The sequence below is a fragment of the Pseudoxanthomonas mexicana genome (genome assembly GCF_046736355.1).
In the GTDB taxonomy this organism is placed as follows: domain Bacteria; phylum Pseudomonadota; class Gammaproteobacteria; order Xanthomonadales; family Xanthomonadaceae; genus Pseudoxanthomonas_A; species Pseudoxanthomonas_A mexicana_B.
This window is the reverse complement of sequence record NZ_CP157201.1, coordinates 3,231,201-3,459,891: the sequence shown is the minus strand read 5'-3', so window position 1 is coordinate 3,459,891 and position 228,691 is coordinate 3,231,201. Positions and strand designations below refer to the sequence as shown.

At 70.1% G+C, this 228,691-nt stretch carries 195 protein-coding genes, 1 tRNA gene, 4 pseudogenes and 2 riboswitches (2 of these 202 only partly in view); of the genes and pseudogenes, 123 read left to right on the top strand and 77 right to left on the bottom strand.

The annotated features are described in order from the left end of the window. The 3 genes in view from AAG688_RS15935 to AAG688_RS15925 are tightly spaced (each overlapping or abutting the next) and all read left to right on the top strand, a layout consistent with a single transcriptional unit that may run on beyond the window. Positions 1-2,168, top strand: the 3' portion of a protein-coding gene (locus AAG688_RS15935; protein WP_411833166.1) for a site-specific DNA-methyltransferase. It extends 1,063 nt beyond the left edge of the window; 2,168 of the gene's 3,231 nt are visible here — the last part of the coding sequence; the start codon falls outside the window, past its left edge; it ends in the stop codon at positions 2,166-2,168. After that, on the top strand, positions 2,165-4,120 hold the full coding sequence (locus AAG688_RS15930) for an RNA-binding domain-containing protein (protein WP_411833165.1): 1,956 nt from the start codon (positions 2,165-2,167) through the stop codon (positions 4,118-4,120). Before AAG688_RS15935 ends, AAG688_RS15930 begins: the two co-directional genes overlap by 4 nt. Next, entirely contained in the window at positions 4,117-6,906 is a 2,790-nt protein-coding gene (locus AAG688_RS15925; RefSeq protein ID WP_411833164.1) for a BPTD_3080 family restriction endonuclease, read from the top strand. Before AAG688_RS15930 ends, AAG688_RS15925 begins: the two co-directional genes overlap by 4 nt. Before the next feature lie 158 nt (positions 6,907-7,064). Here the strand turns inward: AAG688_RS15925 and AAG688_RS15920 are convergent, their stop codons facing one another. Then, positions 7,065-7,214: a hypothetical protein gene (locus tag AAG688_RS15920; protein ID WP_411833163.1), complete on the bottom strand. Its 150-nt coding sequence runs from the start codon at positions 7,212-7,214 to the stop codon at positions 7,065-7,067. A gap of 326 nt (positions 7,215-7,540) precedes the next feature. Continuing rightward, positions 7,541-7,617 (bottom strand) — tRNA-Met (locus AAG688_RS15915). A gap of 258 nt (positions 7,618-7,875) precedes the next feature. Between AAG688_RS15915 and AAG688_RS15910 the strand changes: the two genes are divergently transcribed. The 3 genes from AAG688_RS15910 to bfr all read left to right on the top strand — a co-directional run bounded on the left by AAG688_RS15910 (position 7,876) and on the right by bfr (position 9,378). Beyond that, entirely contained in the window at positions 7,876-8,484 is a 609-nt protein-coding gene (locus tag AAG688_RS15910) for an RNA pyrophosphohydrolase (RefSeq protein WP_411833162.1), read from the top strand. A 65-nt stretch (positions 8,485-8,549) separates the two neighbouring features. After that, positions 8,550-8,759 (top strand): bacterioferritin-associated ferredoxin, encoded by a 210-nt coding sequence (locus AAG688_RS15905; RefSeq protein ID WP_411833161.1) that lies wholly within the window; start codon positions 8,550-8,552, stop codon positions 8,757-8,759. Between the two features lie 148 nt (positions 8,760-8,907). After that, positions 8,908-9,378, top strand: coding sequence for a bacterioferritin (gene bfr, locus AAG688_RS15900; RefSeq protein ID WP_411833160.1), 471 nt, complete (start codon positions 8,908-8,910; stop codon positions 9,376-9,378). Here the strand turns inward: bfr and AAG688_RS15895 are convergent. From AAG688_RS15895 to AAG688_RS15880, 4 genes are all read right to left on the bottom strand, one after another. Beyond that, positions 9,351-11,807, bottom strand: coding sequence for an ATP-binding protein (locus AAG688_RS15895; RefSeq protein ID WP_411833159.1), 2,457 nt, complete (start codon positions 11,805-11,807; stop codon positions 9,351-9,353). The genes bfr and AAG688_RS15895 overlap by 28 nt on opposite strands. Positions 11,808-11,971: 164 nt before the next feature. Further along, positions 11,972-13,921 carry an EAL domain-containing protein gene (locus AAG688_RS15890; RefSeq protein ID WP_411833158.1) on the bottom strand — a complete coding sequence of 650 codons (1,950 nt, stop codon included), beginning with the start codon at positions 13,919-13,921 and terminating at the stop codon, positions 11,972-11,974. A 57-nt stretch (positions 13,922-13,978) separates the two neighbouring features. Beyond that, positions 13,979-14,764 carry a response regulator gene (locus tag AAG688_RS15885; RefSeq protein ID WP_411833157.1) on the bottom strand — a complete coding sequence of 262 codons (786 nt, stop codon included), beginning with the start codon at positions 14,762-14,764 and terminating at the stop codon, positions 13,979-13,981. Positions 14,765-14,823: 59 nt separating this feature from the next. Beyond that, positions 14,824-15,450: a DUF4126 domain-containing protein gene (locus AAG688_RS15880; RefSeq protein ID WP_411833156.1), complete on the bottom strand. Its 627-nt coding sequence runs from the start codon at positions 15,448-15,450 to the stop codon at positions 14,824-14,826. 85 nt (positions 15,451-15,535) lie between these two features. On the opposite strand from AAG688_RS15880, the gene AAG688_RS15875 reads away from it, so the two are divergent. The 7 genes and pseudogenes from AAG688_RS15875 to AAG688_RS15845 all read left to right on the top strand — a co-directional run bounded on the left by AAG688_RS15875 (position 15,536) and on the right by AAG688_RS15845 (position 20,050). Continuing rightward, the gene (locus tag AAG688_RS15875) at positions 15,536-16,267 is read left to right on the top strand and encodes a DUF6776 family protein (RefSeq protein ID WP_411833155.1); all 732 of its coding nucleotides are present in this window, start codon (positions 15,536-15,538) and stop codon (positions 16,265-16,267) included. 1 nt (position 16,268) lies between these two features. After that, complete coding sequence (locus AAG688_RS15870) at positions 16,269-16,679, top strand: bactofilin family protein (RefSeq protein WP_411833154.1); 411 nt, start codon at positions 16,269-16,271, stop codon at positions 16,677-16,679. Positions 16,680-17,030: 351 nt separating this feature from the next. Next, positions 17,031-17,402 (top strand): annotated as a pseudogene (locus AAG688_RS15865) (DUF6776 family protein); the annotation flags it as partial. A 73-nt stretch (positions 17,403-17,475) separates the two neighbouring features. Next, positions 17,476-17,586: pseudogene (locus AAG688_RS15860) on the top strand (DUF6776 family protein); the annotation flags it as partial. 186 nt (positions 17,587-17,772) lie between these two features. Continuing rightward, positions 17,773-18,156: an iron-sulfur cluster insertion protein ErpA gene (erpA, locus tag AAG688_RS15855; RefSeq protein WP_411833153.1), complete on the top strand. Its 384-nt coding sequence runs from the start codon at positions 17,773-17,775 to the stop codon at positions 18,154-18,156. Between the two features lie 7 nt (positions 18,157-18,163). Further along, positions 18,164-19,084, top strand: a complete 921-nt coding sequence (gene nudC / locus AAG688_RS15850; RefSeq protein WP_411833152.1) for an NAD(+) diphosphatase — start codon at positions 18,164-18,166, stop codon at positions 19,082-19,084. Between the two features lie 69 nt (positions 19,085-19,153). Then, positions 19,154-20,050 (top strand): hypothetical protein, encoded by an 897-nt coding sequence (locus tag AAG688_RS15845; RefSeq protein ID WP_411833151.1) that lies wholly within the window; start codon positions 19,154-19,156, stop codon positions 20,048-20,050. Positions 20,051-20,411: 361 nt separating this feature from the next. Here the strand turns inward: AAG688_RS15845 and AAG688_RS15840 are convergent, their stop codons facing one another. The 4 genes from AAG688_RS15840 to AAG688_RS15825 form a co-directional block, all read right to left on the bottom strand. After that, positions 20,412-20,822, bottom strand: coding sequence for a DUF2752 domain-containing protein (locus AAG688_RS15840; protein WP_411833150.1), 411 nt, complete (start codon positions 20,820-20,822; stop codon positions 20,412-20,414). A 9-nt stretch (positions 20,823-20,831) separates the two neighbouring features. Then, a complete protein-coding gene (locus AAG688_RS15835; protein WP_411833149.1) occupies positions 20,832-21,155 on the bottom strand; it encodes a CD225/dispanin family protein in 324 nt (107 codons plus the stop codon). Positions 21,156-21,201: 46 nt separating this feature from the next. Next, entirely contained in the window at positions 21,202-21,498 is a 297-nt protein-coding gene (locus tag AAG688_RS15830) for a CD225/dispanin family protein (RefSeq protein ID WP_411833148.1), read from the bottom strand. A gap of 105 nt (positions 21,499-21,603) precedes the next feature. Then, complete coding sequence (locus tag AAG688_RS15825; RefSeq protein WP_411833147.1) at positions 21,604-23,508, bottom strand: MFS transporter; 1,905 nt, start codon at positions 23,506-23,508, stop codon at positions 21,604-21,606. A gap of 167 nt (positions 23,509-23,675) precedes the next feature. On the opposite strand from AAG688_RS15825, the gene ygiD reads away from it, so the two are divergent. After that, positions 23,676-24,536, top strand: a complete 861-nt coding sequence (gene ygiD / locus AAG688_RS15820) for a 4,5-DOPA dioxygenase extradiol (protein WP_411833146.1) — start codon at positions 23,676-23,678, stop codon at positions 24,534-24,536. A gap of 22 nt (positions 24,537-24,558) precedes the next feature. Here ygiD and purD read toward each other — a convergent pair whose 3' ends face one another. The 5 genes from purD to AAG688_RS15795 all read right to left on the bottom strand — a co-directional run bounded on the left by purD (position 24,559) and on the right by AAG688_RS15795 (position 29,703). Next, positions 24,559-25,842: a phosphoribosylamine--glycine ligase gene (gene purD, locus AAG688_RS15815; RefSeq protein WP_411833145.1), complete on the bottom strand. Its 1,284-nt coding sequence runs from the start codon at positions 25,840-25,842 to the stop codon at positions 24,559-24,561. A 59-nt stretch (positions 25,843-25,901) separates the two neighbouring features. Then, complete coding sequence (locus AAG688_RS15810; protein ID WP_411833144.1) at positions 25,902-26,771, bottom strand: DNA-methyltransferase; 870 nt, start codon at positions 26,769-26,771, stop codon at positions 25,902-25,904. Position 26,772: 1 nt separating this feature from the next. Beyond that, positions 26,773-28,356, bottom strand: coding sequence for a bifunctional phosphoribosylaminoimidazolecarboxamide formyltransferase/IMP cyclohydrolase (purH, locus tag AAG688_RS15805; protein ID WP_411833143.1), 1,584 nt, complete (start codon positions 28,354-28,356; stop codon positions 26,773-26,775). An 89-nt stretch (positions 28,357-28,445) separates the two neighbouring features. Then, positions 28,446-28,718: a DNA-binding transcriptional regulator Fis gene (gene fis, locus AAG688_RS15800; protein WP_411833142.1), complete on the bottom strand. Its 273-nt coding sequence runs from the start codon at positions 28,716-28,718 to the stop codon at positions 28,446-28,448. 148 nt (positions 28,719-28,866) lie between these two features. Next, entirely contained in the window at positions 28,867-29,703 is an 837-nt protein-coding gene (locus tag AAG688_RS15795) for a DUF3426 domain-containing protein (RefSeq protein ID WP_411833141.1), read from the bottom strand. Positions 29,704-30,143: 440 nt separating this feature from the next. Here AAG688_RS15795 and AAG688_RS15790 point away from each other — a divergent pair, with 440 nt between their 5' ends. Next, entirely contained in the window at positions 30,144-30,974 is an 831-nt protein-coding gene (locus AAG688_RS15790; protein WP_411833140.1) for a hypothetical protein, read from the top strand. Between the two features lie 233 nt (positions 30,975-31,207). Here AAG688_RS15790 and prmA read toward each other — a convergent pair whose 3' ends face one another. From prmA to AAG688_RS15755, 7 genes are all read right to left on the bottom strand, one after another. After that, entirely contained in the window at positions 31,208-32,128 is a 921-nt protein-coding gene (gene prmA / locus AAG688_RS15785; protein ID WP_411833139.1) for a 50S ribosomal protein L11 methyltransferase, read from the bottom strand. A gap of 124 nt (positions 32,129-32,252) precedes the next feature. Further along, positions 32,253-33,620, bottom strand: a complete 1,368-nt coding sequence (gene accC / locus AAG688_RS15780) for an acetyl-CoA carboxylase biotin carboxylase subunit (RefSeq protein WP_411833138.1) — start codon at positions 33,618-33,620, stop codon at positions 32,253-32,255. Positions 33,621-33,674: 54 nt separating this feature from the next. Continuing rightward, the gene (locus tag AAG688_RS15775) at positions 33,675-33,992 is read right to left on the bottom strand and encodes a four helix bundle protein (protein WP_411833137.1); all 318 of its coding nucleotides are present in this window, start codon (positions 33,990-33,992) and stop codon (positions 33,675-33,677) included. Between the two features lie 76 nt (positions 33,993-34,068). Then, positions 34,069-34,548, bottom strand: a complete 480-nt coding sequence (accB, locus tag AAG688_RS15770) for an acetyl-CoA carboxylase biotin carboxyl carrier protein (RefSeq protein ID WP_411833136.1) — start codon at positions 34,546-34,548, stop codon at positions 34,069-34,071. Positions 34,549-34,605: 57 nt separating this feature from the next. Beyond that, complete coding sequence (aroQ, locus tag AAG688_RS15765) at positions 34,606-35,046, bottom strand: type II 3-dehydroquinate dehydratase (protein ID WP_411833135.1); 441 nt, start codon at positions 35,044-35,046, stop codon at positions 34,606-34,608. Between the two features lie 267 nt (positions 35,047-35,313). Further along, the gene (locus AAG688_RS15760) at positions 35,314-35,607 is read right to left on the bottom strand and encodes a hypothetical protein (RefSeq protein WP_411833133.1); all 294 of its coding nucleotides are present in this window, start codon (positions 35,605-35,607) and stop codon (positions 35,314-35,316) included. Positions 35,608-36,142: 535 nt separating this feature from the next. Then, a complete protein-coding gene (locus AAG688_RS15755) occupies positions 36,143-36,415 on the bottom strand; it encodes a hypothetical protein (protein ID WP_411833132.1) in 273 nt (90 codons plus the stop codon). A gap of 148 nt (positions 36,416-36,563) precedes the next feature. On the opposite strand from AAG688_RS15755, the gene AAG688_RS15750 reads away from it, so the two are divergent. Next, positions 36,564-36,692, top strand: coding sequence for a hypothetical protein (locus AAG688_RS15750; protein WP_411833131.1), 129 nt, complete (start codon positions 36,564-36,566; stop codon positions 36,690-36,692). 305 nt (positions 36,693-36,997) lie between these two features. Here AAG688_RS15750 and AAG688_RS15745 read toward each other — a convergent pair whose 3' ends face one another. Beyond that, positions 36,998-37,717, bottom strand: coding sequence for a helix-turn-helix domain-containing protein (locus tag AAG688_RS15745; protein WP_411833130.1), 720 nt, complete (start codon positions 37,715-37,717; stop codon positions 36,998-37,000). A 271-nt stretch (positions 37,718-37,988) separates the two neighbouring features. Between AAG688_RS15745 and AAG688_RS15740 the strand changes: the two genes are divergently transcribed. From AAG688_RS15740 to AAG688_RS15705, 8 genes are all read left to right on the top strand, one after another. Further along, the gene (locus AAG688_RS15740; RefSeq protein ID WP_411833129.1) at positions 37,989-39,995 is read left to right on the top strand and encodes a serine hydrolase domain-containing protein; all 2,007 of its coding nucleotides are present in this window, start codon (positions 37,989-37,991) and stop codon (positions 39,993-39,995) included. Between the two features lie 78 nt (positions 39,996-40,073). Then, a complete protein-coding gene (locus AAG688_RS15735; RefSeq protein ID WP_411833128.1) occupies positions 40,074-41,081 on the top strand; it encodes a dipeptide epimerase in 1,008 nt (335 codons plus the stop codon). Then, positions 41,078-42,337, top strand: a complete 1,260-nt coding sequence (locus tag AAG688_RS15730; protein ID WP_411833127.1) for a peptide MFS transporter — start codon at positions 41,078-41,080, stop codon at positions 42,335-42,337. Before AAG688_RS15735 ends, AAG688_RS15730 begins: the two co-directional genes overlap by 4 nt. A gap of 21 nt (positions 42,338-42,358) precedes the next feature. Beyond that, positions 42,359-44,077 carry an N-acyl-D-amino-acid deacylase family protein gene (locus AAG688_RS15725; protein WP_411833126.1) on the top strand — a complete coding sequence of 573 codons (1,719 nt, stop codon included), beginning with the start codon at positions 42,359-42,361 and terminating at the stop codon, positions 44,075-44,077. A gap of 134 nt (positions 44,078-44,211) precedes the next feature. Continuing rightward, entirely contained in the window at positions 44,212-46,560 is a 2,349-nt protein-coding gene (locus AAG688_RS15720; RefSeq protein WP_411833125.1) for a TonB-dependent receptor, read from the top strand. Between the two features lie 61 nt (positions 46,561-46,621). Next, complete coding sequence (locus tag AAG688_RS15715; protein WP_411833124.1) at positions 46,622-47,662, top strand: DUF1611 domain-containing protein; 1,041 nt, start codon at positions 46,622-46,624, stop codon at positions 47,660-47,662. Then, positions 47,659-48,771 (top strand): hypothetical protein, encoded by a 1,113-nt coding sequence (locus AAG688_RS15710; protein ID WP_411833123.1) that lies wholly within the window; start codon positions 47,659-47,661, stop codon positions 48,769-48,771. Before AAG688_RS15715 ends, AAG688_RS15710 begins: the two co-directional genes overlap by 4 nt. 73 nt (positions 48,772-48,844) lie before the next feature. After that, entirely contained in the window at positions 48,845-50,386 is a 1,542-nt protein-coding gene (locus tag AAG688_RS15705) for a serine hydrolase (protein WP_411833122.1), read from the top strand. A gap of 191 nt (positions 50,387-50,577) precedes the next feature. Here the strand turns inward: AAG688_RS15705 and AAG688_RS15700 are convergent, their stop codons facing one another. From AAG688_RS15700 to cutA, 3 genes are read right to left on the bottom strand one after another with little or no spacing between them, the layout of a single operon-like run. Continuing rightward, the gene (locus AAG688_RS15700) at positions 50,578-51,180 is read right to left on the bottom strand and encodes a redoxin family protein (RefSeq protein ID WP_411833121.1); all 603 of its coding nucleotides are present in this window, start codon (positions 51,178-51,180) and stop codon (positions 50,578-50,580) included. Next, on the bottom strand, positions 51,177-53,450 hold the full coding sequence (locus AAG688_RS15695; RefSeq protein ID WP_411833120.1) for a protein-disulfide reductase DsbD family protein: 2,274 nt from the start codon (positions 53,448-53,450) through the stop codon (positions 51,177-51,179). Before AAG688_RS15695 ends, AAG688_RS15700 begins: the two co-directional genes overlap by 4 nt. Before the next feature lie 5 nt (positions 53,451-53,455). Continuing rightward, positions 53,456-53,776: a divalent-cation tolerance protein CutA gene (gene cutA, locus AAG688_RS15690; RefSeq protein ID WP_411833119.1), complete on the bottom strand. Its 321-nt coding sequence runs from the start codon at positions 53,774-53,776 to the stop codon at positions 53,456-53,458. Positions 53,777-54,328: 552 nt separating this feature from the next. On the opposite strand from cutA, the gene groES reads away from it, so the two are divergent. The 9 genes from groES to rarD all read left to right on the top strand — a co-directional run bounded on the left by groES (position 54,329) and on the right by rarD (position 66,257). After that, entirely contained in the window at positions 54,329-54,619 is a 291-nt protein-coding gene (gene groES, locus AAG688_RS15685) for a co-chaperone GroES (RefSeq protein ID WP_411833118.1), read from the top strand. Positions 54,620-54,757: 138 nt separating this feature from the next. Then, complete coding sequence (gene groL / locus AAG688_RS15680) at positions 54,758-56,398, top strand: chaperonin GroEL (protein WP_411833117.1); 1,641 nt, start codon at positions 54,758-54,760, stop codon at positions 56,396-56,398. Positions 56,399-56,726: 328 nt separating this feature from the next. Continuing rightward, a complete protein-coding gene (locus AAG688_RS15675; protein ID WP_411833116.1) occupies positions 56,727-57,791 on the top strand; it encodes a 3-deoxy-7-phosphoheptulonate synthase in 1,065 nt (354 codons plus the stop codon). A 475-nt stretch (positions 57,792-58,266) separates the two neighbouring features. After that, positions 58,267-59,277, top strand: coding sequence for a lipoyl synthase (gene lipA / locus AAG688_RS15670; RefSeq protein ID WP_411833115.1), 1,011 nt, complete (start codon positions 58,267-58,269; stop codon positions 59,275-59,277). 262 nt (positions 59,278-59,539) lie between these two features. Beyond that, entirely contained in the window at positions 59,540-61,729 is a 2,190-nt protein-coding gene (locus tag AAG688_RS15665) for a carboxy terminal-processing peptidase (RefSeq protein WP_411833114.1), read from the top strand. Positions 61,730-61,948: 219 nt separating this feature from the next. Next, positions 61,949-63,121, top strand: coding sequence for an AAA family ATPase (locus tag AAG688_RS15660; protein ID WP_411833113.1), 1,173 nt, complete (start codon positions 61,949-61,951; stop codon positions 63,119-63,121). 66 nt (positions 63,122-63,187) lie between these two features. Further along, positions 63,188-64,030 carry a bifunctional transcriptional activator/DNA repair enzyme AdaA gene (locus AAG688_RS15655; RefSeq protein WP_411833112.1) on the top strand — a complete coding sequence of 281 codons (843 nt, stop codon included), beginning with the start codon at positions 63,188-63,190 and terminating at the stop codon, positions 64,028-64,030. A gap of 395 nt (positions 64,031-64,425) precedes the next feature. Further along, positions 64,426-65,337 (top strand): drug/metabolite exporter YedA, encoded by a 912-nt coding sequence (yedA, locus tag AAG688_RS15650; protein ID WP_411833111.1) that lies wholly within the window; start codon positions 64,426-64,428, stop codon positions 65,335-65,337. 2 nt (positions 65,338-65,339) lie between these two features. Beyond that, entirely contained in the window at positions 65,340-66,257 is a 918-nt protein-coding gene (rarD, locus tag AAG688_RS15645; protein ID WP_411833110.1) for an EamA family transporter RarD, read from the top strand. Positions 66,258-66,307: 50 nt separating this feature from the next. Here the strand turns inward: rarD and AAG688_RS15640 are convergent, their stop codons facing one another. The 4 genes from AAG688_RS15640 to AAG688_RS15625 all read right to left on the bottom strand — a co-directional run bounded on the left by AAG688_RS15640 (position 66,308) and on the right by AAG688_RS15625 (position 71,368). Beyond that, positions 66,308-67,618 carry an ABC transporter permease gene (locus AAG688_RS15640; RefSeq protein WP_411833109.1) on the bottom strand — a complete coding sequence of 437 codons (1,311 nt, stop codon included), beginning with the start codon at positions 67,616-67,618 and terminating at the stop codon, positions 66,308-66,310. Between the two features lie 13 nt (positions 67,619-67,631). Beyond that, positions 67,632-68,792, bottom strand: coding sequence for an ABC transporter permease (locus AAG688_RS15635; RefSeq protein WP_411833108.1), 1,161 nt, complete (start codon positions 68,790-68,792; stop codon positions 67,632-67,634). 111 nt (positions 68,793-68,903) lie between these two features. Further along, positions 68,904-69,593: an ABC transporter ATP-binding protein gene (locus AAG688_RS15630; protein WP_411833107.1), complete on the bottom strand. Its 690-nt coding sequence runs from the start codon at positions 69,591-69,593 to the stop codon at positions 68,904-68,906. 530 nt (positions 69,594-70,123) lie between these two features. Next, on the bottom strand, positions 70,124-71,368 hold the full coding sequence (locus AAG688_RS15625; protein WP_411833106.1) for an efflux RND transporter periplasmic adaptor subunit: 1,245 nt from the start codon (positions 71,366-71,368) through the stop codon (positions 70,124-70,126). A gap of 265 nt (positions 71,369-71,633) precedes the next feature. Here AAG688_RS15625 and AAG688_RS15620 point away from each other — a divergent pair, with 265 nt between their 5' ends. The 4 genes from AAG688_RS15620 (at position 71,634) to AAG688_RS15605 (ending at position 75,188) form a co-directional block, all read left to right on the top strand. Beyond that, entirely contained in the window at positions 71,634-72,533 is a 900-nt protein-coding gene (locus AAG688_RS15620) for an ATP-binding cassette domain-containing protein (RefSeq protein WP_411833105.1), read from the top strand. Then, positions 72,530-73,300 carry an ABC transporter permease gene (locus AAG688_RS15615; RefSeq protein WP_411833104.1) on the top strand — a complete coding sequence of 257 codons (771 nt, stop codon included), beginning with the start codon at positions 72,530-72,532 and terminating at the stop codon, positions 73,298-73,300. The genes AAG688_RS15620 and AAG688_RS15615 overlap by 4 nt, the downstream gene beginning before the upstream one ends. A gap of 70 nt (positions 73,301-73,370) precedes the next feature. Further along, complete coding sequence (locus AAG688_RS15610; RefSeq protein WP_411833103.1) at positions 73,371-74,534, top strand: sensor histidine kinase; 1,164 nt, start codon at positions 73,371-73,373, stop codon at positions 74,532-74,534. Between the two features lie 51 nt (positions 74,535-74,585). Then, positions 74,586-75,188, top strand: coding sequence for a response regulator (locus AAG688_RS15605; RefSeq protein ID WP_411833102.1), 603 nt, complete (start codon positions 74,586-74,588; stop codon positions 75,186-75,188). Positions 75,189-75,228: 40 nt separating this feature from the next. On the opposite strand, the gene AAG688_RS15600 is transcribed toward AAG688_RS15605, so the two are convergent. The 7 genes from AAG688_RS15600 to AAG688_RS15570 all read right to left on the bottom strand — a co-directional run bounded on the left by AAG688_RS15600 (position 75,229) and on the right by AAG688_RS15570 (position 81,479). Continuing rightward, positions 75,229-76,605: a leucyl aminopeptidase family protein gene (locus tag AAG688_RS15600; RefSeq protein ID WP_411833101.1), complete on the bottom strand. Its 1,377-nt coding sequence runs from the start codon at positions 76,603-76,605 to the stop codon at positions 75,229-75,231. Between the two features lie 49 nt (positions 76,606-76,654). Beyond that, a complete protein-coding gene (locus AAG688_RS15595; protein ID WP_411833100.1) occupies positions 76,655-77,368 on the bottom strand; it encodes an HAD family hydrolase in 714 nt (237 codons plus the stop codon). A 93-nt stretch (positions 77,369-77,461) separates the two neighbouring features. Continuing rightward, on the bottom strand, positions 77,462-78,568 hold the full coding sequence (locus AAG688_RS15590) for an AI-2E family transporter (RefSeq protein ID WP_411833099.1): 1,107 nt from the start codon (positions 78,566-78,568) through the stop codon (positions 77,462-77,464). A 112-nt stretch (positions 78,569-78,680) separates the two neighbouring features. Beyond that, a complete protein-coding gene (locus AAG688_RS15585) occupies positions 78,681-79,109 on the bottom strand; it encodes a protein sip-5 (RefSeq protein WP_411833098.1) in 429 nt (142 codons plus the stop codon). Beyond that, entirely contained in the window at positions 79,106-79,552 is a 447-nt protein-coding gene (locus AAG688_RS15580; RefSeq protein WP_411835037.1) for a phage holin family protein, read from the bottom strand. Before AAG688_RS15580 ends, AAG688_RS15585 begins: the two co-directional genes overlap by 4 nt. Positions 79,553-79,583: 31 nt before the next feature. Continuing rightward, the gene (locus AAG688_RS15575) at positions 79,584-79,949 is read right to left on the bottom strand and encodes a hypothetical protein (protein WP_411833097.1); all 366 of its coding nucleotides are present in this window, start codon (positions 79,947-79,949) and stop codon (positions 79,584-79,586) included. A 90-nt stretch (positions 79,950-80,039) separates the two neighbouring features. Beyond that, entirely contained in the window at positions 80,040-81,479 is a 1,440-nt protein-coding gene (locus tag AAG688_RS15570; RefSeq protein ID WP_411835036.1) for a Do family serine endopeptidase, read from the bottom strand. 515 nt (positions 81,480-81,994) lie between these two features. Here AAG688_RS15570 and AAG688_RS15565 point away from each other — a divergent pair. The 4 genes from AAG688_RS15565 to AAG688_RS15550 all read left to right on the top strand — a co-directional run bounded on the left by AAG688_RS15565 (position 81,995) and on the right by AAG688_RS15550 (position 87,031). Next, a complete protein-coding gene (locus AAG688_RS15565) occupies positions 81,995-84,148 on the top strand; it encodes an adenosylcobalamin-dependent ribonucleoside-diphosphate reductase (protein ID WP_411835035.1) in 2,154 nt (717 codons plus the stop codon). 517 nt (positions 84,149-84,665) lie between these two features. Further along, complete coding sequence (locus AAG688_RS15560) at positions 84,666-85,268, top strand: hypothetical protein (RefSeq protein WP_411833096.1); 603 nt, start codon at positions 84,666-84,668, stop codon at positions 85,266-85,268. Positions 85,269-85,358: 90 nt separating this feature from the next. Next, a complete protein-coding gene (locus AAG688_RS15555) occupies positions 85,359-86,174 on the top strand; it encodes an NrdJb (protein ID WP_411833095.1) in 816 nt (271 codons plus the stop codon). A gap of 374 nt (positions 86,175-86,548) precedes the next feature. Continuing rightward, a complete protein-coding gene (locus tag AAG688_RS15550) occupies positions 86,549-87,031 on the top strand; it encodes a hypothetical protein (RefSeq protein ID WP_411833094.1) in 483 nt (160 codons plus the stop codon). A gap of 123 nt (positions 87,032-87,154) precedes the next feature. Here AAG688_RS15550 and AAG688_RS15545 read toward each other — a convergent pair whose 3' ends face one another. The 4 genes from AAG688_RS15545 to AAG688_RS15530 all read right to left on the bottom strand — a co-directional run bounded on the left by AAG688_RS15545 (position 87,155) and on the right by AAG688_RS15530 (position 91,131). Then, positions 87,155-87,274: a DUF2474 domain-containing protein gene (locus AAG688_RS15545; RefSeq protein WP_411833093.1), complete on the bottom strand. Its 120-nt coding sequence runs from the start codon at positions 87,272-87,274 to the stop codon at positions 87,155-87,157. 11 nt (positions 87,275-87,285) lie between these two features. Further along, positions 87,286-88,287, bottom strand: a complete 1,002-nt coding sequence (gene cydB / locus AAG688_RS15540; RefSeq protein WP_411833092.1) for a cytochrome d ubiquinol oxidase subunit II — start codon at positions 88,285-88,287, stop codon at positions 87,286-87,288. Then, entirely contained in the window at positions 88,284-89,738 is a 1,455-nt protein-coding gene (locus AAG688_RS15535; protein ID WP_411833091.1) for a cytochrome ubiquinol oxidase subunit I, read from the bottom strand. Before AAG688_RS15535 ends, cydB begins: the two co-directional genes overlap by 4 nt. Positions 89,739-89,823: 85 nt before the next feature. Then, positions 89,824-91,131 carry an APC family permease gene (locus tag AAG688_RS15530; protein ID WP_411833090.1) on the bottom strand — a complete coding sequence of 436 codons (1,308 nt, stop codon included), beginning with the start codon at positions 91,129-91,131 and terminating at the stop codon, positions 89,824-89,826. A 409-nt stretch (positions 91,132-91,540) separates the two neighbouring features. Here AAG688_RS15530 and AAG688_RS15525 point away from each other — a divergent pair, with 409 nt between their 5' ends. The 4 genes from AAG688_RS15525 to AAG688_RS15510 all read left to right on the top strand — a co-directional run bounded on the left by AAG688_RS15525 (position 91,541) and on the right by AAG688_RS15510 (position 94,256). Further along, on the top strand, positions 91,541-92,380 hold the full coding sequence (locus AAG688_RS15525; RefSeq protein ID WP_411833089.1) for an amidohydrolase family protein: 840 nt from the start codon (positions 91,541-91,543) through the stop codon (positions 92,378-92,380). 79 nt (positions 92,381-92,459) lie between these two features. After that, positions 92,460-92,948 carry a pyridoxamine 5'-phosphate oxidase family protein gene (locus AAG688_RS15520; protein ID WP_411833088.1) on the top strand — a complete coding sequence of 163 codons (489 nt, stop codon included), beginning with the start codon at positions 92,460-92,462 and terminating at the stop codon, positions 92,946-92,948. Between the two features lie 91 nt (positions 92,949-93,039). Next, the gene (locus tag AAG688_RS15515) at positions 93,040-93,711 is read left to right on the top strand and encodes a hypothetical protein (RefSeq protein ID WP_411833087.1); all 672 of its coding nucleotides are present in this window, start codon (positions 93,040-93,042) and stop codon (positions 93,709-93,711) included. Continuing rightward, positions 93,708-94,256: a cytochrome b gene (locus tag AAG688_RS15510; RefSeq protein WP_411833086.1), complete on the top strand. Its 549-nt coding sequence runs from the start codon at positions 93,708-93,710 to the stop codon at positions 94,254-94,256. The genes AAG688_RS15515 and AAG688_RS15510 overlap by 4 nt, the downstream gene beginning before the upstream one ends. Before the next feature lie 198 nt (positions 94,257-94,454). On the opposite strand, the gene AAG688_RS15505 is transcribed toward AAG688_RS15510, so the two are convergent. From AAG688_RS15505 to AAG688_RS15495, 3 genes are all read right to left on the bottom strand, one after another. After that, on the bottom strand, positions 94,455-94,796 hold the full coding sequence (locus AAG688_RS15505; RefSeq protein WP_411833085.1) for a hypothetical protein: 342 nt from the start codon (positions 94,794-94,796) through the stop codon (positions 94,455-94,457). Continuing rightward, positions 94,793-95,038, bottom strand: coding sequence for a hypothetical protein (locus AAG688_RS15500; protein ID WP_411833084.1), 246 nt, complete (start codon positions 95,036-95,038; stop codon positions 94,793-94,795). Before AAG688_RS15500 ends, AAG688_RS15505 begins: the two co-directional genes overlap by 4 nt. Before the next feature lie 212 nt (positions 95,039-95,250). Then, positions 95,251-96,474 (bottom strand): HD-GYP domain-containing protein, encoded by a 1,224-nt coding sequence (locus AAG688_RS15495; RefSeq protein WP_411833083.1) that lies wholly within the window; start codon positions 96,472-96,474, stop codon positions 95,251-95,253. A gap of 403 nt (positions 96,475-96,877) precedes the next feature. On the opposite strand from AAG688_RS15495, the gene AAG688_RS15490 reads away from it, so the two are divergent. The 4 genes from AAG688_RS15490 to AAG688_RS15475 all read left to right on the top strand — a co-directional run bounded on the left by AAG688_RS15490 (position 96,878) and on the right by AAG688_RS15475 (position 103,001). Beyond that, entirely contained in the window at positions 96,878-99,847 is a 2,970-nt protein-coding gene (locus AAG688_RS15490; protein WP_411833082.1) for a two-component regulator propeller domain-containing protein, read from the top strand. Positions 99,848-99,967: 120 nt separating this feature from the next. Further along, positions 99,968-101,188, top strand: coding sequence for an acyltransferase family protein (locus tag AAG688_RS15485; protein ID WP_411833081.1), 1,221 nt, complete (start codon positions 99,968-99,970; stop codon positions 101,186-101,188). A 41-nt stretch (positions 101,189-101,229) separates the two neighbouring features. Beyond that, positions 101,230-101,745, top strand: coding sequence for an RNA polymerase sigma factor (locus tag AAG688_RS15480; RefSeq protein ID WP_411833080.1), 516 nt, complete (start codon positions 101,230-101,232; stop codon positions 101,743-101,745). Further along, entirely contained in the window at positions 101,742-103,001 is a 1,260-nt protein-coding gene (locus AAG688_RS15475; protein ID WP_411833079.1) for a hypothetical protein, read from the top strand. The genes AAG688_RS15480 and AAG688_RS15475 overlap by 4 nt, the downstream gene beginning before the upstream one ends. Before the next feature lie 353 nt (positions 103,002-103,354). Here the strand turns inward: AAG688_RS15475 and leuB are convergent, their stop codons facing one another. The 8 genes and pseudogenes from leuB to ilvC all read right to left on the bottom strand — a co-directional run bounded on the left by leuB (position 103,355) and on the right by ilvC (position 112,689). Further along, complete coding sequence (gene leuB / locus AAG688_RS15470; RefSeq protein ID WP_411833078.1) at positions 103,355-104,443, bottom strand: 3-isopropylmalate dehydrogenase; 1,089 nt, start codon at positions 104,441-104,443, stop codon at positions 103,355-103,357. Next, a complete protein-coding gene (leuD, locus tag AAG688_RS15465) occupies positions 104,433-105,014 on the bottom strand; it encodes a 3-isopropylmalate dehydratase small subunit (protein ID WP_411833077.1) in 582 nt (193 codons plus the stop codon). Before leuD ends, leuB begins: the two co-directional genes overlap by 11 nt. Before the next feature lie 97 nt (positions 105,015-105,111). Next, positions 105,112-106,540 (bottom strand): annotated as a pseudogene (leuC, locus tag AAG688_RS15460) (3-isopropylmalate dehydratase large subunit). A 225-nt stretch (positions 106,541-106,765) separates the two neighbouring features. Beyond that, positions 106,766-108,319 carry a 2-isopropylmalate synthase gene (locus AAG688_RS15455; protein ID WP_411833076.1) on the bottom strand — a complete coding sequence of 518 codons (1,554 nt, stop codon included), beginning with the start codon at positions 108,317-108,319 and terminating at the stop codon, positions 106,766-106,768. Next, positions 108,316-109,446: a threonine dehydratase gene (locus AAG688_RS15450; protein ID WP_411833075.1), complete on the bottom strand. Its 1,131-nt coding sequence runs from the start codon at positions 109,444-109,446 to the stop codon at positions 108,316-108,318. The genes AAG688_RS15455 and AAG688_RS15450 overlap by 4 nt, the downstream gene beginning before the upstream one ends. A 261-nt stretch (positions 109,447-109,707) precedes the next feature. Beyond that, positions 109,708-109,968, bottom strand: coding sequence for an ACT domain-containing protein (locus AAG688_RS15445; protein ID WP_411833074.1), 261 nt, complete (start codon positions 109,966-109,968; stop codon positions 109,708-109,710). Then, complete coding sequence (ilvG, locus tag AAG688_RS15440; protein ID WP_411833073.1) at positions 109,952-111,670, bottom strand: acetolactate synthase 2 catalytic subunit; 1,719 nt, start codon at positions 111,668-111,670, stop codon at positions 109,952-109,954. The genes AAG688_RS15445 and ilvG overlap by 17 nt, the downstream gene beginning before the upstream one ends. Beyond that, positions 111,667-112,689: a ketol-acid reductoisomerase gene (ilvC, locus tag AAG688_RS15435; RefSeq protein ID WP_411833072.1), complete on the bottom strand. Its 1,023-nt coding sequence runs from the start codon at positions 112,687-112,689 to the stop codon at positions 111,667-111,669. Before ilvC ends, ilvG begins: the two co-directional genes overlap by 4 nt. A 398-nt stretch (positions 112,690-113,087) precedes the next feature. Between ilvC and ilvD the strand changes: the two genes are divergently transcribed. Both ilvD and AAG688_RS15425 read left to right on the top strand, forming a co-directional pair. Continuing rightward, on the top strand, positions 113,088-114,935 hold the full coding sequence (gene ilvD / locus AAG688_RS15430; RefSeq protein ID WP_411833071.1) for a dihydroxy-acid dehydratase: 1,848 nt from the start codon (positions 113,088-113,090) through the stop codon (positions 114,933-114,935). 106 nt (positions 114,936-115,041) lie between these two features. Further along, complete coding sequence (locus tag AAG688_RS15425; protein WP_411833070.1) at positions 115,042-116,883, top strand: methyl-accepting chemotaxis protein; 1,842 nt, start codon at positions 115,042-115,044, stop codon at positions 116,881-116,883. 55 nt (positions 116,884-116,938) lie between these two features. Here AAG688_RS15425 and AAG688_RS15420 read toward each other — a convergent pair whose 3' ends face one another. Continuing rightward, the gene (locus AAG688_RS15420; protein WP_411833069.1) at positions 116,939-118,885 is read right to left on the bottom strand and encodes a prolyl oligopeptidase family serine peptidase; all 1,947 of its coding nucleotides are present in this window, start codon (positions 118,883-118,885) and stop codon (positions 116,939-116,941) included. A 107-nt stretch (positions 118,886-118,992) separates the two neighbouring features. Then, positions 118,993-119,100, top strand: a riboswitch (TPP riboswitch). A 103-nt stretch (positions 119,101-119,203) separates the two neighbouring features. On the opposite strand from AAG688_RS15420, the gene thiC reads away from it, so the two are divergent. The 5 genes from thiC (at position 119,204) to AAG688_RS15395 (ending at position 128,469) form a co-directional block, all read left to right on the top strand. Next, positions 119,204-121,081 carry a phosphomethylpyrimidine synthase ThiC gene (thiC, locus tag AAG688_RS15415; protein ID WP_411833068.1) on the top strand — a complete coding sequence of 626 codons (1,878 nt, stop codon included), beginning with the start codon at positions 119,204-119,206 and terminating at the stop codon, positions 121,079-121,081. Between the two features lie 124 nt (positions 121,082-121,205). Continuing rightward, on the top strand, positions 121,206-121,799 hold the full coding sequence (locus AAG688_RS15410; protein ID WP_411833067.1) for a DUF4136 domain-containing protein: 594 nt from the start codon (positions 121,206-121,208) through the stop codon (positions 121,797-121,799). Between the two features lie 352 nt (positions 121,800-122,151). Then, positions 122,152-124,509, top strand: a complete 2,358-nt coding sequence (locus AAG688_RS15405; protein WP_411833066.1) for a winged helix-turn-helix domain-containing protein — start codon at positions 122,152-122,154, stop codon at positions 124,507-124,509. 134 nt (positions 124,510-124,643) lie between these two features. Next, positions 124,644-125,558 carry a helix-turn-helix domain-containing protein gene (locus AAG688_RS15400; RefSeq protein WP_411833065.1) on the top strand — a complete coding sequence of 305 codons (915 nt, stop codon included), beginning with the start codon at positions 124,644-124,646 and terminating at the stop codon, positions 125,556-125,558. 52 nt (positions 125,559-125,610) lie between these two features. Beyond that, entirely contained in the window at positions 125,611-128,469 is a 2,859-nt protein-coding gene (locus AAG688_RS15395) for a TonB-dependent receptor plug domain-containing protein (RefSeq protein ID WP_411833064.1), read from the top strand. A 340-nt stretch (positions 128,470-128,809) separates the two neighbouring features. Here the strand turns inward: AAG688_RS15395 and ppa are convergent, their stop codons facing one another. Continuing rightward, positions 128,810-129,343, bottom strand: coding sequence for an inorganic diphosphatase (gene ppa / locus AAG688_RS15390; RefSeq protein WP_411833063.1), 534 nt, complete (start codon positions 129,341-129,343; stop codon positions 128,810-128,812). A 151-nt stretch (positions 129,344-129,494) separates the two neighbouring features. Between ppa and AAG688_RS15385 the strand changes: the two genes are divergently transcribed. The 9 genes from AAG688_RS15385 (at position 129,495) to AAG688_RS15345 (ending at position 135,845) form a co-directional block, all read left to right on the top strand. Then, positions 129,495-129,995, top strand: a complete 501-nt coding sequence (locus AAG688_RS15385; protein WP_411833062.1) for a hypothetical protein — start codon at positions 129,495-129,497, stop codon at positions 129,993-129,995. A 54-nt stretch (positions 129,996-130,049) separates the two neighbouring features. Continuing rightward, positions 130,050-130,487, top strand: a complete 438-nt coding sequence (locus tag AAG688_RS15380) for a DUF4920 domain-containing protein (protein ID WP_411833061.1) — start codon at positions 130,050-130,052, stop codon at positions 130,485-130,487. Positions 130,488-130,571: 84 nt separating this feature from the next. Further along, the gene (locus tag AAG688_RS15375) at positions 130,572-130,973 is read left to right on the top strand and encodes a hypothetical protein (RefSeq protein ID WP_411833060.1); all 402 of its coding nucleotides are present in this window, start codon (positions 130,572-130,574) and stop codon (positions 130,971-130,973) included. A 196-nt stretch (positions 130,974-131,169) separates the two neighbouring features. Then, complete coding sequence (locus AAG688_RS15370; protein ID WP_411833059.1) at positions 131,170-131,550, top strand: EF-hand domain-containing protein; 381 nt, start codon at positions 131,170-131,172, stop codon at positions 131,548-131,550. A gap of 125 nt (positions 131,551-131,675) precedes the next feature. Beyond that, positions 131,676-132,401: an HAD family hydrolase gene (locus AAG688_RS15365; RefSeq protein ID WP_411833058.1), complete on the top strand. Its 726-nt coding sequence runs from the start codon at positions 131,676-131,678 to the stop codon at positions 132,399-132,401. 65 nt (positions 132,402-132,466) lie between these two features. After that, positions 132,467-132,946 carry a hypothetical protein gene (locus AAG688_RS15360; RefSeq protein ID WP_411833057.1) on the top strand — a complete coding sequence of 160 codons (480 nt, stop codon included), beginning with the start codon at positions 132,467-132,469 and terminating at the stop codon, positions 132,944-132,946. Positions 132,947-133,069: 123 nt separating this feature from the next. Further along, positions 133,070-134,005 carry a nucleoside hydrolase gene (locus AAG688_RS15355; protein ID WP_411833056.1) on the top strand — a complete coding sequence of 312 codons (936 nt, stop codon included), beginning with the start codon at positions 133,070-133,072 and terminating at the stop codon, positions 134,003-134,005. An 82-nt stretch (positions 134,006-134,087) separates the two neighbouring features. After that, the gene (locus tag AAG688_RS15350; RefSeq protein ID WP_162336762.1) at positions 134,088-134,330 is read left to right on the top strand and encodes a type B 50S ribosomal protein L31; all 243 of its coding nucleotides are present in this window, start codon (positions 134,088-134,090) and stop codon (positions 134,328-134,330) included. A gap of 225 nt (positions 134,331-134,555) precedes the next feature. Then, positions 134,556-135,845, top strand: coding sequence for a citrate synthase (locus tag AAG688_RS15345; RefSeq protein WP_411833055.1), 1,290 nt, complete (start codon positions 134,556-134,558; stop codon positions 135,843-135,845). Positions 135,846-136,461: 616 nt separating this feature from the next. Here the strand turns inward: AAG688_RS15345 and AAG688_RS15340 are convergent. Together AAG688_RS15340 and AAG688_RS15335 are read right to left on the bottom strand one after the other, a co-directional pair. Further along, entirely contained in the window at positions 136,462-137,109 is a 648-nt protein-coding gene (locus AAG688_RS15340; protein WP_411833054.1) for a hypothetical protein, read from the bottom strand. A gap of 193 nt (positions 137,110-137,302) precedes the next feature. Then, entirely contained in the window at positions 137,303-139,720 is a 2,418-nt protein-coding gene (locus tag AAG688_RS15335) for a penicillin-binding protein 1A (protein ID WP_411833053.1), read from the bottom strand. Between the two features lie 217 nt (positions 139,721-139,937). On the opposite strand from AAG688_RS15335, the gene AAG688_RS15330 reads away from it, so the two are divergent. The 13 genes from AAG688_RS15330 to tkt all read left to right on the top strand — a co-directional run bounded on the left by AAG688_RS15330 (position 139,938) and on the right by tkt (position 156,146). Next, entirely contained in the window at positions 139,938-140,996 is a 1,059-nt protein-coding gene (locus AAG688_RS15330) for a pilus assembly protein PilM (protein ID WP_411833052.1), read from the top strand. Next, entirely contained in the window at positions 140,996-141,745 is a 750-nt protein-coding gene (locus AAG688_RS15325; protein WP_411833051.1) for a PilN domain-containing protein, read from the top strand. Before AAG688_RS15330 ends, AAG688_RS15325 begins: the two co-directional genes overlap by 1 nt. Beyond that, a complete protein-coding gene (locus tag AAG688_RS15320) occupies positions 141,742-142,419 on the top strand; it encodes a type 4a pilus biogenesis protein PilO (protein WP_411833050.1) in 678 nt (225 codons plus the stop codon). The genes AAG688_RS15325 and AAG688_RS15320 overlap by 4 nt, the downstream gene beginning before the upstream one ends. Then, positions 142,416-142,961, top strand: a complete 546-nt coding sequence (locus AAG688_RS15315) for a pilus assembly protein PilP (RefSeq protein ID WP_411833049.1) — start codon at positions 142,416-142,418, stop codon at positions 142,959-142,961. Before AAG688_RS15320 ends, AAG688_RS15315 begins: the two co-directional genes overlap by 4 nt. A gap of 14 nt (positions 142,962-142,975) precedes the next feature. Then, positions 142,976-144,898 (top strand): type IV pilus secretin PilQ, encoded by a 1,923-nt coding sequence (locus AAG688_RS15310; RefSeq protein WP_411833048.1) that lies wholly within the window; start codon positions 142,976-142,978, stop codon positions 144,896-144,898. A 239-nt stretch (positions 144,899-145,137) separates the two neighbouring features. Then, positions 145,138-146,115 carry an AAA family ATPase gene (locus AAG688_RS15305; protein WP_411833047.1) on the top strand — a complete coding sequence of 326 codons (978 nt, stop codon included), beginning with the start codon at positions 145,138-145,140 and terminating at the stop codon, positions 146,113-146,115. A 411-nt stretch (positions 146,116-146,526) separates the two neighbouring features. Next, on the top strand, positions 146,527-147,471 hold the full coding sequence (locus AAG688_RS15300) for a DUF58 domain-containing protein (RefSeq protein WP_411833046.1): 945 nt from the start codon (positions 146,527-146,529) through the stop codon (positions 147,469-147,471). Next, positions 147,471-147,920, top strand: a complete 450-nt coding sequence (locus tag AAG688_RS15295) for a DUF4381 domain-containing protein (RefSeq protein WP_411833045.1) — start codon at positions 147,471-147,473, stop codon at positions 147,918-147,920. Before AAG688_RS15300 ends, AAG688_RS15295 begins: the two co-directional genes overlap by 1 nt. Positions 147,921-147,988: 68 nt before the next feature. Continuing rightward, positions 147,989-148,930: a vWA domain-containing protein gene (locus tag AAG688_RS15290; RefSeq protein WP_411835034.1), complete on the top strand. Its 942-nt coding sequence runs from the start codon at positions 147,989-147,991 to the stop codon at positions 148,928-148,930. Continuing rightward, positions 148,927-150,669, top strand: coding sequence for a tetratricopeptide repeat protein (locus AAG688_RS15285; protein WP_411833044.1), 1,743 nt, complete (start codon positions 148,927-148,929; stop codon positions 150,667-150,669). The genes AAG688_RS15290 and AAG688_RS15285 overlap by 4 nt, the downstream gene beginning before the upstream one ends. Beyond that, entirely contained in the window at positions 150,666-152,339 is a 1,674-nt protein-coding gene (locus AAG688_RS15280) for a BatD family protein (RefSeq protein WP_411833043.1), read from the top strand. Before AAG688_RS15285 ends, AAG688_RS15280 begins: the two co-directional genes overlap by 4 nt. 118 nt (positions 152,340-152,457) lie before the next feature. Next, positions 152,458-153,786: a dicarboxylate/amino acid:cation symporter gene (locus AAG688_RS15275; RefSeq protein WP_411833042.1), complete on the top strand. Its 1,329-nt coding sequence runs from the start codon at positions 152,458-152,460 to the stop codon at positions 153,784-153,786. 356 nt (positions 153,787-154,142) lie between these two features. Continuing rightward, positions 154,143-156,146, top strand: coding sequence for a transketolase (gene tkt / locus AAG688_RS15270; RefSeq protein ID WP_411833041.1), 2,004 nt, complete (start codon positions 154,143-154,145; stop codon positions 156,144-156,146). A 144-nt stretch (positions 156,147-156,290) separates the two neighbouring features. Here tkt and AAG688_RS15265 read toward each other — a convergent pair whose 3' ends face one another. The 3 genes from AAG688_RS15265 to AAG688_RS15255 all read right to left on the bottom strand — a co-directional run bounded on the left by AAG688_RS15265 (position 156,291) and on the right by AAG688_RS15255 (position 159,964). Then, complete coding sequence (locus AAG688_RS15265) at positions 156,291-156,947, bottom strand: M23 family metallopeptidase (RefSeq protein WP_411833040.1); 657 nt, start codon at positions 156,945-156,947, stop codon at positions 156,291-156,293. 4 nt (positions 156,948-156,951) lie between these two features. Then, positions 156,952-157,920, bottom strand: coding sequence for a L,D-transpeptidase family protein (locus AAG688_RS15260; protein ID WP_411833039.1), 969 nt, complete (start codon positions 157,918-157,920; stop codon positions 156,952-156,954). Between the two features lie 94 nt (positions 157,921-158,014). Continuing rightward, complete coding sequence (locus AAG688_RS15255; protein WP_411833038.1) at positions 158,015-159,964, bottom strand: acetyl-CoA hydrolase/transferase C-terminal domain-containing protein; 1,950 nt, start codon at positions 159,962-159,964, stop codon at positions 158,015-158,017. A 105-nt stretch (positions 159,965-160,069) separates the two neighbouring features. Between AAG688_RS15255 and AAG688_RS15250 the strand changes: the two genes are divergently transcribed. The 3 genes from AAG688_RS15250 to AAG688_RS15240 are packed head-to-tail and all read left to right on the top strand — an operon-like array spanning position 160,070 to position 162,682. Further along, the gene (locus AAG688_RS15250; protein ID WP_411833037.1) at positions 160,070-160,438 is read left to right on the top strand and encodes a BlaI/MecI/CopY family transcriptional regulator; all 369 of its coding nucleotides are present in this window, start codon (positions 160,070-160,072) and stop codon (positions 160,436-160,438) included. Then, positions 160,428-162,143: a TonB family protein gene (locus AAG688_RS15245; RefSeq protein WP_411833036.1), complete on the top strand. Its 1,716-nt coding sequence runs from the start codon at positions 160,428-160,430 to the stop codon at positions 162,141-162,143. Before AAG688_RS15250 ends, AAG688_RS15245 begins: the two co-directional genes overlap by 11 nt. Next, a complete protein-coding gene (locus AAG688_RS15240; protein ID WP_411833035.1) occupies positions 162,140-162,682 on the top strand; it encodes a hypothetical protein in 543 nt (180 codons plus the stop codon). The genes AAG688_RS15245 and AAG688_RS15240 overlap by 4 nt, the downstream gene beginning before the upstream one ends. 117 nt (positions 162,683-162,799) lie before the next feature. On the opposite strand, the gene modC is transcribed toward AAG688_RS15240, so the two are convergent. From modC to AAG688_RS15215, 5 genes are all read right to left on the bottom strand, one after another. Further along, positions 162,800-163,417: a molybdenum ABC transporter ATP-binding protein gene (gene modC / locus AAG688_RS15235; protein ID WP_411833034.1), complete on the bottom strand. Its 618-nt coding sequence runs from the start codon at positions 163,415-163,417 to the stop codon at positions 162,800-162,802. Positions 163,418-163,448: 31 nt separating this feature from the next. Continuing rightward, positions 163,449-164,141 (bottom strand): molybdate ABC transporter permease subunit, encoded by a 693-nt coding sequence (gene modB, locus AAG688_RS15230; RefSeq protein WP_411833033.1) that lies wholly within the window; start codon positions 164,139-164,141, stop codon positions 163,449-163,451. Between the two features lie 11 nt (positions 164,142-164,152). Further along, entirely contained in the window at positions 164,153-164,950 is a 798-nt protein-coding gene (gene modA, locus AAG688_RS15225) for a molybdate ABC transporter substrate-binding protein (RefSeq protein ID WP_411833032.1), read from the bottom strand. Between the two features lie 119 nt (positions 164,951-165,069). After that, the gene (locus AAG688_RS15220) at positions 165,070-165,867 is read right to left on the bottom strand and encodes a S1/P1 nuclease (RefSeq protein ID WP_411833031.1); all 798 of its coding nucleotides are present in this window, start codon (positions 165,865-165,867) and stop codon (positions 165,070-165,072) included. 91 nt (positions 165,868-165,958) lie between these two features. Then, entirely contained in the window at positions 165,959-166,576 is a 618-nt protein-coding gene (locus tag AAG688_RS15215) for an OmpW/AlkL family protein (protein ID WP_411833030.1), read from the bottom strand. A 177-nt stretch (positions 166,577-166,753) separates the two neighbouring features. Here AAG688_RS15215 and gap point away from each other — a divergent pair, with 177 nt between their 5' ends. The 8 genes from gap to AAG688_RS15175 all read left to right on the top strand — a co-directional run bounded on the left by gap (position 166,754) and on the right by AAG688_RS15175 (position 178,760). Then, positions 166,754-167,758 carry a type I glyceraldehyde-3-phosphate dehydrogenase gene (gene gap / locus AAG688_RS15210; RefSeq protein WP_411833029.1) on the top strand — a complete coding sequence of 335 codons (1,005 nt, stop codon included), beginning with the start codon at positions 166,754-166,756 and terminating at the stop codon, positions 167,756-167,758. A 991-nt stretch (positions 167,759-168,749) separates the two neighbouring features. Beyond that, positions 168,750-171,452 carry a DUF2339 domain-containing protein gene (locus AAG688_RS15205; protein WP_411835033.1) on the top strand — a complete coding sequence of 901 codons (2,703 nt, stop codon included), beginning with the start codon at positions 168,750-168,752 and terminating at the stop codon, positions 171,450-171,452. Further along, entirely contained in the window at positions 171,449-172,816 is a 1,368-nt protein-coding gene (locus AAG688_RS15200; protein ID WP_411833028.1) for a DUF3999 family protein, read from the top strand. Before AAG688_RS15205 ends, AAG688_RS15200 begins: the two co-directional genes overlap by 4 nt. A gap of 218 nt (positions 172,817-173,034) precedes the next feature. Beyond that, complete coding sequence (locus AAG688_RS15195; protein WP_411833027.1) at positions 173,035-173,469, top strand: helix-turn-helix domain-containing protein; 435 nt, start codon at positions 173,035-173,037, stop codon at positions 173,467-173,469. Between the two features lie 400 nt (positions 173,470-173,869). Next, positions 173,870-175,045, top strand: a complete 1,176-nt coding sequence (locus tag AAG688_RS15190; RefSeq protein WP_411833026.1) for a phosphoglycerate kinase — start codon at positions 173,870-173,872, stop codon at positions 175,043-175,045. Continuing rightward, positions 175,042-175,686: an HAD hydrolase-like protein gene (locus AAG688_RS15185; RefSeq protein WP_411833025.1), complete on the top strand. Its 645-nt coding sequence runs from the start codon at positions 175,042-175,044 to the stop codon at positions 175,684-175,686. Before AAG688_RS15190 ends, AAG688_RS15185 begins: the two co-directional genes overlap by 4 nt. Before the next feature lie 510 nt (positions 175,687-176,196). Continuing rightward, a complete protein-coding gene (gene pyk, locus AAG688_RS15180; RefSeq protein ID WP_411833024.1) occupies positions 176,197-177,663 on the top strand; it encodes a pyruvate kinase in 1,467 nt (488 codons plus the stop codon). Positions 177,664-177,755: 92 nt separating this feature from the next. After that, the gene (locus tag AAG688_RS15175; RefSeq protein WP_411833023.1) at positions 177,756-178,760 is read left to right on the top strand and encodes a class I fructose-bisphosphate aldolase; all 1,005 of its coding nucleotides are present in this window, start codon (positions 177,756-177,758) and stop codon (positions 178,758-178,760) included. Between the two features lie 213 nt (positions 178,761-178,973). On the opposite strand, the gene cysK is transcribed toward AAG688_RS15175, so the two are convergent. Next, positions 178,974-179,948 carry a cysteine synthase A gene (gene cysK / locus AAG688_RS15170; RefSeq protein WP_411833022.1) on the bottom strand — a complete coding sequence of 325 codons (975 nt, stop codon included), beginning with the start codon at positions 179,946-179,948 and terminating at the stop codon, positions 178,974-178,976. A 40-nt stretch (positions 179,949-179,988) separates the two neighbouring features. Continuing rightward, positions 179,989-181,452, bottom strand: a complete 1,464-nt coding sequence (cysG, locus tag AAG688_RS15165; protein ID WP_411833021.1) for a siroheme synthase CysG — start codon at positions 181,450-181,452, stop codon at positions 179,989-179,991. A gap of 165 nt (positions 181,453-181,617) precedes the next feature. Between cysG and AAG688_RS15160 the strand changes: the two genes are divergently transcribed. Next, on the top strand, positions 181,618-182,601 hold the full coding sequence (locus tag AAG688_RS15160; protein ID WP_411833020.1) for a LysR family transcriptional regulator: 984 nt from the start codon (positions 181,618-181,620) through the stop codon (positions 182,599-182,601). Between the two features lie 211 nt (positions 182,602-182,812). After that, a complete protein-coding gene (locus AAG688_RS15155; RefSeq protein ID WP_411833019.1) occupies positions 182,813-183,133 on the top strand; it encodes a hypothetical protein in 321 nt (106 codons plus the stop codon). 7 nt (positions 183,134-183,140) lie between these two features. Here the strand turns inward: AAG688_RS15155 and AAG688_RS15150 are convergent, their stop codons facing one another. The 6 genes from AAG688_RS15150 to AAG688_RS15125 all read right to left on the bottom strand — a co-directional run bounded on the left by AAG688_RS15150 (position 183,141) and on the right by AAG688_RS15125 (position 191,342). After that, positions 183,141-183,509 (bottom strand): hypothetical protein, encoded by a 369-nt coding sequence (locus AAG688_RS15150; protein WP_411833018.1) that lies wholly within the window; start codon positions 183,507-183,509, stop codon positions 183,141-183,143. Between the two features lie 51 nt (positions 183,510-183,560). Continuing rightward, positions 183,561-184,325 carry a LytR/AlgR family response regulator transcription factor gene (locus AAG688_RS15145; RefSeq protein WP_411833017.1) on the bottom strand — a complete coding sequence of 255 codons (765 nt, stop codon included), beginning with the start codon at positions 184,323-184,325 and terminating at the stop codon, positions 183,561-183,563. Next, on the bottom strand, positions 184,318-185,571 hold the full coding sequence (locus AAG688_RS15140; RefSeq protein WP_411835032.1) for a sensor histidine kinase: 1,254 nt from the start codon (positions 185,569-185,571) through the stop codon (positions 184,318-184,320). The genes AAG688_RS15145 and AAG688_RS15140 overlap by 8 nt, the downstream gene beginning before the upstream one ends. 811 nt (positions 185,572-186,382) lie before the next feature. Beyond that, a complete protein-coding gene (locus AAG688_RS15135; protein WP_411833016.1) occupies positions 186,383-189,202 on the bottom strand; it encodes a valine--tRNA ligase in 2,820 nt (939 codons plus the stop codon). Between the two features lie 106 nt (positions 189,203-189,308). Further along, positions 189,309-189,731, bottom strand: coding sequence for a DNA polymerase III subunit chi (locus AAG688_RS15130; RefSeq protein WP_411833015.1), 423 nt, complete (start codon positions 189,729-189,731; stop codon positions 189,309-189,311). A gap of 132 nt (positions 189,732-189,863) precedes the next feature. After that, a complete protein-coding gene (locus AAG688_RS15125; protein WP_411833014.1) occupies positions 189,864-191,342 on the bottom strand; it encodes a leucyl aminopeptidase in 1,479 nt (492 codons plus the stop codon). A 127-nt stretch (positions 191,343-191,469) separates the two neighbouring features. Here AAG688_RS15125 and lptF point away from each other — a divergent pair, with 127 nt between their 5' ends. Then, positions 191,470-192,564, top strand: coding sequence for an LPS export ABC transporter permease LptF (gene lptF / locus AAG688_RS15120; RefSeq protein ID WP_411833013.1), 1,095 nt, complete (start codon positions 191,470-191,472; stop codon positions 192,562-192,564). Beyond that, the gene (lptG, locus tag AAG688_RS15115; RefSeq protein WP_411833012.1) at positions 192,561-193,658 is read left to right on the top strand and encodes an LPS export ABC transporter permease LptG; all 1,098 of its coding nucleotides are present in this window, start codon (positions 192,561-192,563) and stop codon (positions 193,656-193,658) included. The genes lptF and lptG overlap by 4 nt, the downstream gene beginning before the upstream one ends. Before the next feature lie 4 nt (positions 193,659-193,662). On the opposite strand, the gene AAG688_RS15110 is transcribed toward lptG, so the two are convergent. Continuing rightward, a complete protein-coding gene (locus tag AAG688_RS15110) occupies positions 193,663-194,139 on the bottom strand; it encodes an RDD family protein (protein ID WP_411835031.1) in 477 nt (158 codons plus the stop codon). A gap of 239 nt (positions 194,140-194,378) precedes the next feature. Here AAG688_RS15110 and xerD point away from each other — a divergent pair, with 239 nt between their 5' ends. The 17 genes from xerD (at position 194,379) to AAG688_RS15025 (ending at position 213,567) form a co-directional block, all read left to right on the top strand. Beyond that, positions 194,379-195,353: a site-specific tyrosine recombinase XerD gene (gene xerD, locus AAG688_RS15105; protein ID WP_411833011.1), complete on the top strand. Its 975-nt coding sequence runs from the start codon at positions 194,379-194,381 to the stop codon at positions 195,351-195,353. A 91-nt stretch (positions 195,354-195,444) separates the two neighbouring features. Then, positions 195,445-196,269 carry a thioredoxin fold domain-containing protein gene (locus AAG688_RS15100; RefSeq protein ID WP_411833010.1) on the top strand — a complete coding sequence of 275 codons (825 nt, stop codon included), beginning with the start codon at positions 195,445-195,447 and terminating at the stop codon, positions 196,267-196,269. Positions 196,270-196,642: 373 nt separating this feature from the next. Beyond that, the gene (gene purL, locus AAG688_RS15095; protein WP_411833009.1) at positions 196,643-200,686 is read left to right on the top strand and encodes a phosphoribosylformylglycinamidine synthase; all 4,044 of its coding nucleotides are present in this window, start codon (positions 196,643-196,645) and stop codon (positions 200,684-200,686) included. An 82-nt stretch (positions 200,687-200,768) separates the two neighbouring features. Continuing rightward, positions 200,769-202,487, top strand: a complete 1,719-nt coding sequence (gene gspE, locus AAG688_RS15090) for a type II secretion system ATPase GspE (protein WP_411833008.1) — start codon at positions 200,769-200,771, stop codon at positions 202,485-202,487. Positions 202,488-202,542: 55 nt separating this feature from the next. Then, positions 202,543-202,998 (top strand): hypothetical protein, encoded by a 456-nt coding sequence (locus AAG688_RS15085; RefSeq protein ID WP_411833007.1) that lies wholly within the window; start codon positions 202,543-202,545, stop codon positions 202,996-202,998. 2 nt (positions 202,999-203,000) lie between these two features. Continuing rightward, positions 203,001-204,218, top strand: a complete 1,218-nt coding sequence (xpsF, locus tag AAG688_RS15080; protein ID WP_411833006.1) for a type II secretion system protein XpsF — start codon at positions 203,001-203,003, stop codon at positions 204,216-204,218. Positions 204,219-204,289: 71 nt separating this feature from the next. After that, complete coding sequence (gspG, locus tag AAG688_RS15075; protein ID WP_411833005.1) at positions 204,290-204,724, top strand: type II secretion system major pseudopilin GspG; 435 nt, start codon at positions 204,290-204,292, stop codon at positions 204,722-204,724. Positions 204,725-204,749: 25 nt separating this feature from the next. Beyond that, a complete protein-coding gene (xpsH, locus tag AAG688_RS15070; protein ID WP_411833004.1) occupies positions 204,750-205,241 on the top strand; it encodes a type II secretion system protein XpsH in 492 nt (163 codons plus the stop codon). After that, on the top strand, positions 205,238-205,657 hold the full coding sequence (gene xpsI, locus AAG688_RS15065; protein WP_411833003.1) for a type II secretion system protein XpsI: 420 nt from the start codon (positions 205,238-205,240) through the stop codon (positions 205,655-205,657). The genes xpsH and xpsI overlap by 4 nt, the downstream gene beginning before the upstream one ends. Next, positions 205,654-206,304, top strand: coding sequence for a prepilin-type N-terminal cleavage/methylation domain-containing protein (locus tag AAG688_RS15060; protein ID WP_411833002.1), 651 nt, complete (start codon positions 205,654-205,656; stop codon positions 206,302-206,304). Before xpsI ends, AAG688_RS15060 begins: the two co-directional genes overlap by 4 nt. Beyond that, positions 206,301-207,152: a general secretion pathway protein GspK gene (locus AAG688_RS15055; protein ID WP_411833001.1), complete on the top strand. Its 852-nt coding sequence runs from the start codon at positions 206,301-206,303 to the stop codon at positions 207,150-207,152. The genes AAG688_RS15060 and AAG688_RS15055 overlap by 4 nt, the downstream gene beginning before the upstream one ends. Continuing rightward, positions 207,149-208,288, top strand: a complete 1,140-nt coding sequence (locus tag AAG688_RS15050) for a PilN domain-containing protein (RefSeq protein ID WP_411833000.1) — start codon at positions 207,149-207,151, stop codon at positions 208,286-208,288. The genes AAG688_RS15055 and AAG688_RS15050 overlap by 4 nt, the downstream gene beginning before the upstream one ends. Continuing rightward, on the top strand, positions 208,269-208,910 hold the full coding sequence (gspM, locus tag AAG688_RS15045) for a type II secretion system protein GspM (RefSeq protein WP_411832999.1): 642 nt from the start codon (positions 208,269-208,271) through the stop codon (positions 208,908-208,910). The genes AAG688_RS15050 and gspM overlap by 20 nt, the downstream gene beginning before the upstream one ends. After that, positions 208,900-209,694, top strand: coding sequence for a hypothetical protein (locus AAG688_RS15040; RefSeq protein ID WP_411832998.1), 795 nt, complete (start codon positions 208,900-208,902; stop codon positions 209,692-209,694). The genes gspM and AAG688_RS15040 overlap by 11 nt, the downstream gene beginning before the upstream one ends. A 9-nt stretch (positions 209,695-209,703) precedes the next feature. Continuing rightward, positions 209,704-211,887, top strand: coding sequence for a type II secretion system secretin GspD (gene gspD / locus AAG688_RS15035; protein ID WP_411832997.1), 2,184 nt, complete (start codon positions 209,704-209,706; stop codon positions 211,885-211,887). Next, positions 211,884-212,729, top strand: a complete 846-nt coding sequence (locus AAG688_RS15030) for a glycosyltransferase family 2 protein (protein ID WP_411832996.1) — start codon at positions 211,884-211,886, stop codon at positions 212,727-212,729. The genes gspD and AAG688_RS15030 overlap by 4 nt, the downstream gene beginning before the upstream one ends. Next, positions 212,713-213,567 carry a glycosyltransferase family 2 protein gene (locus AAG688_RS15025; protein ID WP_411832995.1) on the top strand — a complete coding sequence of 285 codons (855 nt, stop codon included), beginning with the start codon at positions 212,713-212,715 and terminating at the stop codon, positions 213,565-213,567. The genes AAG688_RS15030 and AAG688_RS15025 overlap by 17 nt, the downstream gene beginning before the upstream one ends. 145 nt (positions 213,568-213,712) lie before the next feature. Here AAG688_RS15025 and ettA read toward each other — a convergent pair whose 3' ends face one another. Further along, positions 213,713-215,377, bottom strand: a complete 1,665-nt coding sequence (gene ettA, locus AAG688_RS15020) for an energy-dependent translational throttle protein EttA (RefSeq protein ID WP_411832994.1) — start codon at positions 215,375-215,377, stop codon at positions 213,713-213,715. Positions 215,378-215,593: 216 nt separating this feature from the next. On the opposite strand from ettA, the gene AAG688_RS15015 reads away from it, so the two are divergent. The 12 genes from AAG688_RS15015 to AAG688_RS14960 all read left to right on the top strand — a co-directional run bounded on the left by AAG688_RS15015 (position 215,594) and on the right by AAG688_RS14960 (position 225,322). Next, complete coding sequence (locus AAG688_RS15015) at positions 215,594-216,082, top strand: RcnB family protein (RefSeq protein ID WP_411832993.1); 489 nt, start codon at positions 215,594-215,596, stop codon at positions 216,080-216,082. Positions 216,083-216,250: 168 nt separating this feature from the next. Further along, on the top strand, positions 216,251-217,504 hold the full coding sequence (gene glyA, locus AAG688_RS15010) for a serine hydroxymethyltransferase (RefSeq protein WP_411832992.1): 1,254 nt from the start codon (positions 216,251-216,253) through the stop codon (positions 217,502-217,504). A gap of 133 nt (positions 217,505-217,637) precedes the next feature. Then, the gene (nrdR, locus tag AAG688_RS15005) at positions 217,638-218,174 is read left to right on the top strand and encodes a transcriptional regulator NrdR (RefSeq protein ID WP_411832991.1); all 537 of its coding nucleotides are present in this window, start codon (positions 217,638-217,640) and stop codon (positions 218,172-218,174) included. 160 nt (positions 218,175-218,334) lie between these two features. Continuing rightward, on the top strand, positions 218,335-219,402 hold the full coding sequence (gene ribD / locus AAG688_RS15000) for a bifunctional diaminohydroxyphosphoribosylaminopyrimidine deaminase/5-amino-6-(5-phosphoribosylamino)uracil reductase RibD (protein ID WP_411835030.1): 1,068 nt from the start codon (positions 218,335-218,337) through the stop codon (positions 219,400-219,402). Positions 219,403-219,406: 4 nt separating this feature from the next. Further along, a complete protein-coding gene (locus AAG688_RS14995; RefSeq protein ID WP_411832990.1) occupies positions 219,407-220,171 on the top strand; it encodes a class I SAM-dependent methyltransferase in 765 nt (254 codons plus the stop codon). A gap of 110 nt (positions 220,172-220,281) precedes the next feature. Next, positions 220,282-220,463, top strand: a riboswitch (FMN riboswitch). 198 nt (positions 220,464-220,661) lie between these two features. Further along, positions 220,662-221,264, top strand: coding sequence for a riboflavin synthase (locus tag AAG688_RS14990; RefSeq protein ID WP_411832989.1), 603 nt, complete (start codon positions 220,662-220,664; stop codon positions 221,262-221,264). A gap of 37 nt (positions 221,265-221,301) precedes the next feature. Then, complete coding sequence (gene ribB / locus AAG688_RS14985; RefSeq protein WP_411832988.1) at positions 221,302-222,390, top strand: 3,4-dihydroxy-2-butanone-4-phosphate synthase; 1,089 nt, start codon at positions 221,302-221,304, stop codon at positions 222,388-222,390. Positions 222,391-222,621: 231 nt separating this feature from the next. Beyond that, complete coding sequence (gene ribH, locus AAG688_RS14980) at positions 222,622-223,113, top strand: 6,7-dimethyl-8-ribityllumazine synthase (RefSeq protein ID WP_411832987.1); 492 nt, start codon at positions 222,622-222,624, stop codon at positions 223,111-223,113. Then, complete coding sequence (gene nusB, locus AAG688_RS14975; RefSeq protein ID WP_411832986.1) at positions 223,110-223,577, top strand: transcription antitermination factor NusB; 468 nt, start codon at positions 223,110-223,112, stop codon at positions 223,575-223,577. The genes ribH and nusB overlap by 4 nt, the downstream gene beginning before the upstream one ends. A 142-nt stretch (positions 223,578-223,719) precedes the next feature. Next, complete coding sequence (thiL, locus tag AAG688_RS14970) at positions 223,720-224,667, top strand: thiamine-phosphate kinase (RefSeq protein ID WP_411832985.1); 948 nt, start codon at positions 223,720-223,722, stop codon at positions 224,665-224,667. A gap of 152 nt (positions 224,668-224,819) precedes the next feature. Next, positions 224,820-225,014, top strand: coding sequence for a hypothetical protein (locus AAG688_RS14965; RefSeq protein ID WP_411832984.1), 195 nt, complete (start codon positions 224,820-224,822; stop codon positions 225,012-225,014). Continuing rightward, entirely contained in the window at positions 225,011-225,322 is a 312-nt protein-coding gene (locus tag AAG688_RS14960; RefSeq protein ID WP_411832983.1) for a type II toxin-antitoxin system RelE/ParE family toxin, read from the top strand. The genes AAG688_RS14965 and AAG688_RS14960 overlap by 4 nt, the downstream gene beginning before the upstream one ends. An 18-nt stretch (positions 225,323-225,340) precedes the next feature. Here the strand turns inward: AAG688_RS14960 and AAG688_RS14955 are convergent, their stop codons facing one another. From AAG688_RS14955 to AAG688_RS14945, 3 genes and pseudogenes are all read right to left on the bottom strand, one after another. Beyond that, positions 225,341-226,717 carry an FAD-binding oxidoreductase gene (locus AAG688_RS14955; protein ID WP_411832982.1) on the bottom strand — a complete coding sequence of 459 codons (1,377 nt, stop codon included), beginning with the start codon at positions 226,715-226,717 and terminating at the stop codon, positions 225,341-225,343. A 54-nt stretch (positions 226,718-226,771) separates the two neighbouring features. Next, on the bottom strand, positions 226,772-227,155 hold the full coding sequence (locus AAG688_RS14950; RefSeq protein WP_411832981.1) for a YraN family protein: 384 nt from the start codon (positions 227,153-227,155) through the stop codon (positions 226,772-226,774). Further along, positions 227,145-228,434: pseudogene (locus tag AAG688_RS14945) on the bottom strand (penicillin-binding protein activator); the annotation flags it as partial. The pseudogene AAG688_RS14945 and the gene AAG688_RS14950, both read right to left, overlap by 11 nt. A gap of 157 nt (positions 228,435-228,591) precedes the next feature. On the opposite strand from AAG688_RS14945, the gene rsmI reads away from it, so the two are divergent. Further along, positions 228,592-228,691: the beginning of a 16S rRNA (cytidine(1402)-2'-O)-methyltransferase gene (gene rsmI / locus AAG688_RS14940; RefSeq protein WP_411832980.1), read on the top strand. Its footprint extends 716 nt past the window's final position; 100 of the gene's 816 nt are visible here — the first part of the coding sequence; its start codon is at positions 228,592-228,594; its stop codon lies beyond the right edge, outside the window.

Below are 228,691 nucleotides of genomic sequence, written 5' to 3'. Positions count from 1 at the left end.
ACCTGCGAGATCGGCTGCTACTTGCGAAAGAGTTGCTGCACGAATCAGGAAGTATTTTTGTCCAGATCTCGGATGAGAATCTTCATCGTGTGAGAAACCTTCTTGATGATGTTTTCGGCGGCCAGAACTTCTCTTCCTTAATTGCCTACTCAACTACGGGTGGCTTCCCTTCGGCAACACTAAGCAGGAAGGGTGATTACGTGCTGTGGTACGCGAAAGACATTAGTAAAGTGAAGTATCGGCGCCAGTATCTCGAGAAAACGTTAGACGATGCCGTGCACGAGGACTACGATCAGGTTGAGCAGATTGACGGCAGCCGTCGAGCATTGGTTCGGGAGGAGAAGATGAATCCCTCGCTCCTGGCTGGCCAGGGGCGAGTCTTCACGGACGGTGATCCAACGTCGCAAGGTGAAGGTGCAGCTACCGTAAATTTCGACTATTTTGGAATTACCCTGCACCCTGGGAAGGGTAATCATTGGAAGGCGCCCGTACCTCACGGAATGCGACGATTGGCTAGGTCGCGCCGCTTCTACGTTACTCCGAAGTCGAAAATTCGCTATGTCAGGTACTTTGACGACTTTCCAGCTAAGCCTATAACCAACACTTGGTTTGACATTGCTGGCGCTGTTCAAGATCGAGCAGATCCGAAAGTCTATGTTGTTCAAACTAGCAACAAAATAGTTGAGCGCTGCTTGCTGCTGACGACAGACCCCGGCGACCTCGTGCTCGATCCCACCTGCGGCTCCGGCACCACTGCTTTTGTCGCTGAGAAGTGGGGACGCCGCTGGATCACTTGCGACACGTCGCGCGTTGCCATCACGCTTGCCAAGCAGCGGCTGATGACCGCCAGCTACGACTACTACGAACTGAAGTACCCGCACGAAGGCCTGCGCGGCGGCTTCATCTACAGGACGGTGCCGCACGTCACTCTTAAGTCGATCGCCAACAACCCGGACATCGATGACATCTATGAGCGAATGCACCCAGCGATCGATGCGGCGCTCGGAAGGCTCAACGCCGCGTTGAAGTCAGGCGGTGCACCCTTCAAGGCTGCCGAAGGTGCACGCAAAGGTACCACGCTGGACTTCGATAAAGGCGATGCGCTGCACGAGTGGGAGGTGCCCTTCGACTTCCCGGCCGACTGGAAGCCTGCTGTACGCGAATCCTTCGACGCCTTCCACGCCGCCCGTCAGACGATGCAGAAGAAGATGGACGAATCCATCGCCGCCCACGCCGACCAGGAAACCCTTTACGACCAGCCTGCTGTGTCGAAGGACAAGCTGCGCATCACCGGCCCCTTCACTGTCGAGGCGGTGCCGTTTCCCAGCGTGCTGTCGCTGGAAGAGAGCGAGCAGCCGCAGGAGGCTGACGCCAGCGTGGCGCGTTTGGGCGAGTCGCTGCGCCAGCACACCTGGCGCGACGAATTGCTGCGCACCGGCATCCGCGGCAAGGGCGGGCAGATGATCCACTTCGCCGATCTGGAGACGCTGCCCGACACGCGCCACCTCCACTGCATCGGCCACACCGAGGCCGGCGAGCGGGTGGTGGTCAGCTTCGGCCCCGAGCACGGAGCGCTGGAGCAGAAGCAGGTGGAGCTGGCCATGCGTGCGGCCGGCGACCTGTTCCCGCGTCCGAAGATGATCGTCTTCTGCGCCTTCACCTTCGACCCGGAGGCGGCCAAGGACATCGACGCCACCAAGGGCATCACTGCCCTCAAGGCGCAGATGAATACCGACCTGCTCACCGAAGACCTGAAGAAGAAGGCGCGCAGCAACCAGAGCTTCTGGCTGATGGGCCAGCCCGACGTGGAGTTGCGCCAGCGCAAGGACGGCCGCTACGAGGTGGAGGTCAACGGTTTCGACTACTTCAATACCACCACCGGCAAGCTGGAGTCTGGCGGCAAGAAGAACATCGCCGCCTGGAGTCTGGACACCGATTATGACGAGCGCAGCCTGTTCCCCCGCCAGGTCTTCTTCCCCATGGCCGGGGCCAAGGACGGCTGGAACAAGCTCCGCAGGACCATCCGCGCCGAGCTGGACGAGTCGCGGCTGGACAAGCTGCACGGTACGGTGAGCCTGCCGTTCGAGCCCGGTGACAACCGCAAGGTGGCGGTGAAGATCGTGGATGACAGAGGCATCGAGTCGCTGAAGGTGCTGGCAGTGCCATGAGCATCGGAACGCAGCAGTTGGACCTCTTCGATGACCTGTCGTACTACGAGGGGGCCGACGTCGAGTACAAGTCCGGTCGTGGGGGGCTCCCCTCCAGCCTTTGGGAAACGTACAGCGCGTTTGCCAACACCGCGGGAGGTACTTTGTGGCTGGGCATCTCCCAGGGCAGCGACGGGCAGTTGCGGTTTCAGGGATTGGAGAACCCGGAAAAGCTCAAGGGCGATATCCACAATCTGCTCAACAATCGGGAAAAGGTCAGCCGGAACCTGCTGACGGATGTGGACGTGGAGATCGTGCGTGTGCCTGATGATGGCAGGGCGCTGATCCGCATCCGCGTGCCGCAGGCCGGGCGTCGCGAGCGCCCAGTCTACGTGGGCAAGGATCCGTTCAACGGTACCTATCGCCGGGATTACGAAGGCGATTACAGGTGTACCGAGGATGAGGTCAGGCGCATGTTTGCCGACCAATCCGAAGAGCCTGTTGACAGTCGAATCCTTGAAGGGTTCGGGATGGAAGACATCCATCCGCAATCTTTGGCGCAGTTCCGGAACCGGTTTGCGTCTCTTGATCCCAGCAACCCATGGCTGGCGGAAGACGATCGAGGGTTGCTGGAGAAGCTTGGAGGGTGGCGGCGTGATCGCCGTTCCGGGAAGGAAGGCGTGACATTGGCAGGCCTGCTGATGTTCGGCCGTGAGGCTGCGATCCGTGACCCGGCAGCGGTGCCCGGCTTTCATCTGGACTATCGGGAGCACTTCTCCGACGACCCGGCCATTCGCTGGACGGACCGGCTCACGCCCGATGGACACTGGGAAGCGAACCTGTTCCAGTTCTACCAGCGGGTCATCGTCAAGCTCGGTGTCGGGCCGGGCATCAAGCAACCGTTTCAGCTGGATGCCGAAGGCTATCGACGAGCAACGACATCGGTTCATGAGGCCCTGCAGGAGGCTCTGGTCAATGCGTTGATCCATGCAGACCACTCCGGTCAGGGCGGGATTGTCATTGACCGCTACTTCGATCATCTTGAGTTTTCCAACCCCGGGACCTTGTTGCTGTCACGTGAGCAGTTGTCCACCGGCGGCATCAGCGAGTGTCGCAACAAGTCGTTGCAGCTCATGTTCCAGAAGCTGGGTGCCGGCGACAAGGCCGGCTCCGGATTGGACCGGATCCGTTCGAGCTGGTCGGCACAACACTGGCAATCGCCGCGCCTGCTGCAGACCTGGCGCCCGGATCGCGTGCAGCTCAGGCTGCCGATGATCAGCACCTTGCCTGAGGTGGCGATGGAAGCCCTGCGCGAACGTTTCGGTTCGACGCTTGATGGCTGCTCTGCCGATGAGATTCAGGCGCTGGTTGCGGCCGAGGTGGAGGGAGAGGTGAGCAATCAGCGATTGCAGGAGATGCTGTCGCTGCATCGGGTAGACATCACCCGGATGCTCAAGGATCTGGTGCAGAAGCGATTCCTGACAGCTGCGAACAAGGGGCGTTGGACGCGCTATTCCCTCGTCGAACCCGAGAGCGGGAAGGTCGGCGCCACTGGAGTGCCTCGGGATTCGGGCTCGATGACCCCAGATTCAGCCTCCAGCCCCCCGGATTCGGGGGCCAGCCCCCCGGATTCAGCCTCCAGCCCCCCGGATTCGGGGTCCAGCCCCCCGGATTCGGAGCATCTGGATCCAGCCCAGGATCCCAAGCTTCTGGGGATTGCAGGACCGGTCAGAAGGGGAGGGGCTGCGCCAAGGCAAGTGGTTCTCCGCACCATTCTGGCCCTCTGTGAGGGAAGGTTCTTGCGACTGCGAGATCTTTCGCAGTTGCTCAACCGGCGGCAGGAAACCCTACGCGACAGCTATGTCCGTGACATGGTGCGGGACGGCCTGCTGGAGCAGCGGTTTCCGGGCACCCCAAGCCATAAGGACCAGGCGTACAGGACGAAGGCTGAAACTCTGGGGGATGCGCGGTGAGTGGCCCCAAGTCCCTGATCATCAACTCGCCCTACCAGGAGCCGGGGCGCCACTGGCAGCAGGGCTCAGGTACCGCGTTGAACCTGGTTGAAGGCCGCCGCCCTGCGGCCTACGAGGTCTTCGACACCCGCAACAACACGAAGCGGGTGGAGGAGCTCAAGCTCGTCAACCGGATCCGCGAGCGAGTGCAAAAGTGGCGTGAGGCGGACTATCCGGGTGTGACCCAGGTGACCCGATCCCTGCTGGTGCATTGGCAGGATTCGACCGCCCGCATGCTGCCGTTCTACTTCTGCCAGATCGAAGCCATCGAGACGCTCATCTGGTGGGTCGAGGCCACGGCCGAGTTCAAGCAGGGCATCTTCCTTGAGGGTGATGGCGGCCCGTGGGAGCGCGTCTGCAACAAGATGGCCACCGGCAGCGGCAAGACCACGGTGATGGCGATGGTCATCACCTGGCAGGTGCTCAACGCCCTGGCCTATCCCAAGCGCAACAAGGACTTTTCCAGGGCGGTGTTCATCGTCGCCCCTGGACTGACCGTGCGTGAGCGCCTGCAGGTACTGCTGCCCGGCAATCCGACCAATGTCTACGACGAGTTCGGGCTGTGCCCTTCTGAAGCGCTGCGGCACAAGCTCAACCAGGCTGAGGTGCTGATCGAGAACTGGCACACGCTGATGCCGCTCAAGCAGCCCGACCGTTCCGTGGTCAGGAAGGGCGCGGAGAGCGACGAGGCGTTCACGCGTCGGGTGCTCGGCAAGTTGGCATCGTATCGGGACATCATCGTCATCAACGACGAGGCCCACCACGCCTACCGGAAACCGGCTGACGTCAAGATCAGCAAAAAGGATGCAGAAGAGCGGGGCATTGATCTGGAGGAGGCTACGCGCTGGATCGAGGGCCTCGATCGGCTGCATCGAACTCGCCGGATCATCCGCTGCTTCGATCTGTCGGCTACGCCGTTCGCGCCGACCGGCAAGACCAACACTGACGAGGGACTGTTTGGCTGGATCGTGTCCGACTTCGGATTGAACGATGCCATCGAAGGCGGGCTAGTCAAGACACCTCGCGTCGTGGTGCGCGACAGCGCGCTCCCCAATGCGAAGCTGCGCTCGAAGCTGTACCACCTCTACCGCGAATCGGAAGTCTCGGAAGATCTCAACCGCAAGGCGGCCAAGCCTGAGGATCCCCTTCCAAAACTGGTCCAGGATGCCTACACATTGCTGGGAGCCGATTGGCTGGAGGCCGCGAAGCAGTGGGAAGAGAGCGGGCACCCATCGCCGCCGGTGATGCTCACGGTCTGCAATCGAACCGAGACCGCCGCCCGCATCGAGCGCTACTTCACCAGCGGTGACGCCTTCTGGCCCGAGTTGCACGCCCCGGAGAAGACGCTGCGAGTCGACTCGAAGGTGCTGGAGAAGGCCGAGATCGGTGAGGCCGCGGCGGCTGACAAGGATTACGAGGCACGCCTGAAGGGGATCGTGGAGGCATCGGGCCTGCCGGAGGATCGCAGGGAGGCGCTCTTGGCGATGAAGAAGGAGGAGGTCCTCCGAGCCATCGTCGACAACGTGGGCAAGCGAGGTACCGCAGGACAGCGGCTGCAAAACGTCATCTCGGTCGCCATGCTGTCCGAGGGCTGGGACGCCAAGAACGTCACCCACATCATGGGCCTGCGCGCATTTACCAGCCAACTCCTGTGCGAGCAGGTGATCGGACGCGGCCTGCGCCGGGTCAGCTATGAGACCGATGAGAACGGGCTATTCCTGCCGGAGTACGTCAACGTCTTCGGCGTGCCACTGTCGATCTTCCAGGACGATGGCGAAGGCCCGACGCCTCCGCCTCCCAAGCCGAGCACGCAGATCGAGTCACTGTCGGAGCGCAACAGCCTGGAGATCCGCTGGCCCAACGTGCTGCGGGTGGATCCCGTGGTGAAGCCGGTGTTGGCCGTGCGCTGGCACGAGGTGCTGCCCTTGGAGCTCAAGCCCGAGGAGACGCCGATCTCCGCCGAGATCGCACCGGCCCTGGGCGGTGCGACGGACTGGAGCAAGATCCACGTCATCGACCTGGAGTTGCTTCCCGAGCAGTTCCGCCTGCAGCGACTGATCTTCCTGGCGGCGCGCAAGGCCTACGACCAGATGAAGGACAGCTTCAGTGGTGGTCGTGAGTACCTGGTCTACCAGCTGATCCGTCTGGTCGAGGAGTTCATCGACTCCGACCGGCTGGTGATTCCGAACCTGTTCCACCAGGAGCCGTTGCGGAAGCGGATCCTGCTGACGCTCAACGTCGATCGCATCGTCGAACACCTCCTGCGCTACGTGTATGAGCAGAACACCGAGAAGTTCGAGCTGATCTTCGACGAAGACATGCCGATCGGCTCAACCCGCTACATGCGCACTTGGTACACCACCAAGCCCAACGTGCCTACCGTGAGGTCACAGATCAGCCATGTGGTGGGCGACAGCAGCTGGGAGGGTTACGCCGCCAATGTTCTCGAGACGTCGAAGCACGTGGTGAGCTACGTCAAGAACGACCACCTCGGCTTCCAGGTCCACTACATGTGGAATGGTTCAAGGCGGCGCTTCCTTCCGGACTTCCTGATCCGGCTGGCTAACGGCAGGACCCTGGTGCTGGAGATCAAGGGCGTCGACGATGACCAGAGCCGCGCGAAACGTTCGGCGCTTGCTGTCTGGGTACAGGGAGTCAACCAGAGGGGAGGGTTCGGCGTCTGGGCGCATGCGGTGGCGTTCGCGCCCGGCCAAATTCCGGATCTGCTGGCGGAGGCTGTGAAGTAGCGTCTTCGCAAGACGGTGGCGCTTCGATCCGGAGAGAGAGAGCCCCTCTCTGACTGCTATGCGGCCGTTCTATTGCGAGGCATTGGCTGGGACCAGCTGTATTGCCTCAACCCCGTTCCGCGGCCGGGTCAGATTTCAAGGCGCAGCCTGGGTCGGTTCTAGGCGTGCGCGAACATCGCGAGTGCAGGATTCATCGAACAGATCAACGCCTGTAGTTTCCGAGAAACTGCGTGGATCGACAGGGCTGATGGCTTGGACCAATCCTTGATGATCGGCAGTCCGACGTTAATAGACGGCAGGCGCTGCATGGGCTTGTCCACGTAGAGCGTGTACACGCGCGGGGCGTCGAACGATTCTCAGCGTTGGCGACGTCATGCAAGGGACTTCGTGAGGCCATGGTTGTCCATAGGCCTGATTTGAGTGTTGGGGTCGTTTTCGCGAGATCGCCCGCGCTTGTGACACTTGGACCTGTCACAGAACCTGTCACAGGCCATTTCGGCGACTTTTGGGGAGGGCTTGCGGCGGCCCTTCAGAAGTGACCTCCAATCTGGATGTGACAGTCGAACTGTCACAAAAAAAGCCCGCGTCGGAAGCGGGCTTTCATCACCTAACGCATTGATTTTTTAGGAAAATCTGGTGGCTATGGGTGGAATCGAACCACCGACCTCGGGATTATGAGTCTCGCGCTCTAACCGTCTGAGCTACATAGCCAAGTTTTGAGATTCTACAGATGTGACTCTGACATTATGAGTGCCGTGCTCTAACCGGCTGAGCTACGTAGCCAGAATTCCAGATTGTCATGGCCGGGTAAGCGCAAGGGCGTGCCCGGGCGGCCATGCTGCGGCCGCGCAACCTGAACCGCGTATTCTTCCCATCCGGCTTGCACGTGTCAATCCCGGCCTGGCGGGTTGTCGGCCGTGCCGTCGCGTGGCACATTCGCAGCCAGTTGATTTTCATGGAGTCCGCATCGTGATCGATCCGGACGGCTACCGACCCAACGTAGGCATCGTGCTGATGAGCCCGGACGGCCGGGTGTTCTGGGCGCGCCGGGTGCGCCGGGATGGCTGGCAGTTCCCGCAGGGCGGGATGAACACCGACGAGACGCCGGTCGAGGCCATGTACCGCGAGCTGCGCGAGGAAACCGGGCTGCTGCCCGAGCACGTCGAGGTGCTGGGCACGACCCCCGGCTGGCTGCGCTACCGCCTGCCGCACCGGGCCATCCGCCGCAACGAGCGCCAAGTCTGCATCGGCCAGAAGCAGGTGTGGTTCCTGCTGCGGCTGGTCGGCGACGAGGGCCATGTGCGGCTCGACGCCAGCGAATCGCCCGAGTTCGACCACTGGCGCTGGGTGGATTTCTGGTACCCGCTCGAGCACGTGGTGCTGTTCAAGCGCGGGGTCTACGCGCGCGCGCTGGATCACCTGTCCCAGTACGCCCGCCGGGTGGCCGGGGCGCAGGCGGTGCCGCCGGTGGACCTGCGCCTGGGCGAGCCGGGCCGCTCCCGCCAGCGCCCGCGCAAGCGTGGCCCGTTCAGGTCGCGGCAGGGCGCCCCGGGGCAGGGCGAACCTTCCAAGAATTGACAATCATTCTCATTCGCGGTGGAATAGGCACGGGCCGCTCCGGCCTTCAGCCAGGTTCCACCGCCGTGTACGTCTGCATCTGCAACGGGATTACCGAACGCCAGATCCGCGAAGCCGCCGAGGGCGGTTGCCGCAGCATGGCCGAATTGACGATGCGCACCGGCTGCGGCTCCAGCTGCGGCAGCTGCATGGACACGGCCAGCGCGATGATCGATCGCGTGCACGGTGAGCGCGCCGCACTGCCGCCGCTGCTGGATCTGTCCCGCGCGGCCTGATCCCCGCCTGCCATCCCGGCCGGGCGCGCCGCCTCCTCCCCGGCGATGACGCCGTCCGGGCGATCCGGAAGATGTACACGATTCGCGTTCCGTCAGCGGCGGGGCGAAAAACGCTAGGCTCTGGCCCTCCCGTCAACCGGAGCCGGCCATGAAAGGCGACGCCAAGGTCATCGAATTCCTCAACAAGGCGCTCTACAACGAGCTGACCGCCATCAACCAGTATTTCCTGCACGCCAAGATGCTGCGGAACTGGGGACTGAAGGAACTGGCCGAACACGAGTACAAGGAATCCATCGGCGAGATGAAGCACGCGGACAAGCTGTCCGAGCGCATCTTGTTCCTCGATGGGCTGCCCAACTTCCAGGCGCTGGGCAAGCTGCGCATCGGCGAGAACCCGCGCGAACTGCTCGAGTGCGACCTGGCGCTGGAGCACGACGGCGTGCCGCTGCTGCGCGAGGCCATCGAGCACTGCGAGAAGGTCGGCGACTACGTCAGCCGCCAGCTGTTCGCCGACATCCTGGAAGAGGAAGAGGAGCACATCGACTGGCTGGAGACCCAGCTGTCGCTGATCGATCGCATCGGCGAGCCGAACTACCTGCTGACGAAGCTGGAAGACTGACCTTCGGCGAGCATCGTGCCCAGCGGCTGCCCGAGCTGCTGGGCGGCATAGCCCTGCAGCGCCATCCGCGCGCGCGCGTACTCGGCGATCACCAGCGCCACCGCCACCGCCGGCCGGTCCAGCTTCATCGCCCGCGCACCCAGTTCGACCCGCTTGGCCGCCGCCGACAGCGCCATCGCGCCGACGTTGGCGCTGGACGACTTCAGCGTGTGCGCGGCGTCGCGCATCGCTTCCAGATCGGGCAGGCTCGCGCTCTTCTCCAGCGTGGCGATGAGCTTGGGCGCGTCTTCCAGGAACAGGGCGATGATGCGGGTGGTCTCGCTGCCGGCGATCTCGCGCAGTTCCTCCAGCATGCTCTGGTCCAGCACCGGCGCGGCCGGCACCGTGGTCGAATGTTCGGCTGACATCGGCGTGGGCACCGGGTTCTCGTCGGTGGGTGGAGGTGCCGCGGCAGGCGCGCCGCGCAGCACGAGGCGGGTCTTGTCCGGCAGCCAGCGCTGCAGGCAGCTTTCCAGCTGCTCGCGCGCGACCGGCTTGGCGAGGTAGTCGTCCATGCCGGCGTCCAGGCAGCGCTGGCGATCCCCGGCCATCGCGTTGGCGGTCATCGCGATGATCGGCAGGCGCCGGGTCGCGCCGCTGGCGGCTTCGTGCTCGCGCCAGCGGCGGGTGGCGGCATAGCCGTCCAGCACCGGCATCTGGCAGTCCATGAACACCAGATCGAAGGGTTCGGCGCTCATCCGCTTCAGCGCCAGGTCGCCGTTGGGCTCGGTCTGGCAGGCATGGCCGAGCGCGGCCAGCAGCTTCTCGGCGACCAGCAGGTTGACCGGGTTGTCCTCGACCAGCAGCAGGCGGACGCCCTCGGCGGGGGGCGGTTCGGCCGCCGGCGCGAGGGGCGAGGGCGCGGGGCGGGCGGGCGAGAACAGCACGGCCGGCTGCGGCGGCGGCGGCAGGTGCTCAGGCGGTGGGAACAGTTCGATGGTCGCCGGCGCGGCGACGGTGTCATCGGCCGCCGGCGTGTCCAGCAGCGCCGCGCGCAGGTCGGCGTCGGGCGCCTGCCGCGGCAGCAGGGTGCTGCCGGCCTGCAGTTCGGCCGGCACCGCCTCGTCGTTGTAGAGCCAGATCAGGCGGATGGACTCGGGATCGCTGCGCCGCGCCAGCGCCCGGTGCAGGGCGCGCGCGGTGCTGCGGATGCCGGAGATGTCGGCCAGCACCGCCATGTAGTCGCTGCCGGGATGGGTGCTGCCGGCGCGCAGGCGGTCCAGCGCTTCCTGGGTGGTCTCCACCGTGGTGATGCGCATGCCCCAGTTGGACAGCAGCAGGGTGATGCGCTGGCGCAGGCGCGCATCGGGACTGATCAGTAGCACGCGGCCCTGGTCCGGACCGCCGCCGCCGCTCGGGCGCAGGTCGCCGACGACCTTCATCAGCGGCACCTCGAACCAGAACGTGGAGCCGTGATCGAGCTGCGAGACCACGTCGATGCGCCCGCCCATCAGGTCGACGATGCGCTTGCAGATGACCAGGCCCAGCCCGGTGCCGCCGTACAGTCGCGTGGTCGAGGCGTCGGCCTGGCTGAACGAGCGGAACAGCCGCGCGCGTGTGGCCTCGTCGATGCCGATGCCGGTGTCGCGCACCTCGAAGCGCAGCAGGTGCTGGGCGGCGGTTTCGCCGAGGCGGCGCACCGCCACGGTGATCGAGCCGCGCTCGGTGAACTTGATCGCGTTGCCGATCAGGTTGGTCAGCACCTGCCGCAGCCGCACCGGATCGCCGCGCACCGGCAGCCGCACCGCCGGATCCAGCTGCAGGCTCAGCCGCAGGCCCTTGTTCTCGGCCGGGCGGTGCATCAGCTGCAGCACGCCGTCCAGCAGCTCGCGCAGGTTGAAGCCGGTGATCTCCAGCTCGAGCTTGTTGGCCTCCAGCTTGGAGTAGTCGAGGATGTCGTCGACGATGCGCAGCAGCTGGTGCGAGGAGGCGCTGGCGGTCTTGAGCATCTCGCGGTGGTCCGGCGCCAGCGGCGCGCGCGCGAGCATCTCCAGCATCGGCACGATGCCGTTGAGCGGGGTGCGGATCTCGTGGCTCATCGTGGCCAGGAACTCGCCCTTGGCCATCGCCGCCGACTCGGCCGCCTGCTTGGCCTGCAGCAGCTGCTGTTCGAGCTGGTTGTGGCGTTGCAGTTCGCGGCGCAGGGTGTCGCGCTCGGATTCGGCCATCGTCGCGCGGGCGTGCAGGCCGGACAGGCGCTGCCACAGCGTGCGCAGCCGCAGTCCGGACAGGATCGCCAGCAGCGCGCCCAGCGCGCCCAGCGCGATCGCCACGGTCAGCCAGGGACCGGGATGGCCCAGCAGCGCAGGCAGCAGCGCGGCCACGGTCGCCAGCGCGGCGGCCAGCGCCAGCCAGGGCAGGATCGGTGCGCGCTCGTGCAAGACGGGCATGTCAGGCCGATCCGCCCGTGCCGTCGTCGGCGCGGCGGTCCACCCGGCCGGTCCCGTCGGTGCGGGACAGCCCGGGGTTCATCGCATCAATGGTCGGCATCACTCTCCCCCTGCTGCAAGCCGATACGCATCCTGCGCGACGCACCGGTCACGCGCGGCGCCGGTTACAGCACCGCGTTGTGGAAATCGAACCCCAGCTCGCTGCCCACGGCCTGGACCAGGTTGCCCTGGATGAAGTCCACGCCGCCCATCCACATCGCGGCGGCCGCCTGCGGATCCTCGATCTGCTGGCCGATGACCTGCAGGCCGAGCCGGTGCGCGTGGTCGATGACCGCGCGCAGCTCGTCGCGCAGGGCCGGGTCGGCATGCGCGCTGGCATAGCGGCTGGCCACGCGCAGGAAGCCCAGCGGCAACTGGGTCAGCAGCGCGTCGGCCTCGGCGCCGGGCTCGAACTGGCTCAGGCAGAACTGCACGCCGGCCGGCATCAGCTGGTGGCAGAAGTCGCGCAGGGTGACGGTGTGGATCAGCGCGTCGGCCAGGCGCAGGTCGATGACCAGCGAGGTGCCCTCGATGCCGCGCGCGGCCAGCGTCTCCAGCAGCCATTGCGCGTGGGTCTCGCGCGCCAGCGTGCGCGGCGACTGCGACACGAACAGGCGCAGCGACGGCCCCTGCGCCTGCCGCTCGGCCAGTACGTAGAGGGCGTGTTCCAGCACCCAGTGGTCGATCTGGGCGATGCCGCCGGCCAGTTCGGCCGCCGGGATCACCTGAGAGGCCGGTAGCAGCGAGCCGTCCGGCTGGCGCAGCCGCAGCAGCACCTGGTACTGCGCCTGGTCGCTGCCGGTGACCGCGACGATCGGCTGGTAGGCGAGCTCGAACTGGCCGTCCTCCAGCGCGATGCGCGGGGCGTCGTCCTGCGGCTGGGCCGGCTCGTAGGCGGCCAGGCTGCTGGGCTTCAGGCGCGCCTGCAGCACCGCGCGCTCGGTCGCCTCCAGCGCGCTGCCGGCGTCGGCGAAACCGAGCGACAGCGGCGTGTAGCCGATCGAGGCGCGCAGGTTGAGCGGGTCGTGGCCGCTGATCTCGAAGGCGCTGCGGGTCAGGCCGTCGCGCAGTCCCTGCGCGTGGGCCTCCAGCGCATTCTCGTCCAGGCCGCGCGCCAGCGCCAGGAAGCTGTTGTCGTTGAGCCGCGCCAGCGGGTACGGCGCGGCGATCTGCGCCAGCTGGCGGCCGGCCTGGTGCATCAGCTGCTCGAAGCTGGCGTAGCCGAAGCGCTCGCGCAGGCTCAGCGCGCTGGCGATCTCGATGAAGAACAGGCCGCCGACGGCCTGCTTCTGGATGGCGTCGTTCAGGTCCTGCAGCAGGAAGGCGCGCGTGGGCAGGCCGGTCTCGGTGTTGACCGCGTGCCCCTGCGCGGCCGCCGGCAGCACCCGCATGCGCGCGCGGCGGATGCGGTTGGAGACCGCGGCGATCAGGTGGCGCGGGCGGATCGGCTTGTTGAGGAAATCGTCGGCGCCGCTTTCCAGCACCTCGAACTGGCGCTCCGGATCCGGGTCGCCGGTCAGGAACACGATCGGCAGGTGCAGGTACTCGGGCTGCTGGCGGATCAGCATGGTCAGGGTCATGCCGTCCTTGCCGGGCATGTGCAGGTCCATCAGCACCAGGTCGGGCCTGAAGCGGGCGATGGCCTCGACCACGCCGTCGGACTGCATCTGCACCTCGGCCTGCATGCCGGCGCCGTGCAGCACGCTCTGGGCGAACAGCGCCTGGCCGCGGTCGTCCTCAACGATCAGGATGCGGTAGGGGCTCTGGTCGTCCTGCGGGCCGCCGTCGGCGCCCTCGCCGGTGCCGGTCGGGCCGGCGGGTGCGGCGGCGGGGCCGGGTGGAGCGCCAGCCGCGCCGGCGGTGCTGGCTGCAACGGAAGCGGTGATGGGGGCGGTGGACACGGGTTCGGGCGTGGGGGGCGGGGGGGACAAGGCTGCCTGCGCGGGCGTGGCTTCGACGTCAACGACGGCATCGCCGGTCCAGCGCCGCCAGTAGTGGGGCGGCGGCGTTTCATGGCGTCCACGCGGACGCGCGCGATCGTCCGGCTGGCGGGAGGTGGCATCAGTGGCGGGCATCTGTCTTCCCCCTGGCTTGGATCCATTATGTGACGAAGTGCAGGGAAATGAGCGGTTCTAGCCGCCTGGCGGGTTGGCCGGGTCCGTGCCGGAGCGTCCCTGCAGGCCCGGCGGAGGGGTGATTTCGACGAAGAAGCGGCCGCCGACGGCCTGTTGCTGGAACGCCTCGGTCAGGTCCTGCAGCAGGAAGACGCGGGCCGGCAGGCCGGTCCCGGCGCCGCCGGCCGCCGGCCCCTGCGCCGCCGCCGGCGGCACCCGCATGCGCGCGCGGCGGATGCGGTTGGAGACCGCGGCGATCAGGTGGCGCGGGCGGATCGGCTTGCTGAGGAAGTCGTCGGCGCCGCTTTCCAGCACCTCGAACTGGCGCTCCGGATCCGGGTCGCCGGTCAGGAACACGATCGGCAGGTGCAGGTACTCGGGCCGCTGGCGGATCAGCGTGGTCAGGGTCATGCCGTCCTTGCCGGGCATGTGCAGGTCCATCAGCACCAGGTCGGGCCTGAAGCGGGCGATGGCCTCGATCACCCCGTCGGACTGCATGTGCACCTCGGCCTGCATGCCGGCGCCGTGCAGCACGCTCTGGGCGAACAGTACCTGGCAGCGGTCGTCCTCGACGATCAGGATGCGGTAGGGGGTCTGGTCGCCCTGCAGGCCGTCGTCGAGTCCTGCGCTTGCGGCGGCCGGGACGGCGGGCGCGGCGGCAGGGTGGGCGGCGGCGCCGGCCGCGGTGGCAACGGTGGCGTTGCCGGTTCCGAGCCGCCGGTAACGGGGCGGCGGCGTCTTGAAGCGTGCGCGCGGACGCACGCGAGCACCCGGCTGGCGGGAGGTGGCATCTGTGGCGGGCATCGTTCTTTCCCCTTGGATGGGATCCATTATGCGGCCAAGGCCGGGGAAATGAACGGGTTTCATCCGCGCGGCCGGGCTGCCGGGCCCGTGGCCGGCGATGGGGAACCGCCGCGCCAGAGGCTGCGGAAGCCGCGCCAGAGCATGCGCCAGGTCCACCACACCAGCAGTGCCAGCAGCAGCGTGCCGCCGACGACCACGGCCAGCGCGATCCACGGATGGCTGAAGGCCAGCGCCAGTCCGCCCAGCACCACGGTGTCCTCGGCGGCCGAGGCGCCCCAGTTGCTGACCGGCTCGGGCGAGGTGTTGAGCAATGCGCGCGAGCCGCTCTTGAGGACATGGCTGGTCAGCGCGATGCCGGCGCTGGCCGCCAGCGCGCCGCCGCCGAGCTGGCCGTCGGGGGACAGCGTGGCGGCGGCCAGGAAGGCGCCGGCCGGCACCCGCGCCAGCGTCTGCAGCAAGTCCCACACCGAGTCCACGCCGGGGATCTTGTCGGCGAAGAACTCGGCCAGCGCCAGCGCGCCGGAAGTGCCCAACACCCACCAGGACTGGGTGACCTGCAGCGCCGGCGGCAGGTCCAGCCAGCCCAGCGCGCCGGCCAGGCCCAGCCCGAACACGGTCAGGTAGACGCGGATGCCGGCCATCCATGCCAACAGGATCCCAATTACGAAAAGATGCGCTTCGGACATGCCGGCGATTCCCTATAGACTCAGCGGTCCCCCTGCCTGTTGCCGAGTATAGGCGCGCCCGCGTCCGCGGGCCGTCATCCGCGAGATGCCCGTCCCCGTGCCGCCCCGCTACCGCATCGTTCCCGACCGGCCGTCGCGGCGGGGACTGTGGATCGCCTTCGCCGTGGCGGTGTGGGCGGCCAGCGTGGCCGGCGCGTGGCAACTGGCCACCTGGCGCGCGGCGCCGGGCATGGCCGCGCTGGAGCAGAGGCTCAGGCAGGCCCAGGCCGCGCTGGCCGGCGAGCGCGCCCGCGCCGAGGGACTGGGCCAGCGCGAGGCCACGCTGGCGGTGTCCGAGCGCATCAGCCGCTCGGCCAACGGCGAGCTGCAGGCGACCCTGGCCGAGCGCGACGAGGAAATCGCCGGCCTGCGCGCCGACGTCGCCTTCTACGAGCGGCTGGTCGGGGCGACCGGCCAGCGCAAGGGCCTGAGCGTGCACCAGGCCGAGTTCATCCCCGACGCCGGCGGCGCCTGGCAGTACCAGATCATGCTGACCCAGAGCCTCAACCGCGGCGCCATCAGCCAGGGACAGATGCGCTTCGCGGTCGAGGGCGTGCGCGCCGGCAAGCTGGCGACGATCGGCTGGGACGAGTTGCGGCAGAAGCCGCAGGCGGGCGGCCAGCCGTATTCGTTCCGCTACTTCCAGCAACTGGACGGCAGCGTCATGCTGCCGGCCGGCTTCACCCCGCAGCGCGTCAAGGTCCAGCTCGCGGGCGAGGACACGGCCGTGGAACAGGCCTTCGATTGGAAACTCGCCACCACCGGCGGAGGAAAATGAGATGTTCAAGAACAAGCCCGTGCGTCCCGACGCGCAGTCCATCGACACGCTGATTGGCGCCCAGGTCACCATCCGCGGCGACATCGTCTTCAGCGGCGGCCTGTACGTGGAAGGGCGCATCCTCGGCAAGGTGATCGCCGAGGACGGCGCCAAGGCCACGCTGACCCTGGCCGAGCAAGGCAGCATCGAGGGCGAGGTGCGCGCGCCGGTGGTGATCCTCAACGGCCGCCTGACCGGCGACGTGCATGCCACCGAGCGCATCGAGCTGGCCGCCAACGCGCGCGTGCAGGGCAACCTGCACTACCAGGTCGTGGAGATGAGCGCCGGCGCGCAGCTGACCGGCCGGCTGGTGCATGCCGACGCGGCCGCCGCCACCACCGCCGAGGTGCTGCGCGAACTGGCCGAGGCCTGAGGCGGGCCGCAGGCGGGAATATCCGCCCGGCGCTTGCGCGCCGCGTGGCGCAGGGGCCATCCCGCCATCGCCGGGAGGAGGGTGGCATGGCGGGTCCGGGGCGTTCACTCCCCCGGGCTCGGTGTAACGGGGGGCTTACCAGGGCCGCTTCCCGCATCCGGGCGCGGCGAGCCGAGCAAGCTCGGCTCTACAAGCCTTGTTGTTGTAGAGCCGGGCTTGCTCGGCTCCGGCCTGCCGGTGGCCCCCCACCTTGCCTGGCAGCGGCACAGACGCGCTTACTGGGCTGGTGGCCCTGGACGGCCCGCCGCGTCGTTCAGAGCCAACTGGGCCGGCGCGCGCTAGGATGCCGCGATGACCCCGTCCGCGCCTCCCGCACCCGCCGGCCAGCCTTGGCTGCTCGCCCTGGCGGTGGTGTTCGTGCTGGCGCTGGGCTTCGGCGGCTGGGGCCTGTGGCGGGTGCTGGCCGCGCCTGGCGACGCGCCCAGCGCGGCGCAGCTGGCCGAGCGGCAGGCGCGCATCGACAGCCTGGAACAACAGGTGGCCACGCTGTCGCGCTCGGACCAGATCAGCCGCGACGCCAACCAGGACCTGCAGAACGCGCTGGCCGAGCGCGACGAGGAAATCGCCGGCCTGCGCGCCGACGTCGCCTTCTACGAGCGCTTCGTCGGCGCCACCGCGCAGCGCCGCGGGCTGGCGGTGCACGAGCTGCGCCTGCAGCCGCAGACCGGACTGGCCTGGCATTTCACCGCCACCCTGACCCAGAACCTCAACCGCGGCGCGGTCAACGCCTGGCCGGCTGCAGGTCTCGGTCGAAGGCACCCGCAATGGCCGCCTGCAACGCCTAGGCTGGCCCGAGCTGCGCCAGCAGGACGATGCGCCGGGCCTGCCGTACTCGTTCAAGTATTTCCAGCAGGTCGAAGGCGATCTGCTGCTGCCGGAGGGCTTCCAGCCGCTGCGCGTGTCGGTGCGGCTGGTGCCGCAGGGCGGCGCGGCGGTCGAGCAGTCGTTCACCTGGGCATCCACGCTGGCGCGCGAGCCGGGCGGCGAAGCTACCGGCTTGAAGTAACCCCCCGCAGCCCCCATCCTTGCGCCCATGTCTACCGTCGTCCCGCTTCCCGGCGCTTCCGCGCCCGACTACCAGTCGCTGGATCGCCCGCTCGATTTCAGCGCCGCGGCCGCGGCCAAGGTGCGCGAGCTGATCCGGGAGGAAGGCAACCAGGACCTGGCGCTGCGCGTCTACATCCAGGGCGGCGGCTGCTCCGGCTTCCAGTACGGCTTCGAGTTCGACGAGAACCGCGCCGAGGACGATCTGGCGGTCGATACCGACGGCGTCACCCTGCTGGTGGATCCGCTCAGCCTGCAATACCTGATGGGCGCGCAGGTCGACTACAGCGAGAGCCTGCAGGGCGCGCAGTTCGTCATCCGCAATCCCAACGCCAGGACCACCTGCGGCTGCGGCAGCAGTTTCTCGATCTGATCGCGCTGTGGATGCCGGCGCGCGCGACGATGCCGATGCCCTGAGCGGCCATGCCTTCGCCGGCGATCCGCTCGACCGCGCCGATCACCTGCGCGACGACGCCGACGCGCTGGCGCGCCTGTGGCCGCGCGCGCGCATCCTGCTGATCGATGCCGAGGGCCGCGCCGGCGCCGACGCCGAAGGACGGCCGCAGGCGCCGAGCGGCGCCGAAGTGGGCGGCGGGCCGGGCACGGCGATCTTCCTCGGGCTGCGCGGCGACACCGCCTGGTTCGCGGTGCCGGCGCAGAACGTGGCGGCGCAGCCGCCGCGCTTCGTCGACCTGCGCAGCGCGGCGGCGGCCTGGCCCGACGCCGAGGCCGGCACCTTCGCGCTGGCGCGCGCGCTGTTGCACTGGCAGTCGCGCACCCGCTACTGCGGCGTGTGCGCCGGCGCGATCGAGTTCCGCCGCGCCGGCTACCTAGGCCATTGCACGCGCTGCGGCGCCGAGCAGTACCCGCGCGTGGATCCGGCGGTGATCATGGCGGTGAGCGACGGCTCGCGGCTGCTGCTGGGGCGGCAGCCGGGCTGGCCGCCGCGGCGCTATTCGGTGATCGCCGGCTTCGTCGAACCGGGCGAGACGCTGGAGCAGACCGTCGCGCGCGAGGTGCTGGAGGAGACCGGCGTGCGGGTGCGCCGCAGCCGCTACCTGGCCGCGCAGCCGTGGCCGTTCCCCGGTGCGCTGATGCTCGGCTTCGCCGCCGAGGCCGAACCGGACGAGCCGCGCGTGGACGGCATCGAGCTGGAGGACGCGCGCTGGTTCGACGCCGGGGAGATCGGCCGCGCGCTGCAGCGCACCCAGGACGACGACGGCCAGGGCATCCTGCTGTCGCCGCGCATCTCGATTGCCCGCTCGCTGATTGAATACTGGCACGCACGGCAGCGGCGCTGACGGCGCGCCGGGCATCCGTCACGCCCGGGCCGTCGAACGCGGCTAGAATCCCGGCAGGGAGGGCGACTCATGTTCGTGACGCTGGTGGCGGTGGTGGTGGCGCTGGTGCTGGGCCATGTCGCGCCGATGTTCGTGCGCGCGCTGCGGCGGTACGACTGGTACGCCGCGTGGCTGCAGGGCCTGTCCGCGCGGTTCGCCGACGGGGAAGGCTTCTGGCGCGGGCGCTACGGCATCGCGCTGGCGCTGGTGCCGCTGCTGCTGCCGGTGGCGCTGCTGCAATGGCTGCTCGACGCGCCGCTGCTGGGCTTGCTGGGGCTGCTGTTCGGCATCGCGGCGCTGGTCTACGCGTGGGGGCCGCGCGATCTCGACGTCGACGTCGAGGCGATCATCGACGCCCACGACCCGCAGGCCCGCCAGCAGGCGATCGCGGCGCTGTGGCCCGAGGGCGGCGTGCCGCGCGCCGATGGGCCAGCGCTGGTGGAGGCGGTATTCCACGGGGCGCTGCGGCGCTGGTTCGGCGTGCTGTTCTGGTTCCTGCTGCTGGGGCAGGCCGGCGCGCTGCTGTACCGGCTGGCGGTGCTGTCGTGCGAAGGCGGGTTCTCGCGCTGGCTGCCGCCGCGCACGCTGGAAGGCGCGCTGCGCCTGCGCGATGCGCTGGAATGGCCGGTGGCGCAGCTGATGACCGGCTCGATGGCGCTGGTGGGCAATTTCGACACCGTGTTCGCCGCCTGGCGCGCGGCCGGCGGCGCGACCTGGCGGTTGTCGATCGCCTTCCTCGGCCAGGCCGCGCGCGCCAGCGTGCGCTGCGAGCTGGAGGAAGAGGCCGAGGACTACGTCAGCGCCGGCCTGGTGCCGGTGATGCGCAGCCTGCCGGAACTGCGCGATGCGATGAGCCTGGTCTGGCGCATCCTGCTGCTGTGGCTGGCGGTGCTGGCGCTGTTCGTGATCGCCGGCTGGGTGAGCTGAGGCGCGGCGCGGGCCTGTCCCATGCAGCCGGGCAAGCTTGGCGCTACGCGCGAGCTTCCGTAGAGCGGAGCTTGCTCCGCTGCTTCGACCGCACATCGCGCGTTGCGCGGCCGGGTAGAGAAAGCAGCCGAGCAAGCTCGGCTCTACAACGGCAGGCCCGGTGATACCTCGCGACCATCCTGTAGAGCGGAGCTTGCTCCGCTGCTCCGGCTTGCCGCCGGGTTCGGCTTTTACGTTGGCGCAAGCAGGGTGAAGGGAAACCACGGCAGGTTGCGGGCCACCCGCGCCGCGGGATGAAGAATGCGCCTGTGGAATCGAGCGCGCCGCCGCGCGTCATCGTACTTGCCGCCGAGTTCGGCTTTTACGTTGGCGCAAGCAGGGTGAAGGGAAACCACGGCAGGTTGCGGGCCACCCAGTAGGCCGGCAACAGAAACAGCCACAGCTTCGGCTCGCCGATGACCCACATCAGCGGTTGCAGGCGACGCGGCTGCCAGCCCTGCGCCTGCGCGGCCAGCAGCGGCATCATCGGCAGCGCCAGCATCGCCAGCGGGTTCATCGCGAAGGCGCCGATGATGTCGCCATGCACCAGTGCGTGCAGCGCGCGGGTCAGCCCGCAGCCGATGCAGAACCAGCCGGTGAAGGCGCGGAACATGCACGGAGGGTAGAAACTGTCGGCGGCGTTGGGATCGAAATTCCACAACAGCCATACGCCGGCGGGGACCGCGATTGCGATCCCCGCCCACAATGCGACCTGCGAAAGCCGGAAGATCATTGCTGCGCGTTACTGGTACTGCTGCAGCATTTCCATATAGCCGGCGCTGCCGACCATCGTGAAGTACACGATGTTGATCACCAGGCCCAGGATCGCCAGTACCGTGGCCACCCAGCACCAGGTCTTGGCGTTGGCCGAGGCACGGCGCGCGCCTTCGACGTCGCCCTGGTTGAGCTTGCTGTTGACCTGCGAGGAGAACACGATTGCCACGATGCCGATCAGGCCCAGCGGGCAGCACAGGCAGGTCGCCAGCACGGTCGAGATGATGGACCACGCGAGATGGTTGGGGATCGGTCCGTGTACGGCGTTCGGCAGAGGAGGGGTGGCGCTCATCTTGTTCTCCATGAGGGTGGTGGTGCAGGAGCGGTGCATCGCTAGTTTAGCCGCCCAGCGCGCCGATCATCCCCAGCACCAAAATGAAAAGCAGGTACAGGGACAATGGGACGATGGCGATGGCGGCCGACAGGATCGCCCAGAAGCGCGCCTTGTCCGAAGCGTCCAGCGCACCGGCAATGTCGCCCATCGCGCGCCTGCCGTCCACCTGCGCGGCGTAGACGATCGAGACGATGCCCAGCGGCAGGCAGCAGAACAGCGTGGTCAGGATCGCCCAGACCAGGTGGCTGGGAACGTACGGGACCGGGGGCAGGGAGGGAGGCAGGGGCGGGACGGCGCTCATGTCGTTCCAGGCAGCAGGGCGGGCGGCGCGCGGTCGGGCGCACCGAGGGTCTCGTCTGGCGTTTCCCCGCCGCCAGCCTAACCGGGATGGCGGCCTTCATGAAGCTCACGCTTCGTCGCCGCGCAAGGCGCGCACCCGTGCCTCCAGCGTGGCGGCATCGACCGCGCTGCCGTCCAGCGGCGCGGCGGCGGCCACGCCGACGCGGGCGCGGAACCGTCGCGGCACCCGCATCCTTCCCAGCCGCCCGCCCGCCGCCGACACGCTGCGCCGGCTCCACATGCTGGCCCACATGCCGCGCAGCGCCATCGGCACCACCGGCACCGGGCGGCGCGCGAGGATCTTCTCCACGCCGGACTTGAACGGGGCGATGTCGCCGTCGCGGGTCAGCGCGCCTTCCGGGAAGATGCAGACCAGCTCGCCCTCGGCCAGCGCCGCATCGATGGCGTCGAAGGCGCGCTGCATCAGCGCCGCGTCCTCCTTCGGGCTGGCGATGGGGATGGCCTTGGCGGTGCGGAAGATCCAGCGCATCACCGGGATGTTGAAGATGCGGTAGTACATGACGAAGCGCACCGGCCGCGGAATCGTGGCCGCCAGGATCAGCGCGTCCATGTAGCTGACGTGGTTGCAGACGATCAGTGCCGCGCCCTCGTCGGGGACGTGCTTCTCGATGCCGTGCAGCTCCAGCCGGTACAGCGTGCGCACCAGCAGCCAGCTGAGGAAGCGCATCAGGAACTCGGGCACGATGGTGAAGATCCAGATCGCCACCAGCGCGTTGGCGATGGCCAGCGCCAGGAACACCTGCGGGATGCTCCAGCCCAGCAGCCGCTGCAGGGCGATGCCGATGCCGGCCGCGGCGACGATGAAAGCCGCGTTCTGGATGTTCATGCCGGCGATCACGCGCGACAGCTCGGCCTTGGGGGTGCGGCTCTGGATCAGCGCGAACAGCGGCACCACGAAGAAGCCGGTGAACAGGCCGATGCCGGTCAGGTCGAGCATGATGCGCGCGCTGCCGGCCAGGCCGACGAAGTCGCGCACCGACACGCCGGCCGCCAGCGCCGCGCCCGGGCGGGCGAAGTACAGGTCCAGCATGAACGCGCTGACGCCGAATGCGCCCAGCGGCACCAGCCCGATCTCCACCGTGCGGCCGGACAGCTTCTCGCACAGCAGCGAGCCGGCGCCGACGCCGATCGAGAACAGCGCCAGCGCGAAGATGTACAACTCCTGCGCGCCACCCAGGTTGACCTCGGCGTAGGTCGGCAGTTGCGCGGTCAGCACGGTGCCGACGAACCAGAACCACGACACGCCGAGGATGGCGTTGCGCACCGCGACCTGCTTGCGGGTGAGCTTCCAGATGGCCAGCGATTCGGGCAGCGGGTTCCAGTTGATGCGCAGGTCCGGCGCGCCGGCCTCCACCGGCGGGATCCGCCGCGCGACCAGGTTGCCGGCCACCGCCAGCAGCACGATCGCGGTGGCCGCCACCACCGGCCCCTGGTTGCCGGCCAGCGCGAAGATCAGGCCGCCGAAGATCATTCCGCACAGGATCGAGATCGAAGTGCCCATCTCGACCAGGCCGTTGCCGCCGGTCAGTTCCTCCGGCTTCAGCACCGAGGGCAGGATTGAATACTTGACCGGCCCGAACAGCGTCGATTGCAGGCCGGTGCAGAACAGCGCCACCAGCAGCACGATCATGTTCTGGGTCAGGAAGCCGATCGCGGCCAGCGACATGATCGCGATTTCCATCGCGGTGGTGATGCGGATGAGCCTGGACTTCTCCAGCTTCTCGGCGATCTGGCCGGCGGTGGCCGAGAACAGGAAGTACGGCAGGATGAACAGCGCCGGCGCCAGGTTGGTGTACAGGCTGCGCTCCTCGGGGCTGACGCCCATGAAGAACAGCAGCGCGATGATGGCCTGCCGGTAGACGTTGTCGTTGAACGCGCCCAGCGCCTGCACGGCGAAATAGGGGAGGAAGCGGCGCTGCCGCAGCAAGGCGAACTGGCTGTATTCGGACATGCGTCCTCCGGTAGGTCCGGCGAAGCCTAGCAAACCGGAAGGACGGCGCGTTGCGCTGGCGCAACGCCGCGGCCCCAGGCCCGTTGCTACAGTGCACCTGCCTGTCCCCGGGAGTCCCAGGGCGATGCTCGCCCGGAGGTTCCTGGCCGATGGCGAAGGAGTCACCGATGACCGAAATCCCGATGCCGGCCGCGTTCCTGGGCCACGGCAGTCCGATGAACGCGCTGGAGCGCAACCGCTACACCGACGCCTGGCGCGCGTTCGGCGCGTCGGTGCCGCGGCCGCGCGCGATCCTGATGGTCTCCGCGCACTGGTACGTCAACGCCACCGCGGTCACCGCGATGGCGCGGCCGCGGACGATCCACGATTTCTACGGCTTCCCGCAGGCGCTGTTCGACATCCGCTATCCTGCGCCGGGCCTGCCGGAACTGGCCGAGGAGGTCGCCGACGCGGTCAGGCCCGATGCGGTGGGCGCGGATCTGGATGGCTGGGGACTGGATCACGGCGCCTGGTCGGTGCTGCTGCATGCGTTTCCCGAAGCCGACATCCCGGTGGTGCAGCTATCGATCGACGCGCGCCTGCCGCCGCAATGGCATCTGGCGCTCGGCGCGAAGCTGGCCGTACTGCGCCGGCGCGGCGTGCTGGTGATGGCCAGCGGCAACGTGGTGCACAACCTGCGCGCGATCGACTGGCAGCGGCCGGACGAAGGCTTCGACTGGGCGCATCGTTTCGACGAGCGGGCGCGCGAGCTGATGTCGCAACGGCCGCACGACATCCCTGAACTGGTCGGGCACCCGGATTACCCACGCGCCGTGCCCACGCCGGATCACTTCCTGCCACTGCTTTACATCGCCGGACTGGCGGCGGCGGAAGGGCGCCCGGCCGAAGTGCTGGTGGATGGATACGCCTACGGCTCGCTGTCGATGACGGCCTATGCGCTGGACGCGGGTAAGCTGCTGATCGCATCCGGCCTGGGCGGCGCGGCAACGCTGGCGACTTCGCTGCCGCCGGACGCCGCCAACGTCTGAACGCCGCCGCGCGAGGGCGGCGTCAGCCTTCGCGCGCGATCGCGCGCCAGCCGATGTCGTGGCGGTGGAACTCGCCTTCCCAGCGGATGGATCGCATCGCCGCGTAGGCGTGCGCCTGCGCGTCGGCCACGCTGTCGCCGAGGGCGGCCACGCACAGCACGCGGCCGCCGCTGGTGACGACCCGGCCGTCGCGCAGTTGGGTTCCGGCATGGAAGACCTTGGCGTCGTCCGGCAGCGGCGCGTCGAGGCCTTCGATGGCGTCGCCGGTGCGCGGCGATTCGGGATAGTTCGCCGCGGCCATCACCACGCCCAGCGACGGGCGCGGATCCCACTGCGCCTGCACGCCTTCGAGCCGGCCTTCGATGGCGGCCTCGACCAGATCGACCAGATCCGATTGCAGGCGCAGCATCACCGGCTGGGTTTCCGGATCGCCGAAGCGCACGTTGAACTCGATCACCTTCGGTGCGCCGGACGCGTCGATCATCAGGCCGGCGTAGAGGAAGCCGGTGAACGGCATGCCGTCGGCGATCATGCCGGCCACGGTCGGTTCGACCACTTCGCGCATCACCCGCGCGTGCACTTCCGGCGTCACCACCGGCGCCGGCGAATACGCGCCCATGCCGCCAGTGTTGGGACCGGTGTCGCCGTCGCCGACGCGCTTGTGGTCCTGGCTGGTGGCCATCGGCAACGCGGTGCGGCCATCGACCATCGAGATGAAGCTGGCTTCCTCGCCTTCGAGGAACTCCTCGATCACCACCCGCGCGCCGGCCGCGCCGAAGGCGTTGCCTGAGAGCATGTCGCGCACCGCGGCCTCGGCCTCGGCCTGCGTCATCGCCACGATCACGCCCTTGCCGGCGGCCAGGCCGTCGGCCTTGACCACGATCGGCGCGCCTTTCTCGCGCAGGTACGCCAGCGCCGGCTCGACCTCGGTGAACACCGCGTAGAACGCGGTGGGGATGTCGTGGCGGGCGAGGAAATCCTTGGCGAAGGCCTTGCTGCCTTCCAACTGCGCGGCCGCAGCGGTCGGGCCGAAGATGCGCAGGCCGGCGGCGCGGAAGCGATCGACCACGCCGGCCACCAGCGGCGCCTCCGGGCCGACCACGGTCAGCGCGACGCCTTCGCGCGCGACCAGCGCCAGCAGGCCGTCGATGTCGGTGGCGGCGACGTCGACGTTGCGGCACTTGTGCTCGCGCGCGGTGCCGGCGTTGCCGGGCGCGACCAGCACTTCGTCCACGCGCGGGGATTGGGCGAGCTTCCAGGACAGCGCGTGCTCGCGGCCGCCGGAACCGATGACCAGAAGTTTCAAGGGGATGTCCTGGATGGAGGTTACGCGCGTAATTCTAGCGGCTGCGCAGCCGGATGCGGCTACGCCGCGCCGGCGGCTTCCTTCAGTCGCGCGGCGGCGATGCGGATGTATTCCGGATCCAGCTCGCTGCCGACGTACAGGCGGCCGCTGCGCAGCGCGGCCACGCCGGTGGTGCCGGAGCCGTTGAACGGATCGAAGATGCGCGCGCCCGGCGCGGTGGAGGCCTCGATGCAGCGCGTCAGCAGTTCCAGCGGCTTCTGGGTCGGGTGCCGGCCGTGGCCCTTCTCGTCGCGGCCCGGCGCGGTCAGCCGCCACACCGACTTCATCTGCTTGCCGTCGTTCTCGGCCTTCATCGCCGCGTAGTTGAACAGGTAGCGGCTCTTGTCGGATTTGGCCGCCCAGATCAGCGTCTCGGTGGAATGGGTGAAGGTGCGGCAGGCCAGGTTGGGCGGCGGGTTGGGCTTTTCCCAGGTGATGTCGTTGAGCAGCTTCATGCCCAGCTGCTGCATCGCGAAGCCGACCGAGTGGATGACGTGGTGGGTGCCGGACACCCACAGCGTGCCGTCGGGCCTGAGCGCGTCGCGGCAGCGGCGCAGCCACTCCTGGTTGAACTCGTGGTTGAGGTCGGGGCTGCGGCTCCTGTCCCACTCGCCCTTGTCGACCTTGACCATCTTGCCGGCGTGGCAGGTGATGCCGCCGTTGGAGAGGAAATACGGCGGGTCGGCGAAGATCATGTCGAAGTACCCCTGCGGGTGCTTGTCGATGATGCGGTCCAGCAGCTCGAAGCAGTTGGCGTGGTAGAGCGCCGCGCGCCCGGACGGTTCGGCCCAGGCCAGCGCGTTGGGCGAGGTCGCGGTGGCCGGGAACGGGCCCAGCCCCAGCGGATCGGCCGGGGCGCGGCGGACGGTTTTCTTCGCGCGCGCCTGCACGTCAGTGGCGGAAGTGGCGCACGCCGGTGAACACCATCGCGATGCCGTGCTCGTCGGCCGCCGCGATCACTTCGCCGTCGCGCATCGATCCGCCCGGCTGGATCACCGCCTTGATGCCGGCGGCGGCGGCGGCGTCGATGCCGTCGCGGAACGGGAAGAACGCATCGGAGGCCATCACCGAGCCCTCGACCTGCAACTGCACGTCGGCGGCCTTGATGCCGGCGATGCGCGCCGAGTACACCCGGCTCATCTGGCCCGCGCCGACGCCGATGGTGCGGTTGTCGCGCGCGTAGACGATGGCGTTGGACTTGACGTACTTGGCCACGCGCCAGGCGAACAGCAGGTCGCGCAGTTCGGCGTCGCCGGGCGCGCGCTGCGTGACCACCTTCAGCTCGCCGGCGCTCATGCCGCGGTTGTCGGAAGATTGCAGCAGCAGGCCCGAGCCGACGCGCTTGCTGTCGTAGTTGTTCAGGCCCTGGCCGTGCGGGATCTTCAGCACGCGCACGTTGGCCTTCTTGCGGGCGTAGTCGAGCGCGCCGTCCTCGTAGTCCGGCGCGATCAGCACCTCGACGAACTGGCGATCGAGGATGACCTTGGCGGTGGCCGCGTCCAGCGTGCGGTTGAAGGCGATGATGCCGCCGAAGGCGGAGGTCGGGTCGGTCGCGTAGGCCAGTTCGTAGGCGTCGCCGCAGGCCGCGCCCACCGCCACGCCGCAGGGGTTGGCGTGCTTGACGATCACGCAGGCCGGCGCGTCGAACTGGCGCGCGCATTCCCATGCCGCGTCGGCGTCGGCCAGGTTGTTGTAGCTCAGTTCCTTGCCCTGCAACTGCTGGAACGTGGCCAGCGTGCCCGGCACCGGGTACAGGTCGCGGTAGAACGCGCCGGACTGGTGCGGGTTCTCGCCGTAGCGCAGGTCCATCACCTTGACGAAGGTGGCGTTCATCTGCGCGGGATACTCGTTGCGCACCGGCACCGCGGCGGAGGCGTCGGCCACCGCCGACAGGTAGTTGCCGATCGCCGCGTCGTACTGGGCGACGCGGTTGAACGCGGCCACCGACAGCGAAAAGCGCGTGGCGGCCGACAGCGCGCCGTCGTGCGCGTCCAGCTCGGCGACGATGCCGTCGTATTGCGCCGGATCGGTAGCCACCGCGACGCGGGCGAAGTTCTTGGCCGCCGAGCGCAGCATCGCCGGGCCGCCGATGTCGATGTTCTCCACCGCCTCTTCCAGCGTGCAGCCGGCGCGCGCGGTGACCTCCTCGAACGGGTACAGGTTGAGCACCAGCAGGTCGATCGGCGCGATGCCGTGCCGCGCCATCACCGCGTCGTCGGTGCCGGCGCGGCCGAGCAGGCCGCCGTGCACCAGCGGGTGCAGCGTCTTGACCCGGCCGTCCATCATCTCGGGGAAGCCGGTGACCTCGGACACGTCCTTCACCGCCAGCCCGGCCTCGCGGATCGCCCTGGCGGTGCCGCCGGTGGAAAGCAGCTCGACGCCGCGCGCGGCCAGCGCGCGGGCCAGTTCGAGCAGGCCGGTCTTGTCGGAAACGGACAGCAATGCCCGGCGCACGGGCAGGAGATCGGTGGTCATCGGGGAGGCGGTGCGGAAGCGGAAGCGCGCATTATAGCCAGCCGCCGCGGGCCGGGTTCCGCCGGCGCGGCGCGCTGGCAGCAGGCGGCTCAGGCCAGCCCGTAGTCCTTCAGCTTCTTGCGCAGGGTGGCGCGATGGATGCCGAGCAGCGCGGCGGCGCGGCTCTGGTTGCCCTCGCAGTGGTTCAGCACTTCGACGAACAGCGGGATTTCCATCTCGCGCAGCACGATCTCGTAGACGTCGTCGGCCTCGCTTCCGTCCAGATCGCGCAGGTAGCGTCGCACCGACTGGGCGACGTGTTCGCGCAGCGGCGGCCGCGGCGCGGCGCGGCTGTTGTCAGGACGTGTGGAGGCGGCGTTCACTCGTATCCCTCTCAAGCGATGGACAGCGTCGGCGACGGCGGCGCTGTCCAGCGGGGGAACGAGTCTAGCGCCTCGCCCGCAGCGGTGCATCCGGTTTCTTTCCGTGAACCGGGTCGCAGCCCGGATGCGACTGCCGGCGCGGCGCCGGTTACAGGAAATCGAACGAGTACGCGACCACGCTGGCGCTGGGCTCGCGGATGCGCACCGACACCTGCGCGCTCTGGCCGGCGGCGATGCCGTGCGGGTCGGCGCCGTCGTCGAGGTACTCGGCCGGTTCCAGCGCGCGCGCGCCGAGCGTGCGGCCGTCGGCGTCGCGGAGCGTCAGCAGCAGCCGCGGCCACGGCTGCCGCCAGCGCGCGTCGTTGCGGAAGGTGGCGCGCGCCTGCAAGGTGCCCGGCACGCCCGGCAGCGGGCGCACGTCGCGATCCAGCATCGCGAACGCGGACGGCTCGCGCCAGGGCGGCAGTTCGCAGCGCAGCATGCCGCACAGCGAGACCAGCAGCGGGCGCCAGCGCGCGTCGCTGGCCAGCTGCGCGCGATCGGCCAGCAGGATCTGCAAGGCCAGCAGCAGCGCCAGTGCAAGGACGGCCAGGATCTGCCATCGCGAGGCCGGGGCCTGCGCGGGCCTGGAATGCGCGCGGCGGATGAAGCTGGGGCCGTGCGCGGCCCCAGCGGGGACGGTGGCCGGCGCGGGTTGGCCGCCGGCCGCCACCGAGGCCGCGGATTCGCCCGGCGCGGTCGCCGTTGCGGCTTGCACATCCCCCTGCAGGGCGGCGGAAGCGGAGGCGTCCGTCGCCGCCAGGGTCGCGGCGGCGTCTTCGCCTTCGGCTTGCGCAGCCGCCTGGCCGGCAATGGGTGGCGCGTCGTCGTCGTTGGCCGGCTCCGGTGCGACCCCATCGGTTTCCTCGCGGACCACCTCACCGGCATCGTCGCCGATGGCATCGCCGACCTTCGCCGCTTGCGAGGCCGGGGGAACATCCGGCATCGCGGGGTGTTCCTCGGGCGGCTGATCGAGCACGTGTCCGGCGGCCATGCTGTCGGCAGCCGGCACGGATGGTTCGGTGGCGCTTGCGGATGCCGCGGTGGCGGGGGAGGAACGCAGCAGGCTGGCGAAACTGTGTGCGCCCGTGCCCGTGCCCGTCGCCAGCGATGGTGAGGGCGCATCCGTACCGGTTCTGTCCGCTGGTGCCGGCGTGAGTCCCAGGTCACCGCCGCAGCGCGGGCACAGCGCGGGAGCGGCCGGCGCATCGGCAGCGGTGGCGATCAGCTCGTGGCAGTGCGGGCAGGCGATGAACATGGCCTTATTCAATCACGGCGCGGGCCGGCAGTGTGCACCGGCGTGCGGCACTCAGGCGCGGTGCACGCCATTGAGACGCAGAGGAATGTCATAAAGCGTGCATCTTGAAATTGTGAGGAGTTTTTCGTATGGGTAAAGGCATTGCCACTGGAAATGAAATCGAAATGGTTGGTAGACGCAAAAAAGTTCTTTTGTTTTCCATGTCTCTGGCAGTGCTTGCGCTTCTATTCTTTGTGGCGAGCAGGGAATGGGGCGGGTTGGATGAGGGCAGTGCGTCGGATGCCTCCTATGGCCCGGGTCATTTCGAAGTGGATGAGGCTGATGCATTGAGGCAGCAGGAAGCTGCTATTGAGAGGCTGGGTGCGCCTCTTCTCGCAAAGGGGAATCGTGGAAATTCAAGCTCACTGGAAGTGGGGTTCCGCTGGAATCCAGATAATCCCGGGATTGCAGAAAGCGAGCAAGATGCTGCTTGGTTGGAGAAGAATGGATATCCGGGCGCGGATGTCCAGATGTACCTGATGTCATTGCCTGTCGATTCCCTCAAGACGTTGTCTGAAAATGGGAATCATCCTGCGCAAGCCATTTATGCCCTCCGTTTAGCCCAGGCAGGCGCATCGCATGCCGACACTCAGGATATTCTGCTCAGGAGCGCTGCATCGGGATCTGTTTATGCCTTGAAGATGGCGGGTGATATCTATATGACGGTAGATGGATATCGTGATCCGGCAATGGCAAATGCTTTCTATGGCCTGCAAACAAGAAGCGGAGATCAAGCAGGGTTTGCGCAGAGACATCTGTTGGGAAGAGGACTGTCGGAAGAACAGAGGTTGCGCTCGGAAGTATTGGAAGAGCTAATGTGGAGGAATCTAAAAAAGACATGCATATCGACACCAAGGCCTGGCTTCATGGAACTATTGGAAAAAGGATTGCAACCAGCCAATGAGATGAACAATAAATGATGCGTAACCAGAGAAAGCCTGAAAAACCCTTTCTGTGGCTATTGCGGCAAGTGGTGGCGTTGTCGCATGTGTAGTGCATCAAGGACCCAGGCTGGATATATACCTGGGTGCTGTTTTGCCGGTTTCGATAGGCCAATTGATAGATCAGAGGCTTCAGGGTGAATGGGGTATTAGAATAATGGCCGGTACGCGTGTTGCCGCTTTGAAGGCGGTAACACGCGATTCGGTTTCAATTACGGGCGGCGCACGCCGTCGATGCGCATCCAGTCCTCGTCGCGCTCGCAGCGCAGCGATTCGAACCACGGCGCATAGCGTTCCAGCAATTCCTGTTCCTGCCCGTGCAGGATGCCGGACAGGGCGATGCGCCCCCCCGGCGCCACCCGCGCGGCCAGCGTGTCGGCCAGCGCATCCAGCGCCGAGGCGAGGATGTTGGCGACCACGATCGGGTAGGTCGCGGCCGGTTCCGCTTCGGGTGCATGCACCTCCAGCCGATCGCCGACCTGGTTGCGCTGCGCGTTGTCACCGCTGGCGATCAGTGCCTGCGGGTCGTTGTCCACGCCGGTCGCGCGCGATGCGCCCAGCTTCAGCGCGGCCAGCGCGAGGATGCCCGAGCCGCAGCCGAAGTCGAGCACGGCCTTGCCCTGCAGTTCACCGCGCACGGCCAGATCGTCCAGCCAGCGCAGGCACAGCGCGGTGGTCGGATGGGTGCCGGAGCCGAACGCCAGGCCGGGATCGAGGCGGATGACGGCGGCGTCCGCGTCCTGCGCCTCGGCCGGCACCGCGTGGTTCCACGGCACGATGAAGGTGCGCTGGCCGAAGCGCATCGGCTGGAACTGATCCAGCCAGGCGCGCTCCCAGTCCTGGTCCTCGACGCTGCGGAACGCCACCTGCGTCCAGTCCAGCCCCGGGTCGAAGGCCTCCAGTGCGGCCAGCAGCGCCAGCGCGTTGCTCTCGTGCGGGAACAACGCAGTCAGCACCAGCGACTTCCACAGCGGCGTCTGGCCCACCCCGGGCTCCAGAATCGCGCGCTCGTTGCCGGTGTCGGCATCGGCGTCGAGCATCGTCACCGCCAGCGCGCCGACGTCCTCCAGCGCGTTCTCGTAGCGCGGCTGTTCGGATTCGGTGCAGCGCAGGGAGAGTTCGAGGTAGGGCATGGGAGGTGAGGAGTGAGCGAAGAGGAGTGAGGAGTGAGTGAGCAGGGGGGGCAAGGGTGGGGAAAACAGTCGTTCGTCCTGCTTTTCCTCGCTTCTCACTCCTCTTCGCTCACTCCTGATTCCATCATGTCAACGCGATGGTCTTGCTCTTGCGCTCGGCCAGCCGCTTTTCCAGGTAGTGGATGTTCTGGCCGCCGGCCTGGAAGCCCTGGTCGCGCATGATCCGCTGCTGCAGCGGGATGTTGGTCTTGATGCCGTCGACGACCATCTCGCTCAGCGCCACCCGCATGCGCGCGATCGCGGTGCCGCGATCCGGGCCGTGCACGATCAGCTTGCCGATCATCGAGTCGTAGTTCGGCGGCACGCGGTAGCCTTCGTAGATGTGCGTGTCCACGCGCACGCCGGCGCCGCCGGGGGCGTGGAAGTGCTGGATCAGGCCCGGGTGCGGCATGAACGTCTCCGGATCCTCGGCGTTGATGCGGCACTCGATGGCGTGGCCGCGCAGCACGATGTCCGATTGCCTGATGGAAAGCTTCTGCCCGGCGGCGATGCGCAACTGCTCGGCGACCAGGTCGATGCCGGTGACCATCTCGGTGACCGGGTGCTCGACCTGGATGCGGGTGTTCATCTCGATGAAGTAGAAGCGCCCGTTCTCGAACAGGAACTCGAAGGTGCCGGCGCCGCGGTAGCCGATGCGGATGCAGGCCTCCACGCAGACCTTGCCGATCTCGGCGCGCAGTTCCTCGCTGATGCCCGGCGCCGGCGCTTCCTCGACCACCTTCTGGTGGCGGCGCTGCATCGAGCAGTCGCGCTCGCCCAGGTGGATGGCGTTGCCCTGGCCGTCGGCCAGCACCTGGATCTCGACGTGGCGCGGGTTCTCCAGGAACTTCTCCATGTAGACCATGTCGTTGCCGAACGCGGCCTTGGCTTCCTGCTTGGTGGTGGCGATGGCGTTGACCAGCGCGCCCTCGGTGTGGACCACGCGCATGCCGCGGCCGCCGCCGCCGCCGGCGGCCTTGACGATCACCGGATAGCCGATCTCGCGGGCGATCTTGACGTTGGCGGCTGCATCGTCGCCGAGCGGGCCGCCCGAGCCGGGCACGCACGGCACGCCGGCGGCCTTCATCGCGCGGATCGCCTCGACCTTGTCGCCCATCAGGCGGATGGTGTCGGCCTTGGGGCCGATGAAGACGAAGCCGGACTGCTCGACGCGCTCGGCGAAGTTGGCGTTCTCCGACAGGAAGCCGTAGCCGGGATGGATGGCCTGCGCGTCGGTGACCTCGGCCGCGGCGATGATCGCCGGGATGTTGAGGTAGCTCTCGGCCGACGGCGCCGGGCCGATGCACACCGACTCGTCGGCCATCGCCACGTGCTTGAGGTTGCGGTCGACGGTGGAATGCACGGCCACCGTGCGGATGCCCAGCGTATGGCAGGCGCGCAGGATGCGCAGCGCGATTTCGCCGCGGTTGGCGATGACGACTTTATCGAGCATGGGAAGGCCGGGAATAGGGAATGGGGAATCGGGAATGGGAAAAGGCTTGCATCTTCATTCTTTGTGGTTGTCCAGAACCTTCATCAAGGCGGTCAACTTGGCGAAGATCGTATCGATCAGCCCGTCGAGCTCCTCGCTCGCGTTCATGTAGCCGAGCCGGTGGGCAATCTGCAATTGCGTGCTCGCCTCGGAAAGCGATCCGCGTGCGATCGAAAGAAAGCGAAGGTATTCGGGAGTGGAGCGGCGCGCGGCGCCCTCGGCGATGTTGGATGGGATGCTGACGGCGGCGCGACGCAACTGCGCCGTCAATCCAAAACGCTCCGACTGGGGAAATGTTTCCGAAAGCTTGTAGATCATTTCCACCAGGCTCATGGAGGCACGCCATACGTCGAGCCGCTCATGCGGCCGCTTCGGCGATTCCCCATTCTCCATTCCCGATTCCCGGCTCTCAGCCGATCACGAACAACGGCTGATCGAACTCGATCGGCTGCCCGCTCTCGCACAGGATCGCGACCACGGTGCCGGAGACGTCGGCCTCGATCGGGTTGAACATCTTCATCGCCTCGATGATGGCCAGGGTCTCGCCGGCCTTGACCGCCTGGCCGACGCTGACGAACGCCGGCTTGTCCGGCGCCGGCGAGGTGTAGAAGGTGCCGACCATCGGCGCGCGCACGACGTGGCCCTCGGGCAGGGCGGCGCCGGCCTTGGCGCTGCCGCCGGTGGCGGCCTCGACCGGGGACTGCATCGGCATCGGCACGGCCGGGCGGGCCTCGACCTGCATCACCGCCGGCGCGGCCTGGGTCATCGGGTAGCCGCCCTTGGGCACGCGCGCCAGCCGCACCGATTCCTCGCCTTCCTTGATCTCGATTTCGGCGAGATTCGATTCTTCCAGCAGGTCGATGAGTTTCTTGATTTTGCGGAGATCCATGAGGGGCCTCTTGGTTGGGCGGCTTCCCCCGGCAGGGGAGAGACGAAGGGAAAGGGGTCAGGCCGGCAAGCGCGCCAGCGCGGCGTCGAGCGCGTAGCGGTAGCTGTCGGCGCCGAAGCCGCAGACCACGCCGACCGCCTTGTCGCTGAAATAGCTGTGCTGGCGGAACGGCTCGCGGGCGTGCGGGTTGGACAGGTGGATTTCGATGAACGGCAGGGCCACCGCCGCCAGCGCGTCGCGCAGGGCGACCGAGGTGTGGGTGAAGGCGGCCGGGTTGATCAGGATGAAGGCGGTGCCGTCGGCGCGCGCGGCCTGCACGCGGTCGACCAGCTCGTGCTCGGCGTTGGACTGGAAGCTCTCCAGCGCGTGCCCGGCGGCGGCGGCCTGCGCGGCCAGCAGCGCGTCGATGTCGGCCAGCGTCGTGCGACCATAGACCTCCGGCTCGCGGCTGCCGAGCAGGTTGAGGTTGGGGCCGTGCAGGACCAGCAGTTTCGCCATCGGCTTGGGTGCGGTGAAAGGGCGGCAGTCTGCGCGATGCCGGCGATGCTGTCCAGATCGCCGAAGTTCGCCGCGTTTCAAGCATCCGCTTGAATTTCTGCGGATTCCTTTGCGCTGTAGAGCGGACTTGGCCGGAAGATGGCCTGCACGCTCCGGACGGCACGGGAGCATCCGGGCCAACGCACTAGTATCGGGGGATTTGCGGGTTTGAGTGCAGGAAACCCCCGGGCAGCAGGACCGCCCGGAGTATGGGATTGCAGGGAATGTCTAGAGGAAAGCCGTTGCGACCAGAAAGGCGACAGCCACGGCAATGGCAACGCCCATCCACTTCACCAGCTTGAGATCCGACTTCATGTCGGCAAGCTCAATCTGGATGCCGACAAGGCCCTCCCGGATGTCGTCCCTGAAGCCGGCAAGGTCGTCCTTCCTAGCCAGGTGGCCAGAGCTGGATTCTGCGAGCGCCACCGTCAGAGCCTCTGTCCACGCCTTGGCTTGCGCCTCGGGGAAGTCGGCCGACTTCAGCTTTTCATAATACTGCAGCGTATCGAACCGGAGGGTCATGGTTACTCCTTACACATGGAATGTCGGGGGTTGTTTTCCTGGCTTGCCTGTCCGGGTGGCGGGCCGTCCTTCCGGTCGGGATGGGCCTTGTCGAGGTTGCGCAGGACAATTGCGCCCACGGTGACGACAACCGCCCGATGATGGCGATGCCAATGCTTCCGGGCATGTCGGGATCTCATGGATCTTGGTCTCCTGGTGGCGAATGGCGTGTGTTGGCCGTCATCCGGGTGTTCAGGAGCATGGCGGTTGGATGCCGGTTCCACCTGGCGGCGGCCTCCGGGCCAAAGCCGAGGCCGGGGGATACATTGGGCCGCTGGCCGGCGTGGCATGGCTGGATTTCGTGCCGATGCTCATGTCTCCCCCGGTGTTTGGCGGCGAAGGATGATGCCCAGGGACTGCGCGCTCCAGCCTTCGTCGCTGGCCTCGATGCAGTCCAGGCACCAGTGGTCGGGGCCGCCGTTTACCAGCACCACCACCGCATCCAGATGGCCGCATATTACGCAAAGACAGGGCGGCGATGTCTTCACTTTCTTCTCTACTTGCGTGATGGAAGGAGGCGGTACAGTTCTTCAAGGAAGCGGGGGGTGTATTTCCAGATAATCCGCGGGAGGTTATAGGCCGGGCGAAAATACGTCCGCGCCCCCTCCAGCGCAGCGCGGCAGACGACCTCGCCGAAATTGATGCGCCATCCGTCTCCGGGCAGCTTGTTGCCGGGTTCATCCTTCCCGTCCAGGGGGGTATTTCCTTCTGGGGATGGTTCATCGCAATCCTCCTGTGCCGGTGGTTCGTGTGGTTGTTCTTCCAGCATAGGAAGACGAACTCGATTCACCAAAAAATCGGCACTCCGGTGCAATCGCGCCCCTGGAGGCCAGCTGTTGCTGGAGAGGTTGGATGCTGATCAAGTCATTTGGGGGGCGGGGATATGTCCTCGGCGGCGCGAGTGCTATCCTCCGGCCATGAGCATCATGAAGCGGATGATTCGGGCGTTCGGCGAGGGGTTGATCGAGAGCGTGCCTTTGTTCTTCGAGCCACTAATCATCGCCTGGCGTCGCGGAAAGCAATGGATCGCCAGGAATCGCCGCTGATGCCGGGTTCCGACATGCCTTGTCGTGATCCTGCGCACCCCCTGCCGGGGGTTGTGACCGAAGCCGGGTACATCGAGTAGGTTCGCAACAGGCTTGATGCCGCTCGCGCCGACCCGCGTCCAGGCATGACTTCCGCGCAGGTGCTCGAATACCTCGGAAACCGGGCTCGCGACATCCGCTCCCGCACATGAAGGCCGGCATGAGTGCATGCCTTGATCCATTGATTTCCCCGCTCGGTTGCGGGGATCGGGGTATGTGCAACAGCATTCGCGAACCGCTTTAAGTCGGTCGCACAAAACCGGGGGCTACTTCTTCGCTGCCGCGCGGCCGGATCTGGCCGGCGCCCGCGCCGGGGTGGCGATCTGGCGGGGGCGCCGGCCCTTGCCCGGCCGATGGGTCGCATCGCCGTTTCCGTGCTGGCTCATCAGCGATTCGAGCAGTTGCTCGTCGGCGCTGGAACAGACGCCGAGCAGCAGCGCCTCGTCGCAGCCGGGCGCGGCGACGTAGGCGTGTCCCATGTTCGAGTCGATGTAGACGCCCTGGCCGGCGCCGAGCTCGACCGGGTCGTAGAACTCGGTATGCACCTCGATCCGGCCTTCCAGCACGTGGATGTATTCCTCGCCGGAGTGGTGGACCAGGGCGCCGAACTCCTCCAGGGTCTTGGCGCGCACCCGCGTCAGCACCGGGATCATGCGCTTGCGGCGCAGCTCCGGGCACAGGTAGTAGTAGTCGTAGTTGGGCGTGTTGACCTCGATGGCGTCGTCGATGCGGCCGATGCTGCGGCGCGCGGTCACCGCCGGCTCGGGCGCCTCGTCCTGCTCGGCGAACAGCTCCGACATGCGCAGCTTCAGCCGCTGGCTCAGTTGCAGCAGCTTGTCGTAGGTCAGGGTCAGGCGGTCGTGCTCGACCTTGGACAGGGTCGAAAGGGGGATGCCCGTCTGCTCGCTCATCTGCTTCAGCGTCCATCCCCGGCGCGTGCGCAGGGAGCGCAGCAGGCTGCCGATCGTGGGGTGTGGCGAGGTCATCCTTCCTGGCTCCTTTGCGTGGCCGGTGCGGGACTGCCCGGCCAAGCCTGGCCAACATCATCGCTTCCCCGGGCAGGGCAAGGAAAGCGCGGCGTCGCCGGCGCCGGCCGCGGCGCCCCTTGGCGGGCACGACCTCCGGCACGTTGACAATTCTCTAATTAGGACCATTATTGCCAAATCAGGATAACTGCGGTCCTGGGAGAAAGCCATGCGGCCGCGGCGCGATACCCAACACGACAACCATGACAGGGGAGAACTGCCGATGCGCCCGATGTCCATGATCCTTGCCGGCCTGCTGGCCGCGGCGCTGATGCCCTCCGCCGCCGCGCAGGAGCCCGACGTGGCCAAGCAGGCCCAGGCGGCGCTGAAGCCGGTGCCCGCCGAAGCGGCCGCGCCGTCGCCTGCGTCCGCGGTCACCGCGCCGGTGCTCGAACGCGGCGACGTGGAGGCGTGGCTAGACGGCTTCCTGCCCTACGCGCTGGCTTCCGGCGACATCGCCGGCGCGGTGGTGGTGGTGGTCAAGGACGGCCGGACGCTGCTGCAGAAGGGCTACGGCCACGCCGACCTGGCCACGCGCGCGCCGGTCGACCCGGAGGCCACGCTGTTCCGGCCCGGCTCGGTGTCCAAGCTGTTCACCTGGACCGCGGTGATGCAACTGGTCGAGCAGGGCAAGCTGGATCTCGATGCCGACGTGAACCGGTACATCGACTTCGAGATCCCGGCGCGCGACGGCAAGCCGGTGACGCTGCGCCAGGTCCTGACCCACACGGCGGGCTTCGAGGAACAGATCCGCGCGCTGATCATCACCGACCCGAAGAAGGTGGTGCCGCTCGGCGAAGCGCTCAAGCACTGGGTGCCCGGGCGCATCCACGCGCCGGGCGGCACGCCGGCCTATTCCAACTACGCCACGGCGCTGGCCGGCTACATCGTCGAGCGCGTGTCGGGCGAGCCCTTCGACGCGTACATCGCGCGCCACATCTTCGAGCCGCTGGGGATGGACAGCTCCAGTTTCAGCCAGCCGCTGCCGCCGGTGCTGCTGGAAAGGATGGCCAAGGGCTACCGCAAGGCGTCGGATGGCGAGCCGCAGGACTACGAATTCATCAGCCTGGCGCCGGCCGGCAGCCTGGCGGCGACCGGCGCGGACATGGCCCGCTTCATGATCGCGCACCTGGGCGGCGGCGCATTCGGCGATGCGCGCATCCTCGGCGCGGAGACCGCGCGCACGATGCACTCGCAGGGGCAGGCCTCGATCGGGCCGCTCAACCGGATGATGCTGGGCTTCTACGAAACCTCGGTCAACGGCCGCCGCGCGATCGCCCACGGCGGCGACACCCAGTGGTTCCACAGCGATCTGCAACTGTTCCTCGACGACGGCGTCGGCATCTTCGTGTCGATGAACAGCTCGGGCCGCGATGGCGCGACCGGGCACATCCGTGGCGCGCTGGTGCGTGGCTTCGCCGACCGCTATTTCCCCGCGCCGCCGGCGAACCATCCGGGCGTGTCCGCCGAGGACGCGAAGTTGCACGCGCGGCAAATCGCCGGGGCCTATACCAGCAGCCGGCGGCCCGACGGCACCTTCCTGTCGCTGGCCAACCTGCTGGGAGCGGTCAAGGTGGCGCCGGACAAGGACGGCACCATCAGCGTGTCGATCGCGCTGGCGCCGAGCGGCGCGCCGAAGAAGTGGCGCGAGGTCGCGCCCTACCTGTGGCAGGACACGGCCGGCGCCGACCGGCTCGCGGCCGAGGTCGTCGACGGCCGGGTGACGCGCTTCAGCATGGAACCGTACGCCCCGATCATGGTGTTCCAGCGGCCGGCCGGGTGGCGCTCGCCGGCGCTGCTGCTGCCGCTGCTCGGCCTGAGCCTGGCGATACTGCTGCTGACCGTGCTGGCGTGGCCGATCTCGGTGCTGGTGCGGCGCTACTACGGCGTGCCGTACCGGTTGTCGGGCGCCGATGCGCGCGCGCACCGGCTGGCGCGGATCGCCGCGCTGGCGGTGCTGCTGGCGATGGGGGCGGTGCTCGGACTGGTGGTGGGGATGCTGAGCAACCTGTCCATGACCAGCACCGACACCGATGGGCTGATCATTGCGATCCGCCTGCTCGCCACCCTGGTGCTGCCGATCGGCGCGGCGCTGGCGGCGTGGAGCGCGTGGCAAGCGCTGCGCAGCCGGCGCAGGCTGCTCGCCAAGGCGTGGGCCGTCGCGCTGGCGCTGTCGTGCCTGTTCCTGCTGTGGATCGGCATCACCCAGCACGTGATCGGCTTCGGCGCCAGCTACTGACCGCCACGCGGCCGGCGGCGGTGCCGCCGGCCTTCCGCCGCATCCGCCTCCTTCCGTCGAACAGCGCGTGTCCAGCCCATGACCCTCAAGCTCGAACTGCACAACGAGCCGCTGCCCCTGTCCTCGCCGTTCCGGATCTCCGGCTACGTGTTCGACGCGATGCCCGCCACCGTGGCGACGCTGCGCGACGGCGTGCACGAAGGCCGCGGCGAGGCCGCCGGCGTGTACTACCTCGACGATCGTCCCGAGCGCATGCTGGCCACGCTGGAGTCGCACCGCGGCGCGATCGAGGCCGGCATCGATCGCGACGAGGCGCAGCGGCTGCTGCCGCCCGGCGGCGCGCGCAACGCGCTCGACTGCGCGCTGTGGGAACTGGAGTCGCAGCGCACCGGCGTGCCGGTGTGGAAGCTCGCCGGCGTGCCGTCGCCGCGGCCGCTGCTGACCACCTTCACCCTCGGCGCCGACGAACCGGCGGCGATGGCGCGCGGCGCGCAGGCCTACGCGCAGGCGCGCGCGCTGAAGCTCAAGCTGACCGGCGACCTCGAACTCGACATCGCCCGCATCCGCGCGGTGCGCGCCGCGCGGCCGGACGTCTGGATCGGCGTGGACGCCAACCAGGGCTACCTGCGTGACCCGCTGGAGCGGCTGATCCCCGCGCTGGCCGACGCGCGCGTGTCGCTGCTCGAGCAGCCGTGCCGGCGCGGCCACGAGGCCGAACTCGACGGCATCGACCACGCCGTGCCGATCGCCGCCGACGAGAGCGTGCTGCACCTGGGCGAGATGGACCGGCTGCCGGGCCGCTTCGACGTGGTCAACATCAAGCTCGACAAGTGCGGCGGGCTGACCGAAGGCCTGCGCATGGCCGAGCGCGCGCGGCAGATGGGGCTGAAGGTGATGGTCGGCAACATGGCCGGCACCAGCCTGGCGCTGGCGCCGGCGTTCGTGCTGGGCCAGCTGTGCGACGTGGTCGATCTGGACGGCCCGACCTTCCTCGTGCGCGATCGCAGCCCGGGCGCGCGCTACGAGGATGGCAGGGTCGATTGCGCGGACGAGGTCTGGGGTCCGCGGCGGGTCGACATGGCGTGAACACGGCGCCGGAGAAAACCTGGTTCGGCCAGCCGCGCGGGCTGACCATCCTGTTCCTGACCAACATGTGGGAGCTGTTCTCCTACTACGGCATGCGCACGCTGCTGGTCTACTACATGACCAAGCAGCTGCTGTTCGCGCAGGAGAAGGCGTCCTTCATCTACGGCACCTACACCGCGCTGGCGTACTTCACCCCGATCCTCGGCGGCGCCGTCGCCGATCGCTGGCTGGGCAAGCGCAACGCGGTCGTGCTCGGCGGCAGCATCATGGCGCTGGGCCATTTCGCGATGGCGTTCGAGCCGCTGTTCTACGTCGGATTGGCGACCATCGCGCTCGGCAACGGGCTGTTCCTGCCCAGCCTGCCCAGCCAGATCAACGATCTCTACCGTGCCGACGATCCGCGCCGCGGGCGCGCCTACAACGTCTACTACGTCGGCGTGAACATCGGCGGCTTCCTCGCGCCGCTGGTCTGCGGCACGCTCGGCGAGGTGTACGGCTGGCACTACGGCTTCGGCGCGGCGGGCATCGGCATGTTCGCCGGCTTGATGATCTACGTGTTCGGACGCGGCTACCTGCCGCCGGAACCGTCGCGTTCGCGCCCGGCGGCGCCGGTGGGCGCGCAGGCCGGCAACCGCCACGCGGTCTGGTGGCTGCTGCTCGGCGTCGGCGTCGCGGCGACGATCTTCCGCGGCGCCTACGAGCAGATCGGCAACACGCTGGCGCTGTGGATCGACACCGGCGTGGATCGCGCCTGGGGCGCGTTCACCATTCCGATGACCTGGTTCCAGTCGCTCAATCCGCTGCTGGTGATCGCGATGACGCCGCTGCTGCTGGCGCACTGGCGCCGCCGCGCCGACGCGGGGCGCGATACCTCCCCGGCGCTGCGCATGGCGCTCGGCGCGCTGATCGTCGCCGGCGCGTACCTGCTGCTGGCCGCCGTGGCCGGCGGCGCCGACGGTGCGCGGGTGGGCTGGCACTGGCTGCTGGCGTTCTTCGTCATCCTGACGATCGGCGAGCTGTACATCCTGCCGACCGGCCTGGGCCTGTTCGCGAAACTGGCGCCGCCGCGGCTGGGCGCGACCACGGTGGCGTCGTGGTTCCTGGCGGTGTTTACCGGCAGCCTGCTGGCGGGCCTGGTCGGCACCTTGTGGACGAAGACCAGCCATGCCGGCTTCTTCCTGCTGCTGGCGGGCCTGGCCACGCTCGCCGCGCTGCTGCTGTGGCGGCTCGACCGGCCGATCCGCCGGCATTCCTGACAAACCCACGGAGGCACGACCATGCCGCGATTCATCCTGTCCGCACTCGTGCTCGCGCTCGCCGCCTGCACCTCCGCGCCGGCCACGCATGCGGCGAAGGAACACTACGACCTGGTCATCCGCAACGGCGTGGTCTACGACGGCACCGGCGCGGCGCCGCAGCGGGTGGACGTGGCGGTGCGCGGCGACCGCATCGCCGCCTGGCTGCCGGCCGGCGCGCAGGCCAGCGCCGCGCGCACGCTGGACGCGGGCGGGCAGGCGGTGGCGCCGGGCTTCATCAACGTGCTGAGCTGGGCGACCGAATCGCTGATCGCCGACGGCCGCGGCGTCAGCGACACCAAGCAGGGCGTCACCCTGGAGATCTTCGGCGAAGGCTGGTCGATGGGGCCGTTCAACGATCGCATGAAGGCCGATGCGCTGGCGCAGCAGGGCGACATCCGCTATCCGATCGAATGGACCACGCTCGGCGAGTACCTGGAATACCTGGAGCGGCGCGGGGTCACTCCGAACGTCGCCTCGTTCGTCGGCGCGACCACGGTGCGCATCCACGAGCTCGGTGAGGACGACGTCAGGCCCGATGCCGCGCAACTGGCGCGGATGCAGGATCTGGTGCGCGCGGCGATGCGCGAGGGCGCGCTCGGCGTCGGCAGCTCGCTGATCTATCCGCCGGCCGCGTTCGCCGACAGCGCCGAACTGACCGCGCTGGCGCAGGCCGCGGCCGAATCCGGCGGCGGCTACGTCGCGCACATGCGCAGCGAGGCGGACCGCTTCCTGGAGGCCTTGGACGAGACCATCGGCATCGCCCGCGCCACCGGCCAGCGCGCCGAGGCCTACCACCTGAAGGCGGCCGGGCAGAAGAACTGGCCGAAGATGGCGCAGGCCATCGCCCGCATCGAGGCGGCGCGCGCGCAGGGCCTGCAGGTCAGCGCCGACATGTATGCCTACACGGCCGGCGGCACCGGGCTGACCGCCTGCCTGCCGCCGTGGGTGCAGGCGGGCGGCCACGAGGCGATGGTGGGCCGGTTGAAGGATCCGGCGGTCCGCGCGCGCGTGATCGCGGAAATGCGCGACCCGGACGTCGCGTGGGAGAACCTGCGCCTGCTGGCCGGTTCGGACGATCGCCTGGTGATGCTCGAATTCAAGAGCGAGCGGCTGAAGCCGCTGATCGGCAGGACGCTGGAACGGATCGCCGGCGAACGCGGGACCTCGCCCGAGGACACCCTCATCGACCTGATCATCGAGGACGATTCGCGCGTGGGCGCGGCGTACTTCCTGATGAGCGAGGACAACGTCGAGCTGGGCCTGCGGCAGCCGTGGGTCAGCCTGGGATCGGATGCGGAATCGTCCGCGCCGGAGGGCGTGTTCCTGAAATCCAGCACGCACCCGCGCGCCTACGGCAACTTCGCGCGCTTCCTCGGCCACTACGTGCGGGATCGGCAGCTGATGCCGCTGGAGGAGGGCATCCACCGCCTGACCGGCCTACCGGCGGCGAACTGGAAGCTGCGCGACCGCGGCTGCCTGGCGCCCGGCTGTCACGCCGACGTCGTCGTGTTCGATCCGGCGACGATCATCGACCGCGCCACCTACGCCGCGCCGCAGCAGTACGCCACCGGCGTCAACCACGTGTTCGTCAACGGCGTGCAGGTGCTGCGCGACGGCGAGCACACCGGGGCGAAGCCCGGACGGGTGGTGCGCGGGCCGGGCTGGCGCGGTGCGGAAGCGTCCTCCTCGCCGGACTGAGCCGGACCGATGAACGGCATCCCTCTATTTTCCATTCAAGTTGACATTTCTCTGATTAGGACCATTATTCCCAATCAGGATTACCGCGGCGCCTCCGGCGACCGCTTCCAACATCGACCCGGGGAGACAGAGCCATGACTGCATCCACATCCATCCGGCGTTCGCGCTCGCGGCTGGCCCTCGCCATCGGTGCCGCCACGGCGCTCGCGGCCACGGGCACGGTGCTGGCCCAGGACGCGGCGCCGGCCGCATCCTCCAGCGCCGATGCGACCGAACTCGACCGCGTGATCGTGACGGCTAACAAGCGCGCGGAAGACATCCGCGAAGTCGCCACCGCGATCACCCGGATCGGCGCGCAGCAACTGGAGAACATCAACGCAACGCAGATGTCCGACTACGCGAGCTACGTGCCCGGCCTGCAGATACAGTCGAGCGGCACGCCGGGCCAGTCGCAGGTCTCGATGCGCGGCATCGCGGCGCTGTCGCCCGGTTCGACCGTCGGCACCTACGTCGACGAAACGCCGGTCGGCTCCAACAGCCTGTACCAGCAGGCGACGCTCTACCAGCTCGACCTGCTGCCCTACGACGTGGAGAGCATCGAGGTGCTGCGCGGCCCGCAGGGCACGCTGTACGGCGCCGGCGCGATGGGCGGCCTGATCAAGTACACGATGCGCAAGCCGGATCCCGCGTACCGCGAGTTCCGCATCGGCGGCGGCCTGTCGTCGCCCAGGGACGGTGAAACCGGCTTCAACTACCGCCTCGGCATGAACGTGCCGCTCGTGGAGGACGCCTTGGCCCTGCGCGCCAGCTTCGCCAGGAACGAGCTTCCCGGCTATGTCGACAACCTGGTCGCCGGCCGCGAGGACATCAACCAGGGCGAGCAGACCAGTGCGCGCGTGTCGCTGGGCTGGCAGGGCGAGGCGGCGAGCGTGCAGTTCGCGGCGATGCGGCAGGAGATCGACAGCGACGACAACGCGACCATCGCGCTGGACCCGGCGACGCGGCATCCGCTCGCCGGCCTGGCCAACTACGTCCACGTCAGCGAGCCGTTCCGCAAGGACATCGACCATTACTCGCTCACCGTCGACTGGGACATGGGCTTCGCCGATTTCGTCTCGGCGACCAGCTACGCCGACACGCACACTTTCATGCGCTCGGACATGACCCTGAGCTACGGCGAATATCCGCTCGCCTTCCTGGCGATGGATCCGACGCTCGAGCCCGGCTCTGCGTACTTGGAGAACACGCTCGACCTGGGCCAGTTCACCCAGGAGTTCCGCCTGCAGTCGAAGCAGGGCGAGCGCTTCGAATGGCTGGTCGGCGCCTTCTACTCGAACGAGGACGGCGACAACCACCAGTACGTCGCGCTCAACCGGCTCGACGGCTCGCCGCTGCCGGCGCCGTGGGACGGCATCCTGGGCGTGCTCGGCGAACTGCTCATCCCCAGCACCTACGAGGAAACCGCGCTGTTCGCCAACGGCGCGTACCGCTTCACCGACCGCTTCAAGCTCGGCGCCGGCGTGCGCTTCTCGCGCAACGACCAGGAATTCCGCCAGGACGTGGTCGGCGGCGTGCTGCTGCCCATCGGCGCGGAGGACAACACCTCCAGCGAGGACGTGTTCACCTGGAGCATCACGCCGCAGTTCCAGATCGGCCCGGATTCGATGGTGTACGCGAAGGTCTCCACCGGCTATCAGCCCGGCGGCCCCAACGTCGTCGCCGTGGGCCTGCCGTCGGCCGTCGATTCGTCGATGCTGACCAGCTACGAGCTGGGCTGGAAGTCGGCGTTCGACGGGCGGCGCGTGCTGCTGGACGTCGTCGCCTACCAGATCGACTGGGAGGACATCCAGGTCGCCTCGCAGGTCAACGGCGTCAGCGGCCTCGTCAACGGCGGCGAGGCCACCAGCCGCGGCATCGAGGTGTCGCTGCAATGGCGTCCGGTCGGCGGCCTGACGCTCGGCCTCAACGGCGCCTACAACGACGCGAACATCGACGAGGATTTCCCGCCCATCGTCGTGCCGCTGGACCCGGACCTCCCGGGCGGCGTGCTCGAGGTCAACACGGGCCTGAAGGGCGATCGCATGCCGTATGTGCCCGACCTGACGCTGTCGGCCACCGTCGATTACTACCTGTCGCTGCGCAACGGCTGGAGCGCGAGTTTCGGCGGCGGCTTCCGCTGGGTCGACGACCGCACCAACGGCACCACGGAGCGCCAGGTCATCGCGATCGCCGAACCGCGCACGGTGCTGCAGACCGACATCACGCCGCCGCTGGCGATCGACGGCTACGGCGTCCTCGACCTGCATGCGTCGCTGGCCAGCGAGCGCTGGACGCTGCGCGGCTACGTCAAGAACGCGACCGACAAGCGCGCCTATTCGACGATGGAGGACGTGACCGGCGCGTTGACCGGCGTGACGCACCACCTGGCGGCTTCGCCGATCCAGCCGCGTACCTTCGGCATCGAAATCGATTTCCGCTTCTGATCCCGGCGCCGTCCGCGCTGGCGGACGGCCCATGCCCGTGCAAGGACCCGAGCGCCACCGCATGCAGACCGCCGTTCCGTCGTTGCGCGAAGTCGAGCCGCTTCCGCAGCCCTACCTGCTGTTCCTCGGCGACGTCGCCGAGCCAGCCTACGCCAAGACCGCGTTCGGACTGCGCGACTGGGCCGGCGAGCGTTGCGTGGGCGAGTTCGCATGCGCGGGCACGACCATTGCCACCGGCCTCCCGCTGATGACGCCGGCGCAGGCCCGCGCGATCGGTGCGCGGGCGATGGTCATCGGCGTGGCCAATCCCGGCGGGCGGATTCCCGCTTCATGGTTGCCGGCCCTGCTGCAGGCGCTGGAATCGGGGCTGGACCTGATCGGCGGCATGCATGCCCGGCTGGCGGACATCGAATCGTTGCGCCACGCGGCCGCCGCGCTGGGACGCCGGCTGATCGACGTGCGCGAGCCGCCGCCGGGCCTGCCCGTCGCCAGCGGCGCCAGGCGCAGCGGGATGCGCCTGCTGACCGTCGGCACCGATTGCGCGCTGGGCAAGAAGTACACCGCGCTGGCGCTGGCGCGCGCGTTCCGTGCGCGTGGGGTCGACGCCGACTTCCGCGCCAGCGGGCAGACCGGCATCCTGATCGCCGGCGGCGGCATGCCGATGGACGCGGTGGTGGCCGATTTCGCCGCCGGCGCGGCCGAGCTGCTGTCGCCGGACGCCGATCCGGCGCACTGGGACGTGATCGAGGGGCAGGGCTCGCTGTCGCATCCGGCCTATGCGGGCGTCTCGCTGTCGCTGCTGCACGGCAGCCAGCCGGACGTGATCGTCGTCTGCCACGAGCACGGCCGCGAGCACATGCTTGGCTATCCGCATTACCCGCTGCCGTCGATCGAGGAGACCATCGACCTGGCGCTGCGCCTGGGCTCGCGGACCAATCCGGCGATCCGCTGCGCCGGCGTCAGCCTCAACACCAGCCGGCTCGACGACGACGCGGCGCGACGCGCGATCGAACAGGCCGGCGCGCGCCTGGGCATGCCGGTGGCCGATCCGATGCGCGCCGGCGATGCGTTCGCGCGGCTGGTCGATGCCTGCCTGGCATGAAGCCGGTTTCCACCGGGTTCCAGCGCTACCTGCTGCCGGGCTTCGTGTTCCAGGCGGCGGTGATCGCCGGCGGCTACGCCACCGGGCGCGAACTGGTGGAATTCTTCCTGCCCGCCGGGCCCTGGGGCGGCCTGCTGGGCATGGCGGTGAGCATGCTGGTGTGGAGCGCGGTGCTGATGGTCAGCTTCGAGCTGGCCCGGGTCGGGCGCGCTTTCGATTACCGCGCCTTCTTCAGGCTGCTGCTCGGTCGTGGCTGGTTCGCGTTCGAGATCGGCTATGTCCTGTTGATGCTGGTGATCATGGCGGTGATGGGCGCGGCGGCCGGGGAGATCGCCTTCAGCCTGTTCGGCCTGCCGAGGCTGGCCGGTTCGCTGGCCATGATCGCCGCCACCGGCGTGATGCTGTTCTTCGGCACCGCCGCGATCGAGAAGTTCCTGGTCGCGTCGGTCGGCTACCTGTACCTGGTCTACGCCGTGTTCGTGGTCTGGTGCGTGGTGGCGTTCGGCGATCGCATCGGCGCCAGCTTCGCCCCGGCCACGGTCGGCGAGGGCTGGTTCGAGGCCGGCGTGACCTACGCCGGCTACAACGTCGCCACCATTCCCGCGGTGCTGTTCTGCGTGCGCCACTTCGGTCGCCGCCGCGAAGCCCTGGCCGCCGGCGCATTGGCCGGGCCGCTGGGCATGCTGCCGGGCGTGGCGTTCTACATCGCGATGATGGGCTACCCCCACGAGATCGCCGGCCAGGCCCTGCCCTCGGCCTTCCTGCTGGCGAAGCTGCAGGCGCCGTGGTTCGAGTGGGCCTTCCAGGTCGCGGTGATGCTGACCCTGGTGGACACCGGCGTGGCCCTGCTGCACGCGATCAACGAGCGGGTCGCCAACGCCTGGGAGGAACGGCGGCGGCCGATGCCGCGGTCGCTGCGGCCGGCGCTGGCGGTGGGCGTGATGCTGGGCGCGGTGTACGCCGCCACCGCGGTCGGCCTGATCGATCTGATCGCCAAGGGCTACGGCACGCTCACCTGGTATTTCCTGGCGATCTACGTGCTGCCGCTGATGACCTGGGGCCTGTGGCTGCTGTGGCGCCCGCGGCGCGCCACAGCGCGACTTCGTTGATTGATGCGTCCGGGAGGACAGGATGGCTGCCATTTCCAAATGCCTGCGGGTTGCCACGCTAGCGGCGGGGGCCTTGTTCGCCGTCGCGGCCTTCGCCGCGCCGCCGCCGGGATTCGACGCGCGCGTGGTGGAGGCCATGCGCGCGCACGAGGTGCCGGGCATGGCGATCGCGATCGTCGAGGACGGCCGGGTCGTGCACGCGAAGGGCTACGGCGTGCGCCGGCTGGGCTCGCCGGAGACGGTGGACGCCGACACCATCTTCCCCACCGGCTCCACCGGCAAGGCGATCACCGCGGCGGCGCTGGCGGTCCTGGTCGACGACGGCAGGCTGGGCTGGGACGACAAGGTCATCGATCATCTTCCCGATTTCCGCATGCACGACCCGTGGGTCACCCGCGAGATGACCGTGCGCGATCTGCTGGTGCACCGCAGCGGCCTGGGCCTGGGCGCCGGCGATCTGCTCTATGTGCCGCGCACCTCGCGCAGCCGCCGGGACGTGGTGCGCGCGCTGCGCCACATCGCGCCGGCGACCAGCTTCCGCAGCGGCTACGCCTACGACAACATCCTCTACGTCGTCGCCGGCGAGCTGACCGAGGCGGTGTCCGGCCAGCGCTGGGAGGACTTCGTGCGCGAGCGGGTGTTCGCGCCGGCGGGCATGGCCAGTTCGGTCAGCGACGAGGACGATCGCTTCGCCAACCCCAACCGCGCGCAGCCGCATGCGCGCCTGGGCGGGCGCGTGCGCGGCCTCGGCACCCAGCAGGTATTGCCCGAGCGCGAGGGCCTGGGCCAGGTCGCCGCGCCGGCCGGCGGCCTGTCGTCGAGCGCGAACGACATGGCGCGCTGGCTGCTGGTGCAACTGGGCAGGGGCGCGCTGCCCGGCGACGGCGGGCGCGTATACAGCGAGGCGGCGGCGCGCGAGATGTGGACGCCGCAGGTGCCGCTGCCGATCCGGCCGTTCCCTGCGCCGATCGCCGACATCACTCCGCAGTTCTCCGGCTACGCGCTGGGCTGGAACGTGCAGGACTATCGCGGCGTCAAGGTCGTGCAGCACGGCGGCGCGGTGTTCGGCGTGCTGACCTTCGTCGTGCTGGTGCCCGAGCGCGGCTTCGGCATGTCGCTGCAGATCAATTCCGAGGACGTGGTGGTGCTGCGCGGGCTGATGTACGAGGTGCTCGACGACGTCCTCGGCCTGCCGCCGCGCGACTGGGTGGCGGCGTTCGACGCGTGGAACCGGCAGCGCCTGGCGCAGGGCGTGGCCGCGCTCGACGCCGCCGCCAGGCCGGACCGCAAGGCTTCGCGCCCTTCGCTGCCGGCCGCCGGCTATACGGGGACCTACGCCGATGCGTGGTACGGACCGATCGCCATCGCCGAACAGGACCGCAGGCTGCGCATCGATTTCCGCCAGACGCCGGGCATGGCCGGCACGCTGAGCCACTGGCAGTACGACACCTTCCGCGCCGACTGGGACGACGCCTCGATCGAGCCGGCCTACGTCAGCTTCGCGCTGGACGCGGACGGCAAGGTCGCGCGGATCACGATGAAGGCGGTCTCGCCGCTGGCGGACTTCAGCTACGACTACCACGACCTGCTGTTCACGCCGGTGGCGGCGGACTAGAACATTTCCGAACCCTCTGGATACTTCCTTCCGTCATCCCCGCGCAGGCGAGGATCCAGTGTCTTTGCTCTGGCTTCAAGACCTGAAGTCACTGGGTCCCCGCCTGCGCGGGGATGACGGATGAATCGTGAAGGTGAATGAGGAAGCGGAACGAACATGCGCCGTCCGGATACGCGCCAGGGCAAGTGGATTCAATCGCCCGCGCGCGCCCAACCGTCGATTTCGCCATGCGCGAACGGACCGACCTTCTGCTTGACGATGCGGCCGTCGGCGCCGACCAGCACGGTATAGGGCAGCACGCCCTTGCGGTTGCCGAGCCAGACGCTGGCATCACGCGGGCTGGGCGTATCGAGCACGATGCCGTAGCCGACCGGCACCTTGGCGAGGAAATCGCGCACGCCCCCGGCCGTGTCCAGCGCCAGGCCGAGCACCTGCACCCCGTCCTCGCCCTGCGATCGGGCGAACCGCTCCAGTTCCGGCATCTCCTCCACACAGGGGCCGCACCAGCTGGCCCAAACGTTGATCAGCAGCGGCCGGCCCGCATAGCGGGCGCGCAGGTCGACGACCTCGCCGTCCAGGTCCGGCAGCGCGATGGCCGGCATCGGATCCCCGCGCCCGGCCGGGGTCACCCCGGCCGGTGGAGCGGGCGCGCCGGCGTCCAGCGCGGCCTGCAACGCGCGCTGGCCGCCTTCGCTGCGCAGCAGGGGACTGCCGCCATGCCACAGGCTGGCCGCCACGCCGAGCGCGCCGGCGGCGATCGCCACGGCGAGGATGCGCGGCATGGTCGCCTTCATCGCGCGGCGCGCTCCAGCGCGCGCTCGACGATGCCGTGGGTCAGCACGGTCGGCAGCACCTCGCCTTCGCCGCCGCCGCGCGGGTAGACCACGTACAGCGGCACGCCGACCGCCTCGTGCGATTGCAGGAAGGCGGTGATCTCGGCGTCCACGTCGGTCCAGTCGCCGGTCATCATCACCGCGTCGTGGCGGCGCATCGCCTGCGCGAAGCGTTCGGTATCCAGCACCGCCCTCTCGTTGGCCTTGCAGGTGATGCACCAGTCGGCGGTCATGTCGACGAAGACGATGCGATCCTGCGCGCGCAGCGCGGCCAGGCGCGCGGCCGAATAGGCTTCGGCGCTGGCCGCCGGGGCGAAGGCGGCCTGCCGCGGCAGCCGGTGCGCCAGCGCCAGCGGCACCAGCGCCGACACCAGCAGCAACGCGGCCAGCGCGCGCTGCACGGCGGCCGCGCGCAGCCGCAGCCGCTGCCACCACCACAGTCCCGCCGCCAGCAGCGCCATGCCGACCAGCACCAGCGCCGCCGCGTCGATGCCGCGCTGCCTGCCGAGCACCCACAGCAGCCAGATCGCGGTCAGGTACATCGGGAACGCCAGCGCCTGCTTCAGCGTCTCCATCCACGGCCCCGGGTGCGGCAGCCGCGCCGCCAGCGCCGGCACGAAGCCGATCAGCAGGAACGGCAGCGCCAGCCCCAGCCCCAGCGCGGCGAACACCGCCAGCGCCAGCGGCACCGGGCTGGCGAAGGCGAACGCCAGCGCCACGCCCATGAACGGCGCGGTGCACGGGCTGGCGATCACCACCGCCAGCACGCCGGTGAAGAAGTCCCCGGCCGGCCCGCTGCGCCCGGTCAGCGCCGCGCCGGCCCCGGCCAGCCGGTAGCCCACCGCGAACACGCCCGACAGGCTCAGGCCGACCGCGAACATCACGTAGGCCAGCAACCCGATCACCCACGGCTGCTGCAGCTGGAAGCCCCAGCCCAGCGCCTGCCCGGCCGCGCGCAGCGCCAGCGCGATCGCGCCGATGGCCAGGAAGCCCAGCAGCACGCCGGCGGTGTACCAGAGCGCGCTGCGCCGCGCCCGCTCGCCGCCGCCGGCCAGCGACAGCGCCTTCAGCGACAGCACCGGCAGCACGCACGGCATCAGGTTGAGGATCAGGCCGCCGGCCAGCGCCAGCAGCAGCGCGACGGCGAAGCTGGCCGGCGCGCGCGAGGTCCGCCGCCGCGCCTCCTCCGGCGGCGGCGTGCGCGGCACGTCGGCGGTGGCCGGCGCATCGTCGTCGTCGGCCGTCATGGCTGGCGCGCCGGCATCCGCGACATCGGCAGGCGAGGCCGTGGCGTCTTCGCTGGAGGTGGGCGCGGCCGGTTCCGGCGTCGCGGCCGTGGCCGCCGGCGTGGCTGGCGACGCCGGAATCGCCAGCGCCACCTGCCGGGTCATCGGCGGATAGCAGATGCCGTCGGTCTGGCAGCCCTGGAAGGTCACTTCCAGCGTCGCCCCGGCCGCGCGGGCGTGCGCGCGCCGCAGCGGCACCGGGACCTCGACCTGGTCGAAATAGACGACGACATCGCCGAAATGCTCGTCGCGGTGCGCCACCCCCTTGGGCCAGCGCGGGGCCTGCAGCGTCAGGCCGTCGGCGCCGGACAGCTTCATCGAGGTGCGGTCGCGGTACAGGTAGTAGCCGCGCGCCGGGGTGAAGCGCAGCAGCAACTGGCCGCCGTCCATCGCCACCGCCTCGAAGCCGAACGCCTGCTGCTCCGGCAGCGGCAGCGCCTGCATGCCGGGCAGCCGCGGTGCGGTCGCCGAGCCCGGCAGCGACAGCTTGCCGAGCGGGGTGAAGCCGCCGGCGGCGGCCGGCAGCGCCACGTTCAGCGTGCGCGTCTGCGGCGGGTAGCAGATGCCGACGTCGGCGCAGCCCTGGTACTTGATGCGCAGGGTGGCGCTCGTCGCGCCGGCGGCGGCCTGCCCGGGCAGGGTGGCGACGAGGCGGTCGCGGTAGGTCTCGACCTCGCCGAAGAATTCGTCGGTGTAGGCCTTGCCGCGCGGCAGCACCAGCTTGCCGCCGGCGAACCCGGCGGTGGCCTGCACGTCGGTGCGGTGGCGGTAGAGGTAGTAGCCGTCGGCGATCTTCCACTCGACCTCGATGCGGTCGGCCGCCGGCGCGCGCGCCGACAGCACGAAGGCTTGGTCGACCGGCAGCAGGTCGTCCGGGTCGGCGGCGGCGGCCAGCGGCGCCAGGCAGGACGACAACAGCAACAGCAGGCGCAGCGACAGGGCCATCGGCTTCAGGGTTCCTCGCAAGTCTGTTCGGCCACCCAGGCCAGGTAGGCGGGCAGGCCGCCGGCTTCGACCGCCAGGATCTCCGGCAGTTCATACGGATGCAGCTGCGCCAGCCGCGCGATCAGCGCGTCCAGCCGGCCGGCGCGGGTCTTGATCAGCAGCTGCGCCTCGCCGGCCTGCTCGACCCGGCCCTGCCAGCGGTAGGTGGACACCAGCCCCGGCAGCGCGCCGACGCAGGCGGCCAGGCGCTCCTCCACCAGCGCGCGGGCGATGCGCGCGGCGGTGTCGGCGTCGGGGCAGGTGGACAGGACGAGGCGGACGGGCATGGGGCGTCGATTATCGCAGACCCGCCCGCCGGGGCCGCGGGCGGCTTCACCTGCGCCGCGCGCAGGAAGGCGGGGCGCGGCGGATGCCCGGTTGTCCAGAAGGCGCGGAGAGCGCCCTCATCCGCCCTGGCGGGCACCTTCTCCCGCAAGCGGGAGAAGGGAAGGCGAGCGGCGCAGGAGTCGTTCTTGGACTGCTCCCCGAGTTTCCCTTCTCCCGCTTGCGGGAGAAGGTGGCGCGCAGCGCCGGATGAGGGCGCTTTTCGAGGCTGCGATGCCCCATCCGCCTTCGGCCCTGTCCGATCCAGCGCGCATGCCGCGCGAACGAGCCGTTCTCACCCCCGCAAACGGAGGAAGGGACATCCGACGGCAGGGCTGAAATCCAGAGATCCAAAAATTTTGGCGGCGGCCCTTGAATCGCCCCGCGGCCAGCCCAACATCAGCCGGCATCCCGGCGTGGCCGGGTTTTTGTACGCGCGTTGCTGGCACTCGCCGGGTGCGAGTGCTAACATCGCCGCCCTTTCCCAGTCCAATCAATCACTTAAGAGGATTGACATGAGCAACATCAAGCCGCTGTACGACCGCGTGGTCATCAAGCGTATGGAAGAAGAGAAGGTGTCCGCCGGCGGCATCGTGATCCCCGACTCGGCCACCGAGAAGCCCATCAAGGGCGAGGTCATCGCCGTGGGCGAGGGCAAGGTGTTCGACAACGGCAACGTGCGCGCCCCCAAGGTCAAGGTCGGCGACAAGGTGCTGTTCGGCAAGTACAGCGGCACCGAGGTCAAGCTCGACGGCACCGATTACCTGGTGGTGAAGGAAGACGACATCTTCGCCGTCCTCGGCTGAGTGCCGATGACGGCGGGAATGGGGAATCGGGAATAGGGAATCGGAAAAGCCGGTTCGCTCCACCCGCCCCATCGTCCGCGTCGTCGCCTCTGCTTTCAACCATTCTCCATTCCCTATTCCCCATTCCCGGAGTTTCAAATGGCTGCCAAAGACATCCGTTTCGGTGAAGACGCTCGTACGCGCATGGTGCGCGGCGTGAACATCCTCGCCAATGCCGTCAAGGCCACCCTCGGCCCGAAGGGCCGCAACGTCGTGCTCGAGAAGAGCTTCGGCGCCCCGACCATCACCAAGGACGGCGTGTCCGTCGCCAAGGAAATCGAACTGGCCGACAAGTTCGAGAACATGGGCGCGCAGATGGTCAAGGAAGTCGCTTCCAAGACCTCCGACAACGCCGGCGACGGCACCACCACCGCCACCGTGCTGGCGCAGGCGCTGATCCGCGAGGGTTCCAAGGCGGTCGCCGCCGGCATGAACCCGATGGACCTGAAGCGCGGCATCGACCAGGCGGTCAAGGCCGCCGTGGCCGAGCTGAAGAAGATCAGCAAGCCCACCGCCGACGACAAGGCGATCGCCCAGGTCGGCACCATCTCGGCCAACTCCGACAGCAACATCGGCGACATCATCGCCGAGGCGATGAAGAAGGTCGGCAAGGAAGGCGTGATCACCGTCGAGGAAGGCTCGGGCCTGGAGAACGAGCTGGACGTGGTCGAGGGCATGCAGTTCGACCGCGGCTACCTGTCGCCGTACTTCATCAACAACCAGCAGTCGCAGCAGGTCGAGTTCGACGACCCGTTCATCCTGATCCACGACAAGAAGGTCTCCAACGTCCGTGAGCTGCTGCCGGTGCTGGAAGGCGTCGCCAAGGCCGGCAAGCCGCTGCTGATCGTGGCCGAGGAAGTGGAAGGCGAGGCGCTGGCCACGCTGGTGGTCAACACCATCCGCGGCATCGTCAAGGTCGCCGCCGTCAAGGCGCCGGGCTTCGGCGACCGCCGCAAGGCCATCCTGGAGGACATCGCCACGCTGACCAACGGCACGGTGATCTCCGAGGAAGTCGGCCTGCAGCTGGAGAAGGCCACCATCAACGACCTGGGCCGCGCCAAGAAGGTCGTGGTCTCGAAGGAGAACACCACCATCATCGACGGCGCCGGCGATGCCGAGCGCATCCAGGCCCGCATCGGCCAGATCAAGGCGCAGATCGAGGAGACCTCCTCGGACTACGACCGCGAGAAGCTGCAGGAGCGCGTGGCCAAGCTGGCCGGCGGCGTGGCGGTGATCAAGGTCGGCGCCGCCACCGAGGTCGAGATGAAGGAGAAGAAGGCCCGCGTCGAAGACGCCCTGCACGCCACCCGTGCGGCGGTCGAGGAAGGCGTGGTCCCGGGCGGCGGCGTCGCGCTGCTGCGCGCCAAGGCCGCCATCGAAGGCCTGAAGGGCATCAACGAGGACCAGAACCACGGCATCCTGATCGCCCTGCGCGCGATGGAAGCCCCGCTGCGCGAGATCGTCACCAACGCCGGCGAGGAACCCTCCGTGATCGTCAACAAGGTCAAGGACGGTTCGGGCAACTACGGCTACAACGCCGCCAACGGCGAGTTCGGCGACATGGTCGAGTTCGGCATCCTGGATCCGACCAAGGTCACCCGCACCGCGCTGCAGAACGCCGCGTCGATCGCCGGCCTGATGATCACCACCGAAGCGATGGTGGCCGAGGCCCCGAAGAAGGACGAGCCGGCGATGCCGCCGGGCGGCGGCATGGGCGGCATGGGCGGCATGGATTTCTGAGAAGTCCGGCCTTCACGCCACGCAGTACCGGAAACCCCGCCGAAAGGCGGGGTTTTCCTTTGCGCCGTGGAAAGCGCAGGGCGAAGCACCCGCAACGCTTCCCCGTTGCAAATGAAACATTCGCGCCTGCGCACGGGCCATGCTATCTAGTGGCGCGATGAACGCATCCGCCCACGCCCGCTGCTGGTATTACCACTCTCCGATACCGGGAGCGGAGGAGCGGCGGCGTTCGTCCTGACAAAGACACCGGAATCCCCCTGAAGCCGCCAGCCCTGGCGGTTTTTTTTTTGCCGCAGGGAAGCGGAACCGCAAACCGAGGAGCAAAACCGTGGCATCCCATACCGACGATCTGCGCATCCGCGCGCTGCATACGCTGGTCACCCCGGCCGAGGTCATCGCCGAGTTCCCCTGCGACGAGGCCGCCTCGCGCACCGTCGCGCAGTCGCGCGCGGCCCTGCACCGCATCCTGCACGGGCGCGACGACCGCATCGCGGTGGTGATCGGCCCGTGCTCGATCCACGATCCGGACGCGGCGATGGAATACGCGCGGCGCCTGCGCCCGCTGCGCGACGCGCTCGGCGATGCGCTGGAGATCGTGATGCGGGTGTACTTCGAGAAGCCGCGCACCACGGTGGGCTGGAAGGGCCTGATCAACGATCCGGACCTTGACGGCAGCTTCCGCATCGACAAGGGCCTGCGGCTGGCGCGCCGGCTGCTGCGCGACATCAACGCGCTGGGGCTGCCGGCCGGCTGCGAGTACCTGGACATCATCTCGCCGCAGTACCTCAGCGATCTGGTGGCGTGGGGCGCGATCGGCGCGCGCACCACCGAGAGCCAGGTGCACCGCGAGATGGCCTCGGGCCTGTCGTGCCCGGTCGGGTTCAAGAACGGCACCGACGGCAACGTGAAGATCGCGGTGGACGCGGTCGGCGCGGCCGCGCATCCGCACCACTTCCTCGCCGTCACCAAGGAAGGACGCTCGGCCATCGCCGCCACCGCCGGCAATCCGGACGGCCACGTGATCCTGCGCGGCGGCAGCGCGCCCAACTACGACGCCGCCAGCGTGGAGGCCGCCAGCCAGGCGATGGCGCGCGCCGGCCTGCCGCCGCGGCTGATGATCGACGCCAGCCACGCCAACAGCGGCAAGGACCCCGACAACCAGCCGGCGGTGGTGGAGGACGTGGCCGCGCAGCTCGAACTCGGCGAGCGCCGCGTCATCGGCGTGATGATCGAAAGCCACCTGCTCGGCGGCCGCCAGGATCCGCAGCCGGGCCGTCCGCTGGCCTACGGCCAGAGCATCACCGACGGCTGCCTGGGCTGGGAGGCTTCGGTGCGCCTGCTCGACCGCCTGGCGCTCGCGGTGCGGCAACGGCGGCTGTCGCAGGCGGCGTGAGCGATCCGTTCGTGGCAGGGCCGAACTGGCCTGGGTTGGCAAGGCGCGATGTTGCAGGGGAAACTTGGCGCGGCAACGTGGCTAATGCCCTGTTCAGGAAACCACGGCACAAAGGTAATTCGTGTTTCACCCAAGCCGTGCCCGCACTGGTCTGGAATCGGTAAGGTCGTGAAAACATTGTGGTTTGCACACCCCAGCAGGCACGGGGGCGGCCCCGGGCAGGCTGAACCGGCCGGTTCTGTTTTGCGGTGCAGCGTGCAAGCCTCGTAACGAAGCCTTCACGATGGCCCCGCATCCCGACGTGGGGGAGGGAGCAAGCCCGCATTGGCCTTTGGCCATTGCGGGCTTTTTTGTGGCCGGGATTCGGGATTCGGGATGGGGGCATGCGTTTGCGGTGGATGCGTGATGCTGGGTTCCGGGCATCTCCGCAATGATCTGCTGTCCGCCCGGTGAGGGAGGCGTAGAATTCACCCCCATGAGTGAATCCAGTGCACGCCAGATTTCCCTGCAAGTCGTTTCCGCCGCGGCGCCGGCCGCGCCGCTGGAGGAGGGCGCCAAGCAGGTGGCCGGCGACAAGATCGCGCGCTCGCCGGTGCAGTTCGCCGAGGCGCCGGTGCTGCGCAAGCCTTCGTGGATCCGCGTGCGCATTCCCTCCGACGGCTCGGTCGCCAGGCTCAAGGCCAGGCTGCGCGAGAACCGCCTGGTCACCGTCTGCGAGGAAGCCAGCTGCCCGAACATCCACGAATGCTTCGGCCACGGCACCGCCACCTTCATGATCCTTGGCGAGGTCTGCACGCGCCGCTGCTCGTTCTGCGACGTCGCCCACGGCCGGCCCAAGCCGCCGGATCCGTCCGAACCGCTGAGCCTGGCCAACACCGTCGCCGACATGGGCCTGAAGTACGTGGTGGTGACCAGCGTCGATCGCGACGACCTGCGCGACGGCGGCGCCCAGCACTTCGTCGACTGCATCGCCGCCATCCGCACGCATTCGCCGAAGACCCGCATCGAGATCCTGACCCCGGACTTCCGCGGCAAGGGCCGCATGGACCGCGCGCTGGAGATCCTGGCGGCCAACCCGCCGGACGTGTTCAACCACAACATCGAGACGGTGCCGGACCTGTATCCCAACGTGCGTCCCGGCGCCGACTACCAGTGGTCGCTGACCCTGCTGCGCAGGTTCAAGGCGCAGCACCCGCACCTGCCGACCAAGAGCGGCATCATGCTGGGCCTGGGCGAGACGATGGAGCAGGTGCAGGCCACCCTGCGCGACCTGCGCGCGCACGACGTGGACATGGTCACCATCGGCCAGTACCTGCAGCCCAGCCCGCACCACCACCCGGTGATGCGCTACTGGACGCCGGAGGAATTCAAGGCACTGGAGGACTACGGCAACGCGCTGGGCTTCAGCCACGTCGCCTCCGGCCCGTTGGTGCGCTCCTCCTACCACGCCGATCGCCAGGCCCGGGAAGCCGGCGTCGGCGACTGACCGGCGCACGGGCGCCAAACGCTGCCGGCCCTCCTGTACCGGCTCGCAATCCGTCCCGCGCCGGGGCTTCACGCTGCTGTACCCCGCACGACCGCCCGTCCCGGCGGAAACGCCGGCTACGGCCGCCATTCACTATTTCTTTCCGCCGGCCGGCTAGGCTGCGATGGTGTCCCGCGCAGATGACAAGCGCCGCAACTTTCGGCACTGTCTGGCGGTCAGAGGCACCCGCAGCATTCCCCACGCATATCTCCCGAGCCGTCCGATGAAGCTGAAGAAAGTCCCCGTCCTCCTGCTGGCCCTGGCGCTGGCCAGTCCGTTGGCGCTGCTGGCGCGCGGCGATGCCGCCGGTGGCGCGCTGCAGGGCGGGCCGACCGCGGATCAGGCGACCACTTCCAAGCTGGTCTACGGGCTGCTGTCGGACAGCCGCTACGCCTACCGCCCGCGCCCGATGGACCAGTCGCTGTCGCAGGACGTGTTCAAGCGCTACCTGGAGGCGCTCGACGGCGGCAAGCAGTTCTTCACCGCCGAGGACGTGAACCGGTTCTCGGTCCACCAGGAACGGATGGGCGAGGCGATCCGCAACGGCGATCTGGCCCCGGCCTACGACATCTTCGCCGTCTACCGCCAGCGCGTGGATCAGCGCGTGGACTACGCGCGCGCGCTGCTCAAGCAGGATTTCGACTTCACCGGCGACCAGCGCTGGGAGTACGACCGCAAGGACGCGCCGTGGGCGGCCAGCCAGCAGGAGCTGGACCAGCAGTGGAAGAAGTCGGTGATGAACGACTGGCTGCGCCTGAAGCTGGCCGGCAAGAAGCCCGACGACATCCGCAAGACGCTGGACAAGCGCTACGCCAACCTCAAGCGCAGCATCGGCGAGCTGAAGAGCGAGGACGTCTTCCAGACCTTCCTCAACGCCTACACCTCCGCCATCGACCCGCACACCGACTACTTCACCCCGCGCACGGCGGAGAACTTCAACCAGTCGATGTCGCTGTCGCTGGAGGGCATCGGCGCGGTATTGCAGCGGCAGGACGACCTGGTGGCGATCCGCGAGATCGTGCCGGGCGGCCCGGCCGACCTGAGCGGCCGGCTGAAGGTCGGCGATCGCATCGTCGCCGTCGGCCAGGGCAAGTCCGGCGCGATGACCGACGTGATCGGCTGGCGCATCGACGACGTGGTCGCGCAGATCCGCGGCAAGAAGGACACCCAGGTCCGCATCGAGTTCATCCCGGCCGAGGCCGGCATCGACGGGCCGCACCAGCAGGTCACCATCACCCGGCAGAAGGTCAAGCTGGAGGAGCAGGCGGCCAAGGCCGAGACCATCGTGCTGCCGGCCGCCGCCAACGGCGAGGCCGAGCGGCGCATCGGCGTGATCAAGCTGCCGGCGTTCTACCAGGATTTCGAAGGCCGCCGCCGCAATCCCAACGACTTCACCTCGGCCACGCGCGACATCGCGCGGCTGCTGGCGCAGTTTAAGATCGACGGCGTCGACGGCGTGGTGATGGACCTGCGCAACAACGGCGGCGGCTCGCTGGACGAGGCGGTCGAGCTGACCGGCCTGTTCATCGACAAGGGGCCGGTGGTGCAGGTGCGCGAGTCCGGCGGCCGCGTCACCGTCAACAGCGACCGCAAGCCCGGCGTGGCCTGGGACGGTCCGCTGGCGGTGCTGATCAACCGCGGCTCGGCCTCGGCCTCGGAGATCTTCGCCGGCGCGATCCAGGACTACGGCCGCGGCCTGGTCATCGGCGAGACCAGCTTCGGCAAGGGCACGGTGCAGAACCTGTTCGACATGGACCGCTGGCCGGCCAGCGAGGGCCCGCGCTTCGGCCAGGTCAAGATGACCATCGCGCAGTTCTTCCGCGTGGCCGGCGGCAGCACCCAGCACAAGGGCGTGGTGCCGGACATCGCCTTCCCGGTCAGCGTGGACGCCACCGAGTTCGGCGAGAGCACCTACGACAACGCGCTGCCGTGGACCCAGATCGCCTCGGTGCCGCACTTGCAGTACGGCAACTTCGCCCCGCTGCTGCCGCGGCTGGAGGCGCTGCACGCCGCGCGCATCGCCACCGACAAGGAGTTCCAGTGGTGGGCCGAGGACGTGGCGCACTTCCGCGCCGAGGCCGCCAAGAAGTACGTGACCCTCAACGAGGCCGAGCGCCGCGCCGAGCGCGAGCGCCAGGACGCCCAGCGCCGCGAGCGGCAGGAACAGCGCAAGGCGCTGGGACTGGCGCTGGATCCGCTGGCCGACGACTCGCTGGACGACGGCCTGGGCGCCAGCGAGCGCGACATCGTCAAGGACGCCGCACGCGAGAAGCTGGCCGACAAGCGCCCGGATCCGCTGCTGCGCGAGTCGGCGGCCATCCTGGCCGACGCCATCGACGTGCTGGGGCAGGACCGCAAGCTGTCGGCGCAGGTGCTGCCGGCCTCGTCGGCGCCCGGGCGCTGGGCCGACTGACGCCGGCCGGCTTCGACGGCAAAGGCACCCGCGCACGCCCCGCTCCCTGGCGGGGCGTGCGCATTTCCAGTCCCGATTTAGTGAATCGGTTTCCTCGAGGGGTATTCCTGCGGCTCCGGCAAAGCAGGGTGTGGTCCCCGATGGAGGAAAAACTAGGACTTGATTCAAAACATAGCGAAATATGTGTATAAGGCACTATAAGTCGCTATAGGTTCCTGCATGGACGAATACCGCAACCCCTTCAATCCGGGCGCTGGCGTCAGTCCTCCGGAATTGGCCGGCCGTGCCGAAGTCATCCAGCAGGCCGTGATCGCCCTTGAGCGCACCAAGCGTGGGCGGCACTCCAAGTCCTTGATGGTGCTTGGATTGCGTGGGGTTGGGAAGACCGTGTTGTTGAACGAGATCGCCAAGCAGGCGAACAGTCGCGGTTATCTGACGGAGATGATCGAAGCTCGTGATGGCGACGACCTGCGCCAGATGCTGCAGCAGGCCATGCGTCGCATCCTGCTGGCCCTGGACAGGAGCGAGCAGACCGTCGAGGCGGTGAAGAAAGGCCTGAGGGTGTTGCGCAGCTTCCTTGGCAACGTGACTGTCAGCGCCGGCGGCGTGGATATCACGCTGGGAGTCGACCCCGAGGTTGGCCTGGCCGACAGCGGCCAGCTGGAAGCGGATGTCGCGGACTTGATACTGGCCACTGCGCGTGCGGCCCAAGCGGTCCAGAAGCCCGTCGCCCTGCTGATCGACGAGTTGCAATATGTGTCCAAGACCGAGCTGGCGGCATTGATCCGCGCCATGCATGCGGTCAACCAGGCGGGACTGCCTTTCATCCTGTTCGGCGCCGGTCTGCCGCAACTGGCTGGCCAATCGGGCGATGCCAAGAGCTATGCGGAACGGTTGTTCGATTTTCCCCGGCTGGATCGATTGTCGCAGCCTGATGCCTTTGCGGCGTTGCGAGAACCTATCGAAGACGAAGCTGCCGGAATCGATGACGAGGCGCTCCGGGAAATCTTCAGGCATACGCATGGATATCCCTATTTCCTGCAGGAATGGGGATACAACGCCTGGAATGCGTGCCAGTCGAACATTATCACCGTGGCCGATGCGCAAGCGGCGACCGATGTTTCGATTCGCAAGCTGGATGGCTCTTTCTTCAGGGTGAGGTTTGACCGGCTCACGCCGGGTGAACGCGACTACATGCGTGCACTAGCCGCATTGGGTGGGGAGCCACAGCGTTCTTCCGACGTTGCCGCCAAGCTGGGACGCAAGGGCAGCAGCGTGGCTCCGGTACGCGACAGCCTGATCAAGAAGGGAATGCTGTATTCGCCGGAGCACGGCATGATCGCGTTCACCGTACCGTTGTTCGATGAATTCATGCGCCGGGAAATGCCGTAGCCACCAGATGTCCGCGCCGCAAGATCCGGATAGCCGTGCCGGCCCGACCGGCATAGCCTTGGTCGCATGAACGCTCCACGCCCTTCCCCCGATGTACTCGACCAGGCCCGGCGGCTGCTGGACGAGGGCGAGCCGACGCTGGCCGAGCTGGCCGCGCGCACCGGCCTGAGCGCCTCGCACCTGCAGCGCCGCTTCCGCGCCCGCTACGGGCTGAGCCCGGCCGAATACCTGGCCCAGCGCAAGCTCGGCCGGCTCAAGACCGCGCTGCGCGCCGGCAGCGACGTGACCACCGCGCTGTACGAGGCGGGCTACGGCTCGTCGTCGCGGCTGTACGAGCAGAGCTCGGCGCGGCTGGGGATGACGCCGGCCACCTATCGCGCCGGCGGACAGGGCATGGAGGTGCGCTGGGCGATGGTCGATACCGCGCTGGGCAAGGCGCTGGTGGCGGCGACCGGACGCGGCATCTGCGCGATCGAACTGGGCGACGACGCCGGTGTGCTGGAGCAGCGGTTGCGGCAGGAATTCCCGCGCGCGCGGATCGAGCGCGTCGATGCCGGCCGCGACGAGTTCCTCGCTCCGCGCCTGCAGGCGGTGGCCGATCGCCTGGCCGGCCTGCAGGCCGAGGTGCCGCTGGACCTGGTGGGCAGCGGCTTCCAGCAGCGGGTCTGGGAAACGCTGATGAAGATTCCGGCCGGGCAGACGATCAGCTATGCGGAACTGGCGCGCCGGCTGGACGCGCCGCAGGCCGCGCGCGCGGTCGCCGGCGCCTGTGCGCGCAACCGCGTCGCGGTGGTGGTGCCGTGCCACCGCGTGGTGCGCGGCGACGGCTCGCTGGGCGGCTACCGCTGGGGCCTGCCGCGCAAGCGGCAACTGCTGGAGCGCGAGCAGGCGCAGTCCGCGCGGAAGTGAGAGGGTGGTGCAAGCTGCGCCAAAGTTCGCCAGCGGCAGGTCCGGAGCCTGGCATGACGCGCGTCGATCGGATGCTGCACGCCATCCCGGTCTGCGCCGCTCCAGCAGCCGTCAGGCGGGTCAACCCAGTGCCTTTGCCTTCAACAGAAGGTTGAAGTCGCCGGATCCCCGCCTTCGCGGGGATGACGGGAGGGCAGGCAATGCTGGCGGATGCAGGCCGTGCGCGAATCCATCCGGGTCCGGTTGCAACTTCCACGCCTTCCGGGTCAAACGGGAGACTTGAAACAGATGCAAGTCGCCCCTGAAAAGATTTCAATGGACCCCGCCGGCTTCCGCAACATCGCCGCCCGGCGCGCGGCCGTAGAATACGTCCCTGCCTCTTCCCCCCGGTGCGCATGAACTCCTCCGACGCTTCCCCGGCCGCGCCCGTGCGTGCCAGCTGGGCCATTGCCGCCGCGCTGGCGATCGTCTACCTGGTGTGGGGTTCGACCTACCTGGGCATCCGCTTCGCGCTGGAAGGCGGTTTCCCGCCGCTGCTGATGGTGTCCGGCGCGCGCTTCGTCTTCGCCGGCGGCGTGCTGTTCGCGTTCCTGCGCTGGCGCGGGGTGGCCGCGCCGACGCGGGCGCAATGGAAGAACCTGCTGGTGATGGGTGCGTTGCTGCTGCTGCTGGGCAACGGCATGGTGGTGCTGGCCGAGCAGACCGTGTCGTCCGGGCTGGCGGCGGTTGCGGTGGCGTCGATGCCGCTGTGGATGGGCCTGTTCGGCGCGATGCGCGGCCAGCATCCGACCGGCGGCGAATGGCTGGGCATCATCGTCGGCTTCGCCGGCGTGGTCTGGCTCAACGCCGGCAGTTCGCTGACCGCCTCGCCGACCGGACTGGTGCTGCTGCTGATCGCGCCGATCGCTTGGGCCTACGGCTCGATCTGGTCGCGCGGGCGCGATCTGCCGACCCCGTTCATGGCCGCGGCCGGGCAGATGGCGGCGGCCGGCGTCATGCTGATGGCGGCCGGGCTGCTGCACGGCGAGCGCTTCGCCAGCGCCGACTGGACGCTGCATGGCGCGCTGGCGGTGGCCTACCTGGCGGTATTCGGATCGATCATCGCCTTCACCGCCTACGTCTGGCTGCTGCACCACGCGCGCCCGGTGCTGGTGGGCAGCTACGCCTACGTCAACCCGGTGATCGCGGTGGCGCTGGGCGCGTGGCTGGCCGGCGAGCGCTTCACCGCGCACGACTACGGCGCGATGGCGGTGATCCTGGCCGGCGTGGTGGTGATCACGCTGGCGCGCAACCGCCGCGCGGGCTGACGATGGCGATGGATCGCAAGGGTTTCCTGATCGCGGCGCTGTCCTTCGTCGTCTGGGGCCTGGTGCCGCTGTACTGGCACCTGCTGAAGGTGGTGCCGTCGCTGCAGATCATCGCGCACCGCATCGTATGGAGCGCGGTGCTGGTGGTCGGCTGGCTGGTGCTGAAGGACGGCCTGGGCTGGTGGCGCAGGATCCGCGCACTGCCGCGCGCATCGGCGCTGCTGGGCGCCAGCAGCGTGCTGATCGCCTTCAACTGGGGCCTGTACATCTGGGCGGTCAATGCCGGCCACGTGGTCGAGACCAGCCTGGGCTATTTCATCAACCCGCTGATCAACGTGGTGCTGGGCGTGCTGGTGCTGCGCGAGCGGCTCAACCCGGTGCAGTGGACGGCGGTGGCGCTGGCCGCCGCGGGCGTGGCCTGGCTGACCTGGAGCGCCGGCGCGCCGCCGTGGATCGCGCTGGGGCTGGCGTTCTCGTTCGGCCTGTACGGGTTGCTGCGCAAGCTGGTCGCGGTCGAGGCGGTGGCCGGGCTGGGAGTGGAGAGCCTGTACCTGTTCCTGCCCGCGCTGCTGCTGGTCGGCTGGGCCGAGATGGGGCACGGCGGCCACTTCCTCGGCGGCTGGGGCTGGCGGATCGACCTGCTGCTGATCTTCGGCGGCGTGGTCACCGCGGTGCCGCTGATCGGCTTCGCCTACGGCGTGCGGCGCATCCCGCTGTCGGTGGTCGGGCTGCTGCAGTACATCGCGCCGACGCTGCAGTTGCTGATCGGCGTGCTGGTGTTCGACGAGGCGTTCGGCCGCGATCGCGCCATCGGCTTCGCGGTGATCTGGCTGGGCCTGCTGATCTACATGGCCGACGGGCTGCGGCGCATGCGCGCCGCGCAGTTGCGCGCCAACGCGCTGGGCGGCGCCCGCTCCTGAAGGCATGCCCGCCATCCCGGTTTTCGCCGGGATGACGGGCCCGGGCGCCGCTATACCTCGCGCAGCGCCGTGGTGATCGGCAGCCGCGCCGCGCGCAGCGCCGGGAACAGTCCGCCGACCAGGCCGATGCCCAGCGCCCACTTCAGCCCGCTCCACAGCAGCTCGGGCGAGACCTTGAACTGGAACACCACCTGGCTGAAGTTGGAACCCAGCGTGGCCACGCTGTAGCCGTTGAACACCGCCCAGGCGATCAGCCCGCCGAGCACGCCGCCCAGCAGCGCCAGCAGCATCGTCTCCAGCATCACCGCCATCACCACCGGCAGGCCGCGGAAGCCGATCGCGCGCATCGTGGCGATCTCGCGCGCGCGCGTGGCCACCGCCGCGTACATGGTGTTGAGCGCGCCGAACACCGCGCCGATCGCCATGATCGTGCCGATCACCGTGCCGAGGATGCGGATCAGCGTGGCCAGGCCGGTGGACTGCTTGGTGTAGTAGTCGCGCGTGGTCAGCGCGTCCAGCTTCAGGCGCGGATCGTTGTCCAGCGCGGCCTTGAGCTGGTCGAAACCGGCCTTGCCTTCCACCGCGACGGTGACCGACTGGTAGGCGCGGCGATCGTAGGCCGAGGACAGCGTCTCGATGTCGGTCCACAGTTCCGAGTCGTGCGCATCGCCGGAGGCGAACACGCCGACCACCGTCCACTCCTGGTTGCCCAGCCGCAGCGGCTGGCCCACGGCGATGCCGCGGTACTGGCCTTTGGCGCCCTGGCCGACGACGATCTCGCGCACGCCGACGTTGAACTTGCGGCCCTCGATCAGCCTGACCTGCGGGCGGACCTGCCAGGCCGCCTCGCTGACGCCGCGGAACTGCGCGTTGGCGTCCTCGCCGCTGCTGGCGGTCGGCAGGTTGACCACCTGCGACAGTTCGGCCGAGAGCACCGCGCGGCCCTGCGCGTCCTTGCGCACGCCGGGCAGGGTGGCGATCAGCGGCACCTGGTCGCGGGTGATGACCGAGTTGGTCTCGGCCTGCGAGCCGCCGCGCAGGATGATCGCGGTGTCGTCGCTGCCGGTCTGCTTGAGCGTGGCGGAGAAGCCTTCGCCCATCGCCAGCATCGCCACCAGCACGCCGACCACGCCGGCGATGCCGATCACGATCACCGACGAGGCGCCCCAGCGCTGCGGCAGGCTGGCGATGCCCACGCGCGCGGCGGCCAGCGCCAGCCGGCCCTGCCGGGTCAGCGCCAGCCACAGCGCCAGCGCGGCGGCCAGCGCCAGCACCGCGTACCACGGCAGCAGGATCCAGGCCACCAGGCCGACGGCGAGCGCGAGGATCGAGACGAGATTGGAAACCCAGGGATTCTTCATGATCATTCTCCTCTCAGCGCCCGGCCAGGGCATCGACGATCCGCAACCGCATCGCGCGCAGCGCCGGCAGCGCGCCGACCACCACGCCGATGGCCACCATCAGCGCAAGCCCGACCCCCCACGTCTCGGCGGGAATGCCGCCGAGCGCGATCATGCCGCCGCTGGCCGCGCTGATCGCCGGGATCAGCACCGCGGCGATGCCCATGCCGAGCGCGCCGCCGAGCACGATCAGCAGCACCGATTCGATCAGCACCAGCGCCAGCACGGTGCCGTTGGTGAAGCCCAATGTCTTGAGCACCGCCAGCTCGGGGATGCGCTCGCGCACCGCCTGCGACATCGTGTTGCCGGTCAGCAGCAGCAGGGTGAAGAACACCGCCGCCATGATCGCGGTGACGATCAGGCCGATGTCGGCGAACTGCTTGGCGAAGGACTGGTTGAACGCCTGCTCGGTCTGCGCCTTGGTCTCGTGGCTGGAATTGGCCGAGATGGCGTCGATGGCCTGCGCCACCCGCGAGGCCTGGTTGACGCTGTCCAGCTTGACCATGTACCAGCCGACCTGGCCGTTGACGTACTGGTTGGCCTCGTCGAAGTACTGCCAGTGGAACATCAGCTGGTTCTCCTCGCCGCGGCGCTTGCTGTCGGCCAGCTTGAAGGTGCCGACCAGCTTCAGCGGCCAGGCGTTGCTGCCGTCCTTCTGCGGGAAGATGGTCGCCTGCAGCGGGATGGTGTCGCCGATCTTCCAGCCGTGGCGCTTGGCCAGCGACTCGCCGACGATCGCGCCGGTGCGCTCGCTCTTCCACGCCTCCAGTTGCGCCGGGTCGATGACGTACTCGGGGTACATCTCGAAGTAGTCGGGGCTGACCGAGAAGTTGGGGAAGAAGTTCTTCGGATCCTGGTAGATGCCGCCGAACCAGGCCGCGTAGGCGACCTTCTGCACGCCGGGCGTGGACTGGATCTGCGGCAGCAGCCGGTACGGCAGCATCTGCGTGATCGACAGCCGCGAGGCCACCACCAGCCGGTCGGCGCCGGCCACGCTGCCGCCGGAGTTGAACGCCACGCGCACCGAATCGAGCAGGCCGAACAGCAGGAACGCGGCGACCACCGACAGCAGGGTCAGGAAGGTCCGCGTCTTGCTGCGGAACAGCGCCGACCAGATTAGGGAAAAGTATTTCATCGGTATCTCCGGGCGAGAAGCGAGGAGTGAGCGGAGAGGAGTGAGGAGTGAGCGAAAGCGGGAGCAGGAGCAGGAGCAGGAGCTTTTTACTCACTCCTCACTCCTCTTCACTCACTCCTGGCTCGCTGGCGCATCGGCCAGTTCGCCCTTGTCCAGGTGGATGGTGTGGGTGGCGTACTCGGCCGCCTTCGGATCGTGGGTGACCATGATGATGGTCTTGCCGTGCTCCTTGTTGAGCAGTTGCAGCAGGCCCAGCACCTCCTCGGCCGAGTGGCGGTCGAGGTCGCCGGTGGGCTCGTCGCAGATCAGGAAGGTCGGATCGGAGACGATGGCGCGGGCGATCGCCACGCGCTGCTGCTGGCCGCCGGACAGCTCGTTGGGGCGGTGCGACCTGCGTTCGGCCAGGCCGACCAGGCCCAGCGCGATCTCGGCGCGGCGGCGGCGGTCGGCCGCGCCCAGCTTGGTCAGCAGCAGCGGCAGCTCGACGTTCTTCTGCGCGGTCAGGGTCGGCATCAGGTTGTAGAACTGGAACACGAAGCCGACGTGGTGGCTGCGCCAGTGGGCGAGCTGGGCGTCGTTCATCTGGTCGATGCGCTGGCCTTCGATCTCGATCTCGCCGCCGCTGGGGCTGTCGAGGCCGCCGATCAGGTTCAGCAGGGTGGTCTTGCCGGAGCCGGACGGGCCCATCAGCGCGACGAAGTCGCCGTGCGGGATGTCCAGGTCGATGCCGTGCAGCACCTGCACCTTTTCCGGGCCGCGCTGGTAGGTCTTGGTGAGGTTGCGGATGGAGACCAGGGACATCGGGCGTTCCTCTTGGTTGGATGCGGTGGGGCTTGGTTGCGGGTGGGGATGGATGTGGGTGCAGGGGCAACGGCTAAGGGCTAAGGGCAACAGCAACAGCAACGGCAACAACAACAGCAACAGCAGCAACAACAACAACAGCTTTCGCGCTGCGCGCGAGTTCCTTTTGTCTTGGCAAAAGGAACCAAAACCGCCTGCGCCAGACGCGAGCCGATGCGGTGAAGCCGCATCGGTGCCCTGCGCTCCTCGGCAGGCGTGGCACGGCGCCCAAACTCGCTTCGCTCAGACAAGGGCGCCTCTACGGCCACGCCCGCCTGCGGTGCTCGGCTCGCTCTACGGCGCTCCAAAGGCAAAATCACGAGCAACAGCAACAGCAACAGCAACAGCAAAAACAGCAGATCGATTCTTTTCCGGCTTCGTTTCCACGAAGGCGGAAACGCTCTTCAACAGCTCGCGCGGGTCGATCCAGCGACGCGATGGCCGTCGCGACGAATCGCCGGAACGGGAAGTGCATCGTGCCCGGGCGACCGTCAGTTCTCCTGCAGCTTCACCTTGGCGCCATCCTTCAGTTCGGCCGGCGGATCCAGCACCACTGACTCGCCGGCGACCAGGCCCTCGCTGACCTGGGCGTCGCTGCCCTGCATGCGCGCCACCTTCAGCCGGCGCAGCTCGGCGGTGTCCTCCGCGCTCACCACGAACGCCACCTGCGCGCCATCACGTTCGACTACCGCGGCGGCCGGCACGCGCACGCCCTTGGGGCGTTCGGCCGGTTGTTCCGGTTGCGGCGCTTCCAGGAAGCTGACTTTCACGCCCATGTCCGGGACGATGCGCGGATCCTTTTCCTTCAGCGCGATGCGCACCTTGACCGTGGCCTTGCCGCGGTCGGCGGTGGGGATGATGGCGATGACCTCGGCCGGGATCTTCCAGTCCTGGTAGGCGTTGAGGGTGGCCTCGACCGGCATCCTCGGCTGCACGCGGCCGATGAACTGCTCGCCGACCTCCACTTCCACCTCCAGCGAATCCATGTCGACGATGGTGCCGATGCCGGTGCGGGTGAAGCCGCCGCCGGCCGACAGCGGCGAGACGATCTCGCCCGGCTGCGCGGCCTTGGCGATCACCACGCCGGCGAACGGTGCGCGCACGATGGTGTTGTCCACGCCCAGGTCGGCGATGGCGAGCTGATCGCCGGCGACCTCGGCGTTGCGCTGCGCGGTCTGCAACTGCGCGCGCAATGCGTCGCGGGTGGCCACGGCCTGCTCGTACTGCGCGCGCGAGACCAGTTGCTGGCCGACCAGCGTATCCAGCCGGCGCGCGTTGGCCTCGGCTTCCTTCAGCTGCGCCTGCACGCCGGCGACCTGGCTGCGCGCGGCCTGCACCTGCGCGGCGTACAGCGTGCGCTGCGCGTTGGCGTCGATCGGATCCAGCGTGGCCATAACCTGGCCGGCCTCGACCCGCATGCCTTCCTCGATCATGATCTCCTTGACCTTGCCGGTGATCTTGGCCGAGACCGTGGCCATGCGCCGCGCCACCACGTAGCCGCTGGCGTCGAGCACCGAGGCCTGCGCGTTCGCGCCGCCCAGCGCCACCGCCGGCGCGGTGCGCACCTCGACGGCCTTGCCCTGGCCGAAGAAGAACAGCATCCACGCGCCGAGCGCCAGCACGGCCGCGATCACGGGGACCCATACGAACCAGCGCTTGCGCCCCGGCGGCGGCGGCGCGGCCGCGGGCTTGCGCTCGATACGGAGTTCCTTCAACAGGTCGGCGGAAGTGTTCATCGATTCACAGGGACGGGAGACGGGGGCAAGTGTGACCAAAGTCGGGACGACAGTCCAAGTTGCCAGAAGTCACCAGATGCGGGCGTGCCGCCTTCACATGGTGGCCTCGCCGCCGGCCGACGCCGTACATCCGGAAGATGCACAGCCTGCCGCGCGGATGCCGCGCCGGCCAGTGACAACTGTCAGGCGATCCGGCTGACGCCTTCGACTGGGGGACGCGCGGCCGCCGGCGCGACGATGCCGCCATCCACCCGGAGCGCGCGACATGCACATGCAGGAAACCCCCATCCAACTTTGCGGCGTGCACAAGCGGCACGGCGCCATCGAGGCGCTGCGCGGCGTCGATCTGGAAGTCGCGGCCGGGTCGGTGCTGGCGCTGCTCGGCCCCAACGGCGCCGGCAAGAGCACGGCGGTGGCGTTGATGCTGGGCCTGCTGCGCGCCGACGCGGGGCGGGCGCGCCTGCTCGGGCAGTCGCCGCATTCGCTCGACGCGCGCCGGCAGGCCGGGGTGATGCTGCAATCGGCGCAACTGCCGGAGACGTTGAGCGTCGGCGAACTGCTGGCGCAGACGCGCGGCTACTACGCGCAGCCGCTGAGCGTGGCCGACTGCGTGGCGATGGCCGGGCTGGAAGGACTGCTGCCGCGCCGCTACGGCCGGCTGTCCGGCGGGCAGCAGCGGCGCGTGCAGTTCGCGCTGGCCCTCTGCGGGCGGCCGCGCGCGCTGTTCCTCGACGAACCGACCACCGGCCTGGACGTCGAGGCGCGCCGGCAGCTGTGGTCGGCCATCGGCGAGACCGCGCGGGGCGGCTGCGCGGTGCTGCTGACCACGCATTACCTGGAGGAAGCCGAGGCGCTGGCCGACCAGGTCGCGGTGCTGGCGGCCGGGCGCATCGTCGCGCGCGGCAGCGTCGCGCAGATCCGCGAGCGCGTGCTGCAACGGCGCATCCGCATCCGCACGCACCTGCCCGACGCGGCCATCGCCGCCTGGCCGGGCGTGGAGTCCGTGCGGCACGAGGGCGAGAGGGTCGAAATCCACGCCGCCGCGGTCGAGCCGGTGATCGCGCGGCTGCTGGCCGCCGATCCGCAGGCGACCGATCTGGAAGTCCACCGCGCCGGCCTGGCCGACGCCTTCCTCGAAATCACCCGCCAGCAGGAGGCCGCATGAACGCCCTCTCCCCGATACCCGCCGCGACCGCGGCCGCGCCTTCGCTGTGGCGCATCCACCTGGACGAGGCGCGCTACGAGTTCCTGCGCGTGCTGCGCACGCCGGCGTTCGCGCTGCCGGCGCTGTCGTTCCCGCTGCTGTTCTACCTGCTGTTCGGCGTGCTGCTCAGCCGCGGCGAAGGCGCGGCGTCCTACCTGCTGGCGACCTACGGCGTGTTCGGGGTGATGGGGCCGGGCCTGTTCGCCTTCGGCGTCGGCCTGGCGGTCGATCGCGAGCGCGGCCTGCTCACGCTCAAGCGCGCGCTGCCGGTGCCGCCGGGCGCGATGCTGGTCGCGCGCGTGCTGACCGCGATGGTGTTCGCGCTGATCATCGCGGCGATGCTGCTGGTCGCCGGCACCACGCTGGGCGGGGTGGCGCTGACGCCCGCGCAGGCAGAGCTGCTGCTGGCGATCGACGTGCTCGGCTCGATCCCGTTCTGCGCGCTGGGGCTGTGGATCGGCACCCTGGTCGGCGGTTCGGCCGCGCCGGGCGTGGTCAACCTGATCTACCTGCCGATGGCGCTGCTGTCGGGGTTGTGGCTGCCGCTGTCGATGCTGCCGGCGGTGTTCTCGAAGCTGGCGCCGCTGTGGCCGTCCTGGCACCTGGCGCAACTGGCGCTGGCGGTGCAGGGGCAGGCCGATGGCGGCGGCTGGGCGCTGCACGTCGGCGCGCTGCTGCTGGCCACGGCGGTGTTCGCGCTGCTGGCGCGGCGCCGGCTGGCGGGTTGAGGTTGGCAGCGCCATCCGGCCGCTCCGGCGGCCGTTCCCGGAACTCCACGCCATGCGCGAGAATCCCGCCATGAACGCCCTGATGCAGATGCTGCTGCGCGGCCGCCGCCGCCTGCGATTGCCCGACGAACGTGGCTGGACGCCGGTGCTGCTGCTGGGCTACCTGGTGTTCCTGTTCGTGCCCTTCGTGTTCTCGCCGGCAACCGTCGGCACCGGCGCGGGCCTGGGCATGCCGCGCGTGGCGCTGTGGCCGACCCTGCTGTCGGTCGCGCTGTTCCTGCCGTTGTACCTGCGCGCATGGCAGGTGGGCGGGGTGGTGCCGATGCTGGGCATCGCCGCGCTCGGCTTCCTGCTGTTGCCGGCCAATCCCTTCGCCAACACCTATCTCATCTACGCCTGCGGTTTCGCCGCCTTCGTACCCGGCACGCTGTGGCGGCGGCTGGGCTGGATGCTGCTGCTGTGCGCGGCGTTCGCCGCGGAGATCGCCTGGCTGCGCTACCCGCCGTTCGTCACCGCGATCTCGCTGATCATCTCGGTGGCGGTGTTCAGCGGCAACCACTACCAGCGCGAGAGCGAGCGCCGCCGCGCCGAACTGCGGCTGAGCCACGACGAAGTGCGCCGGCTCGCCGCGCTGGCCGAGCGCGAGCGCATCGGCCGCGACCTGCACGATCTGCTCGGGCATACGCTGTCGCTGGTGGCGCTGAAATCCGATCTGGCCGGTCGCCTGATCGATCGCGATCCCGCCGCCGCGCGCCGCGAACTGGACGAACTCGGCGGCGTCGCCCGGCAGGCGCTGGCGCAGGTGCGCGGCGCGGTCGCCGGCATCCGCGCCGCTGCGCTGGCGGCAGAGCTGGCCGCGGCGCGGCTGCTGCTGGAAAGCGACGGCGTGGCGTTCCGTTACGAACTGGACGCGAGCTTCTCGCCCGACGCGCTGCCGCCGGGCGTGGAGACCGCGCTGGCGATGACCGTGCGCGAGGCGGTGACCAACATCCAGCGCCATGCGCGTGCGAGCAGCGCCGAGGTATCGGTCGCGCAGGAAAGCGGCGAGGCGGTGCTGCGCATCCGCGACGACGGCCGCGGCGGCGCGATCGTGCCGGGCAACGGCCTGTCCGGCATGCGCGAGCGCCTGTCCGCATTGCGCGGGCGCCTGCGCATCGACGCCGCCTCCGGCCACGGCACGCTGCTGGAGGCGCGCATCCCGCTGGCCGCCAACGACGACGCGCCGGCGGCGTAGCCGCGCCTTCTGCTACCGTCGCCGCATGCGCACCGTGAACGCCGCCGCCCGATGATCCGCGTCCTGCTCGCCGAGGATCAGGCGATGCTGCGCGGCGCGCTGGCCACGCTGCTGTCGCTGGAGGCCGACATCGAGGTGGTCGCGGCGGTCGGCGACGGTGAATCGGCCTGGCGCGAACTGCAACGCCACGCGCCGGACCTGCTGGTCACCGACATCGAGATGCCGGGCCTGACCGGGCTGGAGCTGGCCCAGCGCGTGCAGCGCCACGAACTGGCCACGCGCGTGGTCATCGTCACCACCTTCGCGCGCCCGGGCTACCTGCGCCGCGCGCTCGACGCCGGCGTGGCCGGCTACCTGCTGAAGGACGCGCCGGCCGAGCAGCTCGCGCAGGCGCTGCGCAAGGTGCGCGATGGCGGCCGCGTGATCGATCCGCAACTGGCGCTGGAAGCGTGGTCGGAAACCGATCCGCTCAATGACCGCGAGCGGCAGGTGCTGCGGCTGGCCGGCGAAGGCCGTTCGGCCGGCGAGATCGCCGCCCAGCTCAACCTGTCGGCCGGCACCGTGCGCAACTATCTCTCCGAGGCCATCGGCAAGCTCGGCGTGGCCAACCGCATCGAGGCCTACCGGCTGGCGCGGCAGCGCGGGCTGCTGTGACGCCGCTTGCTGGGCCGCAGGTGCCGGTGACGATGCACCGTCAGCCGTAGCGCGCCTTCAGCATCGCGAACGCGCTGCGCAGCGCCATCGCCTCGCCGCCGGCCGGACGGCCCGGGCGGTCGTTGTCGTTCCAGGCGTAGACGTCCAGGTGCGCCCACTTGAGGTCGGCGGGGACGAAGCGCTCCAGGTACAGCGCGGCGGTGACCGCGCCGGCCATGCGCGAGCCGGCGTTGGCGAGATCGGCGACGTGGCTGGTCAGGTAGCGCAGGTAGGGCCGCCACAGCGGCATGCGCCAGACCGGGTCGCGGCTGCGCAGGCCGGCCTCGATCCAGTCCTGGGCCAGCGCGTCGTCGTTGCTGAACAACGCCGGCAGGTCCGGGCCCAGGGCGATGCGCGCCGCGCCGGTCAGGGTGGCGAAGTCGAGCAGCACGTCCGGCTTCTGCTCGCCGGCCCAGGCCAGCGCGTCGCACAGGATGATGCGGCCCTCGGCGTCGGTGTTGTCGATCTCGACACTGACCCCGCTGCGGGTGGCGATGACCTCGCCCGGGCGGAAGGCGTTGGGGCCGATGGCGTTCTCGACCGCCGGCACCATCAGGGTCAGCCGCACCGGCAACCGCTGCGCCATGATCAGCTCGGCCAGCGCGATCGCGTGCGCCGCGCCGCCCATGTCCTTCTTCATGTTGCGCATGCCGTCGGCGGCCTTGATGTCCAGCCCGCCGGTGTCGAAGCACACGCCCTTGCCGACCAGCGCCACGTGCGGGTGCGCCGCATCGCCCCAGCGCAGCGCGATCATCCGCGGCGCGCGGTGCGAGGCGCGGCCGACCGCGTGCACGGCGGGGAAGTTGCGCGCCAGCAGCTCGTCGCCGGCGATCACCTCGACGTCGGCGGCGTGCGCCTGCGCGATGCCGCGCGCGATGGCCTCCAGTTCGTCCGGTCCCATGTGCTCGGTCGGCGTGTTGACCAGGTCGCGCACGCGCACGCTGGCGGCCAGCAGCGCCTGCGTTTGCGCATCGGGTCGTTCCAGCACCAGCCGCGCCGGCGCGCGCAGCGGCTTCTTGTAGCGGTCGAAGCGGTAGCCGCCCAGGCCCCAGCCCAGTTCCAGCGCGGCCTGCGCAGCCGGTTCCAGCGGCGCGGCGGGCCGCCAGTCGGCCAGCGGCAGCGCCAGCGGCGCATGGCCGTAGGCACAGGGGTCCAGCGGATCGCCGAGGCCGACGATGGCGCCGGCCAGCCCCTGCTCGCCGGGCAGCGGCAGCACGCTGCCGGCAGCGGCGGTGTACTGCTGCGCGTCCAGCCAGGCGTTGACGGCGGCCGATTGCGCCTGCCGCCAGGCCGGCAGTTGCGCGCGTTCGAGCAGGTGCAGCGGAAGGGCGGAGGAAGGATCGAGGGTGAAGCAGGCGGGCAGGGCGGTATCGGTCATCCCCGCATTGTGGATCAAGCGCGCCCGCCGTGCCTGCCGGGCGCGGCCTTCACGCCTGCCCGGTATGGGCGTCCAGCCAGTCGGCCAGCCCGGCCAGGGTGTCGAACTCCAGATCAGGGCGCAGCGTGTCGTGTGACCACGCCAGTCCTTCGCGGTTGATCCAGCAACCGCGCAGGCCGGCCTGCATGCAGCCGATCACGTCCATGTCGACGTGATCGCCGACGTGCAGCACTTCGCCGCGCGCCACGCCCAGACGCTCGCAGGCGGCGTGGAAGATGCTCGCCTGCGGCTTGGCCGCGCCGTGCTCGCGCGCGCCGAGCTGGAAGGCGAAGTGATGGTCCAGGCCGATGCGCCGCAGGTCGGCGTTGCCGTTGCTGAGCGCGGCCACCGGCACGCGCGCGGCGATGCGCGCCAGCGCGTCGAGCGCGTCGGGGTAGAACTCGACCTGGTTGCGCGCGGCGTAGAAGGCCTCGTAGGCCGGCTCCAGCAGGTCCAGGCCGGCGCCGCTGTTCTCCAGCGCCTCGCGCAGGGTCAGCCGGCGCAGCGCGCTCAGGTCGTGGTGCAGGTGCGGGTTCTCGGCGAACGCGCGCGTGCGCAGTTCGCGCATCGCCTCGACCGGGTACATCGTCGCGGTGGCCGGGCTGTGCACGCGCATCCAGTCGTGCAGCACCTGGTCGATGCGCGCGCCGATCGGCGCGAACGGCCACAGCGTGTCGTCGAGATCGAGGGTGATGGCGCGGATGGCGAAGCTCACGCCGGGCATTCTAGCGGTCCTGTCCCGTTGTGGGAGCGACGTCAGCCGCGACGGGCTTTGCCGGCCAGGCGTCGCGACTGACGTCGCTCCCACAGGGGGGGATCACTCCAGCAGCCGCGCCCAGCCCTCCATGCCTTCCACCCGCGCCAGCACCAGCTTGACGCAGACCAGCAGCGGCACCGCCAGCAGCAGGCCGACGATGCCCCACAGCCAGCCGAACAGCATCAGCGCCAGGATCAGCACCAGCGGCGACAGCGCCATCCGCCGGCCGAGCACGATCGGGGTGACGATCTGGCCCTCGATCGTGTGCAGCAGCAGGTACACGCCGGCCGGCAGCAGCGAGCGCCAGGGATCGTCGAAGGTGATGAAGCCCACCAGCACCATCACGATCAGGCCGATCAGCGGGCCGACGTAGGGCGCGAAGTTCAGCAGCGCCACCACCGTGCCCCACAGCAACGCCTCGCCGAGCGGGATCGCCATCGCATGCAGCGCGCCGGCGAAGATCAGGCCCACCGTGGTGTTGATCAGGGTGATGGTCAGCACGTAGCGCGAGACCTCGCGCTCGATCGAATGCAGGATCTCGACGGTGAACTTCTTCTGCTGCCGCCGCGGCAGCAGCGCGATCGCGTTGCGCTGCAGGTTCTCGCCGTAGACCATGAAGAAGAAGGTCAGCAGCACCACCGCCAGCACCGAGGCGAGCAGGCGCGGGGTGGCCAGCAGCGCGCGGTAGGGATCGTCCTGCGCGGTATGCACGATCTGCGGCCGCTTGCCGCCGTTGCCGCCGGCGGCGCGGGCGAAGTTCTCGGCGGCGCGGTTGGCTTCCTGCACTGGGCGGGTCAGCTCGCGCAGCCTGGGCGCCAGCTTGCGCAGCTCGCGCGGGGCTTCCTGCGTCCACGCCATCGCCGGCACCAGCAGTTGCTGGCCCAGCAGCGCCGCGCCGCTCATGCCGCCCAGCAGCACCAGCAGCGCGGCCAGGAAGCGCGGCAGGTACAGCCGCCGCAGCAGCCGGATGATCGGGTTGCCGACCAGCGCGAAGAACGCCGCCAGCAGCACCGGCAGCAGCACGTCCTGCGCGGCCCACAGCGTGTAGCCGATCGCCAGGGTGGCCAGCACGATCAGCGCCACCGATGCGCGCGGCCGCGGGGCGGGTGGCTCGGCGGGCGGGAGGTCGGAGGCGGGCAGGGAATCCGGCGTCGGCGTAAGGCTCACGGCGTTCCCCGCGATGGGTGCGTTGGTGGAAGGGAAGCCGATTATCCGGTCGCGGCGTCATGGCCGCATGAGCGTCCGGCGCGGGGCCAGGCGCTGCGCCGCCGAAGCTCGATCAGCGTTCGGACAGTTCCGTCGCCGCTTCGGCCGGCCGTGGCGCGGCCGCCTCGACATCCGCATCCGCGGCCGCAACGGCATGCGCCTGCGCAGCCGCATCCATGGGGGCGGCATCGGTGGCCGCTTCCTCGGCCGATTCGGCCGCCGTCTCGGCCTGCCGGGCGGCGAAGTTGGCCTGCAGGCTGGCGACCAGCCCGGAGATCGAGGTGATCGTCTGCAGCCAGCGGGTGCCGTTCATCGCCTTCATCGGTTCGGCGCGGCCGGCCAGGAAACCGCTGACCAGCCCGGCCACGACGATGCGCGTCGGCGTCCAACCCTGCTTCCAGGCATGGACAAGGCCGTTCCACTGGCACTGCACCCGGTCCAGGCGGCCCTCGACCAGCGTCTCGGCCCGCTCGACGCGGCGCTGCAACTGTTCGAAGTTCATCGCGGCGCCTCCGGTCCGGCGTCGTCTTCCGCGGCGTCCTGGCCCGGTTCGTCGAACCAGCCCAGCCGGGTCAGTTGCCGGCGGGTGGCGTGTAGGCCGGCGTGGTCGAAGTAGTACATCACCCGCCAGATCGCCAGCGCGGTCACCGCCACGCTGACGAAGGCCACCAGCGACAGCGATTGCAGCCACGACCAGCCCAGCCGTTGCAGGAAGGCGATCAGCGCGCCGGTCAGCAGCAGCCAGGACGAGGCGCCGAACACCACCGCCACGCCCGTCCACGCCAGCCCGCGGCCGAGCGCGCTGCGCGCCAGCGCCAGGTCCGCCGACACCAGCCGGCGCAGCGCGCGGCCGGTGTCCCTGGAGGCGGAGAAGGCCTCGCGCCCGGCGTCTGCGACCTGGCGCAGGCTGTCGGCCAGGTCCGGGGCCGGACCCGGATCCGGCATCTCGCGTTCGGAATCGCTCACGCGCAGCGGCTTACTTGTCGCCGCTGCGCGCCAGCTTGGCGATGATCCAGCCGGCCGCGAAGGCCACGCCGAACGAGGCCAGCGGACGCTCGCGGATCAGCTCGGCGGCGCTGTCGATCAGGTCGCGGCCCTTGTCCATCAGCGCGTCCATCTGCTCCTTGGCGGCGGCGCCGCCGACCTCGGCCGCGGCCAGGCCCGACAGCGCGCTGTCGGCCAGTTCGGACTTGACGTTGGCCTTGCCGAGCTTGAGTTCGTCGCCAGCGGCGCTGGCCGCGCCCTTGATCGCCTCGCCAGCGGCGCTGGCGGCGGACTTCAGGTGCGATCCGGCCTCGCCGAGGTTGCTCTTCATCGAGTCGGTGGCGGTGGGGCTGTTCATCGGTCATCTCCTGCGAGGATGGGGGGACGCGGCCAATCTACCGCAGTAGGGGATGAATGCGCCGTCATGGCGGCGGCGCCCGTTGCGATCTCACTGCATCGGCAGGTTGCCGCGCGCGTTGCCGCGGCGGATCTGCAGGATCAACTGCGGCGGCGGCCGTTCGAAGCTGGCGCGGAAGCCGGCCAGGTCGTTGAAGCTGCCGCTGGTGGCCGCGACCACCACATCGCCGGCGCGCAACTGGTTCTGCGCGGCGCGGCTGTTGCGCGCCACTTCCTTGACCAGCACGCCCTGCAGGCCGGCCTGGCGCAGCGATTCGGGCACCTCGGCGAAGCTGGCGCCGGACAGGCGCGGATCCAGCGTCTCGCCGGCGACCGCGCGCGGCTGTTCCTTCAGCACCGCGCGCAGGGTCAGCGGCTTGCCGTCGCGCCGCACCTCGACGCTGAGCGTGCTGCCGACCGGCTGCAGGCCCTCGAAATTGTGCAGCGACGGCGCATCGTCGATGCGCTGGCCGTTGATCGCGGTCACCACGTCGCCGGCCTGCAGGCCGGCCGCCGCCGCGCCCGAGCCGGCGTAGACGCGGGTGATCAGCGCGCCGCGGGTGGTGTCCAGCTTCAGGCCGGCGGCCACGCGCGCGTCCAGGGTCTGCGTCTCGACGCCGAGCGTGCCGCGGATCACCTCGCCCCGCGTCTCCAGCTGGCGCATCACGTCGCGCGCCAGGTTGGACGGGATCGCCAGGCCCAGGCCGATGTTGCCGGCCATGCTGCCGCGCGGGTTGAGGCTGGCGGTGTTGATGCCGACCAGCTGGCCGCGCAGGTTGACCAGCGCGCCGCCGGAGTTGCCCGGGTTGATCGACGCGTCGGTCTGGATGAAGTTCTGGTAGCCCAGCCCGCGGATGCCGCTGCGGCCCACCGCCGAGACGATGCCTGAGGTCACCGTCTGGCTGAGCCCGAACGGGTTGCCGATGGCGACGACGAAATCGCCGACGTTGAGCGTGCTGCTGTCGGCCAGCGGGATCGCGGTGAGGTTCTCGGCCGGGATGCGGATCAGCGCCACGTCGGTGTCGGCGTCCGAGCCGAGGAACTCGGCGGTGAGCGTGCGTCCGTCGGCCAGCGTCACCTGCACGTCGTCGGCGTTGTCGATGACGTGGTGGTTGGTCAGCACGTAGCCCTTGGCCGCGTCGACGATCACGCCCGAGCCCAGCGACTGGTCGATGCGCTCCTGCGGCACGGTCGGAAACAGCCGGCGGAAGAACGGATCGTCGGCGAACGGCCCCAGCGGCGAGGCCACCCGCACGCGCTGGGTGGTGTAGACGCTGACCACCGCCGGCATCACGTCCTTGAGCATGGGCGCCAGCGATGGCAGCGGCTGGCCGCCGACGGCCGACGGCAGCGCGCCGGTCGCCGGCACGGCGCTGACCACGGCCGGCGCGGCCTGGGCGCTCTGGTTGAGGTTCTCGTGCAGGGACAGGGCGGCGAATCCGCCGAACGCGGAGGCGGCGGTCAGTGCGAGCAGGGTCGGCAGCGGGCGCATCGGTCTGGTCATATCCGGTGGGCTGGGAAAGGGATTCTGGGGACGGATGCGGGCCGGCAAAAGTTCCGAAACCGGCCTGCTCCGGAACCTGAACGAGTCTGCGCATTGCCCGCTAAACCGGCAATGAAGCCGGCCCGGCCGGAGCGGCCGGCGGTTCCCGACGCGGGCGCCCCCGCCGGTCAGCGATGCTTGTCAATCCGTTGACAGGCCGGCGGCCGCGGCGTAGCTTGCATGGTTCGTGCCGCCACTACATCTAGCGGTCAGGCACAGGGAAGGCCCAACCACTGGGGTTTTTGCTCGGTCATCAGCGAAAGGGGCGTTTGGCGCCATGCAGCCTTTGGTACGCGTTCTTGCCAGCAGGATCCACCACACCCGCTACCCACCATCGCGCGGCGCCGCACCGGCCGTGCGCGCCCGCCTTGTCCCGTCCGGGAACACCGCCGGGTGAGGACAGGCACGGGCGGCCCGGCCGCCCACGACAGAACAACCGCATGAAAAGGGAGAACGACAACATCATGAGTACGGTGCGCCTCGAGGCGATCAAGACCGGACCGGCAACGGCCACCATCCCGATGCAGCCGGCCTCCCAGGACATCTGGGACAAGAAGTACCGGCTGAAGACCAAGCAGGGCGCGCCGCTGGACGCCGACATCGACGGCACCTACCAGCGCGTCGCGCGCGCCTTGGCCGATGCCGAGGTTACCGCCGAGAAGCGCGCCTACTGGTACGAGCGCTTCGTCTGGGCGCTGCGCCGCGGCGCCATCCCCGCCGGCCGCATCACCTCCAACGCCGGCGCGCAGGAGCACAAGCCCGCCACCAGCACGATCAACTGCACCGTCTCGGGCACCATCGAGGATTCGATGGACGGCATCCTGGAGAAGGTCCACGAGGCCGGCCTCACGCTGAAGGCCGGCTGCGGCATCGGCTACGAGTTCAGCACGCTGCGCCCGCGCGGCGCGTTCGTCGCCAGCGCCGGCGCCTACACCTCCGGGCCGATGTCCTTCATGGATATCTACGACAAGATGTGCTTCACCGTGTCCTCGGCCGGCGGCCGCCGCGGCGCGCAGATGGGTACCTTCGACGTGTCGCACCCGGACGTGAAGGACTTCATCCGCGCCAAGCGCGAGGACGGCCGCCTGCGCCAGTTCAACCTGTCGCTGCTGATCACCGACGGCTTCATGCAGGCGGTGGAGAACGACGCCGACTGGCCGCTGGTGTTCCCGGTCAACGCCAAGGAGCGCGGCGACGTCGACCTGGACGACGCCTCGCAGGTGGTCTGGCGCGACTGGCCGACCCACAAGAACTACATCACCCGCGACGACGGCCTGGTCGCCTGCAGGATCTACGGCCACATCCGCGCCCGCCACCTGTGGGACATGATCATGGTCTCGACGTACGACTACGCCGAGCCGGGCTTCATCCTGATCGACCGCGTCAACGAGATGAACAACAACTGGTGGTGCGAGAACATCCGCGCCACCAACCCCTGCGGCGAGCAGCCGCTGCCGCCGTACGGCGCCTGCCTGCTCGGCTCGATCAACCTGACCACGTTCGTGCGCGACCCGTTCACCGACCGCGCGTGCTTCGACTGGGAGGAATACAAGGAAGTCGTGCGCGTGTTCACCCGCATGCTCGACAACGTGGTCGAGGTCAACGGCCTGCCGTTGCAGCAGCAGCGCGAGGAGATCCTGCGCAAGCGCCGCCACGGCATGGGCTTCCTCGGCCTGGGCAGCACGCTGACCATGCTGCGGATGAAGTACGGCTCGCCCGAGTCCTGCGAGTTCACCGAGACGATCGCCCGCGACATGGCCGTGGCCGGCTGGGAAACCGGCCTGGCGCTGGCCAAGGAGAAGGGCCCGGCGCCGATCATGGAGGAGCGCTTCACCGTCACCGCCGCGATGCTGCGCCAGCGCCCGGAAATGGCGAAGGACGGCTGGAAGGTCGGCCAGGAGATCCCCGGCAAGGTGCTGCACGCCCGCTACAGCCGCTACATGCAGCGCGTGGCCGAAGTGGTGCCGGAACTGGTCGACGAACTGGCCGAGACCGGCAGCCGCTTCACCCACCACAGCTCGATCGCCCCGACCGGCACCATCTCGCTGTCGCTGGCCAACAACGCCTCCAACGGCATCGAGCCCTCGTTCGCGCACCACTACAGCCGCAACGTGATCCGCGAGGGCAAGAAGTCCAAGGAGAAGGTGGACGTCTACTCCTACGAACTGCTGGCCTACCGCGAGCTGGTCAACCCGAAGGCGATGCCGTTCGCCGAGGAAGCCGACGCCAGGCTGCCCGACTACTTCATCGCCGCCGACGACATCAGCCCGAAGGAGCACGTGGACGTGCAGGCCGCCGCGCAGAAGTGGGTGGACAGCTCGATCTCCAAGACCGCCAACGTCCCCACCGATTATCCCTACGAGGACTTCAAGGACATCTACCGCTACGCCCACCAGCAGGGCCTGAAGGGCTGCACCACCTTCCGCTTCAACCCGGCCGCCTTCCAGGGCGTGCTGGTCAAGGAGGCGGACCTGGAGAACACTACCTACCGCTTCGAGCTGGAGGACGGCAGCGTGGTCGAAGTGAAGGGCAACGAGCAGATCGAATACGACGGCGAGATGCACACCGCCGCCAACCTGTTCGACGCGCTCAAGGAAGGCTACTACGGCAAGTTCTGAGTGCCGGGAAACCTGCCTCCCCCGCTTGCGGGGGAGGATGCCCGGAGGGCAGGTGGGGGGAGCGAGCGCAGCGAGTTGCTTTGCTTCCGCTTGAAAAGCGCCCCCATCCCAACCTTCCCCCGCAAGCGGGGGAAGGGGCGGTTCAGAAGGTTCCAAGCCTCCCCCGCTTGCGGGGGAGGATGCCCGAAGGGCAGGTGGGGGGAGCGAGCGCAGCGAGTTGCTTTTGTTCTACTCGAAAAGCGCCCCCCATCCCAACCTTCCCCCGCAAGCGGGGGAAGGGGCGGTTCAGAAGGTTGCAAGCCTCCCCCGCTTGCGGGGGAGGATGCCCGAAGGGCAGGTGGGGGGAGCGAGCGTAGCGAGTTGCTTTGCTTCCGCTTGAAAAGCGCCCCCATCCCAACCTTCCCTCGCAAGCGGGGGAAGGGGCGGTTCAGAAGGTTCCAAGCCTCTCCACCGTTCCACCCCGCGCAATCGGGTATAGCATCGGCAGCGTCACAGACCACGCCCGCAAGGAGGGCACATGAGCAACGGTAATGGTGTCACGGCGACGCTCTCCGGCGCCGCCGAAAGCGTGAAGGAAAAGGCCGTGGAGATCGGCGAAGCGGTCGCCAGCACCGCCGGCGCCACGGTCGCCAAGGCCAGGAAGGCCGCCCGCAAGGTTACCAAGACGGTGAAGGCCGACATCGCCAAGGCGAAGAAGACGGTGGCCAAGCGCACCGGCACTGCGGCCAAGGCGGTCAAGAAGAGCGTCGCCAAGGCGAAGAAGAAGCTGGAAGCGGCCAGCGCCAACGCCAAGAAGGAGGCCGCCGCGCTCAAGCGCAAGGCCGCCGGCGCCAGGAAGAAGGCGGCCAAGAAGGTCTCGGCCGCGCGCCGCACCGTCAAGGCCGACGTCGCCAAGGCCAAGGGCACGGTCAAGCGCGACGTCGCCGCGGCCAAGCGCAAGGTCGCCAAGAAGGCCACCACCGCCCGCAAGGCGGTGAAGAAGGTGGCCAGGAAGGCGACGAAGAAAGTCGCAACCAGGAAGACGGCCACCAAGGCCGCGACGAAGAAAGCGGTCGGCAGGAAGACCGCCGGCAAGGCCCCGAGGAAGACCGTGAAGAAGGCGGCCAGGAAGGCCCGGTAATTCCGTCGTTTCCCTCCCCCGTCCGCGGGGGAGGGTTTGGCTCCACCGCAGCACACCGAACCAACGCAATCGCATCCAGGAAAACCGACCATGGCCGTCAAGATCGACAAGAAAATCAAGGGCTACAGCGTGCTCACCCCGGAAGACAGGGCGCGCGAATCCGCGCCGCCGGCCAAGGGCGAGTCGATCAGCCGCGCCACGGCCGAAAGCGAGTTGCCGACCGCTGAAATCATCCAGATGCACGAGCGCATCGAGCGCCCGGAAGTGCTGATCGGCAGCACCTACAAGATCAAGTCGCCGCTGGTGGAGCACGCCATGTACGTGACCATCAACGACATCGTGCTCAACGCCGGCACCGAGCACGAGCACCGCCGCCCGTTCGAGATCTTCATCAACTGCAAGTCGATGGAGCATTTCCAGTGGATCGTCGCGCTCACCCGCATCATGTCGGCGGTGTTCCGCAAGGGCGGCGACGTGACCTTCCTGGTCGAGGAGATGAAGGCCGTGTTCGATCCGCGCGGCGGCTACTTCAAGGCCGGCGGCGTCTACATGCCCTCGCTGGTCGCCGAGCTGGGCAGCATCGTCGAGGAACACCTCAAGTCCATCGGCCTCATCCACGACCCGGAAATGAGCGCCCACCAGCGCGCCCTGCTGGCCGAGAAGCGCAAGCAGTACGAGGACCACGCAAAAAAAAACTCTGAAGTAGGCAAATCCGCCTCTCCTTCCCCTGCGACGGCGGATGAGGGCAGCGCGATGCCCGGAGCGTCGGAAGACATCGCCATCACCGGCGACGGCGCCAGCTTCCCGCCCTCGGCCACCCTGTGCCACAAGTGCAGCACCAAGGCGCTGGTCATCATGGACGGCTGCGCCACCTGCCTGAATTGCGGCTACAGCAAATGCGGGTGATGCCGGCTGCCCGCTGCGCTTGCGGGTAGCCGAAGAGGCATTGATGGAATCCGGTCGAACCGCGGGGCTCTTGCGAGCCCCGTTCCTTTTCAAGCGGTTCAAAGACGGAGCCCGGCCGGAGCCGCGACGACCGGGGAAGCCGCAGCGCCTTCGGAGGGTGTGCAGCGAACATTGCGATGCAGCCGCCTCGGGATCCGGGCTTCGCTCTCGGCCCGGTTCGAGGCGTGGCGACGAACGGTGACCTCCCGTGTCCAGCGCGCGCGTTGACCCAGGCGACGGCGCAATGCCGCCGCCCTTCCCGTATGCGCCGGCCAGGCCGATCGTGCCGATGGCGCGTAGGGGCAATGCGCACATTCCACGACATGGAGAGCGTCATGCCAAAAGTCACCCGCATCGAACTCCACTTGCAGACCGGCGGGCAGCGCAATGCCGGTACCGATGGAGACATCTATCTCGGCATATGCGGTCGCGAGTTCTACATCGACTCCCCGGAGGACGATTTCGAGACCGGCGCCACGCGAACCTACGTATTCGCAGGTGCCGGCAGCGACAGGAACGTCCTGCACCCGGAGCTCAACGACCCCACTACGCACAACCTGACGACCGAGAATATCGAGAAGTTTCCGGTCTACATCCGGTTCCAGCCACACGCCAGCGCCCCGCGCTCGGACCGCTGGCAGTTGCAGCGGGCGGATGTGTACCTGAACGGTTTGGACCTGTACGAGTGGAGCACCGCCAGCATCATCAAGGGCCCGGGCATCTGGCTGGGCGTGCACGCGGGCCTGGTGATGCACTTGGCCAGGCACATCGACTCGGCGCCCTCCAGGCCGCCGGTCAGACGCGAGCAGGTGTCCTGACACATCGCGTCCGGCCCGGAACGCTGGAACGTTCCGGGCCAGGCGTCCATGCGCCGTCCGGGAAACCAGGGCCGTTTCCTTCGGGGGGAATCCGTTGCGCGGATTCGGCCCGTCCGAAGCATCCTACGGCGCTATCCACCACCGCAGCACTGCGGCCAGCGCGCCGACCGCGGCCAGCCCGGCGAGCCACAGGCCGGCGAACCAGAGCAGGCGCTTCCACAGTGGCGGCGGCGGAGAGTGCATGCCGTATCCCATCAGTGGTAGCCCTCGTGCCCGACCTTGCCGCGGAACACCCAGTACGACCATCCCGTGTAGGCGAGGATGATGGGGATCAGCACCACCGCGCCGATCAGCATGAAGCGCAGGCTCGATTCCGGCGCGGCCGCCTCGTGGATGGTCAGGCCACCGGGAACCAGGTCGGGGAACACGCTGATGCACAGCCCCGCGAACGTCAGCGCGAACAGGCACAGCGACAACAGGAAGGGCGCCAGCTCGCGGCGTTTGCGCAGCGAGCGCAGCAGGGCGTAGCCGATGATCGCGACCAGCAAGGGAACCTGCGCGGTGAGCAGCACCTGCGGATACGCCATCCAGCGATCGTGGTAGTCGAACTCCAGGCCGATCGTCATCGCGCTCACGGCGGCGATGCCGGCGAGCAGGGCGACGGCGAAGCGGGGCGCGAGCCGGTAGGCGTGCGCCTGGGTTTCGCCGTCGGTCTTCCAGACCAGCCAGGCCGCGCCCAGCAGCGCGTAGCCGGCGACGACGCAGGCCCCGGTCAGCAGCGAGAACGGCGTCAGCCAGTCGAGCCAGCCGCCGGCGTATTCGCGGTTGCCCACCTCGATGCCCTGGACCAGCGCGCCGAGGATGATGCCCTGCGCGAACGCGGCGACGAGCGAGCCGGCGGTGAACGCCACGTCCCACCACCGGCGGTGGCCCGGATCGCGCCACCTGGCCTCGAACGCCACGCCGCGGAACACCAGGGCCAGCACCATCGCGATGATCGGCGGGTACAGCGCGGTCATGATCACGCCGTAGACGAGCGGGAACGCCGCCATCAGGCCGCCGCCGCCCAGCACCAGCCAGGTCTCGTTGCCGTCCCAGACCGGCGCGATCGAGTTGATCGCCTGGTCGCGCCCGCGGCCGGGCGGGAACACCGGGAACAGGATGCCGATGCCCAGGTCGAATCCATCCATCACGACGTAGGCGAACACCGCGAAGAGGATGATCCCGGCCCAGACCAGGGTGATGTCGATGTTCATGCCGGATCCTCCCCTGACAGTTTCATGGCCGGCCCCGGGGTGATGCCGGCGGTGCGGATGGGAGCCTCCTGCGCGTCGGCCGGCGGCTCCTGCGGCTGCACGCCCTTCTTCATCAGGCGCAGGATGTACAGCGTGCCGAAGCCGAACACGATGAAATAGACCACGATGAACGTCAGCAGCGACGTGGCCACCGCCGGCGCGGCCAGCGGCGATGCGCTTTCGGCGGTCGTCAGCAGGTTGTAGACGGTGAAGGGCTGCCGGCCGACCTCGGTGGTGACCCAGCCGGCGATCACGGCGACGAAGCCGGAGGGCGCCATCGCGATCGCCATGCGGTGCAATGCGCTGGAGGTGTACAGCCTGCGCCGCGCGCGCGCGTACAGGCTCCAGATGCCGAGCGCGAGCATCAGCACGCCGATGCCCACCATGATCCGGAACGACCAGAACACCACCGGCAGCGGCGGTTCCAGTTCGTCGGGCACGGTGTCCAGGCCGTCGAGCGGCGCATTGCGGTCGTGCTTGAGGATCAGCGACGAGGCCTTGGGAATCACGATCGCATGGTCGATGGTCCGCGCCTGCGTGTTCGGGATGCCGAACAGGATCAACGGGGCGCCGTCGGGATGGCTGCTGTAGTGGCCCTCCATCGCCATGACCTTGGCCGGCTGGTGTTCCAGCGTGTTCAGTCCGTGCAGGTCGCCCGCGACGATTTGGATCGGCGCGACGATCGCCGCCATCCACATCGCCATCGAGAACATTTTGCGCGCCGCGTCCGGCGACGGCGCCGCGTCCGGCGCGCCCGCCGCGGCCGAGCGCGCGTGCCTGAGCAGGTGGTAGGCGCCGACGCCGCCGACCGCCATGGCCGTGGTCAGGTAGGCCGCGATCACGGTGTGCACGAGCCGGTACGGGAAGCTCGGATTGAAGACGATGTCGAACCAACTGCCGGCAGGAGCGAACTGCCCGGCCTCGTTGATGACGAAGCCGGTCGGGGTATGCATCCAGCTGTTGGCGCTGAGGATCCAGAACGCCGAGATGAAGGTGCCGATCGCCACCATCAGCGTGGCCAGGAAGTGCAGCCTGGGACCGACGCGGTTCATGCCGAACAGCATGACGCCGAGGAAGCCGGCTTCCAGGAAGAACGCCGTCATCACCTCGTAGGCCATCAGCGGACCGATGATCGGCCCGGCCTTGTCGGAGAACACCGCCCAGTTGGTGCCGAACTGGTAGGACATCACGATGCCGGAGACCACGCCCATCGCGAACGTCACCGCGAAGATCTTCAGCCAGAACCGGAACAGGTCGAGGTAGACCTGCCTGCGAGTGCGCAGCCACAGGAACTCGAGCACGGCCAGGAAGCTCGCCAAACCGATCGAGAACGCCGGGAAGATGAAGTGGAAGCTGACCGTGAAGGCGAACTGGAGCCTTGCCAGGAATACGGCATCGAAGGAGTCGAACATGTCCACCTCACCGGGAAAGCGGCCGTGCGCAATGACGGCGGCAGCCTACTCCCGCGCGGGTTCGGGCCGTGTGCACGCGCCCGCTTCAGCGTTCGCGCCTCGGAAACCGGTAGATCACGCTGCCGATCCCGATCGCGATGCCCACCGCGATCAAGTGCGCCGCGCTGGCGCTCAGCAGCAGCGCCAGCGACAGCGCCAGCGCGGCGCTCGGGATCAGCGGGCCGCCGGGCAGGCGCCAGGAGCCGGGCGCGTCGCCGTGCCGTCGGTGCAGCACCAGCACGCCGGCCGAGGTAGTGATATAGGCGAGCAGGCGGGTGACCATCGACAGCAGCGCCAGTTGCACGAACGATCCGCTCAGCGCGAGCGCCAGGGCCAGCGCGCACTGCACGGCGATGGCGATGGCCGGAGTGCGGAAGCGCGGGTGCACCCGCGCCAGCACGCGCGGGCCGTAGCCGTCGACCGCCAGCGTGTGCAGGAAGCGCGGGCCGAGCAGCAGGGTGGCGTTGCTGGTGCCGAGGATGGACAGCGCCGCGCCGGCGGTCAGCAGCAGCGCCAGCCCCTCGCCGCCGAACGTAGCGGCGGCGTCGGCCAATGGCGTGGACGAGCCGGCCAGGCCGGGCAGGGTGCCCTGCGCGACCAGTTGCACCGCGGCGTACAGCACGGTGACCAGCACGATCATGGCCACCAGCGCGAACGGCACGTTGCGCCGCGGGTTGTGGTATTCGCCGGCGGCGACCGACAGGTTCTCGAAGCCGGCATAGGCGAACAGCAGCAACAGCGCCGCCTGGCCGGTGTGCCGCAGATCCGGCGCCGCCGAAGCGGATGCGCCGAAAGCCAGCTCCCAGTCGACGTGGAACACGCCGATGCACACGAACAATGCCAATGGCAGCAGCTTGCCGAACACCAGCGCCAGCGACAGCCGCGCCGCCTGGCGCACGCCGACGATGTTGATGGCGGTGAGCAGCAGCAGCGATCCGGCGACCACGGCGATGCGCCCGCCGCCGCTGCCGGCCGCCGGCCAGAAACGCGCCACCGCGTCGGCCAGCCCGTTGCTCAGCGAGGCGGCGGTGGCCACGCGGGTCAGCCAGATCGTCCAGCCGACCTGGAAGCCGGCGAACGGCCCGAACGCCTCGCGCGCGTACAGCGCGCTGCCGCCCTGCTGTTCGAAATAGCTCGCCGCCTTGGCGTAGCACAGCACCAGCAGGCCCACGGTCGCCCCGGCCAGCAGCACGCCCCACACGCTGAAAGGACCAAGCAGCGCGAACGCGGTGGCCGGAAGCAGGTAGACGCCGCTGCCGACCACGCTGTTGATCGAAAGCCCGAGGATCTGCCAGCGGCCGACGGCCCGCAGCAGGCCGTGACCGGAAGGTGGGACGGATCCGCAGTCGCTCATCTTCGTACCGTGGAAGGCAGGGATCCAGCGTATCAGCACCTCGCCGCATGCGGGCGCCCGGAGAAGCGTCGTCGGTTCCCGTGCCGCAGGACGGATGAAGCCGTCCTGCCGGCATCGTCGTCGCTTCCTTGTCCGGAGTATTTCCATTCCGATTCATTGCACATCCGTCATCCCCGCCTTCGCGGGATGACGGGAAGAAGCACTGGGAATCGACTGATTCGACGCGGGTCCCGCCCGCTGCGCGGCTGCTGGAAGACGCGACCGGCCACGGCGATGCGAAGACATCGCCGTCACGGGCATGGCGGGAATCATTGCCGTCGGCTTCCACCCACCCACGTGCCACAGGCCGATGCGATGGCGATGCTTCCGACGAGTCCTGGCCGCCTTTCCTGCCGCTGATGGAGAACGCATGAAGATCGCGCGCCGCTTCCTCGCAATCCTGCTGCTTTCGCTGCCCTGCGCCGCCTTCGCCGCCGGGCCGGTGTTCGATGCCCACGTCCACTTGTGGAAGGGCGAGGAGTCGGTGCGCGAATACGCCGCGCAGGTCGCAGCGGCCGGGCTGGAAGTGTCCGGCTTCGGCGCAATCCTGATGGCCGGCAAGGGCGAGCCGGCGCGCACGCGCGAGCGCAACGACGAGTTGATCGCGCTTGCCAGGCGCCATCCGGGCATGCTGCCGATCGCCTCGGTGCACCCGCTGGACGGCGAGGCGGCCAGCGAGGAACTGCGCAGGATCGCCGCGCTGGGGGTCAGGGCGATCAAGCTGCATCCGCACACGCAGAAGTTCGACGTCGCCGATCCGCGCGTGCTCGAACTGTGCAGGCAGGCCGGCAAGCTGGGCCTGATCGTGCTGGTGGACAACGCCGGCATCCTGCCCGGCGACAGCGAGAAGCTGTTCAACCTGGCGGTCGGCTGCCCCGGCACCCGCTTCGTCTTCGCCCACATGGGCGGGCTGGACTTCCGCTTCTGGAACGTCCTGCCGCTGATCCGCACGACGCAGGATTTCTTCATGGACAACATCTACTTCGACATCTCGGCCACCGTGGTGCTGATGGCCGATTCGCCGCTGGAGAAGGAATTCGTCTGGACGATCAGGAACGTCGGCATCGAGCGGGTGATGATCGGATCGGACTTCCCGCAGATCACCCTGGAGCAGGCCGTCGATGCGCTGGAGCGGCTGGACCTGAAGAAGGAGGAGAAGGCCCGGATCCGCCACGGCAACGCCAGGGCGCTGTTCTTCCCCACCGACTGATCCGCGCGGGCCGCCGTTTCACCGGCCGGAGACATCCGCCCGCGCACACTGCCACGCCCACCTGCGAGGCTCGATTGCGATGGCGACGACCGATGAAATGGAAGGCAAGCTGTGGAAGGCGCTGCGTTCGGACATGACGATGATGCTGGGACTGGCCCAGGCCGAAGCCGGCCACCTGCGCCCGATGACGGCGCAGATCGAGCAGGATCGCTCGCCGATCTGGTTCTTCACCTCGCGCGAGACCGAACTGGTCAGGCACCTGGAAGGCACCCGGGAGGCGGTCGCCACCTTCGCCGACAAAGGCCACGATCTCTTCGCCACCCTGCGCGGAACGCTGACGCTGGACAACGATCGCGTGGTGATCGACCGACTGTGGAACCGGTTCGTCGCGGCGTGGTTCGAGGACGGCAAGGACGATCCCAAGCTGGCCCTGCTGCGCTTCGATGCGCGCGAGGCGGAGGTCTGGTTGAACGAATACTCGCTGGTGGCCGGGGTGAAGCTGCTGCTCGGCGCCGATCCCAAGGCCGACTACCAGGACAAGACCGCGACGGTGCGCCTGGACGACTAGCCCGGAGCGAACGACGCGGATCCTGCGGCCCGCCGCGTTAACACCGGCCGCGCCGCGGGCGTCCTGATGACAGGCTAATCCGGAGTCTGTCATGCAGCGTCGTCACCTTCTGCTTTCGCTATTGTCGGGCGGCGCCATCGCGGCCGCCGCTCCTTTCGGGCCAGGGATCGCGCGGTCCGCCAGCCTGCGGACCGTCCCCATCGTCGGCCTGCCGTGCGAGGGCTGCGAGGCGGTGTTCGAAGGCTTGCCGGAGCAAATCCCCGCCCGGTCGCGCATCGCGCCGGCCGACGAGCCGGGCGAGCCGATGCTGCTCGCCGGGCGGGTGATCGATGCGCAGGGGCGCCCGCGCTCGGGCATCGTGATCTATGCCTACCAGACGGACAGGAAGGGGATCTATCCGGATCCCGGGCCTCCAGCGGGGAGCGAAGCGCGCCGCCACGGACGCCTGCGGGGCTGGGCGATGAGCGATGCGCAGGGCGGGTACGCGTTCTCCACCATCCGCCCGGGCGCCTATCCGGATACCGACATGCCGCAGCACATCCACATGCACGTCATCGAGCCGGGTTGCGCCACCTACTACATCGACGACGTGATGTTCCGCGACGATCCCAGGCTCACCGCCGGGATGATGCGGACGATGGTCCTTGGCAGGGGCGGCGGCGGCCTGGTCACGCCCGTCATGGAAGACGGCGTCTGGCAGGTGGAGCGCGACATCGTGCTGGGGATGAACATTCCCGGCCACCCGCGTTGTTCCGCGCCATGAGCAGGGCGGTGCGCGAAGGCCGCTACCGGCTGCCCGCCCGCCTGCTGCACTGGCTGGTGGCGATCGCGGTGCCGGCGCAGATCTGGCTCGGCTGGACCGCCGAGCGGACGCAGGAACGGGAGGCGGGCTTCCGGCTGCTCCACCTGCATTTCCAGCTGGGCATGATCCTGCTGGCGCTGATGGTGCTGCGCGCGAGCTGGCGCATCGCGCATGGCGTGCCTGCGCCGGCGGCGGCCGAGCCCGCCTGGCGGCGGCGGCTGGCGGCGGCGATGCACTGGACGCTGTACGCGCTGCTGTTGGCGCTGCCGCTCAGCGGATACGTGATCTGGGTGTGGATGGACGCGCCGATGCAGCTGCTGGGCAGCGTGCAGGTGCCGCGCTTGTTCGAGCCGCCGGCCGACGACGAGACCTGGCGCGCGCTGGCGTGGTACGTGCATTACTACAGCGCCTGGGCGCTGGCCGGGCTGGTCGTGCTGCATGCCGCCGTCGCCCTGTGGCACGAGTTCGTGCTCGGCGATCGCCTGATCCGGCGGCGGATGATGTAGCCGGAGCGCGCCGCGTGTGCGGGCAGAAGCGATCCGTCGCCGCCCGCTTCCGCGATGCGGCGGTGGGCGGAAGGCTTCGCGTGGCATCTTCGCGGGTTTCTTCCCGAGCGGTTTGAACGACGCGAGGACGCTCCGCCCTCCCGCGTCTGGATGCATCTGATTGCCCGTGGATGCGCCACGGCGGCAATCGGCTGCCGGTCAGCGCCAGCGTCCCTTGACGACGGGCGCGACGGCCGGGCCGGGCGCCATTCCATCGGCGATGCTGGACAGGTCGACGGCCTTGAAGCTGCCGCTGCCGTCGATGTCGAGCCAGCCCTTCTGGCTCTGCGCCAATGCGCCGTGGTCGAGGAATACTTCCCCGCCCACCGCGGGCCTGCGGACCTCGCTGCAGCAGGCCGCCGGCACGCGCAGCACGCTGGTGCCCTCGCGTTGCCAGGGCAGGCGGGGGAAGAACTTGCGCACGACCGAATTGTCGACGTGCAGTTCCACGGTGCCTTTCGAGATCGCGATGCACTTGCCGATGCCGATATCAAAGCTCAAGACGGACTCCTTGCAGAACAGTGGTTGACGCTGCGCGGGGTGAACAGGTATCCACCCTGTTCCAGCAGCGAACGCATCCTGGATTCGGCCTGCTTCCTGTCCACGGCGGGATGGCTGCGGAGCGAACAGGAAATGGAACGCGCGCCATTGGCGCCGAGGACGTGCCGGCCGACGCTGAGCCGCCGCGCGGATGCGCGGACGGCATCGGCAAGGACGATGCGGTGCGACTTGATGGATTCCATGCGGTCCACCTCCCGTGCAAACCGGCACTCGACGGACGCGGGAGATAGACGGATGAGGAACGCCGTATTCCGGCTGCGCCCCAGCATAGCACCGGCGATCCGCATGCGGCGCGCTTTCGGACCGGCGGTGCTTCGGCGTCCTCACGCCGGCGTAACGCGCGCCTGCACCGCATCGTCACCGACGCGCATACGCGGCGGCGACGATCATGCAGTTACGCGAGCCAGAGCTTTTCCAGATCCTTGAAGCCCCATTGCCGCGGCGATTCGATCTGGACGATCTGGTCCTGGCAGCCGGGCGCGGCCAGATCCACGTCGTGCAGCAGCAACTGCTGGCGCGATCGCGCCGAGAAGAACACCCGCACGCACGGCGTCAGCAGGCTTCCGGAGTGCTGCTCGACCACCACGCCGAGCTTGTCCGACGCCAGCCGCACCAGCGTGCCGATGGGGTAGATGCCCAGGCTGCGCACGAACGCCTTGAACAGCACCGGATCGAAATGCCCGTTCCAGCTGGCCATGCGCCGCAGCGATTCGCCCGGATCCCAGCCTTGCTTGTAGGGGCGGTTGGAAGTGATGGCGTCGTACACGTCGCAGATCGCGCCCATCCGCGCCAGCCGCGAGATCTGCTCGCCGGCCAGCCGGTGCGGATAGCCGCTGCCGTCGATCTTCTCGTGGTGGTGCAGGGCGATGTCCAGCACCGCGGGATTCTCGATGCCGCCGGCGCGCAGCAGGCGCTCGCCCTCCTCGGGATGGAGGCGGACGATGCGGAATTCCTCGTCGTCCAGCTTGCCCGGCTTCTGCAGCACCTCCAGCGGCATGGCGGCCTTGCCCATGTCGTGCAGCAGGCCACCCATCGCCGCTTCCATCACCTGCTGCTCGGGCAGCTTCAATTGGCGCGCCAGCGCGGTCATCAGCGCGCTGACCGCGACCGAGTGCAGGTAGGTGTAGTCGTCGGCGGTCTTCAGCCGCGCCACGCTGATCAGCGCGCCGGGATGGCGCAGCACCGATCCGCTGATCTCCTCGACCAGCGGCATCGCCTCGGCCGGATCGATCATCCTGCCCAGGCGCGCCTCGCGGAACATCGCCGCCATCACGTCGCGGCCTTCCTCGCAGATGCGCCGCGCGCGTTCCATCTCGGTGGCCAGGGGCGTGGCGCCGGACAGCGCGGCCGGCGGCGTCGGCGCCTCGTCCTGCGCCGCGGCCGGTTCGTCCTGCGGCATCGGTGCGGCGGCGGAAGCCGGCGACGCCATCGCGGCCACGTCCAGGCCCTGCCCGACGTCGATGACGACCTGCCGCACCACGCTGGCCTGCAGCCGCGCGACGTCGTCGGCATCGGCCAGGAACGAGGTGCGCCAGAACGGATGTTTCAGCCACGAGCCGAGCATCCGGTGGACGTACATCCCGGGGCGCAGTTGTTGAACGTCGATGGTCCTGAGCATGAAGCGGCTACTCCCGCCGGGGGGGCGCGGAAAGGTTTGCGGGCCGGGGAGCCGCGGGGCCGGTGCATCCACGGCCGGGCAGGCTGTCCCGTTTTCGGTATCGGCCGTCTCCGCCGAATCTTTAATGTGGAAGAGGCGGGACGGAAAGCGCATGGCCGTCGTCGGCATTCCCTCGCCGGCGGCGCAGCCGGTGGACGCAGACCCCCTGCATGCGGCATGCACCAGCTTAGCGCGGCCGGGCGTCCGCCGCCGCACGAAAACAACGATGCCAATGATTCACGCCGCCTATCGCGATGCGTTGCAGCGGAGGCCGGAATCGCGCAATCGGCCCGGTCATTGCCCGCGCGGCTCAAGTAGCCGTGCCCGGCGGCGATAATGTGGTAATCCCCCAGGGCTTGTGCGCGTGCGACGTCTGCTGACCGGCTGCTGCTGCCTGCTGGCCCTCCTGCTGGGGCCGGTTTCCGCGTGGGCGCTGGATGCCTCCCGCACCGTCGACGAATACACGCTGTCGCACTGGTCGATGGAGGACGGGCTGCCGCACAACCTCATCCACCACATCGCGCAGGATCGCGACGGCTACATCTGGGTGGGGACGTGGGAAGGCGCGGCCCGCTTCAACGGCCTGCATTTCACCCGCTACGAGTCGTCCACCGTGCCCGGCGTGCGCATCGAGGGCGTGCGCGCGATCGCCGCCACCGGCGATGGCGACGTGGTGCTGAACCTGGGGCGTTTCGAGCCGGGCCTGATCCGTTTCCGGCAGGGGCAATGGTCGCGCCTGCCAGGCGAGGCGGGCACGCTGGCCGGCGTGTCCTGCCTGAAATACGGGCTGCACGGCGAATTGTGGATAGGCACCGACAGCTCGCTGTTCCGCCTGGATGGGCAGGGCCGGCTCGATGAAGTCGGCGCGCATCCGCTGCTGCGCGGCGAGCGCGTGCTGGCGGTGTTGCCGCTGCCCGGCGACGAGGTGCTGGTCGGCAACCGCCACGGCCTGTTCCGCATCGCCGGTGGCCAGGTCAGCGACTGGGGCCGCGCAATCGGCCTGCCGGAAACCACCGTGCTGGGGCTGGCGCAGTCGCGGCAGGGCGGATTGCTGGTCGGTGGCAGCGGCGGCGTGTGGCGGGTGCAGGACGGGCAGGTCACGCGCATCTCCGCGCAGCGCGCCGAGGCGATGCTCGAGGATCGCGACGGCAACCTGTGGATTTCCACCCTGGACGGCCTGGTGCGGCACTCGCATGGGCGGGTCGAAATCCTCGGCGAGCGGCATGGATTGAAGGGGCGGCTGGCGCCGTCGCTGTTCGAGGATCGCGACGGCCTGTTGTGGGTGGGCACGACCAACGGCCTGTTCCGCATTTCCGACGGCCCGGTGTTCGGCATCGATCGCAGCGCCGGGCTGCGCGACGGCTATGTGCGCACGCTGGTGCAGAAGGACGATCGCAGCGTCTGGATCGGCCATCCGATGGGCGTGGACGTCTGGCGCAACGGCAGGATGGAGAAGGTGCCGCTGGCCGGCGAAGGCCAGGGCGATCCTTCGGTGCTGTCGATGGCGCTGGCGCGCGACGGCGGCCTGTGGCTGGGCACCTACGACCAGGGCGTGCTCTACCTGCCGCCGACCGACGCCGGGGCGATGCCGGTGCCGGTGCGCATCGACGATCACCGCGGCCTGCCTTCCAACCACGTGCGCGCCCTGCTCGAGCGCGGCGACGGCGAACTGTGGATAGGCAGCAACCTGGGCGTCAGCGTCTACCGCGATGGCCGCATGCTGCGCCATTACGGCGCCGGCGAGGGCATGCCGGCCGGCAACGTCTACGCGCTGCGCGAGGATCGCCACGGCGTGCTGTGGATCGGCACCAGCAACGGCATGGCCGCGCTGGATGCCGACGGCCGCGTGCGCGCCTGGCTGCCGGGCAAGGGCTATCCGGCGGTGGCGGCGTTCGATTTCCACGACGACACCGACGGCAACCTGTGGATCGCCAGCGATCGCGGACTGCTGAAGCTGCGCGGCGACGGCTTCCTGCACCTGGACTACCGCCACGGGCTGCCCAACGACACGCTGTTCCGCATCCTCGACGATGGCCTGGGCAGCTTCTGGATCACCAGCAACCGCGGCGTGTTCCGCATCTCGCGCGCCGCGCTTGCGGCGATGGAGAAGGGGCACATGCAGCGGCTGCCGGTCGAACTGTTCACCCAGGCCGACGGCATTCCCAGCAGCCAGGCCAACGGCGCCAGTTCGCCGGCCGGCTGGCGCATGCGCGACGGGCGGCTGTGGTTCGCGATGTCGGAAGGGCTGGCGGTCATCGACCCGAACAATGCCCGGCGCCAGCGCGGGCAACAGATTTCGCTGGCCATCGAATCACTGGAACTGGACGGGCAGGCGCTGCCGTGGGCGTCGGACTACGCGATTCCGGCCTCGACGCGCCGGCTGGTGATCCACTTCAGCGGCCTGAACATGCGCGCGCCGGACAAGCTGCGCTACCGCTACCGCCTGCACGGCTTCGACGCGGACTGGATCGAGATGGGCAGCGACGCCTCCGCCGGCGCGGTGTACACCAACCTGCCGCCGGGCGAACTGCGCTTCGAGGTGCAGGCGATGAACGCGCCGGCCAACTGGAACGAGCGGCAGCACGTGCAGGCGCACACGCTCACCCTGCAGGTGACCGCGCCCTGGTGGTTGCGGCCGTGGTTCCTGGTGCTGTGCGCGCTGGCCATTATGGCGATGGGGTGGGTGATGGCGTGGCTGTTCACGCGCCGCCAGCGCCAGCAGCGGCGCAGGCTCGAACAACTGATCGACAGCCGCACCCGGGAGCTGACCGCCAAGAACAACGAACTCGAACGCGCCAGCAGCGAGCGCGAGGACCTGCTGCGCCAGCTCGCCCACCAGGCGCACCACGATTCGCTGACGCGGCTGGCCAACCGCCGCGCCGGCGACGAGTTCCTGCAGCGCGCGCTGCAGGACTACCGCCGCGAGGGCCGCCCGCTGTGCGTGGCGCTGATGGACATCGATCGCTTCAAGCTGATCAACGATCGCCATGGCCACGGTTTCGGCGACGAGGTGCTGGCACGCATCGCCGAGGTGGCCGGCCAGGTGATGGGCGAAGACGCCGGCGTGTTCACCGCGCGCTACGGTGGCGAGGAGTTCCTGCTCTGCCAGCAGGACGTACCCTGGCCGGCCGCGTTGCAGAAGCTGGAACGGCTGTGCCGGGAAATCGCCGCGCTGTCCCTCGTCGCCCCCGACGGGACGACGCTGGCGTGCACCGTCAGCATGGGCGTGGCCGAACTGCAACCCGGCCAGGACGCGCGCGCGCTGATGCGCGTGGCCGACGAGCGGCTCTACAAGGCCAAGCAGACCGGGCGCGATCGCATCGTGGCTTCCTGAACCCGGCCGGATCCGGGTGCGTCCACGCGGAAGTTCCGCATCGGGCGGGTGTGATATTCCGGGGCGGGTGGGCGAATAACGGTTGCAAGGGCCAGCCGGCCCGATTCGACCGGAGCCGCCGTGAACCCGTCCGCCCTTTCCAACGAACGCCTGCACGGCCTGGATGCCGTGCGCGGCTTCGCCCTGCTGCTGGGCGTGGCCCTGCATGCGGCCATGTCCTATCTCCCCGGTGCCGAACTGTTCTGGGTCGTTGCCGATGGCGACCGCTCGCAGTTCCTGGCCGGCGGCTTCTGGTGGATACACAGCTTCCGGATGACGCTGTTCTTCGTGCTGGCCGGGTTCTTCGGCCGGCTGGCCCTGCAGCGCCTGGGCACGCGGAATTTCGTGCGGGATCGCGGCAAGCGCATCGTGCTGCCGCTGGTCAGCCTGTGGTGGCCGGTGCTGATGGCGATCGTCGCGGTCATCGTCTGGAACGCCTGGCTGAAGAACGGCGGCACGATGCCGGCGCAGGAGCCGCAGCCGCCGTTGACGATGCGCAACTTCCCGCTGACCCACCTGTGGTTCCTGTACCTGCTGGCGATCTTCTACGCGGCGATGCTGGCGTTGCGCGCCAGCTTGCGCATGCTGGATCGCGGCGGACATCTCCAGGCGGCGCTTGATCGGAGCGTGCGTGCGATCGGCGGGCCCTGGGCGCCGCTGCTGCTCGCCGTCCCCGCCGCGATCGCGCTGGTGTCGCTGCCGATCTGGTGGCACTGGTTCGGCATCCCCACGCCCGACACCGGCCTGATCCCGAACCCGGCCGCTTGCGTGGCCTATGGCCTGGCCTTCCTCGGGGGCTGGGCGCTGCAACGCCAGCCGTCGTTGCTGGCCGCGCAGTCGCGCCGCTGGCCGCTGAACCTGGCGCTGGCGATCGCCGCGTCCGGCGCCTGCCTGTACCTGCTCAAGCTGATGCCGACGACCGCGCCGGCCGGCGACGGCCGCATCGCATGGGGCTACGCCTTCGCCTATGCTGCTGCCGGCTGGGCCTGGAGCCTGGCGCTGATCGGCCTGGCGCTGCGCTTCCTGGGTGGCCACAGCCCGGTGCGTCGCTACCTGGCCGACGCCTCGTACTGGATCTACATCGTGCACCTGCCGTTGACGATGGCCGTGCAGGTCGCCGCGAGCCGCTACGATGCGCCGTGGTGGGTCGAATATCCTGTGGGCCTGGCACTCGTGCTGATGGCGACGCTGCTCAGCTACCAATGGCTGGTGCGCCGCACCTGGATCGGCGCCTGGCTCAACGGCCGCCGCGTGCCGCGCCCGCGCGCGGCAGCGGGGGGCGCAGCGCCTGAAGCGGCGTGATCGACGATGCCTTCCCCTCTCCTGACCCTTCCGGCACGCCCGTGACCCGCGATCAGCACGCCGCCTTCCTGGCCCATCTCGATCGGCACAAGGCGCTGCTCTACAAGGTCGCCAACGCCTACTGCCCGCGGCGGGAGAACCGTGGCGATCTGATCCAGGACATCGTGCTGGAACTCTGGCGCGCCTGGCCGCGCTACGACGGCCGCGCGGCGGTTTCCACCTGGATGTACCGGATCGCGGTCAACGTGGCGATCTCGGCCTTCCGCGGCGAGGGCCGGCGCATCCGCGACGCGCTGCCGATCGAGGAGTTCGGCCTGGACCTGGCCGCCGCCGATCGCATGCTGGACGCCGAGGGCGACGACCTGCGCGCGCTGTACCAGTTGATCGCGCGGCTGGACGAGGTCAACCGCGCGCTGATCCTGCTGTACCTGGAGGGCTACGGCCAGGACGAGATCGCCGACATGCTCGGCATCAGCGCCAGCAACGTCGCCACCCGCGTCAACCGCATCAAGCAGAGGCTGCAGCGCGACTACGCGGCCTCGGAGGAAAGCCCATGAACGCCCCGGATCTGGAACGACTGCGCGCCCGCTGGGCCGAGCACAGCCGCCGCATCGACGACAGCCTGGTGCTGGACGTGGACGCCGTGCGCGCGACGCTGGAGCGCAGGACCTCGGCGGCTTTCGCTTGGTATCGCCGCCGGCGCGTCGCCGGCCTGGCGATCGGCGGCGGCTGCGTGGCCGCGCTGCTGGGTTTCATCGCGGCGCATTGGGGGCGATGGGATTGGGTGGCGATGGCCGGCCTGCTGCTGCCGCTGCTGCTGGCGGAAGTGGCGATCGACCTGCGCGAATGGCGGGCGCTGCGCCGGCTCGACCTGGGCGCGCCGGTGATGCGGGTGCGCGAGGTGCTGCACGCGCTGCGCTGGCGTCGCCTGCGCCTGGCCAAGGGTTACATGCTGTTGTCGCTGCTGCTGTGGTGGCCGTTCGTGCTGGTGCTGTTCAAGGGCCTGTTCGGCGCGGATCTGCTGCGCTGGCTGCCGCCCGGCGTGCTGCTGGTGAACCTGGCGGTCGGCCTGGCCTTCATCCCGATGGCGTTGGTGGTCGCCTGGGCACTGGCGCGCAGGTTCGGCCACATGCCGGGGTGGCAGCGCTTCCTGGACGATTCGGCCGGCGCGAGCTGGCGCCGCGCAAGCGACGAGTTCGCCGCGCGCGAGGCGTTCGAGACGGCGGTGGCCGAGGGCAGCCTACAGGAAGCGGCAGCGCCCGATCTTCTTTCCGACGACGTCCGCGACGGCTTGTGCGCGCTGCGTCGCCGATTGCTGGCGGGGATCCTCGCCTGCGCGGCGCTGGTGCTGTCGTTCGGGTTGTTCAACATCGGCCACGGCGGACAGGCGCGCTTCCTCATACCCAGCCTGCTGCTGATGTGGAGCGCGTTGGTGCACATGGTGGTGCAGATCCTGAACCGCGATGCGTTGTCGCGGACCGGCGGTGGCGCGGGTGCGCTGCGCGAACGCCTGTCGGCGATGCTGGCGCTGCGCCGGCGGCTGGCGCTGGCGACGCTGGCGTTGTCGCCCTTGCTGGCGTCGCTGCTGGCGGTGGTGGTGGGCAGGATCGCCTTCGGCGCCGACCTGATCCGCGATCTGCCGATGCCGGCGATCGCCGGCGCGTCACTGCTGGCGCTGTCGGCAAGCATGCTGCTGGGATGGCGCATCCGCCGCGATCCGGCTGGTTTCGCGCCGCGGCTGCTCGACGCGGTGTGTCTGGGATTCCCGCGGCATGCGCGCCGGCTGCTGGCGAAGCTGCGTGATCCGGAATGAGTTAGGAAGAGCAGCGGAGCAGGCCCTACGGCTTGTCCGGGAGCCCTGTAGAGCGGAGCTTGCTCCGCTGCTACTGGCTCCGGAGCCGATATAGCCGAGCAAGCTCGGCTCTACAACAGGTCACGTAGAGCGGAGCTTGCTCCGCTGCTCCCGTCTCCGGGGCCGACGTAGCCGAGCAAGCTCGGCTCTACAACAGGTCACGTAGAGCGGAGCTTGCTCCGCTGCTCCCGTCTCCGGGGCCGACGTAGCCGAGCAAGCTCGGCTCTACAACACCTCACGTAGAGCGGAGCTTGCTCCGCTGCTCCTGGCTCCGGAGCCGATATAGCCGAGCAAGCTCGGCTCTACGCGGAAATTCAATCGCGCAGTTCCGCCACGTAGCAATGCGCCTGCAACTGTTCGATTACCGCCTGCGCGGCGGCGGCGGTGGAGAGGCCGCGGCCGCCTCTGGCCAGGTCGCCGGTGAAGGCCTGCGCGTTGAGCGCGCCGTCGACCGCGCGCTCGATGCAGTCGGCCTCCTCGTGCAGTTCCAGCGAGTGGCGCAGCAGCAGCGCGCAACTGAGGATGGTGGCGTAGGGATTGGCGATGCCCTTGCCGGCGATGTCGGGGGCCGAGCCGTGGATCGGTTCGTACAGCCCGGCCTTGCCGTCGCCCAGCGAGGCCGACGGCAGCAGGCCCAGCGAGCCGGCCAGCATCGACGCCTCGTCGGTGAGGATGTCGCCGAACATATTCTCGGTGACGATCACGTCGTACTCGCGCGGCCTGGCGAGCAGGTGCATGGCCATCGAATCGACCAACTGGTGCTCCAGCCGCACGTCCGGGAACTCCTCGCGGCCGATGCGCGCGGCGACGTCGCGCCACAGCCGCGAGGTCTCCAGCACGTTGGCCTTGTCCACCGACACCAGGTAGCCGCGGCGCAGGCGCGCCAGCCGGAACGCGCTGCGCAGCACGCGCTCGATCTCGACCACGCTGTAGCTGCACAGGTCGCTGGCGGCATCGGCGGTGCGCGTCTTCTCGCCGAAGTAGATGCCGCCGGTCAGCTCGCGCACCACCACGATGTCCACGCCGGTCAGCAGGTGCGGCTTGATCGGCGAGGCGTCGAGCGCGGCCGGGTGCGGGCGCACCGGCCGCAGGTTGGCGAACAGGCCCAGGCCCTTGCGCAACGCCAGCAGGCCCTGCTCGGGGCGCACCTTGGCGTTGGGGTCGGACCATTTCGGCCCGCCGACCGCGCCCAGCAGCACCGCGTCGGCGCGCCGGCAGCCTTGCAGCGTCGCCTCGGGCAGCGGGACGCCATGCCTGTCGATGGCGATGCCGCCGACGTCGTATTCGGGAAAGGCGAAGTCGTGGCCGTGGCGGCGCGCGACCGAGCGCAGGACGGACACGGCGGCGGCGGTGACTTCCGGACCGATGCCGTCACCGGGCAGGAGGGCGATTTCAGCGTGCATGGGCGGTGGCCTCGTAGCGGGCGATGTCGTTGTGGCGGGTCAGCAGGTAGCCCAGTTCGTCGACGCCCTCGAGCAGGCAGGTCTGCGCGAAGGCGTCCAGCGGGAAGGTGAAGATCGATCCGTCGGGCGCGCGCAGCTCGCGCGCGGCCACGTCGATCACCAGTTCGTCGTCGGGCCGGTGCATCAGCGACTGCACGATCTCCTCGTCCAGCACGATCGGCAGCAGGCCGTTCTTCAGGCTGTTGTTGCGGAAGATGTCGGCGATCTCGCTGGAGACGATCGCGCGAAGGCCCAGGTCGGCCAGCGCCCACGGCGCGTGCTCGCGCGAGGAACCGCAGCCGAAGTTGCGCCCGGCCAGCAGGATCTGCCGTCCCGCGTTTTCAGGCTGGTTGAACGGGAACGCCGGGTTGGGCGAACCGTCGGCCTGCCAGCGCCAGTCGTTGAACGCATGCTTGCCCAGGCCGGCGCGCTCGGTGGTGGAGAGGAAGCGCGCCGGGATGATCTGGTCGGTGTCGATGTTGGTCTGCGGCAGCACGACGCTGCGGGATTTCAGCTGGCGGAATCCGGTCATTGCGCGATCTCTTGAAAGGTGTGCAGAACAAGCTCCTCTCCCCTGCAAGCGGGGGAGAGGGAGCGGTTTCCCGTCGCGGATGTGCTGTGGCGGAACATCACGCGACCTCCTTCTCCGCGGCGAACAGCTCGCGCGGATCGCTGACCCGGCCATTGACCGCCGCCCACGCCGCCGCCAGCGGCGAGGCCAGCAGCGTGCGCGAGCCCGGCCCCTGCCGGCCCTCGAAGTTGCGGTTGCTGGTGCTGACCGCCAGTTGCCCCGGCGCGACCAGGTCGCCGTTCATCGCGATGCACATCGAGCAGCCGGACTCGCGCCATTCGGCGCCGGCCGCGCGCACCACCGCGTCGATGCCCTCGGCCTCGGCCTGCCGCTTGACCTGCTCGGAGCCGGGCACGACCAGCATCCGCACGCGCGGATCGACCTTGCGCCCGCGCAGCACGCTGGCGACCTCGCGCATGTCGCGCAGGCGGCCGTTGGTGCAGGAGCCGACGAACACCACGTCCACCGCCGTGCCTTCCAGCGGATGACCGGACTCGAACGCCATGTAGTCCAGCGACTTGCGCGCGGCGGCGTCGTTGGCGGCCGGGATCGGCGCATCGACGGCGATCGCCGTGCCCGGGTGCGTGCCCCAGGTCAGGGTGGGACGGATGTTGGCCGCGTCGATGCGCACCTCCGCGTCGAAGCGCGCGCCGTCGTCGCTGCGCAACTGCCGCCAGCGCGCCACCGCGGCGTCGAAGTCGGCGCCCTTCGGCCCGCGCGGCGTGTTCGCCACCCAGTCGAAGGTGACCTGGTCCGGCGCCACCATGCCGGCGCGCGCCGGCCTTGATCGACATGTTGCACAGGGTCATGCGCTGCTCCATGTCCATCGCCTCGATGGTCGAGCCGCGGTATTCGATGACGTGGCCGGTGCCGCCGTTGACGCCGATCACGCCGATGACGTGCAGGATCACGTCCTTGGCGCCGACCCCCGGCGCCAGCGCGCCATCGATGGTGATCGCCATCGTCTTCGGCTTGCGTTGCAGCAGGCATTGCGTGGCCAGCACGTGGCCGACCTCGCTGGTGCCGATGCCGAACGCCAGCGCGCCGAACGCGCCGTGGGTGGAGGTGTGGCTGTCGCCGCAGACGATGGTCATGCCGGGCTGGGTAAAGCCCAGTTCCGGCGCGATCACGTGGACGATCCCGCGCTGGTCCGAGCCCATGTCGAACAGTTCGATGCCGTGCGCTGCGCAGTTGCGCGCCAGCGTCTCGACCTGCGCCTGCGCCGCGGCGGTGAAGTAGGGCAGCCTGCCGTCGGGACCGGCCGGCAGGGTCGGGGTGGAGTGGTCCATCGTCGCCTTGGTGCGATCGGGACGGCGCGGCTTCAGGCCGCGTGTAGCCAGTTCGGTGAACGCCTGCGGCGAGGTCACCTCGTGGATCAGGTGCAGGTCGATGTACAGCACCGCGGGCGCGGCGTCGGTCTTGGCGACGACGACGTGGGCGTCCCACAGTTTGTCGAACAGGGTGCGCGGGGCAGGGGAAGATCTCATCAGGTGTTTCCGTGATTTCTCATTAGCGGGTTCAGGCTCCTTCCCCCGCTTGCGGGGGAAGGCTGGGATGGGGGCATGACACGGGGCCACGGGCGTCGAAGGCAGGAGGGATGCGAGAAGCGGCTTTTCTCTCGATGCGGGAACCGGGGAAAGGGAGACTGGCTCCGGCAGCCCCCACCCCAACCCTCCCCCGCAGGCGGGGGAGGGAGCGGTTCGTGCACAGGGTCATGCCACCGCCATCTCCCTTTTTTCCACGCGCCGCTGCCGCAGCAGCCGGTTGGCCACGTCCAGCCAGGCCAGCGCGCTGGCCTCGATGATGTCCTTGCTGGTGCCGGTGCCCTCGTAGTCGATGCCGTCGCAGCGCACCGACAGGCTGGCCTCGCCGCGCGCGTCGGCGCCGATGCCGACGCTGTGCACCTGGTAGCTCTCCAGTTGCAGCTGCACGCCGGTGGCCGCGGCAAGCGCGCCGAACAGCGCGTCGACCGGGCCGTTGCCCTGCGCGGTCTCGGCCACGCGGTTGCCGTCCGGATCCGACAGTTCGACCAGCGCGTTGGCGCGGCTGCCGACGTCGCTGATGGTCATCGACGCCAGCCGGTAGCCCTCGCTCGCCGGCGCGTCCTGCATCAGCGCCTGCAGGTCGGCGTCGCCGACCACGCGCTGCTTCTCGCACAGCGCCTTGAACTGCTCGAACACCAGCTTCAGCTCGTCCTCCTCCAGCCAGTAGCCCAGCGCGCGCAGGCGCGCCTCGACCGCGGCGCGGCCGCTGTGGCGGCCCAGCACCATCTGCGAGGACGGCCAGCCCACGTCCTGCGGCTGCATGATCTCGTAGGTGCCGCGGTGGCGCAGCATGCCGTGCTGGTGGATGCCGGACTCGTGCGCGAACGCGTTGGCGCCGACGATGGCCTTGTTGCGCTGTACCGGCATGCCGACCAGCCGCGACAGCCGTTGCGAGGTCGGCACGATGCGGCGGGTGTCGATGCGCGTGTCCAGGTTGTAGAACGCGTTGCGGACCTTCAGTGCCATCACGATCTCCTCGATGGCGCAGTTGCCGGCGCGCTCGCCGATGCCGTTGATCGAACCCTCCACCTGGCGCGCGCCGCCTTCGACGGCGGCCAGCGAGTTGGCCACCGCCAGGCCAAGATCGTTGTGGCAGTGCGCGCTGAACGTCACCTTGCCTGCGCCCGGTACCTGCGCGATGGCGCGGGCGAACATGCCGCGGATCTCCTCCGGCGTGGTGAAGCCGACCGTGTCGGGCAGGTTGATGGTGGTCGCGCCGGCGGCGATCGCCGCGGCGATGACCTCGTGCAGGAAGTCCTCCTCGGTGCGGGTGGCGTCCTCGGCGGAGAACTCGATGTCGTCGATGTGGCGCCTGGCCATCGCCACGTGCGTGCGCACCGATTCCAGTACCTGCTCGCGGCTCATGCGCAGCTTGTGCTCGCGGTGCAGCGGGCTGGTCGACAGGAACAGGTGCAGGCGCGGCCGCGCGGTCGTCCCCAGCATGCGCAGCGAGGTCTCGATGTCGGCCGGCAGGCAGCGCGACAGCACCGCCAGGGTGGTGGCGTGCAGTTCGCGCGCGATCAGTGCGTGCGCCTCGCGGTCGGACTGCGAACTGGCCGGGAAGCCGGTCTCGATGACGTCCACGCCCAGGTCGGCCAAGCCGCGCGCCATCACCAACTTCTGCTGCGGCGACATGCTGCAGCCGGGCGATTGTTCGCCATCGCGCAGGGTGGTGTCGAAAATCCTGATCTGCGCCGGGGTGTTTGCGGTTGACGTGTTCACCAGATGGGTTCCTCGTGTACTTCTGCTGCTATCGCGGCGGCGACCTCGGGGCGGCGCACGCTGTTCTTGATGGGAGATCTGCCCGTGGCCGCGCGGGCGCCTTCACGGCCGGCGGCAAGCGAAGGCTCGCCCTCGCTGGCGCGGCGGCGCGGCTTGCGCGGCGGGCGCGGGCGCACTTCCGACAGCAGCCGCGCCAGCACCGTGGCGTCGATGTTGCCGCCGGACACCACCGCGCACTTGCGCAGGCCGGCGACGCGGCGGCCGGCGGCCAGCGCCAGCGCGCCGGCGCCCTCGGCGATCAGGTGTTCCTCCAGCGCCAGCCGCACCAGCGTCTCGCGCAGTTCGGCCTCGCGCACGATCACCACGTCGTCCAGCAGCCGCGCGCACAGCCGGCGGGTGATGAAGCCGGGGATCTTGACCCGCACGCCGTCGGCCAGCGAGGCCGCCGGATCCTTCGGCGCGACGTCGCCCTTCAGCGCGCGCACCATCGAATCCACGCCCTCGACCTGCGCGCCGACCACGCGCACGCCCTGCGACTTCAGCGCCAGCGCCACGCCCGAGGCCAGACCGCCGCCGCCGATCGGCACGATCACCACGTCCGGCGCGTGCGGCGCGATCTCGATGCCGATGGTGCCCTGGCCGGCGATCACGTCCGGATCGTCGAACGCGGACAGGAAGCGGTAGCCGTTCTGCGCGGCCAGTTCGCGGGCGAACGCGAACGCCTCGTCGTAGCTGTCGCCGTGCTGGCGCACGGTGGCACCCCAGTGGGCGACCCCGGCGATCTTGGTCTGCGGCGCGCCGTGCGGCATCACCGTGATCGCCTGCACGCCCAGCCGGTAGGCCGACCACGCCACGCCCTGCGCATGGTTGCCGGCGGAGGCGCAGATCACCGGCCGGCGATCGCCGCGCTCGCGCCCGGCCAGCAGCGCGTTGAGCGCGCCGCGCACCTTGTAGGAACCGGTGCGCTGCAGGTTCTCCAGCTTCAGCATCACGCCGAAGCGTTCGGCATGGTGCATCGGCGTGGCCGGCAGGTAGCGGCGCAGCCGCGCCTGCGCGGCCAGCACGTCGGCGACGCTGACGTCGCCGACGTCGGGTTCTCCGGGGCTGGCGTGGCCGGCGTCAGGCATTTGGGAGCCGGGATTTGGGACGGGATTGGGGATTAGGGATTTGGGATTGGCAAAAGCGACAGCGGAGGCACAAGCGTTGAAGAAGACGCCTCCGGATCTCGAACCCCTTGTTCCCTTCCCCCGCGTGCGGGGGAAGGTGCCCGGAGGGCGGATGGGGGCAAGTACGTGGAGTTTGGTTCCCCGGCTGCCCCCATCCGGCGCTGCGCGCCACCTTCCCCCGCACGCGGGGGAAGGGAACGCCTGCGGCAGCGACTAAGGCACTCACGATCTCGCCTCCACCGTCGTGCCTTCCACCGCGGTGATCTCGACCGACTCGCAGTCGTAGATCTTCTGCATCTGCAAGCGCAGCGTCTCCGGCGGCCGCTGGCCGTCCACGACCAGCTGCACCCGCCAGCGGCCGTCGGCGGCGGCCGGTTCGCCGCTGATCGCCTGCGGCGAGAAGCCGCGGCGTTCGGCCATGCCGATCACGCGGGTCAGCGCGCCCTCGGCCGGCTTCAGCACCAGGTCAAGCCGGTATCGCATGGGCGCGGGTCTCCGTGGCGATCTTGGCCGGGTTGCTCTCCAGCATCGAGCTGTTGGCGTGGTTGGGCGGCACCAGCGGCCAGACGTTGGCCTTGATGTCGATGGCCACGTGCAGCAGCGCCGGGCCTGGCTGGGCCAGCAGGTCGGCCAGCGCCTCGTCGACCTGGCTGCGCAGATCGATGCGCCGGGCGGGGATGCCGAACACCTGCGCCAGCGCGGCGAAGTCCGGGTTGTCGGACAGGTCGATCTCGCTGTAGCGCTCGGCGAAGAACAGTTCCTGCCACTGCCGCACCATGCCCAGCGCGCTGTTGTCCAGCAGCACGATCTTTACCGGCAGCCTGCAGCGGGCGATGGTCGCCAGCTCCTGCACGTTCATCATGAAGCTGCCGTCGCCGCTCACCAGCACCACCGTGCGATCCGGGCAGGCGAACTGCGCGCCCATCGCCGCCGGCAGGCCGAAGCCCATCGTGCCCAGCGCGCCGGAGGTCAGGTGGTTGCGCGGATGGTGGAAGCGCCAGTGCTGCGCCACCCACATCTGGTGCTGGCCGACGTCGCAGGCGACGATGGCGTCGTCCGGCGCGATCTCGCTCAGCCGCTTCAGCAGGCCGGGCGCGTAGATGTCGCTGCCCGGCGCGTCGTAGCGGAAGCCGAACTTCTCGCGCCGCTGCTGGCAGGTCTCGCGCCAGGCCTGGCAGGTGCTGCGCGCGGCCTTCAGCGTGCGCAGGCCGGTGGCGACGTCGCCGGGGATGGCGATGTCGGCGCTGCGCAGCTTGCCGATCTCGTAGGCGTCCGCGTCCAGGTGGACGACGCGCGCGAACGGCGCGAACTCGGCCAGCTTGCCGGTGGCGCGATCGTCGAAGCGCGCGCCGACCACGATCAGCAGATCCGATTCCTGCACCGCCATGTTGGCCGCGCGGGTACCGTGCATGCCCAGCATGCCCAGCAGCTGCGGATGGCCGGCCGGCAGCGCGCCCAGGCCGCGCAGGGTCAGCACGGTGGGGATGGCGGTGGCCTCGACGAACTGGCGGAACGCATCGACCGCCTCGGCCAGCGCGATGCCGCCGCCGCCGTAGATCACCGGCTTCTCGGCGCCGGCGATGGCGGCCAGCGCCTCGGCCAGCTTCGCCGCGTCCGGCGCCGGCTGCGGATCCACGCCGGCCGGGACGTGATCGGGCAGGTGGCTGGCGTCGGCCATCTGCACGTCCTTGGGCAGGTCGATCAGCACCGGGCCGGGCCGGCCCTCGCGGGCGATGCGGAAGGCCTCGCGCAGCACCTGCGGCAGATCGTCCGCGCGGCGCACGATGAAGCTGTGCTTGACGATCGGCATCGTCAGCCCGAACACGTCCAGTTCCTGGAACGCGTCGGTGCCCATCAGCGGCGTGGCGACCTGCCCGGTCAGGCAGACCATCGGCACCGAGTCCAGCATCGCGTCGGCGATGCCGGTGACCAGGTTGGACGCGCCGGGGCCGGAGGTGGCCACGCACACGCCGACCTTGCCGCTGGCGCGCGCGTAGCCGTTGGCCGCCAGCGCCGCGCCCTGCTCGTGGCGCACCAGGATGTGCTTCAGGCGCGAATCCACCAGCGCGTCGTAGAACGGCATGATGGTGCCGCCCGGATAGCCGAACAGCGTGTCCACGCCTTCGGCCTCCAGCGCATGCGCCAGCCAGCGCGCGCCGTTGCGCGGGGCGGTGGCGGCGTTCATGCGGCGGCGGCCTGGCGATCCGGACTGGCGTTGTCGCCTTCCGGCTGCGCCGCGTTGGCCTGCAGCCACACCATCTTGGCGCGCAGCTGCTTGCCGACCGCCTCGATCGGGTGCTCCAGGTCGGCCTGCTTGAACTTCTTGTAGTTCGGCAGGCCGGCCTCGTACTCGGCGACCCAGTTCTTGGTGAAGGTGCCGTTCTGGATGTCGGTCAGCACGTCCTTCATCCGCGCCTTGACGCTGGCGTCGATCACGCGCGGGCCGCTGACGTAGTCGCCGTACTGCGCGGTCTCGGACACGAACTCCAGCATGCGGGTGATGCCGCCCTCGTAGAACAGATCGACGATCAGCTTCAGTTCGTGCAGCACTTCGTAGTAGGCGATCTCCGGCTGGTAGCCGGCCTCGACCAGGGTCTCGAAGCCGGCCTGCACCAGCGACGAGGCGCCGCCGCACAGCACCGCCTGCTCGCCGAACAGGTCGGTCTCGGTCTCTTCCTTGAACGTGGTCCTGATGAGGTTGGCGCGCGCGCCGCCCAGGCCGCCGGCATAGGTCAGCGCCAGTTGCTCGGCATTGCCGCTCCTGTCCTGGTGCACGGCGTAGATGCACGGCACGCCGCGGCCGATCTCGTATTCGCGCCGCACCAGCGCGCCCGGGCCCTTCGGCGCGACCAACACCACGTCCAGGTCCGCACGCGGTTCGATCATGCCAAAGTGCACGTTGAGGCCGTGCGCGAACAGCAGGCAGGCGCCGGGCTTCATGTTCGGCGCCAGCACCTCGGCGTAGAGCTTCTTCTGCACCATGTCCGGGGTCAGCACGGCGACCAGGTCGGCGTCCGCGACCGCCTCGGCCGGCGTTTTCACGGTGAAGCCGTCGGCCTGCGCCCTGGCTTCGGTCGGGCCACCTGGACGCAGGCCGACGACGACGTCGAAACCGGAGTCGCGCAGGTTCAGCGCATGCGCGCGGCCCTGGCTGCCGTAGCCGACGACGGCGATCTTGATCTGGGAAGAGGTCTGCGGGGCCATTTGCGGGGTTCCTGGTGGGTGAGCGGAAGGGAGGGGTGAAAACGCGGGTAATAAAAAACCCCGCACCTCTCGGTGCGGGGTTTTGCGAATCTGGCGTTTGTTTCCTGCTTACACGCCGGTTCGTCCCGCACCTGTGGGCGAGGTAATAAGGACGAGGACGAGAATCGACGACGCGGCGGGCGCGGTCGTCAGGTCTGCGGTCGGGGGCGTGTGGCGCTGCAACATGCGGGCAAGAGAAACACGCCGGTTCGCGGCTTGTCAAGCGGGCCGGAATATTTTTTTATCGATGGCCCGACGACCGGCGGACTGGCGCGATGATGGTTGCAACTGCAACCATGAAAAGCCCGCAGAATCGCGGCTCCTTCCGCGCCCGCAAGCATCCAGACGCAAGCCTTTCCATGCCCGAATACCGTTCCAGGACCTCCACCCACGGCCGCAACATGGCCGGCGCGCGCGCGTTGTGGCGCGCCACCGGCATGCAGGACGACGACTTCCACAAGCCGATCGTCGCCATCGCCAACTCGTTCACCCAGTTCGTGCCGGGGCACGTGCACCTGAAGGATCTGGGGCAACTGGTCGCGCGCGAGATCGAGCGCGTCGGCGGCGTGGCCAAGGAGTTCAACACGATCGCCGTCGACGACGGCATCGCGATGGGCCACGACGGCATGCTGTACTCGCTGCCCAGCCGCGAGATCATCGCCGACTCGGTCGAGTACATGGCCAACGCGCACTGCGCCGACGCGCTGGTGTGCATCTCCAACTGCGACAAGATCACCCCCGGCATGCTGATGGCCGCGCTGCGGCTGAACATTCCCGCGGTGTTCGTCTCCGGCGGGCCGATGGAGGCGGGCAAGACCAAGCTGTCCGAGCACAAGCTGGATCTGGTCGATGCGATGGTGATGGCGGCCGATCCCAACGCCTCCGACGAGCAGGTCGCGGCGGTCGAGCGCAGCGCCTGCCCAACCTGCGGATCGTGCAGCGGCATGTTCACCGCCAACTCGATGAACTGCCTGACCGAGGCGCTGGGCCTGTCGCTGCCGGGCAACGGCACCACGCTGGCCACCCATGCCGACCGCGAGCGGCTGTTCCTGCAGGCCGCGCGCACCGTGGTGGAACTGTGCCACCGCTGGTACGGCGGCGAGGATGCGCGCGCGCTGCCGCGCGGCATCGCCACCTTCGAGGCCTTCGAGAACGCGATGACGCTGGACATCGCGATGGGCGGATCCACCAACACCATCCTGCACCTGCTGGCCGCCGCGCAAGAGGCCGAGGTGCCGTTCACGCTGCGCGACATCGACCGGCTTTCGCGGCGCGTGCCGCAGCTGTGCAAGGTGGCGCCGAACACGCAGAAGTACCACATCGAGGACGTGCACCGCGCCGGCGGCATCATGGCGATCCTAGGCGAACTGGCGCGCGGCGGCCTGCTGCACACCGGCGTGCCGACCGTGCACGCCGCGACCCTGGGCGATGCGATCGCGAAGTGGGACATCGCGCAGAATGCGGACGACGCTGTCGCCACGTTCTACAAGGCCGGGCCGGCCGGCATCCCCACCCAGGTCGCCTTCAGCCAGGCCACGCGCTGGCCGTCGCTGGATCTGGATCGCGCCGGAGGCTGCATCCGCGGCGTCGGGCATGCGTACTCGAAGGAAGGCGGTCTGGCGGTGCTGTACGGCAATCTCGCGCCGGACGGTTGCGTGGTGAAGACCGCCGGCGTGGACGAGTCGATCCACGTGTTCGAGGGCAACGCGCGCGTCTACGAGAGCCAGGACGCGGCGGTGAAGGGCATCCTCGGCGACGAGGTGCGGGCCGGCGAGGTGGTGGTGATCCGCTACGAGGGACCCAAGGGCGGCCCCGGCATGCAGGAAATGCTGTACCCGACCAGCTACCTGAAATCGAAGGGGCTGGGCAAGCAATGCGCGCTGCTCACCGACGGCCGCTTCTCCGGCGGCACCTCGGGCCTGTCGATCGGCCATGCCTCGCCGGAAGCGGCGGCCGGCGGGACGATCGGCCTGGTGCGCGACGGCGATCGCATCCGCATCGACATCCCGGCGCGCAGCATCGATCTGTTGATCTCCGAAGAGGCCTTGGCGGCTCGCCGCGCCGAACAGGAGGCCAACGGCTGGAAGCCCGCGCAGCCACGCGCGCGCAAGGTCAGCACCGCGCTCAAGGCCTACGCGCTGCTGGCGACCAGCGCCGACAAGGGCGCGGTGCGCGACAAGGCCCTGCTGGACGCGGATTGGCGCTGAACGGCGGCAGGGTCTTCACATCGCCTAAGGTCTGATTCCCTTCCCACGGCTTTGCCCTCAGATTCCCGGGGGATCGGCCGTTACCGGCAGGGGAGGAAAACCGCTCATGTCCGACATCGAGGGCGCCGGCGGCCCTTGCCGCGACGCGGGAATGCAGGTCCTGCCCGACGCGCCGGTCGCGCTGCTGCGGCTGGACGCGGACGGCGCGGTGATGGCCGCCAACCGCGCCGCGCTGGATCTGCTGGCGGCCGGCGCCGGCGCATTGATTGGGCAGCCCTGCCACTGCGTGTGGGGATTGCCGGCCGATGCGCTGGACGGCGAGGAAGGCGTCTGGCTGGCGCCGGGCGAGGATCCGGCGCGGCGCGTGCGCTACCAGCGCGATCGCGACGGCGGCGGCTGGGTGCTCTCGCTGCCGCATCCGGAAACCGCGGCGCTGCTGCGCGACGTGGCGATGCTGGGGCGCGACGCCGCGCCGGTGGTCGGATCGCCGGCGGTGCAGCCGCTGGCCCGGCGCCTGCACCAGGCCCGGCAGGAACACGCATTGCTCGAGCGCATCGGCACGCTGCTCGGCGGCTGCGATCTCGATCTGGCGCTGCCGGCCGACGTCGCCGCCGAGCCGGCATCGCGGCGAATCGCCGCCGGCTTCGGCAACCTGGCCGAGGCGATCCGCCAGGCGGTGGCGCTGTCGGTGCAGATCGCCGCCGAGGTGCCGCACCTGGTCGGCGACAACGACGAACTGCTGCGCCAGTCGCAGGCACAGGTGGCCGCGCTGGAGAGCGTGCTCGAATCCACCCGCCGCCTGCTGCAGGGCCTGCAGGGCGCCGGCGAGGAACTGCAGGCGGTCATCAGCGTGGCCGCCAGCGCCGACGCCAGCGCGCGCGCGGGCAGCGAGGCGGCGCACCAACTGGGCGATGCGATGCGCGAGGTCGAGCGCCGCGCGGCGCGCGCCGGCGAGGTGATCGAGGTCATCGACGCGGTCGCCTTCCAGACCAACATCCTGTCGATCAACGCCAGCATCGAGGCCGCCCATGCCGGCGAGGCGGGGCGCGGCTTCGCGGTGGTCGCCACCGAGATCCGCCGGCTGGCCGAGAAGGCCGCCACCGCGGCGCGCGACGTGCGCGCGATCCTGGAGGACACCCAGCAGGCATTGGCGCAGGGGACGACGTCGGCGCAGGCGACCGAACAGGTGCTCGGCGGCATCGGCGAACTGCTGGCGCGCGCCAGCGGCGCGATGGAATCGGTGGCCGGGCGGGTGTCCGCGCAGGGCGGCGAGATCGCCGCCATCGATCGCGCGGTCGGGCAGGTGGTGGATCTCAGCCGCAGCAACCTGCAGCACGCCGACCAGGTGGCCGCGCGCGGCGCCGCGCTGGCGCAGGGCACCGCCACGCTGCAGGATTGCGTCGGCCTGTTCCGCCTGCCGGCCGACCCGCTGCGCGAGCGCCGCCATGCGCGCGTGCACGATCTGGCGCGCGCCGGCGCCGCGCGCATCGGCGCGGCCCTGGAGCAGGCGCTGGTCGCCGGCCGCATCGGCGAGGACGCGTTGTTCGCGCGCGACTACACGCCGATTCCCGGGATCGAGCCGGCCAAGTTCACCACCGCCTTCGACGCGCTGTGCGACGAACTGCTGCCGCCCTTGCAGGAGCCCATCGCCGCGCGGCACCCGTGGATCGTGTTCGCCATCTGCGCCAATCCCGACGGCTACGTGCCGACCCACAACCTGCGCTTCAGCCAGCCGCTGACCGGCGATCGCGAGAAGGACCTGGTCGGCAACCGCACCAAGCGCGTCTTCACCGACCGCGTCGGCCGCAGCGTCGGCGCGCACACCGATCCCTACCGGCTGCAGGTCTATCGCCGCGACACCGGCCAGATCATGTTCGACCTGTCGGTGCCGATCTTCGTCGGCCAGCGCCACTGGGGCGGCTTCCGCATCGGCTATACGCTGGGGTGAAGCGTGCGCGCGGCGATCCGGATCGCCGCGCGGCCGGACGAAAGCGGAGCGCGCCTCAGCGCGGTTGCGATCCGGGTCCGATGTGCCGGGCCAGGAACGCCTCCAGGCGGCGGTAGAAGGCGATGTTGTTCTCCTCCTTGTAGAAACCGTGGCCTTCCTTCGGCACGACCATCCACTCCGGCGCGTTGCCCGCCCGTTCCAGCGCGGCTTTCATCGCCTTGGCCTGCACCAGCGGCGTGCGCTCGTCGATCTCGCCGTGGACCAGCAGCACCGGCGCCTGGATGCGCGTGGCCAGCGAGGTCGGCGAATTGGCCGCCAGTTCGGCATCGTCGCGGCCGACCACGCGCGCCAGGTAGTTGAGGCCGTAGCGGCTCGTGCGGATGTCGCCCTTGCTGTACATCATCTTCAGGTCGTAGAGCCCGGACAGGCCGGCGGCGCACTTGATGAGGTCCGGCGACCTGGCCGCGGCCATCATCGCCGAATAGGCGCCGAAGCTCGCGCCATACGCGCAGACGCGCTGCGGATCGGCGTAGCCCTGCGCGATCGACCAGCGGACGCCGTCGAGCAGGTCGTCCTGGATGCGGTCGCCCCATTTCAGGTAGCCGGCGCGCTCGAAGGCATGGCCGCGGCCCTCGGAGCCGCGGTAGTTGACCTGCAACACCAGGTAGCCGCGGCTGGCGAGGAACTGCGCATCGTTGTCGAAGCCCCAGCGGTCGCCGGGCGCGTGCGGTCCGCCGTGCGGCAGCAGCACCATCGGCAGGCGGACCGGATCGCCCGCGCCCTGCGGGATGGTCAGGTAGCCGTCCAGTTCCATGCCGTCGCTGGCGCGGAAGCGGAACGGCCTGCGTTCGCCCATGCGCGCGGCGTCGATGCCTTCGCGGCGGTCGAGCAGCTTGGAGGCCCGGCGCTGCGCGCGGTCGAACAGGTACCACGCGCCGGGATTGCGATCGCTGTGGGCGTGGAGCAGGCTGACCTGGCCGTCGGCGCTGTGGTTCACGTAGGTGACGTGGCCGTCGGAGAAGCTCCGGCCGAGCTCCTGGTGCAACCGCGCTTCCTCTGACCCGGGATCGAAATAGGCCACCTGCGGCCGTCCCGCGCCGAAGGTGGCGGCGAACGGCTGGGTCGGTGCCGGCGTCCACTCCAGAGCGTCTATGCTGGCGAACGCGTCCCTGGCGAGCACTTCCCGAGCGCTTCCGTCGGCGGCCGAGCGCACCAGCATCTGCGGCCCGCCGTCCACGCTGTACAGCGCGTACAGCTGCCGTCCATCGGGAGCGAAGGCGAGCGGCACGAACCTGCCGCCCAGCCGCTGGTGGGGAATCGGTTGCCAGTTCTGGCCCTGGGCGTCGGCGCCGTAGAGCAGGTAGTTGTCGTCGTCGTCGACGCCATAGGCGTAGCGCGGCACGCCGTCGCGATCGAGGACGAAGGACAGGTCCTTGACCGGGATGTCGGCGATCAGCCGGGAAGTGGTCTTTCCGGTGTCTATCTCGTAGAGCTGGGAGCGGCTGGTGCCCCGCGACAGGCGGCGCATGTAGAAGCGGCCGTCGCGCACCTCGGGCAGTCCCTCGATGTAGCCGAATCCGCGGTCGAGGCCGGCGGTACGGGTAGACTGCTGGTATCCGTAGACGTACTTCTGGTTGCCGCCGTCGAAATCGGTGGCGATGATCTCGCCCATCGCCATCGGCTCCTCGCGCGAACCCATCTGCCGTCCCTTGGCGATCACCAGCCGCTTCGGGCTGACCCAGTGCACCTGCACCGGCACCTCGTAGCGCGGCAGGCGCAGCAGCGCGGTCTGCCGCATGTCCTCGATGCGATGGATCGCCAGGCCGTGGTTGCCTTCGCCCAGGTCGATCGACAGCGCCAGGTGGCGGCCATCGGGCGACAGCCGCGGCGAGCCGAGCTTGCCGGAAGCGGCGAAGGCCTCCACCGGCACCGGCTCGGCGAGCGCCTGGCCCGTGGCCATCGCCATGCACGCCGCAAGCGCGGCGCCGCTCCATGTCTTCATCGTGCTTCCCCTGCCTTTGCGGATCCGTGCGCCAGACTAACCGAGCGGCCCGGCGCCGGCCATGCGCGGCGGGCGCGTGCTTTTGGATGCGTTTGGCGGTTTAATACCCGCGGAAGCGGGGGTACCGCCGGCGCCGGGACGGGCCGATGGTTGAGACAGTCCCTTGGAACCTGATCCGGTTGATACCGGCGTAGGGAAGCTTCGCAGGCGCGGCCATGCCCGCCTGTGTCCGCCGCTCTGGCGGGCCGTTCTCCGCGAAGGAGGCCGGCCCGCGATCGCACTTCGGTGCGCCCGCCCACCAAGCCCAGCGGACACTCCATGAACGCCATTCCCGCCTCGCTGCTCCAGCAGACCGAACAACTTTCCGAATCGGTGACCCGGCCGATTCCCGGCTCGCGCAAGATCCACGTCGAGGGCTCGCGGCCGGACCTGCGCGTGCCGATGCGCGAGATCGCGCTGACCCGCACGCCGACCCTGTTCGGCGGCGAGGACAACCCGCCCATCACCGTCTACGACACCTCCGGCCCGTACACCGATCCCGACGCGCGCATCGATCTCGCCAGCGGCCTGCCGGCGCTGCGCGCGCGCTGGATCGAAGAGCGCGGCGACACCGAGCCGCTGGCGGCGCTGAGCTCGGAGTTCGGGCGTTCGCGCGAGCACAACCCGAAGCTCGACGCGGTGCGCTTCCCCGCGCGCACGCTGCCGCGCCGGGCCAAGGCCGGCGCCAACGTCAGCCAGATGCACTACGCGAAGAAGGGCATCGTCACCCCGGAGATGGAGTACGTCGCCATCCGCGAGAACCAGCGCCTGGAGGCGGTGCGCGACGCCGGCCTGCTGGTGCAGCATCCGGGCGAGAGCTTCGGCGCCAGCATCCAGAAGATCATCACCCCCGAGTTCGTGCGCGACGAGATCGCGCGCGGCCGCGCGATCCTGCCCAACAACATCAACCACCCGGAAAGCGAGCCGATGATCATCGGCCGCAACTTCCTGACCAAGATCAACGCCAACATCGGCAACAGCGCGGTGTCCTCGGGCATCGCCGAGGAGGTGGAGAAGCTGGTCTGGGCGATCCGCTGGGGCGGCGACACGGTGATGGACCTGTCCACCGGCAAGCACATCCACGAGACCCGCGAGTGGATCATCCGCAACTCGCCGGTGCCGATCGGCACGGTGCCGATCTACCAGGCGCTGGAGAAGGTGGACGGCCGCGCCGAGGAACTGACCTGGGAGATCTTCCGCGACACCCTGATCGAGCAGGCCGAGCAGGGCGTGGACTACTTCACCATCCATGCCGGCGTGCTGCTGCGCTACGTGCCGCTGACAGCGAAGCGCGTGACCGGCATCGTCTCGCGCGGCGGCAGCATCCTGGCCAAGTGGTGCCTGGCGCACCACAAGGAGAACTTCCTCTACACCCACTTCGAGGACATCTGCGAGATCATGAAGGCCTACGACGTGGCCTTCTCGCTGGGCGACGGCCTGCGCCCGGGCTGCATCGCCGACGCCAACGACGCGGCGCAGTTCGGCGAACTGGAGACGCTGGGCGAATTGACCAAGATCGCGTGGAAGCACGACGTGCAGACCATGATCGAAGGCCCCGGCCACGTGCCGATGCAGCTGATCAAGGAGAACATGGACAAGCAGCTGCGCGAGTGCGGCGAGGCGCCGTTCTACACGCTCGGCCCGCTGACCACCGACATCGCGCCGGGCTACGACCACATCACCAGCGCGATCGGCGCGGCGATGATCGGCTGGTACGGCACCGCGATGCTCTGCTACGTGACGCCGAAGGAGCACCTGGGCCTGCCCAACCGCCAGGACGTGCGCGACGGCATCATGGCGTACAAGATTGCCGCCCACGCGGCCGACCTGGCCAAGGGCCACCCCGGCGCGCAGGTTCGCGACAACGCGCTGTCCAAGGCGCGCTTCGAGTTCCGCTGGGAGGATCAGTTCCACCTCGGCCTGGATCCCGAAAAGGCCAAGGAATTCCACGACGAGACCCTGCCCAAGGACGCGCACAAGCTGGCGCACTTCTGCTCGATGTGCGGCCCGCACTTCTGCTCGATGAAGATCACCCAGGACGTGCGCGACTACGCCGCCGAACAGGGCGTGGACGAGAAGGCGGCGCTGGAGGCAGGCATGGCGGAGAAGTCGGCGCAGTTCCTGGCCGAGGGCGCGCAGGTCTACCGGCCCGGCTGAACGCCGGCGGGCGGCCTTCGCGCTTCTTCACGCGGCGCAGGCGCATGAGGTTGTATCCGGGCATCATCCGGATCAACCTCATCCGCCCTCCGTGGAGGCCGTCATGCGTCACCTTTCGTCCCGAATGCTCCACCCGACGCGCGCCTGGCTGGCGCTCGGCCTGATCGCGCTGCTGGCGGCCTGCGCCACCGGCCCGCGCATCAGCAGCGACAGCGATCCGTCGGCGGATTTCTCGCGCTACCGCACGTTCTCGTTCTACAGGCCGCTGGCCATCGAGGAGCACGGCTACGCGACCCTGACCAGCGGCCGCATCAAGGCCGCCGCGCGCGCGCAGATGGAATCGCGCGGCTACGTCTACAGCGAGAACGCGCCGGACCTGTGGATCAACCTCAACGCCTACCTGCAGGAAAAGACCGACGTGGTCAGCACGCCGGAAGTGGACTACGACTACTACTACAGCTACCGCGCGCGCCGCTACGTGGCGGTGCCGTACTGGCGCGATCGCGCGCAGGTCTACCGCTACACCGAGGGCACGCTGAACGTGGACGTGGTCGATGCGCGCGCCAACCGGCTGGTATGGACCGGCGTGGCGGTGGGGCGTGCCGGGCGCGATGCGCCGGAACGGCGCGCGGAGAAAATCGATTCGGCGATGGCCGACATCTTCGCCCGCTACCCCTATCGCGCCGGATCGGCCACCGCGACGCCGCCTGCGCGATGAGTGAATGCCACCGGCGCGTTGCCGCATCGGATTCGGATTCCGTGCGGAAGCCCGCCGGTGGACACGGATTCCATCGCGCTGAATGAACGAAACCGTGACCGGCGTCCGGGCAAAAAAAATTCGCGCCGGAGCGCGAATCTTGTAACGGTTGTAATAGGACGTCGGCGGAGAGAGAGGGTTTGCCTGAGTGGCCTTGCGTTCATGGCAGGGCACAGGACAGAGGGTAGAATCGCCGCCTTCACGGCGCTTTCCCGTTTCCGCTGCCTGGATTTGCCGATGTTGCGCTCTCGATGCGCGGCATCGGCCAAAAGGCACATGACGAAACTGAACCGCGCGTGCAACTTACGCGCCAATGCCCACGAACGTTTCCCGTCCCCATCCTGCGCTGCCCGCCGATCGCCTGCGGGTGGGCGCGTGCATCATCGACGTGCCGCTGCGCGAAGTCGGCGCGCCGGGGCGCCGCGCGCAGCGCATCACGCCCAAGTCGATGGGCGTATTGCTGGCGCTGGTGCAGCAGCCCGGCAAGGTGGTCGGCCGCGATGCGCTGCTGGCCCAGGTCTGGCCCGACACGATGCCGACCGACGACGTGGTGACCCAGGCCGTCACCCAGTTGCGCAAGGCCTTCGGCGAGCAGCGCGGGCAGTCGCGCTACATCGAGACGATCGCCAAGAACGGCTACCGTCTGCTGGCCGAGGTCGAATGGCTGCCTTCTCCTTCCACCGACGACGAAGCGGCCGCGGACACGGTGCAGGCGCCTCCGCCCGGATTGCCGGAAGCGCCTGCGACGGCGCCGGCTTCGCCCGCGGTGCCGGCCGCCGCGCCGGTGGCCGAGCCGCATGTCCACGCGGCGCCGCGCCCGCCGGGCATGCGGCGGTACGGCCTGATCCTGCTGGTCTGCGCGCTGGTGCTGTTCGCCATCGCGCTGCCGGTGCTGGGCTGGCTGGCGCGTGAAGACGCCGCCCCCGGCGGCGCCGGCGCGCAGGCCGGCGAAGCCATTCCCGCCGACGTGCCGCCGGCCACGCCGCCGCGTCCCTACGAACTGCTGACCTCCACCCCCGGTTTCGAAATCAATCCGACGCTGTCGCCGGATGCTTCGCAGGTCGCCTACCTGGTGACCATGCGCGAGGGCGATGCGGCCGGCGCGCGCATCATGGTGCAGACCACCGACCAGAGTCCGCCACGGGCGTTGACCGAACCGCCCGCCGGCGCCTGGGACACCGACCCGGCCTGGTCGCCGAGCGGGCGCGAGATCGCCTTCGTGCGCAGGCGCCCGGAACAGAGTTGCCAGGTGATGCTGGCCTCGCTCAACGGCAGCGAGCGCGAACTGGCCCCCTGCGATCCGGCCCACCGGCCGGGTTTCGGCTGGTCGCCGGACGGCCTGTCGCTTGCTTTCAGCAATCCCGCGCCAGGCGCCGGCCCGCCGGGCCTGCATGTCTTCGAACTGTCCAGCGGACGCTGGCGCCACATCGACTACGGCGCGCGGCCGCAGGAGGCGGTGCAGTCGCCGCGCTTCTCGCCGGACGGCCGCTGGATCGGCTTCATCCGCAACGCGCCGCTGGGGGATCTGTGGCGGGTGCCGGTCGCCGGCGGCACGCCGGAACGGCTGACCGCGCAGCGCGCCGAGCTGCGTGGCTGGGACTGGACCCCCGACGGCAAGGCGATCGTGTTCGGCCGCCGCATCGACAGCCACACGCGTCTCTATCGACTCGACGTGGCCAGCCGGCAGATGCAGGACCTGGGGCTGGAGGACGCGCAGTGGCCCAGCATCGCCGCGCGCGCGCCGGCGCTGGCGTTCGTGCAGCGCAAGCCGCATTTCGGCCTCTACCGCTGGTGGCGCGACGGGCACGGCCAGCCGCGCAGCGAGCGGCTGTTCGCCTCGTCCGGGCGCGACACCCTGCCTGCGGTTTCGCCGGACGGTACGCAACTGCTGTTCACCTCGGATCGCTCGGGGCGCTTCGGCCTGTGGTGGGCGCAGCTGCGGCGGCCGGAGACCCTGCGCCTGATCGAGGGCCTGCATCCGGAATCGCGCTTTGCGCCGGTCTGGTCGCCGGACGGCAGCCGCGCGCTGGTCGTCGGCAGCGATGCCGAAGGGCGTCCGGGCGTCTTCGAGATCCAGCCCGAACCGGGCCTGGTGACGCGGCTGCCGCTGCCGTTGCCGGCCAGCGAGGTACTGACCGCCGCCTACCTGCCCGATGCGGATCGGCTGCTGGTGCTGGTCGGCGATGGCAGCGAACGCCAGCGCCTGCTGTTGCTGGGGCGGCACGCGGCGGGCTGGACGTCGCTGGCGACGCTGCCGGACGTCTCGTCGGTGCAACTGGATGCGGCCGGCCACCGGCTGCTGCTGACCCGCCTGGGCGAGGATGGCCTGTGGGCGTCGGACCTGGACCTGGATGCGGGCAGCCTGCGCAGGGTCGAGCAAGCGTACCCGGTGCAGCTGCGCCACCGAACCTGGGCGGTCAACGAGGCCGGGCGCATCTATTACCTGCAGCAGCAGGGCGACTGCGCCAGCACCCTGCGCATCCTCGGCAGCGGCCAGTCCGAGGCGCCGCAATGCCTGGACGCCGAGCGACTGTCCTCGATGAACGGCTTCAGCGCGCACAACGGCAGCCTCTACCTCTCCACCACCCTCGAGGACGGCGCCGACATCGCCTTCATGCCCTTGCCGGACCCCGCCGCCAAATCCAAGGACTGGAGCAAGTACCTGTTCTGACTCGATAAATTCCTTTCGTGATTCTTTCGGAAGCGGCATCGGCGAGATTTCGGCGAAGCCTCCCGGAAATTTCCTGCCTTCCTTGCACCGTTTCGGCACAACGCAGCCTCCGATACGGCAAAGCGAAGTGAACGATGGAGCAAAGACGTTGGGGTGATCGCGGCCAGCTGCTGAAGCTGGAATCCGTTGAATCCGGCGAGACGAACGGCTGCGCCGGCGTGGCGCGGCTGGGCAGCGCGCAGGTCGGCGCGGAGCTGTTCTCGCTGTGGGTGCAGCTGCGCGGCACCGCCTGGGCCGAGGCGCGCGAGGGACGGTTCCGGCTGCGCGCCGGGCAGTGGATCGCCTTCGAGAAGGATTCCCGCCCGCTGATCCAGGCCGATCGCCACGGGCTGTGCATCGGCCTGACCCTGGATGCCGAGGCGCTGCGGCGGCTGGGCGGCTTCGCCGACTGCGCCCTGTACGCCGGCCGCGGCCGCATGGGCCGGCACGATGCGCTGATCACCCTGCGCCTGTGGCGCGAGGCCTGCCGCCGCATCGGCGAAGGCGGCACGGCCGACGTGACCGCGCTGCGGCCGCTGCTGCTGCACCTGGCCGGCCTGCAGCAGGAACTGTCGCAGCGCATCGCGCGCTGCCCGGGGCGCTCGCGCAGCCGCAAGCGCCAGGTGTTCGGCCGCCTGCAGCGCGCGCGCCTGTACCTGGAGGGCAACTGCGACCGCGTCGTGCGCATCAGCGAGCTGGCCGAGCTGACCAGCTTCTCCAGCTGGTACTTCTCGCGCACGTTCTACAGCCTGTACGACGAGAGCCCGCAGGCCGCCGCCGCGCGCCTGCGCATCGAGCACGCGGCCGAACTGCTGCGCAGCACGACGATGATGATCGGCGAGGTGGCGGCGGCCTCGGGGTTCGACAACTGCTGCAGCTTCGCCCGCGCGTTCCGCGCGCGCTACGGCGTTTCCGCCAGCGCCTACCGCAGCGGCCTGTCACAGGCGAGGACAGACTCGGCAAAGTCATCGGGCGCAGCGCGCAAAGCGACGGCGCGGGGCGGCACGTAAGTTTGCAAGGTGTTTTAACACGCACCTAACGTCCCTTGAGGAGAGATTGATAATGAACCATCGCAGTTTGCGTGGCGCGTGGCGCGTCGGCCTGTTGCCGGCCGGCATCGCCATCGCCTTGACGCCGGCGTTCGCCGTGGCGCAGGACGCCACCCCGGCGCAGAGCACCACCACGCTGGACAGGCTTGAAGTCACCGGTTCGCGCATCCGCGGCGCCGACATGGAGACCCAGCAGCCGATCGTGACGATCGATCGCCAGGACATCGAGCGCCAGGGCTTCACCTCGGTCGCCGACGTGCTGCAGAACCTCACCTCCGCCGGCTCCCCGGCGATCGCCCGTTCCGAGGCGCTGGCCTCGGGCGAGAACGTGGGCGGCTACTACGTCGACATCCGCAACCTGGGCGCCACCCGCACGCTGGTGCTGGTCAACGGCAAGCGCCTGGGTGCCACCACCGGCGGCTACCAGGACCTCAGCCAGATCCCGATGTCGGCCATCGACCGCATCGAGGTGCTGAAGGACGGCGCTTCGGCCATCTACGGCTCCGACGCGATCGCCGGCGTGGTCAACGTCATCACCCGCAAGCGCTATGAAGGCGCCGAGGCCGCGGCCTACGTCGGCCAGTCCAGCGAAGGCGACGGCGACGTCAAGCAGTATTCCTTCACGATGGGTTCGGCCGGCGATCGCGGCGGCGTGACGCTGTCGGTCGAGTACTCGAAGGAAGACCCGGTCTCGGCCAAGGACCGCTGGTTCTCGAAGGACGGCAACGCCGGTCCGGACTACCCGGGTTCGGGCTGGAGCCCGGTCAGCCAGCGCGGTTCGTTCTGCGATCCGTGCACGCCGGCCGCCTCGGCCGTGTGGTGGACGCTGAACGCCGGCGGCAACCCGGCCAACCGCGCCGACTACCACCCGATGACGGCCGCCGAGTACGCCAACTCGAACGAGCAGATGTTCCTGTCCACGGGCATCGAGCGCCGTTCGGTGTTCGCCAACGCCAACTACGACATCGCCGACAACGTCAGCTTCAACGCCGACGTCCTCTACAACCACCGCTCCACGCACCAGCAGATCGCCGGCTATCCGTACCAGTCGGCCGCGTTCGGCACCCCGCTGGACGCCGACAGCGCGTTCAACCCGATGCCGGGCAACGACACCGCCTTCCGTCGCCGCCTGTGGGAAGTGCCGCGCACCACCCACAGCGAGCTGGAAACCTACCGCTTCGCCGGCGGCTTCAACGGCTTCTTCGAGCTCGGCGACAAGGTCTGGGATTGGGACGTCGGCGCGCTGCTGAACCGCAACCAGTCGACCAAGCGTGGCCACGGCGACATGAGCCTGATCGCCTCGCGCCAGGCGCTGGGCCCGTCCTTCATCAACGCCGACGGCGTCGCCCAGTGCGGCACCGCCGCCGATCCGATCGCCCTGAGCGCCTGCCGCCCGTGGAACCCGCTGCTGCCGTTCGGCGTGGCCGGGCAGGGTTCGCTGGCCGATCCGGAACTGCAGAAGTTCCTATTCCCGTGGTTTACCGACACCGGCCTGACCCGCACCACCAGCTACACCGCCAACCTGTCCGGCTCGCTGCTGGAACTGCAGGCCGGCGATCTGGGCATCGCCGTCGGCGTCGAGCACCGCAAGGAGCAGGGCCGCTTCGTTCCGGACGCGTTCGCGCAGTCGGGCGAGAGCACCGGCCTGGGCGCGACCACGACCGAAGGCTCGTACTCGCTTGACGAGATCTACATGGAGCTGAGCATCCCGGTGCTGGCCGATGTGCCGTTCGCCAGGGAGCTGACCTTCAACGTGGCCGGCCGCTACTCCGACTACTCGAACTTCGGCGACACCACCAACGGCAAGTTCGGCTTCACCTGGCGCCCGGTCGACGAGCTGCTGGTCCGCGGCACCTACGCCGAGGGCTTCCGCGCGCCGACCATCGACAACCTGTACGGCGGCATCGGCACCAGCTTCGAGTCGTACACCGACCCGTGCGGCACCGGCGCGGTCAACAGCGTCAACGGCAACGCGGCCTGCAACGGCGCGGGCGTGCCGGTGGGCTACGTGCAGCTGGGCCAGGGCCTGGTGCCGTGCACGACCTATCCGTGCCAGACGCCGGACCAGTTCATCAGCGGCTCCAACCCGGAACTGCTGCCGGAGACCTCCAAGGGCAAGACCGTCGGCCTGGTGTGGTCGCCGCGCTGGGTGGAAGGCCTGGACATCTCGATGGACTGGTACCGCTACGAGCTGAAGAACATGATCATCTCGGACAGCGTCGACCGCATCCTGCGCGACTGCTACGTGCTGGGCAACGCCGCTCGCTGCGAAGGCATCGTGCGCGCCGACGACGGCCACATCAGCAGCCTGTTCTACGGCCTGGCTAACCTGGGCGCGATGGAGACCGAGGGCTTCGACCTGGGCGTCAAGTACCGCCTGCCGGAGCTGTCGTTCGGCCAGTTCGCCATTGACTGGCAGTCGACCTACACCAGCGTCTACGACGAGGAAGGCGAGAACTCGGCCGGCGAGAAGATCATGATCGGCACGGTCGGCAACCCGGGCATCTTCCGCCTGCGCTCGAACCTGGGCGTGGACTGGCAGCTGGGCGAGTTCGCGGTCAACTGGACCTCGCGCTACTACTCGGGCATGAAGGAAAGCTGCGTCACCGCCCGTCCGTGCACCGAGCCGGATCACTACGCCAACGGTGAGCCGGACGCGATCCGCCGCACCGGTTCCAACACCTTCCACGATGTGCAGGTCAGCTACCAGGCGCCGTGGAACGCCACCATCGCCGTCGGCGCCAACAACGTGTTCGATCACAAGGGTCCGCTCATGTTCTCGAACTCGTCGTACCGCCACAGCGACTACCCGTACTACGGCGGCTTCGACTACGACCGCTTCCTGTACGTCAAGTACACCCAGCGCTTCTGATCCACGCGCTGTCGTTGCAAACGCTACGGCCCCGAAAGGGGCCGTAGTTTTTTTGGGGTACGCGAACTGGAGCGCATCGCGGAAGGGATGCGCGGATTCCAGTCCCTTCCCCCGCTTGCGGGAGAAGGTGCCCGAAGGGCGGATGGGGGCAGCCGTTTGCGACCTGGCGTGGATGGCGCACGCGCTTTCCCGTTGCGGCGCACCGCAGGTGGCAAGCCCTTTGCCTCAAGTGGAACAAGGAACGCGTGCAGCCCAGGCATCCACTCCCTTCAGGAATCCGGACACCCATGAAAAAAGCCGCCCGAAGGCGGCTTTCTTCATCTTGCGCTGGCAGCAGCGCTCAGCCCTGCCGCTTGTAGCGCTCGATCGCGTCCAGCAGCACCGCCTTGGCGTCGGCGGCGCTGCCCCAGCCGTCCAGCTTGACCCACTTGCCCTTCTCCAGATCCTTGTAGTGCTCGAAGAAGTGGCCGATGCGCTCCAGCCAGTGCGGGCTGACCTGCCCGATGTCGTTGATGTGGGTGTAGCCGGAGAAGATCTTGTCCGCCGGCACCGCCAGCAGCTTCTCGTCGCTGCCGGCCTCGTCGCTCATGCGCAGCACGCCGACCGGGCGGCAGCGGATCACCGAACCGGGGATCAGCGGCAGCGGCAGCACCACCAGCACGTCGGCCGGATCGCCGTCGCCGCACTGGGTGTGCGGCACGTAGCCGTAGTTGCACGGGTAGCGCATGGGCGTGGAGAGGATGCGGTCGACGAAGATCGCGCCGCTTTCCTTGTCCACCTCGTATTTCACCGGCTCCGAATCCTTGGGGATCTCGATGATGACGTTGATTTCTTCCGGCGGGTTGGTGCCGGTGGAAACATGGTCCAGGCCCATGAATGCTCCAAGTGCGATAGCTGCGAAGGGGAGCGCGGATTCTACGCGCTTGCGTGTTGCGACGCAGCACCGACGATCGGCGCAGTCCTTCACCTGCCGCAGGCGGCCACGCCGCTATGGTCCGGGCAGGCTTGCAGCAGGAGAAGCGTCCATGAAACGGCGAGTACTGAGCGCCCCCGACATCCAGGTCGCCGAGCAGGCGCTGGCCGCCGCCATCGGCGCCGGCATCGCCGCCGACGACACCGCGCTGGTGGCGCATTCGGACATCGAGATGGCGCTGATCCCCGATTCGCAGAAGGAATCCACGCCGACCGACTTCATCCCCGCCGCCCTGCGCGGCGCGGCCGGCGGCGGCGCGGTCGGCCTGCTCGGCGGCCTGGTCGCCGTGGCCATCCCGACGATGGGCGTGACCTTGGCCAGCGCCGGCCTGATCGCCCTGGTCGGGGCGGCGGTCGGCACCTGGTCCGGGGCGCTGGCCGGCTCGACCGTGCCCAGCTCGGTGCGCCGCGACTACGAGCAGGAAATCGAGGCCGGGCGCGTGCTGGTGGTGCTGGAGAGCGGTGACGAGGCGGTGCTGGAGGACGCCAGTCGCGCCGCCGCCGCCGCCGGCGCGCGCGAACTGCCCGACCAGGAACGCACGCTCACCGCCTGAGGCGCCGGCGTGGGCGTTATGCTTGCGGATTCCCGATACCCTGGAGATTCCGCCATGCGCCGATCCTGGTTGCTGTCCCTGCTGCTGCTTGCCTCGTCCCCCGTGCTCGCCGCCGGGCCGGAGAAGTACGGCGCCGAGGTGCCCGCCGGTTCCGCCACGCCATTGGCGCAGGCGCTGGCCGCGCCGCAGGAGGGACTGACCGGCGTCTTCAGCGGCCGCATCACCGACGTCTGCCAGAAGCAGGGCTGCTGGGTGATGCTGGAGGACGAGGGCCGCACCGCACGCGTGCTGCTGGGCGACCACGAATTCTTCGTCCCCAAGGACGTGCGCGGCCCGGCGCGCGTGCACGGCGTGTTGCGGCGCGTGGCGCTGTCGGCGCAGGTGCGCGAGCACATGGCGGGCGAGTCCACCCGCGCCGGCGAGGTGCCGGAACACGAGTACCGCATCATCGCCACCGGCGTGCAGGTCGAGGCGGACGACCCGGGCGCCTGATCGCCGCTGATCGATCTCCTGTCCGGCCGGCGGCCTCCAGCCGCCGGCATCGCCGTACGATTCCCCCGCCGGAGCGCGTCCCCCATGAACCTGCCGCTGCACCTGGGCCTGCTCGGCGCGCTGGAAGCCGGCCTGATCGCCCTGCTCGCCGGCGTGATCATCTATGCGCTCTGGAGCCGGGTGTGCCGCCGCGCCGGCCTGTCGATCGGCCATGCCATCGGCTGGTCGTGCCTGATTGCGGTCGTCATCGGCGCCGGCGTCGACGCCTGGAACCTGTTCTACCTCGGCATGATGAAGCTGGAGTCGCCGCTGTACGCCAGGCTGGCATTGCAGGGCATCCATGATCCGCAGTCGCTGGGCGCGCGCGTGCTGCTGGAAATGGTCGGCGCACTGGCCGGCGTGGTCATCGGTTGGCGATGGTTCAGCCAGAAACCGCAGCGCGAAAACTTGCGCCAGCACGAAGAAAAAACGAATGCTGAATCCTGAAATAACGCAGGCCTTACGCATCGCGTCCGCCCGTGACGCGGCGTTGACGGCGGGCTAGCAGAGATTTTCCGCGCGCAGGTTAAGCGCGCGTGCAGTGCCGGGTTCGCGCGCATGTTTTTGTTCAGACGTCGATTTGCATCGTGGCTCCGTGCGTCGAGCCACAGTCACGCACTCCCATCACGACGGAGCAAAGACGATGAACAATGACAACCGCAAACCGCTGATCGGCATCTTCGCCCTGGCCGCCGCGCTGGCCGTGCCGGCCGCCTTCGCGCAGAGCGCACAGGACGCGCAGGATCCGCAGCCGCAACGCACGCAGCAGACCGATCCCACCGAGCAGGCGACCGGTTCCACCGAGCAGGAAGCCATGCGCGCCGACACCGCCAGCAGCCAGCGCCAGCAGGGCTGGGCCGATCTGGACAGCAACGGCGACGGCACCATCAGCCGCGAGGAAGCGGCCGCCAACGCCGGCCTGTCCGAGATCTTCAGCCAGGCCGACGCCGATGCCGACGGCAGCCTGACCCAGGACGAGTACAAGTCCTTCGTCGAGAAGAACTACGGCGAGCCGAAGAAGTAATGCCGCGGCATTGAAGGCATCACCCGGGGGCGGCCGCAAGGCCGCCCTCTTTCGTGGGCACGATGAAAGGGAGCGACGGCCTGGCTGATATCCTTCGCTTCCCCCGGCAACGCAAGGCAGGACGGATGACGACGCGCATCCAGTGGGTCGGCTTCGACGGCGACGACACGCTGTGGAAGAGCGAGGACTACTACCGCGCCGCCGAGAGCGCCTTCGAGGAAGTCGTCGGCCGGTACATCGACCTGACCGACGCGCGCACGCAGCGGCACCTGCTGGAAGTGGAGCGGCGCAACCTGCGCATCTTCGGCTACGGCGCCAAGGGCATGACCCTGTCGATGCTCGAATCGGCGATCGAACTGACCGATGAGCGCATCGGTGCGCGCGACCTGCACCGCATCCTGGAGATCGGCCGGGCGACCCTGCAGCATCCGGTCGAGCTGATCGACGGCATCCGCGCGGCGGTCGAGCAGGTCGCCGCGCGCTACGAGATCGTCCTCATCACCAAGGGCGACCTGTTCCACCAGGAGGCCAAGATCGCCCAGTGCGGGCTGGCCGACGTGTTCCACCGCATCGAGGTCGTCTCCGAGAAGGACCCGGCCACCTACGCGCGCGTGCTGCGCGAGCTGGAGGCGCCGGCCGAACGGTTCGTGATGGTTGGCAATTCGCTGCGCTCGGACATCGAGCCGGTGCTGGCGCTGGGCGGGTGGGGCGTGCACATCCCGTACCACCTGACCTGGGCGCACGAGGCCGAACACGGCGTGGCCGACGATGCGCACCGCCTGCGCACGCTGTCGTCGGCGGCCGGATTGCCGGCCGTCCTGGAAGGCATCGAGGCGGCGCTGTGCGACTGAAGGCCCGTGCCCGCGGCCCGGCACGCCTGCGGCACAATGCGGCGATGCCGTCGCGCCCTTCCCGCATGAATCCATGCCTGCTGGTTCTGGCGCTGGCCGCGTCGCCGGCGCTGGCGCTGGCGCTGGCGCAGCAACCGCCATCCGCGCCGCCCCTGGCCGAGGACGACGTGGTGGCGTACGTGCCGAGCAGCGGCGATGCCTGGATCGATCGCCGCCTGTTCGACATCAACCGCTATGCGGCGCGCTATCCGGAGGCCTTCGCCGACGAGATGGCGCGCTACCGCGCGGTGCCGCGCGCCTACGTCGAGGCGATGATGAAGCAGCCGGACTGGACCTCGGCGGACATCTATTTCGCCTGCGCGCTGGCCCAGGTGGCGGGCCAGCCCTGCCGCGCCGTCGTGCGCGAGTGGTCGCGCGACCATGCCGAGGGCTGGTCCGGGGTCGCGGCGCGCATCGGCGTGCGGCCGGGCTCCGAGCAGTACCGGCGCCTGCGCGAAGGGCTGGCGCAGACCTATGCGCGCTGGGCGCGGCCCGCGCCGGAGTAGCGCGGGTTGCCTGGCGCTTGGAGCGCCCTCGTGGGCATGCGCAGAGAAAAAGCCGGCCCGCGATCTTCCGCGCCCGCGCCGGCGATGCCAGACTCGCGGGCCGAGCGAAGGAACCTGGCAAGCATGAGCGAACGCATTCCGCTGTTGATCGATACCGACCCGGGCGTGGACGACGCGCTGGCGCTGCTGATGGCGTTCAACGACGAGGCCCACGAAGTGGTGGGCCTGACCATCGCCGCCGGCAACGTCGGGCTGGGCCACACGGTGCGCAACGCGCTGAAGCTGTGCGAGGTGTCCGGGGTCGACGTGCCGGTGTTCGCTGGCGCGCCGGCGCCGTTGCTGCATCCGGCGCCGGATGCCGGCTACGTGCATGGGCAGGACGGCTTCGGCGACGTCGGCTACCCGCCGCCCGCCCGCCAGGCCGAGGCCGAGCACGCCGCGCTGGCCATCCTGCGCCTGTCGCACGCGCACGCCGGGCGGCTGCTGCTGGTCGCGCTGGGGCCGCTGACCAACATCGCACTGGCGCTCAAGCTGGACCCGACCCTGCCGCAACGCGTGGCCCGCCTGGTGGTGATGGGCGGCGCGGTGACTGGCCACGGCAACATCACCCCGGCGGCCGAATTCAACTTCTATTTCGACCCGGAAGCCGCGCACCTGGTCTTCGAGGCGTTCGAGCGCATCGAACTGGCCGACTGGGAGGCCACCATCGCCCACGGCCTGCACCACGACCGCGTCGCCGCCTGGCTGGCCGCCGACAGCCCGCGTGCGCGCTTCTACGCCGGCATCTCCGAGAAGACCCGGCTGTGGTCGCACGACCGCCGCGGCGACCACTGGTACGCCGCCGACGCGCTGGCGATGGCGCTGGCGCTGGCCCCGGACGGGGCGCTGGAACAGGCCGGGCGCCCACTGGAGGTCGAACTGGCGGGCCGCCACGCCCGCGGCGCCAGCGTGGTCGACTGGCGTCGGGAAGGGGGCCGGGCCGACAATGCGCTCATCCTGCTGCGCTACGACCAGGCCCGGTTCGAAGGGCTGGTCCAGGCCGCGCTGGCGGCCGGCTGACCTCACCGGGCCCGGCTTGCGCCGGACGGGCAGGGCGGTCTACAATGCCGCTCTTCCCTTCCCGCAACACGGTGTGCCCGCCATGAAGGCCGACATCCATCCCAATTACCGCGAAGTCGTCTTCCACGACGTGACCTCCGATTTCAAGTTCCTGACCCGCTCGACCCTGGGCAGCAAGGAAACGACGAAGTGGGAAGACGGCAACGAGTACCCGCTGATCAAGGTCGAAATCTCCTCGGCTTCGCACCCGTTCTACACGGGCAAGCACAAGGTCATCGACACCAGCGGCCGCATCGACAAGTTCCAGAAGCGCTACGCGCGCTGAGGAATTCCGTCCCTGCGACGCCCGACGGCCGCGCCCTGTGCGCGGCCGTTTGCGTTGGCGCGCCGGGCGCGCCCGCCCTTGTACTTTGGTCCGACTTTGGTCCCGGTCGGGGTGCGCGCCGGCGGCCCTATGCGATAATCGCCGCATCCACGGTTCAACCGCTGGACTCCCGTCATACGCCGGCCGCGCAGGCGCCCGGCGCACCCCCACGAAGGAGCGCACACTGTGTCCGAACTTGACCAGGTCACGCTGGCCGCTGGCGACAAGAACATCGCCCTGCCGGTCCTCAAACCGACGCTTGGCAACGATTGCGTCGACATCTCCAGGCTGACCAGGGAAACAGGTCTCTTCACCTACGATTCCGGCTTCACCGCCACCGCCAGCTGCAAGTCGGCCATCACCTACATCGACGGCGACAACGGCGTGCTGCTGTACCGCGGCTACCCCATCGAGCAGCTCGCCCAGCATTCCAGCTTCCTGGAAGTGGCCTACCTGCTGATGAACGGCGAGCTGCCGACCAAGGCCGAGTTCGACACGTTCGAACACGAGGTCACGCATCACACGATGATGCACGAGTCGCTGAAGAACTTCCTGCACGGCTTCCACTACGACGCGCACCCGATGGCAATGCTCGCCGGCACGGTGGCCTCGCTGTCGGCGTTCTACCACGACACCCTGGACCTGACCGATCCCGAGCAGCGCCGCCTGGCCGCCATCCGCCTGCTGGCCAAGATGCCGACCCTGGCCGCGGCCGCCTACCGCTATTCGATCGGCTGGCCGATCCGCTACCCGCGCAACAACCTCGAATACGTCGATCGCTTCCTGCACATGATGTTCGAGGTGCCGAGCGAGCCGCTGGAGACCAACCCGGTCGTGGCCAAGGCGCTGGACCTGCTGTTCATCCTGCACGCCGATCACGAGCAGAACGCCTCCACCTCGACCGTGCGCCTGGTCGGCTCCACCGGCGCCAACCCGTACGCCTCGGTCGCCGCCGGCATCACCGCGCTGTGGGGCCCGGCGCACGGCGGCGCCAACGAGGCGGTGCTGAAGATGCTGGAGGAAATCGGCGACGCCAAGAACGTCGCCTCGGCCGTGGCCAAGGCCAAGGACAAGGAATCGGGCTTCCGCCTGATGGGCTTCGGCCACCGCGTATACAAAAACTTCGACCCGCGCGCCAGGATCATCCGCGAGATGACCCACAAGGTGCTCGGCGAGCTGGGCGTGGACGACCCGCTGCTGGAAGTGGCGATGAGGCTGGAGGAGGCCGCGCTGAAGGACGAGTACTTCATCCAGCGCAAGCTCTACCCCAACGTCGACTTCTACAGCGGCATCATCTACAAGGCGCTGAAGATCCCGACCGAGATGTTCACCGTCATGTTCGCCATCGGCCGCACCGCCGGCTGGGTCGCGCACTGGCTGGAGCAGCAGGTCGATCCGGAAGCCAAGATCGGCCGTCCGCGCCAGATCTACACCGGCTACGACGTGCGCGACTACAAGGGCATCGACCAGCGCTGAGCCGGTCGCCTCCGAAGCGTCGTCCGAAGAACGCCCCGCCGATGCGGGGCGTTTCTTTTGGTTCTTCACCCAAGTCCGGGGGAATGACTGTAGAGCCGGGCTTGCCCGGCTACGTGGGTGCCGGAGCCGGGAGCAGCGGAGCAAGCTCCGCTCTACAGGAGGAGCGTTTTATAGAGCCGGGCCTGCTCGGCTACGTGGGTGCCGGAGCCGGGAGCAGCGGAGCAAGTTCCGCTCTACAGGAGGAGCGTTTTGTAGAGCCGAGCTTGCTCGGCTACGTGGGTGCCGGAGCCGGGAGCAGCGGAGCAAGCTCCGCTCTACAGGAGGAGCGTTTTGTAGAGCCGGGCTTGCTCGGCTACGTGGGTGCCGGAGCCGGGAGCAGCGGAGCAAGCTCCGCTCTACAGGAGGAGCGTTTTGTAGAGCCGAGCTTGCTCGGCTACGTGGGTGCCGGAGCCGGGAGCAGCGGAGCAAGCTCCGCTCTACAGGAGGAGCGTTTTGTAGAGCCGAGCTTGCTCGGCTACGTGGGTGCCGAAGCCGGGAGCAGCGGAGCAAGCTCCGCTCTACAGGAGGAGCGTTTTGTTGAGCCGAGCTTGCTCGGCTACGTCGGCCGGCATCGCCGTCAGCCGGGGGTCTCGTAGCCGGCGATCTCCTCCTCGGCCAGCAACTGCCGCAACTGCGACGACGAGGCGCGCCGCATCGGTTTTTCGTCCACCGAGGACAGCGGCGCCTGGCGCAGCGCGTCGTGCGGCAGCACGGTGACGTCGAAGCCGATGTCCTCGGCGCTGAACACCCATACCGGCAACTCGGCAACGCGATCGCGATCCATGCGCAGGCGGCGCGCGCTGGATTCGGCGGGGATGCGGTGCTCGGCGAGGAAGCGCGCCACCGCATCGGGGTCGTCGCTGTGCGCGTGCAGGTGTACCGGCGTGTTGGCGTCGGCGGTGCCGTCCAGCACAGGCCCGACCAGGCGCGGCGAGAAGGCCTGGAAGAAATCGAGTGCGCGCAATGCCGCCTCGCGGCGCTGGCGCAGGTCCTGCGCATGGTTAGGGCCGGCGAACAGGCGCTGGTACTGGCGCAGCGCGTCCTCGATCTCGCGGTTGCGCGGCAGCGAGGCGTCGTCGTGGATGCCGAGCCGGCTGGCGGCCTTGAGCTTGGCCTGGTGGAAGTCGCGGATGCCGCCCTCGGCCATCAGCCGGGCGGCCTCGTGGGCCAGCCGCAGGCGGCGTTCGCGGGTGCGGGTTTCGGCGTGCTGGCGGGCGTGGTGCATGGCAGGCCTCGGCGTCGAAACTGAGGCGACTGTACATGAAGGAATGTGAGGGTGGAGGCTAGAGACTGGGGCTAGAGACTAGGGGCTAGGGGCTAGGGGCTAGGGGCTAGGGGCAGGGACCAAGGGGAACCGGAGCGGGCAAGGGCGATACGCTTTTCCCGATTCCCGATTCCCGATTCCCGATTCCCGGCCCTCAGAAAATATCGAACGCCGACTCGTCCGGCACCGCTTCCTCCAGCCCGTAGTCGTAGTCCTGGATGCGGTCCATGTCCTCGACCTTGATCCATTCGGTCGCGCCGTTGAGCGTCACCTGGACCATGCCCTCGGGCGGATCGTTGGCGGCGATCGGCTTGTCCTTCAGCGCCACCCGCATGTAGTCGATCCAGATCGGCAGCGCCGCCTTGCCGCCGTATTCGCGGTAGCCCAGCGAGCGGAAGTCGTCGCGGCCGACCCACACCACGGTGGCATAGTGGGCGCCGAAGCCGGCGAACCAGGCGTCGCGGTGTTCGTTGGTCGAACCGGTCTTGCCGCCGACGTCCTCGCGGCCCAGCACCTTGGCCGCGGTGCCGGTGCCGCGCTGGACCACGTCGCGCATCATCGAGATCATCTGGTAGGCGGTGCGCTCGTCGATGGCGCGCGGCGCGGCGACGCTGTTGGGGTCGGCCGGCTTGCGCTCCTCCGGCGCGGGCGCGCTGGACGGTGGCGGCGCGGCTGCCTGCGTCGGGCCGAAGTTGAAGCCGTCCACCACCTGCGAGGCCGCCGCCGCCGCCCCGGCCGAGGTTCCGCCGCAGGCGCGGCAGGCCACGGCGGGGTTCTCCTTGAAGATGACGTTGCCCTCGCGGTCCTTGACCTCGTCGATGAACCACGGCGTCACCCGCGAGCCGCCGTTGGCGAACACCGCGTAGCCGCGCGCCATCGACAACGGGGTCAGCGAGGCAGTGCCCAGCGACATCGACAGGTTGGGCGGCAGCTCGGCCTCGTCGAAGCCGAACTGGCTGATGTACTGGCGCGCGAACGGCACGCCGATGCCGTCCAGCAGCCGCACCGACACCAGGTTGCGCGACTGCACCAGCGCCTCGCGCAGGCGCATCGGGCCGCGGAAGCCGCCGCCGTCGTTCTGCGGCCGCCACATGTGGCCGCGGCGATCGCGGAACACCACCGGCGCGTCCAGCACGATCGAGGCCGGGTTGAAGCCCTTCTCGAACGAGGCCGCGTACAGGAACGGCTTGAAGCTGGAGCCGGGCTGGCGGCGCGCCTGGGTGGCGCGGTTGAACTTGTTGCCGGCGAAGCTGAAGCCGCCGATCAGCGCGCGCAGCGCGCCGTTGTCGGCGTCCAGCGACACCAGCGCGGCCTGCCCGCGCGGCACCTGGCCGATCAGGAACTGGCCTTCCTCCTTGCCGGCCTCGATGCGCGCCAGGTCGCCGCGCTTGAACAGCTGCGCCGGGGTCTTGCCGGTCCAGCGGCTGGCCGCGGCGGGCAGCTTGAGTTCGCTGCCGTCGGCGCGGACCACGGTGATGCCGCCGTCGGCTTCGGTGCCTGCGACGATCACCGGGATCAGCCCGCCCTGGACCGGGATGCCGGCCAGGTGGCCCGCCAGCGCCCCGGCGTCGGCGTCGGCGGCCACGTCGAACTGGCGCTCCACCCCGTTCCAGCCGTGGCGGCGGTCGTACAGGATCAGGCCGCTGCGCACCGCCGCGTCGGCGGCGGCCTGCAGCGGCGCGTCCAGGGTGGTGGTGACGTGGTAGCCCTTGGTCAGCACGTCGCCGCCGAAGCGGGCGATCATCTCCTGCCGCACCATCTCGGCCACGTACGGCGCGTGGGCCTCGATGGGGCGCTCGTGCGGCCTGGCGTGGTGCGGCTCGGCCTTGGCCTGCGTAGCCTGGGCCGGGGTGATGTAGCCGTCCTCCAGCATCCGGTTGATCACGTAGTCGCTGCGCTGCTTGTTGCGCACCGGGTTGCTGATGGGGTTGCCGCTGGAGGGGAACTTCAGCGCGCTGACCAGGGTGGCGGTCTCGCCCAGGGTCAGCTGGTCCAGGGTCTTGCCGTAGTAGTACTCGGCGGCGGCGGCCACGCCGTAGGAGCGGTTGCCGAAGAAGCTCTTGTTGAGATAGAGCTGCAGGATCTCGTCCTTGCTCAGGTCCTTCTCTATCTGCATGGCCAGCATCATCTCGACCAGCTTGCGGGTATAGCTGTACTCGGAGCTGAGGAACCACTCGCGCGCGACCTGCTGGGTGATGGTGCTGCCGCCGGCCACGCGGCCCTCGCGCTTGGTCAGCACCTGCCAGATCGCCCGCGACACGCCCTTGGGATCGACCCCCTTGTGCTTGTAGAAGTTGGCGTCCTCGGCGGCGATGAAGGCCTGCCGGACCAGCGGCGGCACCTCGGCGATGGCCACCGGATAGCGCCGGGTCTCGCCGAACAGGCCGATCAGCTGGCCGCCGCTGGCGTAGACGTAGAGCGGCTCCTGCATCTCGACGTTGCGCAGGGATTCCACGTCGGGCACCTTGGAGGAGACCACGTAGTACAGGACCCCCAGGCCGGCCAGGCCGAGCAGGGCAAGGGCGGCAAACGTGATCAGCGTCCACCGCAGGAAGCGACGTAAACGGGGCATCCGGTGCTTTCCGATTGCAGAATTCTTGGCGGCAGAGTATAGATGCCGCCGGGGTTCCCGAGAGGGAACCCCGGGGGAAACAGGGGCTTGGGCAACAACCTTCGTGAACCGTGACAAGCAGCACAGCCAGGTCACTGATGGTTGCCAAGCGTAAAAAGTTGGTTATTAATGTGGGCGCACGCAAGTCCGTCCAGTGCCCGTCGGAAGGGGAAATACCGTGGGGCTAATCCCAAAAAGCCAGTCGCCGCTCATCGGCGTCGATATCAGTTCGACCGCGGTCAAGCTGCTGCAGCTTTCGCGCGTCGGCAACCGTTACCGCGTGGATCACTATGCGGTCGAACCCCTTCCGCCCAATGCGGTGGTGGAGAAGAACATCGTCGAGGTCGAGGCGGTGGGCGAGGCGATCCGCCGCGCGGTGACCCGCGCGGGTAGCAAGGCCAAGCATGCCGCCGCCGCCGTCGCCGGATCGGCGGTGATCACCAAGATCATCCCGATGCCGGCCGAACTGGACGAGGCCGACCTGGAGGCCCAGGTCGAGCTGGAGGCGGTCAACTACATCCCGTACCCGATCGAGGAAGTGAACCTCGACTTCGAGGTGCTGGGCCCGATGCCCAACAACCCCGAGATGGTGCAGGTATTGCTGGCGGCCTCGCGCTCGGAGAACGTCGAGCTGCGCCAGTCGGCGCTGGAACTCGGCGGCCTGACCGCCAAGGTGATGGACGTGGAGGCCTTCGCGGTCGAGAACGCCTTCGCCCTGATGGCCGACGACCTGCCGATCCCGCAGGACGGCGTGGTCGCGCTGGTCGACATCGGCGCGACGATGACCACCCTCAACGTCCTGCGCCGCGGCCGCAGCCTGTACAGCCGCGAGCAGGTGTTCGGCGGCAAGCAGCTCACCGACGAGGTCATGCGCCGCTACGGCCTGACCTACGAGGAGGCCGGCCTGGCCAAGCGCCAGGGCGGGCTGCCGGAGAGCTACGAGGTCGAGGTGCTGGAGCCGTTCAAGGAAGCCACCGTCCAGCAGATCAGCCGCCTGCTGCAGTTCTTCTATGCCGGCAGCGAGTTCAACCGCGTCGACCAGATCGTGCTGGGCGGCGGCTGCGCCTCCCTGCAGGGGCTGCCGGAGATGGTCGAGGAACAGCTCGGCGTGCCCACCATCGTGGCCAACCCGCTGGCGCAGATGACCCTCGGCCCGCGCGTGCAGGCCCATGCCCTGGCGCAGGACGCCCCGGCGCTGATGATCGCCACCGGCCTGGCGTTGAGGAGCTTCGACTGATGGCAAGAATCAACCTACTCCCGTGGCGCGCCGCGCGCCGCGCGCAGCGTCAGCGCGAGTTCTACGGCATGCTCGGCGCCGCGGCGCTGGCCGGCGTGGTGCTGTCGGGCCTGCTGTGGTTCCACTACAACAGCCAGATCAACGGCCAGAACGACCGCAACAACTTCCTCAAGGGCGAGATCGCCAAGGTCGAGACCCAGATCACCGAGATCGAGGCGCTGGACAAGCAGAAGGACCGCCTGCTGGCGCGCAAGAAGGTCATCGAGCAGCTGCAGGCCAACCGCTCGCAGATGGTCCATCTGTTCGACTCGCTGGTGCGCACCATCCCCGACGGCGTCATCCTGACCAACATCAAGCAGGAAGGCGAGATCCTGACCTTGGAGGGCCGCGCGCAGTCCAACGCGCGGGTCAGCGCCTATATGCGCAACCTCGAGGGATCGGGCTGGATGACCAAGCCGGACCTGTCGATCATCGAGGCCAAGGCCGAGGACGCCAAGACGCCGGTCCCAGTCGGCGATACCCGCACGCTGCCCTACGTGTTCAACCTGCAGGTCCACCTGGCCAACCCCAACGCGACGCCGGAAGGCCAGGACCCGGCCGCGGCGATCGAGGCCACGGGCAGCGTACCGGCGGCCGACGCCGCGGCGACCCCGGCCCCGGCCGAGGCGCCGGCCGTGGAGAATCCGCCGGCGCCCGCACCTGAAACTGCACCGGCCGCGGCCTCGACCACGCCGGGGAGCGCGTCATGAGCCAGAAGAAAACCTCCATCAAGAACCTGGACTTCAACAACATCGGCGCCTGGCCGCAGAACGCCAAGGTCGTCTTCTGCGTGCTGGTCACGGTGTTCATCCTGATCATCGCCTGGTTCCTGCTGATCAGCGGCAAGCGCGAGGAACTTCAGCGGCTGGAAGGGCAGGAGCGCGAACTGCGCGCCGACTTCGAGGACAAGCAGGGCCGCGCCTCCAACCTGGAGCCGCTGAAGCAGCAGCTGGCGCAGATGGAGCAGGTGCTGCAGCAGATGCTGCGCCAGCTGCCCAGCCGCACCGAGATGCCCGACCTCATCATCGACATCTCGCAGACCGCGCTGTCCAGCGGCCTGGCCAACGAGCTGTTCCAGCCGGGCCCGGAATCGCCGAAGGAGTTCTACGCCGAGAAGCCGATCGCCCTGCGCATGGTCGGCAACTACCACCAGTTCGGCGCCTTCGTCAGCGGCGTGGCCTCGCTGCCGCGCGTGGTCATCCTGACCATGCACGACATCTCGCTCAAGCCCAAGGATCCCAAGGCCGGCATCGTCAGCCGCGGCGCCCTGGAACTGTCGGGAACGGTCAAGACCTACCGCTACCTGGACGAGGAAGAAACCGCCGAGCAGGAGAAGGCCGCGGCCGCTGCCGCTGCCGGCCAGGCCACGGGAGGTGGCGCATGAGTCCGCGCAACAGCCGTTTCGTCCGCGCCTGCGCGCTGGCCGGCGTCGCCGTGATGCTGGCCGGTTGCGGCCGCGGCATCACCAGCACGCCCGGCGAGGCGCCCAACCTGGAGAAGTGGGTCAACGACGTCCGCGCCCGCCCGGCGCCGCCGCTGGATCCGCTGCCGGTGATGCAGCAGTTCGAGACCTTCGAGTACGCCGCCCAGGCCCTGCGCGACCCGTTCACCAGCGCCTGGAACAACACCGACGCCGCCGGCCTGCGCCCGGATCCGAACCGGCGCAAGGAAACGCTGGAACAGTACCCGCTGGACAGCCTGGACATGGTCGGCACGCTGGGACGGGGACCCGGTTTGATCGCCCTGGTGATGGCGCCGGACAAGGTCACCTACCGCGTCCGGCCCGGCGCCTACCTGGGGCAGAGCGACGGCCGCGTCACCGCCGTCAGCGAGACCGGCATAGAGCTTGTGGAACTGGTGCCGGATGGCGCGGGCGGCTGGCTGGAAAGGCCCGCATCGATTGCGCTTGAAGATCAGATCAAATGATTAGGGGAAACACGATGACCGCTTCGAACGCCCAACGCCTGCGGCCCGCCCGGCCTTTGGCCACCTTCCGGGTCTGCACCCTGGCACTGGCGATCGGCCTGATGGCCGGCGCGGGGCTCGCCAGCGCCAGCCCGGCGACCCCGGCCACCGAACAGGCGCAGCACCAGGCCAGTGCGGTGTCGGTTTCCAACATCGATTTCCGCCGCGGCGAGGATGGCGCCGGCAGGCTGATCCTGCGCTTCGATCGCGCCGGCGCCAGCCCGGACCTGCGCACCCAGGGTTCCGACGTCATCGTCGACCTGGGCAGCGTGCAGCTGCCCAAGGCGCTGCAGAAGCAGCTCAACGTGGTCGACTTCGCCACGCCGGTGCAGCGCATCGATGCGCACGGCAAGGGCGAGGGCACCCAACTGGTGCTCAACACGCGTGGTGCCTTCGAGTCGCTGGCCTACCAGACCGGCAACGAGTACGTGGTCGAGATCGTGCCGCGCAGCGAACGCGCGGCGATGGGCTCGGGCAACACCGCCACCGCCACCGCGGTGGCGGGCGCGCAGGCGGCCGGCACCGCCGCCTCCGTGCAGCGCTACGGCGGCCGCCCGGTGACGTTCAACTTCCAGGACGTGCCGGTGCGCACCGTGCTGCAGCTGATCGCCGAGGAATCCAACCTCAACATCGTCGCCTCCGACACCGTCGAGGGCAACGTGACCCTGCGCCTGGTCAACGTGCCGTGGGACCAGGCGCTGGACATCGTGCTGCGCGCCAAGGGCCTGGACAAGCGCCGCGAGGGCGGCGTGGTCTGGGTCGCCCCGCAGCCGGAACTGGCCAAGTTCGAGCAGGACAAGGAAGACGCGCGCATCGCGATCGAGAACCGCCAGGATCTGATCACCGACTACATCCAGATCAACTACCACAACGCCTCGGCCATCTTCAAAGCCATTACCGAGGCCAAGGGCGTTGGCAACCAGAACCAGAGCCAGGACAAGGACCAGGAAAACGGCTTCCTGTCGCCGCGTGGCCGCATCGTCGCCGACGAGCGCACCAACACGCTGATGATCAGCGACATCCCGAAGAAGGTCGCGCAGATGCGCGAGCTGATCGCGGTCATCGATCGACCGGTGGATCAGGTGCTGATCGAAGGCCGTATCGTCATCGCCACCGACAGTTTCGCGCGTGATCTGGGTGCGCGTTTCGGCATCAGCGGCGCGTCGGGTAAGCCGGGCGATCGCAGCTCGCTCGGTTTCGGCGGCAGCGTCTCGGCCTCGGGCGCCAATGCGCAGTCGCGTGCCGACGCGGTGATGGCGGGCGAACCCACGTTCCAGGCCAGCCGCGATCTCAACGTCAACCTGCCGGCCTCCGGCTACACGCTGGGCAACCCGGCCGGTCTGGCGCTGTCCATCCTCAACGCGGGCTTCATGCTCGACGTCGAACTGTCGGCGTTGCAGGAAGAAGGCCGCGGCGAAGTCATCTCCAATCCGCGCCTGGTCACCACCAACCAGCGCGAGGCGGTCATCAAGCAGGGCCGCGAAGTCGGCTACCTGACCGTGACCGGCAGCGGTACCGGTATTGCCACACCCACTGTCGAGTTCAAGGAAGCGCTGCTGGAACTGAAGGTCGTGCCGACGATCACCAACGACAACCGCGTCTTCCTGTCGCTGAACGTCAAGAAGGACGAGGTGCTGCGCTTCATCGATCTGGGCGATTTCGGCTCGGTGCCGGAACTGGCACGCCGCGAGATCAATACCGCCGTGCTGGTCGAGGACGGACAGACGGTCGTCATCGGCGGCGTGTACGAGTTCACCGACCGCAGCAGCGTGGCCAAGGTGCCGTTCCTGGGCGACATCCCCTTCCTCGGCAACCTGTTCAAGCGTAAGGGCCGCAGCAAGGAGAAGGCGGAACTGCTGGTGTTCGTGACGCCGAAGGTGCTCTCGGTCAAGCGCTGAGACCACCCGGATGCAGATTGACGACAGGGCCGCGGTTGCGGCCCTGTCGCTTTTCGGGATGAAGGCGGGAGCCGCGGCGACTCTTCCGAAGGGCGCGACGACAAGCTGAATTGTCGGGAACGCCGTGAGCGGATGCTTGAACCAAGGCCGCGCCGATGCGGCAGAATCGGGGCATGAATCCCAACGAATCCGAAACGGAACGCCCCGCGGCCAGCTTTGGCGATGGAGGCGATCGACGCATGAGCACCGGAAATCCGCACGCCGCCTTCCAGCAGTTGCGCTCGGATCTCGCCGCCACCATTGTGGGCCAGGCGGCGCTGATCGATCGCCTGCTGGTTGCGTTGCTGGCCGACGGGCACCTGTTGGTCGAGGGCGCGCCCGGACTGGCCAAGACCACCGCCATCCGCGCGCTGGCCGGGCGGCTGCAGGCGGACTTCGCGCGGGTGCAGTTCACCCCCGATCTGCTGCCGGCGGATCTGACCGGCACCGAGGTGTGGCGGCCGCAGGAAGGCCGCTTCGAGTTCCTGCCGGGACCGATCTTCCATCCGATCCTGCTGGCCGACGAGATCAACCGCGCGCCGGCCAAGGTGCAGTCGGCGCTGCTGGAGGCGATGGGCGAGCGGCAGGTCACGGTGGGGCGGCACACCTATCCGCTGCCGGCGCTGTTCCTGGTGATGGCCACGCAGAATCCGATCGAGCAGGAAGGCACCTTCCCGCTGCCCGAGGCGCAACTGGATCGCTTCCTGATGCACGTGCGCATCGGCTATCCGGAGGCGGCGGCCGAGGCGGAGATCCTGCGGCTGGCGCGCGAACGCGCGCGCGATGCGCTGCAACCGGCCCACGCCGCGCACGAGCGGATGCCGCTGGAGGACGTCTTCGCCGCGCGCGCGGCGGTGCTGGAACTGCACGTGGCGCCGCAACTGGAGCGTTACATCATCGAACTGGTGCTGGCCTCGCGCGATCCGGCGCGCTACGACGCCGAACTGGCGCGGCGCATCGCCTGGGGCGCCAGCCCGCGCGGTTCGATCGCGCTGGAACGCTGCGCGCGCGCGCATGCCTGGCTGGCCGGGCGCGACTACGCCACGCCGGAGGACGTGCGCGCGATCGCGCCCGACGTGCTGCGGCACCGCGTGCTGCCCAGCTACGAGGCCACCGCCGAGGGCTGGGACGGCGATCGGTTGGTGCAGGCGCTGCTCGATCGCGTGCCCCTGCCCTGAAAGCCGTGAACCGGTGACGGCGATGGAAAATCCATGCGGGCCGCGGGTATCGACGCATCCCTGGATGTCTCCAGGCGGTCCGGATGCGCTGGCGGCGGCGCACGCGTGCATGGCTTTCGTCGCCGCGAACAAACAAGTAATGGATGGCCGGATTCGAGTGCGGGGGCGCTCTTCCTTCCCGCGCTTGCGGGGTGAAGCGCCTGTCACCACGAAGACGTTTGGGGAACGTCAAAGGAGTGTAGAAGCGCCCTCATCCGTCCCTTCGGGACACCTTCTCCCGCAAGCGGGAGAAGGAATCGCAAATCGTCCGGTTATCCGCTCGAACGTTGAAATCCGGATACTCAAAAGACGCCCTCAAGCCGCCGTGCGCGCAAGCAGGCAGGCATGCCCGCCTGATGGAGCCACGCAACGATGAGCGCGAGGTCGCGCGATGAAGGCGGGAACCGGCCGCCGCCTTCCGGCGACGGCATCGCGCCGACGCTGGCCGAGCTGATCGCGCTGAAGGCGCTGGCGCAGCGGCGTCCGCCGGCCCGGCGCGGCCGCCACGGGCCGGCGGGTCCGGCGCAGTCCCATCTGCGCGGGCGCGGCATGGAGTACGCCGAGTCGCGCGAGTACGTGGCCGGCGACGACGTGCGCCACATCGACTGGCGGCTGACCGCGCGCAGCGGGCGCACCCACACCAAGCTGTTCCAGGCCGAGCGCGAGCGGCTGACGCTGATCGTCGCCGACACCGCGCCGTCGCTGTACTTCGGCACGCGCGTGCGCTTCAAGTCGGTGCAGGCCGCGCGCGCCGGCGCGCTGGCGGCATGGGCGGCGGTGGCCGAGGGCGATCGGGTGGCGATCCTGCGCGGCAGCCTGCGCGAACCGCCAGTGCGGCCGGCCTCGGGCATGCGCGGGGCGCTGCGGGTGCTCGATGCGCTGGTGCGCTGGTATCGCCAGCCGCCGGCCGACGATGCCGGCCTGTCGGTGGCGCTGGACCATGCCGGCCGGCTGCTGCGGCCGGGTTCGCGCCTGCTGGTGCTGGCCGATCCGCGCAGCGTAACCGGCGTGCCGGCGATGCGCTGGTCCGCGCTGGCCGCCCACCACACCGTCCTCGTGGCGATGCCGACCGACGCGCTCGAACGCGAGCCGCCGCAGGCGCTGCTGCCCTTCGCGGTGGCCGGCGAGCGCATCGAACTGGACATGGCCGATCCGCGCCAGCGCCAGGCCTGGCTCGCCGCCTTCGAGCGGCCCGTGCAGGACGCGCTGGCGCAACTGCCGCGGCGCGGCGTGCGCGCCGTCGCCCTGCCCGCTGAATCGGAAGGCCACGAATGGTTGCCGCTGTTCAACGGCGCCGCGCAGCCGCAGGTGGCGTGATGGCGGATCCGACCCTGATCCTGCGCGACGTGCGGGTGCCGGCGGCGCCGTCGCTGTGGCCGCCGCCGCCGGGCGTGTGGCTCGTCGCCACGGCGCTGGCGCTGCTGCTGGCAGGACTGGGATTCTGGCTGTGGCGGCGCCGGCGCACGCGGCGCAGCTGGCTGCGGTTGTTCGACGCGGCCTGCGCGCAGCCGCAGCCCGCCGCGCAGGTGGCCGCATTGTCGGAACTGCTGCGCCGTGCCGCGCGCAGGGTCGACCCCGGCGCGGATCGGTTGCAGGGCGAGGACTGGCTGCGCTTCCTCGACGGCCGCAGGGGCGGGTTCACGGGCGAGGAGGGCCGGTTGCTGCTGGACGGCGGCTACCGGCGCGAAGTCGATGCGCGCGTGCTGGCGCGTTTGCGGCCGCTGGCGCGGCGGCGCTACCTCGAACTGATGGCGGGACGCCGGTGAGCCTGCCCGATCTCCAGCAGTGGTGGCCCGGCTTCGCCGGATTTGCCTGGGCGTGGGCGTGGTGGCTGATGCCGCTGCCCTGGCTTGCGCGCCGCTTGCTGCCGGCGCGGCGTGGCGCGGGCGATGCGTTGAAGATGCCTTGCGGTTACCTGCTGCGACAGATGGCGACGCCGCGCCGCCTGCTGGCCGGCACCGGCCCGGCGGCGTTGTGGCTGCTGTGGTTCCTGCTGTGCGCGGCGCTGGCGCGGCCGCAGGTGTTCGGACTTGCGCAGGCGCCGCCGCTGAGCGGACGCGACCTGATGCTGGCGGTGGACCTGTCCGGCAGCATGAGCGAGACCGACATGGAACTCGGCGGCCAGGTGGTCGACCGGCTGACCGCGGCCAAGGCGGTGCTGGCCGATTTCATGGATCGCCGCGAGGGCGATCGCGTCGGCCTGCTGGTGTTCGGCCAGCGCGCCTACGCGCTGACCCCGCTGACCCGCGACCGCGAATCGGTGCGCGAGCAGCTGCGCGACAGCGTGGTCGGCCTGGCCGGGCGCGAGACCGCGCTGGGCGACGCCATCGGCCTGGCGGTCAAGCGCCTGCGCGCGCAGCCCGAGGGTCAGCGCGTGCTGATCCTGCTGACCGACGGCGTCAACACCGCCGGCCTGCTGGATCCGCTCAAGGCCGCCGAGCTGGCGCAGGGCGAAGGCGTGCGCGTGCATACCATCGCCTTCGGCAGCGAGAGCGGGCTGATGTCGATCTTCGGCGTACCGATGCCGGCTTCGGCGGCGGGCGAGGGCATCGACGAGGCGACCCTGCGGCGCATCGCCGTGCAGACCGGTGGGCGCTTCTTCCGCGCGCGCGATGCGACCGAGTTGGCCGGCATCTATGCCGATCTGGATCGCATCGAGCCGATCGCCCTGCCCGGCGAGGCGGTGCGGCCGCGGCTGGAGCGCTATCCGTGGCCGCTGGCCGCGGCCCTGCTGCTGGCGGCGCTGCTGGGCCTGTGGCCGGGACGGGCGCGATGACCGGCATCGACTGGAACGCGCTGCACCTGCTGCGCCCGCAGTGGCTGTGGGCGCTGGCCGCGCTGCCGGCGCTGTGGGCGGCGTGGCGCTGGCGGCGGCGCCAGCGCGACGTGTGGCGGCGCCAGGTCGATCCGCACCTGTTGCCGCACCTGATCGCGCCGGGGCCGCGCTGGCGCGGGACGTTCGCCTGGATCGCGCTGGGCTGGACGCTGGCGGTGCTGGCACTGGCCGGGCCGAGCTGGCGACAGGGCGCGCAGCCGCTGTGGCAGCCGGGCGCGCCGCTGGTGATCGCGCTGGATCTGTCGGCGCGCGCGCAGGCCGGCGACCTGCCGCCTTCGCGGCTGGTGCAGGCGCGGGCGAAGATCGCCGCGCTGCTGCGCCAGCGCGAAGGCGGGCAGGTCGCGCTGCTGGCCTACGCCGGCGATGCCTTCACCGTCGCGCCGCTGACCGAGGACGCGGCCAACGTGGCGCTGTTCCTCGATGCGCTGTCGCCGGAGGTGATGCCGGTGGCCGGCCAGCGCGCCGATCGCGCCATCCACCAGGCGCAGCGGCTGCTGGCGCAGGCTGGCTTCGAGCAGGGCGAGATCCTGCTGCTGACCGATCGCGCCGACGCCGACGCGCTGCGGGCGGCGGCGCAGGCCTCGACGCAGGGCTACCGGGTTTCCGCGCTGGGACTGGGCACGGCCGCCGGCGCGCCGTACCGGGAAGCCGACGGCCGGCTGGAGCGCGCCGCGCTCGATGCCGGCTCGCTGCGTGCGCTGGCCTCGGCCGGCGGCGGGCGCTACGCCGCATTGACGGCCGACGATGGCGATCTGGATGCGCTGGGCGTGCTGACGGCGGTGGCCGCGGACATGGCCTCGGCGAAGCCGCGCCAGGGTGGCGGTGCATGGCAGGACGAGGGCTACTGGCTGTTGCCGCCGCTGATGCTGCTGGCGCTGCTGGCGTTCCGTCGCGGCGGCGGGCTGGCCTGCCTGCTGGCGACGGGCCTGTGCCTGCCGCTGGCGCTGCCGGCGCAGGCGCAGGCACGACAGGATGACGGGAGCTGGTGGCAGCGCCCCGACCAGCAGCGCCACCAGCGCATCGAGCGCGGCGCGCAGGCCTATCGCCAGGGCGACTACGCCGCCGCGCAGCAGGCCTTCGAGGGCATCGACACGCCGGAGGGCTGGTACAACCTCGGCAACGCGCTGGCCCGGCAGGGCCGCTACGACGAGGCCATCGAAGCCTACGACCGCGCGCTGGCGCAGCGGCCGCGGATGGAGGACGCCCTGGCCAATCGCGCCGCGGTCGAGGCCGCGCGCAAGCGCCGCCAGCAAGGCGACGGACAGCAGGGGCAACAGGGCCGGCAAGGACAGCAGGAGCCGCAGCGCCAGCAAGGAGAACGCCCGGAGGCGGGCCAATCCGGTCAGTCGAATCCCCGGGCCGGCTCCGCGGCTTCCACGCCCCCTTCCGCGCCGCCCTCGCCACCGTCTCCGCCACGGCAGGAGGACCGCCAGGCCCAGCAGGCCGCCGATGCCGCCCAGCGCGAGCGCATGCGCCAGGCGATGCAGGCGGCTGGCCGGCTCGAAGACGGCGACGCGCGCGACGGCGCGGCCGCGGCGGCCATCAGCGCGGAGGAACGTGAGCGCCGGCAGGCGGTCGAAGCGTGGCTGAGGCGCATCCCCGACGATCCGGGCGGGCTGCTCAAGCTCAAGTTCCGGCTGGAATACGAGCGCCGCCTGAAGGAAGGTACCTCGCCATGAAGTTCCTGTTGACCTGCCTGTTCGTGCTCGGCGCATTGGCCGCGGGCGATCCGGCGCGGGCGCAGGCGACCGCGCGCGCCTGGCTGGAACCGCAGCAGATCGCGCTGGGCGAAACGGTCACCCTGCACATCGAAGGCGACGGCGGCCCGCCGGATCCCGCGCCGCTGGTGCGCGACTTCGTCCCGGGCGAGTTGCAGGTCAGGCGGATGGCATCGACGGCGCAAGGCGCGGCCCGCGCCGGCACGACCTGGTCGCTGGTGCTGACCCCGCGCCGCGCCGGCCGGCTGGTGATACCGCCGCTGCAGGTCGGCGCGCAGCGCACCGCGCCGCAGGTGTTGCAGGTGCTCGATGCGCCGGCCGCCGCGCCGGGCGATGCGCGCATCTTCCTGGAAACCGTGGTCGACGACGTGCAGCCCTATGTGCAGCAGAGTGTCGGCGTCGCGGTGCGGCTGCACTACGCGGTGCCGCTGGTGTCCGGGCAACTGGACCTGGATGCGCCGGAGGGCGCGCTGCTGCAGAAGGTCGGCGACGACCTCACTTCCAGCCGCGAAATCAACGGCCGGCGCTACCACGTCGTCGAGCGGCGCTTCCTGCTGGTGCCCGATCGCAGCGGCACGATCACGCTGCCGGCGCCGCGCTTCAGCGGCCGCGGCGCCGGCGGCTGGCTGGAGGATTTCCTCGGCGGCAACAGCCGCGAGATGCGCGCCGCCGGCAACGCGCGCACGCTGCAGGTGCGCGCGCAGCCCGACGGCGCGCCGCAGCCGTGGCTGCCGCTGCGCGACCTGCGCCTGCGCTACGTCGCCGCGCCGCAGCGCCTGCGCGCCGGGGAGGCGGCGGCGCTGGTAATCGAGGCGACCGCGCTCGGCGCCACCTACGCCCAGTTGCCGGAACTGCCGGCGCCCTCGGCGCCCGGCGCGCAGGTGTTCGCCGAACCGGCGCAGTACGAGGAGACCTTCGATGGCGGCACGCCGCAGGTCAGGGTGACGCGGCGCTACTCGATCGTGCCGGGACAGGCGGGCACGCTGTCGCTGGCCGGTCCTTCGATGGCGTGGTGGGACGTGCAGGGCAACGCGGCGCGGCGCGCCACGCTGCCGGATCTGCGGCTGGAAGTGGAAGCGGGCAGCGGCAGCTTCGCCATGCCCGCCCTCGCGCCGTCCTCGCCATCGGCCGCATCGCAGCCGGCGGCGCCGGGTGCAGGCGCATTGCCGGCGGGCGCGCTGGCGGGCGAAGCGGCGGCCGGCATCTGGCCTTGGCTGGCGGCGGCCTTCGCGCTGTTGTGGCTGGCCACGCTGGTGTGGGCGCTGCGCCGCCGCGCCCCGGACCGGGACGGAATCGCCGCCCCTTCGCCCGCGCGCGAGGAACGCGCGCGTCCGCGTCATGGCCTGGCCGACCTGAAGCGCGTGCTGGATACCGGCGATCTGGACGAGGTCGGCGACGTGCTGCGCGGCATGGCCGCGCCGCCGGCGCGCGACCTGGACGAACTGATCGCCCGCCTGTCGCCGCCGGCCCAGCGCGCGGCGGTGGAGCGGATGCGCCGCGCGCGCTGGGCCGGCGGCGACGCGGTGGCCGCGCGCGCCGCGTTGCGCGAGGCCTTCGCCAGGGGGCCGCAATGGCAGGCCGCGCCACGCGAGCAAGCCTCGCCGCTGCCGCCGCTGTATCCGCCGGGATAGCGCCGGACTCGCGCACGGCGCGGCGGGATAACGCCCGCGCCGCGTCCGCCCTTCCGGCCGGGAAAGGGCCGGCGAAGCCGGTTTGCTAAGCTCCGCGCTTTGCCCAGAACCGATGCCCATGTCCCGGAACCGTCCCGACCAGGCTGCCAAGGCACGCCTCCCGCTGCACTGGAAGATGGCCATCGGCTTCGCGGTCGGCCTGCTGTTCGGGCTGATCGTGCACGTGAGCGGCGCCGACGCGGGCTGGGTCAGGGATTTCACCCGCTACGTCACCACGCCGTTCTCGCAGGTGTTCCTGAGCCTGATCTTCATGCTGATCGTGCCGCTGCTGTTCTCGGCGCTGGTGGTCGGCATCGCCGAGATGGGCGACATCCGCGCGCTCGGCCGGATCGGCTGGAAGACGCTGGCCTACACGGTGGTGCTGTCGGCGGTGGCAGTGCTGCTGGGCCTGGTACTGGTCAACCTGCTCAAGCCCGGCGTGGGCGTGGACCCGGAACTGGCGCGCTCGCTGCTGGTCGAGAACGCCGAGCGCGCCAAGCAGATCGTCGCCAGCTCGGCGGACCAGCCCAAGGGCCTGGACATGCTGCTGTCGATCGTGCCGGACAACGTGGTCAACGCCGCGTCCAACAACGGCTCGATCCTGGCGCTGATGTTCTTCGCGGTGATGTTCGGCGTCGGCCTGGTGCTGACGCCGTCGCAGAACACCGCCCTGCTCAAGCGTGGCATCGAGGGCGTGTTCGAGATCTCGATGACGCTGATCGGGCTGGTCATCCGCCTGGCGCCGTACGCGGTGGCCTGCTTCATGTTCAACCTCGCCGCGATCTTCGGCTTCGACCTGCTGGTGCGGCTGGGCGCCTACGTCGGCGTGGTGGTGCTGGCGCTGGGCCTGCACCTGGTGGTCAACTACTCGGTGGCGCTGAAGCTGGCCGGCGCCTCGCCGCTGAAGTTCTTCCGCGGCAGCCAGGAGGCGATGGTGATGGCGTTCTCGACCGCCTCCAGCAACGCCACCCTGCCGACCGCGCTGCGCGTGGCCGACGAGAAACTCGGCCTGCCGCGCACGGTGTCGCGCTTCGTGCTGACCGTCGGCGCCACCGCCAACCAGAACGGCACCGCGCTGTTCGAGGGCGTGACGGTGATCTTCCTGGCCCAGTTCTTCGGCGTGGACCTGACGCTGGGCCAGCAGTTCATGGTGATGCTGGTGTGCATCCTCGGCGGCATCGGCACCGCCGGCGTGCCGTCCGGCTCGCTGCCGGTGGTGGCGCTGATCTGCGCGATGGTCGGAGTCAACCCGATCGGCATCGGCCTGATCCTCGGCGTCAACCATTTCCTCGACATGTGCCGCACCACGCTCAACGTGACCGGCGACCTGACCCTGGCCACGCTGGTGGCGCAGGGCGAGGACGGGCGCGAGCTGCCGGGCGTGGTCGGGGAGACGTCCGCCCCCTAGGGGTATCCCGCGAGATTCCAGGCCGTCATCCCTGTTTCCGGGCCGTCATCTCGATTTCTGGGTCGCCATCCCCATTCCAGGTCGTCATCCCCGCGAAGGCGGGGACCCAGCGACTTTCCGAATCGTTTCAAGGCACTGGGTCCCCGCCTTCGCGGGGATGACGAAGGGAGATTTCTCGCGGGATGCCACACTGGCCGTCGCGGCGCGAGCCGTGAGGCGCGGCCCCGGCCCGGGCAGGACCGCGATTTCGGGCCGTCCCGCGGCGGCGGGAACGGCCGGGACAACCCGCCCGCGGCTCTGTGGGACAATAGCCGGCCCCGCGCACCGCGGGCCGCCTTCCTTCCCGCCTGAATCCCATGACGACGCCGACCCGCCGCCAGCTTGCCAACGCCATCCGTTTCCTCGCCGCCGACGCGGTCGAAGCCGCCAAATCCGGTCATCCGGGCATGCCGATGGGCATGGCCGACATCGCCGAGGTGCTGTGGAACGACTACCTGAGCCACAACCCGTCCAACCCTCACTGGTTCAACCGCGACCGCTTCGTGCTGTCCAACGGCCACGGCTCGATGCTGCAGTACGCGCTGCTGCACCTGTCCGGCTACGACCTGCCGCTGCAAGAGCTGAAGAACTTCCGCCAGCTGCACAGCAGGACCGCCGGCCATCCGGAACGCCACGAGACGCCCGGCGTGGAGACCACCACCGGCCCGCTCGGCCAGGGCCTGGCCAACGCGGTCGGCTTCGCGCTGGCCGAGAAGCTGCTGGCGCAGCGCTTCAACCGTCCCGGCCACGCCGTGGTCGATCACCGCACCTGGGTGTTCCTGGGCGACGGCTGCCTGATGGAAGGCGTCTCGCACGAGGCCGCGTCGCTGGCCGGCACCTGGGGCCTGGGCAAGCTGATCTGCTTCTGGGACGACAACCGCATCTCCATCGACGGCAACACCGAGGGCTGGTTCACCGACGACACGCCGGCGCGCTTCGAGGCCTACGGCTGGCAGGTGATCCGCGGCGTCGACGGCCATGATCCGCAGGAGATCAAGACCGCCATCGAAACCGCCCTGGCCAATGCCGACCGGCCCACGCTGATCTGCTGCCGCACCACCATCGGCTTCGGCTCGCCCAACAAGGCCGGCAAGGAGTCCAGCCACGGCGCGCCGCTGGGCAAGGACGAACTGGAGGCCACCCGCCAGGCGCTGGAATGGCCGCACGCCGCGTTCGAGATTCCCGAGCCGATCTACGCCGGCTGGCGCGCCAACGACGCCGGCCAGGCGCGCGAGGCGCAGTGGCGGCAGGCGTTCGACCGCTACGCCGCCGAGCACGCCGATGCCGCCGCCGAGCTGCTGCGCCGCGCGCAGGGCGAGCTGCCGGCCGGTTTCGAGGACGCCGCCGCGGCGTACGTCGCCAAGCTGCAGGCCGAAGGCCCGGTGGTCGCCTCGCGCAAGGCCTCGCAGATGGCGATCGAGGCGTTCGCGCCGCTGCTGCCGGAACTGGTCGGCGGCTCGGCCGACCTGGCCCACTCCAACCTGACCCTGTGGAAGGCCAGCAAGTCGGTCGCCAGCGACGACGCCGACGCCAACTACGTCTACTACGGCGTGCGCGAGTTCGGCATGAGCGCGATCGCCAACGGCCTGGCGCTGCACGGCGGCTTCATCCCGTTCGACGCCACCTTCCTGGTGTTCTCCGACTACGCGCGCAATGCGGTGCGGATGAGCGCGCTGATCCCGGCGCACGCGATCCACGTCTACACCCACGACTCGATCGGCCTGGGCGAGGACGGCCCGACCCACCAGCCGATCGAGCACCTGGCCTCGCTGCGCTACATCCCCAACAACGACGTCTGGCGCCCGTGCGACGCGGTCGAGTCGGCGGTGGCGTGGAAGGCGGCGATCCAGCGCAAGGACGGCCCGAGCTGCCTGGTGTTCTCGCGCCAGAACCTGCCGCACCAACCGCGCGACGAGGCGCAGCTGCGCGACATCGCGCGCGGCGGCTACGTGCTGGCCGAGGCCGACGGCGGCGCGCCGCAGGCGATCCTGATCGCCACCGGCTCGGAGGTCGGGCTGGCCATGCAGGCGCGCGAGGCGCTGCAGGCCGGCGGCGTGCCGACCCGGGTGGTGTCGATGCCGTCGACCGACGTGTTCGATCGCCAGGACGCGGCCTACCGCGAGTCGGTGCTGCCGGATGCGGTGCGCAGGCGGGTGGCGGTGGAGGCGGGCATCGCCGACTACTGGCGCAAGTACGTGGGCCTGGATGGCGCGGTGGTCGGCATGAGCACGTTCGGCGCTTCGGCGCCGGCCGATGCGCTGTACAGGCACTTCGGCATCACCGTCGATGCGGTGGTCGAGGCGGTGCGATCGCTGCGCTGATGCGCCCGTAACCCGGGGCGATGCGGGAAGGCCGGAGTAATCCGGCCTTTTCGCTGTCCGGAGAGCCGTGGGGCCGGGCTTGCCCGGCTGCATTTGGCGAAGAGCAGCCGAGCAAGCTCGGCTCTACAGGTGCGAGGGCGGATTTCAGGGCAGCGTCGTATCGCCGCGCAGGATCGGGTACGGGTTGATCGCCTCGCCTTCCCACCAGCGCTTCTCCGGGCCGAGCAGGAAGATCGCGAAATGCAGGTGCGGCGCCTCCGGACTGGCGTTGCCGGTGCTGCCGACGTAGCCGATCACCTGCCCTCGCCGGATCGACTGGCCTTCGGCCAGGCCGTCGGCGTAGCGTTGCAGGTGGGCGTAGTAGTAGGCGTAGCGTCCGCCGGGTTCGAACTGGTAGACGGTCAGGCCGCCGCGCTCGCTGTCGAACAGCTTCTCCACCGTGCCGTCGGCCACCGCGATCACCGGCGTGCCCTCGGCGGCCATGATGTCGATGGCGTCGTGGCGGCGTCCCTGGCTGCGCGCGTCGTTGAAGGTGTCGCCGAGTTGCGAGGGCGCGATGCCTTGCACGGGGACGAGCAGGGCCTCGGCAGGCGTCGAACCGGCGCCGGGCGGGGCGGATTGCGGAAGCGGAGCGGGCGGTGCGGCGGCCGGTGAGGCAATGGCGGGGGACGCGACCGGCGCGGCGACGCGGACGGCTCGCGTCGCCGCCGCCGCGCCGGCCGGTGGCGGGCGACCGGCCAGCCATTCGTAGCCGACCAGCGCCAGCGCGATCGCCAGCAACGCCGCCAGCAGCCATTTCATCGGTTCACTCCTGCATCACCACCGGCACGCTGGCATCGACGGCCGCGGCCACCGCCAGCGCATCCCAGTTGGTCAGCCGCACGCAACCGTGCGACTGCGCCTTGCCGATGCTGCGCGGTTCCGGCGTGCCGTGCAGGCCGTAGTGCGGCTTGGACAGGTCGATCCACACCACGCCGACCGGGTTGTTGGGACCGGCTGCGACCGTGGCCTTGCCGTGCGAGGGATCCGCGTCCCAGAACAGCTTCGGGTTGTAGTGGTAGGTCGGATCCTCGATCACGGCCTTGATCTCCCATTGGCCGATCGGCAGCGGATCGCGCTCGCTGCCGGACGAGGCGGGAAACTGCGCATAGGTCTTCCCTGCCGCGTCGACCAGCGACACCGTCGAGTCGGACTTGTCGACCACCACCCTGGCGGCCTTGGGCAGGGCGGGCAGGCCGGCGACGTTGGGCACCTTGATCGAGGTGCCGGCGCGGGCGAAATCGGCCCGCGGGTTGAGCTGGCGCAGCAGCTCCGGGCTGGCGTGGAAGCGCTCGCCGAGCGCTTCGTCGATCGATGCGTAGCCGAGCGTTTCCAGCCTGGCCTTGGCCATCATGTCGTCCGGCACCTTGCGGTAGGGACCGGCGACGTCAGCCTCGGTGATCGTGTAGTCGACCAACGCCGGCGCGGCGTCGGCATTGAGCGCGTCCCAGGTGGCGGCATCCAGTTCGCCGGTGACCTCCAGCCCGCGCGCGGACTGGAAGCCGCGCACCGCGCGGCGCTGGTTGGAACCGGCCAGCCCGTCGATTTCGCCGGGCGAGAAGCGCGCGCGATCCAGCAACACCTGCGCCCGTATCCGTGCGGCCATGCCTTCGGTGGTCGCGGGCTGATTGATGCCGTCGACCCGCAGCGAGGCGGCGTCGGTGCCGGCGAGCGCGGGCGCCGGAGCGGTGGCGAGCAGCAGCGTCAGGGCGAGCGGAGCGGTGCGTGGATGCATGGATCGTCGTCCGGAGGGGGCCGATCCACCATGCCGGACCATGCCGCCTAGCGCGCGTGAAAATGCTGGACGACGGCTGACCGGCGCGCGCTGGCTATCGCCGCGTACGCCGCAAAGCCATGCCCAGCAGGCGCGCCTGCAGCCTTTCGCCGATGCCGGAGGGATTCTCCAGCCCCATCCGCCGCAAGGCCTCGGCATCGTCGTGGCGGCCGGCGGCCAGCGCCGCGATCAGCGTGCGCAGCTTGCCGGCGCGGTCGCCGGTGCGCGACTTCAGCCAGCCCAGCGCGCCGGCCAGCCGCTGCTCGACCGCGGTGAAGTCGCTGCCCAGCGGATAGTCCGGCAGCGTGCCGTCGCGGCGGAACGGCGCCAGCAGCGCCGACAGCCGCTGCGGCGTGTTCTCCGGCCAGTGCGCCGCGGCGGAGAAATCGCCGGCCAGCTTGCGCGCGGCGCGGGCCTGGTCGAGCAGCCCGGCCTGGAAGCGCGCATCGGCGATGGCGGCCATTGCGGCGATGCAGTCCGCATCGCTGGCGCCGCGCAGGTCGGCGATGCCGTATTCGCTGACGTAGAGATCGCGTAGGTGGCGCGGGATGGTGGCGTGGCCGTAGTTCCAGCGGATGTTGGACTGCGGTTCGCCGCCGTCCTCGCGCACCGCGCGCAGCATCAGCGCCGAGCGCGCGCCGTCCAGCGCGTGCGCCATCGCCACGAAGTTGTACTGCCCGCCGACGCCGGACACCACGCGGCCGTCCTCCAGCCCGTCCGACACCGCAGCGCCCAGCGCCGTGGCCATCATGCAGGAGTTGAAGAAGCGCGCGTCGCGGCGCTGCATCCGCCGCAGGTCGCCGCCGTCGCCGTGCAGCCGGTTGATCTCGCTGATGCGGCGCATGCCGATTCCGCGGCACTGCTCCGGCGGCAGATCGCTCAGCCACCGGTAGAAGTCGGGCGAGCCGAGATAGAACGCGCCGTGCAGGTATTCGCCCTCGCGCTCGAGCCGCGCCTGGTCGCCGGGGCTGGCGCTGCCGCCGTCGATGCGTCGCATCAGCGCCGCGTCGTCGATCACCTTGCGGCGGATGACTCCGGCCTGGACCAGCCTGCGGAAGCCCTCGCTGATCATCTCGCTGCAACCGTACAGGCCGATCGCGAAGGGCCCCAGGCCGCCGTTCCCGCGCACCGCCGGATGCCGCTCCAATCGGGGATCCAGCGCCGCCAGCACGCGCCGGTAGGCGGCGTTGTCGGTGTGGCGCAGTGCCAGCGCATGACACAGCGCGTCGGCCAGCGCGCCGATGCCGATCTGCAGGGTGCCGCCGTCGCGCACCAGCGCGCTGGCGTACAGGCCGATGGCGTAATCGGCGTCGGACACCGGCTGGCGCGGCAGCCCGAACGGCGCCGGGTACGGGCCGGGCGGGGCGACCACCGCGTCGAAGAAACCGTCCTCGACCGCCGCGTCGCCGCCCAGCCACGGCAGCCGCGGATCCACCTCGGCGACCATCAGCGGCCGCGGCAATCCTCCCGCGACGATGGCGTCCACCGCGTCGCGGGTCAGGTCGTTGTTGCACGACAGCGACAGCCGGCCGCTCCGCCCGTCACGCGCGGCCTTCTGCACGATCACGTTGACCTGGCGATCGGCCAGCGCCGCCGCCACGTGGGTGTAGTTGAGGCTGGCGTAGCCAGACTGGGCCTGGCGCGATTGCAGCAACGCGCCGGATTGCAGGTAGAACTCCTCGACCCGGACGTGCGCGGGCAGGGCGTCGCGCTGCATCGCCTGCACGTAGGCCAGGCGCGGGAAATCGTCGCCGAAGTGGCGCGAGACGAACGGCGCCAGGAAGCGCGCCTCCAGCCCGTCGCCGTCGGCGCAAGGCGGGTCCAGCGACAGCGCCGTGTACAGGCGCCATTGTCGCGAAGGGTCGTCCTGCAGGCGCGCGTACAGCGCATTGAGCAAGCGGTGCGGCTTGCCGATGCCCAGCGGCGCGCCCATCCGCAGCGTGTCAGGCGTGCGTTGCAGGATGAAATCGACGGCATGGTCCAGCGAGTCCAGCGAAATCGTCATGGCCGCAGCCTAGGACGGGCCGGGTGACGGCGGCGCCTACGCGGCGGGGCTTGACAAGGGAATTGATTACATGCGTAATCGGTAAAAATTTACGGATGTAATCGCATGCAGATCAGCGATGCCGAGGCGATGGTGATGGAGGTGCTGTGGCGGCGCAGCCCGCAGGGCGCCGACGAAGTGGTCGCCGCGCTGGCGGCCACCACCGACTGGGCCGAGCCCACCGTCAAGACCCTGCTCAACCGCCTGCTCAACAAGGGCGCGATCGAGGCGCGCAAGGACGGCCGCCGTTACCTGTACTCGCCCAGGCTGCCGCGCGGGGAATGGGTGCAGCAGCAGAGCCAGGGCCTGCTGGAAAAGCTGTTCGGCGGCCGCGTCGCGCCGTTGGTGGCGCATTTCAGCGAGCAGGGCAAGCTGTCGGCCGCCGACGTCGCCGAGCTCAGGCGCCTGATCGCGGAGTTGGACGATGAGCGCTGAAATCCTGGCCGCCGTACTGGAAACCGCCGCCGCGGCCTCGGCCGCGATCCTGCTGGCGCTGCTGCTCGGCCGCGCGCTGCGCACGCGCCTCGGCGCGCATGCCGCCTATGCGTCGTGGCTGTGCGTCCCGGCGGCGCTGGTCGCGGTGCTGCTGCCGGCGCGCAGCGCGCCGGTGCAATGGATCTGGGCGATGCCGCAGGCATCGCCCACGCTCGTCCAGCCCATGGCGGCGCTGCCGGCGCCGATCGCCCCGCCCTGGGCATGGCTGCTGGCCACCTGGGCGGCGGGCGCGCTGATCATGGCCGCCGTGCTGTGGCGCCAGCAGCGCCGCTTCCTGCGCGGATTGGGCGCGTTGCGCCCGCGCGCGGACGGACTGCTGGCGGCGCAGGCCACGCGCGGGCTGCCGGCGGCGATCGGCCTGCTGCGCCCGCGCGTGGTGGTGCCGGCCGATTTCGATCGCCGCTACGACGCGCAGGAGCGCGCGCTGATCCTGGGCCACGAGCGCACCCACATCGCGCGCGGCGATCTGTGGGCCAACCTGCTGGTCGCGCTGTTGCGCTGCGTGCACTGGTTCAATCCGCTGGTCCACTACGCCGCGCATCGCTACCGCTGCGACCAGGAACTGGCCTGCGACGAATCGATCATCGCCCGCCATCCCGGCCAGCGCCGACGCTACGGCGAGGCGATGCTGAAGACGCAACTGGAAGGAACGCCGCTGCCGGTCGGTTGCCACTGGCCCGCCCATCCGCTCAAGGAGAGAATCGCCATGCTCGGCAGACCTTCCCCGTCGAGAGCGCAACGGCGCCTGGCCTGGCTGATGGCCACGGCGCTGATCGCCGTCACCAGCTACGCCGCATGGAGGACGCAGCCCGCGCGCGCCGCCGTCGCGGCACAGGATTTCCACTACCGCGTCGCGATGAAAGCGGGCGTGGACGGCGACGTCGGCGAGTACGAACTGCACGAGTATCCGGGCAGGACGTTCGGCGTCGCATCGTCCGGGGAAGGGAAGCCGCGCTGGAGCGTGGAAATCCGGATCGATCCGATCGACGCCGAAAGGATCAGGATCGCCGGCGAGATCGTGGCGGACGGCATGACCGTCTCCAGACCGACGCTGGTGGCCGCGCTCGGCGGTCCGGTCGGCATCCAGGTCACGCTGCCCGACGGCGCGACGTTCGCGCTCTCGATGGATGTCGCGCGACAGGCGGGTCCGATCGCCGCCGGCCGGGCGGCGGGCACCGCGCGAGGTCCGGCCTCGGCCGATCCCGTGGCCGCCGCGGCCGACCGCGCGCGCATGCCGCCTCCGTCGTACCCGCGCGCGGCGCTGCGCGAAGGCCTTTCCGGCCGGGTCGTGCTGCTGGTCGACGTGGATGCCGACGGCGTGCCGTCCGCGGCCAGGGTCGAGCGTTCGGAGCCGGCCGGCGCGTTCGACGAGTCGGCGCTGGCGGCGGTGAAGCGGTGGCGCTTCCAGCCGGCGATGAAGGATGGCCGCCCGGTCGCGGGACGGGTGCGGGTGCCGATCGATTTCTCCTCCGAGATGAAGCCCGTCGCCGCGCCCGACGGCGTCGCCGACGCCCGGCGCTACCGCTGGTTCCAGGTCGGGGCCGACAGCGGGGTCCAGGAAACGATCTGCGACATCGTCCGCAGCGACGACAAGGATCCCGACGTATTCCAGTGCGGCGTGCTGATCGCGGCGGAAACCCGATGAGCGGAAAGACGCGCTGGCTGGCGCTGGCCTCGTGCGCCGCCGTCGCCGCCTGCGCCACCCGCGTGCACAACGTCGACCAGCGGCTGATCCTGCCGGAGGGGGCGGCGCGTTACGAGATGGCCGACAGCCAGGCCTTCGTGTTCCCCATGCCGCAGGACAATGCCGCGCCGTCGTTTCCCGAGGACTACGCGCCGCGCGATCTGCCGCCGACCACGATCTGCGTCGCCTTCGTGGTCGATGCGCAGGGCGCGGTGGACGACGCCAAGGCGCTGTCGGAGGAAGGCTGCGCGCCACCGGAGCGGTACGCGCCGTTGCGCGACGCCGCGCTGGCGGCGGTGTCGCAGTGGCGCTACCAGCCGGCGATGTTCTGCGACTACCCGGACGCGGCCACGCGCGATCGCGACTGGAACGGACGCGGCTGCGCCGGCGACGACGTGCGGGCGCGCGTGGTCGCGGTCTCGCTGGCCTATGCGTTCACCTTCGAGGTGCGCGACGGCGAACGGCGCGTGCGCACGGCAAAGGCGAAGACGGCGCAGTAGGGCGGTGCCGCGGCCTGCCGGGGCATTTCGTTTCAATCCATGAACATCCGTCGTCCCCGCCTGCGCGGAACGACGGAGGAAACATCCGAATCGAAGCGCCAACGCGCGCGTGGATTCTCAATCCAGCGCGTGCACGTCGTCGGCGATCCGCCGCACCTCGTCGGGATGGTGGCTGACGTAGATCATCGGCAGCCGCACCTCGTCGCGCACCCGTTGCAGGTACGGGATCAGCTCCTCGCGCCGCGCCTGGTCCAGCGCGGTCAGCGGCTCGTCGAACAGCAGCAGCGCCGGCTGCGACAGCAGCGCGCGGCCGATCGCCACGCGCTGCGCCTCGCCGCCGGACAGGTTGCGCGTGCGCCGCGCCAGCAGGTGGCCGATGCCGAGCAGCTCGACCACCGCGTCGAAGCCGAAGCGCGCCTGCGCTTGGCCGCCGTGGCGGCCGTAGCGCAGGTTGCCGCGCACGTCCAGGTGCGGGAACAGGCGCGCGTCCTGGAACACGTAGCCGACCCGGCGCCGGTGCGCCGGCACGTCGATGCGCCGCGCGCCGTCGAACAGGCAGCGGCCGTCGATCTCGATGCGGCCGGACCGCGGCCTCACCAGCCCGGCGATGGCGTTGAGCACGGTGGTCTTGCCCGAGCCGGAGGGACCGACCAGCGCCACCACGCGCGCTTCCGACTCCAGGCGCACGCGCCGCGCGAACGCGCCGCGGTGCAGCTCGATGTCCAGCCGCAGCATCAGCGCCGCGTCCCGTCGTGGTTCGCGCGCATCACGCCTCCCGTCCGCGCTGGTGGCGGCGCACCAGCCATTCGGACAGCAGCAGCGCGCCCAGCGAGATCGCCACCGCCACCATCGCCAGCCGCCAGATGCCGGCCTCGCCGCCGGGCACCTGCATCAGCCCGTAGATGGCCGAGGACAGCGTCTGCGTCTCGCCGGGGATGTTGGAGACGAAGGTGATGGTCGCGCCGAACTCGCCCAGCGCCTTGGCGAAGGCCAGCACCGCGCCGGCGACGATGCCGGGCCAGGCCAGCGGCAGGGTGATGGTGAAGAACACCCGCCACGGCCCGGCGCCCAGCGTCGCGGCGGCCTGTTCGAGCCGGCGGTCGGCGGCCTCCAGCGACAGCCGGATCGCGCGCACCATCAGCGGGAATCCCATCACCGCGCAGGCCAGCGCCGCGCCGGTCCAGCGGAACGCGAACACGATGCCGAAGTGTTCCTTCAGGAATGCGCCGACCGCGCCCTGCGTGCCCAGTGTCACCAGCAGCGCGTAGCCCATCACCACCGGCGGCAGCACCAGCGGCAGGTGCACCAGCGCGTCCAGCAGCGCCTTGCCGGGGAAGCGCAGGCGCGCCAGCAGCCAGCCCAGCGCGATGCCCAGCGGCAGGCTGGCCAGCGAGGCCGCCACCGCCACCTTCAGGCTCAGGCGGATCGCGACCCATTCCTCGGGACTGAACCAAGGCAAGCGCGCCGGCCTTACGGAAGCACGCCGAAACCGCGCTGGCGGAACAGCGCCTGCGCCTGTTCCGATCCCAGCCAGCGCACGAACGCCGACGCCTGCGCATGGCGATCGCCGCGCAGCGGCGCGACCGGGTAGACGATCGGCGGATGGCTGTGGTCGGGGAAGGTGGCGACCACGCGCACCGCCGGCTCGGCGCGCGCGTCGGACAGGTAGACGACGCCCAGCGGCGTTTCCCCGCGCGCGACCAGCATCAGCGCGGCGCGCACGCTCTCCGATTCGGCCAGCCTGCCGCGCACCGATTCCCACAGGCCCAGCGATTCCAGCGCCGCGCGCGCGTACTTGCCGGCCGGCACGCTCGCGGTCTGGCCCACCGCCAGCCGGCCGTCGCCGAGCGCGGCCGGCAGCGCGCGCGGCTGCGCCAGATCCACCTTGGCGCGGCTGCGCGCCGGCGCGATCAGCACCAGCCGGTTGCCGAGCAGGTTGCGGCGCTGCGCCGCGTCCACCCTGCCGCGCTGCTGCAGGTAGTCCATCCATTCCAGGTCGGCGGAGAAGAACACGTCGGCCGGCGCGCCCTGCTCGATCTGCCGCGCCAGCGCGGAACTGGCCGCGTACGACACCCGCACCGGCACGCCGGTCGCGGCCTGGTAGGCGCGCGCGGCCGCGTCCATCGACTCCTTGAGGCTGGCGGCGGCGAACACGGTCAGCGGCGCGTCCGGCGCCGGCTTCTGCTGCGCGGCCGCGAGGCCGGGGATGGCGAGCAGCGCCAGCGCGATCAGCGGCAGGCGCAGGCAGGCGGGGAGGATGCGCATCATCGTGGGACGCTCCGGTCGGGGAGGGGGATCCAGGCGCGCGGTTGCGCCCGGATGCCGCGCGATGCCGGTTTGCGGAGCCTGTGCGTCATCGCGATCTCCCGGGAAAGGAGCGGAAACGATCAGGCGCCATCCAGCGCCGTGTTGAGCAACTGCGCCAGCCGCCGCCCGGCGATGCGGATCTGGCGTTCGGCCAGCGGACGGTAATGCGCGTAATAGTCGTCCTGCAACCGCGCCTGCGGCGGATAGAAGCCCGGCGCGGTCACGATGGCGCAGGACTGGCTGGCCCAGCGTGCCGACGGCGGGACCGCGGCCGCCGGCTCGCGCGCCGGGCGCGGCTGCGCGCGCAGTTGGCGCAGCCAGGCATCCTCGTCCAGGCCGGCACTGCCCAGCAGGCCGCTGTCCCACACGCGGTGCAGGTTGCCGCCCTTGCCGCGGTAATGGGTCTGGAAATCGTTGCCGCCCTTGTCGTGCGCGTAGCCGGCATGCAGCGGCTGGTGCACGTCGCCGACGAAGTGGACGACGAACTTCAGCGCGCGCCGGCGTTCCTCCAGCGGCCGCGAGCGGTTGGCGAGGAGGGCCGCCTGCGCGCGGATCGCCTCGACCACGCAGTCGCCGCCGGGGCAGTCGCGTTCGCGCTGGTAGCGGCAGTCGTGCTCGCCGAGGTTGACGTAGTGCCAGCGCGCCGAACGCCGGCCCAGGTCCGGATCGCTGGCGCGCAGGTCGTCGGCCCAGTTGGCGACGCCGGCCAGGGTGGGGTGTTGCTCGCCAGCCAGCAGCAGCGCGATCTGCGCGCGCGCCTGCGGGGTGAGTTCGTCCTCGGCCAGCCGCGCGACCAGGCGATGGCCGAGCGGCCCCCACGCCGAAGCCGGCGCGCAGACGGAGAGGGACAGCAGCAGGCAAAGAAAAGGACGGATCATGCCGGCATTGTACCGGCACGATCCGCCCCGTTCCGGAAGCGTGGTGCGGAAGGCGCAGGCGCTGGACGCCTGCGCCATGCCGGCGCCTGGATCAGAACTTCAGCACGTAGGCCGCGCCGTAGACCAGCGGGTCGATGTTGACCGTGCCGAGCTGGGTGCCGCCGAGGCTGACGTCGCTGTCGATGTCGATCCAGCGCGCGTCGACGCGGATGGCGCCCTTCTCGCCGACCTTGAAGTCGAGGCCGGCATGCGCGGCCAGGCCCCAGGAGTTCTTCAGCGAGACGTCCGAGCCGAGCACGCCGGAGGTGTCCTCGCTGAAGAACAGCGTGTAGTTGACGCCGGCGCCGACGAACGGCGAGACCTTGCCCGCGCTGTTGAAGTGGTACTGCAGCGAGATCGTCGGCGGCAGGTGCTTGACGCTGCCGATGTGGGCGCCGCCGACCGACACGTCGTGCTTGAACGGCGCCGCGGCGATCACTTCCAGGCCGAGGTTGTCGGCGATGAAGTATTCGAGCATCAGCGTCGGCTTGATGTCGTTGTCCACGTCGGCCCGGCCGACCACCAGGTCGCCGTTGTTGGACTTCGGGGCCACCTGGTGGGCGCCGATGGCCAGGGTCAGGTCGCCCTTGGACTGGGCCATCGCCGGGGCGGCGACGGTGGCGAGCGCGGCGGACAGGCCGGCAATCAGGATGCGGGAGGTCGTGCTCATGTGGATTCTCGATGGGAGTGGAGGTACGGGTGCAGTTTTCCGATTCCTTAACGCCTCCGCCTTGATCCTGATCAATCGCGAAAACCCCGCGTTCCGGCCGCCGTCGCCCCGCCTTGCTAGAATATCGGCCCCTTCCATCCACCCGCCGCGCCGTCGCGGCCGCAGGAGCTACTGAACATGGCAATCAAGGTTGGCATCAACGGATTCGGCCGCATCGGACGCAACGTGCTGCGCTCGGCCGTGCAGAACTTCGGCGACGAGATCCGGATCGTCGCCATCAACGATCTGCTGGAGCCGGACTACCTGGCCTACATGCTCAAGTACGACTCCGTGCATGGCCGCTTCAAGGGCGAGATCCAGGTCGAAGGCAACACGCTGATCGTCAACGGCCACCGCATCCGCCTGACCCAGGAGCGCGACCCGGCCAACCTCAAGTGGGACGAGGTCGGCGCCGAGGTGGTGATCGAATCGACCGGCCTGTTCCTGGACAAGGCGACCGCGCAGAAGCACCTCGATGCCGGCGCGAAGAAGGTCATCCTGTCGGCGCCGTCGAAGGACGACACGCCGATGTTCGTGCACGGCGTCAACTGCGCCACCTACGCAGGCCAGGCGATCATCTCCAACGCCTCGTGCACGACCAACTGCCTGGCGCCGGTGGCCAAGGTGCTGCACGACAAGTGGGGCATCAAGCGCGGCCTGATGACCACCGTGCACGCCGCCACCGCCACGCAGAAGACCGTCGACGGCCCGTCCAACAAGGACTGGCGCGGCGGCCGCGGCATCCTCGAGAACATCATTCCCTCCTCCACCGGCGCGGCCAAGGCCGTGGGCGTGGTGCTGCCGGAACTGAAGGGCAAGCTGACCGGCATGTCGTTCCGCGTGCCGACCTCGGACGTGTCGGTGGTCGACCTGACCGTCGAGCTGGCCAGCCCGGCCACCTACGCCGAGATCTGCGCTGAAATGAAGGCGCAGAGCGAGGGCGCGCTGAAGGGCATCCTCGGCTACACCGACGAGAAGGTGGTGGCCACCGATTTCCGCGGCGACGCACGCACCTCGATCTTCGACGCCGAGGCCGGCATCGCGCTGGACGACACCTTCGTCAAGATCGTCGCCTGGTACGACAACGAATGGGGCTACTCGAACAAGTGCCTGGAAATGGTCAAGGTGGTCGCGGCGAAGTAATCGCCACCGCAATCCGCAGGAAGGGCGCCACGATGGCGCCCTTCTTTTTTGGTCTTCATGCCGTCGGCCTTGCCCTTCACCGCGGTCGGCAAAATGCAGCCGAGCAAGCTCGGCTCTACAGGCACCCTTTGTAGAGCGGAGCTTGCTCCGCTGCCCTTCGCGGGAATGTCCGCCGGACTCCCGGCAAGGCATCCATGCCGCCTGCCGTGCCGATGCACTGCGGGCGGCAAAATGCAGCCGAGCAAGCTCGGCTCTACAGGCACCCTTTGTAGAGCGGAGCTTGCTCCGCTGCCCTTCGCGGGAATGCCCGCCGGACTCCCGGCAAGGCGTCCATGCCGCCTGCCGCGCCGATGCACTGCGGGCCGGCAAAATGCAGCCGAGCAAGCCCGGCTCTACAGGCACCCTTTGCAGAGCGGAGCTTGCTCCGCTGCCTTTCGCGGGAATGTCAGCCGGATTCCCGGCAAGGCATCCATGCCACCTGCCGCGCCGATGCATTGCGGGCCGGCAAAACGCAGCCGAGCAAGCTCGGCTCTACAGGCACCCTTTGTAGAGCGGAGCTTGCTCCGCTGCCTTTCGTGGGAATGCCCGCCGGATTCCCGGCAAGGCATCCATGCCACCTGCCGCGCCGATGCACTGCGGGCCGGCAAAATGCAGCCGAGCAAGCCCGGCTCTACAGGCATCCTTTGTAGAGCGGAGCTTGCTCCGCTGCCTTTCGTGGGAATGCCCGCCGGATTCCCGGCAAGGCATCCATGCCACCTGCCGCGCCGATGCACTGCGGGCGGCAAAATGCAGCCGAGCAAGCTCGGCTCTACAGGCACCCTTTGTAGAGCGGAGCTTGCTCCGCTGCCTTTCGTGGGAATGTCCGGGATCCCGGCGACTCTGGCCGCGTGCCTTGCAAAAACCCGGGCGATACCGGAGGCTGCCGCTCCAGTGCCGCAGGCGTGCATCGGATGCGGACAGGCGCGGCATCAGAGGACGTGCGATGGATGACCTGGTAGGACTGCTGGTACTGGTGGGCTTGGCGATACTGGCGATGCCGGTGCTGTTGATCGTGGCGCTGTTCTCCCTCTCCGCGCTCAAGCGCCGCGTCGGCGTGCTTGAGCAGCGGCTGCAGGAACTGCAGGCCGCGCCGCAGGCGCGCCAGGCACCGAGCGAAGCACCTCGCGCACCCGCGCCCGCCCATGCCGCCGGGCCGGCAACGACCACGATCGCGGCCGCTGCCGACGCACCCGCTTCCGTCCAGTCCGATGCCGGTGCCGACGCCGCTGCCGCACGTCCGGCGGTTCCGCCGCCGATCCCGTCGGTTCCCGACCGTCCCGCGCCGCCGCCGCGCCGCCCATCCACGCAGGAAATGCCTCCGCAGTGGCGGCAGCCCGCGCCAGCCCCGCGCGATCCCGAGCCGGGCGTGTTCGACATCGCGCTGCGCGCGATCCGGCGCTGGTTCACCGTCGGCAACGTGCCGGTCAAGATCGGCGTGCTGGTGCTGTTCGCCGGCGTCGCGGCGCTGCTCAAGTACGCCAGCGACCAGGGCCTGTTCTCGTTGCCGCTGGAACTGCGGCTGGCCGCGATCGCCGCCGCCGCGCTGGCCGCGTTGGCCTTCGCCTGGCGCAAGCGCGAGAGCAACCGCGCGTTCGCGCTGAGCCTGCAGGGCGGGGCGATCGGCGTGCTGCTGCTGACCGTGTTCGCCGCGTTCAAGCTTCATACGATGCTGCCGGTGGAACTGGCGTTCGGCCTGAGCATCGTGCTGGTGGCCGGCGCCGGCATGCTGGCGGTGCTGCAGGACGCCAGGGCGCTGGCGGTGCTGGCGCTGCTGGCCGGTTTCCTCGCGCCGATCTGGCTCTCGACCGGCAGCGGCAACCACGTTGCGCTGTTCTCGTACTACGCCATCCTCAACGCGGCGATCTTCGCGGTGGCGTGGTTCAAGTCGTGGCGCGTGCTCAACCTGCTCGGCTTCGCCTTCACCTTCGGCATCGGCACGCTGTGGGGCGCGATGGACTACCAGCCGCACAAGTTCGCCAGCACCGAGCCGTTCCTGCTGCTGTTCTTCGCCTTCTACCTGCTGATCCCGCTGCTGTACCTGCGCCGGCTGCCGGAAGGACGGCGCGACTTCATCGACGGCTGCCTGGTGTTCGGCACGCCGCTGGTGGCGTTCTCGCTGCAGGCCGCGCTGCTGGAAGGCGCGCGCATGCCGCTGGCGTTCAACGCGCTGGGACTGGGCGCGCTGTACGCGGCGCTGGCGTGGTGGCTGCTGCGGCGCATGCGCACGGGCGCGGCGCTGCGGCAGTCCTACGCGCTGCTGGCGGTCGGCTTCGCCACGCTGGCGGTGCCGCTGGCGCTGTCGGCCCGCGCCACCGCCAGCGTGTTCGCGCTGGAAGGCGCGGCGCTGGTGTGGCTGGGCCTGCGCCAGCGGCGCCGGCTGCCGCAGGTCAGCGGCATCGCGCTGCAACTGCTGGCGGCGCTGGCGTTCCTGGCCGGCAGTGGCGCGGCCGCGGACGCCATCGCCAATCCGGCGTTCATGAGCGCGCTGCTGATCGCACTGGCCGGGCTGGGCAGCGCGTGGAGCTATCGCGAACGGCGCCTGGACCTGCCGGCGCTGCTGTTCTACCTGTGGGGACTGGCGTGGTGGCTGGGCAATGGCCTGCACGAGATCGGGCGCTTCGTCGCCTGGGATGCGCGCGCCGACGCCGCGCTGGCGCTGATCGCGCTGACCGGCTGGCTGGCGGCCGAGACGCATCGCCGCCGTCCGGCCGCCGCGCTGGCCGCGACCACGCTGCTGGGGCTGGCCGCCGCCGTGCCGCTGGCGCTGCTGCAGAGCGACGCGCATGGACAGCCGTTCGCCGGTCACGGCGCGTGGGCCTGGCTGGCCTATGCGGTGCTGGGCGTGCGCAGCCTGATCTGCCTGCGCGCCAGCGGGCATCGCCTGGCCGCCGCCGCGCAAGGGGTGTGGTGGCTGGTGTGGCCGTTCGTGATCTCGCTGCTGCTGCTGTGGCTGTGCGATCGCCAGGCGCTGGCCGAGGGCTGGCGCTGGCTGGCGGTGGCGTCGCCGTGGTGCGTGCTGGCCGCGGTGGGCCTGCTGCGCTGGCCGTGGCTGGCGGCGCCGCTGGGCGAGCGTTTCGACGGCTGGCGTCCGCTGCTGCTGGGCCTGTATTTCCTGGTGCTGGCGGTCGGCTGGCCGTTCTCGCTGCTGGCCGCCGGCGACAGCGCGCCGCTGCCGTGGCTGCCGCTGCTCAATCCGCTGGAGCTCGCCCAGGCGGCGACGCTGGCGCTGGCCGCGCACTGGCTGTGGTCGGGGCACGCGCCCGGCATGCTGCGCGACCTGCGGGTGGTGCTGCTGTCGGTTGCCGGCTTCCTGCTGGTCACCTCGATCACGCTGCACGCGGTCCACCACTGGGGCGGGATCGCGTGGAACGAGGGCCTGCTGCGCACCAGCCTGGCGCAGACCAGCCTGACCGTGGTCTGGAGCGCGCTCGGCGTGATGGGCTGGGTGCTCGGCTCGCGGCGCGGCCAGCGCACGCTGTGGCTGGCCGGGGCGGTGCTGATGGCGGTGGTGCTGGGCAAGCTGCTGCTGATCGATCGCGGCAACCTGGGCGACGTGCTCGGCATCGCCTCGTTCATCGCCTATGGCCTGCTGTGCACCGGCGTGGGCTACCTGGCGCCCGCGCCGCCGCGCAACCCCGGGGAAATCAACGCATGAAGACGACGAGGCTGGCCTGGCTGGCGCTGCTGCTGCCGCTGATCGCCACCGCCGCGCCGCGCGAGGACTACGCGCGGCAGTGGCCGCTGCTGCTCGGGCGCGACGACGGCGGCGCCTACCGCGTCGAGCTGGACGCGCAGGTCTACCGCACCGCGATCGGGCCGGCGCTGAAGGATCTGGACGTGATCAACGCGCAGGGGCAGCCGGTGCCGGCCGACGTGTTCGCGCCGGAGGCGCCGCTGACCCGTTCGGCGCGGCGCGTGCCGGTGGCGTGGTTCGCGCTGCCCGCGCAGGCCGGCAAGGCACGCGGCGATCTGGCCGTGTTCGCCGAGCGCGACGCGGACGGCCGCATCCTCTCGGTGCAGGCCCGCGCCGGCGATGCCCAGGCCACCGCCGAAGGCGAGGGCCGCGTGCTGCAGTTCGACCTCAGCCGCGTGCGCGAGCGCGTCGAGGCGGTGGAGATCCAGTGGAACGCCGAGCGGCCGATCCGCGCCGCCTTCCGCGTCGAGACCAGCGACGACCTGCAGGACTGGCGCACCGCGCAGACTCGGCTGGAACTGCTGGACCTGGCGCAGGGCGGGCAGCGCCTGCGCCACAACGACGTGCCGCTGGTGCAGCCGGCGCGCTACCTGCGGCTGACCCCGCTGGACGACGCGCCGGCGCTGCCGGTCACCGGCGCGCAGGCGCGGCTGCCGCCGCTGCGCGCGCAGCCGGCGCTGGCGCACGAGTCGCTGGCCGCGCGCAAGGTCGGCGCGCAGGGGCGCGACTATTACGAGTTCGATCTGCTCGGGCATTTCCCGGTGGCGGCGGTCGACATCGAAGGGCAGGGCAACGCGGCGGTGGAATGGATGGTCGAGAGCCGCGACCGCGAGGACGCAGCCTGGCAGCGCCGCGCCGGCCCGTGGTTCGCCTGGCGCGTGGCCGGCAACAGCGCGGCCAGCGTGTCGCAGCCGCAGGCGCTGGCGGACGTGCCGGTGCGCGACCGCTACTGGCGCCTGCACGCCACCCGCGGCGTCCCGGTGGAAGCGCCGACGCTGCGCCTGCTGTACCGGCCGGAGGTGGTGGTGTTCCTGGCGCAGGGCGAAGGGCCGTACACGCTGGTGGCCGGCAGCGCGAAGGCCGCGCGCGCGGCCGCGCCGATGCCGCAGCTGGTCGATGCGCTGCGGCGCTCGCAGGGCGACGACTGGCGCCCGGCGCCGGCCTACCTGGGCCAGCCGCGGACGCTGGCCGGCGACGCCGCGCTGGCCCCGCAGGCCACCCCGGTGAACTGGACCGGCTGGCTGCTGTGGGCGCTGCTGCTGGGGGGTGCGGCGCTGGTGGCGGCGATGGCGTTCAGCCTGCTGCGGCGGCCGAAGGTCGACTAGGTTCGATTTGTCCGTCGTCCCCGAAGGCGGGGATCCAGCGACTTCAGCAACTGTCTTGTGGTCGGGCCTGCCCAGGCCATGACCAAGCCCTCGAGACGCAGCTCGGTGTCGTAAGACTGTCGTACTATCGCCGCATCGCTCACGTACGCAAGCCGTATGCCTTTCCCGGCGCTTCGTGAAGAGTACCTCGCGTCCCTGAAAACCCGTCGAGGGTATCGATGAACGTTAATTCCGAATTGATCATCAAGCTCCGCAAGGAGCGATCCTGGTCACAGGAAGAATTGGCCATCGCGGCCGGGTTGAATCTGCGGACCGTTCAACGCGTCGAAAAGTGTGGATCAGCATCGCTCCAGTCAAAGAAGGCTTTGGCTGCGGCGCTGGATATCAACACCCAAGACCTCAACAGCGAGGAAATACGCATGAAACCTTGTCCGGTATGTGGCTCGAATGAGATTTATCAGTATGGGAAGTACTTTCCAAACCCGGGCGGTGCAATGGGGGAGACATTGCTCCCTGGGTTGGCCGGTGGCTTTTTTGCGGCCGAGATCTGTCCGTGCGTATGTCACGGTTGTGGCTACGTTCGAATTTTCGCCTCTGAGGAAGCCAGGAAGAAGTTGAATGCCTCAAAGCACTGGAAGCTCGTTGGCGCCTGACATCGTTCAAGCCGGATTGCTCCGCGATTCGGCTTGATCCCGGCGTTGCATGGGGACGCAGCCAGTCGGCGAACCGCCGGGCCATCAGCGCAAGGATGCGGGCGTCGATGCCGTCGCTCTTGGCCAGATCGCCGGTAGCGTTGGCAAAGCGCCGGGCCTGGCGGGGTCACCCGGGCAATCCGGGGGCCGGCGTCGCAACAGGCTTCGAGCAGAGGCTCCTCGTAGCCGCCCGTGGCTTCGGCCTTCGCGGGGATGGCGGCAGAATCAAGAATCCGAATCGAAACTGCCCTGGCGTTCAGCCTCGACGCATCGGAATCGCGGCGTGCCGGCCCGCCCCGGTTTGCCCGCCCGCGCCGTAGCCGGGACAATAGGCGTCTTTCCCCGCCAGAAGGAACGCCGCATGGCCATCGTCCGCATGACCGACCTCGATCTGTCCGGCAAGCGCGTGCTGATCCGCCAGGATCTCAACGTGCCGATCGAGAACGGTCGCATCACCTCCGAACAGCGCATCGTCGCCTCGCTGCCGACGCTGAAGCTGGCGCTGGAGAAGGGCGCGGCGGTGATGGTGACCTCGCACCTGGGCCGGCCGAAGGAAGGCGTGTGGAGCGAGGCCGATTCGCTGGCGCCGGTGGCCGCGCGCCTGTCCGAGCTGCTCGGCGTGGAAGTGCCGCTGCTGCGCGACTGGACCGAGGGCGTGGACGTGCAGCCGGGCCGGATCGCGCTGCTGGAGAACTGCCGGATGAATCCCGGCGAGGGCAAGGACGACGAGGCGCTGTCGCGCAAGTACGCGGCGCTGTGCGACGTGTTCGTGATGGACGCCTTCGGCACCGCGCACCGCGCGCAGGCTTCCACCCACGGCGTCATCCGCTTCGCCCCGGTTGCGGCCGGCGGCCCGCTGCTGATGGCCGAGCTGGACGCGCTGGCCAAGGCGCTGCACGCGCCGGCGCGGCCGCTGCTGGCGATCGTCGCCGGCAGCAAGGTCTCGACCAAGCTCGAACTGCTGTCCAGCCTGGTCGGCAAGGTCGACCAGCTGATCGTCGGCGGCGGCATCGCCAACACCTTCATCGCCGCGGCCGGCCATGCGGTCGGCAGGTCGCTGTACGAGGCCGACCTGCTCGACACCGCCAGGCAGATCGTCGCCGACGCGCGGGCGCGCGGCGCCGACATCCCGCTGCCGACCGACGTGGTGGTGGCCACCGAGTTCAAGGCCGACGCGCCGGCCACGGTGAAGCCGGTGGCCGAGGTCGCCGACGACGAGCTGATCCTCGACATCGGCCCGGACACCGCCGCGCGCTACGCCGGGCTGATCGCCGGCGCCGGCACGGTGGTGTGGAACGGCCCGGTCGGCGTGTTCGAGTTCGACGCCTTCGGCAAGGGCACCGAGGCGCTGGCGCGCGCGATCGCCGCGTCGAAGGCGTTCTCGATCGCCGGCGGCGGCGACACCCTGGCGGCGGTGGACAAGTACGGCATCGGCGGCGACGTCGGCTACATCTCCACCGGCGGCGGCGCGTTCCTCGAGTTCCTCGAAGGCAAGACGCTGCCGGCGGTGGCCGCGCTGGAGGCGCGCGGGCAGTGAGCCGCACCACGCTGTTCTTCGACCTCGACGGCACGCTGATCGACTCGGCCGTCGGCATCACCCGCTGCGTCGCCCACGCGCTGGAGCGGATGGATCACCCGGTGCCGCCGCAGGAAGAACTGCGGCGCTGGATCGGCCCGGCGCTGCGCACCAGCTTCGCCCCGCTGCTGGGCGAGGCGGCGCGGGTGGAACGGGCGGTGGAGCATTACCGCGAACGCTTCGAGAGCCACGGCTGGAGCGAGCACGAGATCTACCCGGGCATCGGCGAGGCGGTGATCGCGCTGCGCCAGGCCGGCCACCGACTGGCGGTGGTCACCGCCAAGAACGAGCCGCATGCGCGCAGGATCGTCGAGCACCTGCCGTTCGGCGACTGCTTCGACGACATCGTCGGCGCCACCGCCGACGGCGCGATCAGCCACAAGCCGGAACTGATCGCCGAGGCATTGCAGCGCCTGTCCTTGCGCGCGCCCGATTGCACGATGATCGGCGACCGCCACATGGACATCGAGGGCGCGCGCCACCACCGCATGCGCGGCGTCGGCGTGCTGTGGGGCTTCGGCGGCGAGGCCGAACTGCGCGCCGCCGGGGCCGATGCGCTGGCGCGGAATCCGCGCCATCTGCTGGATCTGCTGGCGGCTTGAATGCTGCCTCCCGGCAAGGCGGCATGCACGCAAACGTTCTCCCTTCCCCCGCTTGTGCGGCATGCCGCGCGAACCGGCCGAACGCCCGGCGCGCTGCGCTGGGCCGGACAGGTGCCCGAAGAGCCTGCTCCGTACTTGATACGGTAGCGGATGGGGGCAATCCGTTCGCAACCTGGCCCGGTGACGCGCTTCCCCTCATCCGGCGCCGTGCGCCACCTTCTCCCGCAGGCGGGAGAAGGAAACGGACGAAGCAGATGATGCGAGGGTGGTGGCAGTTCCATCGCCCGCTTCGCGCAATACGCGCAAGCAGCCATGTGCAAGCGCAGCAATCAGGCCTGCGCAAAGACCAAAAAAATACCACTCGTCAATGCGGGAAAACCGCTTGAAAACAGCGGTTTCCGCTTGTCGCGCCTGCTGTCCCGGGACAACCCCGCCAACCCCGCGCGCAAGGCCATCGCCGATGCGCGCGGCTGTGATAGCGTTTGTGCGTTTTCAGCCGCAGAAGATTCCATGAGCGCACGCCTACGCCGCACCAAGATCCTCGCCACGCTCGGACCGGCCACCGATCCCCCCGGCGTGCTCGACGATCTGTTCCGCGCCGGCGTCAACGTGGTGCGGCTGAATTTCTCGCATGGCGATCCGTCCGCGCAGGCCAGGCGCGCCGCCGCCGTGCGCGCCGCCGCGCAGCGCGCCGGCGCCGAGGTCGGCATCCTGGCCGACCTGCCCGGCCCGAAGATCCGCATCGAGCGCTTCGCCGAGGGCAAGGTGATGCTGCGCGCCGGCGAACGCTTCGACCTGGTCGCCGACGCCGGGGCGCCGCCGGGCGATGCCACGCAGGTCGGCGTCAGCTACCTGGGCCTGCCCGGCGACGTGCAGCCCGGCGACGTGCTGCTGCTCGACGACGGCCTGATGCAGCTGCGCGTCGAGCGCGTGGAAGGCGCGCGCATCGTCTGCAGCGTGCTCAACGACGGCGCGCTGTCCGATCGCAAGGGCCTGAACAAGCAGGGCGGCGGGCTGTCGCTGGGCGCGCTGACCGAGCGCGACAAGGAACTGATCGGCATCGTCGCCAAGATCGGCGTGGACTTCATCGCCGTGTCGTTCTGCCGCAACGCCGAGGACATGAACGAGGCGCGCCGGATCGCCCGCGCGCACGGCAGCGACGCGGCGCTGGTGTCCAAGATCGAGCGCACCGAGGCGATCGAGAACCTGGCCGAGATCGTCGACGCCAGCGACGTGGTGATGGTCGCGCGCGGCGATCTGGGCGTGGAGATCGGCGACGCCGAGCTGCCCGGCCTGCAGAAGAAGATCATCCGCGAGTCGCTGGCGCGCAACCGCGTGGTGATCACCGCCACGCAGATGCTGCAGTCGATGGTCGAAAGCCCCATCCCCACGCGCGCCGAGGTGCTGGACGTGGCCAACGCGGTCATCGACGGCACCGACGCGGTGATGTTGTCGGCCGAGACCGCCGCCGGCGCCTACCCGGTGCGGGCGGTCGAGGCGATGGCGCGCATCTGCCTGGGCGCCGAGAAGCAGTTCGAGATGGACACCGATTTCGAGAAGGCGCCGCGCGACCTGCTGCGCGCCGACCAGGCCATCGCGATGGCGGCGATGTTCCTGACCGAGCACATCGGCGTGCGCGCGATCGTGGCGATGACCGAGTCCGGCGGCACCGCGCGCTACCTGTCGCGCTTCCGCGCCAACGCGCCGATCTACGCGTTCTCGCGCCACGACGGAGCGCGCCGGCGCATGGCGCTGATGCGCGACGTGGTGCCGATCGCCTTCGACAGCCGCGGCCTGGCCCCGCGCGAGGCCGCGCGCGAATCGCTGCGCTGCCTGTGCGACCGCGCGCTGCTGGACGAGGGCGACCGCGTCATCTTCACCAGCGGCGACCACATGGAGACCCACGGCGCGACCAACACGCTGCGGCTGCTGCAGATCGGCGCCGACGGCAAGCCCGAGGGACTGGGCGAACTGTAGGGCCCGCTGCTTTCGCAGGCATCGTCCGGCGCCCACGCCCGGGGCGCTGGTCTATAATTGGTCTTTTCCCGCCCCCTCCACAGGAACCCCTCATGAGCATCGAACAGCTTGCAGAAACCGCCCAGGCCATGGTGGCCCGGGGCAAGGGCATCATCGCGATCGACGAGTCCACCGGCACGATCGCCAAGCGCTTCGCCGGCGTGGGCATCGAGAACACCGAGGAGAACCGCCGCGCCTACCGCGAGCTGCTGCTGACCACGCCCAGGCTCTCCGACTACATCTCCGGCGCGATCCTGTTCGACGAGACCCTGCGCCAGTCCACCCGCGACGGCGTGCCGTTCGCCAAGCACATGGCCGCCAACGGCATCATCCCGGGCATCAAGGTCGACAAGGGCACCCACCCGCTGGCCGGCTGCCCGGGCGAGGTGGTCACGGAAGGACTGGACGGCCTGCGCGATCGCCTGAAGGAGTACTACGCCCTGGGCGCGCGCTTCGCCAAGTGGCGCGCGGTCATCACCATCGGCGACGACATCCCGTCCGGCACCTGCATCGAGGCCAACGCGCACGCGCTGGCGCGCTACGCCGCGCTGTGCCAGGAGAACGGCCTGGTGCCGATGGTCGAGCCGGAGGTGCTGATGGACGGCAACCACGACATCCAGACCTGCTACGAGGTCACCGAGGCGACGCTGCGCTCGCTGTTCGGCGCGCTGTACGAGCAGAACGTGCTGCTGGAAGGCACCATCCTGAAGGCCTCGATGGTCATCGCCGGCAAGGACTGCCCGGAGCAGGCCGACGTCGACGAGGTGGCCGAGTCCACCGTGATGTGCCTGAAGAGCACCGTGCCGGCGATCCTGCCGGGCATCGTGTTCCTGTCCGGCGGCCAGACCGACGAGCAGTCCACCGCCCACCTCAACGCGATGAACCGCCTGGGCAACCTGCCGTGGCCGCTGAGCTTCTCCTACGGTCGCGCGATGCAGCAGGCCGCGCTGAAGCTGTGGTCGCAGGACCTGAAGGGCAACTTCGCCAAGGCGCAGCAGGTGGTCCATGCGCGCGCCAAGGAGAACGGCCTGGCGGCGATGGGCGAGTGGGAAGGCTGATCGGCCTGTTCACATCTTCATGCATGCGAAGACGCCGGCTGATGCCGGCGTCTTTGTTTGGAACGCGGATTCCTGGGCTTCCCCTCTCCCCCTGCTTGCGGGGTCGAGGTGATCCGTTTGCGCGGCATGCCGCGCTTTCCCCCTCATCCGCCCTTCGGGCACCTTCTCCCCGCTGGCGGATGAGAAGGACTCTTCCGTAACCGCTGTGGGACCTCAGGGCAGCGAAGCCTCAGCCACCGACGCCAGCCATTCGTCGTCCGATCCCTCGTTGACGCCCTCGAACAGCGGGGTGGAGAAATAGCGCTCGCCGGTATCCGGCAGCATCGCCAGCAGCACCGAGCCGGGTTCGGCGTCCTGCGCGACCCGCAGCGCGGCGGCCACGGTGGCGCCGGCGGAAACGCCGACGAAGATGCCTTCCTCGGCGGCCAGCCGGCGTGCATGGGCGATCGCCTCCTCGTCGGCGATCTGCAGGATCCGGTCGGCGACCTCGCGATTGAGCACTTCCGGCACGAAGTCCGGCGTCCAGCCCTGGATCTTGTGCGGCTTCCATTCGTTGCCGCTCAGCAGCGCCGCGTTGGCCGGCTCGGCGGCGGTGATGCGCACTTCCGGGCGCGCCACCCGCAGCACTTCGCCGACGCCGGTCAACGTGCCGCCGGTGCCCCAGCCGCTGACGAAATGATCCAGCGGCAGGCCGGCGAAGTCGCGCAGGATTTCCGCCGCGGTGGTGTTGCGGTGGTAGGCCGGGTTGGCGGGGTTGGCGAACTGGCTGGCGAGGAACCAGCCGTGCCTGGCGGCCAGTTCCTCGGCCTTGCGCACCATGCCGGTGCCGCGCTCGGCGGCCGGGGTCAGGATGACCTTGGCGCCGTAGGCGCGCATCAGCTTGCGGCGCTCGATCGAGAATGTCTCGGTCATGGTGGCGACGAACTTGTAGCCGCGCGCGGCGGCGACCATCGCCAGCGCCACGCCGGTGTTGCCGGAAGTGGCCTCGACGATGGTGTCGCCGGGCTTGAGCAGGCCCCTGGCCTCGGCGTCGAGGATGATCGCCAGCGCCAGGCGGTCCTTGACCGAGCCGCCGGGGTTGAACGACTCGACCTTGGCGTAGACGTTCACGTGCGCGGGCGCGATGCGCTGCAGCTTGACGACCGGGGTGCGGCCGATGGTGTCGAGGATGCTGTCGTGGATGGCCATGCGAGTCTCCGGTAGCGGCGAGGCAAAGGGGAAGCGGGAATCAGGCCGCGTGCGCCAGCGTGGGCGCCGCGTCCTTCAGGGCGGGTGAGGAAGGCGCGGCGTCGCCGCGCAGCGGCGCGTCGCCGAACCAGTGCAGCGTGTCGGCCAGCGCGGCGACCTCGCCCAGGATCAGCAGCGCGGGCGACTGCACGCGGTGGCGCAGGGCGGCGGCGGGCAGGTCGTCCAGCGTGCCGGTGACGACGCGCTGGACGGCGCGCGAGCCGTTCTCGACCAGCGCGAACGGCGTGCCCGGCGCGCGGCCGGCCGCCAGCATCCGCGCGCGGAAGCCGTCCAGCCCGGCCACGCCCATGTAGACCGCCAGCGTCTGCCGTTCCTGCGCCAGCGCGGCCCAGTCCAGCGTATCCAGCGAGTCCTTGCAGTGCGCGGTGACCAGCCGCACCGACTGGGCGTGGTCGCGGTGGGTCAGCGGGATGCCGGCGTAGGCACCGCAAGCCAGCGCCGCGGTGATGCCGGGCACCACCGCGTAGCCGACGCCGTGCGCGCGCAGGAACTCCAGTTCCTCGCCGCCGCGGCCGAACACGAACGGATCGCCGCCCTTCAGCCGCACCACCCGCAGGCCGGCGCGCGCGTGCTCCAGCATCAGTGCGTGGATCTGCTCCTGCCGCACGCTGTGGCCGCTGGCGGACTTGCCGACCTCGATGCGCGCGGCATCGCGCCGCGCCAGCCGCAGCACGTCGTTGCTGACCAGGCGGTCGTGCAGGATCACGTCGGCCTCGTTCATCGCGCGCAGCGCGTTGAGGGTCAGCAGGCCCGGGTCGCCGGGGCCGGCGCCGACCAGGGTGACGAAGCCGGGGCAGGCTGCGGCCACGGGGGAGGCCAGCGCCTCGTCCAGCCACTGCGCGGCGCGCTCCGTCTGGCGGCGGCGCAGCAGCTGCGGCAGCGGCCCGGCCAGCGCGTCCTCGAAGAAGCGGCGGCGCTGGCCCAGCTGCGGGAAGCGCGCGCGGATGCGCTGGCGCTGGCGGGCGAACAGGTCGACCAGCGCGCCCCAGCTGTCGTCCAGCCAGGTCTCCAACTGGCGGCGCAGGTGGCGGGCGACCATCGGCGCGCCGCCGCCGCTGGAAATGGCGACCTGCAGCGCGCCGCGCTCGATCACCGCCGGCACGTGGAAGCTGGACAGCTCGGCGTCGTCCACCACGTTGGCCAGCAGCCGGCGCGATTCGGCGGCCGCGGCGACGGCGTGGTTGACCCGGGCATCGTCGGTGGCGGCGACGACCAGCCATACGCCTTCCAGCCAGGCCGGCGTGAAGCCGCCTTCGACATGCGCGATGCGGCCCTGCCTGGCCCAGTCGTCCAGGCGGGCGGTCAGCGCCGGCGCGCCGACCCGGGGCAGGGCGCCGGCGTGCAGCAGCGCCTCGACCTTGCGCTCGGCGACCGCGCCGCCACCGACCACCAGCACCGCGCGCTGGCGCAAATCGGCGAACAGGGGAAACAGCGGTGCGCTCACGGCGGTGTTCTGTGAAGTCGGGCCGCTGACCCTAACGTCGGGTTATATGGGCGAGGAAATGACGAACCCCTCTGCACATATTCCTTGTGGTTATAAGCGGCGGCGGCTACGTTCCGGGGAAATCCTCTACATTCACGAGCCGTTCCGGCCTCGCCCGTCCCCACCATGACGTTGACCCAACTCCGCTACCTGGTGGCCATCGCCGACGCCGACCTCAACATCACCCTGGCGGCCGCGCGCGTGCACGCCACCCAGCCGGGCCTGTCCAAGCAGCTCAAGCAGCTGGAGGACGAGCTGGGCTTCCTGCTGTTCGTGCGCAAGGGCCGCAGCCTGGAGGCGATCACGCAGGCCGGCGGCGAGGTCATCGAGCGCGCCCGCGCGCTGCTGGCCGAGGCCAACAACATCCGCACCTACGCGGCCAACCAGCGCCGCGAGAGCCAGGGACAGCTGATCCTGGCCACCACCCACACCCAGGCGCGCTTCGTGCTGCCGCCGGCCATCGCCCGCATCAAGCAGGCCTACCCGCAGGTCAGCGTGCACCTGCAACAGGCCGCAGAGAGCGACGCGCTGGACCTGCTCAGCGCCGGCGACGCCGACATCGCCGTGGTCAGCACCTCCGGCGACGAGCCTGGCGCCGGCATCGCCGTGCCGCTGTACCGTTGGCGGCGGCTGGTGCTGGTGCCGCGCGGCCACGCGCTGGATCGCGGCGACGCCGTCCCCGGCATGGAAGACCTGTCCCGGCAGCCGCTGATCAGCTACGAATCTTCCACCCGCAGCGGGTCGTCGCTGCAGCGCGCCTTCGCCGGCGCCGGGCTGGAGCCGAGCATCGCGGTGACCGCGCTGGATGCCGACCTGATCAAGACCTACGTGCGCGCCGGCCTCGGCGTCGGCCTGCTGGCCGAGATGGCGGTCAGCGCCGGCGACACTGACCTGCGCGCCTGGCCGGCGCCCGGGGAGATCAAGGAGTGCATCGCCTGGGCGGTGCTGCCGCGCGAGCGCGTGCTGCGCGACTACGCGCTGGACCTGGTCCACGCGCTGGCCCCGCAGGTGGACCGCCGCGACCTGCGCCGCGTGCTGGACGGCAACCAGTCGCCCGACTGGCCCGAGCCGCCGACCTGGCAGTCGTTGACCCAGACCATCACCAGCTAGGCGTATCGTCCACCTTCCCGCAGCCCGGGCGCACCCAGCCTGTAGAGCCGAGCTTGCTCGGCTGACCGCGCCCGGCCAATGTGAAGTACTTCCCGGCTGCGCCGGGATGACGAAGTGAAGTGAAGCGGAAGTGCCACGGCCTGCACCCGGGTCATTGAGCGGCGCGCGCGGCCGGGTTCTACTGCGGATCGTCCGAGGGAGGTGACAGGCGATGAAGCCGATATCCAGAATCGTGCTGCGCATGTATGCGCCGGCCGCGCTGGTGCCGGTCGGCGGGCTGCTGCTGGCCGAGATGTTCGCGCGCTCGCACCGGCTGATCGGCAGCGTGCCGGCAGCGCGGCTGGCGTCGCTGGTTTTCCTGCTTGCGGTGATGGTGGCGCTGTACCTGGCGTTGCGTGCCAGCTGGCGGCTGTGGCGCTGGGCGCAGGGCCGCGAGCAGCGCTGCGAGTGCGGCGGCCCGTTGTCGCGCCCGCGCACCGACCGCCAGGGCCGGACCTGGCGCAGGTGCATGGGCTGCGGCGCGCGGGTCTGATCGACGATCAGCCCGGGCAATCCGGCGCCGCCGGCGCCAGGCTGTCCACGCACTGGCGCAGGTCGGTCGTCCGCACCGCCAGCTCGACGTTGGCGCCGACGTCCAGTGCAAATCGCTCCACCTTCGGCTCGCCGCAGCGGGTGATGCGATCCACGCCGGCGGCGAGGCGGCAGTCGTCCGCCTGCACGACGTAGTGGCAATGGCCGCTGTCGCTGCGCAGGCATTCGAAGCGGGCGACGCCGCCGCGCAGGGTGGCGCGGCTGTGCAGCGTGTCCACGCCATCGGCCGAGGCGCGCACCACCGTGGTCGCCTGTGGCCTGTCGTGGCAGCCGGCGAGCGAGAGCAGCACGGAAAAGCAGCTGGCGATGATGCGCATGGCGGAGTCCTCGTGGCGGCGGCGCGTCCTGCGTGCGGCCGCGGTGCGTGATCACATGTTGCGGAACAGCGGCATGAAGGCCTGGCTGACGGTCAGCGTCTCCGGGCGCGACTTCAGCTTCACCCGGCCCTTGCCGGTGTCGTCGCGCGCGATCGAGGCGATGGCCTTGAGGTTGACGATGGTGGAGCGGTGGATCTGCTTGAACACGTCCGGATCCAGCGCGTCGAGCAGTTCGCGGATCGGCTTGCGCAGCAGCGCCTCGCCGTCGGCGGTCATCACCGTGGTGTACTTGTTGTCGGCCTGGAAGTAGGCCACGTCCTCGACCATGATCAGCCGCGTCTCGCGGCCGGCGCTGGCGGTCAGCCAGACCAGCGGCTCGCGCTTGCGCGCGTTCGCGCCGGCCAGCCGCCGCAGCAGTGCATCGAGCGTGGCGGTGTCGGGATGGCCGCTGGCCGCGCGCGCCTGCAGCCGCTGCACGGTGGCCTGCAGCCGTTCGCGCGTTACCGGCTTGAGCAGGTAATCGACCGCGCCCTGCTCGAAGGCGTCGATGGCGTGCTGGTCGTAGGCGGTGACGAACACGATCTGCGTGCGCGGGCTGGCCTCGCCGGCGGCGCGCGCCACTTCCATGCCGGTCAGCCCGGGCATGCGGATGTCGAGGAAGGCCACGGCGGGCTGGTGCTCGGCGATGGCCTCCAGCGCGCTGGCGCCGTCCTCGCACGCGGCGACGATGCGCAGCTCCGGCCACACCTCGCGCAGCAGCGAGGCCAGCGCGGTGCGCAGCAGTTCCTCGTCCTCGGCGATCACGCAGTCAGTCATGGCGGCGCTCTCCTGCGGTGGGCACGGCGATGGTCGCGGCCACGCCGGCGGGGAAGTTGGACACGATGGAGAAGTTCGCCGCGCCGCCATGCAGCAGGCGCAGTCGTTCGCGCACGTTCTTCAGGCCGATGCCGGTGCCGCCGGTCTGCGCGTTGAAGCCCAGGCCGTCGTCGGCGACGGTGACCGACACCTGGCCGTCGTGCTCGCGCGCGCGGATCCACACGGTGCCGCCCTCGGTCTTCGGCTCCAGGCCGTGCTTGATCGCGTTCTCGACCAGCGTCTGCAGCATCATCGGCGGGAACGGCTGGCGCTTCAGCGGATCCGGCACGTCGATCTGCAACTGCAGGCGATTGCCCATGCGGATCTTCAGGATCTCCAGGTACGCCTGCGCGCGCTCAAGTTCGTCGCCCAGGGTGGAATCGGTGTCGTCGATCTGCGGCAGCGAGCGGCGCAGGTACTGGATCAGGTGGCCGAGCATCTGGTCGGCGCGGGCCGGATCGGTGCGGGTCAGCACCTGCGCGCTGGCCAGCGTGTTGTAGAGGAAGTGCGGCTCGACCTGGGCGTGCAGCAGGTTGAGCCGGGCCACGGTCAGTTCCTTGTCGGTGACCGTCTGCGCGACCTCGGCCTTCTCGCTGCGGCGGCGCTCGGACACGCGGCGGGTGATCGCGCGGGTCAGCGCCTCGACGTTCTCCAGGTTGCTGCCGTCGTCGAGCAGCAGCAGGTCGGTCCACACCTCCGCGTCCGGGCCGCACAGCAGGGTGATGCTGCTGGTGCCGTGGCCGGGCGTCACCGTGGCCTTGATCTGGTTGTGCTTGATCGCCAGCCGCGCGAACACGTTGAAGCGCGACGGCGGCCGCTCGGCGTAGGGATCGGCGCGGGGCACCCTGGCGCGCGCCTGCAGGCTGTCGCGCGCGCTCTCGATGTGCTCGCAGCGTGGCAGTTCGCGCAGCGCCGCGTCGAGCATGTCGAAGGCCTCGCCGGCCTCGCACGGCATCTCGATCTGGCGGCGGTGGCGGGTGGACAGCGTGGTGCGATCGACGCGGCTGGCGATCAGGCCGACCCGGCGGATGTGCGAGATCGTGCCGATCAGCACCGACACCATCAGCAGCATGCACAGCAGGCCGAAGATCCAGCCCGGGCCGTCGTTCATGCCGTAGAACAGCCCGCTCCACAGGAACCCGGCCAGGATCAGCGTCACGGCCCAGGCGAACAGCATGCGGAAGACGAGATGGAGGCTGGCGAACACGGCGATCACGGCGGTCTGACTGATGGCGGCGAGCATAGCGGCCCGCGCGGCGGCCGCCAGCGGATCGCGATGAAATCGGAGGGAGGGCGACGAAATGCCCCCGGGAAGGAGCAGGAGCGGGAGCGGATGGTTTCGATTGCGCGGATTCGCGTGCGGGATGCGGATCGCTACGGGGCCGTTTCGGGATGCAGCTCCCTCTCCCCCCTCGCATCGCGATGGGGGTGGCTTGGGGTGAGGGGGAGCCGGCATTCCTATCGGCGTCAGCCCCCTCACCCCAGCCCTCTCCCCCGCAAGCGGGGGAGAGGGGGCTTGATGGGTCGCGTGGATATTTGAATGAGGCCGCTGTAGCCGGCGGAATTCTCCCCCTTGCGTACGTCTTGAACGGCATGTGGGGATGCGGCCCCCTCTCCCCCGCGAGCGGGGAGAGGGGGTTTGATGGGTCGCGTGGATATTTGAATGAGGCCGCTGTAGCCGGCGGAATTCTCCCCCCCTTGCGTACGTCTTGAACGGCATGTGGGGATGCAGCTCCCTCTCCCCCATCGCATCGCGATGGGGGAGAGGGTTGGGGTGAGGGGGGCTTCTGCTTGGATCCGCGGGCAGCCGGCATTACTCGCGGCGTCAGCCCCCCTTACCCCAGCCCTCTCCCCTGCGAGCGGGGGAGAGGGGGCTTGATGCGTCGCGTGGATATTTGAACGAGGTCGCTGTAGCTGACGGAACTCTCCCCATCGCATCGCGATGGGGGAGAGGGTTGGGGTGAGGGGGGCTTTTGCCTGGACCCCGGGAAGCCGGCCTCCCGCGGCCTCATCCCGGGCTACAGCTTGGCCCGCTGCCCGCGCAGGCCGGCGAGCTGGGCGCTCCAGTCGGCCAGTCGCGCGCGCTCCTGCTCGACCACCGCGGCCGGGGCGTTCTGCACGAAGGTGGCGTTGCCGAGCTTGCCCTCGCACTTGCCGATCTCGGCTTCGACGCGCTTGATCTCCTTGTCCAGGCGCGCGCGCTCGGCGTCCAGATCGACCAGCCCTTCCAGCGGCACCAGCAGCTTCAGGTCGCCGACGATGGCCGCCGCCGCGGGCGGCGCATCGGCGCCGGGTTCCAGCCATTCGATGCCTTCCAGCCGGAGCAGGAACTTCAGCGACGGGGCGAAACGCTCCACCCGCGCGGTATCGTCGGCCTGGCCGCCTTGCAACAGCAGGCGCACCTGCCTGCCCGGCGGCACGCCCAGTTCGCTGCGCACGCGCCGCAGCGCGGTGACCATCGACTTGAGCCATTCCACGCCGGCCTCGGCGGCGGCGTAGCCGGCCGCGTCGTCGTTGGCGACGGGGTAGGGCCGCAGCGAGATCGTGGCCGCGTCGATGCCCAGGCGCGGGGCGACCTGCCGCCACAGTTCCTCGGTGACGAAAGGCGTCAGCGGGTGCAGCAGGCGCAGCAGCGATTCCAGCACGTGCAGCAGGGTGTGGCGGGTGCTGGCGGCCGCCTCGGCGTCGTCGCCGGCCAGCGCCGGCTTGGCCAGCTCGACGAACCAGTCGCAGAACTCGTTCCAGGCGAACTCGTACAGCGCCTGCGCCAGCAGGTCGAAGCGGTAGGCGGCGAACTGCGCCTGCGCTTCGGTGGTGACCTTGGCGAGGCGGGCGAGGATCCATCTTTCGGCGTCGGTGGCTGGCTGCGGATGGGCTATCGCGTTGCCCCCATCCGCCCTCCGGGCACCTTCCCCCGCAAGCGGGGGAAGGGAATCGGTAGTGTTCATCAGCACGAAGCGGCTGGCGTTCCACAGCTTGTTGCAGAAGTTCTTGTAGCCCTCGGCGCGGCCGAGGTCGAACTTGATGTCGCGGCCGTGGGTGGCCAGCGCGGCGATGGTGAAGCGCAGCGCGTCGGCGCCGTGGGCGATGATGCCGTCGGGGAATTCCTTGCGCGTGGCCTTCTCGATTTTCTCGGCCATGCGCGGCTGCATCAGCCCGCCGGTGCGCTTGGCGACCAGGTCCTCCAGCGCGATGCCGTCGATGATGTCCAGCGGATCCAGCACGTTGCCCTTGGACTTGGACATCTTCTGCCCATCCTTGTCGCGGATCAGGCCGGTGATGTAGACGTCGCGGAACGGCACCTGGCCGGTGAAGCTGTCGGTGGCCATGATCATCCGCGCCACCCAGAAGAAGATGATGTCGAAGCCGGTGACCAGCACGTTGGACGGCAGGTAGCGGTCGAAGCCGCGCTCGGCCATCGCCTGCGCGTCGGGCCAGCCCAGCGTCGAGAACGGCCACAGCTGCGAGGAGAACCAGGTCTCCAGCACGTCGCTGTCCTGGTTCAGCACGGCGTCGTCGCCCAGCCCGTGCGTGGCGCGCACCTCGGCCTCGCTGCGGCCGACGTAGCAGGTGCCCTCGGCATCGAACCACGCCGGGATCCGGTGCCCCCACCACAGCTGCCGGCTGATGCACCAGTCCTGGATGTTCTCCATCCAGTGGCGGTAGGTGTTGATCCAGTTCGGCGGGACGAACTTCACCTCGCCGTTCTCGACCAGTTCCAGGCCACGCTTCGCCAGCGCGTCCATCTTTACGAACCATTGATCGGTCAGGTACGGCTCGATCACCTGGCCGGTGCGATCGCCGCGCGGCACCTGCAGCTTGTGCGGCTTGGTCTCCACCAGCAGGCCGAGATCCTCCAGGTCCGCCAGCACCGCCTTGCGCGCGTCGTAGCGGTCCAGGCCGCGGTACTTCTCCGGCGCGTTGTCGTTGATCGCCGCGGTCGGGGTGAGGATGTTGATCAGCGGCAGGCCATGGCGCAGGCCGACCTGGTAGTCGTTGAAGTCGTGCGCCGGGGTCACCTTGACCACGCCGGTGCCGAACTCGCGATCGACGTAGTCGTCGGCGATGACCGGGATCTCGCGATCGGTCAGCGGCAGCTTCACCGCCTTGCCGATCAGGTGCGCGTAGCGCTCGTCGTCCGGATGCACCATCACCGCGGTGTCGCCGAGCATCGTCTCCGGGCGGGTGGTGGCCACGACCAGCGAACCGCTGCCGTCGGCCAGCGGGTAGGCGATCGACCACAGGAAGCCGTCCTCCTCGACGTTCTCCACCTCCAGGTCGGAGATCGCCGTCTTCAGCACCGGATCCCAGTTGACCAGCCGCTGGCCGCGGTAGATCAGGCCCTGCTCGTACCAGCGCACGAACGCCTCGGCGACCGCCGCCGACGGCTGCGGATCCATCGTGAAGGTGCTGCGCGACCAGTCGCCGGAGGCGCCCAGCCGGCGCATCTGCCGCTCGATGGTGTCGCCGGAGGCCGCCTTCCACTCCCACACCTTGGCGATGAAGCCGTCGCGGCCGAGCGAGTCGCGGGTGTCGCCGTTGCCCTCGAGCGCGAGGTTGCGCGAGACCACCATCTCGGTGGCGATGCCGGCGTGGTCGGTGCCCATCTGCCACAGCGTGTCGTAGCCGCGCATGCGGTGGTAGCGCACCAGCGCGTCCATCAGCGTGTGCTGGAAGGCGTGGCCCATGTGCAGCGTGCCGGTGACGTTGGGCGGCGGCAGCAGGATCGTGTACGGCTCGCCCCGGCCGGTGGGCCTGAAATGGCCGGCGGCCTCCCATTCGGCGTAGAGGCGCGATTCGAAGGATTTGGGTTCGTAGCTGGGGGCTAAGTCGGTCATGGGGCGGGAATCGGGAATGGGGAATGGGGAATGGAGGATCAAGAGCGGGAATCGCCGGCGTCCTGGCCTTTCCGATTCCCTATTCCCGATTCCCCCTTCCCGGCTGTCACATGTCGTACTTGTTCAACTGGAACCCCAGCGCCTTGTACTGCTTCCAGCGCTCGCGCAGCGGTTCGCGCGCGGACGGGTCGGCGGGGACGACTTCCAGCACGCGGTCGCAGGCGCCCAGCCAGCAGTCGTCGCGCAGGTTGATCACCAGCGGCCGCGACGGCGCGTCGAAGCCGGGCGCGGCGATCAGGATCGGCGTCACCTCGTCGTCCTCGTCCTGCCCGGCGATCTGGTGCGGCAGGTAGGCGTCGTCGTCGAACGCCCACAGCAGGTCGTCCAGTTCCTCGGCCTGGGCCGTGTCGCGCGCCAGGATCAGCGTCGGCAGGTTGGCCTCGTAGGCCTTGCGCGCCAGCTCGCAGACCAGCCGCAGCGGTTCGCCGAGGAAGCGCGGCTTGGCGATCAGGTAGAAGTCGGCGCGCATGGGGGAAGCCGGGAGTGGGGAATCGGGAATGGGGAATGGAAAAGCCGGCAAGGCTCCGGAAGCGGCAATGGCATCGTCACTGTGGACAAGTTTCTGACCATTCCCGATTCCCGACTCCCCATTCCCGGCCCTTCAGGCAACGCGGTCAAGCAACCACTGCGCCAGCAACCCCACCGGCCGCCCCGTCGCCATGCCGCGCTTGCCCTCGTCGTTGGCCACGCCGGCGATGTCCAGGTGCGCCCAGCGCTGGCCCTCGGCGAAGCGCGCCAGGAAGCAGCCGGCGGTGATCGCGCCGGCCCAGCGGCCGCCGATGTTGTAGACGTCGGCGAAGCTGGATTCGAGCAGGGTCTGGTACTCGTCCCACAGCGGCAGGCGCCAGGCGCGGTCGAACACGTGCTCGCCGGCGGCCAACAGTTCCTGCGCCAGGTCGTCGTGCTTGCTCATCAGGCCGCTGGCGTAGCGGCCCAGCGCGACCATGCAGGCGCCGGTCAGGGTGGCCACGTCCAGCAGCGCGGCGGGCTTGAAGCGCTCGGCGTAGGTCAGCGCGTCGCACAGGATCAGGCGGCCTTCGGCGTCGGTGTTGCCGACCTCGATGGTCTTGCCGGACATGCTGGTGATGACGTCGGACGGGCGGTAGGCGTTGCCGTCGATGGCGTTCTCGACCGCCGGCACCACCACCACCAGGTTCAGCGGCAGCTTCATCGTCGCCGCGGCGACGAAGGCGCCGAGCACGCTGGCCGCGCCGCACATGTCGTACTTCATCTCCTCGATGCCGCCCTGGGTCTTCAGGTTGACGCCGCCGGTGTCGAAGGTGATGCCCTTGCCGACCAGCACGTAGGGCCTGGCCTCGGCGTCGGCCGCGCCGTTCCACTTCAGCACGATCAGGCGCGGGCGGTTGGCCGAGCCGCGCGCCACCGCCAGCAGCGAGCCCATGCCCAGGGCCTCCATCTGCGCCTCGTCGAGGATCTCGGCCTGCGCGCCCTCGTGCGCGGCGGCGAACCGCTGCGCCTGCTCGGCCAGGTAGGCCGGGTTGCAGATGTTCGGCGGCAGGTTGCCCAGCTCGCGGGCGAAGCGGACGCCGGCGGCGATGGCCTGGCCCTGCGCCAGCGCCTGCTCGTCCCCGCCGGTGACCAGCACGCGCTTGAGGCCAGGCTCGTCGTTCTTCTTCTTGCCCAGGGTGGCGGTGTAGCGGTAGCTGGCGTGATCGGCGGCGATCACGGCCTGGCGCAGGTTCCAGGCGGCGTCGCGGTCCTTCACCGCCACCTCGGCCAGGGTGAACAGCGCCTGCGCCACCGGGCCGGTCTTCAGCGCGCGGGTGGCGTCGCCGATCGCCTTCAGGTACTGCGGCACGCCGAACTTGCCGGCATCGCCCAGGCCGACCACCAGCACCCGCGGGGCGGCCACGCCGGGCAGGTCGTGCAGCAGGGTGGTCTTGCCGGTCTTGCCGCTGGCGTCGCCGCGCTCGACCAGCGCCGCCAGCCGGCCGCCGCTGGCCGCGTCGATCGCCTGCGCGGCCGGGGTGAGGGTCTTGTCGGCGTAGGCGCCTACCACGATGCAGTCGAAGCCGGCCGCGGCCGGGGCATCTTGGTTCAGGGTGAATTCCAGGGTCATTGAGCAGATTCCAGGTCCAGTTCCGTACAATCGCCGGCTCGCGGGCCGATGGCCCGCGCCGCCCGGGGCCGTGCCGAAGCAGGCGCGCAACGCCGACGAACGAACCCAGGATTGTAAATCAAGCACGATGCCCAGGCTGGACCGCTATCTTTTCCGCGAATTCACCCAGAGCTTCCTGGCGACGCTGATCATCCTGCTGGTGGTCAGCGTGGGCGGGGTGATGGCCGACCTGCTGGGCGAGGTCGCCGACGGCAAGGTGCCGGCGCGGCTGCTGCTGTCGCAGCTGGGCCTGCAATTCCTCGGCTACATGCCCTACATCGTGCCGCTGGCGCTGATGCTGGGCCTGCTGCTGTCGTTCTCGCGGCTGTACCGCGACTCGGAGATGGCCGTGCTGACCGGTACCGGGGTCGGCCCGGCGCGGCTGCTGCGGCCGTTGCTGCTGCTGGTGGTGCCGGTGGTGGCGCTGGTGGCGGCCTGTTCGCTGTGGCTGGGCCCCTGGGCGATGCGCACGGCCGAGCAGATGCTGGAACACGCCAACCGCAGCCTGGTCGTCTCAGGGCTGGACGCCGGCAAGTTCACCGTGCTGGCCAACGGCGCGGTCATCTACGTCAGCGCCATCTCCACCGACGGCACCGGCCTGAGCCGGGTGTTCATCCACCGGCAGAAGGATGGCCGCTTCGACGTGGTGACCGCGCGCAGCGGCGAGATGTTCTTCGAGGGCGAGCGCGAGCGCTACCTGCGGCTGAACGAGGGCTTCCGGGTCGAGGGGCCGGTCGACGGCGGCCTGGACTACCGGCTGATGCGCTACGCCAGCAACGAGATCGCCCTGCCCGAGCGCGCCGACACCCGCGACAAGGACGACCCGCAGCTGCTGCCGACCACCACCCTGCTGGGCGACGCCCGCCCGCAGGCGCGCGCGCAACTGCATGCGCGCCTGACCCCGCCGCTGCTGGCGCTGGCGTTCGCGCTGCTGACCCTGCCGCTGTCGCGCAGCGCGCCGCGGCAGACCCGCTACGGGCGGGTGATGCTGGGCTTCCTGGCCTACATGTTCGGCGTCAGCCTGATGTTCAACGGCACCCAGTGGCTGGCCGAAGGGCGGCTGCCTTCGCCGCTGGGCCTGTGGTGGCTGAGCCTGCCGCTGCTGGCGATCGCGGCGTGGTTCTACTGGCGCGACGGCGCGCTGTCGCGGCCGCGCGCTGTCGCGGCGGGGGCGGGCGCATGAGGCTGCGTCCCAACCTGCACGATCTGTACGTCGGCCGGGTGGTGCTGGTCACCGTGCTGCTGACCTGGACGGTGCTGGTCGGCCTGGACGTGGTGATGGCGCTGTCCGGCGAGGTCGGCAAGCTGGGCGGCAACTACACCTTCGGCCATGCGCTGGCCGGCGTGCTGTACACGGTGCCGCGCCGCGCCTACGTGATGTTCCCGACCGCGGCGGTGATCGGCTCGCTGATGGGACTGGGCCAGCTGGCCGCCAGCTCGGAGCTGACCGCGCTGCGCGCGCTGGGCCTGTCGCGCCGCCGTCTCGGCGTCTCGGTGGCGGTGGCGCTGGGGCTGCTGACCGGCCTGATGATGATCAGCGGCGAGACGCTCGGCCCGTGGGGCCAGCGCCAGTCGGACATGCTCAAGACCAGCGCGCGCTTCGGCGACGTGGCGCTGGACCGCTATTCCGGCCTGTGGGCGCGCGAGGGCAACACCTTCCTCTACGCGCAGAGCGGCGAGGAGGGCGAGATCGACGGCCGGCCGACCCTGCAACTGCGCGACGTGCGCCTGTACGAACTGGCCGGGGACGGCCGGCTGGCGTCCATCGCCCACGTCGCCACCGCCGATCACCAGGGCGATCACTGGCTGTTCAAGGACGTGCGCCGCACCACCTTCCACGCGCGCAGCGCGACCCAGCAGCACGTCGCCAGCGATCGCTGGGAATCGGAACTGGACACCGCCGTGCTGGCCTCGGGCATGACCCGCGCGCGCAACCTGCCCACCCGCGAGCTCAAGCAGAACATCGACTACCGCCAGCGCAACGGCCTGGACGCGCGCGAGTACGAGGACCTGTACTGGGGCCGCTGGTTCTATCCGATCAACGTGCTGGCGCTGTGCCTGGCGGCAATCCCGTTCGCGTTCGGCAGCCTGCGCAGCGGCGGCATGGGCAAGCGGCTGTTCATCGGCATCGTGTTCGCGATCGGCTTCTGGGCGCTGCAATTGCAGTTCGTCCGGCTGGCCAGCGCGTTCCACCTGGATTTCCGCGTCGCCTATGCGATCCCGCCGCTGCTGCTGCTGGGCATGTCGGCGTGGATGTTCAGGCGGCGCAGCAGCTGAGGGGTCAGCGCCGCTTCGGCAGCCGGATCGCGCGGGTGCCGCTGAGGCGGTCGTGCCACGCCAGCTTTTCCCGATCCCGCCACGCCCACCAGAACCCCAGTCCCGCCGCCGCCAGCGACAGCGTTCCCGCCGCATAGCGCAGCCACAGCGCGCGCCAGGAGGGCGTCGCGCCGTCCGCCGCGACCACCTGCAGGCGCCACGGCCGCATGCCCAGGGTCTGCCCGCCGCGCCGCCAGCTCAGCGTCGCGTACAAACCGGTGACGACCCAGCAGCCCAGCCACAGCAGCCAGGCCAGCAGCGAGAACGGGCGGATGTTCTCGTGCGGATCGTGATGGCCGAGGAAGGTGTAGCCGAGGGTGAACAGCGCCGACAGCAGCATCCACAGCGCCAGCGCCGGCCAGAGGTCGTAGAACAGCGCCAGCAGGCGCCAGCCGATCAGGGCGGAAGGCGGCGCCGGGGCGGCGGGAGAGGTGTCGTCCATCGCGAAAGGATAGCGGCTGGCGGCGGGCTTCTTCCCCACCTGGATTCCTCCAACGCCTCCCGGGTGTTCAATCCCGTCATCCTCGCGCAGGTGGGAACCCAGGACGGCGAGCGCGGGGGCGCAGGGTGAGAAGAGCCGTCATCCTCGCGCAGGCGGGGACCCAGCGCCTTTAGCCTTTGCCCTCAAGGCCCTGAGAGAGAACGTCATGGCGCGAAACGAAACCCTCTAAGCTCTGCGCCATGCCCGCCGCCACGCCCGCCGACCGACGCCGCAACACCCACGCGCTGCCGCCGGTGCCGCCCGCCGACGCCGCCGCCATCGCCGCCTTCATCGACGCGATCTGGGCCGAGCACGGCCTGGCGCAGGCCTCGCAGGACAGCTACCGGCGCGACCTGGAGGGGCTGGCGCGCTGGCGCAACCGTGGCGAGGGCGGCCTGGCCGACGCGGAGCGCGAGACGCTGTTCGAGTACCTGGGCTGGCGCGCGCAGCAAGGGTATTCGCCGCGCAGCACCGCGCGCCTGCTGTCGTCGCTGCGCGCCTTCTACAGCCACCGCATGCGCAGCGGCGCGCGCGGCGACGATCCGACCGCGCTGCTGGACCCGCCCGCGCTGCCGCGGCTGCTGCCCAAGGCGCTGTCCGAGAGCCAGGTCGAGGCGCTGCTGGCCGCGCCCGACGTCGATGCCGCCGAGGGCCTGCGCGACCGCGCGATGCTGGAACTGATGTACGCCGCCGGCCTGCGCGTCAGCGAACTGGTCGGCCTGCCCGCCGGCGCGGTCAATCTGCGCCAGGGCGCGTTGCGGGTCACCGGCAAGGGCAGCAAGGACCGGCTGGTGCCGCTGGGCGACGAGTCGCAGCACTGGTTGCAGCGCTACCTGGACCAGGCCCGTCCCGCGCTGGCGCAGGGCAGGACGGTGCCGGCCGACGGCCACGGCCAGGTGCCGCTGTTCATCGACGCCGCGCGCAAGCCGCTGAGCCGCCAGTACTACTGGTCGCTGGTCAAGCGCTACGCGGCGGCGGCCGGCATCGACCCGGCGCGGGTGAGCCCGCACGGCCTGCGCCACAGCTTCGCCACCCACCTGCTCAACCGCGGCGCCGACCTGCGCGCGTTGCAGATGCTGCTGGGCCACAGCTCGCTGTCGACCACGCAGATCTACACCCTGGTCGCGCGGGAGCACCTCAGGCGCCTGCACGGCCGCCACCATCCGCGCGGCTGAACACGCGCCGGTGCGGGATGGCCCGCCCGCGTCGCCGGCGTGCGAAAATCGCGCCCTTCAGGCGGCCCCCCCGGCCGTACAGGAACCGATGATGACCCGTCTCGCTTTGGCCGCCTTGCTGGGCGCACTGAGTCTTTCCGCCTGCGCCCAGGCCCCGCAGGCGCCCGGTGCGGCGACCCCGGGCGACAAGCCCGCGCCGGCCGCCCCGGCCCCGGTGGCGGCCGCGCCCAAGGCCGGCACGCCCGACGCGCGCGCGCAGGAGGCCATCGCCAGGCTCGACGCGCAGGTCAAGGTCGACTACGTCGGCGCCGCGCCGATGCCGGGCTTCCGCGAGGTCATCGCCGGCGGCCAACTGCTGTACGTCAGCGACGACGGCCGCTACCTGATGCAGGGCACGGTGCTGGACCTGGAAGACATGAAGGACGTGAGCCGCGGCAGCCCGGCGCTGCTCAAGTACCGCCGCGAGCTGCTGGCCACCGTGCCGCACGCCGACCGCATCGTGTTCGCGCCGCCCAATGCCAAGTACACGATCACCGTCTTCACCGACATCGAATGCGGCTACTGCCGCAAGCTGCACAGCGAGATCGGCGAGCTCAACCGGCTCGGCATCGCGGTCGAGTACCTGGCCTTCCCGCGCATGGGCCTGGGCAGCCAGGACTACAAGGACATGGTTTCGGTGTGGTGCGCCTCCGATCGCCGGCGCGCGCTGACCGACGCCAAGGGCGGCAAGCCGGTTTCGCCGCGCGACTGCAAGACCCCGGTGAACATGCAGTTCGACATCGGCCAGCGCATCGGCGTGTCCGGCACCCCGGCCATCTACGCCGCCGACGGCAGCCAGCTCGGCGGCTACCTGCCGCCGCAGGCGCTGCGCGAGGCGCTGGATCAGCTGGAAGGCGAAGGCGCGGGCGGGCGCTGAGGCACGGGCATCGGCGGCGTGGCGGCAGGACGGTATCCGGATCCAGTGAGGAATGGGCCCTGTAAACGGCCCGCTCATCCCTTCCTCCGCTTGCGGGGGAAGGTGGCCCCTTGGGCCGGATAGGGGGCAGCCGTCGGCGCGAAAGCTAGTAGCACAAGGATCTGAGCCATTGCCCCCATCCGCCTTCGGCACCTTCCCCCGCAAGCGGGGGAAGGGATTGCATGGCATGGCCTTACGAGAATCCGGGTCCCCTAGAAACCCGTCACCGCCAGCGTGACGGCTGCCGCTGGGCGGATGAGTCCTGCGATGGCCGGCCATGCCCTCCGGTACAATATGCGGCCCGTCCTGACGGCACGCACCCACGGTTCCGGACATGATCGTCCTCGAAGGCCAGCCGGCCTTGTCGCAATTCCGCCGCGCGCGGCTGGAAAGCAAGCTGCAGTCCCTGGTCCCCTCGGTCGCCGTCAGCGGCGCCTGGCACGTCTACTTCATCGAGCCCGAACCCGGCGCCACGCCGGATCCCGAGGCGCTGAGGCGCATCCTGCAAGCGCAGGCGCAGCCGGAAACCGCGGCCGACGGCGCGGTCTCGCGCTTCGTCGTGCCGCGGCTGGGCACGCTGTCGCCGTGGGCGAGCAAGGCGACCGAACTGCTGCGCGGCGCCGGCCTGCCGGTCCGGCGCGTCGAGCGCGGCATGCGCATTGACCTGACCGGCTGGCAGGACGCGCCGGCGCTGCGCAAGGCGCTGCACGACCCGATGACGCAGTCGCTGCTGGACGAGCGCGCGCAGGCCGCCGGCCTGTTCACCGCGCCGGCGCGTAGGCAGTTGGAGCGCATCGCGCTGGCGGATCTGGAAGGCGCCAACCGCCGCCTCGGCCTGGCCCTGGCGCAGGACGAGATCGACTACCTGCGCGAGCGCTACACCGAGCTGGGCCGGGACCCGTCCGACGTCGAGCTGATGATGTTCGCGCAGGCCAATTCCGAGCACTGCCGGCACAAGATCTTCAACGCCAGCTGGACCATCGACGGCAAGGAGCAAGACCGCTCGCTGTTCCGGATGATCAAGCACACCCACGCGCAGACCCCGCAGCACACGCTCAGCGCCTACAGCGACAACGCCGCGGTGGTGGAGGGCTACCCGGCCGCGCGCTTCCGTCCCGGCGCGGACGGGCAGTACCGCAGCGAGCCGGTGGTCGAATCGGCGTTCTGCATCAAGGTCGAGACGCACAACCATCCCACCGCGATCGCGCCGTTCCCCGGAGCGTCCACCGGCGCCGGCGGCGAGATCCGCGACGAGGGCGCGACCGGCCGCGGTGGCAAGCCCAAGGCCGGCCTGACCGGCTTCTCGGTCTCGCACCTGCGCATCCCGACCCTGCCGCAGCCGTGGGAGGCGCCGCGCGCGCTGAACCCGCGCATGGCGCCGGCGCTGGAGATCATGCTCGACGGCCCGCTCGGCGGCGCCGCGTTCAACAACGAGTTCGGCCGGCCCAACCTGCTCGGCTATTTCCGCAGCTTCGAGCTGGCCGAAGGACCGGGCCTGGCCCGCGCCTACGACAAGCCGATCATGCTGGCCGGCGGCCTCGGCGCGATCGATCGCATCCAGGTCGAGAAGAAGCGGCTGTCGCCGGGCGACGCGGTGATCGTGCTCGGCGGCCCGGCGATGCTGATCGGCCTGGGGGGAGGCGCGGCCAGCTCGGTGGCCTCGGGCGAGAGCGCCGAGGAGCTGGACTTCGCCAGCGTGCAGCGCGACAACCCGGAGATGGAGCGCCGCTGCCAGGAGGTCATCGACCGTTGCGTGGCGCTGGGCGCGGACAACCCGATCCTGTGGTTCCACGACGTCGGCGCCGGCGGCCTGTCCAACGCGGTGCCGGAACTGCTGCACGACTCCGGCGTCGGCGGCGTCATCGACCTGGACAGGGTGCCCAGCGACGATCCCTCGCTGTCGCCGCTGGAACTATGGTGCAACGAATCGCAGGAGCGCTACGTGCTCGGCGTGCCGCAGGAGCGACTGGACGAATTCGCCGCGATCTGCGCGCGCGAGCGCTGCCCGTTCGCGGCGATCGGCCTGGCGACGGCGGAGGAGCGGTTGGTCGTCGGTTATGGCGTCTTCGACGCCGGGAATCGGGAATCGGGAATCGGGAATGGCGAACCGCCAGCGTCGCCGGCTCCTGCCCATTCCCCATTCCCCATTCCCCATTCCCCGCATCCCATCGATCTTCCGATGGACGTGCTCTTCGGCAAGCCCCCGAAGATGCACCGCGACACCGCGCATCCGCCGGCGCTGCGCTGGCCGGCGTTGCAGACCGCCGGGCTCGATCTGCGCGAGGCCGCGCTGCGCGTGCTGGCGCACCCGACCGTGGCGTCCAAGCAGTTCCTGATCACCATCGGCGATCGCAGCGTCGGCGGCCTGACCGCGCGCGACCAGCTGGTCGGTCCGTGGCAGGTGCCGGTGGCCGACTGCGCGATCACGCTGTCGGGCTTCGACGGCTACGTCGGCGAGGCGATGGCGATCGGCGAACGCACGCCGCTGGCGCTGCTCGACGCCGCCGCCTCGGCGCGGATGGCGGTGGGCGAGGCGATCACCAACCTGTGCGCCGCGCCGATCGAGTCGCTGGAGCGCATCAAGCTGTCGGCCAACTGGATGGCCGCCGCCGGCCACGACGGCGAGGACGCGCTGCTGTTTGACGCGGTCAGGGCGGTGGGCATGGAGCTGTGCCCGGCCATCGACGTCAGCATTCCGGTGGGCAAGGATTCGTTGTCGATGCAGGCGCAGTGGGTTGCGTCCGGGAATCGGGAATCGGGAATCGGGAATGGTGAAAAGCATGCCGCCGCGCCCGATGCATCCGCTTCTCCCATTCCCCATTCCCCATTCCCCATTTCCGGCGAAACGCAAAAGAGCGTGTCGCCCGTCTCCCTGATCATCAGCGCCTTCGCCCCCGTCACCGACGCGCGCGCGCAGCTCACGCCGCTGCTGGCCGACGAACCCAGCGACCTGTGGCTGATCGGGCTGGGCGCGGGGCGCAAGCGGCTGGGCGGGTCGGTGCTGGCGCAGTGCCATCCGGACGCCAACGGCGGCGATGCGCTGCCGGCGTTCGCCGGCGAGGTGCCGGATCTGGACGATCCGCAGCGCCTGCGCGATTTCTTCCGGCTGATCCAGGACGCGCGCGAGGCCGGCCTGCTGCTGGCCTACCACGACCGCAGCGACGGCGGCGCGTTCGCCGCGCTGTGCGAGATGGCGTTCGCCTCGCACCGCGGCCTGGAGATCACCCTCGACGGCTGGGGCGACGATCCGTTCCGCACGCTGTTCGCCGAGGAACTGGGCGCGGTGGTGCAGGTGGCCGACGAGGACCGCGCCGCCTTCGCCGATCTGATCGAGCGCCACGCGCTGACCGAGTGCGCGCAGCGCATCGCGCGCCCGACCGGATCGCCGTCCGTGCGCGTGCAGCAGGACGGGCAGTCGCTGGCGCAGTGGCGCTGGGACGAGCTGTTCGACGCCTGGTGGTCAGTCAGCCACGCGATGCAGAAGCTGCGCGACAATCCCGACAGCGCCGACCAGGAGCGCGCGATCGCGCGAGATTTCGCCGCGCCGGGGCTGAAGCCGAAGCTGGCCTTCGACCCGGCCGAGGACGTCGCCGCGCCGTTCGTCGCCACCGGCGCCAGGCCGAAGGTGGCGATCCTGCGCGAGCAGGGCGTCAACGGCCAGATCGAGATGGCCGCGGCGTTCGCGCGCGCCGGCTTCGACGCCTTCGACGTGCACATGAGCGACCTGCTGTCCGGCCGCGTCGCGCTGGACGGCTTCCACGGCCTGGCCGCCTGCGGCGGCTTCAGCTACGGCGACGTGCTCGGTGCCGGCCGCGGCTGGGCCACCTCGATCCTCGAGCACGGCGCGCTGCGCGAGGCGTTCGCCGCGTTCTTCGCGCGCGCCGACACCTTCTCGCTGGGCGTGTGCAACGGCTGCCAGATGATGAGCCAGCTGCGCGACATCGTCCCCGGCGCGCGGCACTGGCCGAAGTTCCTGCGCAACCGCAGCGAGCAGTTCGAGGCGCGCACCGCGCTGCTGGAAGTGGTCGAGTCGCCCTCGATCCTGTTCCGCGGCATGGCCGGCTCGCGCATCCCGGTGGCGGTGGCGCACGGCGAGGGCCGCGCCGAGTTCGACAACGCCGTCGACCAGGCCGCCGCGCGGGTGTCGCTGCGCTACGTCGACGGCGACGGCCGCATCGCCGATGCCTATCCGCTCAATCCCAACGGATCGCCCGACGGCATCACCGGCCTGACCAGCGACGACGGCCGCGCCACCATCCTGATGCCGCACCCGGAGCGCACCCCGCGCGCCGTCAACCTGAGCTGGGCGCCGGCCGGCTGGGCGGAGGATTCGCCGTGGCTGCGGATGTTCCGCAACGCGCGGGTGTGGGTGGGCTGAAGCCTGTGCAACGGGCCGCCCGCCGCGGCGGCCCGGCCGCCGCCGAACTGGTACATTTCGGCGGTCAGCCAGGAGGGTGTGCGTGAACGCAGTCGTGCAGGATGATCTTCCGCCGGTCGCAGGGAGCGACGATGCCATCGTCCAGCGCCTGCTCGACAAGGGCCGGCTCAAGGACGTGGATCTGGCGCGCGCGCGCCGCCTGCACGAGGAGACCGGCGGCAGCCTGCTCACCCTGCTGGCGCGGCTGGGGCTGGTGTCCGAGCGCGACCACGCCGAGACCGTGGCCGAGGTGCTGGGCCTGCCGCTGGTCAGCGCGAAGGACGCGCCCGACGCGCCGCCCGAGTCGGTGGCGTTGTCGGTCCGTTTCCTCAAGCAGTTCCACCTGTGCCCGGTCGGCGAGGACGAGGCCCACGTCGATCTGCTGATGGCCGACCCGCAGGACGCCTACGCCATCGACGCCGTGCAGCTGGCCACCGGCCGGCGGGTGCGCGCGAAGGTCGCGCCGCGCGCCGAGATCGGCGACCTGATCGAGCGCTGGTACGGGCAGGGTCGCAGCGCGATGGGCGCGATCGTCGAGAACGCCGACGGCGAGGCCAGCGGCGATCTCGACGACGTCGAGCACCTGCGCGACCTGGCCTCCGAGGCGCCGGTGATCCGGCTGGTCAACCTGGTGATCCAGCGCGCGGTCGAGCTGCGCGCCTCGGACATCCACATCGAGCCGTTCGAGAACCGGCTGAAGGTGCGCTACCGGGTCGACGGCGTGCTGGAGGAGGGCGAGAGCCCGCCGGCCAACCTGACCGCGGCGGTGATCAGCCGCGTCAAGATCATGGCCAAGCTCAACATCGCCGAGCGCCGCCTGCCGCAGGACGGCCGCATCATGCTGCGCGTGCAGGGCAAGGAGCTGGACCTGCGCGTGAGCACGGTGCCGACCGCGCACGGCGAGAGCGTGGTGATGCGCCTGCTGGATCGCGAGACCATCGTGTTCGACTTCGAGCGGCTCGGCTTCACCGACGCCTTCCTGCCGCAGTTCCTGCGCGTGCTGGAGCAGCCGCACGGCATCCTGCTGGTGACCGGCCCGACCGGCTCGGGCAAGACCACCACGCTGTACACCGCGCTGAGCCGGCTCAACACCAGCGACGTGAAGATCATCACCGTCGAGGATCCGGTCGAATACCAGATCGAGGGCATCAACCAGATCCAGGCCAAGCCGCAGATCGGGCTGGACTTCGCCAACGCGCTGCGCAGCATCGTGCGCCAGGATCCGGACATCATCATGATCGGCGAGATGCGCGACCTGGAGACCGCGCGCATCGCCATCCAGTCGGCGCTGACCGGCCACCTGGTGCTGTCCACGCTGCACACCAACAACGCCGCCGGCGGCATCACCCGCCTGCTCGACATGGGCGTGGAGGATTACCTGCTGACCTCCACCGTCAACGGCATCCTCGCCCAGCGGCTGGTGCGCCGGCTGGAGCCCACGCACGCGGAGAGATATCCCGCCTCGCCGGAGGAGATCGACAAGTTCGGCCTGCGCCGCTACCAGCCCGAGGGCGAGATCTTCCTGTACCGCCCGCGCGCCTCGGCGATCGCGCCGACCGGCTACCTGGGCCGCACCACCATCATCGAGTTCCTGGTGATGAACGACGAGCTGCGCCGCGCGGTGATGCGCCACGCCGGCATGGGCGAGCTGGAGCAGCTGGCGCGGCAATCGGGCATGCGCACGATGTACGAGGACGGCATCGCCAAGGCGCTGGCCGGCCAGACCACCATCGAGGAAGTGCTGCGCGTCACCGAAGAATAGCGGGGGATCGCTTATGGTTTGCCACCGGCCGGACCGGAATGGAGTCGTATCGGACATGCGAAGGAATCGTCGCCTCGCCCTGGGGGCCGCGCTGCTGCTGGCCGGCATCGCCGCTGCCGCGGGCGCGGCACCGCCGAAGAAGCTGGCGCGCGAGGCGATCCCGGCCGGCTTCGCCATCGGCAGCGGCCAGCCTTCGCTGGAGCTGGAAGTGAAGGTCGAGGGCGGCGCGGTGGTCTCGTCCGCGCCGGCCTCCGGTGGCCAGGGCAGCCTGCGCGCGGTGCGCAGCGGCGGCGAGGACGATGGCCAGACCATGTTGACCATCAGCGGCAGCCTGGACGTGGCGGTCAAGTTCGACCTGTACGTCTCGCGCGACGGCCGCACCTTCGAGTACGCCAGCAGTTGCGCGGTGACCCCGGGCATCTCCTCGTTCGAGATGTGGCGCTACCCGGTGCGCGAGTTCGCCTTCGGCAACGTGCGCGCGATGCCCGCCGGCAGGATGAGCTGCGACTGATCATGCCGCTCTACCGCTACAAGGCGCTCAACCCGCGCGGCGAGATGCTCGACGGCCAGATGGAGGCCGCCAGCGACGCCGAGGTGGTCGCGCGCCTGCAGGAGCAGGGCCACCTGCCGGTGCAGGCGCAGCTGGCCGGCGAGGCCGGCGGCGGGCGCTCGTGGCGCAGCCTGCTCAAGCCGCAGGCGTTCGACGGCGAGCGGCTGGTGCAGTTCACCCAGCAGCTGGCCACCCTGCTCGGCGCCGGCCAGCCGCTGGATCGCGCGCTGACCATCCTGCTGGACCTGCCCGAGGACGAGAAGGCGCGCCACGTCATCGCCGACGTGCGCGATGCGGTGCGCGGCGGCGCGCCGCTGTCGTCGGCGCTGGAGCGCCAGCACGGGCTGTTCTCGCGGCTGTACGTCAACATGGTCCGCGCCGGCGAGGCCGGCGGCAGCCTGCACGAGACGCTGCAGCGGCTGGGCGAGTATCTTGAGCGCAGCCGCGCGCTGAAGGGACGCGTGGTCAACGCGCTGATCTACCCGATCATCCTGCTGCTGGTGGTGTCGGCGGCGCTGCTGTTCCTGCTCGGCTACGTGGTCCCGCAGTTCGCGACGATGTACGAGAGCCTGGACGTGGCGCTGCCGTGGTTCACCCAGGGCGTGCTGTGGCTGGGGCTGGGCGTGCGCGAGGGCTGGCCGCTGCTGGTGGCCGCGCCGCTGCTGCTGCTGTGGTGGCTGGACCGCAAGCGCCGCGACCCCGTCTTCCGCGACCGGCTGGATCACTGGCTGCTGCAACGCAGGCTGGTCGGGCCGCTGCTGGCCCGGCTGGAGGCCGCGCGGCTGGCGCGCACGCTGGGCACGCTGCTGCGCAACGGCGTGCCGCTGCTGCCGGCGCTGGGCATCGCCCGCAACGTGCTGGGCAACCGCGCGCTGTCCGACGACGTCGGCAAGGCCGCCGAGGACGTCAAGAACGGCCACGGCCTGTCGGCCTCGCTGGCCAAGGGCAAGCGCTTCCCGCGGCTGGCGCTACAGATGATCCAGGTCGGCGAGGAGTCCGGCGCGCTCGATGCGATGCTGCTGAAGACCGCCGACACCTTCGAGCGCGAGACCGCGCAGGCGATGGACCGGCTGCTGGCCGCGCTGGTGCCGGTGATCACCATCGCGCTGGCCTCGGTGGTGGGGCTGGTGATCGTCGCGGTGCTGGTGCCGCTGTACGACCTGACCAACGCGCTGGGCTGAGGGCCGCGGCGCAAGCAACGTTCACAGACGAGGAATCACACTGCATGCCTTCCGAACCCAGGACCGTCCCGATGCGCCTTTCCCGTTCGCTGACCCGCTCCCCGTCGCCGGCGCTGCAGCGCGGCATGAGCCTGCTGGAGATCATCATCGTGCTGGTGCTGATCGGGCTGGTGCTGACCCTGGTCGGCAACCGCGTGCTGGGCGGCGCCGATCGCGGCCGAGCCAACCTGGCCAAGTCGCAACTGCAGACGCTGGCCGGCAAGATCGAGAACTACCAGCTCGACACCGGCGCCCTGCCGTCGCGGCTGGACGACCTGGTCACGCAGCCGGGCAACGTGGCCGGCTGGCTGGGGCCGTACGCCAAGCCGGCCGAGCTGAAGGATCCCTGGGGCAGCGACATCGAGTACCGCGCGCCGGGCCAGAACCAGGCCTTCGACCTGATCAGCCTGGGCGCGGACAAGCAGGCCGGCGGCGACAGCTACGCCGCCGACATCCGCTACGAGTGACGGGCGGCCGCCGGAGCCGGACGCGATGGCACCGAGCCTGTCCCGCCCCCGCCGCGCGCGGCGCGCCATGCGCGGCGTCTCGCTGCTGGAGATGATGCTGGTGGTCGCGCTGATCGCCGTCGCCAGCCTGCTGGCGGCGATGGTGCTGACCGGTGGCATCGCCGGCATGCAGCTGCGCTCGCAGACCAAGGAGATCGCCGCGCAGCTGCGCTACACCCGCGCGCAGGCCATCGCCACCGGTCGGCCGCAGCGCTTCGTCATCGATCCGCATGCGCGCCGCTGGCGCGCGCCCAACGATCGCCGTGGCGAGGTGCCGGCCGCGATCGGCGTGGCCTTCACCGGCGCGCGGCAGGCGCAGGAACGCGCGGGCGAGGGCGGCATCCTGTTCTTCCACGACGGCGGCTCCACCGGCGGGCGGGTGCGCCTGCAGCGCGGCGAGGCCGCCTGGGTCGTCGACGTCGGCTGGCTGACCGGGCAGGTGACGATCGCGCGCGCCGAAGCGGTGCCGCTGTCGTGAGGCGGCAGCGCGGCTTCACCCTGCTGGAGGTCGTGGTCGCCTTCGCCCTGCTGGCACTGGCGCTGACCCTGCTGCTGGGCTCGCTGTCGGGCGCGGCGCGGCAGGTGCGCCAGGCCGGCGACGCCAGCCGCGCCAGCCTGCACGCGCAGTCGCTGCTGGCCGGCGTCGGCGTCGGCGAGCCGCTGCGGCCGGGCCGGTCGCAAGGACGCTTCGAGGAAGGCCGCTACCGCTGGACGCTGGAGGTCGCGCCCTACGACGAGCCGCGCGCGGCCGGGGCGTTGCTCGATCCGTACGCGCCGCGCCTGCTGGCGCTGGACCTGGCGGTGAGCTGGGGCGACGGGCCGGACCAGCGGCTGCGCTGGCAGACGCTGCGGCTGGCGCCGCTGGATCCGGACCAGCCGCAGGCGATCCAGTGAAGCGCGCCGCTTCCGGCTTCACCCTGATGGAAGTGCTGGTGGCCACCGTGCTGCTGGCCTCCGGACTGGCGCTGGCCTTCGCCACGCTGCGCTCGGCCACCGCGCTGGTCAACCGCGGCGAGATCCTGGCCGAGCGCAACGAGCGCATCCGCGCCGTGCAACAGTTCATGCGCAACCACCTGACCTCGGCGCTGCCGGTGGCGTTCGCAACCGATCCGGCGACCTTGCAGCAGTCGCGTTTCATCGGCGAGGCGCAGCGCGTGCGCTTCGTCGCCGACCTGCCCGACTACCTGGGCCGCGGCGGTCCCTACCTGTACGACGTGCGCGCCGGCGACGACGGCCGCCTGCTCGTGGAATTCGCGATGGTGCAGGCCGGGACCACCGTGCGCGAGTCCCCGCCGCGCGCGCCGGACACGCTGGCCGGCGATCTGCGCCAGGTGCGATTCCGCTACCGCGGGCTGGGCGCCGACAACGCGCTCGGTCCCTGGCAGGATCAGTGGCAGGCCGCGGACCAGCTGCCGTTGCAGGTGGCCATGCAGGTGCAGTCGGCCGACGGCCAGTGGTGGCCGGAGATGGTGGTGACGCTGGCGCGCAGCGAGGGCGGCGGTGGCGCCGGCGCCGCGCTGCCGCCGCAGGAGCGGCGATGAACGCGGCGCGCGGGGCGGCCCTGCTGCTGGTGCTGTGGCTGGTGGCGCTGCTGGCGGCGCTGATCGGCGCGTTCGCGCTGACCGCGCGCATCGAGTCGTTGCAGGGCCGGGTGTTGCGCGAGGGCGCCGCCGCCCAGCAGATCGCCCGCGCCGGCGTCGAGTACGCCCTGCTGCGCGTGCAGGATCGGCAGCCGCAGACGCGCTGGGTCGCCGACGGCCGTCGCTACGACTGGCGGTTCGCCGGCAGCGACGTGCAGGTGCGCATCGTCGACGAGAGCGGCAAGGTCGATCTGAACCAGGCCGACGCGCAGTTGCTGTCGCTGCTGATGCAGGCGGTCGGCGAGCCGCGCGAGGCGGCCGAGCGGATGGCCGCGGCGATCATCGACTGGCGCGATCCCGACTCGCTGGGCCAGCCGGTGGGCAGCGCCGAGGACGCCGACTACGCCGCGGCCGGATTGCCCTACGGAGCCAAGGACGCGCCGTTCGACACCGTCGCCGAGCTGGGGCAGGTGCTGGGGATGACGCCGGCGCTGTACGCGCGGCTGTCGCCGTGGCTGACCCTCCATTCCGGCCGGGCGATGCCGGACCCGGCGTTCGCGCCCGCCCCGGTGCTGACCGCGATGGGCCTGGACGCGCAGGCGTGGCTGGCCCAGCGCGAGGGGCCGCTGGCCGCCGACGGCGCGCAGTTCGTCGGCGCCGGCAGCGGCACGTATAGTATCGAGAGCCGCGCGCGCCTTCCCAATGGCCGGCAGGCGGCGCTACGGACGGTGGTGCGTACGGGAGGAGGCCCGGTGCCGGGTTCGGTCTACACGATACTCCGGTGGGAGGAGGGAGAGCCGCCGCAATGAACACGATGCGCGAAAGCCTGCGGCGGCGGACCGCCCGGCTGGGGCCGGGCGCGGGCGACCTGCTGGACTGGTGGGGACGCTCGCTGGCCGCGCTGCTGCCGGCGCGCTGGCGCGCGCTGCTGGGCCTGTCGCGCGAGCGCCTGCTGCTGCGCGCCGACGGCGACGAGCTGCAACTGGACTGGCAGCGCGCGGCCGAATGCCAGCCGCTGGCGCGCCTGCCGCTGCCGCTGGAACCAGCCGAACTGGAGTCCGTGCTCGATCGCCGCGCCGCCGAACTGCCGCGCTGGCTGTTGCTGCCGGCCGCCAGCGTGCTGCGCCGCGGCCTGCTGCTGCCGGCGGCCGCGGCCGAGCGCCTGCGCGACGTGGCCGGGTTCGAGATCGACCGGCAGACCCCGTTCACCGCCGAGGCGGTGCGTTTCGACGCGCGCATCGTGCAGCGCCGCGCCGACGGCCAGATCGAGGCCGAGCTGGCGGTGGTCCCGCGCGAGCGCTTCGACGCCGCGCTGGCCGCGCTCGGCGGCCTGGCCGGCACGCTGTCCGGCGTCGATGCGGCCGACGCCGAAGGCGCGCCGCTGGGCGTCAACCTGCTGCCGCCGGCCGAACGCAGCGCGCGCGCCGCGCCGCAGCGGCGCTGGCAGTGGCTGCTGGCGGCGATCGCGCTGCTGGCCACCGCCGGGGCGATGTGGCAACTGCTGGACAACCGCCGCGCCGCCGCCGACGCGCTGGCCGCGGCGATCGAGGACAAGGCGCCGGAGGCGCGCCGCGCCGCCGCCCGCCAGCAGTTGCTGGTCAGCCTGATCGAGGGCACCGCCGCGCTGGACAAGGCGCGCGCCGCGCGGCCGACCAGCGTCGAGGTGCTGGCCGAGGCGACCCGCCGGCTGCCCGACGGCACCTGGCTGGAGAAGCTGTCGATCGAGGGCGAGCGGCTGACCCTGATCGGCCTGAGCCCGGAGGCGTCCGCCCTGGTCGGGCGGCTCGAGGGCTCGCCGCTGTGGCGCTCGCCGGCGCTCAGCGGGGCGCTGCAACCCGATCCCGGCACGCGCATGGACCGCTTCACCCTGACCGCCGAACTGGTCGCGCCGCCGGCCGCGCCACGGCCGCAGCGAGGAGACGCCGATGGCGCCAGCCGTGACTGATCGCGACCGCTGGCTGGCGCTGGGCCTGCTGCTGGCCGTGCTGGCGCTGGCCTACATGGCGCTGGTGCATCCGTGGTGGAGCGTGCCGCTGGCCGAGGCCAACGCCCGCATCGACGAGCTGCGCGAGCGCGACCAGCGCGTGCGCGCCCAGCTCCGGCGCGCCCCGCAGGTCGAGGCGCAGCTGCAGCAGGCGCTGGCGCAGCAGGCGCAGCGGCCGGGCTTCCTGCCCGAGGCCACCGTCGAACTGGCCACCGCCGGCCTGGTGCAGCGGCTGGAGGCGGTGGTGCGCGAGGCCAGCCCCGGCAACCGCAGCTGCGCCATCTCCAACCAGTCGCCGCTGAGCCTGCCCGGCGGCGATCCGTATCCGCGGGTGGCGGTGCAGGTGCGCCTGCGCTGCGGCATGCCGGAGTTGACCTCGATGCTGCACGCGCTGGAGACCGGCCGGCCGCGGCTGTTCATCGAGAACCTCAACCTGCTGACCCAGGTCTACGCCTACAACAGCCAGGAGACCGGCGGCGGCGGACTGGACGTCAGCTTCGACCTGTACGGCTACCTGAAGCCCGCCGCCGCGCCTCCCGCGCCGGCCGCGGGCGCCGCCGCGGGAGGCGCCGATGCGCCCTGACGCCCTGGCGCCGCGTACCGGCGTGCTGGCGGTGGTCGCCGGCTGGGCCGTGCTGGTCTACGGGCTGGTGCTGTTCGGGGTGGGCGGACGGGTCGCGCCGCTGCCCGACGATCCGGCGCAGGCCGACCGCCTGCCGCAGTTGCAGGCGCCGGCCGCCGACCGGGTCGGGCCGCTGCCGCAGTACGCCGTCATCGGCGAGCGCCCGCTGTTCTCGCGCAACCGCCAGCCGCAGCCGTTCTTCATCGCCGGCCAGCAGGAAGGCGCGCCGCAGGGCTTCGACTACGTGCTCAGCAGCGTGCTGGACACCCCGGCGCTGAAGCTGGCGATCCTGCAACCGGCGCAGGGCGGCGAAGGCGTGCGGGTGCGGCTGGGCGAGGCCCCGCAGGGGCAGCCGGGCTGGCGGCTGGTGGAACTGCTGCCGCGCAGCGCGGTGTTCGAAGGCCCGGAAGGACGGCGCACGCTGGAACTGCGCGTATTCGACGGCAGCGGCGGCGCGCCGCCGACGCCGGTCGCGGCGCCTTCGCCGGGCGCGCAGGCGCCGCCGGTTTCCGCGCCGCGCATCACCGGCGGTCCCGCGCCGGCCGCATCCGCCCCGGCGGCGGCGACCGCTGCTCCCCCGCCTGCCGAACCGGCCGCGCCGCAGGCCCCGACGGCCACCGTCGAGCCGCAGAGCACCGAGGCGCAGATGGAGGAAATCCGCCGGCGCATCGAGGCCCGCCGCGAGCAGCGCCGGCGGCAGGAACAGAACCCGACCCCTCCGGCCCCGCCCGGACAGACACAGTAGAGTGCAGGCATGAGGCTACGTTTCCTTTCCCTTCCCCTGTGCATCGGCATGCTGGCCGCCTGCGCCAGCGTCCCGACGCCCGACGTGCGCCGTACCCCGGCGCCGGCCGCCGCGTCCGGCGAGGCGCAGACCGTGCCGCTGGCCGAGGCCGAACCGCCGCGCAGCGGGCCGCAGGCGCAGATCCGCCGCGGCAGCGGGCAGATGATCAACCGCGGCGCCGCCAGCGCGCCGCCGCCGTCGCTGCGCGGGGCCAGCAGCGGCGCGGCCACCTTCAACTTCGAGGGCGAGTCGGTGCACGCGGTGGTCAAGGCCATCCTCGGCGACATGCTCGGGCAGAACTACGTGATCGCGCCCGGCGTGCAGGGCACGGTGACCTTGGGCACGCCCAACCCGGTCTCGCCGGCCGAGGCGCTGAGCCTGCTGGAGATGGTGCTGGGCTGGAACAACGCGCGGCTGATCTACACCGGCGGCCGCTACAACATCGTCCCGGCCGACCAGGCGCTGGCCGGCACCGTCGCCCCGCGCACCGGCGACGCCGCCGGCGCGCGCGGACACGAGGTGCGGGTGGTGCCGCTGCGCTTCATCTCCGCCAGCGAGATGAAGAAGGTGCTGGAGCCGTACGCGCGCCCGAACGCGATCGTCGCGGTGGACGCCTCGCGCAACGTGATCACGCTGGCCGGCTCGCGCAGCGAGCTGGAGAACTACCTGCGCACGGTCGAGATCTTCGACGTGGACTGGCTGTCGAACATGTCGGTGGGCGTGTTCCCGTTGCAGTCCGGCCGCGCGACCAAGGTGGTGGCGGACCTGGAGAAGGTGTTCGGCCAGGACAGCAAGACGCCCAGCGCCGGCATGTTCCGCTTCCTGCCGCTGGAAGGCGCCAACGCGGTGCTGGTGATCACCCCGCAGCCGGCCTACCTGGATCAGATCCAGCAGTGGCTGGAGCGCATCGACAGCGCCGGCGAGGGCAGCCGGCTGTTCTCCTACGAGCTGAAGTACATCAAGGCCAAGGAACTGGCGCAGCGGCTGGCCGAGGTGTTCGGCGCCGGCGCGAGCGGCGAGGGCCGCGCCACCGGCGGTCCCGGCAACGTGTCGCTGATGCCCGGCACCGACCCGGTGCAGATCAACGACGCCGGCGTGGACGGGCGCGACGGCAGCGTCGGCTTCGGCGGCAGCAGCGGTTCCGGCGGCGGGCTGGGCAGCGGATCGCTGTCGCTGAACCAGCGCGACAACGGCAACGCGGCGGTGACGCTGGAAGTGGAAGGCAGCCGCGTCGGCGTATCCGCGGTCGAGGAGACCAACACGCTGCTGGTGCGCGCCAGCGCCAGCGCCTGGCAGTCGATCCGTGAGGTGGTCGAGAAGCTCGACGTGATGCCGATGCAGGTGCACATCGAGGCGCAGGTGGCCGAAGTGACCCTGACCGGTGACCTGAGCTACGGCGTCAACTGGTATTTCGAGCGCGCGGTGACCGACGTCGGCCTGCCCAGCGCGGAGGGCCGCACCACCTGGAGCGGACTGGCCGGCAACATCACCGGCACCGGCAGCGCCAACAACGCGATCGGTCCCGGGTTCAGCTGGACCTTCCTGGGACGCAATGCCGCCGCCATCATCACTGCGCTGGACGAGGTCACCGACGTGCGCCTGCTGCAGACCCCGTCGGTGTTCGTGCGCAACAACGCCGAGGCCACGCTCAACGTCGGCAGCCGCATCCCGATCTCGTCGGTCACGGTCAATCCCGGCCTGGGCGGCGACAGCACCTACAGCCAGGTGCAGTACCTGGACACCGGCATCATCCTGAAGGTGCGCCCACGCGTGACCCGCGACGGCATGGTGTTCCTGGACATCGTGCAGGAGGTCAGCACGCCCGGCGACATCCCCGACGACAACGGCAACGTGCGCATCAACACGCGCCGGCTCAAGACCGAGGCGGCGGTGCAGGCCGGCAACACGGTGATGCTGGCGGGCCTGATCAGCGACGGCGCCAACAAGGGATCGCGCGGCATGCCCGGTCTGAGCCGGCTGCCCGTCATCGGCGGATTGTTCGGCCGCCAGACCTCGCGCAGCGAGCGCAGCGAGGTCATCGTGCTGCTGACCCCGACCATCGTGCGCAATCCGCAGGAAGCCAACGCACTGACCGACGAGTACGGCCAGCGCTTCCGCGCGCTGGAGCCGCTGCACGCGCCGAAGAAGAAGTGAGCGCGGCCGGCGCCGAGTTGCCCGTCGTGCTGCTGCCGGTGGGCGTGGACGACGATGCGCTCGACGCCTGCCTGGGCGCGCTCGACGCCGGTACCCCGGCCGGCACCCGCGTGTGGCTGGCCGACGACGCGCAGGCCGGCCCGCGCGGGCTGGCGATCGTCGAGCGCTGGCTGGGCAGGACCCGGCTGCGCGCCGACTACACCCGGCGCCCGCAGCCGCTGGGGGAGGTCGCCCACCTGGACCAGATGCTGCGGGCCTGCGAGGGCGTCGACGTGGTGGTGCTGGCGCCCGACGCGCAGCCGCTGCCGGGCTGGCTGGCGCAGTTGGCCGCCTGCCTGGCGCGCGACGCCGCCATCGCCACCGCCACGCCGTGGTGCAACGCCGGCGAGGCGGCGGCGTGGCCGCGCATCGGCGAGATCGTCGCGCCGCCATCCGACTTCGCGCGCACCGCGCAGGCCTGCGCGGCGATGCCGCCGGTCCATCCCGAACTGCCCGCCGCGGTCGGCCACGCGGTCGCCCTGCGCGCCCGCGCGCGCCAGCGCGCCGGCGGGCTCGACGCCAGCAGCTACGGTTCCTGGTACGCGGCGCTGATCGACCTGTCGCTGCGGCTGTCCGGGCTGGGCTGGCGCAACGCGCTGTGCGAGACCGCGTTCGTCGCCCGCGGCGGCGAGGGCGTGCCGGCCGACGGCGACATGGACGCGCTCAACGCGCGCTGGCCGGCCTGGCATCCTCGCCTGGCCGACTTCCTGATGGGCGATCCGCTGCGCGCGATGCGCGCGCAGCTCTCGCAACTGTGCGCGAGCCTCGATGCGCCGGAGCGCCAGCGTGAACTGTTCGACTGACCCGCGCGCCATCGCCGCCGTCGTGGTCAGCCACGAGAGCGCGGCCACGCTCGACGACTGCCTGCTGCGGCTGCGCGCCGCGCGCGACGTGGCCGAGATCCGCGTGGTCGACAACGCCTCGCAGGACGACACCCTGGAGATCGTCCAGCGGCACGCGCTGGCCGATCCGCGCCTGCGCTTCATCGCCAATCCCGACAATCCCGGCTTCGCGGTCGGCTGCAACCAGGGCGCGGGCGATTCCAGCGCGCCGTGGCTGGCCTTCGTCAACCCGGACCTGCGGGTGGAGGCCGACACGCTGGCGCGGCTGCGCGATCACGCCGTCGCGCTGGGCGGGCCGGCGTTGCTGGGCGTGGACCTGGTTGGCGAGGACGGCCGCCGCGATCCGGCCGCGCGCCGCCGGGATCCGGACTTCGCCGCGATGCTGGCCTCGCCCGCGCGCGCGGCGCTGGACGTGCCGCGCGATCCGGAACTGGCGGTGCAGCCGGTGGAGGCGATCTCCGGCGCGCTGATGCTGCTGCCGCGGGATCTGTTCGCCCGGCTGGGCGGGCTGGACGAGGGCTACCGGCTGCACGCCGAGGATCTGGATCTGTGCCGGCGCGCGCGCATGGCCGGCGCACGGGTGGCGGTGGTCAACGAACTGGCGGTGGTGCACGTGCGCGGGGTGTCCAGCCGCGCGCGCCCGCTGTTCGTCGAATGGCACAAGCACCGCGGGCTGTGGCGGTATTTCCGCAAGTTCGAGGCCTCGCGGCGGAGCGTGTTCACCCACGCCACCGTGGCAGGCGCCATCTGGGCGCATTTCGCCGCGGTCTGGCTGAAGCGGATGCTGGGCCGGCGCTGAGGGCCTGCGGGATCTGTGGAAGCTGTGGGAGCGACGTCAGTCGCGACGGGCAGCCGGTAAGGCCTCATCGCGACTGACGTCGCTCCCACAGGGAATGTCGCTTCCGGAACCGGCCCGGCCGCGTGTGTGCGGCCGGGCCGATGCGTCACTTCAGCGCCTTGAACCGCAGGCGGTGCGGCTGCGCGCCCTCGGCGCCGAGGCGACGCTTCTTGTCTTCCTCGTACTCGCGGTAGTTGCCCTGGAAGAACTCCACGTGCGAGTCGCCCTCGAAGGCGAGGATGTGGGTGGCGATGCGATCCAGGAACCAGCGATCGTGCGAGATGACGAACGTGTTGCCCGGGAACTCCAGCAGCGCGTCTTCCAGCGCGCGCAGCGTCTCGATGTCCAGGTCGTTGGACGGTTCGTCCAGCAGCAGCACGTTGCCGCCCTGCAACAGGGTCTTGGCCATGTGCAGGCGGCCGCGCTCGCCGCCCGACAGCGAGCCGACCAGCTTCTGCTGGTCCTGGCCCTTGAAGTTGAAGCGGCCGATGTAGGCGCGCGACTGGATCTCCACGCCGTTGATGTTGAGGATGTCCAGGCCGCCGGAGACTTCCTGGAACACGTTGTGGTTGCCGGTCAGCGCGTCGCGGCTCTGGTCCACGTAGGCCAGCTTGACCGTCGGGCCGATGTTGATCTCGCCCGAGTCCGGCTTCTCCTTGCCGGTGATCATCTTGAACAGCGTGGACTTGCCGGCGCCGTTGGGGCCGATGATGCCGACGATCGCGCCCGGCGGCACCAGGAAGCTCAGGTTGTCGATCAGCAGGCGGTCGCCGAACTTCTTGCTGACGTTCTTGAACTCGATGACGCTGTTGCCGAGGCGCTCGCCCGGCGGGATGAAGATCTCGTTGGTCTCGTTGCGGCGCTGGTATTCGACCGACTGCAGCTCGTCCAGGCGGGCCAGGCGCGCCTTGCCCTTGGAACGGCCGCCCTTGGCGTTCTGCCGCGCCCATTCCAGTTCCTTGGCGATCGCCTTCTGGCGCGCCTTCTCCTGGTTCTCCTCCTGCTTCAGGCGCTCTTCCTTCTGCACCAGCCAGTCGGTGTAGTTGCCCTTCCACGGGATGCCGCGGCCGCGATCCAGCTCCAGGATCCACTCGGCGGCATTGTCGAGGAAGTAGCGATCGTGGGTGACCGCCACCACGGTGCCGGGATAGCGCTGCAGGAACTGCTCCAGCCACTCCACCGACTCGGCGTCGAGGTGGTTGGTCGGCTCGTCGAGCAGCAACATGTCCGGCTTCTGCAGCAGCAGGCGGCACAGCGCCACGCGGCGCTTCTCGCCGCCGGACAGGTTGCCGATCACCGCGTCCCACGGCGGCAGGCGCAGCGCGTCGGCGGCCACTTCCAGCTGGTTCTCCAGCGTGTGCGCATCGCCGGCGGCGAGGATCGCCTCCAGCCGCTGCTGCTCGGCGGCCAGCTTGTCGAAGTCGGCGCCTTCCTCGGCGTAGGCCTCGTAGATCTTCTCCAGCGCGGCCTGCGCCTGCAGCACCTCGCCGACGCCTTCCTCCACCGCCTCGCGCACGGTCTTGGCCGGATCCAGTTCCGGTTCCTGCGCCAGGTAGCCGACCTTGATGCCCGGCTGCGGGCGCGCCTCGCCGGAGAAGTCGGTGTCCACGCCGGCCATGATCTTGAGCACCGTGGACTTGCCGGCGCCGTTGAGGCCCAGCAGGCCGATCTTGGCGCCGGGGAAGAAGCTCAGCGAGATGTCCTTGATGATCTGGCGCTTGGGCGGGACCGTCTTGGACACGCCGTTCATGGTGTAGATGTACTGCGACATGGTGACTCCGGTGGCACGGGGCCAGCGCCCGGACACGGGGCCGCGGGCGGAGGCAGGAGAGGGAAGGCACCGATTATACCGGCAAGGCCACGTGGCCATTGGCTGAATGCCAGCCGAGCGGCAACGGCCGCCGCCGGGGGTAACCGTTTCCAGCCGGAATCGGTTCAGTTGCCGCTCGCATGATGGGGGCTGTCACACCTTCATCACGGAGTCGCCATGAACAGCAGACGTTTGCTCCAGGCCCTGACCTGCGCCGTGTTCGCATTCGCCGTCACCGCGCCGGTGCTGGCGCGCGACGACAACCGCGGCAACCGCCACCACCAGTACGACCGCCGTGATGACCGCCGCGGCCACGACAACCGCTACGACAGGCGCCACGACAACCGCCACGCCTACCGGCAGGGCTACCAGGACGGCCGTCGCCACGACAACCGCTACGACCGCCGCCACAGGCCGGTCGTCGTCCACCACTACCGCCCGGCGCCGCCGCGCGTCGTGTACCACCACCCCGCGCCGCACCGCTGGGCGCGCGGCCAGCGCTACCACGACTACTACCGCGGCCCGGTCTACGTGGTGCACGACTACGGCCGCTACCACGTCCGCCGCCCGCCGCATGGCTACCACTGGGTGCGCGACGACCGCGGCAACCTGCTGATGGTGGCCATCGCCACCGGCATCATCGCCGACCTGCTGCTGCACCACTGACGTCCACGATGCTGTGGAGCCGGGCTACAGAGGCGGTTCCCGGCGGTTCGACGAAAAGCGCGCTCCGGCGCGCTTTTCGCTTTTGAGGGCCGGGCGCGGGGTGCATTCGTGCGGGCGACCCCGGCGGGCTACAATCCGGGGCCCTGCCGCCCATCCTCCGGAGCCACGATGTTCCCGCGCGACGCCCGCATCGAAACCTACGATCCCGAACTGGCCCAGGCCATCGCCGACGAGGCGCGCCGGCAGGAGGATCACGTCGAGCTGATCGCCAGCGAGAACTACGCCAGCCCGCGCGTGCTGGAGGCGCAGGGCAGCGTGCTGACCAACAAGTACGCCGAAGGCTACCCGCACAAGCGCTACTACGGCGGCTGCGAATACGTGGACGTGGCCGAGCAGCTGGCCATCGACCGGGTCAAGCAGCTGTTCGGCGCCGACTACGCCAACGTGCAGCCGCACAGCGGCTCGCAGGCCAACCAGGCGGTGTACTTCGCCCTGCTCAACCCGGGCGACACCATCCTGGGCATGTCGCTGGCCCACGGCGGCCACCTCACCCACGGCGCCAAGGTCAACGCCTCGGGCAAGCTGTTCGACGCGGTGCAGTACGGCGTCAACGACCAGGGCCTGATCGACTACGACGAGGTCGAGCGGCTGGCGCTGGAGCACAAGCCGAAGATGGTCGTGGCCGGCTTCTCCGCCTATTCGCAGGTGGTGGACTGGGCGCGCTTCCGCGCCATCGCCGACAAGGTCGGCGCCTACCTGTTCGTCGACATGGCGCACGTGGCCGGCCTGGTCGCCGCCGGCGTCTACCCGAACCCGCTGCCGCACGCCCACGTGGTCACCTCGACCACCCACAAGACCCTGCGCGGCCCGCGCGGCGGCATCATCCTGGCCAAGGGCGCCGGCGAGGAAATCGAGAAGAAGCTGCAATCGATCGTCTTCCCCGGCATCCAGGGCGGCCCGCTGATGCACGTCATCGCGGCCAAGGCGGTGGCGTTCAAGGAAGCGCTGGAGCCGGAGTTCAAGGCCTACCAGCAGCAGGTGGTGAAGAACGCGCAGGCGATGGCCAGGACCATCATCGAGCGCGGCTACAAGATCGTCTCCGGCGGCACCGAGAACCACCTGATGCTGGTGGACATGATCGGCAAGGACATCACCGGCAAGGCCGCCGAGGAAGCGCTGGGCAAGGCGCACATCACCGTCAACAAGAACGCCGTGCCCAACGACCCGCAGAAGCCGTTCGTCACCTCCGGCCTGCGCATCGGCACCCCGGCGGTGACCACGCGCGGCTACCTCGAGGCCGACTGCGTCGAACTGGCCCACGCGATCTGCGACGTGCTCGACGCGCCGAAGGACGAGGCGGTCATCGCCCGCGTGCGCGAGGTGGTGACGGCGCAGTGCCGGAGGTTTCCGGTTTATGGCTGAGGGCGAGGAGTGAGTGGAGAGAAGTGAGGAGTGAGCGAGAGCAACGCTCTTGTCGCCTTGCCTGAACGCCGCTGGTACCCTCCGATGACGATGCCCACTCACTTCTCACTTCTCTCCGCTCACTCCTAGCCCCATGCACTGCCCCTTCTGCCAGCACACCGATACCCGCGTCATCGATTCGCGCGTGTCCGAGGACGGCGCGACGATCCGCCGCCGCCGCGAGTGCGAGGCGTGCGGGGAGCGCTTCTCGACGCTGGAGAACATCGAGATCAAGCTGCCGGCGGTCATCAAGAGCGATGGCCGCCGCGACGTGTTCGATGCGCGCAAGCTGCGCGCCGGCTTCGACCGCGCGCTGCAGAAGCGCCCCGTTTCGGAGGAGCAGATCGAGGCGGCGGTGCGCGCGGTGGTGCATGCCATCCGCATGAGCGGCGAGCGCGAGATCGCCTCGCGCCGGATCGGCGAGTTCGTGATGAACGAGCTGCGCAAGCTCGACCACGTCGGCTACGTGCGCTTCGCCTCGGTCTACCGCAGCTTCCAGGACGTGGCCGATTTCCGCGAGGAAATCGAGAAGCTGGAGCGCGACCTGCCGGCCGGCGAGACGCAGCTGCCGCTGCTGGGCGGCGACGTGGTGCCGTTCGGCAAGCATCCGGACAAGCACAGGAAGCGTTGAACGGCGTGGGCATCGTCCATCCCGGCGAGTCGATGACGCGGGTGCCGCCGGCTGGCGCCCGCAAGGCGGACGACGCTGCCGCCGGACTGGCACGCGGACAGCGAACGGGGATGCCGCTGCCGTGAGCGAGACCAGCTTCACCGCCTTCGACCACCAGTGCATGGCGCACGCGCTGCGCCTGGCCGAGCGCGGCGCCTACACGACGCGGCCCAACCCGATGGTGGGCTGCGTGATCGCCCGCGATGGCGAAATGGTGGGCGAGGGCTGGCATCGCCGGGCCGGCGAACCGCATGCGGAAGTGCTGGCCCTGCAGGCGGCCGGCGAGCGCGCCCGCGGCGCCACCGCCTACGTGACGCTGGAGCCGTGCGCGCACACCGGCCGCACCGGCCCCTGCGCCGATGCGCTGATCGCCGCCGGCGTGGCGCGGGTGGTCGCGGCGATGCGGGATCCGTTCCCGCACGTCGATGGCGCCGGCTTCGACCGGCTGCGCGCGGCCGGCATCGCGGTGCAATCGGGGCTGATGGAGGCGCAGGCGCGCCGGCTCAACCGCGGCTTCATCTCGCGCATCGAGCGTGGCCGGCCGTGGCTGCGGATCAAGCTGGCGACCAGCCTGGACGGGCGCACCGCGATGGCCGACGGCGAGTCCAAGTGGATCAGCGGCGAGGCCGCGCGCCGCGACGTGCAGCACTGGCGCGCCTGCGCCGGCGCGATCCTGACCGGTGCCGGCACCGTGCTGGCCGACGATCCCTCGCTGACCGTGCGGCTGGGCGACGACACCCCGTTCGTGCCGCCGCTGCGGGTGGTGCTGGACCCCGGGCTGGCGACGGTGGCGCGCGGCAAGGTGCGCGAGGGCGAGGCGCCGACGCTGTACGTCCACGACGCGCAGGCCAAGCCGCCGCGCGAGATCGACGCCCAGCGCGTGGTCGCGCCGGTGGTCGGCGGCCGCTTCGACCTGCTCGCGGTGCTGGAACTGCTGGCCGCGCGCGACATCAACGAGGTGCAGGTGGAGGCCGGCGCGACCCTGGCCGGCGCGTTCGTCGCCGCCGGCCTGGCCGACGAGATCCTGCTGTACGTGGCGCCGGTGCTGCTCGGTGACCGCGCGCGGCCGTTGTTCGCCGGGCTGGGCATCGAGGCGATGGCGCAGCGCGCGCACCTGCGGGTTGTCGATGCGCGCGCCATTGGCGAGGATCAGCGCCTGCTGCTGCAGCCGTCCTCCGCCGTGTCCTGAATCCATGCCCGCCGTCTTCAAGGACCACTTCTCCGGCGTCGCCGCCCACTACGCGGCCTCGCGCCCGGGCTATCCGGACGCGCTGTTCGAGGCGATCGCCGTGTACGTGCCGTCCACGGCGGAAGTCTGGGAGCCGGGCTGCGGCAGCGGCCAGGCCACGCGCGGGCTGGCCGCGCGCTTCGCCCACGTCCACGCCTGCGATCCCAGCGCCGCCCAGCTCGCCCGGCACTGGGCGCAGGCGCAGCCGCAGGCCAACGTCACCCTGCGGGTGGAGGCCGCCGACCAGCCGAGCCTGGCCGATGCCAGCGTCGGCCTGGTCGCGGTGGCGCAGGCGCTGCACTGGTTCGACCGCGAGGCGTTCTTCGCCGGTTGCGAGCGCGTGCTGCGCCCGGGCGGCGTGCTGGCCGCGTGGACCTACCAGGACGCGGTCTACGACGACGACATGGCCGAGGCCGCCGAACAGGTGCGCGACCACATCGACCCGTACTGGCCGCCGGAGCGCAACGACGTGGACCTGGGCTACCAGCACTACCGCTGGCCGTTCGAGCCGCTGCCCGCGCCCAACCTGGTGCTGACCGCCGACTGGACCCTGGCGCAGGTGCTGGGCTACGTCGGCAGCCTGTCGGCGGCGGTCGGTTACCGGCAGGCCACCGGCCGCGACGCGGTGGCCGACCTGGGGCCGCTGCTGGCCGCGGCCTGGGGCGATCCCGCCGCCGCCCGGCGCATCCGCTGGCCGTTGATTCTGCATCTGCGCCGCAAGCCGGATTGAAGGCGCGCAGCGCCGGCGACGCCGGCGGGATGCAGCGTCCGTCCCGCCGTGATGGCCGCGACGACGGGCAATGCTAGAATCCGCCCGCCGGTTCGCCGGCCCACCTCATGCAACGTCTTCAGGGCGGGGTGCAATTCCCCACCGGCGGTAGGTCTTCGCAATCCAGCGCGAGGGCGAGCCCGCGAGCGCTTGCGGCGCATGCCGCTCCACCCGGAGCCGGATGTCCGCAAGGTCAGCAGATCCGGTCGAATGCCGGAGCCGACGGTCACAGTCCGGATGAAAGAAGACGGCTGCGCGCGAACAGGCGACGCCACCGCGTCGCGCCCGTCCGCGCGCGTCCGCCGCCCTGGGGACGTTCTCGCCTCGTCCATCGCGGGAAACGTTCCATGCACATGCACATCCTTCTGCAACAGCCGGCGCCGCCGTCCGCGGCGATGCGCGGGGCCTTGCCGCGCAACGGCGTTTGGCGCCGGCCCGGGGAGGCGCGCTGATGTTCACGGGCATCATCGAAGGCGTCGGCCGGCTGGCCGGCCGGGAGCCGCGCGGCGGCGACGTCCGCTTCACCTTCGAGGCCGGCACGCTGGCGTTCGACGACGTGCGCCTGGGCGAGAGCATCGCGGTCAACGGCGTGTGCCTGACCGTGATCGATTCCGATGCCGTCTCCTTCCGGGCCGATGCGTCCAACGAGACGCTGGCGCTGACCACGCTGGGTGCGTTGCCGGTCGATGCGGCGGTGAACCTGGAGCGGGCGATGCGGCCCACCGATCGCCTCGGCGGCCACCTGGTCAGCGGCCACGTCGACGGCACCGGCCGCGTGCTGGCCGTCGTTCCGGACGCGCGCGCGCAGCGCTGGCGCTTCGCCGCTCCGGCCCCGCTGCTGAAGTACGTCGCGAAGAAAGGCTCGATCTGCGTCGACGGCGTCAGCCTGACCGTCAACGAGGTCGACGGCGAAGGCTTCGAGGTCGCGCTGATCCCGCACACGGTCGCGCACACCGCCTTCGCGCAGACTCGCATCGGCGATGCGGTCAACCTCGAAATCGATCTGGTCGCGCGCTACGTCGAGCGGCTGCTGCAGGGCGCGCCGGCGGCCTGAAGCCGGACGCCTCCCATCCCATTTTCCGGAATACGCAATGTCCTTCGCCCCCATCCCCGAACTGCTCGAAGAAATCCGCAACGGCCGCATGGTCGTCATCGTCGACGACGAGGATCGCGAGAACGAAGGCGACCTGATCATGGCCGCCGAGCTGGTCAAGCCGTCGGACATCAACTTCATGGTCACCCACGCGCGCGGCCTGGTGTGCCTGTCACTGACCCGCGAGCGCTGCGCGCAGCTGGGGCTGGCGCCGATGGTGCAGAACAACACCGCGCAGTTCCACACCAACTTCACCGTCAGCATCGAGGCGGCCGAGGGCGTGACCACCGGCATTTCCGCCTATGACCGCGCACACACCGTGCGCACCGCGGTGCGGCCGGACGCCAGGCCTTCCGATCTGAGCCAGCCGGGCCACATCTTCCCGCTGATCGCCCAGCCCGGCGGCGTGCTGACCCGCGCCGGCCACACCGAGGCGGCCGGCGACCTGCCGATGCTGGCCGGGCTGGAGCCGGCCGGCGTGCTGGTCGAGGTGCTCAACCCCGACGGCACGATGGCGCGGCGCCCGCAGCTGGAGGTATTCGCGAGGGAGCACGGCCTGAAGATGGGTTCGATCGCCGATCTCATCGCCTACCGGCTGGCGACCGAGCACACCGTCGAGCGCGTCGACGAGCGCGACATCGACACCGAGTTCGGCCCGTTCCGGCTGGTGACCTACCGCGACCGCATCGCCCACGACCTGCATTTCGCGCTGGTGCGCGGCACGCCCGGCGCGTCCGCGCCGGCGCTGGTGCGCGTGCAGGTGGAGAACCCGCTGGCCGACCTGCTGCACTGGCGGCGGGAGGATTTCGGCGTGGCCGCCACCGATGCGCTGCGCGCCATCGCCGCCGAAGGGCAGGGCGTGATGGTGGTGCTGTCCGAACCGCGCAACGCCGAGGCGCTGCTGGCGCGGCTGCGCCAGCAGCCCGAGGTCCGCGCCAACGGCAAGGACGTGGGCCAGTGGCGCCGCAACGGCGCCGGCGCGCAGATCCTGGCCGACCTGGGCCTGCGCCGGCTGCGCGTGCTGGGCACGCCGCGGCGGCAGGTGGGGCTGGCGGGGTTCGGGCTGGAGGTGGTGGAGTACGTGTGAGGCGGGGCGGGGATGACCGGACATTCGTCCGTTGAAAGCGGGGATTCGGGATTTGGGATTCGGAAAAAGCGCTGGCTTCCCTTGCATGTCGGGCAGCTTCGAAAAAAGCATCCCCTGGCCTCTAGCCTCTAGCCTCTAGCCTCTAGCCTCTGGCCTCTGGCCTCTGGCCTCTAGCCTCTGATCCCCACCCACCCACCTGCTAAACTCCCGCCCCCAAGGACTCCCACGCCCATGTCCCACTACGAAGGCGATCTGCGCGCCCCCGAAGGCGCCCGCTTCGCGATCATCGCCAGCCGCTGGAACCCGCGCATCACCGACGTGCTGGTGGCCGGCGCGCGCCAGAGCCTGGCCGGCAACGGCGTGGCCGAGGAGGCGGTGGACGTGGTGCGCGTGCCCGGCGCGTGGGAGATCCCGGTCGCCGCCGCGCACCTGGCGCAGGCTGGCGGGCATGTGGCGATCGTCGCGCTGGGCTGCGTGATCCGCGGCGACACCCGCCACTACGAACACGTCGCCGACCGCTGCGCGGAAGGACTGATGCGCGTGCAGCTGGACACCGGCGTGCCGGTGCTCAACGGCGTGCTGGCGGTCGAGCGCATCGAGGACGCCGAGGCGCGCGCCGGTGGCAGCCACGGCAACAAGGGCGAGGAGGCCGCGCTGGCGGCCATCGAGATGGCGCAGTTGATCGCGCAGTTGCAGCAACCCGCAGGACAGGAGCGAGCGTGAGCCGACATCAGCATCCCCCGCGCCGCGACGGCGTGGATCCGGTCACCCGCGCACGCGCGCGTCGCCGCGCGCTGCAGGCCCTGTACGCCTGGCAGGTGTCCGGCGGCGAGGTCGGGCAGGTGATCGCGCAGTTCGCCCACGAGCAGGCGCACGAGATCGCCGACCTGGAGTATTTCGAGGACCTGGTGCGCGGCGTCGTCCGCCACCGCGCCGCGCTGGACGAGGCGCTGCTGCCCTACCTGGATCGCACCGTCGAGGAAGTCGATCCGATCGAGCGCGCGGTGCTGCGCATCGCCACCTACGAACTGCACCACCGGCTGGACGTGCCGTTCCGCGTGGTGATCAACGAGGCCATCGAGACCGCCAAGCGATTCGGCGCCGAGCACGGCCACACCTACGTCAACGGCGTGCTCGACCGCGCCGCGCCGGACTGGCGCCCGGCCGAGGCCGGCAGGACGCGCTGAATCCAACCCGCTTCCCTTCCCCCGCTTGCGGGGGAAGGTGCCCGAAGGGCGGATGGGGGCGGGAACGCGGCAGCGAAGCTGATCGCAACTCGGCTTTCATCTCGTACGCAAGCCTTCCTCGATATGCCGCTATGCTGTTCGCATGAGCACCGGCGAATTCGACCTGATCGAACGCATCCGCACGCGCATCGCCGCGCGCGCCGACGTGGTGCTGGGCATCGGCGACGACGCCGCGCTGCTGCAGCCGCCGCCGGGCCTGCAACTGGCGATCACCGCCGACACGCTCAATGCCGGCGTGCATTTCCCGCAAGACACCACGGCCGCCGACATCGGCTGGAAATCGCTGGCGGTCAATCTCTCCGACCTGGCCGCGATGGGCGCGCAGCCGGCCTGGTGCACGCTGTCGCTGTCGCTGCCCGGATCCGACGCCGGGTGGATCGACGCCTTCCTCGACGGCTTCCTGGCGCTGGCGCAACCGCACGGCATCGCCCTGGTCGGCGGCGACACCACGCGCGGCCCGCTGTCGATCGCGGTCACCGCGATGGGCTGGGTCGAACCGGGCCGCGCACTGCGCCGCGATGGCGCGCAGGCCGGCGACGATATCTGGGTGACCGGCACGATTGGCGACGCCGCCGCCGCGCTGGCGACGCTGGACGCCTGCGACGCCGCGCTGCGCTCGCGGCTGGATCGTCCCACGCCACGCGTGCGCGCCGGACTTGCGCTGGCCGGGCTGGCGCATGCCTGTGTCGATGTCTCCGACGGCCTGCTGGCCGACCTCGGCCACGTCTGCGCACGCAGCGGCGTCGGCGCGGAGATCGACATCGACGCGCTGCCGGCCTCGCCGATGCTGCTCGCCTTCGCACCGGCGCACCGGCGCGTCTTCCAGGCCAGCGGCGGCGACGATTACGAGTTGTGCTTCACCGCGCCAGCGCAACGCCGCGACGAAGTGCTCCGCGCCTGCGCCGACGTCGAGACGCCGGTCGCGCGCGTCGGCCGCATCGTCGTCGGCGAGGGTATCCACGTGATGGATGGGGCGGGGCGGCCGTGGCAGCCTGTGCGCATGGGCTACGATCATTTCCGTGAGGATTGATGGCTGTGTTCTTCAAGAGATCGAGACAGTGCGGGTTCCCCATACGGAATCCCGGTGTCGTTGGATGCGCTGCCATTGGCCAGGAGTAGGCCTGTTCACTTTCCCTTGGACCAAGGGACTAGAATGCGGCCATTACCTTGCGAGGCGTAACCATGACGACCTTGGCGTTCAAGCAAGCGGCGCACCAGTTGATCGACACCTTGCCGGAGACGGCAGGCTGGAACGAGTTGATCTACCGGGCAGTGGTGCGCAAGGAAATCGAGGCGGGCCTGGCTGACAGCGCGATCAGCCTGGGAGCGTCGGCCGATGAGGTGTTGCGCGAGTTCGGGCTGGCCGACGGCGAGTGAAGGTCGTCTGGACACCGCGAGCCCAGACGAGATTGAGGGCGATTCGGGACTACATCCGCCAAGAAACCGGAAATACCCAGATCGCGGATCGGGTGGTGCGGATGCTGGTGAGCAAGTCGAAGCGTTTGAGCTGGCCGGGCATGGCCCGTTCGGGGCGAGCAGTGCTGGAGTATCAGCACCCGGATGTATTGGAACTGCTGATCGCGCCCTATCGCCTGATCTACATCGTGCTGCCGGCACGGATCGACGTACTGACGGTGATGCACGAGCGGCAGTTGTTGCCCGGCGATGCCGATCCAACCGACTGAACGCGGTGGAACAACCTGCTACGGCAACACCTTCCCAGGATTGAGGATCCCGTCCGGATCCAGCGCCCGCTTGATCGCGCGCATCGCCTCCAGCGTCGCCGCGTCGAACGCCTGCGCCATGAACCCGCGCTTGGCCAGGCCGATGCCGTGCTCGCCGGACAGCGTGCCGCCCAGCGCCAGCGCCAATGCGAACACGCGTGGCAACGCAGCCTGCGCGCGCGCGGTCTCCGCGGCGTCGTCGGGGTGATACAGGATGTTGACGTGCAGGTTGCCGTTGCCGGCGTGGCCGAAGGCGACGATCGGCAGCGCGTACTCCGCCGACAGCGCCTCCACCCCGGCGACCAGGTCCGGGATGCGCGACACCGGCACCACCACGTCCTCGTTGATCTTGCCCGGCGCGATCGTGCGCAGCGCCGGCGACAGCGCGCGCCGCGCGGCCCATAGGCGATCGCGGGCGACGCCGTCGGCGGCCACGTCCAGCGACAGCAGGCCTTCGCCCTCGGCCGCCGCGCCCAGCGCCGACAGCGCGCGCGGCAGGGTGTCGTGATCGCCGTCCGCCTCGATCAGCAGCATCGCGCCGGCTTCCGGCACGTCGCTGCCGTTGTGGCGCAGCAGCGCCAGGCTGCGGCGATCCATGAACTCCAGCATCGCCGGCACCGAAGGCTGCGCCATCAGCCGCGACACCGCCGCCGCCGCGCAGGCCGCGTCGCGGTAGAACGCGCGCAGCCCGGCCTGCGCGATCGGGCGCGGGGCCAGCTTCAGCGTGGCCTCGACGATCAGCGCCAGCGTGCCCTCGCTGCCGACGAGCAGGTGGGTGAGGTCGTAGCCGGTGGAATCCTTGGTGTACGGTCCGCCGCAGCGGATCAGCTCGCCGGCGCCGGTCACCGCGACCAGTCCCAGCACGTTGTCGCGGGTGGCGCCGTACTTCACCGCGCGCGGGCCGCCGGCGTTGGTCGCCAGGTTGCCGCCGACGGTGCAGGTTTCCGCGCTGGACGGATCCGGCGGCCAGAACAGCCCGTGCGGCATCAGCGCCTGCTGCAGGTCGCCGTTGCGCACGCCCGGCTCGACCACCGCGCAGCGGTCCGCCGCGCGCAGCTCGATGATGCGATCCATCCGCGCAAACGACACCACCACGCCGCCGTGCACCGGCACCGCCGCGCCGGTGGTGCCGGTGCCGGCGCCGCGCGCGACGATCGGCACGCGGTGTTCGCGGCAGGCGCGCACCAGCGCGACCACGTCCTCGCGCGTGCGCGGCAGCGCCACCGCGGCGGGCGGCGCGCTGCGGCGCGAATCGTCGCCGGCGTGCGCCAGCCGCGCGGCCTCGTCGGTGCGCCAGCCTTCGTCGCCAAGCAGCCGCGACAGCGTCTGGTGCAGGGAATCGGGAATCGGGGTCATCGGCGGATTGTAGACACGGTCCGCATCGCCGCCGGAATCGCGGCGGAAGGGGGATCAGATCTCGTCGGCGCGGAACGCATCGCGGATCCATCGCAGCCGCGGCGGCTCGCCCTCGGCCTCGACCACGTCGAAGCGGCAGGGCGACTGCGCATGGCGCGGATGCGCGACCAGGAAGGACTGCGCCGCGCGCACCAGCCTGCGCCGCTTGCCGACATCGACCGAAGCCGCGCCGCCGCCGAACGCGGACGAGGCGCGGTAGCGCACTTCCACGAACACCAGCGTGTCGCCGTCGCGCGCGCCGGGGTCCAGCATCACCAGGTCCAGTTCGCCGCCGCGATAGTTGACGTTGGCGGCCAGCGGCCGCAGGCCCGCCTCGACCAGGTGTTCGCGCGCGGCTGCCTCGACCGCCGCACCGCGGGTCCGGCGGTCAACCGCCATCGGCGACCGGCACCGCGCGGCCGCCGCTGAAGACCGACCAGGCCGGCGTGCGCTGCACGTTGCCGAAGCCGTCGAGCTGCAGGGTGCCGGTGGCGCCGCGCACGCGCGCGTTGGCCTGGGTGACCAGCCTTTCCAGGTAGGCGCTCAGCAGCCAGGCGTCGTAGCCGAAGGCGAACAGGCGCGCGGCCGGGCCGCGCGCGGTGGCGAGCTGTTCGCCGGTGATGCTCGCCGCGGGCAGGCCGGCGATGCCGCGCGAGGTCCAGATCTCGGTCGGGAAGGCGATGCCGTCCAGCGCCGCGTCCTCCTCCGGCTTGCCGGTGCCCGACAGCAGTTGCGAACTGGCCACGCGCGTGCGCCCGGCCAGCCCGGCCAGCGCCAGCTGCGGCGCCAGCACGCGCGCGGTGGAACCCTTGATCGCCAGGAACACCGAATCGACCCCGGCCTGCGCGGCGGCCTGCAGCGCGGCCGACAGATCGCCCGGCGTGTCGCCGACGCTCAGCACCTGCGCGACCTTGCCGCCGCGCTCGGCAAAGCGCGCGCCGAAGGCCTGCGCGGCGCGGCGGCCGCTGTCGTCGCTGCCGGCGATGACCAGCGCATGCCTGCGCTCGCGGGCGGCCAGGTATTCGGCGGCGACCACGCCGTCGTCCTCCGGCGCCAGCGAGAAGCTCGCCGCGCCCGGCGGCGGCGCGGCATCGCCGCGGTTGAGCACCAGCAACGACACCGGCAGCTCGTGGCGGTTGAACAGTGCGTCCACGCTTTCGCGGCCGAGCGGGCCGATGACGAAGTCGGCGCCGGCGGCGACCGCGCGGTCATAGGCGGCCAGCGCGCCGGCGGAAGTGGTGCCGGTATCGAAGAAGTCGATGTCCGGGCGCCGCCGGCGCTCGCCGTAATAGCCGGCCAGCAGGCCGTCGCGCACCGGCGCGGCGGCGGTGGCCAGGTCGCCGGACAGCGGCAGCAGCACCGCCAGCTTCAGCGGCGGGCGATAGCCGTCGCCGTCGGCGGCGGGCCGGTCGGCGGCGAAGCGCCACTGCCCGCTGCGATCGAACGGGCGCGGCAGCGCCAGGCCACGCCGCTGCAGGGCGCGACCGGCGAAGTTGTAGAGCGGATCGCCGGCCGGCAGGGCGGCGACGTCGCGGGCCAGGGTGGCGTCGTCCAGCGTGGCCAGCAGGCGCTCGATCTCGCGCATGTTGGCCGCGCGCGCCTGCCCGGCCAGTTGCGCGTCGCTGGCGGCCAGCGCGCGCGCCGCCGCGAACGAGGGATCCAGCGCCGTCGCGCGCGAAGGGCCGCTGACCTGCGTGGTCGCGCAGGCGGACAGCAGCGTCAGCATCAGCAGCAGGGCGAAGATCCTTCCGTATCGCATGTCCACGGGCATGTCGGCGGCCGTTCCAGGGAAACCGGCTACGATTCTACCCTTGCCGAAGTGATGACACCCCCTGATGTCCGGAACCCTGTTCATCGTCGCCACCCCCATCGGCAACCTCGCCGACCTGTCGCCGCGCGCGCAGGACACCCTGCGCACGGTGGCCGCCATCTGCG

What these genes read in the sequence shown, in the direction of transcription:
- purL (WP_411833009.1), top strand. Translation starts at nt 196,643, where the DNA reads ATGATCGTCCTCGAAGGCCAGCCGGCCTTGTCGCAATTCCGCCGCGCG.
- AAG688_RS15195 (WP_411833027.1), top strand. Translation starts at nt 173,035, where the DNA reads ATGAACGTTAATTCCGAATTGATCATCAAGCTCCGCAAGGAGCGATCC.
- AAG688_RS15700 (WP_411833121.1), bottom strand. Translation starts at nt 51,180, where the DNA reads ATGAAGGCGACCATGCCGCGCATCCTCGCCGTGGCGATCGCCGCCGGC.
- AAG688_RS15825 (WP_411833147.1), bottom strand. Translation starts at nt 23,508, where the DNA reads ATGTCCGAATACAGCCAGTTCGCCTTGCTGCGGCAGCGCCGCTTCCTC.
- AAG688_RS15640 (WP_411833109.1), bottom strand. Translation starts at nt 67,618, where the DNA reads ATGAAGAATCCCTGGGTTTCCAATCTCGTCTCGATCCTCGCGCTCGCC.
- accB (WP_411833136.1), bottom strand. Translation starts at nt 34,548, where the DNA reads ATGGATCTCCGCAAAATCAAGAAACTCATCGACCTGCTGGAAGAATCG.
- AAG688_RS15660 (WP_411833113.1), top strand. Translation starts at nt 61,949, where the DNA reads ATGGACGAATACCGCAACCCCTTCAATCCGGGCGCTGGCGTCAGTCCT.
- AAG688_RS15750 (WP_411833131.1), top strand. Translation starts at nt 36,564, where the DNA reads ATGAGCATCATGAAGCGGATGATTCGGGCGTTCGGCGAGGGGTTGATC.
- AAG688_RS15400 (WP_411833065.1), top strand. Translation starts at nt 124,644, where the DNA reads ATGGAGCAAAGACGTTGGGGTGATCGCGGCCAGCTGCTGAAGCTGGAA.
- AAG688_RS15605 (WP_411833102.1), top strand. Translation starts at nt 74,586, where the DNA reads ATGATCCGCGTCCTGCTCGCCGAGGATCAGGCGATGCTGCGCGGCGCG.
- aroQ (WP_411833135.1), bottom strand. Translation starts at nt 35,046, where the DNA reads ATGGCGAAACTGCTGGTCCTGCACGGCCCCAACCTCAACCTGCTCGGC.
- AAG688_RS15570 (WP_411835036.1), bottom strand. Translation starts at nt 81,479, where the DNA reads ATGCGCCCGCTGCCGACCCTGCTCGCACTGACCGCCGCCTCCGCGTTC.
- thiC (WP_411833068.1), top strand. Translation starts at nt 119,204, where the DNA reads ATGAACGCCATTCCCGCCTCGCTGCTCCAGCAGACCGAACAACTTTCC.
- AAG688_RS15515 (WP_411833087.1), top strand. Translation starts at nt 93,040, where the DNA reads ATGCAGCGTCGTCACCTTCTGCTTTCGCTATTGTCGGGCGGCGCCATC.
- leuB (WP_411833078.1), bottom strand. Translation starts at nt 104,443, where the DNA reads ATGCACGCTGAAATCGCCCTCCTGCCCGGTGACGGCATCGGTCCGGAA.
- AAG688_RS15190 (WP_411833026.1), top strand. Translation starts at nt 173,870, where the DNA reads ATGGCCATCGTCCGCATGACCGACCTCGATCTGTCCGGCAAGCGCGTG.
- erpA (WP_411833153.1), top strand. Translation starts at nt 17,773, where the DNA reads ATGTCTACCGTCGTCCCGCTTCCCGGCGCTTCCGCGCCCGACTACCAG.
- AAG688_RS15100 (WP_411833010.1), top strand. Translation starts at nt 195,445, where the DNA reads ATGACCCGTCTCGCTTTGGCCGCCTTGCTGGGCGCACTGAGTCTTTCC.
- AAG688_RS15885 (WP_411833157.1), bottom strand. Translation starts at nt 14,764, where the DNA reads ATGCCCGCCACAGATGCCACCTCCCGCCAGCCGGGTGCTCGCGTGCGT.
- AAG688_RS15795 (WP_411833141.1), bottom strand. Translation starts at nt 29,703, where the DNA reads ATGCCGGATGTTCCCCCGGCCTCGCAAGCGGCGAAGGTCGGCGATGCC.
- AAG688_RS15600 (WP_411833101.1), bottom strand. Translation starts at nt 76,605, where the DNA reads ATGACCGATACCGCCCTGCCCGCCTGCTTCACCCTCGATCCTTCCTCC.
- AAG688_RS15840 (WP_411833150.1), bottom strand. Translation starts at nt 20,822, where the DNA reads ATGATCTTCCGGCTTTCGCAGGTCGCATTGTGGGCGGGGATCGCAATC.
- AAG688_RS15790 (WP_411833140.1), top strand. Translation starts at nt 30,144, where the DNA reads ATGGGTAAAGGCATTGCCACTGGAAATGAAATCGAAATGGTTGGTAGA.
- AAG688_RS15370 (WP_411833059.1), top strand. Translation starts at nt 131,170, where the DNA reads ATGAACAATGACAACCGCAAACCGCTGATCGGCATCTTCGCCCTGGCC.
- AAG688_RS14950 (WP_411832981.1), bottom strand. Translation starts at nt 227,155, where the DNA reads ATGGCGGTTGACCGCCGGACCCGCGGTGCGGCGGTCGAGGCAGCCGCG.
- AAG688_RS15875 (WP_411833155.1), top strand. Translation starts at nt 15,536, where the DNA reads ATGCCCGTCCCCGTGCCGCCCCGCTACCGCATCGTTCCCGACCGGCCG.
- AAG688_RS15695 (WP_411833120.1), bottom strand. Translation starts at nt 53,450, where the DNA reads ATGGCCCTGTCGCTGCGCCTGCTGTTGCTGTTGTCGTCCTGCCTGGCG.
- AAG688_RS15635 (WP_411833108.1), bottom strand. Translation starts at nt 68,792, where the DNA reads ATGAAATACTTTTCCCTAATCTGGTCGGCGCTGTTCCGCAGCAAGACG.
- AAG688_RS15575 (WP_411833097.1), bottom strand. Translation starts at nt 79,949, where the DNA reads ATGAACAGCCCCACCGCCACCGACTCGATGAAGAGCAACCTCGGCGAG.
- ilvD (WP_411833071.1), top strand. Translation starts at nt 113,088, where the DNA reads ATGCCCGAATACCGTTCCAGGACCTCCACCCACGGCCGCAACATGGCC.
- AAG688_RS15245 (WP_411833036.1), top strand. Translation starts at nt 160,428, where the DNA reads ATGAGCGCTGAAATCCTGGCCGCCGTACTGGAAACCGCCGCCGCGGCC.
- AAG688_RS15715 (WP_411833124.1), top strand. Translation starts at nt 46,622, where the DNA reads ATGCAGACCGCCGTTCCGTCGTTGCGCGAAGTCGAGCCGCTTCCGCAG.
- AAG688_RS15425 (WP_411833070.1), top strand. Translation starts at nt 115,042, where the DNA reads ATGTCCGACATCGAGGGCGCCGGCGGCCCTTGCCGCGACGCGGGAATG.
- gspD (WP_411832997.1), top strand. Translation starts at nt 209,704, where the DNA reads ATGAGGCTACGTTTCCTTTCCCTTCCCCTGTGCATCGGCATGCTGGCC.
- groES (WP_411833118.1), top strand. Translation starts at nt 54,329, where the DNA reads ATGAGCAACATCAAGCCGCTGTACGACCGCGTGGTCATCAAGCGTATG.
- AAG688_RS15740 (WP_411833129.1), top strand. Translation starts at nt 37,989, where the DNA reads ATGTCCATGATCCTTGCCGGCCTGCTGGCCGCGGCGCTGATGCCCTCC.
- ygiD (WP_411833146.1), top strand. Translation starts at nt 23,676, where the DNA reads ATGACCGAAATCCCGATGCCGGCCGCGTTCCTGGGCCACGGCAGTCCG.
- AAG688_RS15265 (WP_411833040.1), bottom strand. Translation starts at nt 156,947, where the DNA reads ATGAAATGGCTGCTGGCGGCGTTGCTGGCGATCGCGCTGGCGCTGGTC.
- ribH (WP_411832987.1), top strand. Translation starts at nt 222,622, where the DNA reads ATGTCCCACTACGAAGGCGATCTGCGCGCCCCCGAAGGCGCCCGCTTC.
- xpsF (WP_411833006.1), top strand. Translation starts at nt 203,001, where the DNA reads ATGCCGCTCTACCGCTACAAGGCGCTCAACCCGCGCGGCGAGATGCTC.
- AAG688_RS15135 (WP_411833016.1), bottom strand. Translation starts at nt 189,202, where the DNA reads ATGACCGACTTAGCCCCCAGCTACGAACCCAAATCCTTCGAATCGCGC.
- leuD (WP_411833077.1), bottom strand. Translation starts at nt 105,014, where the DNA reads ATGACCGGATTCCGCCAGCTGAAATCCCGCAGCGTCGTGCTGCCGCAG.
- xpsH (WP_411833004.1), top strand. Translation starts at nt 204,750, where the DNA reads ATGGCACCGAGCCTGTCCCGCCCCCGCCGCGCGCGGCGCGCCATGCGC.
- AAG688_RS15325 (WP_411833051.1), top strand. Translation starts at nt 140,996, where the DNA reads ATGGCAAGAATCAACCTACTCCCGTGGCGCGCCGCGCGCCGCGCGCAG.
- AAG688_RS15160 (WP_411833020.1), top strand. Translation starts at nt 181,618, where the DNA reads ATGACGTTGACCCAACTCCGCTACCTGGTGGCCATCGCCGACGCCGAC.
- AAG688_RS15130 (WP_411833015.1), bottom strand. Translation starts at nt 189,731, where the DNA reads ATGCGCGCCGACTTCTACCTGATCGCCAAGCCGCGCTTCCTCGGCGAA.
- ilvG (WP_411833073.1), bottom strand. Translation starts at nt 111,670, where the DNA reads ATGAACGCCGCCACCGCCCCGCGCAACGGCGCGCGCTGGCTGGCGCAT.
- AAG688_RS15350 (WP_162336762.1), top strand. Translation starts at nt 134,088, where the DNA reads ATGAAGGCCGACATCCATCCCAATTACCGCGAAGTCGTCTTCCACGAC.
- AAG688_RS15610 (WP_411833103.1), top strand. Translation starts at nt 73,371, where the DNA reads ATGAACGCCCTGATGCAGATGCTGCTGCGCGGCCGCCGCCGCCTGCGA.
- prmA (WP_411833139.1), bottom strand. Translation starts at nt 32,128, where the DNA reads ATGCCCTACCTCGAACTCTCCCTGCGCTGCACCGAATCCGAACAGCCG.
- lptG (WP_411833012.1), top strand. Translation starts at nt 192,561, where the DNA reads ATGAGGCTGCGTCCCAACCTGCACGATCTGTACGTCGGCCGGGTGGTG.
- AAG688_RS15580 (WP_411835037.1), bottom strand. Translation starts at nt 79,552, where the DNA reads ATGCCGGATCCGGGTCCGGCCCCGGACCTGGCCGACAGCCTGCGCCAG.
- AAG688_RS15295 (WP_411833045.1), top strand. Translation starts at nt 147,471, where the DNA reads ATGGCGGATCCGACCCTGATCCTGCGCGACGTGCGGGTGCCGGCGGCG.
- AAG688_RS15050 (WP_411833000.1), top strand. Translation starts at nt 207,149, where the DNA reads ATGAACACGATGCGCGAAAGCCTGCGGCGGCGGACCGCCCGGCTGGGG.
- AAG688_RS15200 (WP_411833028.1), top strand. Translation starts at nt 171,449, where the DNA reads ATGAAGACGACGAGGCTGGCCTGGCTGGCGCTGCTGCTGCCGCTGATC.
- AAG688_RS15655 (WP_411833112.1), top strand. Translation starts at nt 63,188, where the DNA reads ATGAACGCTCCACGCCCTTCCCCCGATGTACTCGACCAGGCCCGGCGG.
- AAG688_RS15220 (WP_411833031.1), bottom strand. Translation starts at nt 165,867, where the DNA reads ATGATCCGTCCTTTTCTTTGCCTGCTGCTGTCCCTCTCCGTCTGCGCG.
- AAG688_RS15930 (WP_411833165.1), top strand. Translation starts at nt 2,165, where the DNA reads ATGAGCATCGGAACGCAGCAGTTGGACCTCTTCGATGACCTGTCGTAC.
- AAG688_RS15615 (WP_411833104.1), top strand. Translation starts at nt 72,530, where the DNA reads ATGAACGCCCTCTCCCCGATACCCGCCGCGACCGCGGCCGCGCCTTCG.
- AAG688_RS15920 (WP_411833163.1), bottom strand. Translation starts at nt 7,214, where the DNA reads ATGCAGCGCCTGCCGTCTATTAACGTCGGACTGCCGATCATCAAGGAT.
- AAG688_RS15420 (WP_411833069.1), bottom strand. Translation starts at nt 118,885, where the DNA reads ATGAAGACATGGAGCGGCGCCGCGCTTGCGGCGTGCATGGCGATGGCC.
- AAG688_RS14995 (WP_411832990.1), top strand. Translation starts at nt 219,407, where the DNA reads ATGCCCGCCGTCTTCAAGGACCACTTCTCCGGCGTCGCCGCCCACTAC.
- cutA (WP_411833119.1), bottom strand. Translation starts at nt 53,776, where the DNA reads ATGCCCGTCCGCCTCGTCCTGTCCACCTGCCCCGACGCCGACACCGCC.
- AAG688_RS15835 (WP_411833149.1), bottom strand. Translation starts at nt 21,155, where the DNA reads ATGAGCGCCACCCCTCCTCTGCCGAACGCCGTACACGGACCGATCCCC.
- AAG688_RS15055 (WP_411833001.1), top strand. Translation starts at nt 206,301, where the DNA reads ATGAACGCGGCGCGCGGGGCGGCCCTGCTGCTGGTGCTGTGGCTGGTG.
- gap (WP_411833029.1), top strand. Translation starts at nt 166,754, where the DNA reads ATGGCAATCAAGGTTGGCATCAACGGATTCGGCCGCATCGGACGCAAC.
- AAG688_RS15870 (WP_411833154.1), top strand. Translation starts at nt 16,269, where the DNA reads ATGTTCAAGAACAAGCCCGTGCGTCCCGACGCGCAGTCCATCGACACG.
- AAG688_RS15395 (WP_411833064.1), top strand. Translation starts at nt 125,611, where the DNA reads ATGAACCATCGCAGTTTGCGTGGCGCGTGGCGCGTCGGCCTGTTGCCG.
- ribB (WP_411832988.1), top strand. Translation starts at nt 221,302, where the DNA reads ATGTCCTTCGCCCCCATCCCCGAACTGCTCGAAGAAATCCGCAACGGC.
- ettA (WP_411832994.1), bottom strand. Translation starts at nt 215,377, where the DNA reads ATGTCGCAGTACATCTACACCATGAACGGCGTGTCCAAGACGGTCCCG.
- AAG688_RS15535 (WP_411833091.1), bottom strand. Translation starts at nt 89,738, where the DNA reads ATGTTCGACTCCTTCGATGCCGTATTCCTGGCAAGGCTCCAGTTCGCC.
- modC (WP_411833034.1), bottom strand. Translation starts at nt 163,417, where the DNA reads ATGCTGCGGCTGGACATCGAGCTGCACCGCGGCGCGTTCGCGCGGCGC.
- AAG688_RS15320 (WP_411833050.1), top strand. Translation starts at nt 141,742, where the DNA reads ATGAGCCAGAAGAAAACCTCCATCAAGAACCTGGACTTCAACAACATC.
- AAG688_RS15360 (WP_411833057.1), top strand. Translation starts at nt 132,467, where the DNA reads ATGAATCCATGCCTGCTGGTTCTGGCGCTGGCCGCGTCGCCGGCGCTG.
- AAG688_RS15725 (WP_411833126.1), top strand. Translation starts at nt 42,359, where the DNA reads ATGCCGCGATTCATCCTGTCCGCACTCGTGCTCGCGCTCGCCGCCTGC.
- AAG688_RS15895 (WP_411833159.1), bottom strand. Translation starts at nt 11,807, where the DNA reads ATGCCCGTCTTGCACGAGCGCGCACCGATCCTGCCCTGGCTGGCGCTG.
- purH (WP_411833143.1), bottom strand. Translation starts at nt 28,356, where the DNA reads ATGACCACCGATCTCCTGCCCGTGCGCCGGGCATTGCTGTCCGTTTCC.
- AAG688_RS15550 (WP_411833094.1), top strand. Translation starts at nt 86,549, where the DNA reads ATGCCAAAAGTCACCCGCATCGAACTCCACTTGCAGACCGGCGGGCAG.
- gspM (WP_411832999.1), top strand. Translation starts at nt 208,269, where the DNA reads ATGGCGCCAGCCGTGACTGATCGCGACCGCTGGCTGGCGCTGGGCCTG.
- AAG688_RS15595 (WP_411833100.1), bottom strand. Translation starts at nt 77,368, where the DNA reads ATGCCCGGCGTGAGCTTCGCCATCCGCGCCATCACCCTCGATCTCGAC.
- AAG688_RS15830 (WP_411833148.1), bottom strand. Translation starts at nt 21,498, where the DNA reads ATGAGCGCCGTCCCGCCCCTGCCTCCCTCCCTGCCCCCGGTCCCGTAC.
- AAG688_RS15385 (WP_411833062.1), top strand. Translation starts at nt 129,495, where the DNA reads ATGAAACGGCGAGTACTGAGCGCCCCCGACATCCAGGTCGCCGAGCAG.
- AAG688_RS15510 (WP_411833086.1), top strand. Translation starts at nt 93,708, where the DNA reads ATGAGCAGGGCGGTGCGCGAAGGCCGCTACCGGCTGCCCGCCCGCCTG.
- AAG688_RS15620 (WP_411833105.1), top strand. Translation starts at nt 71,634, where the DNA reads ATGCACATGCAGGAAACCCCCATCCAACTTTGCGGCGTGCACAAGCGG.
- AAG688_RS15755 (WP_411833132.1), bottom strand. Translation starts at nt 36,415, where the DNA reads ATGCTGGAAGAACAACCACACGAACCACCGGCACAGGAGGATTGCGAT.
- glyA (WP_411832992.1), top strand. Translation starts at nt 216,251, where the DNA reads ATGTTCCCGCGCGACGCCCGCATCGAAACCTACGATCCCGAACTGGCC.
- cydB (WP_411833092.1), bottom strand. Translation starts at nt 88,287, where the DNA reads ATGAACATCGACATCACCCTGGTCTGGGCCGGGATCATCCTCTTCGCG.
- AAG688_RS15380 (WP_411833061.1), top strand. Translation starts at nt 130,050, where the DNA reads ATGCGCCGATCCTGGTTGCTGTCCCTGCTGCTGCTTGCCTCGTCCCCC.
- rarD (WP_411833110.1), top strand. Translation starts at nt 65,340, where the DNA reads ATGGCGATGGATCGCAAGGGTTTCCTGATCGCGGCGCTGTCCTTCGTC.
- AAG688_RS15255 (WP_411833038.1), bottom strand. Translation starts at nt 159,964, where the DNA reads ATGACGATTTCGCTGGACTCGCTGGACCATGCCGTCGATTTCATCCTG.
- ppa (WP_411833063.1), bottom strand. Translation starts at nt 129,343, where the DNA reads ATGGGCCTGGACCATGTTTCCACCGGCACCAACCCGCCGGAAGAAATC.
- AAG688_RS15340 (WP_411833054.1), bottom strand. Translation starts at nt 137,109, where the DNA reads ATGCACCACGCCCGCCAGCACGCCGAAACCCGCACCCGCGAACGCCGC.
- AAG688_RS14955 (WP_411832982.1), bottom strand. Translation starts at nt 226,717, where the DNA reads ATGACCCCGATTCCCGATTCCCTGCACCAGACGCTGTCGCGGCTGCTT.
- AAG688_RS15630 (WP_411833107.1), bottom strand. Translation starts at nt 69,593, where the DNA reads ATGTCCCTGGTCTCCATCCGCAACCTCACCAAGACCTACCAGCGCGGC.
- yedA (WP_411833111.1), top strand. Translation starts at nt 64,426, where the DNA reads ATGAACTCCTCCGACGCTTCCCCGGCCGCGCCCGTGCGTGCCAGCTGG.
- AAG688_RS15555 (WP_411833095.1), top strand. Translation starts at nt 85,359, where the DNA reads ATGGCCGTCAAGATCGACAAGAAAATCAAGGGCTACAGCGTGCTCACC.
- cysK (WP_411833022.1), bottom strand. Translation starts at nt 179,948, where the DNA reads ATGGCCATCCACGACAGCATCCTCGACACCATCGGCCGCACCCCGGTC.
- AAG688_RS15280 (WP_411833043.1), top strand. Translation starts at nt 150,666, where the DNA reads ATGAAGTTCCTGTTGACCTGCCTGTTCGTGCTCGGCGCATTGGCCGCG.
- AAG688_RS15375 (WP_411833060.1), top strand. Translation starts at nt 130,572, where the DNA reads ATGAACCTGCCGCTGCACCTGGGCCTGCTCGGCGCGCTGGAAGCCGGC.
- pyk (WP_411833024.1), top strand. Translation starts at nt 176,197, where the DNA reads ATGAGCGCACGCCTACGCCGCACCAAGATCCTCGCCACGCTCGGACCG.
- AAG688_RS15145 (WP_411833017.1), bottom strand. Translation starts at nt 184,325, where the DNA reads ATGACTGACTGCGTGATCGCCGAGGACGAGGAACTGCTGCGCACCGCG.
- AAG688_RS15310 (WP_411833048.1), top strand. Translation starts at nt 142,976, where the DNA reads ATGACCGCTTCGAACGCCCAACGCCTGCGGCCCGCCCGGCCTTTGGCC.
- ilvC (WP_411833072.1), bottom strand. Translation starts at nt 112,689, where the DNA reads ATGGCCCCGCAGACCTCTTCCCAGATCAAGATCGCCGTCGTCGGCTAC.
- AAG688_RS15150 (WP_411833018.1), bottom strand. Translation starts at nt 183,509, where the DNA reads ATGCGCATCATCGCCAGCTGCTTTTCCGTGCTGCTCTCGCTCGCCGGC.
- AAG688_RS15215 (WP_411833030.1), bottom strand. Translation starts at nt 166,576, where the DNA reads ATGAGCACGACCTCCCGCATCCTGATTGCCGGCCTGTCCGCCGCGCTC.
- AAG688_RS14965 (WP_411832984.1), top strand. Translation starts at nt 224,820, where the DNA reads ATGACGACCTTGGCGTTCAAGCAAGCGGCGCACCAGTTGATCGACACC.
- AAG688_RS15625 (WP_411833106.1), bottom strand. Translation starts at nt 71,368, where the DNA reads ATGAACACTTCCGCCGACCTGTTGAAGGAACTCCGTATCGAGCGCAAG.
- AAG688_RS15880 (WP_411833156.1), bottom strand. Translation starts at nt 15,450, where the DNA reads ATGTCCGAAGCGCATCTTTTCGTAATTGGGATCCTGTTGGCATGGATG.
- AAG688_RS15175 (WP_411833023.1), top strand. Translation starts at nt 177,756, where the DNA reads ATGAGCATCGAACAGCTTGCAGAAACCGCCCAGGCCATGGTGGCCCGG.
- AAG688_RS15300 (WP_411833046.1), top strand. Translation starts at nt 146,527, where the DNA reads ATGAGCGCGAGGTCGCGCGATGAAGGCGGGAACCGGCCGCCGCCTTCC.
- AAG688_RS15585 (WP_411833098.1), bottom strand. Translation starts at nt 79,109, where the DNA reads ATGAACTTCGAACAGTTGCAGCGCCGCGTCGAGCGGGCCGAGACGCTG.
- tkt (WP_411833041.1), top strand. Translation starts at nt 154,143, where the DNA reads ATGACGACGCCGACCCGCCGCCAGCTTGCCAACGCCATCCGTTTCCTC.
- AAG688_RS15445 (WP_411833074.1), bottom strand. Translation starts at nt 109,968, where the DNA reads ATGCGATACCGGCTTGACCTGGTGCTGAAGCCGGCCGAGGGCGCGCTG.
- AAG688_RS15405 (WP_411833066.1), top strand. Translation starts at nt 122,152, where the DNA reads ATGCCCACGAACGTTTCCCGTCCCCATCCTGCGCTGCCCGCCGATCGC.
- AAG688_RS15845 (WP_411833151.1), top strand. Translation starts at nt 19,154, where the DNA reads ATGTTCGTGACGCTGGTGGCGGTGGTGGTGGCGCTGGTGCTGGGCCAT.
- AAG688_RS15125 (WP_411833014.1), bottom strand. Translation starts at nt 191,342, where the DNA reads ATGACCCTGGAATTCACCCTGAACCAAGATGCCCCGGCCGCGGCCGGC.
- groL (WP_411833117.1), top strand. Translation starts at nt 54,758, where the DNA reads ATGGCTGCCAAAGACATCCGTTTCGGTGAAGACGCTCGTACGCGCATG.
- AAG688_RS15710 (WP_411833123.1), top strand. Translation starts at nt 47,659, where the DNA reads ATGAAGCCGGTTTCCACCGGGTTCCAGCGCTACCTGCTGCCGGGCTTC.
- AAG688_RS15720 (WP_411833125.1), top strand. Translation starts at nt 44,212, where the DNA reads ATGACTGCATCCACATCCATCCGGCGTTCGCGCTCGCGGCTGGCCCTC.
- accC (WP_411833138.1), bottom strand. Translation starts at nt 33,620, where the DNA reads ATGCTCGATAAAGTCGTCATCGCCAACCGCGGCGAAATCGCGCTGCGC.
- AAG688_RS15335 (WP_411833053.1), bottom strand. Translation starts at nt 139,720, where the DNA reads ATGCCCCGTTTACGTCGCTTCCTGCGGTGGACGCTGATCACGTTTGCC.
- AAG688_RS15355 (WP_411833056.1), top strand. Translation starts at nt 133,070, where the DNA reads ATGAGCGAACGCATTCCGCTGTTGATCGATACCGACCCGGGCGTGGAC.
- lptF (WP_411833013.1), top strand. Translation starts at nt 191,470, where the DNA reads ATGCCCAGGCTGGACCGCTATCTTTTCCGCGAATTCACCCAGAGCTTC.
- AAG688_RS15275 (WP_411833042.1), top strand. Translation starts at nt 152,458, where the DNA reads ATGTCCCGGAACCGTCCCGACCAGGCTGCCAAGGCACGCCTCCCGCTG.
- AAG688_RS15530 (WP_411833090.1), bottom strand. Translation starts at nt 91,131, where the DNA reads ATGAGCGACTGCGGATCCGTCCCACCTTCCGGTCACGGCCTGCTGCGG.
- AAG688_RS15085 (WP_411833007.1), top strand. Translation starts at nt 202,543, where the DNA reads ATGCGAAGGAATCGTCGCCTCGCCCTGGGGGCCGCGCTGCTGCTGGCC.
- AAG688_RS15260 (WP_411833039.1), bottom strand. Translation starts at nt 157,920, where the DNA reads ATGCATCCACGCACCGCTCCGCTCGCCCTGACGCTGCTGCTCGCCACC.
- AAG688_RS15775 (WP_411833137.1), bottom strand. Translation starts at nt 33,992, where the DNA reads ATGAGCCTGGTGGAAATGATCTACAAGCTTTCGGAAACATTTCCCCAG.
- AAG688_RS15450 (WP_411833075.1), bottom strand. Translation starts at nt 109,446, where the DNA reads ATGCCTGACGCCGGCCACGCCAGCCCCGGAGAACCCGACGTCGGCGAC.
- xerD (WP_411833011.1), top strand. Translation starts at nt 194,379, where the DNA reads ATGCCCGCCGCCACGCCCGCCGACCGACGCCGCAACACCCACGCGCTG.
- AAG688_RS15520 (WP_411833088.1), top strand. Translation starts at nt 92,460, where the DNA reads ATGGCGACGACCGATGAAATGGAAGGCAAGCTGTGGAAGGCGCTGCGT.
- thiL (WP_411832985.1), top strand. Translation starts at nt 223,720, where the DNA reads ATGAGCACCGGCGAATTCGACCTGATCGAACGCATCCGCACGCGCATC.
- AAG688_RS15495 (WP_411833083.1), bottom strand. Translation starts at nt 96,474, where the DNA reads ATGCTCAGGACCATCGACGTTCAACAACTGCGCCCCGGGATGTACGTC.
- AAG688_RS15665 (WP_411833114.1), top strand. Translation starts at nt 59,540, where the DNA reads ATGAAGCTGAAGAAAGTCCCCGTCCTCCTGCTGGCCCTGGCGCTGGCC.
- AAG688_RS15315 (WP_411833049.1), top strand. Translation starts at nt 142,416, where the DNA reads ATGAGTCCGCGCAACAGCCGTTTCGTCCGCGCCTGCGCGCTGGCCGGC.
- AAG688_RS15735 (WP_411833128.1), top strand. Translation starts at nt 40,074, where the DNA reads ATGACCCTCAAGCTCGAACTGCACAACGAGCCGCTGCCCCTGTCCTCG.
- AAG688_RS15475 (WP_411833079.1), top strand. Translation starts at nt 101,742, where the DNA reads ATGAACGCCCCGGATCTGGAACGACTGCGCGCCCGCTGGGCCGAGCAC.
- AAG688_RS15410 (WP_411833067.1), top strand. Translation starts at nt 121,206, where the DNA reads ATGCTCCACCCGACGCGCGCCTGGCTGGCGCTCGGCCTGATCGCGCTG.
- AAG688_RS15015 (WP_411832993.1), top strand. Translation starts at nt 215,594, where the DNA reads ATGAACAGCAGACGTTTGCTCCAGGCCCTGACCTGCGCCGTGTTCGCA.
- gspG (WP_411833005.1), top strand. Translation starts at nt 204,290, where the DNA reads ATGCGCCTTTCCCGTTCGCTGACCCGCTCCCCGTCGCCGGCGCTGCAG.
- AAG688_RS15110 (WP_411835031.1), bottom strand. Translation starts at nt 194,139, where the DNA reads ATGGACGACACCTCTCCCGCCGCCCCGGCGCCGCCTTCCGCCCTGATC.
- AAG688_RS15290 (WP_411835034.1), top strand. Translation starts at nt 147,989, where the DNA reads ATGCCGCTGCCCTGGCTTGCGCGCCGCTTGCTGCCGGCGCGGCGTGGC.
- bfr (WP_411833160.1), top strand. Translation starts at nt 8,908, where the DNA reads ATGAAAGGCGACGCCAAGGTCATCGAATTCCTCAACAAGGCGCTCTAC.
- AAG688_RS15250 (WP_411833037.1), top strand. Translation starts at nt 160,070, where the DNA reads ATGCAGATCAGCGATGCCGAGGCGATGGTGATGGAGGTGCTGTGGCGG.
- AAG688_RS15560 (WP_411833096.1), top strand. Translation starts at nt 84,666, where the DNA reads ATGAGCAACGGTAATGGTGTCACGGCGACGCTCTCCGGCGCCGCCGAA.
- AAG688_RS15365 (WP_411833058.1), top strand. Translation starts at nt 131,676, where the DNA reads ATGACGACGCGCATCCAGTGGGTCGGCTTCGACGGCGACGACACGCTG.
- AAG688_RS15525 (WP_411833089.1), top strand. Translation starts at nt 91,541, where the DNA reads ATGAAGATCGCGCGCCGCTTCCTCGCAATCCTGCTGCTTTCGCTGCCC.
- lipA (WP_411833115.1), top strand. Translation starts at nt 58,267, where the DNA reads ATGAGTGAATCCAGTGCACGCCAGATTTCCCTGCAAGTCGTTTCCGCC.
- modA (WP_411833032.1), bottom strand. Translation starts at nt 164,950, where the DNA reads ATGATGCGCATCCTCCCCGCCTGCCTGCGCCTGCCGCTGATCGCGCTG.
- AAG688_RS15240 (WP_411833035.1), top strand. Translation starts at nt 162,140, where the DNA reads ATGAGCGGAAAGACGCGCTGGCTGGCGCTGGCCTCGTGCGCCGCCGTC.
- AAG688_RS15890 (WP_411833158.1), bottom strand. Translation starts at nt 13,921, where the DNA reads ATGCCCGCCACTGATGCCACCTCCCGCCAGCCGGACGATCGCGCGCGT.
- AAG688_RS15745 (WP_411833130.1), bottom strand. Translation starts at nt 37,717, where the DNA reads ATGACCTCGCCACACCCCACGATCGGCAGCCTGCTGCGCTCCCTGCGC.
- nrdR (WP_411832991.1), top strand. Translation starts at nt 217,638, where the DNA reads ATGCACTGCCCCTTCTGCCAGCACACCGATACCCGCGTCATCGATTCG.
- AAG688_RS15155 (WP_411833019.1), top strand. Translation starts at nt 182,813, where the DNA reads ATGAAGCCGATATCCAGAATCGTGCTGCGCATGTATGCGCCGGCCGCG.
- AAG688_RS15040 (WP_411832998.1), top strand. Translation starts at nt 208,900, where the DNA reads ATGCGCCCTGACGCCCTGGCGCCGCGTACCGGCGTGCTGGCGGTGGTC.
- AAG688_RS15285 (WP_411833044.1), top strand. Translation starts at nt 148,927, where the DNA reads ATGACCGGCATCGACTGGAACGCGCTGCACCTGCTGCGCCCGCAGTGG.
- ribD (WP_411835030.1), top strand. Translation starts at nt 218,335, where the DNA reads ATGGCGCACGCGCTGCGCCTGGCCGAGCGCGGCGCCTACACGACGCGG.
- AAG688_RS14990 (WP_411832989.1), top strand. Translation starts at nt 220,662, where the DNA reads ATGTTCACGGGCATCATCGAAGGCGTCGGCCGGCTGGCCGGCCGGGAG.
- AAG688_RS15545 (WP_411833093.1), bottom strand. Translation starts at nt 87,274, where the DNA reads ATGCACTCTCCGCCGCCGCCACTGTGGAAGCGCCTGCTCTGGTTCGCC.
- AAG688_RS15565 (WP_411835035.1), top strand. Translation starts at nt 81,995, where the DNA reads ATGAGTACGGTGCGCCTCGAGGCGATCAAGACCGGACCGGCAACGGCC.
- AAG688_RS15305 (WP_411833047.1), top strand. Translation starts at nt 145,138, where the DNA reads ATGAGCACCGGAAATCCGCACGCCGCCTTCCAGCAGTTGCGCTCGGAT.
- AAG688_RS15500 (WP_411833084.1), bottom strand. Translation starts at nt 95,038, where the DNA reads ATGGAATCCATCAAGTCGCACCGCATCGTCCTTGCCGATGCCGTCCGC.
- AAG688_RS15760 (WP_411833133.1), bottom strand. Translation starts at nt 35,607, where the DNA reads ATGACCCTCCGGTTCGATACGCTGCAGTATTATGAAAAGCTGAAGTCG.